A 226,753-nucleotide genomic window follows, 5' to 3' on the forward strand; every position below is an offset into this window, starting at 1 on the left:
TCGTGGTTCCGGCCGCGTACTGGATTCGACTGCGCCTGCCGCAACTGCGGCCCATCGTCGAGTTCATCACGTTGCTGCCGCTGGTCATTCCGGCCATCGTCATCGTCTTCGGCTATATCAGGATGTACGGTTCGAATTCGCCGCTGCCGTTCCTGGCGACTGACATGGGTACCAATGCCTTGCTGGTTATCGGCTATGCAATGCTGGCACTGCCCTACATGTACCGCGCCGTCGATACCGGCCTTCGCACCATTGACGTCAGGACGCTGACGGAAGCGGCGCAGATTCTGGGCGCCGGTTGGGGCACGATCATTGGTCGAGTGATCCTGCCCAATGTGCTGATCGCGGTGTTATCGGGCGCCTTCCTCACCTTCGCCATCGTCATTGGCGAATTCACCATGGCCAGCCTGCTCAACCGGCCCGCCTTCGGCCCCTATCTGCAAAACGTTGGCGCCAACCGCGCTTATGAGCCGGCGGCGCTTGCCATCATCGCCTTCGCCATCACCTGGGGCTGCATGTCGCTGATCCAGATACTGTCCCGCTTTGCGCCGAGATCGGCGAACCGCCCAAACTGATCGACAAAGTACTGATCGAAAGAAAAAGCCATGGCCGACCCATTCCTCTCCATCCAGCATGTGCGAAAATCCTTCGGCGCCACCACAGTGGTCGAGGATTTCAATCTTGATGTCGAGCCGGGCGAGTTCGTTTCCTTCCTCGGGCCGTCCGGGTGCGGCAAGACCACCGTTCTGCGCATGGTCGCCGGTTTCGAAGAGCCGAGCGCCGGCAAGATTGTCGTTGCAGGCAAGGACATCACGAGGCTGAAGCCAAACCAGCGCAATGTCGGCATGGTGTTCCAGGCCTATGCGCTGTTCCCCAACCTGACGGTGGCGCAGAACATCGGTTTCGGCCTGAAGGTCGCCGGCATGCCCAAGGCGGACATCGATAGACGCGTGGCCGAGATGCTGGACATCATCAAGCTGCCGCAGATGGCCGACCGCTATCCCTACCAGCTCTCCGGCGGCCAGCAGCAGCGCATCGCGCTGGCGCGGGCGATTGCGCCGAAGCCGAAACTGTTGCTGCTCGACGAACCGCTGTCGGCACTCGACGCCAAGGTGCGCGTATCACTGCGTGAGGAAATCCGCTCGATCCAGAAGAAGCTCGGCATCACCACCATCTTCGTCACGCATGACCAGGAAGAAGCGCTATCGATCTCCGACCGCATCGCCGTCATGTATGGCGGCAAGGCCGAGCAGGTCGGCACGCCGTTCGAGATTTACAACCGGCCGGCGACCAAGTTCGTCGCCAACTTCGTCGGCACGCTGAACGTGCTGGAAGGCACTGTCACCGACGCAGCGGCGGGCACGGTGCGCGTCAACAGCGAGGAGGTTCTGCTCAAGGGCAAGCTCAACGGGTCCAAGTCAGGCGACACGCTGTCGCTGGCTTTGCGGCCGGAAGCGATTTCGCTTGGCCGTCAGCCCGGCCGCGATTCCAGCCTGTCCGGTGAAATTTCCGAAGTGCATTTCCTCGGCTCGGTCATCCGGGTTCGTGTCGGCATCGGTGGCAGCACGGTGTCACTCGACACCTTCAACAGCCCAGCCGCTCCGCCGCCGGCTGTCGGCGAGAAGGCTGAGATATCGTTCTCGTCCAGCGACATGCTGGTGCTGCACTAGTAAGCATCCTCAGGGAACTGAGACGGTCGATTTCAGCAGGTGCAATGAACGGCTACAATACAGCCTGAAAGACCGGCAGCGCCTCCATGACCGAGGCTCATATCCTGGCGACCGAGGCCGGGCATACTGCCGGCTGGCAGGGGCCTGCTGGACAATCAACAGCATCTTGCCAACTCACCCCTGCCAACAATGCCGCTTCGCGGCTACGATAGGTCATGGCTCTTTTCGAACTGACGCTTGTCCTCCTGCTGATCGCTGTAGCGCTGACCGGACTGTCGCGGCGGCTGGAGATTCCCTACCCTTCGCTGCTGGCTCTCGCAGGCGCTGGCCTCGCCTTCGTGCCTGGCGCACCGACGATCGAGATCGACCCGGAGCTGGCATTGGCGCTGTTCATCGCGCCGGTGCTTCTGGATGCCGCCTACGACACGTCGTTGCGTGATCTCAACCGCTATCGCCTGCCGCTCGTGGCTCTGGCGCTCGGCGCCGTCATCTTCACCACCGCGATCGTTGCTTTCGTCGGCTGGAAAATGGCCGGGCTGCCGATCGCGGCGGCCATTGCACTCGGCGCCATCGTCGCGCCGCCCGACGCGGTGGCTGCAAGCGCCGTGCTTGGGCAGTTCAAGGTGCCGCACCGCATCACCGCCATTCTGCAGGGCGAGAGCCTGCTCAACGATGCCACCGCGCTCCTGATCTACCGGTTGGCGGTTTCGGCAGCGCTCGGCGCGATCATGCTGAGCAGCGCCATTCCGACGATCCTGTTGTCAACGATCGGCAGCCTGGCCGCGGGGTATCTGCTGGGCCGCTTCTCATTGCTGACGCTCACCCAGATCGAGGATGCGGCGAGCAGCACGGTGATACAGTTCGCCGGGACGTTCGGCGTCTGGATCCTCGCCGACAGGCTGGGACTTTCGGCCATCATCACCATCGTCGTCTATGCGATGACCCTCGCCCGCAGGGCGCCGCGCCGCATGTCGGCAAGGCGGCGCGTCAGCACCTATTCGGTGTGGGAGTCGGCGGTCTTCGTGCTCAACGTGCTGGCCTTCGTGCTGATGGGCCTGCAGGCACGGTCGATTGTCGGCCGGCTTGCCGGGGACGGGCAGGGCGAAGCCTTCGTCTTCGCCGCGACGGTGCTGGCCGTCGTCATCGTGTCACGCCTCGTCTGGGTTATGGGTTTCGGCGTCATCATACGATGGTTTGCCCGCTTCGGCAGTGAGGAACAAAGGCGAGATGCGCCGACGGTTCGGGGCGGGCTGCTGGTCGGCTGGTGTGGCATGCGCGGGCTGGTGACGCTGGTGGCCGCCATTGCCTTGCCGCCCAACTTCCCGGGCCGCGATCCGATCGTTCTTGCCGCCTTCGCGGTCGTTCTCGGTACACTGGTGCTGCAAGGCATGACGCTGAAGCCGCTGCTGCGCTGGCTCGCCTTCGATCCGGACACGACGATCGACCGCGAAGTGGCGCAGGCGCGTGTCGCCATCATGCAGGCGGCACTCAACGTGTTGAGCGGCAAGACGTCGAATGCCGCTGCTGCGGTGCGCGAGCAATATACGGCCCAGCGCACGATCGCCGAAAACCCTGAAAACGCGCAGGCGGCGACGGAGTATGACAGGCTGCGCCTCTATGCCATCAACAGCCAGCGCGATGCGCTGGAGGAACTGCGGCGAAACGGGACCATCGGCGACGAAGCCTATCACCGCCTGGAGGAAGAAATCGACTGGACGGAACTGGCGGCCTCGCCGGCAGGACGGTTCCAGCCGCTGACGACGAATTAGGCTGGCCCAAACTCCGTCCATCCCGCTGCACATTGCAAGCAAATCGCCGAACCGCTACGTCAATCCGAAATTGAGCCGGATAAGCAATGAAGCTGGTCAGCTACAACATCCAGTACGGGTTCGGCAGCGACGGCCGCTATGACCTTGCGCGCGCGGCACGTATCGTTGACGGCGCCGACATTATCGCGCTGCAGGAAGTGGAGCGGCACTGGCAACGGAGCAACGAGGACGACCAGCCGGAGCTGCTTTCCCGCCTGCTACCGGACTACCACTGGGTCTATGGCCCGGCCTTCGACATGGACGCCAGCGAGCAGCGCGACGGCCGCCTCTTCAACCGGCGTCGGCAATTCGGCACCATGGTGCTGTCGAAGCTGCCGATCGTCTGGTCGCGCCTGCACACGCTGCCCCTGCGCCGCACGCTGCGACCGCTCAACACCCGCAACCCGGCGCTCGAATGCATGATCCGTACGCCGGCCGGTCCGGTGCGGTTTCTCTCCTTGCATCTCGCACATATCGCCGCCGAGGAGCGGCTGGAGCAGATCGACTATCTGCTCGCCGAGCATCGCCGGGCGCCGTCCGACGGCGGCCCATGGAGCGGCGTTGACGATGAGCCGGCGCGCAACTGGAGCAATAGCGAGGCCGAGCCGGAGAACCCGCTGGCGGCGATCTGGCTGGGCGATTTCAACATGGAGCCGGACAGCGCCGAGTATAGGCGCATCGTCGGCAGCACGCCCTATCATCGCGGCGCTGCCTATCTCGACGGGTTCGTCGATGCCGCGGCGGTTGCCAGCGAAGCTCCGGTGGATTTCCACACTCATGTGAAGACCATCGACGGCAGGCTGACAAAACGCCGGCTCGATCATTGCTTCGTCGGCGGCATGCTTGCCGGGCGTGTGCGCTCGGTCGGCGCCGACATCGGCGAAATCGCCTCGGACCATTTTCCGCTGCGCGTCGACATCGATCTGGAAACGCCACTCGCCATGCAGGGCGGCGGATGACCCGCCAATGAGCTTGTTCGTCTTCTTCGCCGTGCTTGCCGCCGCCGCCATGCATGCGACCTGGAACGCGCTGGTCAAGGTGCATCTCGACCGCTTCCTGTCGATCACGCTGATGACATTAGGCATGGGATTTGCCGCGCTTTTCGTGTTGCCCTTTGTCGAATTCCCGAAGGCCGAGGTTTGGCCATTCATTCTCGCTTCGGTGGTCTTCCACATGGGCTACCGGACCTTCCTGATCGGCGCCTACAAGGCTGGCGATTTCGCCCAGACCTATCCGCTGGCGCGCGGCACCGCGCCGCTGCTGGCAGCCTTTGGCGGCATGTTCGTCGTTGCCGAGATTCCCGGCCCATTCGCCATAGCCGGGATCCTGCTGCTATCGGCCGGTACGCTGGTGATGTCGTTTCGCGGCGGCGTGCATCTGGAAAGGTTCAACCTGCGCGCTGTCGGCTTTGCGCTCGGCACTTCGATCTTCATTGCCAGCTATACGCTGTCCGACGGCAGCGGCGCGCGGCTGGCCGCCACGGCGCAGAGCTATGCCGCCTGGCTGTTCATCTGCGACGCGACATGGGCGCTTGTTTTGTGCGTCGTCTTCCGCGGACCGCAGTCGCTGCCCGTGCTGGCGCGTGACTGGAAGGCGGGGCTTTTCACCGGCGTGCTCAGCGGTGCGGCCTACTGGATCGTCATGTGGGCGATGACCAAGGCGCCGATCGCCTCAGTGGCGTCGTTGCGCGAAACCTCGATCCTGTTCGCCATGATGATCTCGGTGTTCGCGCTCGGCGAGAAGATGACGGGCTGGCGTGCTGCCGCCGCGCTCAGCATCGTCGCCGGCGTCGTCGCGCTCAGGATGGGTTGATTTCGAGGTCGAACACCATCAGCCCGTCGGTGCCGCCTTCGAGCGCGGCGACCAGTCTTGCGCCGGCGCGCTGATGCGCTTCATGCACCAGATAGGCGTCGCGCGCGGCGGCATCGCGAAAGTCGATGGTGAAGCCATGGGTGAAGCCGCGCGCGAAGGGCTCGGGGCTGGCATTGGCGCTGAATTCGACCTTGTCCATGCCGTCGATCGCCCAGCGCAATGCCTCGAGATCGGCGTGGATCGCAGCGCGCTCGGCGGCGTCGACGTCGATGCGGAATCTGGCGAAGACACAATGCCTGATCATTTTTTGCCTCTGGGTTACGCTGCCTGATTGCCCGAGAATACCGCCGGCGGCAACGGTTCACGGCCAAGGATGAGATCGGCGCCCTTTTCACCAACCATGATGGTCGGCGCATTGGTGTTGGAAGAGGGCACGCGCGGCATCACCGAGGCGTCGCAGACGCGCAGTCCTTCGATACCGCGCAGCCTGAGGTCGGGCGTCACCACCGCCATGTCGTCATGGCCCATGCGGCAGGTGCCGACCGGATGGTGATCGGTCTTGGCACTGCGGCAGGCATAGTCGAACAGCTCGTCATCGCTGGCGAGCGTCGGGCCGGGTAGCACTTCGCGCATCACGTAGGGTTGAAGCGCCTTCTGCCGCATGATCTCGCGCGCCAGCCTGAGGCCCTTGATTGACATGGCGCGGTCGTAAGGGTCGGACCAGTAGTTCGGATCGATCAGCGGGTGATCGGCCGGGTCGCCGCTCTTCAGCCGCACCGTACCGCGCGAGCGCGGTCGCAAGAAGGCCGAGTTCAGTGTCACGCCCGGGTTCCTGAGCTTCTCGACACCGGCCTCGATACCGGAGCCAAGGCCGAGATGGAACTGGATGTCGGGCGACGCGGCGGTCGGGTCGGCGTACCAGAAGCCGCCGGTCTCGAACAGGCTGGAGGCCACCGGCCCCTTCTTCAAAAGCAGATATTGCAGGCCGGCCCACATTGTTCGGTGCAGTTTGGCGTAGTTGTCATAGGTGTGGTCGCCGGTGCATTCGGCGATGACGAACAGATCGAGATGGTCCTGCATGTTGGAGCCGACGCCGGGCAGGTCGTGCACCGGTGTGACGCCAACCGACTTCAGGTGATCGGCCGGACCGATGCCCGACTGCATCAACAGCTTCGGCGAGCCGATGGCGCCGGACGAGACGATCACCTCGCGCTCGGCGCGCAGGACTTTTGTCTCGCCGGCCGGCCTGTCGACGATCTCGACGCCAATGGCGCGACCTTTCTCGACGACGATGCGGGTCACCAGCACGTCGGTCCTAACGGTGAGGTTCTTGCGAGCGCGGATCGGCTTGAGATAGGCAACCGAGGCGGAGGAGCGCCGGGCGTCTTTCTGGGTCAGCTGGTAGTAGCCGACACCTTCCTGGGTGGCGCCGTTGAAATCCGGATTGAAGGGAATGCCCATCTCCTGGCCGGCGCGGAAATAGGCCTCGCAGATCGGCAACGGCGAAATCGGGTTCGACACGCCGAGCGGGCCCTGGTCGCCATGGAAATCGTTGGCATAGCGCTGGTTGTTCTCGGCGCGTTTGAAATAGGGCAGCACGTCGCGATAGCCCCAGCCGACGAGCCCTTCTTCCTTCTCCCAGGCATCGTAGTCGCGGGCATTGCCGCGCGTGTAGATCTGGGCGTTGATGGAGGAGCCGCCTCCGACGACCTTGGCCTGCGTGTACCAGAAGATGCGGTCCTTCATGTGCTTCTGCGGCACGGTCGACCAGCCCCAGGAGGCGATGCCCTTGGTCATCTTGGCAAAGCCCGCCGGCATGTGGATGTACGGATGCCAGTCCTTGCCGCCGGCCTCCAACAGCAGCACCGAATTGGCCGGATCCTCGCTCAGCCGGTTGGCCAGAACGCAGCCGGCCGGACCGGCGCCCACGATGATATAGTCGGTCATGACACCATCCACTTACAGTCTCGGCACGGAGAGCGCGCCGTCGACATTGATGATCGAGCCTGTGGAAAAACCGAGCTTGCCGCCAGCGAGCGTCGCCACCACGGCGCCAATGTCTGATGCTTCGCCCCAGCGTTTTGCCGGCACCAGCCCGCTGTCGATGAGCGCATCGTATTTGGCGGTGACGCCCGCCGTCATGTCGGTGCGGATGATGCCCGGCCTCAGCTCGAACACACCGATGTTTTCAGGGGCGAGCCGCAGCGCGAGGTTTTTCACCCACATGGAAAGCCCGGCTTTGGAGATGCAGTAGTCGGAGCGTTCGGGCGACGCCATTTCGGCGCTGACCGAGGTGATGGTGATGATCGATTTCGGATGATCGCCCGGTGTGGCCAGCATCGCCCTGGCGACGGCCTGGCTGAGGAACACGGTGCCACGCAGATTGATGCCGAGGGCGCGGTCGAAATTCTCCGGCTTCAGTTCCAGCAGGTCGCCGCGCACGACGGCGCCGACGCCGGCATTGTTGACCAGGCAGTCGAGGTGGCCGAAGGCGTTCAACGCGGCGTCGACCAACGCGGCGTGGCCGTCGAGATCGGCGATGTGGCAACGATGGTAGGCGAATTTCGCGCCGCGTTTGGTGATATTGGCGGCGAGCCCGTGATCAGCGTTCTCGGCAAGGTCGGCCACAAGAATATCGAAGCCAGCATCGGCCAGCGCCTCGGCGCAGGCAAGGCCGATGCCGCGTGCACCGCCCGTGACGATGGCTACGGGGCGAGTCATGCCGCGAGTTCCGTTCTGCGGATGTGGTCGGCGACGCGCAGCGCTTGCGCGGCGATCGACAGCGCTGGATTGACCGCGGCCGAGTTGGGCAGGAAGCCGCCATCGACGACGAACAGATTCTGATGGTCGAACGAGCGGCAGAACGGGTCGAGAGGCGATGTAGCCGGATCGTCACCCATCTTAACCGTGCCGCACTGGTGCGAGGGCGTCCGCTTGTCGAAGGGGCGTGACAGCACGATCGGATAACCACAGGCGCGAAAATTTTCGCGCATCACCTTGGTCAGGCCGTCCAGTGACTGCATGTTGGAGCGCCGCCACTGCATGACGATGTCCTTGCCGTCGACCATGATGCGGCTTTCGGGATCGGGCAGGTCCTCGCACATCAGGTACCAGTCGACGGCGTGGCCGGCCATGAAATCGAGCGCGAACTTTGGCGCCAGCTTGACGTTGGCTCTCAGCATGTTGCCGTCGATCTTGCCCAACAGCTGGACGTTGCCGAGCGGCCTGCCGCCCGTGCCGTCTGTGAGATAGTAGTCGTTCAGCATCAGCGTCTTTTGGTAGACGGCATCGTTGCGGCGGCGCGGATCGATCGCCAGCATGGCGCTCGAATTGTGGTTCATGAAATTGCGGCCGACCTGGTCGGAACGGTTGGCGAGGCCTTTGCCGTCTGATGAGGGCGAGCGCAGCAGGATAACGGCGGAATTGACCGCACCAGCGGAGAGGATCACCAATTTTGGCGACACCTTCTTCAACGTGCCATTCTGCCGGTAGTGGATGGCGGCAATCGTCTTGCCGTCGGCCGAGGCTTCGAGAGATTCGACGTAGGCGCCGGTCTCGAGCTTGATGTTCTGGTCGGTAAGGGCCGCCGTCAGCGGTCCGGTTTGCGCGTCGACCTTGCCCTGGCCGGTGTTCGGGAACGCATCCCAGCCGGTCTTGCCTTCCTTCAGCCAGGTGTCGATGTCGACGCCGAGCGGCAGCGAGGCCGGATGCAGGCCGAGGCCTTTGAGTTCGGCGCGGGCGCGGGCAATGGGCGCCTCGTCGGGCACCGGCTTGAAGGCATAGGGGATCGAGTGGAACGGCTCGGTCGGATCCTCGCCCAGCGAGCCGCGCACGCGGAACAATTGCTCGGCCTTCGAATACCAGGGCTCGAATTCCTCGTAGGAAAACGGCCAGGCCGGTGAGACCCCGCCAAAGTGCTCCATGGCGGCGAAATCTTCCTTGCGGTAGCGGATCAGCACCGCGCCGTAGAATTTCGAGTTGCCGCCGACATAGTAGTAGTTGCCTGGGTTGAAGGCGCCACCGCCGGCCTCGCGCCACATCTCCTTGGGCCGGTAATGGCCGTCGACGAAGATCGAGCGCGTGTCGCGCGCATGCGCCGTTGCCGGCAGCTTCTCGCCGCGCTCCAGGATCAGGATCGAGGCGCCGCTGCCGGCAAGGCCGGAGGCGATCGTGGCGCCGCCAATGCCGGAGCCGATGATGACGATGTCGGGATTTGCCATCGTCGTCAGCGAATACGGTTCTCGGTCGCCGGATCGAAGAACACTGCCTTGGTCAGGTTGAAGGCGAGCGGCGTGCTGGTGCCCGGCTGGATGTTGGCGTCGGCGCGCAGCCGCGCCACCACGCCCTTGCCGCCGAGATTGGTCACCGCGAAAGTGTCGGAGCCGGCCGGCTCGACGACCTCGATATGGCAGTCGGCGGTGGCGATGTTCGAGGCGTTGCGCTCCGCTCCTTCCGGATCGGTCAACGCTTCGGGCCGCACGCCGAAGATGATCTTCTTGCCCTGAAATGCCGACAGGCCCGCTGGCGCATTGGCCATTGGCAGCGAGATCGGCTCGCGCGCCTCGCGCTCCAGCACTACGGACAGCGCATTGCCCTTGGTGCCGATCGTTGCCGGGATCAGGTTCATCGCCGGCGAGCCCATGAAGTCGGCGACGAAGAGATTGGTCGGGTTGTTGTAGATCTCGGCCGGGGTGCCGAACTGCTGCACCTCGCCGTCGCGCATCACCGCGATCTTGGTCGCCAGCGTCATGGCCTCGATCTGGTCGTGGGTGACGTAGACAATGGTGGTGCCGGTGGTGGCGTGCAGGCGCTTGATCTCGATGCGCATGTCGACGCGCAGCTTGGCGTCGAGGTTGGACAGCGGTTCGTCGAACAGGAACAGTTTGGGGTCGCGCACCAGCGCCCGGCCCATGGCGACACGCTGGCGCTGGCCGCCGGATAGCTGGCTCGGCTTGCGCTGCAGGAGGTGGCCGATCTGCAGAACCTTCGCCACCTTGTCGATCGCCTTCTGGCGCTCGTCGGCCGGCACGCCGCGCATCTCCATGCCGAAGGAGATGTTTCCGGCCACCGTCATGTTCGGATAGAGCGCGTAGCTCTGGAACACCATGGCGATGTCGCGCTTCGAAGGATGCAGATCGTTGATCTGGCGGCCGTCGACACGGATTTCGCCCGACGTGATCGTCTCCAGCCCCGCAATGGTGTTGAGCAGAGTGGACTTGCCGCAGCCGGACGGGCCGACCAGCACCAGGAAGCCGCCCTTTTCGAGCTCGACGTCGATCCCCTTCAGGATCTCAACATTCCCGAAACGCTTCTTCAGACCATCAATTTCCAGAAAAGCCATCAGATTATCCTTTGACCGCGCCCGCCATCAGGCCACGCACGAAGTAGCGGCCGGCGACCACGTAGACGAGAAGGGTGGGGAGCGCGGCGATCATCGCCGCGGCCATGTTGACGTTGTATTCGACGACGCCGGTCGAGGTGTTGACCACGTTGTTGAGCGCCACCGTCATCGGCATGGAGTCGCCGGTGCCGGCATAGGCGGAAGCGAACAGGAAGTCGTTCCAGATGTTGGTGAACTGGTAGATGACGGTGACGACGAAGATCGGCATCGAATTCGGCAGCATGATGCGGCGGAAGATCTGGAAGAAGGAGGCGCCGTCGACCTGCGCCGCCTTAATCAATTCAGTCGGGAAAGCCTCGTAATAGTTTCGGAAGAACAAGGTGGTGAAGCCGAGGCCGTAGACGACATGGACGAAGACGAGGTTGACCGTCGAATTGCCGAGGCCGAAGCTGGTTCCGACCGAGTTCTGTAGCGTCACGCCGAAGCGGCCGACGCTACCCAGGATGGTCGCCATCGGCAACAGCACCGATTGGAACGGGATGAAGCAGGCGAACAGCATCAGCCCGAAGACCAGCGTGTGACCGCGAAAGCGCCATTTGGTAAGCACGTAGCCGTTGAGCGCGCCCATCAGCGTCGAGATCAGCACGGCGGGAACCACCATCTTGATGGAGTTCCAGAAATAACCCTTGATGCCGGCGCAGGTCAGGCCGACGCAGGTCTCGCCCCAGGCTTTGAACCACGGATCGAAGGTTGGCGCCTTAGGCAGCGCCAGCATGTTGCCGTTCTGGATCTCGTCCATGGTCTTGAACGAGGTCACCAGCATGACGAACAACGGCATCAGGTAGAACACCGCAAACAGCGCCAGCAGCCCATAGATGACAATGCGGTTGAGCGTCTTGACGCTCATGCCGCCGGAGGCCTGGCGGGCGGGAGTGGTGACAGCGCTCATCGCGGCTTCTCCCTGAGTTCGGAGTAGAGATAGGGCACGATGATGGCGACGATGGTCATCAGCATGATCACAGCACTTGCCGACCCGACGGCCATCTCGTTGCGCTTGAAGGTGTACTCGTACATGAAATTCGACGGCAGCCAGGCCGAGCCGCCCGGCCCGCCGCTGGTCAGCGCGACGACCAAGTCATACGATTTGATGGCAAGGTGGGCGAGCACGATGAAGGCCGACAGGAAGATCGGCCGGAGCAGCGGAATGACGATGCGGCGATAGAGCTGGAAGGTGGTGGCGCCGTCGATCTGCGCCGCCTTCATGATCTCACCGTCGATACCGCGCAGGCCGGCCAGGAACATCGCCATGATGAAGCCCGAGGCCTGCCAGACGCCGGCAATGACCACCGTGTAGATGACGAAATCCTTGTTCTTGATCCAGTCGAAATGGAAGCTCGTCCAGCCCCATTGATGCAAGGTCTGCTCAAGGCCGAGGCCGGGATCAAGGAACCACTTCCAGGCGACGCCCGTGACGATGAAGGACAGCGCCATCGGGTAGAGATAGATCGGGCGCAGTGCGCCTTCGCCGCGGATCTTCTGGTCGAGCAGGATGGCCAGGAACAGGCCGAGCGCCAGGCAGATGAAAATGTAGAGAAAGCCGAAGGTGCCCATGTTGATGATCGACGTGTACCAGCTCGATGGCGGGTCGGTGTCGAAGGTCCAGCCCCACAGCCGCTGATAGGCGCGCGAACCGGTGATGACATAGGACGGGAAGGTCTTGGAGTTAGTGAAGGACAGATAGATCGTCCACAGGATGAAGCCGTAGACGAAGACGATGGTGATGGCGAAGCTCGGCGCCAGCACGATCTTCGGCAGCGCGTCCTGCAGGCGCGTGCGCACCGAGGGGCGCGACCGCTCCGGCGTCAGCTTGATCTGGCTTGTTGCTAGCGTGCTCATGAGCTCCTCCCGTTTCGGGTCGTCCGTGCTCTGCCGTCAGGCGGCAAGGCGTCCCGTGCATACGGGTCTTCGGTCGGCATGGTGTCGAGCCGGCCAATCCTGAGGTGGAACCTTCCCCGCCGGAGCGGGGAAGGTGTTTTCAGGCATAGCGCTTACTTGGCGTCGTCGATCGCCTTGACCAGCTCGGTCACGGCTTCGTCCGAGGTCTTGATCTGACCATGGACGAACTTCGAGACAACGTCCTTGTAGGCATTGGCGACCGCCGGGGGCGCGCCATAGCCCTGGGCGAGCGAGCCGAACAGCGTGCCGCCCTCGTTGGCAGCCTTCAGGTCGGCGATACCCTTCTTGCCGCAGGCGTCGAAGTCGGTGTCCGGAACGTCGGTACGGGCCGGAACCGAACCCTTGACGACGTTGAAGGCCGACTGGAAGCTCTTCGACAGGGTGGCGGTGGCCAACGCGATCTGGGCGGCCTTGCGGTCGTCCGGAACGTTGAACATGCCGAACATGTCGGAGTTATAAACCACCGAGCCGTCGGTGCCCGGGAAGCGATAGCACAGGAAGTCCGTGCCCGGCGTTTTCTTGGCGGCGTTGAACTCGCCCTTGGCCCAGTCACCCATCACCTGTACCAGGGCATCGCCCTTGATGACCATGGCGGTGGCAAGGTTCCAGTCGCGGCCCGAGAAGTTCGGGTCGACATAGGTGACGAGCTTGGCGAGGTTGTCGAACGACTTCTTCATCGTGTCGGACTTGAGCGACTCGTCGTCGAGGTCGTTGAAGGCCTTCTTGTAGAACTCAGGTCCACCGGTCGACAGCACGACCGAGTCGAACATGGTGGCTTCCTGCCAGTTCTGACCACCGAGAGCGAGCGGGATGACGCCTGCCGCCTTGGCCTTGTCGAGCAGGGCAATGAAGTCGTCGAAGGTCTTCGGCTCGGTGCCGCCGATCTTGTCCATCACCGCCTTGTTGATCCACACCCAGTTGACCGAATGGACGTTGACCGGAGCCGCGACCCACTTGCCGTCATAGACCGAGAACTTCTGCAGGGCTGCCGGAACGGACTTGTCCCAGCCTTCCTTCTTTGCCGTCTCGGTCAGGTCACCCATGACGCCGGCAGCGGCATAGTCGAGCACGGTGTAGCCGAGCATCTGCGACGCGGTCGGGTAGTTGCCCGCCGCGACCATCGCCTTCAGCGCGGTCATGGCAGCGTCGCCGCCACCGCCGGCCACCGGCACGTCTTTCCAGGCATAGCCCTCCTTGGCCAGATCGCCCTTGAGGACGTTGAGAGCAGCCGCTTCGCCGCCCGACGTCCACCAATGCAGCATCTGCACTTCCTTGACGTCCTCGGCATGGGCCGCGAAAGCTAGGCCCGATGCGAGAGCCGTTCCGATAAGCAGTTTGCGCAACATGTACTACCTCCCTTGTTGCAGTCACACGACCGGTGGAAGCCCACCGGTTTCTTCCAAACTCAGCCGACCCACCAACCGGTGCGCTGGCCGCGATGAAACTGGATAGTCTTTTCTTCGGTATAGTCCTCGACAGCGCGTTTGCCGAGTTCGCGTCCGAGACCGGATTGCTTGTAGCCTCCGAAAGGCAGCTCGGGATAACCTTCCATGAACGTATTCACCCACACGGTTCCCGAACGCACACCCCGCGCCACCGACATGCAAGTGTCGATGCTGGCGCTCCACACACCCGCCGACAAACCATAAGGCGTGTTGTTGGCGATGTGCAACGCCTTTTCAATCGATTCAAAAGTCAGCACGGAAAGCACCGGGCCGAACACTTCCTCGCGCGCAATGGCCATGTCCTCGGTGACGCCGCGAATGATGGTCGGATCGAGGTATTGGCCGGCGTTGGAGGCCAACTGCTTGCCGCCGCTGTAGACGCTGCTGCCGTTGCTTGCTGCTGCCGTAACGTAACCGGCGACCTTGGTCAGATGGTCCGACGAGATCATCGCACCAACCTTGGTTCGGTCGTCCAGCGGGTCGCCAACAATCACCTTGGCGGTGAGTGCCTTCACCGTGCTTAGGAAATCGTCGGCGATCGCCTCATGCACGATCAGCCGGCTGCCGGCATTGCAGCATTCGCCGGCGTTGAAGAAGCCGCCGAACACCGCCGCATCGGCAGCGGCCTCGAGATCGGCATCGGGGAAAACGATCTGGCCGTTTTTGCCGCCGAGTTCCATCGAGACTTTCTTCAGCGACTGCGCGGCGGACGCCATGGTCATCTTGCCGACGCGGGTCGAGCCGGTGAAGGACACCATCTCGACCAGCGGATGGCTGACCATCGGCGCGCCGACATCGCCGCCGAGACCGGCAAGGATGTTGACGACGCCCTTCGGCACGCCGGCCTGCAGCAGGATATCGCCAAGAACGAAGGTCGAGGCCGAGGTCATTTCGCTCGGCTTGACCACGGCCGTGCAGCCTGCGGCCAACGCGAAAGGCAGTTTCTGGCTGACGATGAGGAACGGGAAATTCCATGGCGTGATGATCGACACGACGCCGATCGGTTCGCGCAGCACGACGCCCAGCATGGCGTCGCCGAGATTGGCGTAGGTCTCGCCGTGCAGCGTACGGGCAAGTGCTGCCGCATAGCGCCAGATGTCGACGGCGCCGCCGATCTCGCCGCGCGCCTGGGCGATTGGCTTGCCGGATTCCAGCGCATCGAGCCGGGCGATTTCTTCCAGCCGCGCCTCGATCAGGTCGGCGGCCTTGAGCAGGATCGCTGCGCGTTCGGCCGCCTTCATGCGTGGCCACGGACCGGTTTCGAACGCCTTGTGCGCGGCGAGCACAGCCTGCTCGACTTCCGCTTCGTCGGCCTGCGCATAATGCGAGACGGTGAAGCCATGGCCGGGGCTCTTGCGCTCCAGCGTGCGGCCGTCGCGGGCGTCGACATGCTTGCCGTCGATCAGCAGCCGGTAGGTTTTCGGCGCAGCTGACGCCTCGGCGGGCATGGCGATCTTGAGGGGTGCGTTCATCAGGTTTTGTTCTTCTCTAGGATCTTGAAAATACCGGCTTCTGCTTGGCCTTGAAAGCCTCGACGCCGGCCTTGAGATCGCCGGTCAGGGCGATGAAGCCGCTGGCCAATGCCTCGACTGCGGCAGCGCTTTCTTCGCCTTCGGCCACAGCGATCATCAGCTTGGCGGCCTCCGTCGCCAGCGGGCCACGTTCGGCGATTTTTCCGGCCCAGGCCTTGGCGTCCGCTTGGCTTTTGCCGGTTTCAACCACCCGGTCGACGATGCCCAGCGCCAGCGCTTCAGCCGCCAGAAAAACCTCGCCGCCGAGCGCCATGCGGCGCACCGTCTGGGCGCCGAAGCGGCGCACGGCGCGTTGCGTGCCGGACCAGCCGGGGACGACGCCGATCGACGTCTCGGGGAAGCCCAGTTTCACCTGCGCCTCGGCCACACGAAAATCGCAGGCGACCGCCAGTTCCAGCCCGCCACCCAGCGTATGGCCGGACAGCACGGCGATGGTCGGCTGCCTGAGCCGCGCCAGCCGGTCGAAGACACGGTGGCCGTAGCGCACCCACTGCACCTGGAAATCGGCGGCGCTCATCTGCGCCCAGGCCTCGACATCGCCGCCGGCGCAAAAGCCCTTGCCTTCGCCGCGGAGCAGAACGACGCGGACACTATCGGCAGCCTCCGCCTCATCGAGCGCCGCTTCCAGCGCCCGCAGCATCGGGATATCCAGCGCGTTGAATTTCTCAGGCCGGCGCAGCGTGACGATGCCGATGGCGCCGTCGATTTCAAAGGTGACGAGAGGCTCAGACATGTGCGCCTCCAAGCGAGGCGCCGCCATTCAGCGACAGGCCGATCGGCTGGTCCCGATAGAGGGCTTCCGGTGTCGTCTTGAGGTCCTTGGCGACGCCGAGCGGAATCTCTGCCTGCGCAAGCACGTCGCGCTGCAGATCGATGCCGGGAGCGAGTTCAGTCACCACCAGACCTTCGGGCGTCAGCTTCATGACGCAGCGCTCGGTGACGTAGGTGATGTCCTGTCCCTGCGCGACTGCGCGCTTGCCCGAAAACGAGATGTGCTCGACCTCGTTGACGACCTTCTTGACCTTGCCTTCCGCGTCGATGCGGATGCCGCCATCGGCCAGCGAGAGTTTGGCCCCGGCATTGAAGAAGCCCGAGAAAACAATCTTCTTCGCCCGCGCCGTGATGTCGACAAAGCCGCCGGCGCCGGCGGTGACATGCGGCCTTGCCGAGAGCTTCGAGACGTTGACCGAGCCGTGGCGGTCGATCTGCAGGAAGGACAAAAGCGAAGCATCGAAACCGCCGGCCTGGAAATAGATGAACTGATGCGGTGACGGCATGAAGGCGTCGGCATTCGAAGAGCAGCCGAACTTGAAGTCGAGTAGCGGCACGCCGCCGACGGCGCCCTGCTCGATCACCCAGGTGACCTTGCCGTGCTGACCTTCCTCGAGCAGGATGCGTGGCACATTGGCGGAGATGCCGAAGCCGATATTGACCGCCATGCCGTCGCGCATTTCCAGCGCGACGCGGCGTGCGATGACCTTCTGGACGTTCATCTCGGCATTGCGGAAGCTCGACAGCGGCCGGAAGATTTCACCGGATATGGCCGGGTCGTAGGGCGTCAGCGTCGTCTGCAACTGGTCGGGCGCGACGACGATATGGTCCACCAGCACGCCGGGCACGCGCACGTCATGCGGCTTCAGTGTGCCGTTCTCGACGACGCGCTTGACCTGCGCGATGACGACGCCGCCATTGTTGCGGGCGGCAAGCGCCTGCTCAAGACCGCCGAGATAGGCGCCCTCGTGCTCGTAGGTGAGGTTGCCGCGCTCGTCGGCCGTGGTGGCACGGATGATCGAGACATGCGGCACGATCGAGCGGAAATAGAGCCATTCCTCGCCGTCGAATTGCTGCACCGAAACGATCGGCTCGCTGGCGGCTGCGTTCATGGCGCAGCCCTGGTGGCGCGGGTCGGCAAAGGTGTCGAGGCCGACCTTGGTCAGCACGCCCGGCCGCTTGGCGGCGGCCTCGCGATGCATATCGAACAGGATGCCGGACGGCACATTGTAGGCGGCGACCGAATTGTCGCCGATCATCTTCCAGATCTGCGGCGGCTCGGACGAGGAGGGGCCTGATGGGTAGGAGCCGCACAGCGTGCGCTTCAACAGACCAGGCTTGGCCAGATGATCGATGCCTTTGATGCCGTACATGTCGCCGGCGGCGATCGGGTGCAGCGTGGTGATGTTCTTCGGATGGCCTTCCGCATCGAAGCGCTCGCCGATGGCGGCCAGCACGGCGTCCGGGCAGCCAAGGCCGCTCGACGACGACACGGAAACGACCATGCCGTCCTTGATCAGGCCTGCGGCCTGCGCCGCGGAAACGAGCTTGCTCAAGCGGCACTCCCGAGTTTTGGATCGATCGCGACCGCCTTGCCGGATTTGGCGGACTGCAATGCCGCTTCGGCCGATGCCAGCGACCAGACGCCGTCGTCACCGGTGGCGGATGGCTGGCCTTCGCCACGTATCGCGGCATGGAACTGGCGCAGCGAACGGGCGTAAAGATCGTCGCGATCGAAGCTCAATTCTTCCTCGCCCTTTGCCGTGCGCAGCAGCACCGAGCCGATCGGCTTCTGCGTCATCACATTGCTGGCGATCAACGAGCCTTCAGAGCCATGCACCTCAAGACCAGTGCCGGCGAATTTCGTGGTGAAGCCTTCGTGCGACTGGGCGATGACGCCCGACTTGAAACGCCAGATGCACATGGCGCCGTCTTCGAGCCCGCCGCCGGCCATGCCTGCGGTCTGCGTGAAGGCCGAAATCTCGACGGGATCGTCGCCGAGCACGAAGCGCAGCGTGTCGGCATCGTGCACGGTGATGTCGAGCACCACGCCGCCACCGGCCTCCGGTCTGGTGATGCGCCAGCCCTGCAGATTCTCCGGCAGGTAGACGGAATGGAACACGCGCGCGGCGATCGGCTTGCCGATGCGGCCGGCTGCGATGGCGTCGCGCATGGCGCGGTGCGAGCCGGCATTGCGCAGATGATGGTTGGTGCCGAGCACGATTCCGGCGGCTTTTGCGGCAGCGAGCATCATGCGCGCATCTGCGCTGGAAAGCGCCAGCGGCTTTTCGCACAGCACATGTTTTCCCGCCTTGATGGCGGCCAGCGCCTGCTCCAGATGCAATTCATTGGTGGTCGAGACGTAGATGGCATCGATGTTCGACTTCAACAGGCTGTCGAGCGTCGAGACGCCGAGCGGAATGCCGTTCTCGTTGGCATAGGCGGCTGCGCGCTCCGGGCTGGAACTCATAACCGCCGCGATCTCGCCATCAGCTTGCGCGCGGATGGCGCCGATCATGAATTGCTTCGCGATCGTGCTGGCGCCGATCAGTCCCCATCTGACACTCATGCCGCGTCTCCCAATCCCGCACGATGATGTCCTGCATTGCGATCGGGGCCGCAGCTGTCCCTCACCACGAGATTGACGGCGCCGATATGGTCCTCGGCGCGCGTGGTGCGCGACTGGATCATCTTCAGCATGACATGGGCGGCGCGCTCGCCGAGGCCCGCGGAGTCCACGGCGACGCTGGTCAGTGCCGGCATGTAGTGCTCGGCCTCGGCCACGTCGTCAAAGCCGACGACGGCAAAATCCGCGCCGGGCTCCAGACCGCGCTTGCGCAGCGCCAGCATGGCGCCGAAGGCGACGGCGTCATTGAAGCACAGCGCCGCAGTCGGCGGCTCGGCCATTGCGAGGGCAGTCTCGAGGCAAGCAATGCCGCCCTTGCGGTTGGTCTCGCCTTCGACGACCAGCGTGTCTGCAGCGGCGATGCCAAGCGTCGCGCAGGCCTCGCGAAATCCGCCCCGCCGCTCGTGATAGACAACCAGGTCGGACGAGCCGCCGAAGAAGGCCAGCCGGCGATGCCCCTTGCCGATCAGATGGGCGGTGGCGAGATAGGCACCGCGATGATTGTCCGGCGCGATCACCGGGATGCGGCTTTCAGGCAAGCGGCGCATGGCGAAGACCACCGGAAGGCCCGCCGCCTCGATGCGCCGGAAGGCGCCCGGCGTTGTGCCACGCGCCGGTGACACGATCAGCCCGGCGACACCTTGCTCCATCAGCGACTTCAGCACTTCTTCCTGGCGCACGGGATTTTCAGCCGTGTTGGCGATGAACGGCACGATGCCGGCCGACTGGAAGACGCGCTCCATGCCGACCGCCAGTTCGGCGAAAAAGGGGTTGGTGAGATCGTTGATGACCATGCCGATAACGTTGGAATGAGACTTGCGCAGATTGGCGGCGCCGCGATTGTAGACATAGCCGACATCCTCGATCGCCTTGCGGACCTTGCTGGCCGTTTCAGGCCGAATCAGCCCGCTGCCCTGCAACACGAGCGACACCGTCGACTTGGACACGCCAGCCTCGCGAGCGATGTCGAGTATCGTCGACTTGGCCCGGCTGGCCATCCAGATGCATCCTCCCGGCTTTTGATCGAATTTATTGGAACGTTCTAATACCGGTCATGGATTTGAGTCAATCGGGAATTTTCCAAATCTGAAAATTTGATCGGAGAGCGCCTGAACATGGCCGACATCAAGGGTTTTGTGCTGCGTTGCAGCATTTACGGCGCATCGAACCACGAGCCTCAAAGGTTCTTGATTTATTGGAACGTTCCATTTATAGAGCTCAGCCAAGGGAGAGATCGATGGACATTTCCTTGCCTGGAGAGGACGGCCACAGCAGCCGCTATCGCCTTGTCGGCCAGCCGGTGCAGCCGGCGGTCGGCGCGCGGTTCTCGCGCATCGCCTATGCCGCCGCTCATGTTGTTGCCGATCCGTTCGCCATGGCCGATCCGTGGTCCAAGCCGGCGGTCGACTGGGAGCGCACGATGGCGTTTCGCCATCATCTGTGGCGGCTCGGCTTCCGCATCGCCGAGGCGATGGACACCTCSCAGCGCGGCATGGGTTTCGACTGGTCGAATGCACAGGAGTTGATCCGCCGCTCGATCGCCGAGGCGCGAACCGTCGAGGGCGCCGATCTCGCCTCGGGCGCCGGCACCGACCATCTGGCGCCGGGCACAGCCAGGACAATCGACGACGTCATAGCAGCCTATGAAGAACAGTTCGGTTTCATCGAAGGCCTGGGCGGCAAGGCGATCATGATGGCCAGCCGCGCGCTCGCGGCCGTTGCCAGGAGCCCGGACGACTATGTGCGTGTGTACGATCGAATCTTGAGCCAGGCCTCCGGCAAGGTCATCCTGCACTGGCTGGGCGACATGTTCGACCCGGCACTGAAAGGCTATTGGGGCAGCCATGATTTCGACGCCGCGCTCGATACGGTCGTCGCCATCATCGAACGCCATGCCGACAAGGTGGAGGGGATAAAAATCTCGCTTCTCGATGCCGGCAAGGAGATCGCGCTGCGCAATCGGCTGCCTGACGGCGTCATCATGTTCACCGGCGACGACTTCAACTACCCCGAACTGATTGCCGGCGACGGCGAAAGACACTCGCACGCACTGCTCGGCATTTTCGACGCCATTGCGCCAGTCGCCAATGCGGCCTTGGCGAAGCTGGCTGCCGGCGACCACGCCGGCTACGACGCGCTGATGGCGCCGACCGTGCCGCTGGCGCGGAAAATCTTCGAGGCACCGACCGAATACTACAAGGCCGGTATCGTCTTCATGGCGTGGCTGAATGGCCATCAGCAGCATTTTGCGATGGTCGGCGGCATGCAGTCGGCGCGTGGCATATGCCACTATGCCGATGTGTTCCGGCTTGCTGATCAGGCTGGATTGCTGGCCGATCCGGAGCTTGCTGTCGCCCGGATGAGAAGCCTCTGCACCGTGGCAGGTATCTGATCGCCGCAGCCCCATAAGTCTGTGCGTTACGGCTGTGAACTTTCAGCGGTGGTGGCATTGCCGTGCCCGCCTGCCTACGCCCCGCGGAAAGACTCCGCCGACAAATTTTGGGGTTCCTTTGAACCAATCCGTTTCGGGACGCGACATAGCGCTGCGTAGAAACGCAATCCCTCAAGGAGAACGTCCCATGTTTATTGCTTCAAGAAACGTCTTTCTCGCCGCCATCGCTGTTTCGGTGCTGGCAGGCTGCAAGACGACCACCCCTCCGGAATGCGACAACCTGAAGCCGAAAGTCACCTACAACGGCAAATGCTGCGGCCTTGGCGATGCGACCTGCAAGGAAGGCAGGGGTGGTCGCCCGCAGGGACATACGCCCGACCCGCGGCCGCAATGATTTGATCGCTGCCGGACTGTCTCGGCTCAAGCCGGGACGGTCCACATTCAAACGGCGGGTTCACAGGTGCCGACTAGCGTTGCCAACCAGAGCGGCACTGGACCTGAGCCCGAAAAGTCGAGGCCACGATCGACGTCACCAAGGTCAATCAACACATGCGGTGCAGACAAGCTGGTTGTTGGATGGTGGGCGTGACAGGGCTATCCACCATCGTCTCAAAGCCATATGCCGCTTGGCTCTCGGCGAGGTAGGGAGACACAATGCCTCCCTTTTATGTCTCACCTGACATGGGTCCGTCCTCCAATGCAAGCCACCATCGCTCAGGACGGCCAGGGAGGGCCGCCAGACGCGACAGGAGGATGTGGTGACATGGGGGACTCTCGGTCCTGCAAGCTGCTATGACAGGCCGCCCCGTGGCCTTTGGGTGGAGCTGAGGAGGGCGTCCACCAAGGTTCGCAAAGCCTTGTGTACTAAGGGTCTGTAGCAGGAAGTGGAACGGAATGTCCCACCTATATGTCTCACCTAATGGCAACAGGATGTTATTGCAAGGTGGTGGCCATGCCAAAACTACCCACTGTCACCCCGACCACCCAGTGCAGCGGTAGAGGGCAAGCAGAGAATTTGCTATAGATATCCGAGGTCCCCGGCTCGGGAGACATTATAGTGACTGACGCAACAAGCGATCTACGCACTCCTGCGGCGCAGTACATACGCATGTCCACTGAGCATCAGCGCTATTCTTTGGAAAATCAGGCCGCTGCTATCGCCGAGTATGCCCAATTGCGGGGCTTCGCTGTCGTCAAGACCTATGCCGACGCAGGCAAGAGTGGCTTAAGTCTGAAGGGTAGGGACGGTCTAAAGCAATTACTGGCAGATGTTGTGACCGGCTCAACAGACTATGAAGCTGTCCTCGTGCTGGACGTTAGTCGATGGGGCCGATTCCAAGACAATGACCAAGCCGCTCACTATGAGTTCCTCTGTCGTGACGCCGGTGTGGCTGTGGAGTATTGCGCCGAGCCTTTTGATAACGATGGCAGCTTGGTCTCAACCATCATTAAGAACATGAAGCGGGCAATGGCTAGTGAGTACAGTCGCGAACTATCTCGCAAGGTGTCGAGAGCGCAACGACAGCAAGCCCTCCTTGGGTTCAGGCAAGGAGGCGTCATGCAATATGGTGTCAGGCGGCTTTTGGTAGACAAGGATCGAGAGCCGCGCTTTCAACTGGGACCCGGGGAACGAAAGGGTTTGAGTACGGACCGTGTCGTTGTCGTACCCGGCCCAGAGAACGAAATCAGCGTCGTGCGGCGCATCTACAGGATGTTCGTTGATCAGAAGCGAAGCATGAGATGCATTTCGCGCACGCTGAATAGGGAAGGAATTCCCTCTTCGAATGGTCGAGCCTGGAATCATAGACGGGTTAGAACGGTGCTGACCAGCGAATTGATGATAGGCTACTACGTATATAATCGCAGATCATATCCGATGAGCGGCAGACCGAAGTCGAACCCGCCTGAACAGTGGATCAAGACACGGATCATGGATCCGATTGTTGAGGTAAGAAAGTACGACAAGGCCCAGCTAGAGCTAGGTGGTGGCAAGCGCGGCTACGGCTATGCGAAACCGCAGCTCGTCAGGAGCCTTAGACGCCTATTAGAAGAGAAGAAAAAACTCAGCCTAGCTATTATCAATGCTTGTTCCTACACGCCCTGTTCGGGCACGTATGTCCATCACTTTGGAAGCCTACAAGCCGCCTATGCAGCAGTCGGCTACAAACAGAGCTGGGCTGATCGTAAGCCCTATAGCCACTACACCGACGAAGAACTGATCGACGGGATTTGCCGTCTGCACAACGAGTTCGGATATGTCACGTCCTCGCACATCAATGCCGATCCGGAGCTTCCTAAGTATCACCTCTTCGTACAGCGCTTTGGTTCGATGGCCGCTGCCTACACATTGGCAGGCTTTCCCGCCACTACCGCAGAGCTGATATCGGCCGGACGCAAGCGGGCCGCCCTTCGACTTCTGAATGCAGAACAGCAGGCGTCTCGGCCTAGCCGTTAAGCGACCTATCGAGCGTAGCAGAAGCTCTGTATCACTGCGTGGTTTCTGCTAGGAGCACAAAAACCTAATACTCGCGCAACATGATAACCTAATGGCCCTACATAGCTTGTGGATAGACCGCTGTCCCCCTGCTTGACTGGCGGGCAGCCTTAGGTAGCGTGGCGGGCGTCCAGAGAGAAGTGGAACAAGCTGCGTGATAGCCGGGGCGAGGGCATACCCTCGTGCGCCGAAAGTAAGCAAGAACCAGCTTCAGCTTGGCCGGCTGCACACACCAACAGGTTACGACGCCAGCGCCAGCGCGTGACCCCCAACGCACCTGGAGAAGGTCATGCAGCTGGCTCTAGTAAACGGTGAGCGCCGGGAGGCACAGCGGGGTCTACAAGGGGTATGTCCGAGCTGTGGCGAGGCTGTTATCCCCAAGTGTGGAGCGGTCAAGGTGGAGCATTGGGCCCATAAGGGCAAGCTAACTTGCGATACTTGGCATGAGCCCGAGACACTCTGGCACAGAGCTTGGAAGCGTCATTTTCCAATCGAATACCAAGAGGTGATAGCGCGTGATGCAAGCGGAGAGCGTCACATCGCGGATGTGAAAACTTCCCATGGTCTTGTACTGGAGTTTCAGCATTCGCGCCTTGATCCCAGAGAGCGAGCTGCCCGAGAAGCCTTCTACGGAAACATGGTTTGGGTCGTAGACGGGACCCGTCTCAAGAGGGATTGGCCCCGCTTTTACGAGGGCAAGGAAAGCTACCTACGTGGGGCTGTACTCGCTGGTGTGTACATGGTCGCGTCTCCAGCCTGGTGCTTCCCGAGTGAGTGGCTGGTTTCGACCGTGCCGATATTCTTCGACTTCGCAGGGGACGGATCGGCAGGCCCAGAGCCCGAACGCAAGAGCCTCTGGTGCTTATTGCCCGGCACGGTAGACGACCATGGGGTTGTCCTTTCTGTTTCCCTCCAATCCTTCCTGGAGGCGGCGACGACCCGACCAGTGATCATCAACGTAAGGGAACTTCTTACAACGCTAGCCTCTGAACTAGGACGGCAACGGGAGGAACAGCGGAGGCAAGAACAGGAGTATGCAAAGCGAGTTCGTCACTACCGGGCGGCACAGTACCAGTCCAGGCGTCACCGCTAGCTGCATGTTCGTCGCAGGAAATCGAACGGCATATGTCACCCTAGTGTCTCTTTTGAATCACCATGACAGATAGACATGACAAGCCGACCTAAACGGGTGTGCGCCCAAATCTTAGGATCAAGGCGGTGGAGTTGAGGAGGGCGTCCACCAGGGTTCGCAAAGCCTTGCGCACTATGGATCGTTAGCAGGGCGTGGGACGCGATGTCTCACCTTAGTGTCTCACCTGACAGCATGAGATTTGCAAGACCCTGGTGGGAATGACACCGTCAGGTTTCGGGTCCGCACACAGCTCCACAGCAAGCTAGATTATTGTGCGCAATCAATAGTAGAGCCAATAGTCATTGGACATTTCCAAGCCAGCATGTAGTTTGCGGACGGGTTGACAAGGGGGAGGTACCCAGTCCGATGGCTGGATATTTGAGCGTGTGGCGTGACGCGCCCGCTACCGCAACAGCAAAGAGCGACATCTTAGATATCGTAGTTGCCATAAGCGAAAGAGTGCCGTGGCAAGTTGCCAGAAGGATGCTTGAAGTTCACGGTGTTTCACCGCGGTCTGGTTGGTCAAATACCATCGAAGAAGTCAAACTTCGTGAATCTTTCAAAGGTCTTGACGTCGATGGTCTGTATGAAGCTTTTGTCCAACATGCGTGCTGTGGCGAAAAGTCAGTTAGAGTATACGACCTTGGCGCGAATGCTGACGCTTTGCGTGAGAAGCTAAGCGCCGAAGCGCAACTGTCTCGCATGCCTCGACCGTCAACTAAGGATAAGCTTCAAAAGAACGACCCAACTGAACCAGCGCTGATTTGTGTGGTCCAAAAGTCGGAAGGCCTCTTTGGTATCTTCGGGGCCATCCGTGAGCATGACCACCAAACACCTTTGAAAACTGAGAGCCTTCCGGAAGCCGCACGTGCTGCGTTCCCCGGGGTGGACGAGATAATCGCGATACGCTCCGAGATGTTTCAATCCTACGCCGCGATCTGGATGCCGTCCGGGAGTCAGATCATAGAGGTTCGCGTTGATCACTTCGTCAACCATAGTCAGCAGTCCTTGGCCGACTTCCATCAACAGATGTATCTTAAGCTCCATGCCATGTCGGGTTCCAAGGCTGTTATCGCGCCCCGCGAGCTATTTCCGGCGATAAAGAACCTCTACGACGCTGAGAATGAGGGGGTCGTTATGGAGCTTGCGTTCGTGACGACTACAGGCTCGGTCAAGCACGAAAGAATGAGGTCACACGATAGCCTGCGCAAAGAACGGTACCATGTGGGCGGTAAGGAGGCGTTGGCGACAGAGATTGAACCATTCCGGTTAGGTGTGCGTTGGTCTCGCGAATACCTCGGGTCGAGGCAGTACAATGCGCCCGAACTGCACTTGGAAGGCACTCTTCCTATGGCGAGTTCGCAGTCGCCCGGCCTGACCAAATTCTTAGTCCGCAAAGCCGCAGGGATCGAGGATTATGACTGGGTGAGAGACAAGCTCTTTGAGCATTTGTGATCGATGGCAAAGACTCTAGATGAGATAGCTCGGGAGGTGCAGCGCGCCTTGGCGGATGACCCCGCCGGAAAGCTTGCTGTCATGATCGTTGACGCGCTCTCCAAGTTAACCGGTGATCAAACTTCGTTTATGTCATATCGGTCGATTAGTAATTTGGTTCATTGCAAAGTTGAAGATCCAGCTCTGCTACACTCGATAGCAATTCTAAGTTCCCCAAAGATAAATGTTCTGAAGTCAATGTTTGTATACAAGGCCAGAGATGGAGAAGAGGTTGTTCTCTCTTCTGCTCAATGGCGTGACGCAAAGCGTTCTGGCTTTCTTGTTGATCCTCATTCTGGAGAAAAGATCGATGATTTTCAGGAATTAACATATCCCTATTTTCGTACCAGTGGAGAATTTCAGGAACTTGTGAGACGTGCCCATGGGTGAAATGACAGTGGGTACGCTCAAACTTATTGCTACTAAGACAGGGCTTTCAGTTGTTTACGAATTGTTTGAGTACTGGCATTCCGAGCCGGATCATGAACTTCTTTGCATATTGATAGATAAGGCAATTGATCAATGTGCCGTTAGTATGGCGCAGTACCCAAAGGAGTTAGATGACCTAAAGGAAGATCAATTAACCGTCATGCTGATTATGCAGCTCGATAAATTTGGGCTTGATGTATCGCATGATACAACTTCTGGCGGACACTGTGATATTGTGATCAAAGACGGTGGAGGCTTTCTTTGGCTTGGTGAGGTAAAAAAGGTGTCTGGCATTGACAATAACTGGATCGGTGAAGGCTTCGATCAGTTGATGGTCAGGTATGCGACAGGGCTCCCTAGCCAGGATAGAGGCGGTCTAATTGTATTCTGCAATTGCCCTCGTATTGATAATGTACTTGAACAGTGGTGCAAATATCTTACCGAAAAGTACGCAGGGGTATCGGTGCCTCGATATGAATCCAATGAACTTTGGTTCGAGAGCCAGCAGACGAGCGAACGGACAGGTAGGAAGGTGACTGTCAGGCACAAGCCTATTTCGGTTTATTTTCCTCCCCTCCATGCAGTGACTACGATGAAAACGGGCAAAGGGGCCGCCTAGGCCGGTTACCTCAGTCGATAGATTGGACTACAGCTTGGGCGCCATTCGCGCGATTGCGCACGGCTGTATGCAAAGGCAGGATGGGTGCCTATAGGTCGTTTTCGATGAATCGTGTTGCGGTAGCGGCGTTCTGCGCGCCCTTGGCGCTCGCGGTGGCCCTGATAGCCTTGCACAGGCACCCGACTGCACAAGAGAGTGCTAGCGTGGCTGCGCCTGCCAGCATAGTCCCACCTAGCAGCGTGGCCGTGCCTTCTGGTGTTCCGCACATCGTCGTAACGGACGATTCTATCACGGGGCAAGCTTCTGTAGTTGATGGCGATACGCTGGAAATTCACGGCATTCGTATACGGTTGAATGGTATCGACGCGCCTGAGGCTTCGCAAAAGTGCGATGCAAATGGAGCGTCCTACCGTTGCGGGCAGAAGGCCGCGTTTGCACTTGACGAGATTCTTGCTGACAAGGCTGTGGTATGTGTCAAACTAGATACGGACAGATACGGGCGAACCATAGCGAAGTGTACTGTCGCGCAGACTGACGTCAGCGCTGAGATGGTTCGTAGGGGGTGGGCTATAGCATACAGAAAATATTCTCTTGAGTACGTGCCGCTTGAAGACGCGGCACGAGCTAAGGCCGTTGGCCTGTGGGCTGGCTCATTCGAGAATCCTGCTGAGTACCGTCGAACCGGGAAGAAGAATTGAGACGGGCCGAACGTGAGATTCTGTAGACTGCAATTCTAAAAGGGAGGGGCGTGTGATGGCAGATAAGAAAGAATCAAAGAGCCTTACAACGAACACCGAGGCGTTGGGACAAGTTCCAACCACCATTCCGCTAGGTCAGAGCACTCAGATCGATCTTTCTTGGATGCCGGAAGACCAGCGTAGGGCGCTACTGACCGACTATGCCAAGGGCGCGTTGGATGTGAGCAAGCGAGCGCAGGAGTTGGGCATCGAAGTGTCGGTCCTTCGTAGTACGCTTGGCACCCTAGGTGAGACGACGAAACAGGTTGCGCAGGACGGCAACTCAGTAACGCTCACCCATGTCCAGAACAGCCAGTTTGGCCGTACCGAAGTGATTATGGGCAACACCGATGCTGCCACGGCTGGGAAGCTTTCGCGTTCTCAGACAGGAGAACGAGATTGGACCCCTTACTATGTCATCGCGGGGATAGTCGCTTTGATCGTGATAGCGATAGCCTTAGGTCGCTGATGTGTACAAAGCCACTCTGGAGCTATCGGACAATGTAGACATTGAGGGCAAGTTAGCTGCCCTGCACAGAGAAGGCACCAGGGCAGGCCTCTCAGATTCTACAGTCGCGGAAATGACGGACCAAGTGCGCACGGTCTTGAGCCTGGTCTCCAAGCAAGGTTCTCACCTAGCGGCGCAGGGCAGCCAGATGTCGTTCTCCCGAGTGATAAAGGGCGATAGTTATGAATTGCAGCTCATTTACGGGGTCGGCGCCCCAAAGTCCTGGCTGAGCCGCGTTGCGCGTAGCCTGTTGGGTGGATAATGCCAAGATATGATCGCCGCTACGCAAAGCGTACCTACGGTCGCGACTATGGGCGCGAGAGAGCACTTCAGCATATCGAAGATGCGAGACGCCTAAGCCATGAGTTGGGGGGTACGGACGAGGACGTGAAGCGATATTTCTTTTCGCTTCCAGGTTCAGAGCTGACCATCATTCTAGCCGAGTACGGACGTCGTTACGGATCTCAGGCTCGAGAATATGCCTCAGATACAATGCACAAGTGGCGCACCGGGCAGACGAAGATGAGCGGGACTGTTGCAGAGCGACTGTTCAATCTGCTGCCTCCCCGCATGCCCCTGTCAGAGAAGTACAAGCTCACCGAAGGCCTCTGGCATCACTTCGGCCCAAGCTCGAAACGTGTCATGCGGGTTGGACTCGACGCTGACCTTGAACAGGTTATCGAACTTGCGCGTCGGCACATAGACGAGGTGGTGACCCAATATCGGATACCCGAGCAGATAGAGCGCAGGTTCAATTGGCTCGCCGCCGGTGATGTTGGTGTGAAGCAGGAACTGCTCAACCATCTTAGGTCGATGGAACGCACAATGGTGGTCGAGGCGGCTCGCGCGCAAATGCCGGTTCTTCTAGAGCACATAAAGGGGCAGCATGGAGGACGCACTTCTCGGCTTGCCCAGGTCGTAAAGGTCGGCAAGCACGAGCTTGAACTACTCATCGATAAGAGCGTATCCGGTGTACGGCTAGAAGCCCCTGGCTACCGCACGCCCTCGGCCGCCAACAGTGGCGGAGGCGGGAAACTGGCTTTGATTGTCATCGCTGGGTTGGTTGTTCTCTTCTACTTGCTTCACAAATGAGGCTTTATTCGCATCAGGTTCCATAGGCCGAGCTGCACCAAGATGGATGGTAGCGCGGAACTCTGTTGCGTGTGTTGTGGAGGGGGCGCAGAAGGTGCAGGACTATATACGAAAGGCCCTTGAGGTAGCGCATGAGCAGGGGAGCCCAGATGCATTCCTGACGTTTGTTAACCGCCAATCGTATAGGCAAGGGAAGCCCAGGTTTGCAAAAGCTCAGGCGTACTCAGTGGTATGGCGTGGGGCAAAGTACCCGTCCAAAGCGATACTTTCGTACGCCTATCATTTGCGGTACCTGGAAACACGTGAAGAGCCTGACGCTCATAAGCCTGGTTGGGACTCTACCCGCAGTGGAGTTGCGAACTTCCTTTTCGAAAGTGGCGCAAGAATCACTGGGCGCGGTACTCCCCCGAACGAGATACTTCCAGACATAGATAATAAGTCGCCGCCATCGCCTCGTAACCCCAACTGGGTTAGAGACGAGCTGATTCTGGCGCTCGATATGTACATGCAAAATCCACGATCGCCTCCAGCCAAGTCCAGCCCGGAAGTTCGTGAACTGTCAAACCAGCTCAATCGGTTGAATGCGATGTTGGGACGTAAGGGAGGTGAGGACTTCCGAAACCCCAACGGTGTGTACATGAAGGTGATGAATTTCCGTCGCTTCGATCCATTGTTTGCTTCATTAGGTAAGTCCGGATTGAAGCATGGTGGCGCTGAGGAGGAAGACGTTTGGAATGAGTTTGCATCTGATCCAGAACAACTAGCGGCGACTGCCCTAGCGATCAGGTCTGCCTTGTCGCAGAGTGCGCAGTTGGTTGTGAGCGCAGAATTTGACGATGTGGAGGAAGCTCAAGAGGGGAGCCTCTTGGCTGTTCTCCATTATCGGAGGGAACGCAGTCAGAAGCTGGTCAAGGCACGGATAAAAAAAGCGATCCAAGAGACAGGTGAACTTAGATGTGAAGCCTGTGATATGTCCTTCTCGGAGCGGTACGGAGAATGGGGTGATGGGTTCATGGAGGTGCACCATACGCGCCCGCTTCACACATTGGAGGAAGGTCGTGCTACGCCCCTAGCTGAGCTTGCTCTGGTCTGCTCAAACTGCCATCGCATGATCCACCGTCGTAGACAGTGGCTTACGGTTGCGGAATTGGTCAGCATCATTACGCAGGCGAAATGCCAAGCCGAAATCTGAAAACGACGAAATTTTTCGCGGGGATATCAATACAAACAAAGATGCGTATTCCCCCCATCGGGTGCCTAAGACGCTTCCTTCGCTTCGACGCCTTGGCTGGAAATCACAATGTCATTGTCAGTTTCGGACTGAGAAGCCCGCGTATGGGAGCCGATACCCCTTGTGAGCTATGGATCAGGTGGCTTGTACTCCCTATATGGACCTAAAGCGAAGCCGGTATGAACTGGCTCAGATGTCTGGTGTAAGAGCCGGATACTAAGAGCGTCTGGTATCAGTTGACAGTAGTAAAATAGCTGAACCATCTAGATATGATATCGATATATAATACCAACGATATCCACACATAGATCAATGATACATATATAAATGCATAGATAAAACATATAGAGATAATCTAATAGATGGCCGACATAGCTATCCATATAATAGATACATAATAGATATATAATAGAGACACTAATAGATATTATAGTAATACGTAGATATAGATCCCAATACATATCTAATAGATTGACCTAGTAACTAGCATTCTTATATAAACCATGCTAGCCGTCCGCTTCGGCTTGGGCCTACGCTACCAGCTAGAACATGGTGGCATGGATTAGAACTATGGATTAGCAAAGCCCTGGTCTCCAGGCGGTATGGCTTTGCGGCAGGGCCGCCTGCCCATAGCAATCGACTTTGTCCGTTAGGCTATACCCTAGCGGGCATACAATCCGGCTCATATCTGGGTGTACGTAAGGGTTGACATGGGTCAACGGACAGTCATATATACGGACATAACCCTAGCGAGCACGTTGGAGTCTATGATGTCCGTTATCCTCTACGCCAGAGTTTCCACAGCCGACCAAACCATTGAGCACCAAGAGACGCAGGCCAGGAACGCCGGCTTCGACATCGACACTGTGATTTCCGACAGTGCAGTGTCGGGCTTGAGCACAAGGCTTCGAGAGCGTCCCGAAGGTAAGCGCCTCTACGATATGCTACGCAAGGGCGATACGCTTGTGGTGCGATGGGTGGATCGGCTCGGCCGGAACTACCAAGATGTCTGCGATTCGATCCGGGAGTTCATGCGCAAAGGCGTCACCATACGAACCGTGATCAACAACATGACTTTCGATGGCGCTACTACGGACCCGATTCAGCAAGCAGTGCGGGATGCGCTCATAGCGTTCATGGCGGCAACCTCTCAGGCGCAGGCGGAGGCAACGAAAGAAGCCCAACTCGCTGGCATAGCTCATGCCAAGACGAAGGTTGTGAAGTATCGTGGTCGCAAACCGACCTATGACCGGAAGCAGTATCAGCTTGTACGAGATATGCTCATGGGTGGTGCTGGCGCATCAACCATTGCCAAGACCGTAGACCTAACTCGACAAACGGTACTGCGCATCAAATCCGAGCCCGATCAGGCCGAGGAGGCGCTGTTCAAATGGGGGTTATAGCCCGGCGCTTGATGCGCCCTAAATCGGACAGGGAAGGCCGCTGAGAGTCTTGGAGGACTTTCGTGCTCAATCCCCTCTCCGAACGGGAGCCGCGCGCCTCGTGGCGCTGTGGAGGCGAGCTTGCCGGAAGGAACGCATCAGCCGAATTCGCGGATCAATCACCGCAGCGCATGACTATGCTCCGACCTTCGGTCCGTATCCCTGCATCTCACGCTCGTAGGCATCGAATGCTTTTCCATGCCGTATGGTGAACATTTCTTCGATACCGTCTTTGAGAATTCGGGCCCGCATCTTGGCGGAAGCTTCGTCACTCTGTTTGATCTGGTCAACCGTCTCAGCAACGATGGAGTCAAACTCGTCTTGAGAAATGGTCATGGTCCCGTTGTCCGTATGCATTCGGCGGAGAAAGCGCGTCAGGGCCAGCCGTGAGTTTCCGGTTTGCAGTTCGGCACGTACTAAGACTCGTGCTTCCTGTATTGCTTGCCGGAGATCATCACTCGCGCGATCTCGTCTGTATGCGAAAGGGAGGTAGTTCCGCAAGTTGACAAGCAGGGACTGTTCAGTTGCCGTTGAAAGGTTCCCACTCACAAACTCCCGCACACAGCGAGGCATGTCGCCCGGAACTTCTTTGGCAAACTCGGATGCCAAATAATACAGCGCAAATGGCCTTACCCAGTTACCATTGCCGTCATTCTCCACTGCGTCGGTTCTTAACTCTGTGGATGGTGGCGTACTATCTGATTCATGATCGCGTGGGAAAAAAATGTTGATTAAAACTTGGTTCCAGAGGGCGAGCTTAGGCTTCATACCCTTGCGGTATGCTTCTGCAATCATGGGCAACTGCTTGCCTCCGTACACCAGTCGCACGTGGTCCATCGCGTTGTGGATCATAGAGGCCGGCATGTGCTCCGCATCCATGCTTGCCACTAGGTTGGCCTCAGCGACCGTACTGCCGGACTCTAAGCCGGTCAGAAATACCGACGCTCTTACGGTCTCAGCTCCTCGCCGAACATTGCCTTTGAGGAAATAGAATACCGCCGCTCCAAGAACGATCAGCACTAGCAAAATTTCCATGTTAGTCCCTGTCTGCTCTGCCAAGCGCAGAGCGTGTGTGCCCATATATCCAATTTTTGGATAATCTGAATTTCGGATTAACCGCCCGTTAGACCTTCCGTCAACGGGCCAATGCCAAAGTCTCTGCACTCAACTCGTCATGTGATGATCGCGACGGCACTGGCAGACCAGCGACGTTCGAAAGGCTTGTCCCAGACCCAGGTTGCGAAAGCCATGGGGCGGCATCAGCCCTTCATTGCGAACATCGAAAGCGGACAACGCCGAGTCGACCTAGTTGAGCTTCTGGATATAGCCGCAATCATCGATCTGGACGTTCCAGGTCTCGTGCGGAAGATAATCGACAGCTAGAAACTGCCTAGCGCAGCTTGCATCTGTGCGATTCCGTATCCCTGCTTGAAATAATGCTGTTGAGTGACGCCATGACGGGTGTGACCGACGATCGCCTTTACGAGGTTTTCCTCTATGCCAGCCTGCAATAGCCTTGTGACCATGGTGTGCCGGAAGCTGTGGAACACTAGGTCCTTGGACTTGATACCGAGTTGAACAAGGAAGCGCTCATTGAACCAGCGTCCGAGGGCTCGCCCGTAGCCCTCCTTCGAGGTGAACTCGAATTCAGGAAAAAAGCGGGTAACGCCGCGCAACCTTAGTGTTTCCAACCGCTCCAAGATTCCTAGCTCTAGGAGCCGGTCGTGTATGGGCACCACTCTTCGAGATGCCGTATTCTTTAGGCTCTTTCCTTCTCCCTCGTCGTTGAAGTCGAAACACCAGATTCCGTCGATCATCTTAATGTCCGCGACTTCTAACTGGCATATCTCATTCAATCTGGCGCCAGTGTACAAGCCGATCAATGGGCCCCATTTTTGATATTCCCGATTCAATAAACCTCGTTCGTTTTTGAGAAGTTCGCCAAGCATCAGATCGATCTGAGTTTGAGAAAACGGCGCTCTTCCAGATGCTTCACTGTTTTTCTTGCTCTCTCGAACGGTCATTCCATCGAACAAGTTTTCAGCGACATATCTGTTTCTCTTTGCATAAGAGAAGAGGCCAACGTAGGTCTGGAGATACGTATTGACCGTGCGCATGGTGAGCGTCTTATGTCTAGTCAGCTTCGATATTTCCTCAATAGACAGGTTGCGAGTGGCTTCGATCTTGTTCCTATTTCGAGGATAATTTAGGAGGATCTCTTTCACGCGTTGCGCGTCCGAAGATGTGACTTGGGCAATCTCGATCTCGTCCCCCAGAATTTCGCCCAAAAGTTCGAGGTGCTGGCGCTTCTGATCCTCTGACCGTTTGACCCAGCGTCCTGCTTTCTTCTCCTCCACCATGAATTTCGTGGCTACTTCACTGAGGGTGCCCTTCGAACTGGGCGCTGGTTTTGCAAATGTCGTCCCTGAGGGAAGGGCAGAGTCATTAAAGTCGAAGTTTTCAAAGGACTGATCGTGAGCCAAAACCTCCGCACAATAATCCCTGTACGCCTTTCGCATCTCTGCTTTGAGTGTTTCGAAAGCAAGCGAGCCCGGAGCTAGAGGAAGGCGGTACTTCCCGGCAAAGGCGATAGCTTGCGAGTCGTCGCTAACGTACGGGATGATATCAGCGCCCGTCGCTACCGCTTCAACCGCGAATCCGAGCCCGTTCTGCAGGGCGTCCAATATCTCAGGTCTTAGTCGGCCTCCGGCGGCCATCTCGCTTTTGCGGCGTTCAAGTGCGTCTTGGAAGTGCTTCTTGAGAGCTGCACGTATCTCGTCATACCGCATGCTGGATGCAGACCACCGTTTCATAAGGACTTGACCGACATAGCTTAGGTGTCGAGCTAGGTACAAGGCTTCCGAGTCGACCCGCGTACCTAGCGATATTTTGAGGCTAGCTGGCTTTGTCCCATGCACTGGGCAAAGCTTGGTCAATGGCCATCGAAAATAGAAGATTCTGTTTCTGGATAGTTCGAGATAGGTCGGATTGAGCACGCAGATGCATCCCTTGGATGCCTCACCAGCGAAAACCCCAGCGTAACATATTGATTTTTAAGTGGATGGTGGGCGTGACAGGGATTGAACCTGTGACCCCTGCAATGTCAATGCAGTGCTCTCCCGCTGAGCTACACGCCCATCCGAAGCCGCGCATACACCATTTTTGATCCAGCGCGTCAATAGCAGGAAAAGGGAAAGAGAGGCTCGCTTTGTCGCGGCGGCAAAGGCCCGCCAAAAACGCTTCAGGCTGCGTGCAGCATCTTTTCGACTTCGTTGACGAGGTCGCGCAGATGGAACGGCTTCGACAGCACCTTGGCGTCTTTCGGCGCCTTGGAATCCGGATTCAGCGCAACGGCGGCGAAGCCGGTGATGAACATGACCTTGAGGTCGGGGTCGATCTCGGTGGCGCGGCGGGCAAGTTCGATGCCGTCCATCTCGGGCATGACGATGTCGGTCAACAGCAAGGAGAAAGGCTCCTCGCGCAGTCGCTCATAGGCGCTGGCGCCATTGTCGAAATCGCTGACCTGGTAGCCGGCGCGCTCCAGTGCCTTGACGAGGAACCGGCGCATATCGTCATCGTCTTCCGCCAGAAGAATGCGTGCCATCTTATCCCGTCCGAATCACCCGTCAGACATTGCCGTTGGGCAAGCCTGTTAACCATCCTGTATATGAGGAGGTGACGGTAAAGATCAAGTGAACGAGGAGAAGCCAAATCCGCATTCTACAAAGTGTTTTGGCCGCCGAAATGCTGGACATGGGGCGAGCGAGATGGCACTTTCCCATCATGATGCACTGGTGTTTCCGGGTTCGATCAAATTGAAGACGGCAGCCGAGGATTTTTCGGTCGTTCCACCCTTCGAAATCCGTTCGGGCGCCGAGCAGCGCGTTCCCTTCCTCTTCAATTCTCCGCATAGCGGCCGCTATTACCCCGACCGCTTCCTGGCCATGGCACGGCTGGATCGAAACGCCATCCGCCGATCCGAGGATTGCTATGTCGATGAATTGTTCGGCGGCGCCGTCGCGCTTGGCGCGCCGATGCTGGCGGCAAATTTTCCGCGCGCCTATCTCGACGTCAACCGCGAGCCGTGGGAACTCGATCCGCGCATGTTCGCCGAACCGGTGCCGTCCTTCTGTAACATCCGCTCGGCGCGGGTGGCCGGCGGGCTTGGCACCGTACCCAAGCTGGTGGGGGAAGGGCTCGACATCTATTCCGGCCGCTTGCCGCTGGCGGAGGCGGTGGCGCGCATCGAAACCGTCTACAAACCCTATCACGAGACGCTGAAGCGGCTGTTGACCAGAACCCATGCGCGGTTCGGCTATGCCGTGCTGATCGACTGCCACTCGATGCCTGCCAGCATAAGGGTTGGCGACAACGGGGTGCGACCGGATTTCATCATCGGCGACCGGTTCGGCATTTCCGCCTCGCCGGCGCTGACCGAGACGGCGATCGGCCTGCTCGTCGGCATGGGCTATACCGTTGCCCACAACAAACCCTATGCCGGAGGTTTTATCACCGAACACTATGGTCGGCCGGCGCGCCATCTCCACGCGCTGCAGATCGAGGTCAATCGCGGTCTTTACATGAACGAGCGGACGTTCCAGAAAACCGCCGGCTTCGATGCGCTTGCCGACGATCTGGCGCGGTTCTCGGCTGACCTGATGGCGATGCCCGATCACCACTTTATCGACCTGCCGCTTGCCGCCGAATAGCGCTGCAAGCCCGCTGCGGTCCGCCAGCCATGCCGGGGCGTAAAAAAAGACCGCATCGTTTGCACGACACGGTCGAAGTCTAGGGAGGAAACGCCCAAGGAGGGCATGGACAGGAAAACCTGTCCGAGGTCGAGGGTATTGTGCGCTGCACAAATGTCAAGCGACCTTCAGGCTTTTTTAATTCAGAGTGATGTGGAAATTGCGTTTCGATGACGATGATGTGACATTCTGGCAACAGTTGTCGCGACGGATAAATCGATAAATGGGCTTGTTTTGTCAGGAAAGTGCCGGCAGAGCCCGCTCGGGCATGCCGCAAAGCGGGGAGAATCAGTTGGACATCAGCATCGACTTCATGCGGCGCATTGCTCATGCTGCCGCCGCCGAGACGTTGCCGCGCTTTCGCCGGCAAGGCGCGGTCGCCAACAAGGAGGCGGGCAGCTTCGACCCGGTCACCGAGGCTGACCGTGAAGCCGAGCGCGTCATCCGGGCGCTGATATCAGCGGAGCATCCCGACCATGGCATTCTTGGCGAAGAGCATGGCAGCGAGAACATCTCGAGCAGGCATGTCTGGGTGATCGATCCGATCGACGGCACGCGCGCTTTCATCTCCGGCCTGCCGGTGTGGGGAACTTTGGTTGGACTGACGGTCGACGGCGATGCTGTCGCCGGCATGATGTCGCAGCCCTTCACGGGCGAGCTGTTCTACGCCAACGCTTCCGGTTCCTACTATGAGGGTCCCGGTGGACCGCGAAAGCTGGCGACACGCAAAACGACGGATATTTCCCAAGCGACGCTGTTCACCACCACGCCGGCACTGTTCAAGGGCGAGGCGCGCAAGCGCTTTGACGCATTCGAGAAGCAGGTCCAGCTCGTCCGCTACGGCGCCGATTGCTATGCTTTTTCGATGATCGCGTCCGGCAGTGTCGATATCGTCGCCGATCCCGGCTTGAAGCCTTATGACATCGTGGCGCTGATCCCGATCATCGAAAAGGCTGGCGGCGTCGTCACCACTTTCGAGGGCGGACCGGCGGAAAAGGGTGGCGACATCCTGGCTGCGGCGACACCGGAGCTTCACACTGCTGCGATGGCGGCGCTGCGCGGATAGCGCGCCGCCACAGTGGCTAAATCCTCAGGCTATTAGCCAACCCTCCTGACAGGAAGGTGTCAGGAGGGTTCCGCTATGGAGGTGTCGCCAGAGGGAGGACTACACATGCCGACGCCGTCAACAGCCAGCCGCTCCGACAATGCTCCGGCCGACGGCCGGGCCGATTTCGATTTTTTCTTCGGTCGCTGGGCTGTCAGTCATCGACGGTTGCGCAAGCGGCTTGCCGGCGACACCAACTGGGATGCATTTGGCGGGACGTGCGACACGCGGCCGATCCTCGGCGGCCTCGGCAATTTCGACGACAACGTCATCGACTTGCCCGGTGGTAGCTATCGCGCCGCCACGCTCCGGACCTTCGATCCGGCGACGAGACAATGGTCGATCTGGTGGATCGATGGCCGCAACCCGTTGACCATCGATGTGCCGATGCGCGGCACCTTTGCCGACGGCGTCGGCACGTTTCTGTGCGAGGACGTCTTCGAAGGCCGTCCGATCCAGGTTCGCTTCCTCTGGTCGCGGATCACAGAGAAATCCGCCCGCTGGGAGCAGGCCTTTTCACCGGATGGCGGCAAGACATGGGAAACCAACTGGATCATGGACTTCGCCTGCCAGACATGAACGCCGGGGCGCTTCTTGCGGTCACGCGTTGTCGTCGGTTCCGGGGATGAAGGCATCGAAGGCGGCGAGCAGCGGCTCGCGGTAGATATCCCGCTCCTGCAGGATTTCATGGCGGGCGCCATCGATCATCAGCAGGGAGCCGAGACGCAAATGTCTGGTGTAGGCTTCCACCGCCTTGGTCGAGACGACCTGATCGCCGCCGGCGGCGATCATCAGCAGGGGCACCTGGATCCTGGCCATGAAATCCGGGTCGCTGACGACTTCGGTCGCCTCGGCGGCAGCTTTCAGCCAACGGATCGTCGGGCCGCCAAGCGCGAGTTGAGGATAGGTCTCGTAGATCCCAGTGTTGCGTCGATACCGCTCCGGGTCCGATGTCACCTTGTTGGTGGCGAACGGTGCTGTTTCCCTTGGCCGCGGACCCCATGCCGCGTAAAGCCGGCCGAGGCCGAGAAGACACAAAGCGGAGCAGACGCGGCGCACCGTTTTTATCGATACCGGCAGGTCTGGCACGGTGAAGAAGGGCGCGATCATCACCATGCGCCGCACGCGGTTCACCATCGAGGGCGCGGCGAGCAGCGCGATCACCGCCCCGGTCGAATGGGCCAGGATGTAGTACGGCCCACGGCAATCGGGCAGCACGATCTCCTCGAAGAACTGCTCCAGATCGCCGGTGTAGTCATAGAAGCTGCGGACATAGCCGCGCTGGCGGTCGCGGATCAGCCGGTCGGAATCGCCCTGGCCGCGCCAGTCGAGGGTGGCAATGCCGAAGCCCCGGTCGGCGAGGTTGCGGATGGTCTCGAAATATTTCTCGATGCACTCGTTGCGGCCGGTGAGCAGGACCACGGTGCCTTTCAACGGGCGGGCAACGGCCGGAAAGAGGCCGTAGCGGATCCTCTTGCGGTCGCGGGTGGTGAAAAAGCCGCCGGCCGCGTTTTCCGGTGACGGATTGTCTGGAGTCTGGTGGAAGAGGTCCGTCATTCGGCGCTTCGTCTTTTGGTGTCTCGCCTGGCCCAGCGAGGCGTCGCATGGTGATAGACGGCCATGCGGCAAAAGCAAAGGATTTCCGGGAGATGGGGAGAGCCGGGCCCGGCAACGAGCAAGGCCGGAAGCCGCCTGCGGCATGCTTCCGGCCTCTGTCGATCCGGGAGGAAGGGACGTTACACCCGGTTCGGCCCCGTTGCGGCGCCTTGTCGGGCGCCGCTTGTTCCTAGTCTTGAACACACTCTAGCGCCGGGTAGCTGAACGCGTGCCGAAGCCGCGGTTCATCTGCCGTTCATCGAGGGGCAAAACCCATCAGCAGGCGAAATCTTGAAATGCTTTGGCCTTGTCCCCAAATGTTGGATGCGGTCGCCAATGTCGGGGCCGCTGGTCCAGCCGAAACGCCGCTCAAGGGTTTCGCACCGGCCATACGCAAACCATGTTGCTCAAAAGGAGAACACCTCATGCGTCACGTTGATTTTTCCCCGCTCTATCGCTCGACCGTCGGTTTCGACCGCCTCTTCACAATGCTCGATTCGCTTGCGCAGCCCGAAAGCGCACAGACCTATCCGCCCTACAATATCGAGCGCACCGGCGAGGATTCCTATCGCATCTCGATGGCGGTTGCCGGCTTCTCGGACGAGGAAATCTCGATCGAAGCCCATCGCAACGTGCTGACCGTCAAGGGTGAGCGCAAGGAAGAGGGCACCGGCGAAGGCTCCGAACTGCTCTATCGAGGCATTGCCTCGCGGGCCTTCGAGCGCCGTTTCCAGCTTGCCGACCACGTCGAAGTCGTCGGCGCTTCGCTGAAGAACGGCCTGCTCTTCGTCGACCTCAAGCGCAACATTCCCGAAGAGCTGAAGCCGCGCAAGATCGCGATCACGGCGTCTTCGGCGAAGGCCAAGCAGATCGAGGCCAAGACCGCCGCCTAACGCAACCTGGAATAAAAAGCGTCTCCTCCCGAGACGAAAGCGGCGCCGAAAGGCGCCGCTTTTTTGTTGCGCCGAAATCTCTGTCACCCAGAACCACGAGTTCTGGCTCTTTTGCAGTGCGCGTCGTCTTCCCATGAAGGGCGATGACTGATTTTTCGCCTGATTTCTCCTTGGCGCTGACGGCCACCATTGCCATCACCTTCCTGCTTGCCGGCCTCGTCAAGGGCGTCACCGGCATGGGCCTGCCGACGCTGGCGATGGGGCTGCTCGGCACGATTATGCCGCCGGTCGCGGCGGCCTCGCTGTTGATCGTGCCGTCCTTCGTCACCAATGTCTGGCAGCTGTTCGCCGGCCCGAGCTTCGCGTCGATCCTGCGCCGGCTGTGGCTGATGATGACCGGCATCGTCATCGGCACCATGGTCGGCTCGAGGCTGCTGGCCAGCGACAACGTCAAATGGACGACCGCAGGCCTAGGTGCAGCGCTGATTGTCTATGCCGCCTACACATTGCTGGCGCGGCAGCTGACGGTTCCGGCATCCGCCGAGCGCTTTATGTCGCCGGCGGTCGGTTTCATCACCGGCATTGTCACGGGCGGCACAGGCGTGTTCGTGGTTCCCGCCGTTCCCTACATCCAGGCGCTGGGATTGAGCCGCGACGATCTGATCCAGGCGCTCGGCCTGTCCTTCACCGTGTCGACCATCGCGCTTGCGGTTGGCCTTGCCTCGCATGGCGCGTTCCAGGTCGAGCATATCGTCATGTCGTCGCTGGCCGTCGCGCCGGCCTTGCTCGGCATGTGGCTAGGGCAGATCCTCAGGCAAAAGATCAGCCCGGAGACCTTCCGTCGCTGGTTTTTGATATTTCTGATCCTGCTTGGCCTTGAGCTTCTGCTCAGGCCTGTCCTCGCCTAGATCCCCGGGAGATTATGCGCCTATCAGCGCCTCGAACTGCGCGACGTCCTCGCTGGTCGTGGCGAAGCTGGTGACAAAGCGATATAGCGCTTCGTCCTCGCCGATATGGCCGTCGAAACCGTGGGGCTTGTGCCAATCGTAGAAAGCGGCACCCGCCGCCTGAACTCTCTCGGCCTCAGCCTTTTTCATGACCGCGAAGACCTCGTTGGCCTGCGGCAACCAGGCCAGCCGCGCCGAGGGCGAATCCTCGAGTGCAGCGGCAAGGCGCGCCGCCATCGCATTGGCGTGGCGGGCCGTGTCGAGCCACAGACCGCCGCGGAAATAGGCGTCGAACTGCGTGGCGATGAAACGCGACTTCGAGAACAATTGTGCGGCGCGCTTGCGCAGGAAGGCCAATTCCTTGGCGCGGTCGAGATCGAACAGCACGATCGCCTCGGCGCACCAGCAGCCATTCTTGGTGCCGCCGAAAGAGAGGATGTCGACGCCGCGTTTCCAGGTCATTTCGGCCGGCGTGGTGTCGAGCCCGACCAGCGCATTGGCAAAGCGGGCGCCATCCATATGCAGCGGCAGCTTGTGGTGTTTGGCAATCGCCGAAATCCGCGCGATTTCATCAAGGGAATAGAGGGTGCCGACCTCGGTCGACTGGGTGATAGACACCGCCATCGGCCGTCCCCAATGGACGATTTCCGAGGCGAAGCGGCCAACGGTCTTTTCCAGATTGTGGGGGTCGATCTTGCCCAAAGCGCCGTCGACGGCACACAGGCGCGAGCCACCGGAAAAGTATTCCGGCGCGCCGCATTCGTCTTCGACGATATGCGATTCGCGGTGGCAGAAAGACAGGCCGCCGGGCTTGTTGTAAGCGGTCAGCGACAGCGAATTGGCGGCGGTGCCGGTAGCGACGAAAAACACCGCGACCTCGCGCTCGAAGATTTCGTTGAAACGCTGGTACACGGCCTGGTCGAGCGTGCCGTCGCCATAGGCGGTGGAAAACCCGCCGGCATGGGCCGACAGGCCGGCGGCGATGCTGGGATGGGCGCCTGCCCAATTGTCGGAAGCGAAAATCATGTATCTGCCTGTGCTGGGAAAATCGAGCCGACCTTGGCTGCTTTCGCATGCCGCTCGCAAGAGCCAGGCGCTGGAAAATCGGTAAAGCCACCGGAGCCGCCCGGATAGGGGCGGCGATTGAAGGTTACGTTTTCATCATGCTTCACGTAATTTTCTGTCGCGGAATGTCCAAGATTTTTGTGAATCGGTCTTGTGCGCTCCCGGGATTTCTGTCATAAAAATTTAGGACAGTAGTGCTGTCTTATTTTGTCGCACAAAACAGGCTGGATTGGCGTATCGTTAGGCCTCTCCGGCCGTTGCCGCGAGCGACAGGTAGACAGACTGGCTCTGGCCTGTACGAATACCAGACACGAACCATGTGGAAAGCCGCATGGTTCAGCCCAAGATTTCGCAAGACGTGCCGCAAGGATCAAGGGGGAGCAAGCGCTTCCCGAGGCAAACCAGCGCCCGAACGGCTGGGAACGGAGGACAGGACGATGACGGACATGACGCTCTCTGCGACGAACGGCCAGGCCGCGCAGACGAAAGCGGCAGCCGTCAAAAATACGTCTATCACCACTGGCCTGACCACGATTGGACGAACCGCCAACGGCTTTGCCGCGCAGGGCCTCTACGATCCGCGCAACGAGCACGATGCCTGCGGCGTCGGCTTCATCGTCAATATGAAGGGCGTGAAGTCGCACCAGATCGTCAAGGACGGCCTTGCCGTGCTTGAAAACCTGACGCATCGCGGCGCCGTCGGCGCCGATCCGCTGGTCGGCGATGGCGCCGGCGTGCTGGTGCAGCTTCCGGACCGTTTCTTCCGCGAAGAGATGGCAGCCCAAGGCATCGAACTGCCGCCGGCCGGTCAATACGGCGTCGGACACTGGTTCATGCCGCAGGATGCAGCACTGCGCGCCCACATCGAGGATATCATTGCCGAATCGGCGCAGTCCGAGGGGCTGCCGCTCATCGGTTTCCGTGACGTGCCCGTCGACAATTCGTCGCTGTCGAAGGCGCCTGATATCGTCGCGTCCGAGCCGTTCCATTGCCAGATATTCATCGGCCGCACGGCCGACATCACCGACGACGAGGAGTACGAGGCCAGGCTCTATCTGCTGCGCAAGGTCATATCGGGCCGCATCTACGCCGAGAACGACAACAAGGACATCGGTTCCTACTGCGTGTCGCTGTCGGCGCGCACCATCGTCTACAAGGGCATGTTCCTGGCCTACCAGGTCGGCGCCTACTACAAGGATCTCAAGGACCCGCGCTTCGAGACGGCGCTGATCCTCGTCCACCAGCGCTTCTCGACCAACACCTTCCCGTCGTGGAAGCTGGCGCATCCCTACCGCATGGTCGCCCACAATGGCGAGATCAACACCGTGCGCGGCAATAACAACTGGATGGCGGCGCGCCAGGCGTCCGTCGATTCGGAGCTGTTCGGTAACAATATCTCGAAGCTGTGGCCGATCTCCTATGAGGGCCAGTCCGACACAGCCTGTTTCGACAACGCGCTCGAGTTCCTGTTCCAGGGCGGCTATAGCCTCAGCCACGCCATGATGATGCTGATCCCGGAAGCCTGGGCCGGCAACAAGCTGATGGATGCCGACCGCAAGGCCTTCTACGAATACCATGCCGCCCTTATGGAGCCGTGGGACGGACCGGCTGCGGTGGTCTTTACCGATGGCCGCCAGATCGGCGCCACGCTCGACCGCAACGGACTACGCCCGGCGCGCTACATCGTCACCGACGATGACCGCGTCATCATGGCCTCGGAAGCCGGCGTGCTGCCGGTGCCGGAAGAGAGGATCGTCAAGAAGTGGCGGCTGCAGCCCGGCCGTATGCTGCTGATCGACCTCGAGAAGGGTCGTATCGTCTCCGACGAGGAGCTCAAGTCGGAGATCGCCACCAAGCATCCCTACAAGACGTGGCTGACCAACACGCAGCTCATCCTCGAAGATTTGAAGCCGGTAGAGCCGCGCGAACTGCGCCGGGATGTCAGCCTGCTCGACCGCCAGCAGGCGTTCGGCTACAGCCAGGAAGACACCAAGCTGCTGATGTCGCCGATGGCGACCACCGGCCAGGAAGCCGTGGGATCGATGGGCACCGACACGCCGATCTCGGCAATGTCGGACAAGTCGAAGCTGCTCTATACCTATTTCAAGCAGAACTTCGCCCAGGTCACCAACCCGCCGATCGACCCGATCCGCGAGGAGCTGGTCATGAGCCTGGTGTCCTTCATCGGGCCGCGGCCCAACATCTTCGACCTGGTCGGCAATTCGCGCCGCAAGCGGTTGGAAGTGCGCCAGCCGATCCTGACCAACGGCGATCTCGAAAAGATCCGCTCCATCGGTCACACCGAGGACCGCTTCGACACCAAGACGATCGACATCACCTATGGCTCGAACGAGGGCGCAGCCGGTATGCAGGGCGCCATCGACCGCTTGTGCGAGCGGGCGGAGGCGGCGGTCGCCGGCGGCTACAACATCATTATCCTGTCCGACCGCCAGGTCGGGCCGGACCGGATCGCCATCCCGGCGCTGCTGGCGACGGCCGCGGTGCACCACCATCTGATCCGCAAGGGCTTGCGCACTTCGGTCGGGCTGGTCGTGGAATCCGGCGAGCCGCGCGAAGTGCATCATTTCTGCTGCCTTGCCGGCTATGGCGCCGAGGCGATCAACCCTTACCTTGCCTTCGACACGCTCACCGACATGCACAAGCGTGGCGAACTGCCGAAGGAAGTCGACGCCTACGAAGTGGTCTCGCGCTACATCAAGTCGATCGGCAAGGGCATCCTCAAGGTGATGTCCAAGATGGGCATCTCGACCTATCAGTCCTATTGCGGCGCGCAGATTTTTGACGCCATCGGGCTGAAGACCGATTTCGTGCAGCAATACTTCACCGGCACGGCGACCCTGATCGAGGGCGTCGGACTGGACGAGATCGCGGCCGAGACGCTCAGCCGCCACACCGATGGTTTCGGCAACGACCCGGTGCTGCGCAACAGCCTCGAGGTCGGCGGCGAATACGTGTTCCGCATGCGCGGCGAAGCACACATCTGGTCGCCCGACGCAGTCGCGACCTTGCAGCACGCCGTGCGCCAGGGCTCGTGGGAAACCTTCAAGGACTATTCCGCCCAGATCGACAGCGAGACGGCGCGGGCCCAGACCATTCGTGGCCTGTTCAGGATCAAGCTGGCGGAAGAGAGCGGCCGCAAGAAGGTCGCGATCGACGAGGTCATGCCGGCGGCCGAGATCGTCAAGCGGTTCTCGACCGGGGCGATGTCCTTCGGCTCGATCTCGCGCGAGGCGCACACCACGCTGGCGCGCGCCATGAACCAGATCGGCGGCAAGTCGAACACCGGCGAGGGCGGCGAAGAGGCCGACCGCTATCTGCCGCTGCCGGGCGGCGGCAAGAACCCCGAACGCTCGGCGATCAAGCAGGTCGCCTCCGGGCGGTTCGGCGTGACAGCGGAATATCTCGTCAACTCCGACATGATGCAGATCAAGGTCGCGCAGGGCGCCAAGCCCGGCGAGGGTGGTCAGCTGCCCGGCCACAAGGTCGATGCGACCATTGCCAAGGTCAGGCATTCGACGCCGGGCGTCGGCCTAATCTCGCCGCCGCCGCATCACGACATCTATTCGATCGAGGATCTGGCGCAGCTGATCTACGATCTGAAGAACGTCAATCCGGCSGCTGACGTGTCGGTCAAGCTSGTCTCGGAAGTTGGCGTCGGCACGGTGGCTGCCGGCGTCGCCAAGGCGCGCGCCGACCACATCACCATCTCCGGCTATGATGGCGGCACCGGTGCGTCGCCGCTGACCTCGCTCAAGCATGCCGGCAGCCCGTGGGAAATGGGCCTTGCCGAGACGCACCAGACGCTGGTTCTGAACGGTCTGCGGGCGCGCGTGGCGCTGCAGGTCGATGGCGGGTTGCGTACCGGCCGCGACGTCATCATCGGCGCGCTGCTTGGCGCCGACGAGTTCGGCTTCTCGACCGCACCGCTGATCGCGGCCGGCTGTATCATGATGCGCAAGTGCCACCTCAACACCTGCCCGGTCGGCGTCGCGACGCAGGATCCGGTCTTGCGCAAGCGCTTCAAGGGCACGCCGGAACACGTGATCAACTTCTTCTTCTATGTGGCGGAAGAGGTGCGCGGGCTGCTCGCCGAAATGGGCTACACCCATATCGACCAGATCATCGGCGACACCGACCTTCTGGAAAAGCGCGACCTGATCGTGCACTGGAAGGCGCGGGGCCTCGATTTCTCGAAGATGTTCTTCAAGCCCGATGCGCCGCATGCTGCCGTGCACTGGACGGAACGGCAGAAGCATCCGATCGACGACGTGCTCGACCGCAAGCTGATCGAACTGGCCAAGCCGGCGCTCGAGGCGAAGCAGCCGGTCAAGATCGAGGTCGACATCCGCAATGTCGACCGTTCGACGGGCGCCATGCTGTCAGGCGAGGTGGCCAAGCGCTTCAAGCACAAGGGCCTGCGCGAGGACACGATCTCGGTGAAGCTGACCGGCACCGCCGGCCAGTCGTTCGGCGCCTTCCTGGCGCGCGGCATTTCGTTCGAGCTTGTCGGTGCGGCCAACGACTATGTCGGCAAGGGCCTGTCTGGTGGGCGCATCGTCATCCGGCCGCCGGAAGAGGCCAAGATCGTCGCGGCGGACTCCATCATCGTCGGCAATACGGTGCTCTATGGCGCAACCGAGGGCGAGGCCTATTTCGCGGGTGTCGCTGGCGAGCGTTTCGCGGTGCGCAATTCGGGCGTTGCGGCCGTCGTCGAAGGCGTCGGTGACCATGGCTGCGAGTACATGACCGGCGGCATCGTCGTCGTCATCGGCCAGACCGGCCGCAACTTCGCCGCCGGCATGTCGGGCGGCGTCGCCTATGTGCTGGACGAGGCAGGCGATTTCGCCGAGCGCTGCAACATGGCGATGGTCGAACTGGAGCCGGTGCCGGAAGAAGACGATCTGATGGAAAAGCTGCTCCATCACGGCGGCGACCTCGACCACAAGGGCCGCGTCGACGTCTCCGGCGACATGACCAGCCATGACGAGGAGCGACTCTACCAGCTGATCTCGAACCATGTGCATTACACGGGCTCGGTCAGGGGTCGCGAGATCCTCGACGACTGGACGACTTTCCGGCCGAAATTCCGGAAAATCATGCCGGTCGAGTACCGCCGTGCGCTGATCGAGATGGAACGCATGCGCATGGGCGTGGCGGCGGAGTAGGCTTTGGGAACTGCCGGGAGGCCCAGGCTTCCCGGTCCACACTTCATTGACAGTTTGACCTCGGGCGCAAGGTTGCCATGGCTGCCTCAAGAGGTTAACGGGTGCGGCGAAAACCGCACCATCTGGACAGCAGGAACTGGACTATGGGTAAGGTAACAGGCTTTCTCGAGATCGACCGGCAGGTGCACAAGTACCAGCCGGCCTCCGACCGCATCCGGCATTTTCGCGAATTCACGCTGCCGATGTCGGACAAGGAGGTCGAGAAACAGGCCGCGCGCTGCATGGATTGCGGCATTCCGTTCTGCCACGGGCCGACCGGCTGTCCGATCCACAACCAGATCCCGGACTGGAACGACCTCGTCTACAATGGCGACTGGGACAATGCGATCCGCAACCTGCATTCGACCAACAATTTCCCGGAGTTCACCGGCCGCATCTGCCCCGCGCCATGCGAGGAAGCCTGCACGCTGAACCTCGAGGACATTCCGGTCGCCATCAAGACCGTCGAGCAGGCGATCGCCGACAAGGCCTATGAAACCGGCCACATCCGGCCCTATCCGCCGGAGAAGAAGACCGGCAAGCGTGTCGCCATCATCGGCTCGGGACCGGCCGGCATGGCCGCCGCCCAGCAGCTGGGCCGCGCCGGCCACGACGTCCATGTCTATGAGCGCGAGAGCCGGCCGGGTGGGCTGATGCGCTACGGCATTCCCGACTTCAAGATCGAGAAGCACTATATCGACCGGCGCATCGAACAGATGCAGGGCGAGGGCGTGACGTTCCATTGCGGCGTCAATGTCGGCGTCGACAAGAAGGTCAGCGAGCTGCTCGCCGAACATGACGCGGTGCTCTATTGCGGCGGTTCGGAAACGCCGCGCGCGGCCGGCATTCCCGGCGACGATCTCGACGGCGTGCATGATGCGATGCCGTATCTGGTGCAGCAGAACAAGCGCGTCGGCGGCGAGCCGATCCAGTCGGTGGCGTGGCACTCGGCGCCGATCGTCGCCGGCGGCCAGCACGTCGTCGTCGTCGGTGGCGGCGACACCGCCTCCGACTGCGTCGGCACCGCCTTTCGCCAGGGCGCCGTGCGCGTCACCCAGCTCGACATCCGACCGCAGCCACCGGAAAAGGAAGACAAGCTCTCGGTCTGGCCCTACTGGGCAACCAAGATGCGCACGTCGTCGTCGCAGGCCGAAGGCGCCGAGCGCGAATTCCAGGTGGCGACGCTCGAATTCATCGGCGAAGAGGGCCAGCTGACCGGCGTCAAATGCTGTGAGGTCGACGACAAGCGCAAGCCGATCGCCGGCACCGAATTCGTCATCCGCGCCGATCTCGCCTTCATCGCCATCGGCTTTGCCGGGCCGACGACAGCCGGACTGGTGTCGGAATTGGATGGCCAGATGAAGATCGTCACCGACAGCCGCCGTTCGAAAAACGTCGAGGCCAACGATCGCGACTACAAGACCAGCGTCGACAGGCTCTATGCGGCGGGCGACGTACGGCGCGGCCAGTCGCTGGTCGTCTGGGCGATCCGTGAGGGCCGCCAGGCGGCGCGCTCGATCGACGAGGCGTTGATGGGATCGACTGTTCTGCCCCGTTAAGGGTTGATCGCCGTCGTCGTGTCGCCGGCGGCCCCTGTCGCGGGCTGGGTCTTGGGCGGCCAGGAAAAATCGTCGGCACGACCGGGCGAGGCAGCGGGCGCCTTGCCCTCGACGACCAGCTTTTCGCCGGGCAGCTTCACATCCGCCTTTGTCGTCGGTGGCGCTGCACCGAGAAGTTCCGAACCGCCGTCGAGCGCCGGATCGCTGAGCAGCATCGGCACGGTGCGGTCGACCACGATGGGGACGGCGGCCGGCGACGGCACTTCGACCGGGGCGCCAGCCGGCGCGGACGCCGTCACCGCACCCCCAGGTGCCGTCAGCCCAAGGATCTTCATCAGCGGCTTTTCGGTATAGAAGGCGAGCTTGCGCTTGCCGGCCTTCGACACGTTGATGCCGTCATCGGAGCGCAGGCGCACCGCCTGGCCGTTAATGTCAGGTCCGGTGGTGACGAAGGCGCCGTTCTCGTCGACGAATCCATCCCAGATGTCGACGAACTCACCGCCACTGCTTTCGGCCGCCGAATGATAGATGTCGTTGAAGGCCAGCATGTCGGAGGTCATTTTCGGAACCCGGAAAGCCGGCATGCCAACCCACAGGAAGGGCACCTTGGTCGACGCTATGGCCTTGCCCAGCGCATCGGTACGGCGTTCATATTCCTTGGTCCAGTTCTCGGATCGCGGCTGTTCGCGCACATCGTTGACGCGCATCTGCTGGCGGTCGTTGGAGCCGAGCATGACGACCACGACCGCGGGCTTCTCGGTCTCGATCAACGACTTGATCTGTTCGGGCCAGTTGTAGAAATCATCCCGCACGAAACCGGACGAACCGTTGGCGCGAACGACGATCCTGACGCCGGGATTTTCGGCAAAGGCAGTATCGAGGCCTTCCGCAAGGCCGCTTGCCATGAAATCGCCGACCACCAGAACCACACGAGCATCCGGTGTTTTCTCGACAATCGGTATTGCCGGTTCGGCCGGTGGGCGAGGCGCCTTCTTTCTTGGCTTGGGCTGCGGCTTCTGGATGTCGAGCGGCGGCTCGACCCGCTCACTTCTGCGCGGGAACAACAGGTCGCGCAGCGACCAACCCCGGTTTTGTTGTTCCTGCGCCATGGCCGGCGTGTGAAAGGTGCTGGCGGCGGCGACTGCCAGAACGGCAATGGCCAGAATCAGGATCGGCATGCGACGGACGATGACCCGGATACACGCGACCGAAACCAATCACCCTCTCCATCCCTGGCGCATGACCCCGAAATCGGGATCGCGCGGCGGCTCTATTTTTGTCGGAGCCATTTGAGCACTTCCATGCTCGGATACCCGTCCTGGGTCAAGCCGACCTTCGCCTGATAGGTCATGATGGCGGTTTTGGTGCCATCACCGATCTTGCCGTCGAACTTGCCGTCGTAAAGCCCGTGCTGCGAAAGCCGCTTCTGCAGCTCCTGCCTTTCTTCGAAGCTGAGCTTGGTGAAAGGCCGTTTCCAGTCCTGCACGAGACCACTGGAACCGGCGATTTCGTCGGCAAGAAGGCCGACGGCCAGCGCATATTTGTCGGCGTTGTTGTAAGCCTTGATGACCGAGAAATTCTTGATCATCAGGAAGGCTGGCCCATCGCGGCCGTCCGGCACCTTCAGCGTCGCCTTGTCGGTGACGTTCTTGAACGACTTGCCATTGGCCCTGACGACGCCGAGCGCCTGCCATTGCGCCAGTGTCTTCGCGTCGCCGGGAAGCTTGCCGGCCGGCAGCGTGACTTCATAGCCCCAGGTCTTGCCGGCCTGCCAGCCATTCTTCTTCAGCAGATTGGCTGATGTCGCCAGCGCATCGGGGATCGAATTCCAGATGTCGCGCTTGCCATTGCCGTCCATGTCAACGGCATAGTGCTGATAGCTGGTCGGAATGAACTGGGTGTGGCCCATGGCGCCAGCCCAGGATCCGCTGAGATGGCTTTCGTCGATGTCGCCCGTCTGCAGGATCTTGAGCGCGGCGATCAACTGGGTGCGAGCGAATTTCCCCCGCTTCGGGTCGGCATAGGCCAAGGTCGCCAGCGAACGCACGACATTGCGCATGATGTCGTCGCGCTTGAGGATCTCGCCATAGTTCGATTCCATCGACCAGATGGCGAGCAGGATGTCGCGGTCGACACCGAACCTTGCCTCGATCCGGTCGAGCCACGGCTTCCATTTCTTCGCCATCTGCTGGCCAACGGCGACCGACTGGTCATGGACGCGGTTGTCGAAATAGTCCCAGGCCGGGGCGGTGAATTCAGGCTGCGTACGCGCCTTTTCCAGCACCACCGGGTCAATATCCCTGATATCCTTGAACGCCTGGTCATAAACGGCGCCGGAAACGCCGCCTTGCACGGCTGTGGCGCGGAAGCCGGCGACCCATTGCCGGAAGCCGGCATCGGCAAAAGCCGGTCCGGCCGGCATCAGCAAGGCAAGCGAGAGGCTGGCGGCCGTCATGACGCTGGTGAAAAGTTTTGCGGCATTGCGAACGGACATCTTTTCCTCCTTCTTTATCTCAGGAAGACCATTCATCGCCGAACCCGGTTAGGATTTAGTTTACCATAGGAGCCGTTGGGAACGAAAAGACGCGTCGATGCTTTACGCACAGCAAGTTTCTCAGCAGTCCTTCAGTAATCCCCGATTCCGGCGTGAAAATGTCTCGGAGCGGGATTGCGGAGCAGGCCCTCAAACGGATAATTGACAGCATGAAGAGAGTTCGCAAGGCAGTTTTCCCGGTCGCCGGCCTCGGCACGCGGTTCCTCCCGGCCACCAAGGCCATCCCGAAGGAAATGCTGACCGTCGTCGACAGACCGGTCATCCAGTATGTTGTCGATGAGGCGCGCGAGGCTGGCATCGAGCATTTCATCTTCGTCACCGGCCGCAACAAGGCGGTCATCGAAGACCATTTCGATGTCCAGTTCGAGCTCTACGACACGCTCGCGCAGCGCGGCAAGGACGACCAGCTCGCCCGCCTGCAGCGGCTGCAGCCGGCACCGGGACAGACCAGCTTTACCCGCCAGCAGGTGCCGATGGGGCTCGGCCACGCCGTCTGGTGCGCGCGCGAACTGGTCGGCGACGAGCCCTTCGCCCTGTTGTTGCCCGACATGATCATGCAGTCGGAAAAGAGCTGCATGAAGGCCATGGTCGAGCTCTACGAGGAGACCGGCAACAACATCATCGCCGTGCAGGAATGCGATCCGGCCGAGGCGCACAAATACGGCATTGTCGGCCGCGGCGAGGATACGCATCACGGTTTCCGCATCACCGAGATGGTGGAGAAGCCGAAGACCGGCACCGCACCGTCCAATCTCTACATCAACGGTCGCTACATCCTGCAGCCCGAGATTTTCGGGATTCTCGAAGGCCAGGAAAAGGGCGCCGGCAACGAGATCCAGCTCACCGACGCGATGCTGAAACTGGAAAAGCAGCAGCCCTTCTATGGCTACCACTACCAGGGCCGCACCTTCGATTGTGGTTCGCCGGAAGGTTTCGTCGAGGCCAATGTGGCCTTCGCGCTGTGGCGCAGCGACATGAACGAGAACATGTCGGGCGTCATCCGGACGCTGCTCGATGAGATAAAACCATCAGAGCGGCGCGGCGCCGCTTAAGACTTCCTACCGCTGCAGCTTCAGGCCGAGGTAGATGCTGTTGGCGGTGTAATTGCGCCCGGGCAGGTTGCTGGTCAGCTTTTCGGTGCGGGCGCGGCTGGTGAGGCCGACATAGCGGTTCAGCCACCATGTCAGGCCGGCCTCGGCGCTCAGCGTCAGGTCGTGCCCGTCGGAGCCGGTGTAATCGCGCCAGTCGAGGCCCAGAGCCGCGTTTCCAGTCAAGTTGGCGCGAATCTGCCGCTCACCGGTGAGGCGTCCGGAATAGAGGATATCGCCGCTTTCGTTGGCGGCCGTGGTGCCTTCGGCGGTGGTCTTCCCGGTGAGGCCGATAATGGTGCCGCGCTCGGGCGACCATTTGAGGTCGGCATTCACGGTTGCGCCGGAGATCGCCGCCAGACGGTCGTCGTCGATCGCTTCCCTGAGCCAGCCGGCGGAGAATTCGCCGGTCAGCTTCTCGCCCATGTCGAGTTCGACCCCGGCACGCGCGCCGAGGCGGGTGGACGACCGTTCGAAGCCGCCCGAATCGACGCGCAGATCATAGGCACGGCGGCCGACTTCGACCTCGGCGAAAGGCGTGATCGCGGGCGAGATCTCGTAGCCGGTGCGCAAGGTGGCGGTATACAGCGTCGAGTTGCGGTCTTTCTGCGACAGCACAGTGCCGTCTGTCAGCTCGGCGTCGCCATAGATGTCGTGAGAGACCGCGCCGGTCAGCGCGAAGCGCAGCTTGCCGACGTCCTTCTCGACGCCCAGGCTGCCGTCGATGGTCTGGCGGATCGGCTGCGATTTGACACCGGCAATGGCGTCGGGCGAGGAGGCTGATTCCGGCGCAATTTCGTAGCCGAGCTTGGCGATGGCGCGCAGTTCATTGTCGAGATCGACGTTTAGGGTGCCTTCGATGCGGCCGCGCCCTTCATTGATCTTCTTGCCCGAAATGGTGTTGCGGAAGTTGCCGTATCCGTCGATGACCGCCGAATTCTCGCGCCAGTCAGAGGCGGCGGAAAAACGCAGCGCTGTTTCGGACAGCACTGCCGACGTCCCGCCACTGCTGGAATCGGCATTCGACGTTGCGGTCACGCCTTGCTCAAGCGTCGGCCGGAGCAGGAAGGAGCCAACCTTGATGCCGGGTGCGGCGTAGGGATCTTCTTCGGGCTTCTTCTTCAGGCCCTCGATGGAGCGGGTGCGCTCGGCGCCGGGATCGAGCTTCTGCCGGTCGGCGCTGTCGACGGTGAGGGCACGGCGATTGGCTGTGTCCTGGTCGGTGTCGTCTGCCGCTGCGTCGGTCGAAGTGGTTCCGGTCGTGGTAGGGTCCGTTGCCTTGCCGAGCTTCTTCTTGTCGGCGGCCTTGTCTTTAGCCTTGTCCGCATCGGCGGCGCGCTGTTTTGCGGTCGACGGCCGGCGCGGCTTAGCTGGGGGTGGATTGTCGCCAAAACTGCCATCGCTGGCCGCCAGCGGATCGAAGATGCTGCCGGTCGCGGGCGTGGCGCCGGTGTCGTCCGGCACGGCGCCGGCACTTGCCGGCAGATAGGTCGTCGGGGTTGGCGGGTTGGCCTGAGCGGCTGCATCGGCTGCTGCCTGATCTTGAGATCCGGCGGCGCTCAGCTGTCTCACCTTGCGCTGCTGGTCAAACAGGATCGCCGATTCCGAAACCTCGCCGCGCAGCTCGGTCTCCTGAGCGCAAAGCGGTGTTGGCCGCAGCAAAGCGAAAGCGCTGGCCGCCAGCAGCAGTGCGCTGATGGCTTTGCCGTTTCGACCTCTTTTGCTTTCAGGCTGGGCCCGCGACATCGTCACCACTGCTTGCGCGGCGCAAGCGCGCCATACTTACCGAACCGTAAATGGGGATGGTTAACGGAGGGTTGAGGCGGCGGGCCAATGACCCTTAAGGCGCTGATGTCCGAAGGGATTCATGCGGCGCGCTTCAAGCTTCCTGTTTTCGTGCAGCTCGCCATCCCAAAACCGCTGCATGGCCTTGGTTCAGGCCCGGGGCAGGCCTTTGGGCGACAGGCGTGAGGTGGCATTTCTGTTGGACAGGCGAGCGCCAAAGCGCTAATCGCATCAGCCATGCATGCGGGATCCCCAGAAAAGAAGCGGCTGAACAAGCAAGCTTCGATAGAATCGGCGCTCAGGACGGTGGCAACCGAGCAGGCCGGTGTGGCGGCTCTGGCCGCGGCGCTCGAAAATGGGCTGTCCGAACCGTTCGCGCGCGCCGTCGACATCGTGTCGCAGGCCAGAGGCCGCGTCATCGTCACCGGCGTCGGCAAGAGTGGCCATATCGGCTCCAAGATCGCCGCGACGCTCGCCTCGACCGGCACGCCGGCCTTCTTTGTCCATCCGTCCGAGGCCAATCACGGCGACCTCGGCATGATCGCCAGGGACGACGCCATCATCGCCATGTCGTGGTCGGGCGAGAGCAAGGAGCTCAACGGCATCATCGCCTATTCCAGGCGTTTCTCGATCCCGCTGGTCGCGATCACCGCCGGCGAGACATCGGCGCTGGCGCGCGAGGCGGACGTGGTGCTGTTGCTGCCGCGCGCGCCCGAAGCCTGCCCGCACGGCCTTGCGCCGACCACGTCGACGCTGCTGCAACTGGTGATCGGCGATGCGTTGGCCATTGCGCTGCTCGAAGCACGCGGCTTCACCCCGGACCATTTCCGCACCTTCCATCCCGGCGGCCAGCTCGGCGCCAATCTGACCATGGTCTCCGAGATCATGCGGGTCGGCGACCAGATTCCGCTGGCCGTGCTCGGCACCAAGATGCCGGAAGCGGTCATGACGCTGTCGAAGAAGAAGGTCGGCTGCGTCTTGATCGTCGATACGAATGGTGAATTGGCCGGTATCATCACCGACGGTGACGTGGCGCGCAATCTGCACCGTAACCTGGCCAACGTCATCGTCGATGAGGTCATGACCCGCACGCCCAAGACGATCGATCCGCAGACGCTAGCCGGTACGGCGATCGCGCTCCTCAACGACTACAATATCGGCGCGCTGGTGGTGACCAAAAACAACATGCCGCTGGGTGTGGTTCATTTCCACGACCTGTTGCGCATCGGCGCGGCCTGAAATTCAGACCCGCTCGACCGTCAGTTCCAGATCTGTATCGGCCGAACTGACAACACGCACCTGCGTGCCGGCCGGCAGGTCGGGACCGGAGACGCGCCACAGCGTGTCGCCGAGCTTGATGCGGCCGCGGCCGTCCTTGATCGGTTCGGCAAGGGTAGCCATCTTGCCGACCATCTGGGCGCCGCGGCGGTTAAGCAGCGGCTGGTCGGTCGTGTCATTGCGCCCGCCGACCAGCTTCTTGCCGACGAAGGCAGAGACCAGCGACAGCGCCAGGAAGGCGAGAACCTGGATTTCCCAAGTCCAGAAGCCGGTATCCCAGATCAGCAGTGAGACCACGCCGATCAGCAGCGCGGCAATACCGATCCACAGCATGAAGATGCCTGGCGCGATGACTTCCATCACCAGCAGGACGAAGCCCAGAACCATCCAATTCCACGGACCAAGTTCGGAAATGATGCGGTCGAACATGGGAGTGCGCTCCTATGATCTCAATTGTCGCCTGATCTCAGTTATCGCTTGGGCGAACCACCGGTGGGCGGGCGGCCTGCCGCGCGGCGCCGGCCGTGCCTTCGCTGCGGAACACCTCCTTGGCGATCTCGCTTATGCCGCCGAGCGTGCCGATCAGCGCCGAGGCTTCCATCGGCATCAGCACGACCTTGCTGTTGTTGGCGGTGCCGATCTTGCCCATCGCTTCGGTGTATTTCAGCGCGACGAAGTAGTTAAGCGCCTGCACGTCGCCCTTGGAGATGGCTTCCGACACGACCTGCGTGGCGCGGGCTTCGGCCTCGGCGGAACGCTCGCGCGCCTCGGCGTCGCGGAAGGCGGCTTCCTTGCGGCCCTCGGCCTCAAGAATCTGCGATTGCTTGAGACCTTCGGCGGCGAGGATCTGCGCGCGCTTGTTGCGTTCGGCGGTCATCTGGCGGCCCATCGATTCGATGAGGTTGGCCGGCGGGTTGATGTCCTTGATTTCGACGCGGGTGATCTTGATGCCCCACGGGTGCGCCGCCTCGTCAACGACGCGCAGCAGGCGCTCGTTGATGGCGTCGCGGTTGGACAGCAGTTCGTCGAGGTCCATCGAGCCCATGACGGTACGGATGTTGGTCATCGTCAGGTTGAGGATGGCGTTCTGCAGGCCTGAGACCTGATAGGCTGCCTGCGCCGCGTTGAGGATCTGGTAGAAGGCGATGCCGTCGACACCCACTATGGCGTTGTCGCGGGTGATGATTTCCTGGCTCGGAACGTCGAGCACCTGCTCCATCATGTTCATCTTGGCGCCGATACGGTCGACGAACGGCGTAATGAAATTGAGGCCGGGGCTCAGTGTCTTGGTGTAGCGACCGAAGCGCTCAACCGTATAATTGTAGCCTTGCGGGATTGTCCTGATGCCTTTGATAAGAAGCACCAATACCAGAAAGGCAAGTGCACCAATCRCAATGCCGAAACCACTGAAGTCCATTTGGTTCTCCCTAAGATGCCGGCCACGGAGACGCTTCCGTGCAACCGACTTCACCAAACACTTAAGTGTGTTTCAGCAATGTTACAATCTGGTGATCGCTGATTATCTATGCACAGCTGATTGCGAGAGGCGTCGGCTTCAGATCCAACCCGACAGTTCGCGCCGCACCATCGCTTCGATCACCGCCATGCCTTCCACACTGTCGTTGAGGCAAGGGATATGGGCGAATTTCTCGCCGCCGGCGTGATGGAAGGTTTCGGCCGCCTCGCGGCCGATTTCGTCCAGTGTCTCGATGCAGTCGACGGAAAAGCCCGGATTGACGATGGCGATCGACTTCACGCCGTCATGGCCGAGTTTCTCCACCGTCTTGTCGGTGTAGGGCTGCAGCCACTCCTGCGCGCCGAAACGCGACTGGAAGGTGGTGATCAGCTTCTTGTCGCTCCAGCCGAGCCTTTCGCGCAGCAGGCGCGTCGTCTTCAGGCAATGGCAGTGATAGGGGTCGCCCTTCTCGAAATAGGGTTTTGGGATGCCGTGATAGGAGGCGATGACGACCTCCGGTTCGAAGTCGAGCGACGCCAGATGCTGTTCGATCGAACGGGCGAGCGCCTCGATATAGACTGGCTCGTCATAGTAGGGCGGCACGCTGCGGATGGCTGGGGCTGCCCGCATCTTCATCAGCGCGCGAAACAGCTGGTCGTTGGCGGTCGCCGTCGTCGTCGCCGAATATTGCGGATAGAGCGGGAAGCAGAGGATGCGGTCGCAGCCTTGCTCGACCAGCTTTTTGGCGACGCTCTCGGTCGAAGGGTTGCCATAGCGCATCGCCCAGTCGACGACGACATTGGGCAGGTCGTGCAACGCCTGACCAAGCTTTTCGCCCTGGGCGCGGGTGAAGGTGCGCAGCGGCGACTCGTTGCGCTCCCGGTTCCAGATCCTGGCGTAGTTGGCGCCGGACTTCTTCGGCCGTGTGGTCAGAACCAGGCCGTAGAGGATCGGATACCAGATCGCCCTGTTGAGCTCGATGACGCGCGGGTCGGACAGGAATTCCCTGAGATAGCGCCACATCGGCTTGAAATCGGTGCCGTCAGGCGTGCCGAGATTGACCAGCATGACGCCGATCTTGCCGGTTCTGACTGAGGGATGCCCCGCCGGCAGCGGGCCAAGCGCTTTCGCGACTTTGGGATCGACAGGCGTGGAAAGCGTCATGGAAGGTCTCCCGACACCGCGAAACCGGCGATGTCGCGGCGAAACTAGCGATGCGGCGCGAGTTTTCAATGCTGCGTCTGGCCGCACCTTACCCTGAAAGCAGAAAAACCCGCCCGGTTTCTCGGACGGGTTTTCTAAGCGCAGAGGCGAAGCGAGGTTACTTCGGCGGTATGGTCAAGGTCGCACCGACGGGAAGCCGGCGTGGCTCGTAGCCCTTGTTGGCCTCGGAGATCACCTTCCACTTGGTGCCGTCGCCATAGGCCTGCTTGGCCAGGTCCCAATAGGTATCGCCGGCAACGATGACATGGCTGGCTTCGGCGGGAGCGGCCTCGGCCGGCTTTGCCGGCTCGGCCGGAGGCGGTGCTGGTGTCGCCGGCGCAGGGGCAGCCTCGGCTGGCTTGGCCGGTTCGGCGGGCGCAGGTGTCGCAGGCGCGGCTTCCGCCGGGACAGTTGGCGGCGTTGCCGCGATATCGCTTGAGCCAGCCGGCGGCGCAGGCAGTGCCGGCTCGGCGGGTGCCGCTTCAGCCGGTTCTGCAGCCGGAGCGGGCGCAGCCTCCGCGGGCTTGGCCGGTTCGGCCGGCTTGGCAGGTTCGGCGGCGGGAGCCGCGGCAACCGTCGCGGCGATCTCAGTGATGCGGCCGTCGAGCTTTGGGGTGTAGGGCTTGTGCGCGCCAAGATAGTCGGCAACCACCTGTTCGAGGCCCGGACCGAAGTCATAGGCGTTCTTGGCCTTCTCGGCGAAGATCTTGTAGCCGTCGCCGCCTTGGCGGACATAATTGTTGGTGGCGACCAGATAGTCCTTGTCCGGATTGATCGGCGTCCAGGCGCCACCTTCCATGACCTCGACCGACTTGACGCGGCCGGCATTGGGCGCGACCGACTTGTCGAACGAATATTTCAGGCCGGCGACCTGCGGGAAGCGCCCGGCACCGTCCTCGAGCTGGCTGAGGCCGCTCTCGAGGCCTGCAACGAGGTCCTTGCCGGAAATCTGGAAGGTGGCCAGCGTGTTCTGGAACGGCAGCACGGTCAGCACCTCGCCCATGGTGACGGTGCCTTGGTCGATCGAGGCGCGCAGGCCGCCGCCATTCGAGATGACGATCTCGACGCCCTGGCCCTTGACGCGGTCGAGGATCGCGTCGGAGACGAGATTGCCCATCTCGCATTCGCGGGCGCGGCAGTTTTCGCGGCTGCCATCGATCGCCTTGGTGGTCTCGGCGACCTCCTTGTTCTTCAATGCCTCGATCGGCGCGCCAAGCTCCTTGATGCGGGCAAGCACGGCGGGATCGGGCGTGATCGACTTGTCGAGGAAGATCGGGTCGCCGCTCGCCGATTTGACGACGCCATTGTCGTCGAACACGATCTTGAACTCGCCGAGATATTTCGAATAGGACGCCGCCTGGACGACCGGAACCTTATAGCCATCCGGATTGTCGACCATGGTCGGGTAGGGGCCTTCCGCTTTCGGGTCGGTGTTGGACAAAAGCGAATGGCTGTGGCCGCCGACGACCACGTCGATGCCCGGTATCTTGGCGATGACGTCGCGCTCGCGCTTGTAGCCGATATGGGTCACCGCGATGATCTTGTTGACGCCTTGCGCCTTCAGTTTCTCGACCTCGGCGGTGATCGACTTGACGTCGTCAGCGATGGTGATGTTGGGGCCGGGCGAGGCGAGGTCAGGCGTGTCGTTGGTGACGGCGCCGATGATGCCGATCTTCTGGCCGCCGACCTCAAGCACGATCGACGGCTTGATCTTGCCCGCCGCGCCAGACTTGTCGTTGGGCACAACATTGGCGCTGACGATCGGGAACTTCGCCTTGTCAAGGTAAGGCACCAGCGCGCTCTCGCCGTCGTCAAACTCGTGGTTGCCGAGCGTCACCGCGTCGGGCTTGATCTGATTGAGAAATTCCTCCTCCGCGGTGCCCTTGTAGGTGATGTAGAACAGCGATCCCTGGAAGCTGTCGCCTGCATTGAGCAGCAGCACGTTCTGGCCTTCGAGCTTCTTGCGCTCCTGGGCGATCGCGGTGACCAGCCGGCCGGCGCCGCCAATGCACTCGCCCTTGGTCTCCTCCTCGGCCGAGCAGGTCGACTCATATTTGTTGTTGCCTTCGATGCGGCTGTGCCAATCGTTGAAATGCAGGATGTTCAACGTGTAGTCGGCAAAGGATGCTCCGACCGACAGGCCGAGCGTGGATGCCGACAGGGCGGCAATGGCAGCAAACTTCTTCATCTTCGTCTCCCGGATGGCCTGACCAGACGCATGTAACGCTCTTGCTTGACTGGAGCATAACAGCCAGCTTTTCGGGCATGTTCACATCGCGTTTCTGTCGATGCAAGAAGAATCAGGCGAGCGGAATCGGGATCGGTTTGCCGACATAAAAAAGGCGACGGGCATCGTGCCGCCGCCTTTTGTTAACCCTTGCGGGATCGGCTCAGCCGCGCCTGGTCAGCACAAAGTTCTGCCCGGCGGCGCTGGTGCAGTTGAGCTGATTGATGGATACCAGCAGACAGTTGAAGGCTATCGTCTGCTGCCGGATCAACGAGGTGCCGTTGATCTCGACCGAGGTGGGCCCGGTCTTGGAATAGCTGCCATCGGCAAATTTCTCGCCGGTCTCGGCGGAAACCGTGGTGAAATTTCCGCCATTCAATGTCGACACCGCGTTGCCTTCGGCGTTCAGCCAGGAGCCTTCGACCCCCTTCGATGCAGAGGCGATTGGTGGCTCGTCAGGGCCGCCGGTCACGCAGGCGGCAAGCATCGTCGCCAAGGCGCCGGCCACGCTTATCGAAAGAACTTTGCGCGCAATCGTCATGTGAGAATCCTCTCCTCAGTCCGCATCCCTTCAATCGCCCGATTTCCGGGCGATTGCAAGGCAGTGAGGCATGCCTAGGGGAAACGCTATCGAACGAGGATGTTGCGGAATTGCCACGGGTCGTTTTTGTCGAGGTCTTCGGGAAACAGGCCGGGGCGGTTATCGAGCGGCGTCCAGTCGGTGTAGTAGCCCTTGACCGGTCCGAGATAGGGGCTCTGCACTTCGAGGCAGCGTCTGTAGTCCATCTCGTCGGCCTCGACGATGCCGGCCTGCGGATTTTCCAGCGCCCAGACCATGCCGGCGAGAACCGCCGAGGTGACCTGCATGCCGGTGGCGTTCTGATAGGGTGCCAGCTTGCGGGCGTCGGCCAGCGACAGCTGCGAGCCATACCAGTAGGCATTCTTGTTGTGGCCGTAGAGCAGCACGCCGAGCTCGTCGACACCGTCGACCAGTTCGTTTTCGTCGAGCACGTGATGCACGGGTTGCGCCTTGCCGGCGGCGCCGAACATCTCGTGCAGCGACAGCACGGCGTCATTGCACGGATGGTAGGCGTAATGGCAGGTCGGGCGGTAGTGAACCTTGCCCTTCTTGCCGCGCACGGTGAAGAAATCGGCGATCGAAATCGACTCATTGTGCGTCACCAGGAAACCGTATTGCGGGCCGGGCGTCGGGCACCAACTGCGTACGCGGGTGTTGGCGCCCGGCTGCTCCAGATAGATCGCCGCCTGCGAACCGTGCTTGTGCTTCTTGCCGTTCTTCGGCATCCATTTCTCATGCGTGCCCCAGCCGAGTTCGGCCGGCTGCAGCCCTTCCGAGATGAAGCCTTCGACCGACCAGGTGTTCCAGAACACGTCCATCGGCTTTGGCTTCTTGGTGCGCTGGGTGTCGCGCTCGGCGATGTGGATGCCCTTGACGCCGGCCTTCTTCATCAGCTTGGCCCAGCCTTCGCTATCCTGCTGCGCCGGTTCGGAAAACTCCAGCCCGAGATCGGTGGCGAGATTGACCAGTGCCTGCTTGACGAACCACGAGACCATGCCCGGATTGGCGCCGCAGGTGGAGATGGCGGTCGCGCCGCCCGGGTTTTCGCGCTTCTCCTCGATCATCGACTCGCGTAGCGCGTAGTTGGTGCGGCTTGCATTGTCGGCCTTGGCATCGAAATAGAAGCCGAGCCATGGCTCGACCACGGTGTCGATGTAAAGCACGCCGAGCTTGCGGCAGAGTCGCATCAGATCCACCGAACCGGTGTCGACCGACAGGTTGACGCAAAAGCCCTGGCCGCCGCCATTGGTCAAAAGCGGGGTCAAAAGCTTCTTGTAGTTCTTCCGGGTCACCGAATCCTGCATGAAGGTGATGCCGCGCTCGTCGAGCAATTTGCGGTCGGTGTCGCGCGGGTCGACGACCGTCATGCGCGACTTGTCGAACTTGAAATGGCGCTCGATCAGCGGCAGCGTTCCCCGTCCGATCGAGCCGAAGCCGATCATCACGACAGGGCCGGTGATCTCACCGTAAACGGGCCAATTTTCAGTCGCCATCTATCGAACACTCCTCAAAAGAACGCTTCACACCGGCCGCCTGGCCGCGGCGCGACAAACCATAGATCATTGTCACAATAAAGGAAAAAGCGGGAAATGGCCGGCTTTGCCGGGCGCCATCGGGCCTATAGGCCGAGCAATTTTGCGAATTCCGGCTTGAAAAGATCACGGGCCTCGGAGACCGGCAGGTCCAGCACACCGTCGCCGCAGGCCTGGATGGCATACGGCAGGCCCTGGAGCCCGAAGAGCAGGACCTCCTTGTCGCCGTCGCGCCAGAGGCTTGCCGCGAGATATTCGGTGATTAGATCGTCGGTGCCGCATTCGGTTTCGAAATCGATTTGGGTCTGATCGGTCGGCTTCTTGCGCCGTTGCGCGATGAAGGCGATGAGCGAGGGACCGGGCTTGCCGTCGACCGTATCGGAAAACATATCCTGAAGGCCGAGCAACACGCCGCGGTGCACGTCCATCACGTAGGTATCCGAATAGATGGTCGGGTGCGCACCGCCGCAAAACAGGGTCCCGGACTCCCGCCAGCTCATCAGTTGCGGCGTCAGCGAGCTGACCTCTGACGTCGAGTCCTCATAGCCGCCGAGCGAACCGTCATCCATGCTGTCGATCGGGCTGTCCTCGTGAAAGCCGGCGTAGCGCAACGCCGCACAGCTCAACGCGCCGAGGCTGGCATGCCGGTGCCGATTCTCAAGCAAGGCATTCGCCGCCTCGACCGGCGCGCCGCCCGACAGTTTGACGATGCGCGGCACGGTGAATCTGGTGCGGGGATCGACGACATAGCTATAGGCCGCATCCGGCCAGCCGTTTGTTTCGCCGGTTTGTGGGTCGCCGGTCTTTGGGTCGTCAGTCCTGAGGGCAAAATCCAGCCGTAGATAATCGTAGGGCGACGCTTCCATGGTGATCGGCGCATCGTTGAAGAATATGCTGTCAGTGAAACTATAGAGATCGAGCGGGCTCGAGGCCGGCGGCTCGGTCTGCTCACGCTCTGCAATCCGGGTCAGCTTCAACGGCCGCGTCTTCTTCCCGTTCCAGGTGCCCTCCAGTGTCTTGCCCTTGTCGGCGGAGACGAGGCGCCAGATCGCGGCCACTGGCGCGGCCCGGCCTTCTCCGCATTTCTCGGGGCCGCACGCTTCCTCCTCCGCCAATTCGAACCGGCGCCCCTTCAGCGGCCTGGCCTGCAGCGGGATGTCGACACCTTTCGAGCGGTAGAAATAGCGGCCAGCGAGCGGTCCGTCCGGCGCCGACGGATCGCTGGTGAATTCGACGACGATGTCGGTCTGTCCGATCTTGCCGGCATAGGTTACCGGCTCAGCCAGCGCCGCCGTCACCAGGCCGAACAGCACGCAGGCAAGCGCGACCGGCTTGCTAGGATGATGGATCATTGTTCCCCCGAGCCATGATATCAAGGCTTTGCGCCAGTCTGTCACGGTCTGCGGTCAGCCCCTTATAGTCAAGCTGCGCCTGGTCCAGCGCCTGGAGCTGGGCGGCAAAGGACGCCGCCAGCGTGGCCCTGTCGGGATGCCGCGCCAGCACCTTGAGCGGGTCGAGATGGATGCGGATGGTGAACAGGATGTCGTGCGAAACAGGCAGCTTGCGCAGCGTCTGCCGCTCGACGCGGATGAAGGCATGAGCGTTGATATCGCCATCGGGAAACCGGGTCGGACGGTTACTGGCGCGATCGATCCGCTCGACGTTGGACAGCGGGTGATAGAGCGCGTCGTCGGCCTGTATAGACCAGTTGTAGCGCTCGACCGCCTGGCCCTGTAGGCCGTCGAACATGCGGTTGATGAGGTCGGCCGAACGCGTGCCCGGCCCGAAACCCGGCACCGGCGCGTGGATCTGCTGCAGCGGCCTGCCGAATTTTTCGGTCAGCGACCATGACGAGGGAAAGCACAGCGAGCCGGCGGCCAGTCGCCAACCGCTGTCGTCGCGCCGCATCAGGATCAGGTCTTCCTGGACAAGCAAGGAGGCCGCGACAAGTGGAGCGTCGCTGAAACTGGCGGTGGTGCTGCCGGCTAGATTGTCTGCCGCGTCGATCACTTCGATCCCCGCCGCTGTGCGCCCGTAGGTCTCGGGAAATTTCGCCGTGAGATGCGGGCCGAGCATTTCGAGCACTTCGCGCTGGGCGTCGCGCGTGCCTGCCTCCTCGACAAAAACCTTGTCCGGCATTGTCGCATAAAGCCGGCGTTTCTCGGCGAGATAAGGTTTGAGGTGTTCATCGACCTCGATCCATCTATCGGGGTCGAGCGGCTTCAGCCCGATGGTGAAGAGCTTCGAGGAGCCGTCATAGGGCGTGTGGGTGGGCTGGCGGACGCTCATGCCTCTTTGTAGGCGTCCAATGCGGCGGCGGTCATTTTTGCCGTGAATTCGGTGACATCGTAGTCAGCGGCGCCTGCCTTGGCGAAAGGATCGGCGGCCAGCCTGGCGTCGAGTACGTCACGAGGGCCGCGTGCGATGATGATGCCGCCGGTTCGTGGTTTCTTCGGTCCGGAAGCGACAAAGACGCCTTCGGCATAGCAGGCCTTCAGCCACTCGACATGCGCGGGCGCCAAGCGGTCGATCTCGGTCAGCGGCACCTTGTAGTTCAGCGAAACCACGAACATTCTTTTCTCCCGATGGCTTCGGTCAGCCTAGCCGTGCGGGGATCAAACCGCGCAAGGAATTGCCGACAAAAAGCGCCTTGGCCGACTTCAGATCATCCAAGGTGTAGATCGCTTCCCGGGCTCGGCCTTCATCCAGCAACGCGCCGCGCAATACGCCAGGCAGCAGGCCGCAATCGAGCCGGGGCGTCGCCAGCACGCCATCGCCGAAATCGGCGAAGACATTTGATATCGTGCCCTCGCAGATTTCGCCGCGCTCATTGGCCAGAAGCACTTCGTCGGCCTGGCTGATCAGGTATTCGGCACGCGCCCGCTGATAGGTATGCCGCCGGCTGGTCTTGTGGCGCAGCAGCGTGTCGTTCGAGTCCAGCCGCACCCGCGCCAGCTGCAGCCGCCAGACCTTGTTGGCGGCGAGTGGTTCAAAAGGCTGGGCAGCAGCCGTCGCCTTGCCGTTGCGCGAGAGAACGAGCCGAGTACGCAGGGCGATGCCTTGTCGGCCGACCGTATCCATCAACACCTCGCCGACCTTCTGCGGATCGCAGGCGAAGCCGAGTTCAGCTGCCGACCCATAGAGGCGTGCAAGGTGGCGGTCGAAACGGAGGAAGCCTGTTCCAGGCTCCCAGCGCATGGTTTCGATCAGTTCGAAGTCGGCGGCGTTCCCGTCGCGAAGCGCGCTTTCAGCAGACACTCCTGGTACTCCTCCTCGGCCGTCGAATCGAAGACGACGCCGCCGCCGACATTGTAGACGGCTTCGCCGCTGGAGAAGAGCGAGATGGTGCGGATCGCCACCGAAAAGCGCATCATGCCCTCAGGCGCGATCCAGCCGATGGCGCCGCAATAGACATCGCGCGGCACGCCTTCCAGCTCGTGCAGGATTTCCATGGCGCGGATTTTCGGCGCGCCGGTGATCGAGCCGCAGGGAAACAGCGCCGCAAAGATCTGGCGGATGGTGAGATCCGGCAGAAGCTTTGCCCGCACGCGGCTGACCATTTGGTGGACGGTCGGATAGCTTTCGATGCGAAACAGCTCCGGCACCTCCAGCGTGCCGACCTCGCTGATCAGCGAGATGTCGTTGCGCAAGAGGTCGACGATCATCCGGTTCTCGGCCTGGTTCTTCTCGTCGTTGCGCAAAAACGCTTTCAGCCGCGCGTCTTCCGCCTTGGTCGCGCCGCGCGGTGCGGTGCCCTTCATCGGATGGGTTTCGATGTTGCCCTCAGTGCCGATCTCGAAGAACAGCTCCGGTGAGCGCGACAGAACGATCGGGTCGCCGAGCGCGACCAGCGCGCCATATTTCACCGGCTGGCGTTCGGTCAGCGCGTCGAAGGCGGCGAGCGGATCACCCGACCACTGCGCATGGATCGGAAAGGTCAGATTGCCCTGATAGCAGTCGCCCTTGCGGATGTGGTCGTGCAGCCGCGCAAAGCGTTCCGCGTAGTCCTTTGAAGACCAGTCGGCTTTGGCGTCGAAGATCGGACCGTTGGTGGCCGGCGCGCCACGAAGCGGCAGCGCCTGTTCGACCGGAGCATCGAAGACACCCAGACAAACGAGTGGAGCGCGTCGACCTGCCGGCAGCAGCGGAACAAGTTTTGGCTCGAGCAGATAGCCGGCCTCGTAGGAGAAATAGCCAGCCAGCCATTTGCCGGCATCGGTTGCTGCCTGCGCAGCCTGCAACGCCGGCAGGAAATCCTCAGCCGTGTTTGCGACGATGATTTCAGCCGGACGGTCGAAAACGAGCTGACGGCCGCTTTCATCATTGCGGAAAATTGCAGAGGGCAGGGACATGAGGCTCGGATGCTGCAGTCGATGGCGCCAGTGATGGCTCTATATGGGGGGGTGACCGCGCGCAATCGAGGGAACGGCGTCTGAAGACGCAAAGGTGGTTACGGCCAAAAGACAAAGGCGGCGTCCGGGGACGCCGCCTTGTTCCAAATGAAGTCTTGTTGCCGGGCTCAGGTGTTGTTGGCGGTTCCGGCGGTCGGGAACTGCTTGGCGAATTCCGTCTCGTCGCCGGCGGCCAGAAGCTTCGCCTGCTCGATCCAGTGCTCACGCGCGATGCGGCCGTCGAAGTTCAAAACGTCCTCGATCCGCTTGACGTCGTCGGCGGTCCAGCCGGCGATCTGGGCGTAGGTTGTGACGCCAAGGTCCTTGAGCAGTTTCTCGTTGACCGGGCCGATGCCGATCAGGCGGCGCAGATTGTCGGCCTTGCCGGCGGCCGGCGCAGCTGTCTTTGCCGCTGGCGCGGCCTTCGGTGCGGCATTTGCCTTTGGCGCAGCCGCCTTCGTGGTGGCGGCCTTTGGCGCGGCTGCCGTCTTGGCTGCGGCTGGTTTTGTGGCCGCAGGCTTGGCAGCCGCCGGCTTTGCTGGCGCGGGCTTGGCCGCCGCAGGTTTGGCTGCTGCCGGTTTGGCCGGTGCGGACTTGGCCGCCGCCGGCGTTGACATCAGGGCTGCCGGCGCCTGGCCAGCTGCCTTTGCCGGGCCGGGCTTGGCGGGTGCCGCTTGCGTTTCGCGCAGCCGGCGCTCGAGATCGGCGCGGGTCTTGCCGCATGCATTCAGCTCGCCGGTCAGGCGGTCGGAATCGGCACGCAATCTGTCACGCTCGCTGCGCGTGCGGTCCATGTCGCCGCGCAGGCTGTCAAGCTCGCCGCGCAGACGCCCCCAGAGAAACCAGCCAACCAACACGCCTACAAGGAACGCCAGGAGGATGTAGATAAAAGTGCCCATTGTCTCTCTCCGGTCAGATCCGCCCGCCGTGGCCTAAAAGTCATGACCTTGGCGAAGGATCAATCAATGGTGGTTCGGCGGTTCGCAGAACAGCCGGCTTCTTGATCGACTGTCGGGGATCGGCTTCCCGCCCATGGCCAACGGTCGTTGTCGCATTCGCCGAGCCGCCACGACCGGCCGAAATCTTGCCGGCCGGAGCCGCGAGCCCGGCTGAGCTTCAAGCGCGACGCTACCATACAGCCTACGGAAAGCTAACGGAAAATTTCCACGCAGAGTTGTTCAAGAACAAATATTTAGAGCAAGAATAGAGCGTCTCAACATGCATTCCCGGTAAACTGTTCTGGTCGACCCGCCAGCTGACGCCATGCCGGTGCGGGTCAGTTGTCCAGCGCTTCCAGTTCGTCGATCAGTCCGCCGATCACGCCAAGTCCGATCTGCCAGAAGGCGGGGTCGGTGGCGTCGAGGCCGAAGGGCGCCAGAAGCTCCGAATGGTGCTTGGTGCCGCCGGCGCGCAGCATCTCGAAATACTTGTCCTGAAAACCGCGTTCGGCATTCTGGTAGACGGCATAGAGCGAGTTCACCAGGCAATCGCCGAAGGCATAGGCATAGACGTAGAAGGGCGAGTGGATGAAGTGCGGGATGTAGGTCCAGAAGACCTCGTAGCCCTCGCGCAATTTGATCGCCGGCCCGAGGCTCTCCGCCTGCACTTCCAGCCAGAACTGGCCGAGCTTGTCGGAGGTCAGTTCGCCGTTCTTGCGCTCGGCATGCACCTTGCGCTCGAACTCGTAGAAGGCGATCTGGCGCACGACCGTGTTGATCATGTCCTCGACCTTCTGCGCGAGCATGGCCTTGCGCTCGCGCTTGTCGGTGGTCTGGTCGAGCAGCGAGCGGAAGGTCAGCATCTCGCCGAAGACGGATGCCGTCTCGGCCAGCGTCAGCGGCGTCGAGGCCATCAGCGCGCCCTGGCCGCCGGCCAGCACCTGGTGCACGCCGTGGCCGAGTTCGTGCGCCAGCGTCATCACATCGCGCGGCTTGCCCATATAGTTGAGCAGCACATAGGGATGCGCCGACGGCACCGTCGGATGTGCAAACGCGCCCGGCGACTTGCCCGGCCTGACCGGTGCGTCGATCCAGTTGCGGTCGAAGAAGACCCTGGCGATTTCCGCCATGTCGGGTGAAAAGCGCTGGTAGGCGGACAGCACCGTGTTCTTCGCCTCGTCCCAGCCAATCACCGCCTGCGGCGTCTCCGGCAATGGCGCGTTGCGGTCCCAATGGTTCATCACGTCCATGCCGAGCCAGCGCGCCTTCATCGCGTAATAGCGATGCGACAGGCGCGGATAGGCGTCGCGAACGGCGGAAGCCAGTGCATCGACCACGCTGCGCTCGACGCGGTTGGCGAGATGGCGTGAATCGGCGATGTCCTCGAAGCCGCGCCAACGGTCTGAAATCTCCTTGTCCTTGGCCAGCGTGTTGGTGATCAGCGTGAAGGTGCGTAAATTCTTGCGGAAGGTTGCGGCCAGCGCCTCGGAAGCCCGGCGGCGCACCTCACTGTCGGCGTCCTGCAGGCGGGTCAGCGCCGGCTCGAGCGCCAGTTCCTCGCCGTCGATGTCGAAGCGCAGATCGGTCATCGTCTCGTCGAACAGCCGGTTCCAGGCACCGCGCCCGGTAATCGACTTTTCGTGGAAAAGCTGCTCGACGCGATCCTCGAGCTGGTAGGGCTTGTCCATACGCAGATCGAGCACCCAAGGCCGGTAGTGGGCGAAGCCCGGGTCGGAGGCAAGAGCGTCCTCGATCGCGGCATCGTCGATCAGGTTCAGTTCGAGCGCGAAAAACAGGAGATGCGCGCTGGCGTCGGTCATCTTCTCCTGGATGTCGCCATAGAGCTTGGCGCGCTGCGGGTCAGCCGTGTTGCCGGCATAGACCAGACCGGCATAGGAGACGATGCGGCCGATCAGTTCCTCGAGCGCCTCATAGGCGGCAAGCGCCTCGCCCAACTTACCGGCGCCGCCACGTCCAGCCTCGGCGGCCAGCGTGCCTTTCCAGCGATTTTCGAAGGCGGTGGCATCGGCGGCCGCCTTGGCGATGTCGCGCTTGAGCTCGGGCGCTTCCATGCCGGGATAGAGATCGGCGAGGTTCCACTCCGGCAGGTCGCCAAGCTCCGCCGCGCCCTGACCGGACGCCGCCGCTGCAAGCTGCCCACCTGGAACCATGCGCATCAACAATAACCTTCCGGAATCAAGGGGAAAGGACAAGCCGGTCAAATCCTAAGGAATTCATTCACCGGGTTTTTTGAAACCTTATTTAGAACCCTGTGCCAAGATGATCCATAGGGCGGATACAATCGGGCGGGTAATTCAGAGCAGTCATGACAGGTTCCATACTCATAGTCGATGACGATCCCGTGCAGCGCCGCCTGCTCGAGGCGGCAGTGACGCGGTTCGGCCACACCGCGATCGTTGCCGATGGCGGTGAGGCCGGGCTCGCGGTCCTCGACGGGCCAAACGCAGGCGATGTGTCGGCGATCATCCTCGATCTTGTCATGCCGGGCCTCGACGGCATCGGCGTGCTGAAGGCCATGCGCGAGCGTGGCATCCATATCCCGGTCATCGTGCAGACCGCCCAGGGTGGCATCGAAACCGTCGTTTCGGCGATGCGCCACGGTGCTTTCGATTTTGTCGTCAAACCGGCTTCTCCCGACAGGCTGCAGACGTCGATCGGCAACGCGCTCAAGGTCGAGGCGGTCGAGGACGAGGTCAAGCGCACGTCGCGACGGCGCGGCGGCCATCTGACCTTCAAGGACATGATCACGCACAGCCCGGCGATGGACCGGGTGATCCGTCTCGGCCAGAAGGCGGCGGCCTCCAACATCCCGATCCTGATCGAGGGTGAGTCGGGCGTCGGCAAGGAACTGGTGGCGCGTGCCATCCAGGGCAGCGGCGACCGCCGCTCAAGACCCTTCGTCACCGTCAATTGCGGCGCCATCCCCGACAATCTGGTCGAATCGATCCTGTTCGGCCACGAAAAAGGGTCGTTCACCGGCGCCACCGAAAAACACACCGGCAAGTTCGTCGAAGCGCATTCGGGCACGCTGTTCCTCGACGAGATCGGCGACCTGCCGCTCGACGTGCAGGTCAAGCTTCTGCGCGCCGTCCAGGATGGCGAGGTCGATCCGGTCGGCGGTCGTTCGACCGTCAGGGTCGACATCAGGCTGATCTCGGCAACGCACCGCAACCTTTTGCAACAGGTCAAGGACGGCAAGTTCCGCGAGGACCTGTTCTACCGGCTGAATGTGTATCCGATCTTCGTGCCGCCGCTGCGCGACCGTCGCGACGATATTCCCTATCTGGTCGCGCACTTCATGGAGAAGGTTGCGCCCGTCGATTCGCGCCATCGGCTGCTCGGCATTTCGGATGCAGCACTTGCCATGCTGCAGGCCTATGATTGGCCGGGAAACATCCGGCAGCTGGAAAACGCCGTGTTCAGGGCCTCGGTGCTCGCCGAAGGCGACGTGCTGACCACGGAGGAGTTTCCGCAGATCCGGGCGCAGGTGGACGGCACCGTCAATCTCGACGCGTATGCCGTATTGCCCCAACCCGGCTCGATCCCGGGCAACGAGCCGCAAGACGATGGCGGCGGTGCCGTTGCGACCGAGCTCGATCCTCCGGCCAGGCTGCAGCCGCGTTTCGGCACGCTGCGGGCGCTGGACGAGCGCGGCAATGTGCGCGCGCTGGCCGATGTCGAACTCGAGATGATCAAGCTGGCGATCGACCACTATAGCGGCCAGATGAGCGAGGTCGCCCGCCGCCTCGGCATTGGCCGCTCGACGCTCTACCGGAAGCTCAAGGAATACGGTATCGACCCGGAAACCGGCCGCGTCGACCGGCTAGCATCCTGACGGCGCAAGGCCAGGACCAGTTTCCCCAATCATAATGCGGCCCTGATTCAGGCGTCAAAGCCGGAATGTGGCAGGGCTGGGACGACGTATGCGTGCTGCTGTTCACGCATTAAGGCTAACGGTAACAGATCGTGTTGCGGCAAAAGGCTGAAACCTGATCTAAACCAGCAGTTTACCAAGAAACCCTGTGCAATATTTTTGACGGGATATCGCCACGGTGTTACCGCATTTCGGCTTCAATAAGCGATGATTAACCATTAGGATCGATATTCGGATGTGAAAACGACGCATCCGTTTGGGCAAATCCGGGGACAAACGGCAGCCTGCAGGGCCTTTTGATTTGAACAGAGTCGAACGACACACAAACGGGCGGCACTATCACATGAGCGTCTGGCCGAGATGGCTGGCAGCGGTGATTCTTGCTGTTTGTTTCCTTTCCGCGGCTGCAACCGGCGCCAGCGCGGAAACACGTTCGCTCAAGCTGTATCATCTCCACACGCACGAAAAGGCCGAGATCGTTTACAAGCGCAATGGCCGCTATGTCCCCGAGGGGCTCCGGAAGATCAACATCATCCTGCGCGACTGGCGCCGCAACGAGCCGACCAAGATGGATCCGCGTTTGCTGGACCTGGTCTGGGAAGCCTACCGGGAAAGCGGTGCCACCGACTACATCCAGGTCGTCTGCGGCTATCGTTCGCCGGCCACGAACTCGATGCTGCGCAGCCGCAGCCGGGGCGTTGCCGAGAAAAGCCAGCATATGCTGGGCAGGGCCATGGACTTCTACATTCCCGGCGTGCCGCTGAAGAAGCTGCGTAACATCGGTCTCAAGATGCAAGGTGGCGGCGTCGGCTATTATCCGACCTCCGGCTCGCCCTTCGTCCACATGGATGTCGGCAATGTGCGCCACTGGCCCGGCATCAGCCGCCAGGAACTGGTGAGTGTATTCCCCAACGGCAAGACGCTGCATGTGCCAAGCGACGGCAAGCCGCTGCCGGGCTATGCGCAGGCGCTCGCCTCCTACAAGGCGCGCAAGGGTTCTGGCGCCCCGGCCATCGAACTGGCAAGTGCTGGCGGCAGCACCAAGAAGTCCGGTGGCTTCCTTGCTGCTTTCTTTGGCGGCGGCGACGACGAGGCCGATGACAGCGCCGATGTCGAGACGGCTTCGGCCGCCCCCACTCCCAAGTTGAAGAGCGTGAAGCCGACCGCCAAGAGCAGCAACCTTCCCGGCATAACCATTGTGGCGCCGCAGGATGCGCAGCGTGCCGAGATTCCGCAGCTTGCCGATGACGCTGCCGATTCGGAGCCGCAGCAGGACACGCCGGCGACGATCATCGCGGCGCTGCCGGCCAAAGAGATTCCGTTGCCTGATTTCGCACCGCGTCCGAAGGCTGATGTCGGCGCGCAGACACCTGAAAATGTTCCGTTCGGCACCGCCGATGCCACCGCCACCACCGAGCAGACGGTGGCGACGGCGCAAGCGCCGACGAGCGTTCCTTTCGGCATGGCGGATCCCTCCACAATCGCCGACCCGGCGCAGGTCGCGGTCAACAACATTCCGTTGCCGACCTGGCGTCCCGACCGTTCGCTGCCGGCCGATCTCGCACCGCAGGACAAGGACGTGCTGTTGGCGCTGGCGGATACGGCATCACACAACCAGACCGCTACCGACGCCTTCTCGGTGCTGCCGTCGCAGCGTCCGGATGAGGTCAAGGCTGTTCTCGAGCAGGCCGGCGTCACCGATGGCTATCAGGTCGCCTCGCTTCAGCCGCGCTCGGCGTTCAACGACCCGTCCGGTGTCGATGCCGCTTCGCCGCGCGATGCCATCGCCGCCCGCCCGGCCGGTTCCGATCCGGCTGCAGCAATCGGCGCCGGTGTGAAGACCACGCGCAAGGAAGCCAGGGCCACCGCCCGCGACCTGAAGCCGGGACCGAAAGCGGTGGTGGTTGCCGCCGCGCCGCAGGCGGCGCGCTGGGCGCTGCACAGCGGCGAGTATGTCGCCACCGTTTCAGACTCCACGACGGCGCCGCGCTTTGCCTACAACCTGGTGCGTACGGCGCCGAGCGAGGTCTACACGGCCGGCTTCCAGCAGGACAACCAGATGGCCGACGCCAACCGGTTCACCGGCAACGCAATCAAGTTCCTTTCTGTCGCCCGCTTCCAGACCAAGTAACGTCTGGCCGAATGCCACCAAAGCCGCGCCGGGCAACCCGCGCGGTTTTTTGTTTTAAGGAAATTCTACTGGTCGGTCTTTTCCACACGGCGCTGGCCTTCATCGCGCTGGGATGCTAACCACCAAGCCACCTTTCTCCCGCTTCGTCTAATGGTAGGACAGCGCCCTTTGAAGGCGTGAATCGTGGTTCGAGCCCATGAGCGGGAACCAATAAATTCAATGGCTTAATAACTCTCTTTCAAATTTCGTCGAGTATCGATCGAATAAACGCCCACGAATTTGGGTGAACGCAACCGTTGCGTTCGCAGGAACTCCTGCGACTATCCGCAATGTCCATGCGACATGAACGCGACAGGGGAGGGGTAGCGTGTGGGGAAATTGGTCGACGGCGACGATGGGTTGCTGGTCGAAGACGTTGGGGCGTGGTCGAAGGACAAGATAGCCCTTCTTTGCAAATATGTCTCGATTTCGCGCGGCGTAAGGGCCAAATGGATCGGCCCTGGGAAAGCTGGCGCTACCTACATCGACCTGTTTTGTGGGCCTGGTCGCGCCAAGATCCGCCGCACCGGTGAATTCATCGAGGGAGGTTGCGTCGCGGCTTGGAATGAAAGTGTCCGGTCGAAGGCGCCTTTCAGTTCCGTTTTCATCGCTGATTCCGACGCCGCCCGGCTTGATCTGGCAATGGAGCGGTTGACGCGGCTTAAGGCGCCAGTCGAAGCTTTCCACGGGGAAGCGGTGGATACCGCTAAAGCAATCCGGGCAAAGCTTGACCCCTATGGTCTGCACTTTGCTTTCGTCGATCCTTACAACCTCGCCGCGTTTGATTTCTCAGTGATCGAGACACTGTCGAAGCGGAAACGCATCGATATGATGGTCCATATCAGCAAGATGGATCTGCAGCGGAATACCGGCCTGAATGTTCGAGCGCAGAAATCGGCTTTCGACAAATTCGTCCCCGGCTGGCGGTCATCGGTCGATGTCAACCAGCCATTCACGACTGTTAGGCGTGCTGTCTTTGATCTGTGGAAAATCAAAGTGGTCAAGCTCGGCATGGCTGCATCGACTGACATGCAACTGATCACAGGAAGTCGCGGCCAGCACCTCTATTGGTTGACACTGGCCGCCCGGCACGAACTTGCTCTTGCCTTCTGGAAAGCCGCCACCGACAACGGCCAGGGCCAGTTATTTTAGATCGCCGCCGGCATCTCATCGTAGGTGCGGCCATTCAGCGTCCGACCTGTCGCCTTCTTGTTCCGGCCGCCCCATTGCTTGAAGAAGAATGCCGTCCCGCTGCGCCGGCACATCGTCTCAATCTCATCGACCCAACGTGGATCCATATCACGGGCGCCCGGCCCTGATTCACCACCAATGATCGCCCAATGGATATTCGACAAATCGGCGCCGGCGACAGAGCCGATCAGCGGCTCGAGCGAGACAAAGCGGATTGCCGCCGGCACGCGGCGCAGGTCGTCGAGCCTATCGAGCACGCGGCTATCCTCGACGCTGGTCCCAAGCCAGACATTTGGCAAGATCGGGAAGTCGCCGTGTGTCAGGACATCGGCCATAACCTCCGGCCGCTTGGTCAGGATCTGGTAGGTATGCCGTGGCGTTTCTTCCATGACGGTCCAGACCTGGCGGATGAAGCCAGCTGGCACGTCGACATGAAAGAGGTCAGACATCGAGTTGACGAAAACCCTGCGCGGCTTTGACCAGGTCGCCGGGATCGCAAGCGATTTAGGATCGGTCACAACCTTGCCGGTCCACTTCGCGCGGCCGCCAGTCTTGCGCGTCAGCCCCTGGTATTTCTCCATGCCCATGGCTTCAAGGCGGGCAGCCATGCGCATCGCATAGCAATTTGTACAGCCGGCGGTCAGAATCGTGCACCCCGCGACAGGGTTCCACGTTGCGTCAGTCCACTCGATTGAAGTCTCTGCCATGCTTATTATGATAGCACAAATCTTTGAAATATGGTCAAGAATCAATAGCATAGGCACACGAAAAGGAGGACAAGCCCGCCACCGTGAGGCAGCGGGCTTCAAGTGTCCTAAGGGCAATTGATCAGGCTTTGGCGCCCTCATGGGTTTCGAGGGCGTCATGCAACGGCGCGTGCATCTCAACCGCCAGCGCCATCAACCGGCCTATGGATGCGGTTGCGCCGTAGATGTCCGGGCTAGGGGAGCCGGCTTGCTTGTGCATGACCGTTGGGCGATGCTTTCCGCCGCGGTGATGCATAAGTGGGAATCCGGAACATGGCCGATGATATCTACTTGCAGACCTACCGGAAGGGCGGTGGCCGGAAGGGCGGTTTGAAGGCCGTCAACGACCTGCTCTATCAACTCCCATCAGCCGCAGATCGGGTTCGCGTCATGGATCATCTTGCCGACACCGGGCTGTGGGAGATCAAGTGGCACCATACAGCCGAGGAAGGCGTCAAGCACAGGGACGATGGCTTTGTGAAAGCCTACCTGGGCGACGAGGCGGAATAGGCCTCAACGCCTTTGATCGCCCAATGCTTGGTTGAGGGTGCAATGACCGATCAGATCTACCAGCTCACACTGCAAACTCTCGGTTGGGTGATCCTATATGGCGGGAGCATCGCCGCAGCCGCCTATGGGATTTTCCGTTTATTCGGTGAGACTTGGCTTAAATCGAAATTCGATCGGCAACTCGAGGCACTGAAGAGCGGCCAAGAGCAGGAATTGGAACGGCTGCGCTTTCGTATCAACACTCTGTTTGATCGTGCGACCAAGCTCCACCAGAGCGAATTTGAAGTTCTGCCTGAGATGTGGAACCGTCTGGTCATGGCTCACAACGCCATTGGGGTATTTACCAACGAGTTCCAGCAGTACCCCGATTTGGGTCGCATGAGTCACGTAGAACTCGACGAGTATTTAGAAGGTACAGTGCTGAAGCCATCCGAAAAGGATGCAATTCGCCAATCCCAACAAAGGACGAATGAGTACATCAAAAGGATTTTTGGCCATCGCTACACGGACAGCAACAATGCGCTGCGCGAATACGCGATCTACTTGGCTACGAAGGGGATCTTCCTGAAACCGTCTATGCGCGGGAAATTCAAGGAACTCGAGAAAATCCTAGGCCTTACCCTGACCGAGCATGTTTTCAACGAGAGGGAAGAGATAAGACCTCGCGAACGCACTGCTCGAAATGCATTCCTCGACCGTGGCGAGCCTCTTATGAAAGAAATCGAGGCAGACGTAGAATCGAGATTGTGGTCGCTCGAAGAGAGCGCTTGAGTGGCACAAAATCTCGTCTCGCTCTATATCGCCGCAATCACCGCCACGATGCTCGCTAGCGCGGTCTGGCGTTACAGGCAGCGCGATATGGTGGGCATGGCCGCTTGCCTCCTGATGGCCGGGCTCGGCGTCATGGTGCTTATGCTGCCAGCGAGCAATCCGTGACGGCTGCAACACGGCGCGCCAAGCACCCGCCGCTCCATTCACGGCAGCGGCGGGTTTCGCCCCTAGGGTTTATCGGGACTTGCCGGAGCATTCGAAAATTCCCCTGCCGCAAAGGATGCTATCAGCATTGCCTTAATGTTCGGTGTCCGGGGCAAATAGGCGGCGCGAGGTCGAACCCAACTTGAGAACATCTCCGGCGGGGTCGTCAGAACATACCGTTTCGCACGTCGGCTTCCAATCGCGGTTAGCGGACCATCGTCCAAAAGGCTGTGTTCCGACAACTCTAGCGAGTGCGCTACACTCACTACTCGGCGCCGTTTCCCTCAAAGCGCCGCCGGTTAAGGCTCGGCGCCCCTCTGGTTTGTTTAGTGTCAAAGGAGGGCGCCGGGCCGCAGAATTTGCTTATGGGAGGGAATGAGCATGCAAGAGCTTTTGCAGTATCTGGCGATAGCATCCGGCTTTATCGCGGCTGGACTTGGCATTCGCGCAGCCAACGTGATCGTGCGCGATACGATTGAAGATTTCATCGTGGACATCGGAAACCAGAGCAGGTGGGCGAGCTATGCTGCCTTCGCGGCCGGCGCTTCTGTCTTCCTGCAAGCTGTCGACCGTTTGGCGCAATAGCGCCGCTTACCGCGACATGATCGGCATGTTCGCGTGCTTGCTGATGGCCGGCATGGGCGCCTATATTTTGTTGCTTTAGCGACCTCTTGATATGCCGAGATCGTTGGCCCTATAAATCCGCAACTGTCCCCACTCATGAGGGGAGTGCGTTGGACAGATATGGCGTTGAAGCAGCTCAAGCTTTCTGGCCCTCCTAGGTAGGAAAGCTATGCCCCATAGATTGATCGATCCTGCAACTTGGTTTGCGGAGCCAGGTTCTGCCGGCGTGCCTTTCCCCACATTCGCAGAGGCTATTACCCACGCACTGGCCATTCCTCGCGCCGACCGGCCTAAGCTCGCTAGGATCGTCACCAAACCCGGTTCGATCTACGGCTGGGAGGCGATAGAGGAAATGGCCAAGCTGATGTTGCGCTAGGGCTTCCGCTTTAAAATGTGGGCCTCACGCACAAGCGACGCCCAATTGTGCGGACCCAGAAGGGCGACCAGATCACGGGCTTGATCCTCCGTAATTCCGGTATCTTCGATCAGACGGCGCACAACGTCAGGGTGTGGCTTATCTTGCTCAACCATGGGTTTCCCTTGGTCGACCGAACGTTCGCACCAGGAGATTGGTTCCGCCAGCGCCTACGCAGCCGTAGGTGGCCGCACCGGCCCTGTCCCGTTCCAGCGGATGAACGGCGCATCCTTTCCAGTGATATCCCGAACCGTCTTCAACAGCGCCTCATGCGTGTTTTGCAGCGCTCGGAAATGATCGCTAGAGGGCGATAGCAGCGGCTGCACGATGCTCTTGTGCAGCCGTTCCGCCTCCGCAAGGAAGCGCTCGATTTCAGCCTGCGAAAGCTGCTTGGAAAGTTTGGTCCTGGCCATGGTAGCGAACTCCGTTTGAGGGTCGCCGCAACGGGAAGGATTATATTCCTGAAATTGGCACCGATGCCAAGGGGTAACGCAGCCGCCGGACTAAAGCTGCCAGGGCGTTTTCTGTTTCAACCACTCCGACCAGAAGGCTTTCGCCAATCCCAGCAGGTCTTCCCGCGTCCGGCCGATATCGCGGATCAGGTGGTCGTCATGCTTAGCGAGAATGTCAATATAGACCTCCGGGTCGTCCTGGGACGTCGACCGGTTCGTCTCGTCAGCGGGGCGAGACGGAGGTTGGACATTCAAGAGGGGTGCCACTGCACTGGTCATTGTAGCCGCCACAAGATCGATGGGCGGAAGATAACAAGCCGGTTTGACATTCGAGAAGTGAATTGTGATTATTGCAGCTATCAGCAACCGTGATACCCAAGGCAGGCAATGCTCCACCCGCTGGACCCCGAGTTGCTGCGCACCTTCCTCGCCGTCGCCGACACCGGTACCCTCACCAGGGCAGCGGAGACCGTGCATCGAACGCAGTCCGCAGTCAGCATGCAGATCAAGCGGCTTGAGGAGGAGATCGGCACGCCGCTCTTCGTGCGTGGTCCGCGTGGCGTCGCGCTGACGCTGAAAGGCGATCAGTTGCTTTCGAATGCCCGGCGCATCGTCTCGCTCATCGATGAGACGACCGCATCTATGGGCGCACCGCCGCTCATCGGCCGGGTTCGCCTCGGGATTCCGGAGGAGTATGGTGTTTCCGTGTTGTCCCCCGCGCTTGCAGCGTTCGCGAAGGTCCATCCCGAGGTGGAGGTCTCGTTACGTTACGGCAGATCCAAGCAAAACAAGCAGGCCTTGGCGGCTGACGAGCTCGACCTGGCGGTCGTCTTCGAGTGGCACGAGTTCACTGACTGCGAGGTTCTGATGACCGATCCCACAGTCTGGATCACGTCCGATGCTCATGCCCTGCACGAACAAAGACCTATCCCGATTGCTATCTCCGACGACCCGGAATGTTCCGATTTCGCCATTCGGCTGCTCGACGTCCGGGGCCTGCCTTACCGGGTGGCGGTTCGGTGCTCCACCATCGGAAACCTCGGGGTCGTCGTCCAGTCCGGGCTGGCAATCGCGCCGTTCTCGCGCAGCAATATTCCCATCGGCTGCCGGGAACTCACTCTCGCGGACGGCTTCGGCGATACCGATGCCGCAAGGGTGGTGATGCACCAAAACATGCGTTCGGGTGGAGAGGCCGTCGAGTCCATGGCGCGGGCAATTCGCAATGCGTTTGCGCGGTCGGCGATTGCCTAACCGAATCGGACTGCGCCGCGCAGAGCCTGAAGGTCCGAAAATGGCGCCCATTGCTCGTTCGGGTGGACAAAAACAAACAGCCGCTTTCCACCGATATTCTTGAAAAAGTCCGACGCACTGCAAAGTCGCCACCGATAGTAGAACCCCGTTCCACCCCGGCGCATTGCATGTGTCGGGGACTGGCTCGTCGCCAACGCCTATTTGCCGGTGCCCTATACCCTCGACGAGGAAAGCACTGTGGTCATGGGGAATGGCGATCTCCGTTGAAGGGGCCGCCGCAACGGGGAGGATTATATTCCTGATATTGAGGGCACGGGCAAGCGGCGTAATGCGGCTACACCAAAACAGTTGACTGGCGTGGGTCTCGGCCCATGTATGTTCGGCCGGCGTGCTAACAGCCGGTGAGGTCCGGCGGCCGGAGGCGGTCCCTCCCCAAAGGCTGCCGGACCCAGCCTTAACTAGACCCAGCCTTGCAGACCTACTATCGGCCAAGAGGTTGCCTTGAAAGCGTGATCAGCTCCGATTCATCAACCACACCGGCCATGTAGTTGGCGATGATCCGAGAGGCCAGTCTCCCCTGAGCATCCGCCGACTGGTCCGGGAGTCTAAGCTGGTCGAAAACCCGCCCCAGCAAGGCCAATTCGGCAGGATCAAAAATCCCCGCATCAACAGCTTTTCGTCTGATGGGCATCTAATCCTCCTCCCTGAAATCTTGCAGCGAGGCATGACGAAGGCCTTCCTCGCCGCGCAGATGCTTTACAGTGGCGACAAGCCCCGGCTTGACCCATTGAGTGGCTGGCCGCTTCATGCCCTTCGGCGGCGTGCCTGCGTGCTGCTGTACGCGCTTCCAGAGCCGTTCGCGCATCTCCCGGTTTAAGGTGATGAAAGCCGAGCCGACATAGCGCCCCGTGCCGCGCTCTGCCATCAGAGCGAAGGCGGGTTTGCCGGCCTCGCGCTCGACGCCGAGCAGATCGTATTCCTCGATCGCGTAGCACTTAGCTTTCAGCCAGCTGGTCGACGGGCCGCTGCGATATTTGCTGTCCTTCCGCTTTGACACCATGCCTTCCAAGCCGGCCTGGTCCACGAGGTGGAAGATCGCTTTCGCCTCGCCTGGCAGCGCCTGGCTGAACTGAATTCGAATGTCCGGCGGGATCATCCCCTCAAGTATCTCGCGGCGATCCTCTAAGGGCATATCGCGCAGATCGTGGCCGTTGAGGTGCAGGAGATCGAAAGCGACGAAATACAGGTCGTGTTGCCGCCGGGTGATCGCTTTACGCAACTCGCCGAAGTCCGATAGGCCCTTGTCATTGAGAACAATGATCTCGCCGTCGATGATGGCATTTTCGACGCCGAGCGCCGCGCCGGCCGCGGCGAGGTCGCGATATTTGGACGTCCAGTCGAGGCCGCGTCTCGTGAATATCCGAGTTCCCTGATCGCCGATAATCATCTGCGATCGGTAGCCGTCGAATTTGACCTCGTGCGACCAGCCGTCGCCCTCCGGAGGCTTCTCCACAAGGGTCGGCATCAACGGCTCGACAAACTTCAAACTCATGAACCACCCGCAACACGGCGATTCAATTAGCTTGCGCTTAAATGGTTCCCAAAGCGACGCCTAGCTACTTGCGGCGTGCTATTTGTCTCCAAGGGCTGTGATAGGCGTCGCGGGAGGAAGGGACTGATACCAGGGTACCCAAATCGCCATGTCGTTGAGGCAATCGCCAAACGAGACCCCGTTAAATCCGTCGCGACTACAAATGGCCATCCCGGACACAGGCTCTTGAGAAACTTCGACGTAACAGTATTGCTCTTCCATTCCTCCCGTATCAATTTTCGCGAAAGTCCGATTTTCGCCCCACAGCTCCGCGCGAACGGTTTGAAGCGGTTGGCTATTAAGGTAGTCAATTCCGGATTGATCGGTGTCCTTATCCAGCATCCACGCTTGGAAATTGAGGCAAGCTTGAACGGCCGCCCTGTGATCGATAATCGCTCCCGCCTTGGTTCCCTCAAGGAAAACTCCCCACCTCACCGCTTCCTCGACGGTATCCACCTGGGCTACCTCGTTTGGTCCGGAACCTAAAGTTTCAGCCAGTAGCGAAAGCGAAAACATCGGCTTCGCATCAAACTCGGATGAGAAGGACCCGAACTTGATAAACTCAGCGATGACTTTCTGACTCAACGTGAGCATTTCAGCCACGTCCTTCCCGGTGAATTTATCGTCATCAGCTAATTTGAAATAAGGCGCATGAAATCCCAGGTGCCCGGCTACATTTAAATACCGGCTCGGCCCATCCGTCTCTGCTCCGTGCGCTCGCCCCGCCATGAAAAGAAACGCGCAGGACGAATAGCAAGAGGCACCGGCCGGGACGCGAGTAGTGATTCCATAGTCGTGCACAAACCCCGCAATTAATCGGCCCTCAACATAATTTCCGCCGGGGCTATCAAGGCACAGCGCTGCGTCGGAACCGTTAGACGCCTCCCCGCTAGTGGCGGGGGCTGTTAAACCATAAGCTGTGGCAAGGCTTTGCAATCTCTTGAAATCGCCCGGTACGATTTCGCCCGACAGGTTTATCAAGCAGCCCTTCCCAAGCCCCTTAGATATCTCTGCGGCATTCGCGGTAGCTACAATGAGCATACCGACTAGCGAGAAAATAAAAAAAAAGATCGTTGATTCGCTTGTCGTGTCTCGGGATTTCGCGGCAGCTTTTGGAGAATAGAGACGTGCGATCGGCCGAAAATGCATATGTCTGGGCCTCCCCTACTTAGATACATCAAGGAGCGACGATGGGAGCAAGTCAATGCCAGGGGTGCGCTTCAGACGCCATAGTTGCGGATCACGGCCGCGAGGCTTCTGGCCGGCCCACCGTCAACCGCCGGCCGCACTTGCCGCCATTGGTCGCGAGAGCGTAACACTGGAGGAAATCTAGGAGGGGGCGACGATAGCGGATGCTGAAACTGGCCGTTTCCATTCTTCTAATTGCTTTTGGCAGCGCTCACGCTGAACCGGGTTCAACACAATCATACGAACCATCCCCAAGTGGCAGGATAGAGATTCAGCATGATCAGCCCAAGCCCCAAAACGCCCAGAGCGCCACCGATTATGATAAGCGCGGCACCCAAGAAGTACCTATCTTCGTAAAGGTAGTTCCCAGCCCAACCACCGAGGCTGACGCCGCAGAACAAAAGGAGGAGCGCAGTCAATCCGCGACGAACGAACGGGGGCTCGTAGTCGCTACCTGGATCTTGGCCGTTGTTACCGGAGCTTTGGCTATTGTCGCTGCTTTCCAGGCTGCCCTGTTTGTCTGGCAGCTCGGATACATGAGGCAAGGTGTTATTGACGCTGGAAAGGCCGCCAATGCGGCCTTGATCAGTGCCGAATCTCTCAAAAAATCGGAGATGGCCCATATCATCGTGACCAAAATCGAATTCAAGAAATCCAGTGGGCCAACGCATAGGGCTGATTTCAGAGTTTTCTTCGGAAATTTTGGCAGAACCCCAGGCTTCATCCACACCACGCGGCTTTGGTATGCGCCATTGACGGGCCGAAACGAGCCTAGCGTCATTGATGCCGTGAAGGAGACCGCGCGGGGCGGCTCTCAAAACAGTGGATTCATCCTTGCTCCAAGTCCCACGAATGAGCCCAGAGCCGCGAGCGACGTATACGGAACTGACATATTGAGCGCCGATGAAATCACTTGGCTTGAAGACGCCAAGGGACAGCTTTTCGTTTGGGGAGAGGTCGAATTCTCTCCGGTTTTCGGGGAGACGGTTTTCGGGGAACGATGGATTTCCCAGTTTGCCTATCGCGTCAACCTCGCTCCAGGAAAGAACCTGAAGAACGTTTCCGTGGGCGGCGCTGAATACTGGCGCTACTACCAAAAGTCCTAGGGCGGTGCCTAGGCGCATGCCGCATCCAACTCACGTTGCAGGGCGAGAGCCTGAGGGAACGAGAGTTCGAATAGGTTGTGGGTTTGCTCCGGCATCACCCAGTCGGGATTGCAGCCAAGGGGATGGTCAGGGAGCGGGCTCATCTCCCACGGCATCAAGCCCAGCGCCCGATGCAGGGCTACGAAATCACGCGCCTCGTAGGCTGCGATGGCTTCGGCAGTGATTGGATGCCGTCGTTTGGACTTCGGGATACGGCGCTTCATGTGGGATCTCCGAATTGCTCCAGCGCCCATGCGGGTCTCGGGTCCCACCACTCTGGTCGAGTACTGAGGAACGCGGCACCTAGACGCGACCAGGCCTCGGGTGCGTCCCTCAATTTCTGCGCATCGTTGTATTCGATGGAGTAACCGAATTCGGTGAGATCGCCGAAGCCGTCATACCCGGTCTGGAACATCTCCGCCCAAGCCGCGACCTCGGCCGAGATGTGCTTTTTCCCTATTCTCCGTTTCACCGGCATTTGCTCAATCTCTGTTGCTTCGGATTGCAGGAGGGCGCCTGGCATCAGGTGCCGGTTCCCCGTCGAGATCCAGTTCGCGAAGCAAGCGGGCGAAGCCGACTTTGGCGTCGCGCTCGATTGCCACCTCAGGCCGGGCCTTGGGATTGCCCTGGGAGTCGGTGAAGGTGAGACCGTACTTGGTAATCGCTGCTCTGGCCGCCTGCATGCGTTCCCAGCTCTCGCAAGCCGCCTGGAGCAACCGAAGGTGATGGGGCTCCAAACTGAATTCGGCGTTCACCTCGGCCCACCATTTCTTGGACGCGGCCGAGAGGTGGGCGGGTGCCGGCACCTTCGGCGCGCGGACACTCTTGCCAGCCGACTGGTTGCCGATCGGGACGACATTCAATGATGCAGCGGAGGCCGGTCCCCTAGCGCCCATCGTGCAAGCCTCGCGCGCACGGGATGAACCGGGGGAGCACAACTGCGTGTGATGGTATCGCAAGCGGTCTAGGAAACCGGCGCCCTGAGAAAAGACCTCCCGCCCCGGGGGTTGCATTGCACGACTGTGTCAAAACATGCGCCTCCATGGGCCGGGAGGCTCCGCCTCATCCATTGCCGCCAGTGGGAACAGATCCTCGACATACAGCGGCGCTTCGTAGTCGGCTGCGATGCTGGCGAGAGCGTCCTCCCATTTGGAGGGTTCAAAGTGGGCGTAGTAGTCGCAGCCGATATAGATGCAGATGTCGGGGTCTTCGGCGATCTCCACGTTCATGTGGATGCCTATCCCGTCCTCGCAACGCACCACTGACACCCAGTCGACCGTCATGCCGTCGCGCAGCGCACTGTTAACGTCGGGCAAGACGCGCACCCACATATAGCGCAGTGTTGTGAGTTCGTCCGATGGTGTGGCCTGATGCTGCAGGTCAATGACGGCAGGATGGTTCGCAGTCTCTGCCTTCACGCATTGGTCGATCGCCCAATCACACAGTTCCTTGTGCCGGACCTCGATAGCTTGGCGATCGGCGCCGCGTGCCTGCATGACTGCAAGCTCGCCGGAAATGTGTGTGTCCAGGTCAGCCATGAAAGTCACCACGTCCATCGTTCAGACGCGCTGGCCGTAGCGCCTGAGAAAGTTCGCCTTCATGAGCGCGACCGCCTTGGAATTGTGCTCGGTGAGGCCTGCCTGCTCAAGCTTCCGGATCCAGTAGAGATCGTCCGCCTTCTTCTTCGGATCGTAGAGCTTGACGACGCGAACGGGCTTCGCTTTGGGCCGGACGCTTGTGAGATACACGGGCTTCAGCGGTGCGGTCAGTTTCACCGGGCGCAGCGGCGCAGCGGTCTTCGTGGCTGCGGGTCGCTGCATCTTTCCCGTGCTGCTCATGTCTCTGGTCAAATACATTTCGAGTTCTCCTTCAATCGACGGCGTTGAGGATCTTGCGCAGCATGCCGATGCAGTGCGGGCCGAGCAGGGCCTCGCAGCGGCTGGGCATTTTGCTGGGAAGCTTCGTGCGCGCTTCGATGCTGGCCGCATAGAACATGGCGCCGACGCTGATAAGGTCTTCGAGCTCGTCGATCTTTGCGGCTATCGCACCGCGATAGCTGTCGATCTTCGGCTTAAGGGCGGCCAACTCATCGTCGAAGGCCTTGCGGTGCGCTTCGAGCGACTGCTGCGCCTCGCGTTCTTTCGCCTGGAAGGGTGCGATCTCCTGGCCGGCCTGGTCGACTTCCGCAGCGGTGATCGTCGGCGGCATGCCGGGCTGCTGGCCAAAATACTGTCGGTGCATCTCGCGATGCTTGGAACGAGCGGCCTCAAGCTCTGCGGCCGACTCGCGCCACACTTGCTCCGCCTCGGCAATCGCCGCTGGTTTCGGCGGTATCTTCAGAAGAACGTTGAAGTCCATTTCGGCCGCCTTCGGTATTCTCGCGAGCATGTTGCTCCTCCTGTTCGATCGAGAATTTACGCCCGGAAGCAACGGCTGTGACTAACGCGTTATTCAGGATACGGAGGGCGACCTTGCACAGGCGTGTCCGGTTGCGGCTGCCGGCTTCGTCGACCGCACCGACTTCCAGCATCAAGCTGACCAGGACGTGATCGATGGGCAACGACAGGACAATGCTGCCGGTGGTTTCACGCTGCTTGAGACGGTATCGTCGTTCGCGGCCGAGCCGGCGCTGTCGCTCCTGCCGCTCTTCGGGTGTTCCGATTGGTGGTCGCCCTCGACGGCGATCGGCCGCGTCCATGGCGTCACCAGCCCACGCCAGCAAACTTAAGGCGAACGGGCGTCCTTGGAAGCATGGAGTACGCCGTTTGTGTGTGGCTGGCAGCCATATGGCGATCTCGCGAAAACAACGTCTCTGAGAGACGGTTAACCGGAACATCACCGCGCATCGAGGAGCCGTCGTAGCCGTGCAGTTCGCACAATTGGTCATTGGAGACGAGAAACGCGCCGAACTTCACCGAGCCGAAAGGCTTGTGAGGATTCACAATCTGATCGTGCAGCGTTTCAACCGAATAGGTCACTCGGCATATCTGGTCGAGAGGGCGGCCGCTGATCTCGTCGAGGCAGCCAATCATCCCGCTGATATGGCCGAGCCGTCGGGGTGGACGCTTGGGTTGTGAAGCGAGCCGGGCTGTCATGTGCCCCTCGTCGCAGTGGCGTAGGCGTTGGGAGCAGTAGACTCACGCGCATGCGTAGACGCCAAGCTTATCGTTCTCTCGGAGCCTTCTTCAGTATCCTTAGTTTCCCTTGTAGTATTAGGCGGCCTGTGACAGTCCGCCTTACACCGGTCTGTGGTAGTCCGCTTTTGGCGGTCTGCCGTAGTCCGGTTTGGCTGATCGTCGAACCGGTCTGTGTTAGTCCGCTTTCCCTTCTTGTCGCTGGATGCCAATCGAGCCGGTTCGGCGCGCAGGGTCGAGGGGCTCATAGCAAGTTCTAGGATCTCGTAAGCCCAGAACATTTTCAGCTTGTAGGCGATGCCACGGGCCTTGCGCTTTACGTCCAGTTTGCCTTTGCTCTCGTCATAAAGTTCGGCGACTTTCTTCTTCTCGATCGCGCCTGTTCCGGCGAGCGACGCCAATGCCGAGCGCACCTGCCGCGTATCGGCAAGACCACTCAGTTCGGCCAACGATTCCTGCGTCGGCCAGGCAAGACAGGTGTCGGCATCGGCGAGTTGCATGAGGGCGAAGGCCACGCGAAGGTCGCGCGTTCGCCGGCCGTGCTTCTGGTTGTGGCAGACAGCCGTCAACCAGTCGTATTTCGACATCTCGGCAAGAGACTTCTGCCATGCCCGTTTGCGCTCAGGATTGGCCATTGGCGCCGCCCTTGCGCCGTCGCGCGTGATGTTGAACGTGACAGGCCCTGCACCAGAATTTCACGTCAAGAGCGAGACGGGGATCTTCGTGATGACAGTCGAGCGGCTTCTCTTCACCGCAGTTCTCGCAGCAACTCGGCTTCACCAAAATGCCGCGCCGAATCGCGCTCGCGACAGCAACGTGACTCCAGCGTTCGACGGGGTGCGCCTCCCTCCACCGCGCTTGCGGGGAAGGCCCTTTTTGGGTAGAAGTATCGCCATTGCTGTTTTGTATTTCGACTTCGCGAAGCTCGCCCTGGCCGGCGGGCTTTCGCATTTTAAGAGGCCCCATCATCGATGCCTCCGCTCCTGAGCAAGTTTGCCAAACGGATGGCTTCAATCGCCTCGGCGGCGGTCATCGGCAATTGAGACCGCAGCCATGGCACTGCCGCGCAACCTCGCTGTGCCGGAGGGACTTCGACAAGGCGCCGGGCGCCAAGCGAGATGACTTCGGAGTGTTCGAGATCGAAGCTCATGCCAGCCACCCGGCGATGATAAAGATCACGAAGGTGATGGCGGCAGCGGAAACGAGGTAGGCCATTATGCGGCCTCCCTGACGGGCAGGGACTTCAGGTAGTCGGAAAGCTCATCGCTGAGTATGATCGTGCGCCTGCCGGCCTTTCTCGCCGTCAGTCTGCCAAGCTTGATGGCTTCGAAGATTTTCGTGCGGCCGATGCCCGAACGGTCAACAGCTTCATCAATCGTCAGGCCGATCTTGTGGTGGTCATCCAATTTTCTGCTCCATGAATTTGCGCGAATGCGCGTTTGTTCACGGAAGCAAACATGCGGTAGATCAGACCGGTTTTTTCATTTCTGGCAGAACGGCCCGTTTTGCCAACGTTGACAGATACTGGCGTAGACTTCGCTGAGATGGTTCCGGCACATGATCGGACCAAGCCTCTCCCTCCAAAACTAGGCGAGCGGCAGCCGATGCGTTGTCGAGGTTAATTTCGGGGTTCAAAGCCACGATCCTGCGAGCCTCGGCTTTCCAGGCATCAGCCTTCCTGCGCTTTTCTCGGTTGCCCTGGTCTGCGCCGGCGGCATGTCTCTCAAAATCAGCGAGCCGCTTCTCGCCCGAAAATTTCAATCGAAATTGGCTGTCTACAGCTCCGAGCCGCAAGGCCAATCCAGCAGCCCTTTGCATTTGTCCTTGTAGCAGCGCCGATCGGCACTGGTTGATAAGTGACAAGATCGCGCCGATGAACCAGAAGTTCGATTGATACGGAAAGGATTGTAGGTGCGCCTCGGTACGCGCATGGATGCCGGGCGAATAAAGATTGACTTCGTATCGCCAAGCGATCGGGTTGCCTTTGTCGAAGGCTACGAACTGGTTCGGCGCCGGCAACTTCAAGCGCTCCAGCGCCTCGGCTAGGTCAGCCTCGCGCTGGTCTAGCCAGCCGGTGAAATCGTCCGGCCACCCCTGTTCTTGCTGGCTCTTCACCAACTCCCGATCGTCCGGGTCCAGCAGGTTCCATGTGATGCGCCAGTGGCGCGTGATCCCTGTGCCGACCTTCTGCCGCCTAGGCATCTGCCTGCCCTCGGTTCTTTAGATGTACGACGTTTGCATCGTTTTGCGGCACCAGCGGCACGATAGCGGCGCGGGCCATTTCCTCCAGTCCCGAGGTGATCCACTTCGAATAGTGCCGCTCAATCATGGCCGTGCTGGTGTCGTGGAGCGCGGCAACGAGCCGGATCGGGAGATTTGCGCGGATGCCCTTGACGATGCTGGAATGGCGCAGGGCGTAGGGGATCATGTCGGGCAGTTCGGAGCGTTCCTTGATCGCCTGCCATGGCCTAACCATTTTTGCCGACTGCCACGGCCCGCGACCAGCGCGCTGCCATTGGATGCCCTTCACCTGTTCGTAGCGCTGGCGTTCCAGCAAAATGGCTTCCGCGGGACGCCCCGTGACCGCCGGCACAAGCGCCTCGATGACGTCTCGACCCACCGGTACTGTGATGGAACCGGATTTTGCACGGCGACCCTTCCGACTAACGGGGACCATAATCCTGCCGGCGGCAATCTGGCAGTCACCGACCCGAATTCTCGCCACCTGAGAGAAACGGGCGCCCGTAGCGGCAAGCACGAGCACGATCCTGAAAAGATCCCCGCCCATGTCGAGTTCTGTATCAACCTCACGGGCTGCCCGAAGCACTCGGGCGATTTCGGCATCCGATAGGATTTGGTTATCCCGAGCGGTGGGTTCGGCGTCATCGTCACTTTCAGCCTTGAGGCCGTCTTTGACGATCGCCGGCAGCGCCGGCAGGAGCTTGGCCTTGTTGGCGGCATAGGCGGCATTCAGTGCCGCTTTCAGATCGTTGATAAGGCGCTGCCGGGTGGTGGCCTTCATTGAGTGTGGCAGGGTAGCACGCCATGTCCTCAGATCGTCTTCAGTCAGCATGTACAGCGTCAGGCCAGCCATTGGGGTGGCCGGGATTGCCTTTTCCTTGCCACGAGCAGGCTGGCCCAGAACATGGCGGCCCAACCGCCGTGCGGCATCGGAACGGATCGGGCGTCCTGCCCTCTTGGCGTCCCTATCGTCCCTTGCGGCGATATAATCTGCAACAGCTCTTGCAACGGTGAGCGCAGGGCCTTCGGTTTCGGAGGCGGCAAGCTTCCGCTCCCGTTCGACCAGATCGCGCGCGGCTTTCTCTGCCGCCTGGAAATTGAGATTTCCGGCCTTGATGCTGTCATCCGCAATTCCGATAGGCGCCTGTTTGTAACCGACCCCATTCCGCCACCGAACCAGCCAGACACCGCCTCGCTTACCCTTGCGATAGCCAAGGTGAACCTCGCGGTCCAAGCCTCGCCAATGAAGCCCGACTGGCAAATCCTTGCGGGCGTTAGGAGTGGTCAGCTTGGCTTCAACTAGGGTCTTGGCCATTTCGCATCCGTCAAAACCGTGAAATATGCGTCAAATATATACCAGCGTACGGTCGCGAACAATAGCGAACGGCAAAGGGTAAACTCCTTTATTTTCCTGCACTTATGCGAATGACGCTGAATGGCAAGGCTGGATTGACAGCGCCCTTTGAAGGCGTGAATCGTGGTTCGAGCCCATGAGCGGGAACCAGCTTCCTCAAATGATGCTTTTCGCGCCCCTTGGGCCTGCAAGATCACGCAGGACTGAACTTCCCGTGATGGTGGAACACCCCAGCCTTTTCCGGGTTGGGGCTAGGTTTGTTCCAACCTGGGGATTTCAATGAAAAACATTCTATTGGCGTCAGTTCTGGCGCTGGCGGCAGTTTCGGCCGCGATCGCTTCCAACGCAGGCTGAAACCGTGATCATCAAGACCGGAAAGCATCACTGCAGGACCAAGTGGGTTACGCATTGGGTCCACCACCACAGGGTCGTCGAGAAGGTCAAAGTCTGCAACTGAGGCATTCGAAGAAGCGAGCCGGTCGGCGAAAGCCGGACGGGCTTTTTTGGGCTTACTTCCCGAGTTTGCTCGCGGCCCGCGCCAGCGCTTCGATCTCATCCCACTTGCCGGCCTTGACCAATTCGTCCGGGGCCACCCAGGAGCCACCGACGCAGATGACGTTGGGCAGGCTCAGATAATCGGCAGCGTTCTTGGCCGAAATGCCGCCGGTCGGGCAGAATTTCACGTCGGCAAGCGGCGAGGCGAACGCCTTCAGCGAGGCGATGCCGCCCGATTGTTCGGCCGGGAAGAATTTCAGGAAACGCAGGCCGGCCTCGCGGGCGGCCATGATTTCGCCCGGCGTGATGGCGCCGGGCAGCAACGGAACCTCGCTGTCCTTCGCCGCCGCCAGCAGTTCGCGGGTGATGCCGGGGCTGACGATGAATTTCGAGCCTGCGGCCGCCGCCTCGTCGAACTGCTTGGCATCGAGAATGGTGCCGGAGCCGACGATGGCGCCCTCGACTTCGCCGGCGACGCGGCGGATCGCCTCCAGTGCATCGGCTGTCCTGAGCGTGATCTCGATCGCCGGCAGGCCGCCGGCGGCGAGCGCCCGCGCGAGCGGCACGGCGTCGGCGACATTGGCGATCTTCAACACCGGGATGACCGGCTGGCCATTGAGGAGCGACAGGAGCTTTTCGGTCTTGCTGGGCATTTGTCGTCTCTCCGGCTTCGAACAATTCAACCGATTAGCAGAAGGCCGTTTTTCTGTCCACGAAGGCAAGCGTGTCGCGATGTCACGCATGGCCGGCAATGCCCTGAATCGAGTCGATGCGTCAGTCATGGAAAGACTGGTGTGCTGGCCTTGCCTTGAATCGGCTTTCGCAAGCGTTTAGTGGCTTGGCAATGACACTGTCCAATCAACCTTTGCGCGTTGCGGCGCTCTACCGCTTTGCGCGGCTCGATGCTTTCGAGGCGTTGCGTGCGCCGCTCGCCGCCTTCTGCTGCGGACGCGGCATCAAGGGCACGCTGCTTCTGGCGCATGAGGGCATCAACGGCACGGTTGCCGGCAGCGAGGCGGCAATCGCTGAACTGATCGATCACCTGGAAACCATCGAGGGTCTCGCCGGTCTCGAAGTCAAATACAGTAGCGCCGAGACGATGCCGTTCCACCGCATGAAGGTGCGGCTCAAGCGCGAGATCGTCACCATGGGTGTCGAGGATATCGATCCGGCGAGAAGTGCCGGCACCTATGTCGCGCCGGCGGACTGGAACGCGCTGATCGCGGACCCGGACACGATCGTCATCGACACTCGCAACGCCTACGAAGTGTCGATCGGCACTTTCAAGGGCGCGGTCGATCCGGCAACGGCGAGCTTTCGTCAATTCCCGGCCTGGGTCGAAAAACATCGGGACGAATTCGACGGCAGGAAGGTCGCCATGTTCTGTACCGGCGGCATACGCTGCGAGAAGGCGACAGCCTATGTGAAGTCGCTGGGCGTCGAGGATGTGTTTCACCTAAAGGGCGGCATTCTGAAATATCTCGAAGAGGTGCCGGCCGAGGAAAGCCTGTGGCAAGGCGAGTGCTTCGTCTTCGACGAGCGCGTTTCGGTGTCGCACGGCCTTACCGAGGGTGATGCCGAACTCTGCCGCGCCTGCCGCCATCCGTTGACGCTAGAGGATCGCCTGTCGCCGAACTATGCCGCCGGCGTCTCATGCCCGCATTGCTTTGAGGCTCGCTCGGACGAGGATCGCGCCCGCTATGCCGAGCGGCAGCGCCAGGTCGAGCTGGCGCAGGCCCAGGGCAGGGGGCCGCATATCGGCAGCTAGTGTTGGCGGAGCGCCGGCGCGGACTCTGATTGCGTCACCAGGCGACGGAATAGCGGTCGATCACCCACAGCCACGTGCCGTCGCTTTGCCGACGGGCGACCTCGGAGGTCACCGTGCCGTCGGGAAGCCGGGTCGACGTCAGCGCCAGGTCACCGTTGATCGCCGCCGGGCGCTGCTCTCCGCGCTGGAATTTTCGCCCGGTCGCGGCAAACGCGGCATACAGCGCGCGGATCGCTTCGCGGCCGCGCGTCAATTCAGCCTCGCCGCTATCGATGACGGCATCGGGTTCGAACAACGCAACCATGCCGTCAATGTCTCCCACCCACTGCCGATCAATCAACAGGCGCTCGAGATCCTGCGGATCAAGCGCCGGCTCACGGCTTGTTTCATCAGTCATGCGACGCTCCAGACAATCCAGTTGGGGAGCGTGACACTAGCCGAAGCCGAAGTCTGTTTCGACACGTCGATTTCCGCCGCTGCTGGCAAAGCGCTCGCCCGTCATTGTAATGTCCATATGCGGGGCCTACCTCTCTGACGTTCGAAACCTGCCCGTTTGGCTGGGCAAATTCTGGAGGCATTGATGTTCGATCCCAAGAAGCTCCTCGACGATCTGCTCGGCTCGCAAATTCCCGGCACCAGCGGCACCGTCCGCGACAAGGCCGGGCAGGCGGTGCAGATGGCCAAGGACAATCCGCTGGCGGCCGGCGCGCTGGCCGCGGTGCTGCTTGGGACCGGCACCGGACGCCAGGTAACGGGCACCGCCATCAAGCTCGGCGGACTGGCCGCGATCGGCGGCCTCGCCTACAAGGCCTACCAGAACTACAAGGCCGGCAATGCGCCCGAGCAGGCGCCGGCCGCCGGCGAGCCGGAACTGCTGCCGCCGCCCGCCGACACCGCCTTCCATCCCTCGCAAGCGCCGCAGGGCGAGGATGAGTTCACGCTGACGCTGGTGCGGGCGATGATCTCGGCGGCCAAGGCCGACGGCCATGTCGACGATGACGAACGCCAGAAGATCGCCGGCAAGCTCAGCCTAGCGGGCATCGGCACGGAAGCGGAGAAGTTCCTGATGTCGGAGCTGGAGAGCCCGCTCGACCTCGATACGCTGGTCGCCGGCGCCAAGACCGACGCGCAGAAGCTTGAGCTCTACACCGCGTCGCGCCTCACCATCGATCCCGACACGCGTGCCGAACGCGGCTATCTCGACCTGCTGGCCGGCCGGCTCGGCCTGCCGGACGCGCTGGTCGACCATGTCGAAGCGACCGTGTCGGCGGCACAGGTGCCGGCTTCAGGCAAGGCCAAGGCCGGGACGGCGCCGAACCCACGCTGGTAGGCTTCAAACGAGAGTGCGGAGTCGGACACCGTTTCGCGCTAACGTCTCGTTAACCTAGCAAGCGCATGATTCTAGCCAGTCGGATCGGCTTTTCCTCCTCCCAAGCCCGATTCAGATCAGGGGCGGTCGCCAATGACCGCCCTTTTTGTCGGGCACGCGCCCTTCGAGCAGCTTGCCATAGCTCTCATCATTTGCGATGCCACATGTTCTTCCAGCCATGATCAGGGAGGACGGCGATGACAGCCATCACCAAGAAAACCGCCATCGTCACCGGCGCCGGCACCGGTATCGGCAAGAGCGTCGCCACGGCGCTGCTGAAGGCCGGCTGGAACACGGTGTTCTGCGGCCGCCGCAAGCCGGTCCTGGACGCTGCGATCGCGGAAGCCGGGCCAACGCAAGCCAAGGCCTTGGCGGTTGCCTGCGACATCAGCAAGGCCGATCAGGTCGATGACTTGTTCGAGACGGTGCTTGCGGCTTTCGGGCGCGTCGACCTGCTCTTCAACAATGCCGGCATGAGCTACAAGTCGACACCGATCGACGAGATCCCGGTCGAGGTGTGGAACGATATCGTCGGCGTCAATCTCACTGGCTCGTTCCTGTGCGCGCGTGCTGCCTTCGGCGCCATGCGCAAGCAAAAGCCGATGGGCGGCCGCATCATCAACAATGGCTCGGTATCGGCCTATGCGCCACGGCCGGGCTCGGTGCCCTATACGGCGACCAAGCATGCCATCACGGGCCTCACCAAGACGCTGGCGCTGGACGGCAGGCCCTTTGACATCGCCTGCGGCCAGATCGACATCGGCAATGCCCTGACCGACATGGCATATGCCATGACCGTCGGCGTGCCGCAGGCCAATGGCAGCATCGCCGCCGAAGCGGTGATGGATGTTCAGCGCGTCGCCGACGCCGTCGTCCACATGGCCAGCCTGCCGCTCGACGCCAATGTGCTTTTCATGACCGTGATGGCGACCAAGATGCCGTTCGTCGGGCGCGGGTGATTTGACCCGATCGCCCTGACCACCCCCATCTTCGCTGTTCGACATATGTTAACCCCGAGGTAGTACTGGACGTGCTTAATCCCTGAAGTGGCGCCGGAACGGCAGGATTGGGCATGCAACTGAGCGATATGATTGATTTGAAGGCGATCCTCGTCATCGCCCTCATCTTCATTCCGCTGGAAAGGATGCTGCCTCACGATCACGAGCAGCAGACTTTGCGCCGCCATTGGCTGAACGACGCCGTCTACCTCTTCTTCAATGGCATCCTGATAAAGCTAGGCCTGCTTGCGCTGGTTGGCACCGTGATGGTCGGCCTCGGCACGCTGGTTCCCGAGAGCGTCGGCGAGGCTGTACGCAGCCAACCGATCTGGCTGCAGGTCATCGAGGTCGTCGTGCTCGCCGATACCGGCTTCTACCTCGCCCACAGGATCTTTCATGCCGTACCCTTCCTGTGGCGGTTTCATGCGGTGCATCACAGCATCGAGGAGATGGATTGGCTGGCTGCGCACCGGGTTCACCCGGTCGACCAGATCCTCACCAAATCGGCATCTTACCTGCCGCTATTTGCGCTTGGCTTTTCACCGGCTGCCATCGCCATATACGTGGCAATCTACCAATGGCAGTCATTGTTGATTCATTCGAATACCCGGATCAATTACGGCCCGTTCAAGTGGATTTTCGCCTCACCGAAATTCCATCACTGGCACCACGCCAATGAGCGTCAGGCCTATGACAAGAATTTTGCCGGCCAGCTGCCGTTCCTCGATGCGTTGGGTGGAACGCTGTACATGCCGGATCGGATGCCGGCCAAGTACGGTACCAACGAACCGGTGCCGACCGTTTATCATGAGCAGCTCGCCTACCCCTTCATGTCGCCCAAGGCTCGCAATGACGAGCGCCTGCCCAATGCAATTGGAGACATCCCGAAATGACCCGCAGCCAGGAAGACCTGATCGGCAAGACCCTGATCATTGCGATTTTCCTTTTCCTCGTCAGCGTGCAGGTCAACACGATCGTTACAACGGTTCAGAACAGCGACCAGATCGAGCTTTGGCAGTTCGTCCTGGCCGCGCGTGTATCAGGGCTATTTTTCCTGGCGCTCGTCGTATTCCTGACCGTGCTTCGTCTTCCGCCCAAAAGCGTTTCGGTTGGCGTCGAGCCTCGACTGACGTCGATTGCCGGCACTTTCTGCCTGATGCTGCTGGTCGTCCTGCCGACCGGCACGCCCGGTATCGGCATCCGCGCGCTGGCGGGAAGTCTGATGGTGGTCGGAACGGTTCTGTCGATCTGGGGCGCGATCAATCTGGGCCGCTCGTTTTCGATCATGGCGGCCGCCCGGCAACTGGTCATTCATGGTCCCTACTCGCTCGTCCGGCATCCGTTGTATGCCGCCGAGGCGGTGACGGCATTGGGTTCGGTCCTGATGAGCTGGTCGATCTGGTCGTGCCTGCTGTTTGTCGCCTGGGGCGGGCTGCAATACCGCCGGATACTGAACGAGGAGCGGATTCTACGCGCGACCTTCCCCGAATATGATGACTACGCCAACAACGTGCCGATGATCATCCCACGGCTGACGCCCTACTCGGCGCGCGCTGCATAGAGATCATATCCGCCTACTTCGCCAGGAACGCTTCGATCCGCTCCAGCGCGCGCAAAATGTTCTCTTCGGAGTTGGCGTAGGACAGCCTGATGTAGCCTTCGCCAAGAATGCCGAAATCGGGGCCGCCGATCAGCGCCACGCCGGCATCTTCGAGCAGCGCCGAGGCAAGTTTTTTTGCTTTCCAGCCGGTCTTCGAGACATTGGGGAAGGCATAGAAGGCGCCCTTCGGCGTGATACAGGAAACGCCGGGCAGCGCATTCAGCCCCTCGACCACGACCCTCCTGCGGTTGTCGAAGGCGCGCATCATCTTGTCGACGTCATCCTGCGGGCCGTCGATCGCCGCGATGCCGGCATACTGGCTAGGCGCGTTGACGCAGGACCAGCAATTGACCGCCAGCTTGCGCACCTTGTCGTAGAGATGGGCGCCCTTGTCGCCGTTCGGCCAGATCGACCAGCCCATGCGCCAGCCGGTCATCGCCCAGGTCTTCGACCAGCCGTTGAGCACGATCAGCCGGTCGCGGATTTCCGGAAAGGTGAGCAGCGAGCAATGCGTCTCGCCATCATAGGTCATGACGTCATAGATCTCGTCGGAGAGGATGGCGACATGCCGGTGCGCCTCAAGCCCCTTGACCAGCTTCTCGATCTCGGCGCGGGGCGTGACGCCGCCGGTCGGGTTGGCCGGCGAGTTGAGGATCAGGAGCCTGGTTTTTGGCGTGATCAGCGCCAGCGTTTCCTCGGCCGAAAAGGCAAAGCCATTTGCCTCGCGCATCGGCACGGGAATAGGCGCCGCACCGGTAAACTCGATCATCGACCGGTAGATGGGAAAGCCGGGATCGGGATAGAGGATTTCGGCGCCCGGTTCGCCGAACATCAGGATCGCGGCGAACATGGTCGGCTTGCCGCCGGGCAGGATCATCACGTTCTCCGGGGAGACCTCGATGCCGGTGGTGGTCAGCGTGCGCCGCACCACCGCCTCGCGCGTCGCCAGCAGGCCGTTGGCCGGCGTATAGCCATGATGGCCGTCGCGCAGTGCCTTGATCGCCGCTTCGACAATGTGCTGCGGCGTCTTGAAGTCGGGCTGGCCAATGCCGAGATTGACGATATCGCGGCCTTGGTGCGCCAATGCTGTCGCCCGCGCCAGCACCGCAAAAGCATTTTCCTCGCCGAGACGGTCGAAGGCCGAAATCGTGTGGAGCATTTTTCCCGTCCGTGTGGTTCTTTCCCTAGGCGTGCGTTTTTGTGAGCGTCCGCTCGCAAATGTCAAACGGATTGGAGTCTTGCGTGTCGGAAAATCTCAAGAATTGGCAGCCTCGCCCGCGTCCCGAACGCAAGGTCATCGACGGCCGCTATGCCAGGCTTGAGCCGTTGAGCGCCGCAAAGCATGGCGACGGCCTGTACGAGGCGTCGTCGGTGGCCGATATAGGCGGCCGCTTCGCGTGGCTGCCCGACTATCCGCCGCAGACCCGCGCTGACTTCCAGCCGTGGCTGGACAGAGTGGAAGCCAGCGAGGATCCGCTGTTCTTCACAGTGATCGACAAGGCCAGCGGCAAGGTCGCCGGGCGCCAGACGCTGATGCGCATCGATGCCGCCTATGGCGTCATCGAGATCGGCAACATCTATTGGGGCCCTGTGATTTCGCGCAAGCCCGCGGCGACCGAAGCGCAATTCCTGTTCATGAAATACATCTTCGACGACCTCGGCTATCGCCGCTACGAATGGAAATGCAACAACCGCAACGAGCCGTCGAAGCGCGCTGCCGAGCGTTTCGGCTTCAAGTTCGAGGGCATTTTCCGCCAGCATCTTGTGGTCAAGGGTGAAAACCGCGATACGGCGTGGTATTCGATCATCGACAAGGAATGGCCAGCGCTGCGCAGTGCCTATGAGGCATGGCTCGATCCGGCCAATTTCGATGGTGACGGCGGGCAGAAGCGGCGGCTCGAGGATTTCCGCGCCGAATTCGGCGCCTAACCATGATCCTGAAAAGTGGAAACCGCTTTTCGGACAAGATCATGGTCAAGCAAGAAGATAGAGCCTCCATCCCGATCTTATCGGGATGGATCAGGCTCTAGCGGGAGTTGGATGATGGCGCATAGCCACGACCATGGTGCGCAAGGGCACGACCACAGCCATGGCGCCGGTCATGTGCACGGCTCGACCGACAAGAAGCGCGTGCTGATCGCCGCGTGCCTGACCGCCGGCTTCATGGTCGCGGAAGCGCTTGGCGGCCTCTTTACGGGCTCGCTGGCGCTGCTGGCGGACGCCGGCCACATGCTTGCCGATGCAATCGCGCTCGGCCTTGCCTGGTATGCGTTCCATCTTGCCGGACGGCCGGCGACCGTGCGCCTCACCTACGGCTTCGGCCGGGTCAAGACGCTGGTTGCCTACACCAACGGCATCGCCATCTTCGCCATTGCGCTGTGGATCGTCTACGAGGCCTGGGGGCGCCTGCTGACGCCGGCACCTGTGCTCGGCGGGCCGATGCTGGTGGTTGCGATCCTCGGCTTGCTGGTCAACATCGGCTCGTTCTTCGTGCTGCATGGCGGCGATCGCGACAGCCTGAACATGCGCGGCGCCATCCTGCATGTGCTCGGCGATCTGCTCGGCTCGGCGGCAGCCATTGTAGCTGCCGTGGTCATCCTGGTGACCGGCTGGACGCCGATCGATCCGATCCTGTCGGTGCTGGTCTCGCTGCTGATCCTGTCCACCGCCTGGTCGCTGATGCGCGAGGCCGCCCATGTCCTGCTCGAAGGCGTGCCGGCCAGCCTCGATCGCGACCTGATCGCCAAGGATATCGAAGCAAAGGTCAAGGGCGTGCGCGAGGTGCATCATATGCATGTCTGGTCGCTCGACGGCTCCAGCAACATGGCGACATTGCATGCCTGCCTCAACGACGGCGTCGACGCGCATATGGCGGTCAGCGCCATCAAGAAGCGGCTTGCGGCCGAGCATGGCATCAGCCATGCCACCGTCGAACCGGAATTCGGCCAGTGTGCCGACGGCCATGACGAGCACGACCACGATCATGATGCGGCTCCGCATCATGGCCACTATCACTGACGCAGGGAATCCCATGACATTGGCAACGAGACTGAATTCCCGCCGCATCGGGCGCGCGTAGTGGATCGCGACACGCGCAATGCGCTGATCGCGGCGGCGTGGATCATGCTGCTGTTTGGCCTCGCCGCCTATTGGCTGCCAACGGTGATGCTGGCGGTTGGCAGCGTCTCCACCGTCCTGGCCGGCGTTGTCGCGGCCATCTTCCTGGTGGCGTTCTTCGCCGTATTCTGGCTGCGCGCCCGCAGCCAACGCAAAAAGGGTCTTTGACAATGCGCATTCTGATCACCGGCGCGGCAGGCATGGTCGGCCGCAAACTCACCACCCGGCTGGCTAAGGACGGAGCGCTCAACGGCCGCAAGATCACCGCGCTCGACCTGCACGACATCGTGCCGCCGCAGGCGCCGGCGATGGAAGGCGTCACCGTTGCCACCCATACCGGCGATCTCGCGGCACCAGGTGCTACGGCAAGCCTGGTCGCGTCGCGTCCCGATATCGTCTTCCACCTCGCCGGCATCGTGTCGGGCGAAGCGGAAGCCAATTTCGATCTCGGCTACCGCGTCAATCTCGACGGCACAAGGGCGCTGTTCGATGCGATCCGGCTGGCGCAATTTGCGCCGCGTGTCGTCTTCACTTCATCCATCGCGGTGTTCGGCGCGCCGTTCCCGGACGTCATCCCGGACGAATTCCATCCGACGCCGCTGACCTCCTATGGCACGCAAAAGCAGATGAGCGAAGCGCTGCTGGCCGACTATTCTAGGCGCGGCTTCTTCGACGGCATCGGCATCAGGCTGCCGACCATCTGCGTACGGCCAGGCAAACCCAACAAGGCGGCTTCCAGCTTCTTCTCCGGCATCATCCGCGAGCCGTTGAGCGGCCAGGAGGCGATCCTGCCGGTGCCGCGCTCGGTGGTCCACACCCATGCGAGCCCGCGCTCGGCGGTGGGTTTTCTGATCCATGCCGCGGGGATCGACGGCAATGCCGTCGGGCCACGCCGCAACCTGACGATGCCCGGCGTAGCCGTCTCCGTCGGCGAGCAGATCGAGGCTCTGGAGCGCATTGCCGGCGCCGCGGTGGTGAAGCTGATCCGCGAGGAGCCCGACGCGACGATCTGGGCGATCGTCAAGGGCTGGCCGACGCGCTTCGAGGCGCGGCGCGCAAGGGAGCTTGGCTTTGTCGCCGAAACCAGTTTCGACGACATCATCCGCGCCCATATCGAGGACGAGCTGGGCGGCAAGATAAGTTAAAGCACTGTACCGGTCGCCAGACTCGCCGACAAAAGCAGCAGTCCGAACAGGAAGACGAAGGCGGCGCCGCCGATCTCAACGATCGAGTGGATGCGGTTGCCCATGCGGCCGTCGCCGGCGAAATACACCGCCCAGTTCTTGGCCGTCACCGCAATCGTCGCCAGGGCCGAGACGGTGATCGCGGTGCCCAGCGACATCGCCAGCACCGACAGGATGCCGCCGAACCACAGGCCGTTGAGCAAGGCAAAGCTCAGCACGATCAGCGCGCCGGAGCAGGGGCGGATGCCGACGGCAGCCACCGCCGACCAGGCGGTGCGCCAGTCGAAGCGGTCGCCGGAAAGCAGCGCCGGGTCGGGCGCGTGCGAATGCCCACAAGTGTCGCAGACCTCGCCCGCCGCATGGGCGTGGCCGTGGTCGTGGTGATTGCCGTGATCGTGGTCATGCGCGCCGTGATCGTGCGCGTGAGAATGATCGTGTGACGAATGGTCGTGTTCGTCATGCGCGTGGAGCGCGTGGGAATGCGTCGAATGCGCATGCGCGGAGTGCGCGTGGCCGGCATGCGAATGGCCGGCATGGGCGGCCGAGAGGCTGTAGGCGGGGTTGGCGCCGAACAAGCGCAGGATGGCGGGGCCGGCCTTGCGCCACAACAGCCAGGCGCCGAACAGGGTGACGAAAACATAGCTCATGATTTCGAGGAACCATGCCGCGTCGGTCATCGAGACAGTGGTGCCGCGCAGGATGAAGTAGGCGAGCAGCATGACCGCGATCGCGGTCAGTCCCTGCAAAAGTGCGGAGACGAAGGACAGCATGATGCCGCGCCGCAGCGCCACTTCGTTGGCCACCATGTAGGACGAGATCACCGCCTTGCCGTGACCGGGGCCGGCGGCGTGGAAAATGCCGTAGGCGAAGGACAGGCCGATGAGCAGCCACAGCTTGCTGCCGTCCTGGCGCATCGCCTTCATCGCGGTTGCCAGCGCACGGTAGAATTCCTGCTGGCGCAGATTGATCCACATCAGGATGTGAGCGAACGGTCCGGTGGCGGTGGGGGCCATGCCGTCATTGGTGCCGATGCCGAGCGAGCTCTGGGCATGGGCGGAGCCGAGGAAATGCGTCACCACGATGGTGACGGCCAAAAGAGCGAGTGCCAAACGCAGGGACGGTTTCGTCACCGGATTATCCTTCTGGTGGACAGTTCAGCTCGAGCTTGGTGGCAAAGATCTTGCTCATGTCGGTGCCTGTCGGATCGTTGAAGAAGGCTTCCGTCAGGGTCTTCTGGTTTTCCTTGATCGCCTCGTCCGGGTCGGGCCGGATGACGCTCTTGGTGCAATTCGAGGGCAGGCCTTCGACCGTGATGTTGCTGTCTTCGGTGAAATCGATCGCGGTGTAGAAGGTCGGGTCGTAGACGCCGAAATCGATCTTGCCGGCGAGCTTGATCGGCTCTTTCGGTTCGGATTCGAACAGGATGATGAGCTGGTCGTTGTCAAAATTGGCCATCAGATGCGGCGGTGGCGTCATCGCCACGTCCTTGCCGTCGACGGTGACGAGCTGGAAATAGTTGAACTCGGCCAGCGAGGCATGGACGGTGTCGGCGACATCCTTCAGCTCCTTGTCGTCAAGCTTCAGGTCGGAATTCTTGTCGAACTCCATCATCACTGTACTGGAAAACAGATCGTCGAAGCGCCAGAGATGGCGTAGCGCTTTCACACTTTGGTGATCCTCGCTCAGAATGACGTCGAGACGCGCCTCGGCGAAGACGTGCGGATGCACCTCGGCCGGTTCGACCGTGGCAAAGGTCGCCGCCATGGCCGAAGCCATCATCATTGCTTGCCGTTTCAGGTGCATTCCCGGTCGCGATTCCATCGACTTCAGAGGCTGTCGACAGTTACCAGAAACGGGGCGAAATTGGGACCGCGAGTTATCCATTGGCTGCGTTAAATGGAGCGGAAGTGTGGGTATGCCGCGTCTGCCCTCTCTTGGAGCGAGGCCGCGCTGTCCGCTCGGGGTGCAAAATAGCCGAGGGGGAAATTTGCAACAAGAAACCGTTTTCCGAACAACCTATATCAATGAGCTAAGCTAAATTCTGTATTTACAACCAAGGAAATCTGCGTATTCTAAACGACTTGGGATTGTAAGTTCAGCTGACGTTGTATGTGCGGTTGACTTTTGGGTTAGATTTTATTTTTTTATGCTGAAGTGACTTCGTCTCAACTGGTAGCCGTCGAGGCGATGTCAATGGGTGAATTGTCGGGATTTCCTGACTTTCATTTTTGGCTTCTTCATTCTGTTGAGGCGCGGAATTTGAAGAATTCAATCCTGAGCGTGCAAACGTTACACGGTCGTGCGGGCGGCTAGGCTTAGATGGCAGATGAAGAGGTGGGCTAATGCCAGCTTCGAACCGATGGCCAACTCTCGACGATGAGACGGTTCGTCGATTCGTATCACAGACCTTCGGCAATACCCGGCGCACTCAAGACAGTCCCATCGCGCCGGACGTTTGGATCGCTCTGATCCGTATTGCCGAGCGAAAGGCGCGCGCGCGCCATCAGAAACAACAGCTTCCAGAAGACGAGATCGATGTTCTGATCACACCTTGGAGCGGCGCCTCCCCCGGTGAAATTGCGTCCTATCTGCGCGATGGGGCCGTGGGTCTCGCTGATGCTCATGTCGATCGAATTGGGCAGAACTCTGGCTTCGTGGTGGCGCACGTGAATCTAGGCGCGATCGTTCAACTCATTCTTCCGATGACGGATTGGTGGCAGAAACTCGAGGATCGATTCTGGACAACGGAAACGAAGTACACGTCCTACTCGGATATGAAGAACACCGATGACAAGTTGTCCCAAATCCTGAGTAAGTCACAGAATGGTGCTATTCAATATTTCCGATTGGCTGCAATTGGGGGGTTTGTCGAGGTTTTTGGGGAGGCGAACCTCGAAGAGGCCCGAAGACTTATTGCTGTGGTTCGGAAATTTGCCGTCCTGTCTCGCCGCGACCCAGCTGACGAAACCGAACAACGGGATATACCGGGATGGCCGGCAAAGGTGGTCGACAGGACGGACGAACCGACCGGCGTTGACCTTCTGGAACTCGTTACACCATTCGAACGTGCCTTCTCGGGAGTGTTGAGCGGGTATGCCGACGCGTTTCGCGATGTGGATTTCGACAAACGGCCTACCGAGGCAGCGGCTGCGGACACGCCGGAGCGGAGGCTGCGCAAGGCTCTGCGGGATCCACATGTGTATGCCGTCAACCTCAATCGGCCTGCCCAACCGATGCTAGTGGATTCGCGCCGTACGGTGAAAGCTGACGCTGCTCAGCGCGTATTCGACATTTCGACCCGTGCGTTGGCCTTTGCAGTAATCGACGGCGGGATTGACGCCAGTCATCCGGGGTTTTTGGATTGGGGCGCGGACGAGAAATCGGCGCAGGCGGTTGAAGCCGTGCTACAGCAGCGTCGAGTTGCCGACGCCAATTTTCCTACAAACGAGGCCGGATACGGACCATCGGAAATGCAGGAACGGCTGTTGAAGTCGCGCGTTTCCAAAACTTATGACTTCACGCGGCTAAGGCCAATTCAGCACGCCGCGAATGTTGGCGTCGACGCAGCAGATGTCCCACCCGACGTAAAGGCGATCGTCAGCAACAAAGCATTCGCCACGAACATCGAGCATCTTCACACCCGCGGCGAGCTTGCCCGCGACCTGGACTGGGCGATCGTGGAGCCGCTGATCGAAATGCGCCACGACAACGCCGATGGCTACAAGGTGCCGCAGCATGGCCATGGTACCCATGTCGCAGGAATCCTTGCCGGTGACCTACGCGCTCCGGAAGATATCAGGACGCCGCTGTTGGGGATGTGTCCCGGGATGATGCTCTACGATCTGAGAGTGTTCGACGATGAGGGGCACAGCGATGAGTTCACCATCCTCAGCGCCATCGAGTTTGTCAGATGGCTGAACCGGAATCGTGACTACCCAGTGATCCACGGCGTCAATCTGTCGCTCGCACTGCGGCACTACGTCGACAGCTACGCCTGTGGCCGGACTCCTATCTGTGAGGCCTGCAACCATCTCGTTGGCGACGGCACTGTGGTTGTCGTGGCCGCTGGAAATACCGGCTTCGATAGTGAGGCCAGGCAGATGAGTACAGGCACCGGCTACCGATCTATCAGCATCACTGATCCCGGCAATGCCGATGCAGTGATCACAGTAGGCTCAACGCATCGTCGTGATCCGCATGCCTATGGGGTGAGCTATTTCTCAAGCCGCGGCCCGACAGGCGATGGCCGTCGCAAGCCCGACCTCGTTGCACCGGGTGAAAAAATCACCTCGACGGTGCCAGGAGGCAAGACGGAGCGCATGGATGGTACATCGATGGCGGCGCCGCATGTCAGCGGCGCCGCTGCCCTGCTGATGGCGCGCAATCCTGAACTGATTGGCCAACCGGCGATGATCAAGGACATCCTTATGCGCACGGCGACCGACCTGGGCCGCGAGCGCGATTTCCAGGGAGCCGGTCTCGTCGACGTCCTGCGTGCCCTTCAGTCCGTTTAGGCCCCACGATTTTCATGAGGAGCGGACCATGGTTGTTCTGGAAGCACTCAATGCACTTTATGGCGACTGCCTGATCCTGCGCTACAAGGACGCCCAAGGAGGCGAACGTCGCTGGCTTATCGACGGCGGACCAAAGAGCAACAAGGTCAACGGCAAGCCACTCTCAGTATGGAGTGACGTCCTGCTGCCACGGCTAAAGCAGATCGATGCGACGGTGCCGTTCGTCTTCGATCTCGGCATGGTGAGTCACATCGATGACGATCATATTAACGGCATTGAACGGCTCACTGCCGAGCTCGTTGCAGCGCTGCCGTCACCAGGCGATGTGAAATTCAGGCGTTTCTGGTTCAATTCGTTCGATGATCTTGTCGGTGCGGCCCCAGCCGGAGCTCCAGCCTCGAGCGGAGCGGTTGCGCTCGAGCTGGCGAATCCTGCCGCGGGATTTGTGGCTGCAGGGGTACTTGATGAAGACGGCGCGGCCGTTGCGCTGAGCGTACCACAGGGCAACAAGCTGGCGGCAAATCTGCAGACGCTGAATTTGCGCGGCAATGCACCGGTCAACGGATTGATCTCTGTTGTCCCGGGGCAGAATGTCTTCGCAATCGACGGCGCATCAGTGACCGTTATCGGGCCAGTGCAGAAGCGGCTGGACAAGCTGCGAAAGGATTGGCTGAAAGCTTTGAAGAAACCCGCAAAACCTGCCCGCGAGGCAGCGTTGCAAGAGCTGTTCAGCACCAAGCGGGACACGTCCGTGCCAAATCTGTCCTCGATCGTCGTTTTGGTGGATATCGCCGGAAAAAGCCTGTTGCTCACCGGCGACGGACTTGGAGACGATATCGTCTCGGCCTGGAAGCAGCTTGGCCTCCCGGATGGCCGCAGGAAGATCGACATCCTCAAGATGCCGCATCATGGCAGCAAGGTAAATAGCTCCAGGGAGTTCCTGTCATTCTTCAGTGCCTCGCACTATGTCTTCTCTGCCGATGGCCACAACGACAATCCAGACCCACCTTTGCTGGAAGGCTTGCTCAGTCTGCACGCGGAGCGAGACATCACACTCCATTTCACCAATGCTGATATAGTTTGGGCTAGCCCGTACAAACTCGATCGCGGTGGCGCGACGGTTCAAACCCTGAAAGACATGATACCGGCTTTGCGAGCGGCGTATCCGGGGCCATGGAAAGTCAACTCACGAGACTCCGCCAACCTCTCGGTGGAAATATCACTCTGAGGCTTAAAGTGCGTCGCGTTGAAAAGGCCATGTGACGCGCTTTCACCGGCGCCGGGCTACCGGGCGTCAGACCCTCACAGGCTCAACGAACACCACGCCTCAGGCGCCCTCGCGCGTCTTGAACCACTGCACCAGGAAATCGACGAAAACGCGAACCTTCGCCGGCAGATAACGGCGGTGCGGGTAGACAGCGAAAATGCCGCTGCCCGACAGGATGCGGTCGTCCATCACAGTCACCAGCTGGCCGTTTGCGATATCGGGCGCGGCGATGAAATCCGGCAATATGGTGAAGCCCAGCCCCGACACGGCGGCGGCTCTTGCCGCCATCGGACTGTTGACCTCGATCGGACCTGACACCGAAACGCTCACCGCATCGCCATTGTCGCCCTTGAACGGCCAGTTGGTCAGCGAGCGGCCATTGGTGTCGACGATGCAAGGCACACGGGCAAGGTCCTGCGGCCGCAACGGCATGCCGTGCTTGGCAATCAGTTCGGGAGATGCGCACAGGCGCACCGAAAACGGCGCCAGGCGCCTGGCGATCAGCGAGGAGTTTTCCAGCCGCGAGATGCGCACTGCGAGATCGAAACCCTCCTCGACCAGATCGACGAAGCGGTCGTCGAGATGGATGTCGAGCACAATGTCGGGATGCTGCTTGGCGAAGTCGATCAGCGACTGGCCGATCGGCGCGTCGGCAAAAGTGCGCGGCGCCGAGAGCTTGATTCGGCCGCGCACGTCGCCGGAGGATTCGCGCACCGCATCGGCGAGGCTGTCGACCTCGCGCACAATCTCGGAGGCGCGGCGAAAATAGGTGTGGCCGGCTTCGGTCATCGAGAACTGCCTTGTGGTGCGGTTCAAGAGCAGCGCGCCGAGCTCATCCTCCAGTTCGCGCACATATTTCGACAGCAGCGCCTTGGAGCGACCGATCTTGCGTGCCGCTGCCGAAAAGCCTTCGGCCTCGACCACGTCGATGAAGGCGCGCATGCGGGTCAGTGTGTCCATGGTCAGGCCTTTCGTGCGGCGTCGAGAATCCTACGGCCGAGCCGTATCAGGGCGACGTCGCTGCCGGAAGGGCCGAGCAGCGAAAGGCCGAAGGGTGCGCCATCGACCTGGCCGAGCGGCAGCGTGATCTGCGGGAAGCCCGACAGGCCGGAAAGACACAAGAGATGCAGAGCCTTTTCGCGGTACGCTTGCAATTGTTCCGGTGTGCTCCTGACGAGTGGCGCCGGGCCTGGAACCGTCGGCATGACCAGAAACCCGTAGTTGCCAAGCAAGCGGTCGAGCTCGGCGCGGAAGGTCAGCCGGCGCGCCGCCTCGGCCTGCGCCGTCTTGATGTCGACCGCCCGGCCGAAGCCGAAGCGTTCCTCGACGCCGGGCCCGAGCTGGCGGTTGCCGCCGGCGATCCAGTCGCCATGCTCGCGCCAGGCCTCGAAGGCCTGCAGCCGGCGGAAGCACCAGTAGAGCTCGTCGGGGAAGGACGCGAACGAGTATTCCACCGGCGTCGGCTTGCCGATGACGGTGGCGGCCAAGGCCTTCATCCTGGCATATTCGGCGGCCTCGGCGGGACCGGCCACGAAAGCGTCCAGCCTGCCAATCGAAAGCGGACGGTTGAGCGGCTGCTGGTGCGGATCGCGCCCGAGCAGCAGCTTGCCGACCGTCTCGTAGGTCTCGATGTCGTCCGCGAACCAACCGAATGTGTCGAAGCTTGGCGCCAGCTTCATGGCGCCCTCGAGCGAAATGCGGCCATGCGTGGTGCGCAGTCCGATCAGCCCGCAAAAGCTCGCCGGCGCGCGGATCGAGCCGCCTGTGTCGGAGCCGACGGCGATATCGGCAAGCCCGCCGGCGACCGCTGCCGCCGATCCGGACGAGGAACCGCCGGTAACGCGATCAGGCGCTGCCGGGTTCACCGGAAAAGGAAAATGCGCGTTCTGGCCCATCAGCGAGAAGGCAAGCTCGTCGGTCTGCGTCTTGCCGACGAATCGTGCGCCGGCGTCGAGGATCATCTGCACGGCCGCGGCGGTACCGGAGGCGGCGTGGCCTTCGACGGACTTGCTCGGATTGCCGCAGCCGGTGCGGTAGCCGGCAACGTCATAGATGTCCTTGACGGCGAGCCTCAGCCCCGCAAGCGGGCCTAGTTCCGCATTCGCCACCGGCATCCGGCGCAGGTCGAGAAAGGCGTTGAGCGGGCCGTGCGTTCCTGTCATCGTTCGCTATCCGGATACGGTTGCCGCAGCATTGTTCGATGCCCGAAATTTTACAACCTGGGATACGATTTTTATTGATTGTGAAATCTTTCGACCCTATATCGCGCTTGCCCAAAGTCGCACGTGCCTGTGGGTGTCCGCCGATCCTCAAATGGTGAGGGATATCGGTAAGGTAACTGGAGCCAACCCCTCCAGTCGGTTTAGCGGCCAACCGCAAGACCGAGGACACCTTGAAGCAACGACGGTGCGGGCCTTTCTGGTGTTCTGCCGGTTGTCCAAAGACCGGGGTTACTGAAGAGGCACACCTTCATTGCCGGCAGTGCGGACGGGTCTCCCATCCAAGCCAAGGCAGACAAAGCGAACCGAGGCCGGGCAAGGCCAAGGTTCACCGCCGCGAGACGGCGCTTCATGGTTCCGGGGTCTCCACCGGCTGGTTCCATGGATTTCCGTCCCGCCTTTGTCCACCGCGTGTTCGCGAGGCTGACCGCCCGCGTTACGCAGCCTTATTGCGCGCCGCAAGGCGCTGATGGAGAGACCCCGATGGCTACCCAGCGCATCCTTGACTTCCTCGCCACCCGACGTCCGAGCGGCCCTTGCCTCGTCGTCGACCTCGATGTCGTGCGCGACAATTTCCGCGCCTTCGAGAAGGCGCTTCCCGATTCCAAGATCTACTATGCGGTGAAAGCAAATCCGGCGCCGGAGATCCTGCGCCTGCTTGCTGCGATGGGCTCGTCCTTCGACACCGCTTCCGTTGCCGAAGTCGAGATGGCGATGGACGCTGGCGCGCCGGCGGACCGCATCTCCTTCGGCAACACCATCAAGAAGGAGCGTGACATCGCACGCGCCTATCAGCTCGGCATTCGGCTGTTTGCGGTCGACTGCGTCGAAGAGGTCGACAAGATCGCCCGCGTCGCTCCTGGCGCGCGCGTGTTCTGCCGCGTGCTGACCGATGGCGAGGGCGCCGAATGGCCGCTGTCGCGCAAGTTCGGCTGCGTGCCGGCCATGGCCGTCGACGTGCTGCGCCATGCCAAGGGGCTCGGCCTCGACGCCTATGGCGTGTCGTTCCATGTCGGCTCGCAGCAGACCGACCTGACGGCCTGGGACCGCGCGCTCGGCGACGCCAAGAAGGTGTTTGCGACGCTGGCCGACGAAGGCATCGTCTTGAAGATGGTCAATATGGGCGGCGGCTTCCCCACCCGTTACCTCAAGGACGTGCCGGTGGCACAGGCCTACGGCCAGGCGATCTTCTCGGCGCTGCGCAAGCATTTCGGCAATGCGCTTCCGGAGACCATCATCGAGCCGGGTCGCGGCATGGTCGGCAATGCCGGCGTCATCAAGTCGGAAGTCGTGCTGATCTCGAAGAAGGCCGCCAACGACAATGTGCGCTGGGTGTTCCTCGACATCGGCAAGTTCGGCGGTCTCGCGGAAACGATGGACGAGGCGATCCGCTACCCGATCGTCACCGCCCACGACGGCACCGAGACCGCACCCTGCGTGCTCGCCGGCCCGACCTGCGATTCGGCCGACGTGATGTACGAGAAGACGCCGTACCCGCTGCCCCTGTCGCTGACCATCGGCGACGAGGTGCTGATCGAGGGCACCGGCGCCTACACGACGACCTACGCCTCGGTCGCCTTCAACGGCTTCGAGCCTCTCCGATCCTACGTGATCTGACGGCTCGATAGAGCCGGTCAGATCATCCCAGGTGGGCGACTGTCGCCCATCCGGGCTCGCCTGTGGAACAGTCTCCGCTCGTGAAGGATCGCGGAAATGGACATTGCAAATTCTATCGTTGACGGCGCGGCGCTCGGAATCTCCCCCCTCGAGGGGGAGATGGCCGCGAAGCGGTCAGACGCCGCGCGTGAAGCGCCGTCGCCCTCTGTCGACGGCAGGGTGTCGCGTCAGGTCGTGCCGACCCCCTCTGTCGCCTTTGGCGACATCTCCCCCTCGAGGGGGGAGATTGCCTGCGCCATTGTCATCACCGCCGAAACCGCGGCCGACATTGCGGCGCGCGAGGCGTTGCTCGATCACGCCATGGGCCCGATGCGGCGCAAGAAATCGTCGGAAAAGCTGCGGCGCGGCCGCCGTCCCTCAGAAGGTCTGGCCTTTGTCGCACGCGATGCGGCGGGCGCGGTTATCGGCACCGTGCGGCTGTGGGATGTGCGGCTGGGCGAGGGCGGTGCGGCAGCGCTTCTGCTTGGCCCGCTCGCCGTCGATCCGGCGCTGAAGGACGCAGGCATCGGCTCGGCGCTGATGCGTCATGCGGTGACTGAAGTCGCGCGCCTCGGCCACGCGGCGATCCTGCTGGTCGGCGATGCGCCTTACTATGGGCGGTTCGGCTTCTCGGCGGCAAAGACCGGCTCGCTCGCCATGCCCGGACCTTACGAACGGCACCGCTTGCTGGCGCTGGAACTGGCCGACGGCGCGCTCGATGGCGCACGGGGCACGCTGAAAGCGGCGGGGCGCAAGCTGAAGGCGCAGAGACTGTCGCTGGCCGCCTGATCGGCCGAAAACGAAACGCCGCCCGACCTTATGAGGTTTCAGGCGGCGTTTTGCTGTTATCCCTAGGGATCAGCCGAGCAGCTGGCTCAGCGCCATGGCGACCGTCATGTCGCCTTCGACCTTTATCTTGCCGGACATGAACGCCATGGTCGGGTTGAGGTCGCCGGCGATCAGCGAATCCAGATCGTCGAGCGAAAGCTTTACGGTGCAGTCGGTCGGTGCATCGGTGTTCGAGACGGTTGCGCCGTCGATGACGATGACGCCGTCGCTGCCGGTATCGAACTTGACCGAATGCTCGAACCCGGCGCTTGCCACGCGCGACCTCATCCTGTCGGCAATCTCCTGAACGCTCATGGCTGTTCTCCTCGTCTCGTTGCTTTTGATGCGCATTGGCACTTCGCGATCATGATCGCTGGCGCATATAGCTTCGGGTTGACGTTTACGTCAACGCAGTTGCCTGCGTCATTTTTCCGATGACGGATGGAGCAAGCCATCAGCCTTTGCCGGCTCGATGATTTGGCAAAGCCTTGCGCAGGGTCAATTCGCCTGTCGGCAGGTCAATGTTCGGCGGCGGGCTTGGGCGTTTCCGCCTCCGCTGTGGCCGGCTCCTTGCGGCGGCGCATGGCGTTGTCGCGGATCTCGTCCTTGGTCAGGAAGTTGACCTGGTCGATTAGCACTTCATGCACCAGCTCGGCGCCGACTCTGGCGTTGATGGTGTCGCGGATGGCGGCGCGGAAGGCGTCAAGGTCGATCGTCTCCTTCTTGGTGAAGTCGATCTGCGGGTTGGAATAGAGATAGGAATAGACCTGATCGGTCATCAGCGCTTCGGCCGGTATCGACAGCTTCTTAATCTCGGCGGGTTCGACCGTGTAGACGAGCTTGGTCAGGAAATAGCCGTCGATCTTGGAATCGCGGATCAGCGGCACCGAGATCATGTCGGTCTTGACATAGTCGAGACCGCCCAGCATCGGCTTCGGTGTCTGGCCGACGCCGGCCTCGCCGGCCGCCTGGAACGAATAGAACACCGCGCCGAGCGTTGCGGCGCAGATCCAGATCGCGGCGGCGATGAATTTGATCACCGGGGAGTCCCCGTTCTGCCCGGGCCGGTTCTTTTCATGCTCGTGCCCAGCCGAATTCGCCGGCCGAATAGGTGCCGTCGGCTTCGGCGCGCTGGATGGCGTTCTTCAGCAGATTGGCGACCTCGTTGACGGCGTTGAGGTGCGCCAGGATCGCCGCCTCGTTCTTCGCCAGCTTCTGGCGCAGCCGCGTCAGGCCCTCGCGATGCTGCTCGAGGAATTCGGCTTCGCTGCCGCCCTTCATGGCGCGGGTCAATTCATAGAGATAGCGGCTCTTGCGGGCGTTCGATGCCTTGAGGTCATAACTGGTGTCGCTGCGGATACCTGCCGTCTCTTCCTCGACCGCTTCCTCGATGCGGCCGATGATGGCGGCGAGATTGCCCGGCCGTGCGAACGGGATCGGCGCTTCGGTCGTGCGCGCCGGCAGGTTGGAAGAGAATTCCGAATAATCGGCCATGACAATCCTGGTCTAGATTTTGATGTCGGTTTTGATGGTCGTCTCGTCGCCGGTCATCGACCGCGCGACCTTGCGTTGCAGTTCCTGAACCAGCGAGGTGGATAGCCGCGTCTGCTGGTCGATCTCGGTCTTCTCCGGCCCGCCCGAAACCGGCCCGACCGGCACCGTGCGCTTGCCGTCCTTGTAGTGGTCGGCCAGCATCGACTTGGCGATGCCGATGCCGCCGCGATCGGCCATGACGTCGGCCAGCCTTTCGGCAAGCTGCGATTTCCACATGTCGCCGGCCAGGCCCTTGCCATAGACGCCTTCGGTGTCCTTGGGCAGCATGTTCTGGATGAAGGTCTGCAGCACCATTGCCTCGAACTTCTTGAACTTTTTGGCCGGGTCGGTGTTCGCGGCCGCCTTGTCAGCCGTGGCGCGTGACAGGATCGAGCCGGCATCGACCGACGCGGCGGTGTCGACCGAAAAGGTCCCGGCCACGCCGCCCGCCCGCTTGGTCAACGCCGCGCGGGCCGCCTCGATGTCGGCGGGGTCGACGGCGCGGGCAACGTCCATAACGATGTCGCTGGGTGGAGAAATCGCCAAGAAAGTTCCGCCTTTTGCCGGTTTTCCGTGGCCAGACCATGCCCCAACAAGCTTGTGGCAGGCTTGCGAGGGAGAGGGGAGGCGGAGTGAAGGTGGATAGTCGAGCCGATTCCCGAGTCCAAGTGACAGGCATTTGTCGCGCGTATAGGCTGCCTGCACGACAATCATCGAGGGAGCCATCGAGGTGAACACAGACACCGCCAGCCCAAGCTCGCCAAGGCCGCTGGCGGAGATCGCCAGCTATCACGCCCATATCTACTATGGCGGAACGGCCGAGCGACAGCACGCCGAATGGCTGCGTCTTCGCATCGGCGAACGTTTCCGCGTGCGCCTCGGCAATTGGCGCGACGAGCCGGTCGGCCCGCATGAGCAGGCCATGTACCAGGTCTCCTTCGCCAACGAGATTTTCGCCTCGCTCGTTCCGTGGCTGATGCTGAACCATGGCGGCCTGAGCATCCTCATCCACCCCAACACCACCAACCCCAAGCGCGACCATCTGGTCGACCCCATCTGGATCGGCCGCCCGCTGGGGGTGCATGGCGAGGTGCTTGGCGAGGAGGATGAGGCGGAAGAGGCGCTGGAGGTGAATACGGAGCCGACGCTGGGGGCGTAGGGGCGAGGCCGCGTTTCGGCCATGCGGGGCTGGGCCTCGGAAACCGCGTTCGCCTGCAGTTTAGCTCAGGCGTGCATGACCGGCTGCTTTGCGCCTCATGCACGAACCCGCTTCGCGGGAAGGTCGCCTGGTTCTGACATGACGCGTATTCATAGGCCTTGAGCGGGTAGAGCCCGCGATCCGACCATGGAGTTCCCTTCAACGAGAGGAACTTGCCATGGCTACCTTGTCGACCGATGCTCCGATCACACCGCTTCGCCAGCGCATGCAGCAGGACATGCTGATGCGGGGCCTGGGACCGCATACGCAGCAGGACTACGTTCGTCATGTCCGGCGCTTCGCCGCGTTCCTTGGTCGCGCTCCCGACACCGCGACGACCGAGGACATCCGACGCTTCCAACTGTGCCAGCATGAGAACGGCATGGGCCCTGCGACGATCAACGGCGCGGTCTCGGCGCTGCGATTCCTGTTCACGGTGACGCTGAGGCGGCGCGATCTGGCACGCGCGCTGGTGATCACGCGATATGCGCGCAAGCTGCCCGAGGTGCTGAGCGTTGAGGAAGCGGCGCGGCTGCTCGAGGCGGCGCCAGGCATCAAGTACAAGGCCGCGCTCGGTGTCGCCTATGGCGCTGGTCTGCGCGTGTCCGAGGTCGCGCATCTCAAGGTCGACGACATCGACTCGACACGCATGCTGATCCGCGTTGAACAGGGCAAGGGACGCAGGGACCGCAACGCCATGCTCTCGCCGCAACTTCTGGAACTGCTGCGGCTGTGGTGGCGCGAAGGCAAGCGGCGCGGGGTGATGCTCCCGCATGGCTGGCTGTTCCCGGGGCGCGGCTGCACGGCGCCGATCTCGTCGCGGCAACTGCATCGCGCGGTCCAGGAAGCAGCCGAAGTCGCCGGCATCCGCAAGCGCGTCAGTCCGCACACGCTGCGTCACAGCTTCGCCACCCACCTGCTGGAGCAGGATGTCGACATCCGCGTCATCCAGGTGCTGCTCGGGCACAGCAAGCTCGATACCACCGCGCTCTACACCAAGGTCTCGACCCGGACGATCCACGCGGTCGCAGGGCCGCTCGACCGGCTGATGGCGCTGATGGAAGGCAAGACGCCTCCCGGCTGAACCGGTGCGCGCGGACCTGGAGGTCGCCGATATCTTCCGTGCTGCCGGCCCCGGATACCGGGTCGCCCACGCAAGGCATCTGAGCCTGCAGCAGCTCAAGGTCATGCCGGCGATCGAACACTGCCGCACCGCTGCATTGGGTGGTCATGTCGAAGCCTGTGCGGACTGCGGCCAATGGCGGATCGCCTATAACAGCTGCCGCAACCGGCACTGTCCCAGGTGCCAGGGCGCGGCCGCGCGTACATGGCTCGCCGAGCGCGAAGCCGACCTGCTGCCAGTCGGCTACTTCCACGTCGTGTTCACGCTGCCCGCCGAGGTCGCCGTCATCGCGTTCCACAACAAGGCGCTGGTCTACGATCTGCTGTTCAAGGCGGCATCGGAGACGATGCTGACGATCGCGGCTGATCCCAAGCACCTCGGCGCGCGCATCGGCATCACCGCCGTGCTCCACACATGGGGCTCGGCAATGACCCACCATCCCCATGTCCACATGATCGTGCCGGGCGGCGGCATCGCGCCGGACGGGTCACGCTGGATATCGTCGCGGCCGGCCTTCCTTCTCCCAGTCAGAGTACTGGGCAAGCTGTTCCGCCGTCTGTTCCTGACCCGGCTGGTCGCGCTGCACGACGCCGGTCGGCTCGCCTTCTTCGGATCGGCGGCGCACCTGGCCGACCGTTGGGCCTTCCTGCGTCATCTGAAGCCTGTTCGCGGCAAGCGCTGGGTGGTCTATGCCAAGCCGCCCTTCGCCGGACCCCAAGCGGTGCTCGCCTACCTGTCGCGCTACACTCACCGGGTCGCCATCTCGAACCGCCGCCTGATCGCCTTCGACGAGGCTGGAGTCACCTTCCGCTACAAGGACTATCACCGCGATGGTGTCGAGCGCCAGCGCGCCATGACGCTTGCCGCCGACGAGTTCATCCGCCGSTTCCTGCTCCATGTCCTGCCGCGTGGGTTCCACCGCATCCGTCACTATGGGCTGCTCGCCAGCTCCGCCCGCGAGGCCAGCCTCGCACTCGCGCGCGAACTGCTGAACGTCGCTCCGCCGCCCGATGACGACACCCCGGAAGAACCGGCTGACGTCCGCCGGCCTTGCCCTTGCTGCGGCGGACGCATGGTCGTCATCGAGAGGTTCGAACGGTGGTGCCAGCCTCGTGCACCGCCCGCCTCAAGAGCGCCGAACCGGGAGAACGCCCCATGACCCGGCATGGCCAAGTTGCTCGTACGACCGCGCTACGCCGGCGCCGGTCAACGGGATGTTATGTGCACGTTGCCGTGGCGCCGGTCGTCACGCACACCAATCCCGTCGGAATCAACGCTACAGCCTCTGCGACCCGGCCCGGAAGCCGCTTCCGCGACATGCCCACCGCATCCTATGCGGAAGTTCGCGACAGGCCCCGGCACACCCCGAGGCACAAATCCCCATAGGCAATCGTCTGCGGCCCGCGGGTTCCTGCATGAGAGRCTTTCGTACGCCTSACGGCACCCGAAACCCTTCAGCATGGCGGTCATTCATACGGTCCAGTCCATTCACCAAAAGCGGACATCGCTACTGCAGAGGCCGCAGCCGGCTTTGCGCCGGGAGTGCAAGGGCGGAGAGCCCACCTAGCTGCATCGCGCTAGAATTAGGCACTTAGAAAGCGGAGCTTCGCTGTAACTGCGAGTTGCGGTACAAGATGGGCGGTTCTAGCTGGAGTATTCCGCCAGGTTGCGGATGGCATGGATGCATCGGAAACCACGGGGGCAGAAGTCGCTATCCTGAAACAAATCTAAGGTGTTTGCCATGAATTACACTCATCTAGGCCGGACCGGCATCAAGGTCAGCCGAATGGCCCTCGGCACGATGGAATTCGGCTGGCAGATCGATGAGTCGGACAGTGTCACGATCATGGACGAAGCTCTCGACGCCGGCATCAATCTCTTCGACACAGCGGATGTTTATGGCGGCCCGCAATCGCCCGAAATGGCGAAGGGCTATGGCATCTCCGAGGAGATCGTCGGCCGTTGGCTCGCGCAGGGCGGCCGGCGCAACCGGATTGTGCTGGCGACGAAGGTATACCAGCCGATGGATACTGGTCCCAACGATCGCCGCTTGTCTGCCTATCACATCCGACGCGCCTGCGAAGCCAGCTTGTTGCGGCTGAAGACCGATCACATCGATCTCTACCAGATGCATCACGTCGACCGGGCCACGCCGTGGGAGGAAATCTGGCAGGCGATGGAGCAGCTGATCAACGAGGGCAAGATCACCTACGTGGGCAGCAGCAACTTCGCCGGCTGGGACATCGCCACCGCCCAATGCACGGCCGCGTCGCGCAATCTGCTGGGACTGGCTTCCGAGCAGAGCCTCTACAACCTCGCGCAGCGCACCATTGAGCTAGAGGTCATCCCGGCGCTGCGTCACTACGGAGTGGGCCTCATCCCGTATGGACCGATCGGCGGTGGGTTGCTCGGCGGCGTGCTGCGCGGGTCAGCCCAGGGGCACGGCTCATCGACGCCGCTTCAAACGCGGGTCGCCGAACTGCGCCCGCAATTGGAAGCCTATGAAGCGCTCTGCGATGAGCTGGGCGAAGCGCCTGCCCTCGTTGCCCTCGCGTGGTTGCTCCACAATCCGATTGTCAGCGCGGTGATCAGCGGCCCCCGGGCGGTGGTGCAGCTCCGCGAGAACTTGAAGGCACCCTCGCTGAACCTCTCGAATGAAACGCTGGCGAGGCTGGACAAGATTTGGCCAGGCCCCGGGGGCGAAGCGCCGGGGGCCTATGCCTGGTAGGCTGTGGAAGTTGACTGCTGTACCTACACAGCAACCATGCTGGAAGATTGCAGAGACGGCCTGGCCCCTCGCATTCTCGGAAGGTTATGACCTTCTGATGCGGAGTTCCAAATTGCTCGGGCCGAGGATCCAATAGGGTCGCAGCGAAGGCCCGTTTTGGCGACTCGCATCGCAGTATCCCGCAAAGTAAGTAACGACCGGTTTGGGGCAACTAACGACATCGGACCTTGGAGGGTGAACGTCCGCTATCGTTCTTCCCTGCACCACAAGAGGACCGACTGTTCCCGGCCCAATCCAAGACGTTCGAGACCTTGATGCCAGGCGATGGCGGTGGCAGCTCCCAGCCTCACCCCCCAGCCAACCTCGGCAGCAGAAAAATCTCCGCCCCCGGCGGCAGCTTCTTCGACCAGGTATCGCGATAGATCGTCCCGTCGATCGCCACGGCGATGCCCTTCTCGATCAAGGGCTCGAGGCCGGGATACTGCTCAGCCAGTTTCCTGAACAGTTCCCTTATGTCCTTGGCCTCGACCTCGACCTTGCTCTTGCCGCCGGCGAGTTGGCCGAGCGCGCCCCAGAGCGTGACTTCGACCATTCGCTCGACCTCGCTCAGCCTGCCCGTTCCGCCTCGATCGCCGCCAGAATGCGCGGCGGCGACATCGGGATGTGGGTCATGCGCACGCCCGCTGCGTTCGATACCGCATTGGCGATCGCCGCCAGCGGCGGCACGATCGAGGTCTCGCCGACGCCGCGCACGCCATAGGGGTGGTTGGGGTTGGGGATCTCGAGGATCTGCGTGTCGATCATCGGCAGGTCCGAGCAGACCGGGATGCGGTAGTCGAGGAAGCCGGCGTTCTGCAGCCGTCCGTCCTTGCCGTAAATGTACTCCTCGTTGAGCGCCCAGCCGATGCCTTGCGCGGCACCGCCCTGATACTGGCCCTCGACATAGGTCGGGTGCACCGCCTTGCCGGCATCCTGCACCACCGTGTAGCGGATGACCCTGGTGAAGCCGGTCTCGGGATCGACCTCGATGTCGCAGATATGGGTGGCGAAGGAGACGCCGGCGCCGTCGGCGACGAGTTCGCTGTGGCCGGCGATCGGCCCGCCGGTCTTGCCGGACTCTACCGCGATCTCCTTCAGCGACAGCTTTCCGAGATTGCCGTGCTTCTCGCCCTTGGCGACGGCATGGCCCTTTTCCCAGACCACGTCGTCGACGGAAATGTCCCACATCTGCGCGGCGCGTTCCCTGAGGATCCTGATCGCGTTGCGGGCGGCCGAGATCGTCGCCATCGAGGACGAGAAGGTGCCGCGGCTGCCATCGGTCATGTCATTGTAACCGAGGCTGGACGTGTCGGCGACGATCGCCTTGACCTGGCTATAATCGATGCCGAGTTCCTCCGCCGCCACCAAAGACAGCGAGGCGCGTGAGCCGCCGACGTCGACGGTGCCAACGGCCAGCGAGACCGAGCCGTCCATGCCGATGTTGAGGTCGGTGCAGGTCTGTCCGCCGAAGTTGAACCAGAAGCCGCAGGCCATGCCGCGGCCCTGGTTCTTGCCGAGCTTGGCCTTCATGTGCGGATGGCTCTTCACCGCTTCCAGCGTCGGGCCGATGCCAATCGGGCCATAGACCGGGCCGTAGGACGATTTGGTGCCTTCCTGGGCGGCGTTTTTGATGCGGAAGTCGACCGGGTCCATGCCGATCTCCTTGGCCAGCTCGTCGACGGCGCTTTCCACCGCGAACGCCGCCATGGGTGCGGAGGGCGCGCGATAGGCCGCCGTCTTCGGCCGGTTGACCAGCACTTCATAGCCGACGGTCTTGACGTTATCGAGCTTGTAGCAGGCAAACGCCGTCATGGCGCCGATCTCGGCCCAGGAGCCGGCATACGGGCCGCAGCTGTAGCGCAGCGTCGCTTCGGCGGCGGTGATGGTGCCGTCCTTGCGGGCGCCGATCTTGACGTCGATCGAGGTGGCGCTGGTCGGCCCCGAGGCGCGGAACACCTCGTCGCGGGTCATCACCAGCTTGACCGGCCGGCCCGCTTTGCGCGACAGCGCCAGCGCCACCGGCTCGGCCCAGACATGGGTCTTGCCGCCGAAGCCGCCGCCGATCTCCGACGAGGTGACGCGCAGCTTCGAGGCTTCCATGCCAAGCAGTTGCGCGCAATGCTGGCGATAGACGAAATGCCCCTGCGTGCAGACCCAGAGGTCGGCGGTGCCGTCGGAGCTGACGCTCGCGACGCAGGCATGCGGCTCGATATAGCCCTGGTGCGTCTGCTCGGTCTTGAAGGAGCGCTCGACGATGAAATCGGCGTGCCCGAAACCCTGATGGACATCGCCATGGCCAAACTGGCTGCGCTTGGTGACATTGGAGGGTTTTACCGGCTTTTCCTCGAGGCCTTCGGTGAAGATCGTATCGTCGATCAGGGGGGCGGCGTGCTTCATCGCCTCGTCGACATCGGTGACATGCGACAGGATTTCGTAGTCGACCACGATCAGCTTCAGCGCCTGCCTGGCCGTGCGGGCGTCGACGGCGGCCACCGCGGCCACCGCATGGCCGTCATAGAGCGCCTTGGTGCGCGCCATGCAATTGTCGAGGACGTCGTACATGGCGGCATCGCCATCTGTGAGGTCGGGCAGGTCGGCGGCGGTGATCACCGCCTTCACGCCGGGAAGCTTTTCCGCCTTCGAGGTGTCGATCTTCCTGATCTTCGCATGGGCGTGCGGGCTTCTTAAGATCCGCCCGACCAACTGTCCCGCCATGTTGAAGTCGGCGCCGTAGCGGGCGCGACCCGTCACCTTGTCGACGCCATCGGGACGGATGGGGCGCGTGCCGACGGATGTGAATTTACGCCCGGAAAAACGTGGATCGAAATTCATCTCAGGCTCCCTTCATCACGGTGGCGGCGTCCTGGACGGCGCGCACGATTTTGTCGTAGCCGGTGCAGCGGCAGAGGTTCCCGGCCAGCCCAAAGCGGATTTCCTCCTCGGTCGGGTCGGGGTTCTTGGCCAGGAGATCCTTGGCCGCGATCAGGAACCCGGGCGTGCAGATGCCGCATTGCAGGGCCGCGTGCTCAAGGAACTTCTGCTGCAGCGGATGCAGTTTGTCGCCATGCGCCATGCCCTCGATGGTCTCGACGCGCCGGCCTTCAGCCTCTGCGCCGAGCACCAGGCACGAGCACACCAGCCGGTCGTCGAGGATGATGCTGCAGGCGCCGCAGTCGCCGGTGCCGCAGCCTTCCTTGGCGCCTGTCAACCCGAGCCGATCGCGCAGCACATCGAGCAGCGTCTCGTCCGGCTGGCAAAGATACTCGACGTGGTCGCCGTTAATTGTGGTTGAAACTGCTACACCAGCCATCATTTGCCTCCTGCACGTGCATAGGCGGTCGTGGCGGCCCGCTTGGCCAGCACGCCCGCAACCTTCCGTCTGAACTCGATGGTACCGCGCTTGTCGTCGATGGGGCGGCAAGCCCCGGCGCAGACCTTGGCGAGCCGCTCGAGGGCTGCTTCATCCAGTTTCCTGCCAATGAGGGCCTCGGCTGCCTCTTCCACCAGAAGCACCGTCACCGCCACGGCGCCCAGCGCCACGCGGGCCGCTTTGACGACGCCGTGCTCATCGAGCGTCAGGTTGACGCCGGCGCTGACCACCGCGATATCCATCTCCGTGCGTGGAATGAAACGCAGATAGGCGTCGCCCGAGCGCGGTGCTTGGCTGTCGAGCAGGATCGCCTCGATGATCTCGCCCTTGGCGAGCGACGTCTTGCCAGGCCCGATCGGCACGCTCGCCACGGGAATGGTTCGCCTGCCCCCCGGTCCGACAATCGATGCCCGGGCGCCGGCCGCGACCAGCGCCGGCACGCTGTCGGCCGCCGGCGAGGCGTTGCAGAGATTGCCGGTGATGGTGCAGCGCCCCTGCACCTGCTTCGAGCCGATCAGCTTGGCCGCTTCGACGACGCCGGGCCATGCCTTTTTCAGGGCGGCGCTCTCGCCCAGCACGGCGCAGGGCACCGCGGCACCGATGCTGAAGCCGTCGGCCGTTTCGCGGATTTCGTTGAAGCCGGCGATCGCCTTGATGTCGACGATCAGGTCGGGTTCGATGAAGCCGCCCTTCATCCTCACCAGGAGGTCGCTGCCCCCCGCGAGGATGGCGGCCGGGCCTATTGCCTTGGCGAGCTCACCAACGGCATCTTCGATTGAAAGCGGACGTATGTAACGCATCGTCTCCCCTTGGATATCGGAATTTCAGCGACCGTTATAAACTGTCTCCTCATAATGGCCATCCGCTTCCTCGGTTGCGGCGATTGGGCCAGACGCCGAAAAATAGAGTCCTAAAAACCGAATTGGCGTACGCCCGTAAATGGCGGCAACTGGCTTTGAGGGGGCTTTCGGGGAAACTTCGGTTATGGAAAGCAAAATTCCCGCCGCTACTCCTGCCCGCGCTTCTGCGCGATGAGATCGAGCCGGTCGCGGTCGGAGCGTTCGCGGTCGTCGCGGCGGCGCACGTCCTTGTAGGCGCGCTCGACCATGTTGGTGCGCGCGGTTGCTGTGGCGATCAGGCCGGCCTCCTGCCTGGCGCTTTCCAGGCTCGCTTCCTGGCGAACCACGGCATTGGCGATGCGGCGATGGTAAAGATCGGGAAACAGGCCGGCCAGCGAATCGGCCGCGTCGAAATGCTCGACCAGCTCTTTTGCTTCCGTCTGCGCCTCCGCGGCCGCCGACAGGAATGTCGCATGGCGGGTTTCGTGCAGCGCCTTCAGCTGTTCCTGCACCTTGACCAGTTTTTTCAGGCGATCCTTGCGCGTGCTCATTCTGTCTACCGCGCCAGTGTGAGGTCGACAAAGCCGTTGACGAACAGCGACAGCAGAGTGCCGATGGCGAAATAGAAGATGATCAGCCCGCCGGCGATGACGAAGGGTAGCGAGATGAAATAGACCGGGATTTGCGGGGTCAATTTGTTGACGAAGCCGATGGTCAGATTGACGAGGATGGCATAGGCGACAAAAGGGCTGCCGAGGCGGATGACCAGGAAGAAGGCGTCCGACACGGTGTCGGTGACATCGACGAGGGCCGCCTGCGGGTTGAAGAAGATGTTGACCGGCGCGACCGTGTAGGAGGAGACCAGCGCGCGCACGATCTCGTGGTCGAAATCGAAGACGAAGAGCAGCATCAGCGCCGAAAAAGAGACAATGGCGGCAAGGGCCGCCTGCGGCTCGGCCTCTTCGATGGCGGGGCCGCCGGAGCCGCCATAGCCGATCATCGTGGCGATGCCGGCGCCCATGAATCGCAGCGCCTCCATGTAGAGCCTGGTCATGGCGCCGATCAGCCCGCCGATCAGCAGTTCCGAGACGATCATCGGCGCCAGTATCTGCGGGCGCGGATCGACGAAGGGATAGATGCGATCCCACAAGAAGGTGAGCAGGCCGCCAGTGGCGGCGATGGCCACGAACAGCCTGACCTGAACCGGCACGCGGGCGCTGGACAGGCCGGGCATCAGCATGAAGCAGCTGCCGATGCGGCAGAAGGCGAGGAAGGCGGCGATGACGACGCCTTGCGACAGCGCGGTCACGATATGGTCCCGAGCACCTTGATCTCAACGCCCTTGGCGATTTCGACATGGCTGAGCACCGGCAGCGTGGTGAACAGGCGCTCGATGATCATGCGCACATAGGGGCGGGCGTCCGGGGCGGTGACGAGGACGAAGCGCTCGCCGGCTTCCAGATGCTTGCGGATCGCCTTGGTCGCGTCCTGGCCGAATTCTTCGAGCTGGCGCGGGTCGATGTCGAATTCGCGCACCTCGCCCTTGGCGTCGCGCTTGAGGCTCTGGTGGAAGGCGAGGTCCCAGCGGTTGCCGAGGCGCAGCACCTTGAGCACGCCGCCCTCGGAAAGGTCGCCGCAGATCTGCTGGGCCATGCGGATGCGGACATGCTCGACGATTTGCTCGGTGCGGCGCACATGCGGCGCGATCTCGGCGATGGCCTCGATGATCAGGTGCAAGTTGCGGATCGAGACGCGTTCGGCGAGCAGCAGCTTCAGCACCGCCTGCAGGCCGGGGTAGGAGATGTGCGAGGTGCAGATCTCGTCGGCGAGCTTGCGGTATTCCGGGTCCTGGCGTTCGAGCAGCGCCTTCATGTCCTTGTAGGACAGAAGCTGCGGCAGGTTGTTGCGGATGACTTCGGACAGATGGGTGAGCAGCACCGACATGTTGTCGGCAAAGGTGTAGTTCTCGCGCTTCAGATCCTCGGCGAAGGTTTCGAGCACCGAGAAGGCGCGCATGCCGAAGGCCGGTTCGCGGATTTCCTCGCCGGGCATGTCGGGCACGTCGCGGGTGCCGAGCAGCACCATGATCTCGCCGACGCGCATCTGGTATTCGGCCACCACGGTGCCGTGCACCTTGATCTGATAGCTCTTCGGCGGAATGCCAAAATCGTCGGCGACGCGCACCTCCGGCACGACGAAGCCATACTGCGTGGCAAACTTCTTGCGCATCTTGGCCATGCGGAAGGACAGTTCCTGATGCGACACCAAAAGCCGCGTCGACAGCTGCTTGCCGATCAGAAGCTCGATCTCGGCGGTGGCCAGCGAAGCCTTGACCGAGTTCTTTTCCTCCTCGACCTTGGTCGCCTTCTCCTGGTTCTTCAGCGCTTCGGCCTCGGCAAGCACACGGTTGGCGCGCATCGGGATGATGTAGCCGAGGCCGGCCATGCCGCCGGCGAGCGCAAAGAAGGGAAACAGCGGCAGGCCAGGCATCAGGCCGAGCAGGACGAGCAGCGATGCCGCCACATAGAGGGCGCGCGGATGGGCGCCGAGCTGGCCGAACACCGCCTGGTTGGTCGAGCCGCGGGTGCCGCCCTTGGAGACGAGCAGGCCGGCGGCGAGCGAAACGATCAGCGCCGGGATCTGGGTGACGAGGCCGTCGCCGACCGACAGCTTGATGAAGACATCGGCGGCTTCGCCCATGCCCATGCCGTGCCTGATATAGCCGATGGCGATGCCGCCGACGATGTTGATGGCGGTGATGATGAGACCGGCGATGGCGTCGCCGCGGACGAATTTTGAGGCGCCGTCCATCGAGCCGAAGAAGGAGGATTCCTCTTCAAGCTCGCGGCGGCGCAGCTGCGCCGTCTTGTCGTCGATCATGCCGGCGGACAGGTCGGCGTCGATCGACATCTGCTTGCCAGGGATGGCGTCGAGAGTGAAGCGCGCGCCGACTTCGGCGATACGCGTGGCGCCCTTGGTGATGACGATGAAATTGACCACGATCAGGATCATGAAGACGATGAGGCCGATGACGAAATCGCTGGCCATCACCAGCCTGGAGAAGCCGGCGATGACATAGCCGGCGGCGTGCGTGCCCTCATTGCCATGCGCCAGGATCATGCGCGTGGTGGCGATGTTGAGCGACAGCCGCAGCATGGTGGCAATCAGCAACACGGTCGGGAACGAGGAGAAATCGAGCGGCCGCTGGATCCACAGCGCCACCATCAGGATCAGCACCGACAGCGCGATCGAGAAGGCAAGGCCGATGTCGATGAGGAAAGCCGGGATCGGCAGGAACAGCACGGCCAGGATGATGACGATGCCGATGGCGAAGAAGACGTCGCGGCCGTTCTTGGCCACCGCGCCGGGCTGGATGCTTTCGCTGATCGCCATGTCGTCCCCAGATCACAAGCCTGCCGAGCATGCGACAGCCTGGTGAGCCTAAGCGACCAAGCTTGCGCGAGGGTGGGAGACTGGCTACTGCACCGTGGTCCGAGCCTTCGAAAGGAACTCCCATGCTCCTGATCATCGGCACCGTCCGCCTGCCGCCGGAAAAGCTCGAGCAGGCAAAGCCGGCGATGGAGCGCATGGTTTCGGCCAGCCGCGCCGAGCCCGGCTGCCTCGAATATTCCTATGCGCAGGATGTCTTCGATCCGGGGCTCATCCGGATCACCGAAGTCTGGAGCAGTAGGGCGGCGCTCGATGCCCATTTTGCCGCGCCCCATCTGACAAGCTGGCGTGCCAGCTGGCCGGCACTCGGCATCGGCGATCGCAATCTCGTGCTCTATGAGGCGGGGGAGCCCAAGCCGACCTGATTGTTTGGCAACGGCCTTTCGCCGTTGTCCTCGGGGCGTACCAAAGAAGCGCTGTTCGATAGCCGGTATCGCGGTTGCCATGCGGTATCGCCGGGCGTATCAGCACGGCAGGCCTTCACACCATTCGGATATCGGCGAGCCGCTCCGGTGCCTTCCAGAAACGAACCGCAAGTTTATGCCCGCCGGCTTCGCGCGGTGCTCATCAGATCGATCCCGCTGCTCGAGGCACGCGGCATCGTCATCGTCATCCTGGCCGGTGTCGTCGGGGTGATGGCGGCGGTGCTGGTCACCGCGATGAGCCAGATGGTGCTGGACCTGCATGGGTTGCTGTTCGGCGTTCAGCCGGGCGGCCGGCTTTCGGCGATGTTTTCGCTCGCCAACCCGGTGCAGGCGCTGGTGCCGGCGATCGGCGGCATCCTGCTTGGGCTGACGGTGATCTGGCTTAGAAGACGAAAATTCCGCACCCCAGTCGATCCGATCGAAGCCAACGCACTCTATGGCGGGCGCATGTCGCTCACCGACACTTTCATCATCGCCGGGCAGACGATGATCTCCAGCGGTTTTGGCGCCTCGGTCGGACTGGAGGCCGGTTACACGCAGGTCGGGTCCGGCCTGGCGTCGCGACTGGCGCGCGCCTTCAACCTGCGCCGCAACGATGTCCGCATCCTGGTCGGCTGCGGCGCTGCCGGTGCGATCGCCGCCGCCTTCGACGCGCCGCTGACCGGTGCCTTCTACGGTTTTGAGCTGGTCATCGGCATCTATTCGGTCGCCAATGTCGCGCCGGTGATGACCGCCGCGATCTGCGCTTCTCTGACCGCCGAGCTGTTTGGCGTGGTGCCGTTTCCGCTGGAGCTCTCCGGCCTGCCGGAACTCACCGCCAGCCAGTATCTGCCGTTCCTGCTGCTCGGCCTGCTTGGGGGTGCCGCCTCCATTGCCATCATGCATCTGGTGAGCCTGATCGAGCGCGGTTTCGCCAGGCTGTCGATCGATGCGTCGCTGCGTCCCTTCATCGGCGGCATCATCGTCGGGCTGCTCGGGCTGATCACGCCGCAGGTCCTGTCCAGCGGGCATGGCGCGCTGCATCGCGAGTTCGCGATGAACTACGGGCTCGCTGTCGTGGCCAGCGTCTTCGTGCTGAAGCTCGCGGCATCGGCGATCTCGCTCGGCTCTGGTTTTCGCGGTGGCCTGTTCTTTGCCTCGCTGTTCCTCGGCGCGCTTCTCGGCAAGATGTTCGCCGGGGTGATGGCCTTCGTCTCGCCGGCGACCGGCATCGACCCGTCGGTCGCCGCCGTCGTCGGCATGACGTCGCTGGCCGTCGGCGTTGTTGGCGGTCCGTTGACGATGACATTCCTGGCGCTGGAATCGACCCGCGACCTGACGCTTACCGGCGTGGTGCTGGCGGCTTCGCTGATGGCGGCGATCCTGGTGCGCGAAACCTTCGGCTATTCCTTCTCGACCTGGCGCTTCCATTTGCGCGGCGAGACGATCCGCAGCGCCCATGATGTCGGCTGGATGCGTAGCCTGACGGTCGGCACGATGATGCGCAAGGATGTTCGCACCATCGATGTCGGGACGACGCTTGCCGCCTTCCGCAAGCAGGTGCCGCTTGGTTCGGCGCAGCGCGTCATCGCCGTGGATGCCGGGCAGCATTATATGGGCGTATTGATCGTCGCCGAACTGCACAGTGACCAGTCCGATGGCGAGGCGCCGGTGCTCTCGCTCGCCAAATTCAGGGATGCGGTGCTGGTGCCGAGCATGAATGTGCAATCGGCCGCCGAAACCTTCCAGCGCGCCGGCGCCGAGGAGCTGGCCGTGGTCGAGGATTTCGACGATCAGGTCGTCGTCGGGCTGCTGACCGAAGGCCATCTGATGCGCCGCTATGCCGAGGAACTCGACAAGGCTCGCCGCGACCTGTCAGGCGAGGGGTAACAGGCAGTCGGCCATTTCAGGCCAAACGCGGTTCGGGGGCGAACTGTTGTTCGTCCTCATAGAAACTGAATGTGCCCCGACCGCCACGCTTGCTCCGGTAGAGCGCCAGGTCGGCTTTCCGCAACAGGTCGTCCAATGACAACCCGTTGTCGGGTGCAACGGAGATACCGATGCTGGTGCCGATGGAGATCGAATGCCCACAAACAGCGAACGGTTCATGCATCGCTGCAACCAGACGCCGTGCAAGGACGCCGGCGTCGGATCGCCGATGGATATCTGTCTGCACGATGGCGAACTCGTCGCCTCCAAGGCGTGCGACCGTGTCGTGATCGCGAACCGAGGCATTTAGTCGTCCGGCAACCTGCTTCAGAAGCTCATCTCCCGCCTGATGACCAAGCTGGTCGTTGACAGGCTTGAACCGATCAAGATCCAGGCACAGGACGGCTATGGTCCCGTTGCGCTTCGTCTTCGCGATTGCCTGCTGCAAACGGTCATTGAACAGCGCGCGGTTGGGAAGATCGGTTAGGTGATCGTGGTGCGCCATATGGGCAACGAGTTCCTGGTTGCGGCGTTGCTCCGTCACGTCCAGATAGGTGGTCACAAATCCTCCGCCGCTGAGTGGAACGCCCCGTACTTCAAGCACGGTGCCATTGGGGCGGGTGCGGTTGTAGCTGTGGGGCGTTCGCTGTCTGACCAGCTCAAGACGCCTGCCGACATGTTCTTCGGTCGACCCGGGGCCATACTCACCTCGCTCGGCATTGAACCGGAACAGATCCTCCATGTTTGGATAGCCATTGCGGAAAAGTTCCGGAGGATAGTCCAGCATGGACTTTTGCTGGTCGTTGCAGAGGACCATCCGCAGGTCGTCATCAAACAGGGATATGCCGCCGGGGAAGTTGTCGACGACTGCCTCCAGAAGCCGAACTCTTTCCCGCAGGGACTGCTCTGTCGAACTGACCTTTGCCGGTTCGTTCGATTGGAAATCCATCGGTGCGGGCGACTTGCGCAATGCTGGCATAAGGTTCTCGTTGCTCCTTGCAGGGTGCTTGCCGTCAAGGTCACGAATACGCCGAGAATCTTTATATCAAGTTTCGCTAAAATTGACGCAGATGCTGGGGAGCGACTCGATCCAGCAGGAAAGGCCTAATGCTCGATCGGGCCCTTCGGCATGACCAACGCCGTGCCGGCGGTTGTCGGGCGCTCGATCATGCGGCGCACGCGCGGCGGTTCGTCGCCGCTGTGCAGCGCCCTTATGCGCTCGCCGATGACGGCGTCGGCATGGGTGGTGCGCTTGTTGTGGCGGATGTACTCGAGCCAGGTCGGCGTGTGATAGTGCTCGATCCATATCGCCGGGTTTTCAAGGTCGCGCGCGAGCGTCCAGTTGCGGGCGCCGTCGCGGCGGCGGATGCGGCCGCGCTCGGCCATGACGCCGAGGAATTCCGGCACGTCCTCGTCGCGGATGATGTACTCGATCATGATGGCGATCGGACCGCTGCGCGGCTTGAGGTCGAGCCCGAGATGCGGTTCCTTGAAGCGGTTGAGCGGATCGAGATTGAGCATCGCCTGCTGGGGAAGAGGCAACAGCAGGCCGATGGCGCCGCCGGCCAGCATGGCGACGCTGGCAGCGATCAGCGCGGTTTCGGCGCCGTGCGCATCGGCAACGACGCCCCAGACCCAGCTGCCGAGCGCGATGCCGCCGAAGGTCGCCGTCTGGTAGACCGAGAGCACCCGGCCAACCACCCAGCGCGGCGTCGACATCTGCACGGTGACGTTGAAATGCGACAGCGCGTTCACCCAGCAGGCGCCGCCGAGGAGCAGTCCGAGCGAGGTCTGCCAGGCGTTGTGGCTGATGGCGGCGTTGAAGGCGCAGAGCGCGAAGCCGGCGAAGGCCATGCGCACCATGGTCTCGCTGGACAGCAGCTGCCGCAGCCGGACGCTGACCAGCGCGCCGCCGACCGCGCCGATGCCGAAGGCGCCGAGCATGATGCCGTAGGTCAAGGCATCGCCCTTGACGACATCGCGCGCCACCAGCGGCAGCAGCGCCAGCACCGCGCCGGCGCTGAAGCCGAAGGCCGAACCCCTGACCAGCACCTTGCCGATGTTGGGCGACATGGCGACGTAGCGCAGGCCGGCGCCCATCGCCGCGCCGAGCGTCTCACGCGGCAGGGTGGACACCGGCAGTTCCGGCTTCCAGCGCGCCAGCACGATGATCAGGCCGACATAGCTCAGCGCGTTGGCGGCAAAGGCGGCCGCGGCACCCGCAGCAGCAACGATGATGCCGCCGATCGCCGGGCCGACGCTGCGCGTCAGGTTGAAGCCGAGTGAGTTGAGCGCGACCGCCGCCGGCAGCTTGGGACGCGGCACCATGTCGCCGACGGAAGCCTGCCAGGATGGGCTGTTGAGCGCCGTGCCGCTGTCGATCAGGAAGGTGAAGGCGAGCAGCGTCCACGGCGTGATCAGGCCGAACCAGGTGAACAGCGTCAGCAGCACCGACACGACCAGCATGAAGGTCTGGGCGACCAGCATCACCTTGCGCCGGTTGAAGCTGTCGGCGATGGCGCCAGCGACGAGCGCAAACAGCATGATCGGCAGAGTGGTCGAAGCCTGGACCAGCGCGACCTGGTAGGACGAGGTGGCGATGGTGGTCATCATCCAGGCGGCGCCGACGCCCTGGATCAGGCCGCCGAAATTTGACACCAGGCTGGCCGACCACACAGCACGGAAAATCCCATGCCGGAACGGCGCCAGCGCCGAGACGCGTTCGCTGGCCGGCTCGTCATCGATCATAAAAGCTGCCTGCCTTCACCTGCTGGTTTCGTCCGCTGAACCAAGTAGAGCGCGGCGCCGCAAAGGGCGAACGCCTCTTTCAAAAAGATCATGATCCAACAACAGGATAGCGAAGGCGAAAATACGTCCTGAGGTGACCGTCTTTTGCCCAGCGCAAGGTTCTCATTGGTCCACGTCAGCGGGCGTCCCTGCTGACGGCATGCAGCGCTTCGGTCAGGTTGCCCGCCGTCTCGCCGCCGGCATAGAGGCGCAGGAAAAGCTCCATGCCGACGAGCCGCATGCGGGATGATTCATCGCGCGCCGCAAGCTCCACCAGATCCTCCAGGGAAGACGCCGGCCATTTCATGGCATCCCGCAAGAACCCCTTGCGCAACAAACCCTGAGCGCCGGCGCTAAAGTCGGGAGACATGTCAAAACCGACCTTTTTTGCGTAGACGTTCTGGCGTGGGATGTGTTTTTCCGCGACCTTTTTCAAAAGCCACTTCCCGGTCTTGTCGCGATATTTGTGTCGCCTGGGCAGATGGATGGCAAAATCGATCAGCCTGTTCTCGAGGAAAGGCACCCTGAGTTCCACGGACGCCGCCATGCTGAGCCGGTCATGCCTGTGCAGCAGATCCTGAAGATGCCCGTACAGGTCCTGAAGGCAGCTTCCCAGAAAGGCGCGGTCGCTCAGTGGTGTCACCGGCTCCAGCCGGTCGAAGAGCTTGGTTTGCAGAAAGTTCAGTTCCGGCGACAGGGCTCGCAACACGGCATTGCGATCCGATCCTTTGCCGCCACCCATCGAGATCGCGTATGGCGCACGGCGCAGACGCTTGAATTTCCGATCGAGCGAGCGCTTCGACTGAAACAGCCGCTGCGGCCATGACCATGGACGCCACAGCTTCATGCTCGCCACCTGCCATTTGTAGCCGCCAAAAAGTTCGTCGGCGCCTTCGCCGGTGAGCAGAACCTTGATGCCATCGGCCCGGCACTGTTCGGCAAGCGCCAGCAGCGCTGGCCGGCTGGCGTGCCATCCATCGCTTTCCAGATGCCAGACCATTCTCGGCCACAGCTCGAAAAAGCGGTCCTTGTCGAGTGGCACCCTGCGCAAGGGCACACCGACATGGCGGCCGGTTCGCTCGGCGTTTTCGGCTTCGCTGCGGCCGATCAGGGGATCGACGACATAGCCGTGGATCTCGGGCCGGAAACGCTTGGCCAGCGCGGTGATCAGGCCGGAGTCGACGCCGCTGCTGCAGGCCGTGGCGACGCTGGTGTCGGCGATGCAGTGCATCTCGATGCTGTCCTCGATCAGCTTTTCCAGCGCTGATATGCGCTCAGGGTCCGATGCCCTGTCATCGTTGATGCGCGCCGTTTCGAGGACGTCGAGAACATGCCAGAAACTGCGTTTCTCGACGCCACCATCGGTGATCTTCCACAGGCCGGCGGGCGGCAGGCGCTCGATCTTGTCGAACAGGCTGAAGCTCGAATCGCGGCTCTGCCAGGCGAGCCGCAAGGTGATTTCACGCGTGTCGATGTCGCGCGCGAACCCTTCGCACGCAAGGATCGCCTTGTCCTCGGACGCGAAGATTATGCGGTCGTCGGTCACCGCCACTGACATCGGCTTGATACCGAGCCGATCGCGGCAAAGCCACAGAGCCTCGTTGCGCAGATCGAAATAGGCGAAGGAGAACATGCCGTCGAACAGCGGCACTGCCTTGTCCGGGCCCCAGTGATGCAGGGCCTGCAGGACCACCTCGGTATCCGATACGGTTCGGAAGACATTGCCTTCGGCCTCGAGGGCTGCGCGCAGCGCTCGGTAATTGTAGACTTCACCATTGTAGACCAGCACGCCCTGTCCCGATGCGGTCAGCATCGGCTCGCGCGCGGCAGGCGACGGATCGATGATCGTAAGCCGCCGGTGACCTAAAGCGAGCCGGCCACTGTTCCAATTGCCCTGATCGTCCGGGCCGCGATGCACCAGCGCCTGCATCATGCGGGCGACATCCGACAGGTCGCGCGCGCCGATCGGACTATGCTTGCGCCAGACGCCGGCTATTCCGCACATGGCCTGCCGGTCGGTCTTGCCTGGTTCATGGCATTCCAAGAGATTATCGGGACAAAGGGGCGCCGCGGGCAAAGCAGATGCTTGCCGCGAGATAGCAATCTATCCGGAACCCGGCCGGCTGCAAGCGTGGCCCCGGGCCGAGGCTAGAAGCCGTTTTCGATGCGCTGGAAAATGACGTTGGTGAAGGCCGATATCTGGCTGCCGATAAACGGGCCGGTCAGCGCCACGACCAGCATGATGGCGACGATCTTGGGCACGAAGGTCAGCGTGATTTCCTGGATCTGGGTCAAGGCCTGGATCAGGGCAATGCCGATGCCGACCACCATGGCGACCAGCACCACCGGAGCGGATGCGGTCAGCACCGTCCACACCGCATACTGGACGATATCGAGAGCGTCAGCCTCGTTCATGAGTTAAGACCCTAGCTCGTATCGGCCTAGCTTGCGGCCTTCACCGAGACGCCCGGGCCGACCGCGATTTCCGTTCCGTTCTGCAGCACTGCGATGAGGCCGCTGCTGGCGAGCCGCACCGACGCCACGGTGCCCGTGGTCTTGCCGTCGGCGGAGGTGATCGAACGGCCGATCAAGGCATCCGCCTGCGACAATGCCGAGGACTGCATGATCTGGTCCAGCTTGGTGTTGGTCTGCACCGATTGCTCGACCTGCGAAAAGGTGGCGAGCTGGGCGACATATTGCGTCGAATCCATCGGCTTCGTCGGATCCTGATTTTTCATCTCGGCGATCAACAGCTTCAGGAACGACTGGTAGTCGACCGCTGTCTTCGAGGTGGACTGGGTGGCCTGATTGGCGCCGGTCGGTATGGTCGTCGTCATGTCCACGTTCATCAGTATCGTGCTCCCACAGCCAGCGGGCGCCGCGCACCCGCAACATCGTCATTGCCGCCAAGCGCGCGGCGTTCGAGCGGATAAAGCGCGCGGATGGCCTTCAGCGCTTCGTAGATATGGTCCTCGCCGACCATGCGGTCGATCTGCTTCAGCCCGCTGCAGATCTGCTCGTCCTCGAAGCTTGCCAGAAGCAAGGGCAGCGAGCGGCGGAACATGTCGCGCGCCTCGACAGCGCCCGACGGGTTCATCAGCATGACCTGGAGGATGAAATAGAGCTGCTTGAGCGGCGTCGAGGCGTCCTCGGGCTGGATCACATGGCTTTCGAGCAGGAACTGCACGTCATTCATCAGTTCGACAGTGACCTTGCGGTCGACGCGGATGACGGCGCCGTTGATGTAGATTTTTTCGTTGGGTTTCAGCGATATCTTCAGCGTGTTGGTCATTGAATGCCGTCCCTGATGATCTGGGAGACTTCGATCAGCCCTTCGAAATTGTCGGTACGGCCCTGGCGGATGTCCTCGGTCTCGCGCAGCAGCCACAGGCCGATGGAGATCAGATTGGCGCGCAGCTCCTTGGGCAGCGCATTGTCGCTGGAGCCGAGATCGTCGACGAAAGTGGTCCAGATGCGGTTGGTGAAGTGCAGCGCCTCGACCGCCTCCATCGAACCGTGGCCGACAGCGGCAGCCGCCGACAGCATGTCGATCGAGCGGGTCAGCAATTGCCGCTCGCGGTCCTTCGCATCGGCAACGGAGTCGGTCTGGATGTCGGCGTAGGAGAATTGGTACATCGTTGGGCTCTACCGTTCCGTTTGCGAGTTGTCAGGTCAGGTAATTCAACAGGCTGAGTTGCTGCAGGCGCGCCGTCAGCGCGAAAGACGTCTCGATATGCTGCGTAAGATCGGCGACCCTGGTGGCGGCTTCGGCGGGATCGACACCTTCGAGATCGAGGATGTGCCGCTCAAAAAGATCGACCTGCGTCTTCATGCGGTCGCTGGCGTCGGACACGCGTTTCTGGACAAGGCCGGTCTGCGACTGCAGCTGGCCGAGCCCGCCCAGTGTTTCGCCGACCAGCGACATGGAACGGGTGACGACCGAATTCCGCGCGGCCTGGCTGATGTTGCTGGACAGCAGGCCGGTGATCATGGCCGACGCCATGGCGAGCTTGCGGATGCTGTCGCTGTTGGCGCTGACCGAGGTCTGGGTGGTGTCGTTGAGCGCGATGCGGCTGGTGATCTGCTGGTCGGTGGCATTCGACCAGTTGGTCTGCCAGCCGGAGCCGAGGAATTGCGGCTCGACACTGGTGGTGATGAAGCTGTCCATCTGGGTGGCGGTGATGCTGGCCGCGGCCGGGTCGTTCTGGGTGAAACCGAAATAAGCGACGAAGGAGGCGTCGAACGCCGCCTTGGCGGGCGAGCCGGCGGCGGTGAAGTCATCGACCGGCTTGACGTCGGTGTTGGTGCCGGCGAACAGATATTCGCCGTTGACGCTGGTGTTGAGGATCGACGTCAGCTGCTGCACCGCGGCCTTGCCGGCGTCATGCGTGATGGTGCTCGAGGAATCGCCGGTGGCGGTCAGGGCGGTCAGCAAATCCTGCGCGACGTCGGAGAGCTGGCCGAGCGAATTCTGGGTCGAGGTAAGCCGGGCTGTGACCAATGCGTTGGAATCGATGATGACATTCAGCCGGTCGAGATCGCGCGAGAAGGTCACGGCCTGGGCGGTGCGTCCGCCAAGCGCCAGGCCGACATCGGCGACCGTGCCTGTCGTTGCCTCTTTCTGGGCTTTGACGAGGTCGCTCTGCATGCGCATCTGCGAATAGCGCTGAGCGTTTGACATGGCGGCTGAGGAGACGGATGTCGCTTTCATGGCTTATCCCACGGCATCGAGCAGGGCGGACAGCATGTCGTCGACGGTCTTCATCATGCGGGCCGAGGCCTGGTAGGTGTGTTCGAGGTCGAGCAGCAGTGACATTTCCTGGTCGACGTTGACGCCGGTGTCGTTCGACAGCGCTTCGGCCGTGCGCGTCGCCAGCGCTTCCTTGGTGTCGGCATTGGTCGAAGCCTGCTGCCGCACGCTTTCGAACCAGCCAATGGCATTGGCGGAGTAGTCGGCGACGCTGGATGCGGTGGTGATGCCGGCGGACGGATCGAAAGCCATCGGCTGATCGAGCTTGTCGCCATAGCCGATCAAAAGGTCTGCGTAGGAAGCGCCGCCGCTGGTGTTGGCGACATAGGCAGCGCCGTTGGCGCCGCCGTCACGCAGCAGCGTCACATTGCCGCCGACGCTCGGATCCATCGCCGCGTTGACGCTGATCGAGCCGGCAAGGCCATTGACCAGCGTGCCGGCCGGCGGCACGGCGGGGGCACCCGACCAGGTGAACAGACCGGCTGCGTTGGGCAGTGACGGCGCGGTCTCGGCAAAGGCGGTGATGAGCCCGCGCGCGGTCTCGTCGAGCTGGCTCTGCATGGTAGCGGCGACGCCGTCGCGCAATGTGATCAGGCCGGCGATCTTGCCGTCGGCGCTGGCATCGCCGCCTGAGCCCACGGAGACCGGTACGTTGTCGATATAGACGGTGTTGCCGGCGACGCCGGCGGCATAGCCCGGCGATGGCGTGAAGCTCACCGAGCGCGGTATCGTTTCGAACAGCGTGGTGCCATCCTTGGTGGTGATGACCATGTCGTTGTCGCCGCGCGTGAAGGTCGACACCGGGACATATTCCGAAATCTTCTTCAGCAGCGCGTCGCGCTGGTCGAGCGCATCGGATACATCACCGCCCGACCGGGTGCCGGAGATGATGGCCTTGTTGGCATCCTGGAACTGGCTGAGCAGCGAGTTGAGATCGTCGACCGCCGTGGCGATCTCGCCGTCGGTCTGGGTGCGGAAATCCTGGATCGCCTTGGTGCCGTCGTTCAGCGAGCGCGTGACCTGCTTGGCTGCGTCGATGACGCTGGCGCCGAGGTTCGGGTTCGACGGTGAGGTGGCATAGAGCTGCAGCGCCTGCTGCAGATTGCCGATCGCGGTCGAAGCCGAGGAGGCGTTGTCGACGCCGTTGACGGCGAGGTCCAGCCGGTCCATGCCGCTGGAAAGCGTGCTCTGGCCGCTCCATGCCGACTGCGCGCTGAGGTTCTGGCGAAACAGCAAGGCGTTGGTGGCCCGCTGAATCTCCACCGAGCGCGCGCCGGGCGCCGTGCTGGTGACGACCGCCGTGCGGCGGGCGTAGTCCGGATTGGAGGCATCGGCAACGTTGCGGGAAACGATGCTTGTCTGCTTCGACGTGGTCAGAAGCGCCGACTGGGCGATGCTCAATGCGGAGGTCAGCGACATGCGGGTCTTTCACGGGCTGGCGCCCGTCGTTTATCTCTTCAGGTTGACAAGGACGTCCATCAGGTCGGAACCGGTCTGGAAGACTTTCGAATTGGCGGTGTAGCTGCGCTGCGCCGCGATCATGTTGGTCAATTCCTCGGCGATATCGACGTTGGAATTCTCCAAGGCGCCGGAGACGACGCTGCCGAGCTTGCCCTCATTGGCAAAGCCGATGCGCACGGCGCCCGAGTCGGCGCTTTGCGAGTAGACGTTGCCAGGCAGCGCGGTGAGGCGATCGGGGCTCTGCACGTCGGCCAGCGGAATCTTGTAGAGCGGCTTGGTGGAGCCGTCCTCATACTGCGCGTAGATGATGCCGTCCTGACCGATCTGGATCTTCTGGATGGTGCTCGGTGCGTTGCCGTTGACCGTCGCGTCGGAGACGGTGAAGCCGGTGCCGAGCTGGGTGAGCTTGGACAGATCGAGGTTGAAGGCGGCGCCGTTCGGCACTGTCACGGACACACCGGTGACGGCGCCGGTGAGTTTGCCGGTCGTGGTGTCGAAGGTCAGGTTGGCGGAGCCCAGCGCGCCACCCGTATAGGGGAACGAAGTGCCGGCCGTGGCCTTGGATTGGTCGAAGACCGAGACCTGCCAGGTGCCGGCGCCGGTGTTGGTGAAATAGACGTCGAGCAGCACCTTGTTGCCGAGATTGTCATAGGCGACCAGCGAGGATTTCGAGGTGTATTGAGCCGTGGCCGTGTTGGTCGTGGGCAGGCTGCCCGCAGCGACCGGGGTCGCGCCGGCGGGAAGATTGCCGTTGAAAGTGCCCTCGGTGCTCGGCGTCGCCGTCATCTCCTGGTCGGAGATCTGGACAGGCACAAGCCCGTCGAAGCCGTTGGCGGTGGCGGCCGGCGGGCCATTGGCATAGCTGTAGGCCATCAGCTGGTAGCCGGCGGCATTGACCAGCTTGCCTTCGGCGTCCGGGACAAAGGCACCGGCGCGGGTGAGGAAAGGCGTTCCGCTCGGATTCTGGACGACAAAGAAGCCTTCGCCATTGACCGCCAGGTCGGAAACCGAGGTGGTGTACTGGAGCACCCCTTGCGAGCTGATCGCGGAGCGGATCGTGGTGTTGACGCCGCCGGAATTGTAGGCGCCGCCGACAGTCGGCATGACCAGCGTTGAAAATTCGGCGGAGGACCGCTTGTAGCCCGTGGTGTCGGAATTGGCGATGTTGTCGGCCACCGTGGACAGGCGGTTTGCCTGTGCATTCATGCCGGAAACGCCGGTCCGCATCATTCCGTAGAGGCTCATCGAAACGTCTCCTCAATGTCCATATTACTGGCCGTGAGGGTACGCTTTCTGTCTTGCGCGAGGCTGGCGGAGGTCGGCATCAATAGACGAGCCGGTAGCCGAGGAAGCGCTTGGAATCAATCGGATCGTGGCCGAGTTTCTCACGCAGCTTCTTGCGCAGTTTGCTGATGTGGCTCTCCACCACGTTCTCCTCGACCTCTTCGTCGAAGATGCCGTAGATAGCGTTGAAGACCTGGGTCTTGGTGACGCGGCGGCCACGATTGCTCGCCAGATATTCGAGGATGCGGCGCTCGCGGCGCGGCAAGGGCAGCGGCTGGCCGTCGATCTCGGGATCGCGGCCGTCCATGAAGATGCGCATGGCGCCGATCTCGGTGTAGGCCACGTCTTCATGAGCGCGACGGCGGATGGCGGTGATGCGGGCCAGTATCTCGCGGATGTGAACCGGCTTGCGGATGACGTCGTCAACGCCGCTCTCGAACAGCCGAAGCGTGTTCTCCAGCGAGTGTTGTTCGCTGAGTGCTATGACCGGTGCGCCGGTGCGATCGCGGATCTGGCGTGGCGAGATTGCACCCTCGCGGCAGTCGCCAATAAGGAAGGCTCTGACCGATCTCAGATCGGTGTCGGCCGCCGAGGTCACCCACTCGCCAAACTCGCCGGGTGCGAAGCCTGCGCAGGCGACGCCCTCACGATCGAAAAGTGAATTGTATCCCTCAGTTACGAGCTCACGCTCGTCAACGATCACAATCATCGGCCCGCCCTCCGAATCAGCTCATCTGCCCCGTGTGAAAAGCCGTATCCGGTGGCGGGATTCGTGAACAACCGTCATTTCTTGTAGCTATTTTCTTGGGAGTTTTTTTGAGGTTCGAAATAACGGCGGCCGCGTGGCTGCTTCGGTGGCTGCATGCGCCGACGACGATTGGAGCATCGGCGAGGCCGAGCAAAGGCCTACAGCTGCGACCATTGAAGACAGCTATGGGTTGCAGAAATTCCGAGCGTTCGCGGTCCATTTGCCGAAGCCGGTGGCGACCATGTTGGCGATGACACGGCAGACGTAGATCTTCTGTGCGGGATCGTTGTCGGGACCTGCATGGTAGCGGGCGACGGCCATCGACCAGGTCACGTGACGGGCATGCAGAGCGGCCAGGAACCGCGCCGCATAGTCGACATTCTGGCGGGGGTCGAGCATGTCGTCGACGCTGCGGAAATGCGAGGCATGATAGTGGTGGTTGATCTGCATGCAGCCGAGATCGATCAGTGTCTTGCCCTCGCGTCGGGCATTTTCGAACGTCGCCAGCGCCTCGCTGCGGCTTCGGGGAAAGACTGCTTTTCCTTCTATATTCAAGGCGTTGGGTTGCAAGCTGCCCTTGTTGCCGGTCTCGGTCAGGCCGACGGCATAGAGGATGCCGGCGGGCACGCCATAGCGATCGGCGGCGCGCAGGATTTCCGGTTCACATGGGTTGGCGGCGGCGTTCGCGACGCCGGCGGCGAGGCTAGATAAACATATCGTCGCCAGCACGCTCGCGAGCAGGCGAAGCCGCACGGCCAAATTCGTGTGCGTCATTCCGAGGGTTCCTTCCCGGTTGCTGGCCGCCGGAGCCGGCATTGTTGCCGCTTGAGTTGCCGGGTTGAAAGGAGGGCTGATCGCGGCCTGACGATATCGGCAAGGAACTGCTTGCATCGGTACGGGTCGCGGCGGGAACTGCTATCGAGGGTTGCAGGATGGTGACCTTGTCGACGTCGAAACCGAGACCGCGCAGCGACTTGACGATGGCCTCGCTGTCGGTGGTCAGACGGCGGTAGGCTTCATGCGTTTCGGGCTTCAGTTCGATCGACAGCTGCTCCCCGGCAAGCCGCATGCTGGCCGTGACGACGCCGAGCTCAGCCGGATGCAACTCGATCTTCAATATATGTGTCGGAACGGCAACAGAACTGGCCATTTGAGAGGTGGTCGAAGGTGTCGAAAGGGCCTGCCGCAAGCCATCCGAAGCGATTGCATCAACCAGAGCTGACGCCGTCTGGCTCATCGGGTTTTGGGGTGGCGCCGGGAAGCTCTGCTCGGCAACGATTTCAATGCGTCCGCCGGGCGCGGCTTGTTTCCCGGCATCGGAGCGCATGGCGGATTGGACCGCCTCAAGGCCCTTCACCACCGGCGCCGAGCGCCTGGCTTCCGGCGCAGAAATATCGACCGCCGGCTGATCTTTCAGCAGATGAGCCGCCAAATCATCCTGGTGCGAAGGTTCGTCGGAAGCAGGCGCGATCCAGTCCGCTTGTTGGCTCTCCTTTTGTCCGGAAAGGTTTGCCGCAACCAGGGCGCCGCCGGAACGCGACAGGGCTGCAAAGGCGTCGGTATCGCCGCCGGATGCCGCGCGGAATTTTTTCGTCGACACGGGCAGCTGCTCTGCAGAACGAGGCTGGCCGTCGAGCGCCGGATCAGGTGCCTGTTCGTCTGCCGTGGTGCTGCTTGCATCCGTCTTGGCCGATGTCGAGAAATGGCGCATGTCGTGGAGTGCGATCAGCAACGGCAAGTGATCTTGCAGTGGTGCTGCGCTTGCGCTTTGCCCGCTCTCTTCGGTATCGGTCGAGACCTTGTCCGCACTGGTATCCGGGTCGTCCTTTGCCGTCTTTCCGGCGGGCAGTTTCGGCGAAGCAGTCTTGCCCGGCTCGATTTGGGCAGACTCTGCCTTGCCAAGACCAGCCAGGGTGCGCTTGGCCCATCGCGGGCCGTGGACGCTGGCTTCGGATGCCGGCGGGGTTTCCGGCGCGGTTGGTTTTTCGTCGCCGCGCACCATTTTGCCGAAGCTTGTGTCGTCGCTCTTTTCGTCCGTCGCGGACTTCGCCGACGGCGCGCGCGCAGCTGCGAATCCCGCAAGGGCCTGGCCAACACTGGTGGTCATTTCGGGGCGGCTCCAAGCATCTGGTCGATCATGTCGAGCTGACGCCGCGCCTTGATCATGGCGGCGTCGGTGGGGTCGGCTGGGTCAAGGCCGGCAGCAGGGGCGGGCGCCGACACGGGCAGGACGGAAGCCGCATCGCCGGAAGCAGCGGCAACAGCTGGCGCGTCCGGCACCGGCCCAGCGGGTTTGTCGGATGACGCGACGGCCGGTTGCTCGGGCATCGCACCTTCGACCGGCGGCAGGCCGGTTTCATCGGGCTTTGCAGCGACAGCGGCCGCGGTCGCCGGCTTCTGCTCGATGGCGGCTGGCGCAGGCTGTTCGACGGGGAGGGCCGCCGGCGGCGCAATCACTTTGCTGGCGACCGCCTGCGCGGCATCGAGCAAGGCGCGGTCGCCCTCCGAAAGCTTGCTGCGGTCGATCTTGCCCAGCGCGGCGCGCACGTCGTCGATGGTGCCGGACGTTACCGTGGAAAGGCCGGCATAGAGCGCGGCGCGCGGATCGTCGGTGCTGTGGATGCCGTCGCGGCCCTGCTCGGCCTTGGCCGAGGCAAAGGCGGAAAGGTCGTTTAGCCCGTCGATCGCGGCACGGCGGGCGATGCGCAGATAAATCACCTTCTCGCGCTCGGGATCCATCATCGAGGTGATGTCGGCGAGCTTGTCGACGCTGATGGCCATGTGCAGGGCAATGACGCCGGAGACGAAAGAGTCCGCGAACTGGCTGGCATAGGGCGAATAGAGATAATCTTCAACGTACTGGGTGGAGGCGAGCGCGAAGCGCGCGGCATCCCCCTTGGCGGCGGCAATGCCGACCGAGCGGCGCAATGCCGCCTCCTCCACCAGCGTGCCGGGGCCGAGCAGGCGGGCATCGTCGAGCAGCTTGAGCGCCTCAGCCGGTTCCTCGGTGGCGAGCAGCGAGCCCTTGACCAGAGCCAGGAACGCCCCGATGTCGCTTGGCAAGGTCATCGGGTCGATCGGTTTCAGCGCTTCGATCGCCTCAGCCGGCCGGCCGTTGAGGTAGCTGATGATGCCCTTGGCGATGGCAAGGCTCTGCGGGTCGGTCTGAGCACGCGACGCAGCCGCCTCGACAGTGACGGGGTTGCCGCCGCTCATGCCATAGACCAGCAAGGCGCGAAAATTCTTCGGATCCTTGAAATCGTCCGCATCTGCCGCACGAAGCCGTGCGTCGGCCATTTCGAGCAGCTTGGCCTGCATCGGCAGTGCAGCATGGTCGCCGGAAGCGATGCGGTCCTGGACAAGCTGCAGCGAGCGCACAAGTTGATAGGGCTGCAGCGCATCCTGGGCGAAGGCCGCCGGGGCGTGTGCGGCGGTCATCAGGAACAGGCCGATGGCGCGGCCGATGATGGCGCCGGGTCTCATCCGCCGGCCGACATCAGGATTTCGATGCGGCGGTTGGCGGCGGCCATCGGGTTGGCGGGGTCCTTTGGCTGACGGTCGGCGAAGCCCGCGACCTCGGTGATGCGACGCTCGTCGACGCCGCCGCGGACAAGCATGTAGTAGGCCGAATGGGCACGCGCCGTGGACAGCCGCCAATTGTCATAGGTGTCGCTGCGAAACGGCCGTGCGTCGGTATGGCCGTTGATGCTGATCGTGCCTTTCTGGCTGTTGACGATGCGGCCGATCTTTTCCATCGCCAGCACCAGTTCGCGGCTCGGCAAGGCCGAGCCGATCTCGAACATGCCGAAATCGAGCTGATCGGTGATCGAGATGACGACGCCCTTGTCGGTGGCCTCGACCGAGACGCCATCATGCAGTTTGTCGCCGGGTTTGAAGGCATCGGCCAGTTGCTGCCTGACCTGCGCCGCGGCCTTGACGGCGGCCGCACTCGGCGCCTTTTCCGTGGCATCGGGCTTGGCCGCTGCTTCCGCCTTTGCGGCCTCGACCTTGGCAGTTTCGGCCTCAACGGCTTCGGCTTTGGCGATTTCGAGCTTCGCGGCTTCGGCCTTTTTCGTCGCCGCCGTCTTCGGAGCCGCCTTGTCCGGCGCGGATGTGGCTGGCGGCTCGGATGGCGCCTCGGTCACAGGCGGCGCTGGCGGGACGGCCTTCACCTTGGGCACCTGTGTTTGCGCGACCTTGTCGCCGGGCTTGACCGGGTCGCCTTCGATCTTTGCGCGTTCGGCACTGGCCTCGGCGGCGGGCGCTGCAACCTGCTGCGACCAGAAATCCGGGGCGAAGGGATCGCGATAGGATTCGCCACCGGACGCGCCAGTCGCCGGGCCGGCATTCTGCACGCCGCCATCGCCTTTTTCGCTGACGTTCTGCATGACGCCGGTGTCGGTGGCGATTTCAGAAAGCACCGCATAGGGATCGGCAAAGAGATGTTGGTCGGACAGGTCTGTTTTCGGTGCCGATTGCTTCGGCTGCTGCTTGTCCGCGGAACCGGCGGTGCCGGCGCTATCCTGCCCGGACTTGCTGGTCGTCTTGTCGTGCTGGTCCTCGGCCGCCGGCGCGACCTTGCTCGGGCCGTCGCCGAGGTCTTCCAGGCCCTTGCGGCTGGCATTGCGGTCGATCAGCTTGACCGGATTGAAGTAGCTGGCGACGGCTGCCTTGGTCTGCTCGTTGGCGGCGTTGATCAGCCACATGACGAGGAAGAAGCACATCATGGCGGTCATGAAATCGGCGAAGGCGATTTTCCAGACACCGCCATGGTGACCTTCGTCGTGATCGTGATGATTGCGCTTGACGATGATGATCTCGTGCCTGACTTCCGCGGCGTCGACAGCGCTCATGACAAGGCCTCCGACAGGGCGGCCGACCACTCGGCGATGCGCGTTTCGAAGACGGCCTCGTCGATGGCGACGGTAAGGTCGAAGCCGGGCATCTCGATGAAGTCGAGATTGGCGGCGCGCGGGCCGAGCGCGGTCTTCAAGGTTTCGAACAGGGATAGCGGACCGCGAACACCTATGCGCACGGCCTCGTTGTCAGCGACGGCTTCGCCGATCGTGCGGGCAAGGGCTTCCAGCGAGCGCTTCTGCAAATCGTCGCTGACGAGGCCGCCGATGACACGGGCAACGGTGGCGCTGACGAGGCGGGTTACCTCGGCCTCCATGGCATCGACGCGCGTGGCGACCGCGTTGCCGAGATCGCCGCCGAAGCTCTCGAGAAAGATCCTTGCCTCGTCGGCGTTGGCCTGGCGCTCGGCCTCGAGCGCTGCTTCATGGGCAATGGCAAGGCGCGCCTCAAGTGCTGCCTCGGCGTCGGCAACCGCTTCGGCGATCAGTGCGCCGATATCGGCCTGCGGTGCGGGTGCATCCGGCTTGCGCTGCGGTTCGGTCATCGCCTGAGGCTGACCGTTGTGCGGGGTGCGCGTGCCGAAATCCGGCAGAAGGTCAAAGAGCGCTGCTGTGGGCATGGTCTACCCCGCGACTTCCTGGGCCGCCCATTTGCGCAGAATCTGCGCGGTGCGCTCCTCATTGATGTCGACCATGCGGGCAAGACGATCCTGCGGTGCCGGCCTGATCTTCTGGCGCAAATCGTCAAGCGGGGTCGAGGAAGATCGAGTGCCGGGCAGGGCGGCGACGGGAGCGGAAGACGCTTCGGAAGCGGCGCTGGCTTCGGGCGTCGGCAGCGAGCGCTGGACATCGTCGAAGCTCGGGCCGGTCAGAGCAGGGGTGGCCTTCGCCGTCAGCGCGGCGGCCATCGGCTTGAGGCCGAAGAAGGCGACCAGGAACACGACGACGATGAATGCACCGGCGTTGATCAGCGTGCCGGCATAGGTTCCGATCGATGCGAGCATGCCGGGTTGCTCGATCGGCTCGCCATCCAGCCCGTCGATGAACTCGACCGCCGAGACATCGATGATATCGCCGCGCTTGTCATCGAAGCCGGTTGCCGACTGCACCATCTTCTGGATGTCGGCGACGCGCTTGGCGATCTGCTCCGGCGTGGCGTCCTTGCCGAGGATGGTCATCAGGCGCTGCTGGTTGACGACGACGGCGATCGACATCTTGGTGACGGAATAGCCGTTGGAGACGGTGGCGATCTTCTTGGAGTTGATCTCGTAATTGGTGATCTCCTCCTTGCGGTCGTTCTCGGAGGATGATTGCGGCCCGTCGGTGCTGGTCGCCTGGGTCTCGGGCAGGTTCTGCTCGACGCTGGCCGGCGTCGACGCCTGCTTCTGGCTGTTGTTCTCGTTGGCGCGCACCGACTGCACCGAGCGTTCCACGCGCGACTCCGGATCGAAGATGGTCTCTTCGGTCTGGCGGGTGTCGGTGTTGACGTCGGCCTTGACGCTGGCGCGGAAATTGTCGGGGCCGAGATAGGGCGTCAAGGCGCGGCGGATGTTGTCGCCGATCTGCGCTTCGACGGTCTGCTCGACGCCGAGCGTACGGGCGGCGCTGGTGTTGGAAGGATCATCGCCGGCGGCCAGCAGGTTGCCATTGGAATCGAGCACGGTGACTTTGTCGGCCGACAGGCCGGGGACAGCGGCGGCAACGAGATGGCGGATCGACATGGCGCTCTTTTCGGCGTCGATGCCGGAATAGCGGATGACGACCGAGGCCGAAGGTTGCTGTTCGTCGCGGCGGAAATTGGCGCGCTCGGACATGACGATGTGGACGCGCGCGGCCTTGATGCCCGATATCGACTGGATGGTGCGGGCGATCTCGCCTTCCAGCGCCCGTACCCGGGTAATCTGCTGCATGAAGGATGTCAGGCCGAGCGAGCCGACATTGTCGAACAGCTCGTAGCCGGCATTGGCGCTGGTCGGCAGGCCCTTCTCGGCGAGCAGCATGCGTGCCTGGGCGGTGGTGCCGGCCGGCACCAGCACGGTGGTTCCATCAGGACCGACGTCGAAGCCGATGCCCGCCTCGCCGAGAACGAGACCGATCTGGTTCACATCGGAGCGTTCGAGCCCGACATAGAGCGTGTCGTAGGCCGGGCGGTTGAGATAGACCGAAGCAACGCCGATGACGGTCATCACCAGCGCGGCGATGCCAGCCAGCATGGCGAGGCGCTTGACGCCAAACCCCTGGAGATTGGAGATGATCCTCTGGATCTGTTCCGGCACGATTCAATCGCTCCCAGCATGACTGTCCGCAGGAACAGTAGACCGCGAAGCTTGTGCGAAGATGATAGGCGCAAACGAAAAGGCCGCGCTCGGGGCGCGGCCTTTCGACGAAATTGAGAGATCAGCCGGGACCTTAGCTCTTGAACAGCGCCAGTATGGACTGCGAGTTGCCGTTGGCGATCGAGAGCGACTGGATACCGAGCTGTTGCTGGACCTGAAGCGCCTGGAGCCGGGTCGATTCCTTGTTCATGTCGGCATCGACCAGCGCGCCGACGCCCTTGTCGATCGAGTCGCTCAGATTGGAGAGGAAGCTCTTCTGGGTGTCGATGCGCGACTTGGCGGCGCCGAGATAGGCAGCGCCGGTAGACAGCTTGGCAAGCGCGGTTTCAACGCTGTTCAGTGCCGTGTCGATGGCGGCAGGAGTGACCTGGGCGGCGCTCGGATCGAAGAACCCCGTGGCGAGCAGGCCGCCGACGATGCCACCGGTGCCAGGCAGGTCGAGGATCTGCGTATCGGCAGCCTTGACATCGATCGTGTCGATGGCGACGGTCGTGCCGGTGCGGTTGTAGGACGCAACGATCTTCAGGTCGGACGCGGCCAAGCCGTCGTTCTGCAGCAGGTTCGAGCCGGCATAGCTGGCGTTGGTGACCGACGACTTGATCTGTGCCTGGATGGCCTTGATTTCGGTCGCGATCTTCTGCTGGTCGTCCTGGCTGGCGCTGCGGGCGGTGACCAGCTTGGCCTTGATCGAGTCGACCTGGTCCTTGATGTCGGTGATGGCGGTGTAGGCGGTGTCAACTTTGCCGGCGCCGAGGCCAAGCGCGTCCTGGACGGCCGAAAGCGCCTTGTTGTCGGAGCGCATGGTCGTAGCGATCGACCAGTAGGCGGCGTTGTCGCTGGCGGTGGCGACGCGGTAGCCGGTCGAAATGCGCGCCTGCGTCGTTTCGAGCGACTTGTTGGTGGCGTTAAGGCTCTGAAGTGCAGTCAACGCCGCGGCGTTCGTCATGATGCTTGCCAAGATACACCCCTTTTAAAAACAGGCTTGCTCGCACATGCCTGGTCAACCCTGTTCGACAGGAGGGCGTCATGCCGACCGGTCTGTAGTGAATGGTTAACCATGAGTAGCGCGATATGGTTAATGCCTTCTTAAAAGTGATGCAGGCCGGCAAGAAGCGGCAAGTTTCAGGGCGATGGGTTGTGCACAAAAGAAAACGGGCCGCGCTGATGGCGCGGCCCGATCTATTGCCTTGCTTCGTCGTGAAGCGGAAGCGATTAGCCGCGGAACAGCGACAGGATCGACTGCGAGTTGCCGTTGGCGATCGACAGCGCCTGGACGCCGAGCTGCTGCTGGACCTGAAGGGCCTGCAGACGGGTCGATTCCTTGTTCATGTCGGCATCGACCAGCGCGCCGACGCCCTTGTCGATCGAGTCGCTCAGATTGGAGAGAAAGCTCTTCTGAGTGTCGATACGCGACTTGGCGGCGCCGAGCGAGGCAGCGCCCGTCGACAGTTTGCCAAGCGCGGTTTCAACGCTGCCCAGTGCCGTGTCGATGGCAGCGGCCGAGACCTGGGCGCTGCTCGGGTCGAAGAACGCCGCGGCGAGCAGGCCGCCGACGATGCCGCCCGTGCCGGCGACGTCGAGAACCTGCGTATCGGCAGCCGTGACATCGATCGTGTCGATGGTGACGGTCGCGCCGGTGCGGTTGTAGGACGCAACGATCTTCAGGTCGGACGCGGCTGCGGCGTTGTTCTGCAGCAGGTTCGAACCGGCGAAGTTGGCGTTGGTGACAGACGACTTGATCTGTGCCTGGATGGCCTTGATTTCGGTCGAGATCTTCTGCTGATCTTCCTGGCTGGCGCCACGAGCGGTGACGAGCTTGGTCTTGATCAGATCGACCTGGTCCTTGATGTCATTGATGGCGGTGTAGGCGGTGTCGACCTTGCCGGCGCCGAGGCCGAGCGAGTCCTGGACCGACGAAAGCGCCTTGTTGTCGGACTTCATCGAGGTCGCGATCGACCAATAGGCGGCGTTGTCGCTGGCGGTGGCGACGCGGTAGCCGGTCGAAATGCGCGACTGGGTCTGTTCGAGGGCTTTGTTGGTGTTGTTCAGGCTCTGCAGCGCCGTCAGCGCCGAGGCATTGGTCATGATACTGGACATGGCTACTCGTACCTTGTTTTTTACAGGTGTTTTTTTGACATACCGGTATGTCCGGTATGACGGAGCGGCATCATGCCAATGATCGTGAGACCCGATCACCCGCCATCTGCAGGCGAATATGCGGGCAAGTCCCTACCAAACGGCTAAACGGGACGGTTAATCGAAAATATATTGCGTAAAACTTGAGCGAATGCGGCGCCGGCCGGAAAACGATCAGTTGAAAGATCGCACCAGGCTGCCGACCAAAAGATTCCAGCCGTCGATCAGGACGAAGAACAGGATCTTGAAAGGCAAAGAGACGACGGTCGGCGGCAGCATCATCATGCCCATGGCCATGGTGATGGTGGCGACGATCAGGTCGATGACCAGGAACGGCAGCACGATCAGGAAGCCGATCTCGAAGCCGCGCCGGATTTCCGAGATCATGAAGGCCGGGACCAGGATGCGCAGGTCGACGGTCTCCTTGGCAACCACCTGGCCGCGCTCGCGGGCGAGGTCGGCGAAAAGATCGAAATCCTTGTCGCGCACATTGTGCAGCATGAAGGTGCGAAACGGATCCGAGATCTTCCCGAACGCTTCGGTCTGGCTGATCTGGTTGTCCATCAGCGGCTTGACGCCGGTGTTCCAGGCCTGGTCGAAGGTCGGCGCCATGACATAGAAAGTCATGAACAGCGACAGCGAAATGAGGATCAGATTGGCCGGTGTCGATTGCAGGCCGATGCCGGCGCGCAGGATCGAGAAGGCGATGACGAAGCGGGTGAAACTGGTCACCATGATCAGCAGACCCGGCGCCACCGACAGCACGGTAAGCAGGCCGAACATCTGGATGATGTAGCCGACGGTCGTGCCGTCGGTCTTGCCGATGCCACCGAGGTCCAGTTGTTGGGCGGCGGCGACAGATGTGGCGGCAATGACGATCGCCGAGGCGATGAGGAATTTCTTCATTCGAGCAGCAATGTCTTGATGAGGACCTGTTTGGCATGGCCGCCGCTGCGGATCGCGGCGCGCTCCTCGAGGTCGGCTTTCAAATGCTGGTAGCCGCTGGCGCCCTCGATCTGGTGCATCTTCAAGGTGCGGACCAGGGCCAGCAGATCCTGATGGATGTCGTCGGAAACCGTCGTCGGTTGCGGTGCGTCATACAGCACCGAGGCCTCCAGCCTTATCCAGACGTCGGCGGGCGCCGCCAAATTGGTGGTGATCGGCGCCAGCGCCACAAGCGTCGGTCCTGCGCCCGGCTGCTCATGCGCGGCGGCGGGCTGCTCGGCGTTGGCCTGGTTCTCCGGCGCCGCCGGCACGGGTATCGGTCCGCCGACGCCTTTCAGATAGCCACCGGACATCCAGCCCATGCCGACGGCTGCGGCCGTGACCACCAGCAGCATGGCAAGCTGGATGACGAGGGAAGGTCCCTTTTTGGGCTCGATTTGCTCGACGCTGGCCACGGTGCGTTTCTCCCGATCCTAGAAGGGCAGGACTTGATCGAGGATCTGCTGGCCGTATGCCGGCTGCTGGATCTCGCTGACGCGGCCGCGGCCACCATAGGAAATGCGCGCTTCGGCGATGCGTTCATAGGAGATGGTGTTCTCGGCGCCGATATCGGACGGCCGCACCATGCCGGCAATGGTGAGCACCCGGAGTTCGGCGTTGACGCGCACCTCCTGCGATCCCTTGATCAGCAGATTGCCATTGGGCAACACCTCGGTGACGACGGCGGCGACATTGAGCTCGAGGTTTTCCGAGCGCTTGATCTCGCCGTCCGCGTTGGTTTCGGTGCTCGAACTCAAGCCGGCGTCGCCCTTGCCGCTCGTGCTGGCACCTTCCCAACCGACGTTGACGTCATAACCGAGCTTGCGCCCGGCGGTACGGCTCCTGTCGTTCTGGTTCTTGAAGTTGGCCTTGTCGTTGAGCTTGATCCTGACGGTCAGGATGTCGCCATCGCGCAGTGCGCGCGGATCGGTGAAGAGCCGGCTCTGGCGATCGTCCCACAGCGAAAATTTCTTCACCGGCGCCGGCGGCGCCTCAGGATAGCTGTAGGGAGCGTTGGTGCTGCCGGTGATGCCGGAGCCGACCGGCGACAGCGCCGGCTCCCTGCCGACCTCCCTGAGGTCGGAGCCGCAGCCGGACAGTGCGGCGACGCCGAGCAGGATGAGCGTTCTGCGGATCATGACGGATCTACCCTTCGGGCGGCGCTGGCCATGATGCCGGTGAGCGCTGCCGCCGCCTTCTGGTCCATTTCGTTGAGAATGATGCTGGCCTTGCGCGAATCGAGCTTCATCAGGATGGCGGCGGCGAGGTCGATATTGACCATCGCCAGGCGCTCGGCAGCCGCATCGGGCTTCATGCCGGCATAGATCTTGACGACACCGTCCTCGGCGCGCGCCAGAAAGACTTCGCGCCGCTTCAGCCATTGCTCGTATTCGGCCCGCTTGTCGTCCAATGCCTTCATGCGCTGGTCAATGCCGGCCTGCAGCTGCTTCAGTTCCTCCGCCTGCAGCATGTAGCGGCGGTCGCGGGCGGCGTCGGCAATGTTGGAGCAGAAGCGCTCGATCTCGCTTTGATCCGGCGCCTTCTCCCGCGCCAGCTGCTGCGGAGCTGCCGGCGGTGGCGCGCCCGGCAACACCTGTCGAACCGCTTCCTCGGTGCGGGCGGGGCCGCCGGCGAGAAGTGCGAAGGCGCAGGCCGCCAGGACTGCCCTGGCGTTGCGATGGTGGTTTCGGCGAAGAAGATCGATCATCGGCATGGGCCTATTGGAGAACCAGATCGGCCTGCAGGGCGCCGGCCGACTTGATGCCTTGCAGGATGGCAATGATGCCGTCCGGTTTGACGCCGAGACGGTTGAGGCCGGACACAAGCGTTTGAAGGTCGGGTCCGTCCAGCACGGCGACGCGAGCGTCGGGCTGGGTGGCCTCGATGGTGGTGAAAGGCTCGACCGCGGTCACGCCCTTGGAGAAAGGTTCCGGCTGCACGACTTTCGGCTGTTCGGTGATGCGCACGGTGAGCGTACCGTGGCTGATTGCGACCCGCGAGATCTTGACCTCGTTGCCGATGACGATGGTGCCGGTGCGCTCGTCGATGACGACGCGGGCCGGCGTGTCGGATTCTACGACCAGGTTCTCGATCTCGGCAAAGAAGCGGGCGGCCGAAACATTCTTCGGCCTTCTGATCTGTACCGTGCGGGCATCGCGCTCTGCCGCCACGCGCATGCCGAAGCGCTGGGAGGTGTAGTCGTTGACTGCGTCGGCGATGCGAACGGCGGTCGAGAAATCGGGATTGCGCAGCTGCAGGGTCAGTGAAGCCTGATCTTCGAACTCGGCCTGGACGGCACGTTCGACGATGGCGCCGTTCGGCACCCGTCCGGCGGTCGGCACGCCTTGCGTCAGCTGCTCGGCCTGGCCCTGGGCGGTGAAACCGGAAACGATGACCGATCCCTGTCCTACGGCATAGATCTCGCCGTCGGCCGCCTTCAGCGGTGTCATCACCAGCGTGCCGCCGGCAAGCGATGTGGCATCGCCCATCGAGGAGACATCGATGTCGATGCGGGCTCCCGACTGGACGTAGGGCGGCATGTTGGCGGTGACGATGACGGCGGCGACGTTCTTGGCTCGCGCACTGCCGCCTTCGGTGGCGATGCCGAGATTTTCGAGCATGGCGCGGATCGACTGTTCGGTGAAGGGCGAATTGCGCAGGCTGTCGCCCGATCCGGCGAGACCTATGACCAAACCGTAGCCGACAAGCTGGTTGTCGCGGGAACTCTGCAGCTGCGCGATGTCCTTGATGCGCGATGCGACCTGGCCGGGCGGCAGCGTGCTTGGCCCGTTCGACACCTTGAACATGCGGGTGGTGGTTGCCGGGTCGTATTCCGGGTCGTTGAAGGCGCCGCCATTCTTGGCCGCGAGCTCGCGCTTTTGCTTGGGCGTCAGCCCGTCGGCCAGCGCCGGCTGCAGGCCAAGCATCGCTGCAAGCGCAAGGACAAGTCCGCGCCTCATGAAGCGCTGACCCTGATCGAGCCGTCGGTCATCACCGTGCCGGAGAAGATCTTGCCGCTGTCGATGTTGCGGACCTTGACGAGATCGCCGGCAGCACCTGGCTGCAGCGTCACGGCGGTGGCCGAAATGGTGAGGCCGCCGGCGATGAAATAGACCTGCACGGCCGCACCCTGTTCGACCAGCCAGGCTTCGCGGATGGCGGTGACCGGGATGTAGCGGCCGGGCAGCAGCGTGCGCTTGGCGACCTTGCCGTCGAGTTCGTCGGCGCTGGTGGCGACGGCATCCGGCCTGTGCTTGCCTGGGATGAGCGTCACCTGCTTGAGGGCACCCGGTTCGATGGTCTCGCCGGGATAGATGACCCGGTTGGGGATCAGCACGACATCGCCGGCGGCCTGGTTGCTGGCGATCTGGTTGGCCGACTGGTTTGCGGTCTGGTCTGTGGTCTCCTGGGCAACAGCCGGCATGCCGCCGGCCACCAGCGCGATGAGCAGCGCGGCGCGGCGGAATGCAGGGCGGGAGACCGGCTTGAACATCGTCTGTTACCTGATGTTCTTGGAAACGACCGAGGCCATGTCGTCGGCGGCCTGGATGACCTTGGAGTTCATCTCATAGGCGCGCTGCGCCGAGATCAGCTCGGTGATTTCCTTGACCGGATCGACGTTGGACGCCTCGAGATAGCCTTGCTGGACGGTGGCGAAACCGGGGTCGCCGGGCACGCCGACATTGGCCGGGCCTGAAGCCGCCGTTTCCTGGAAGAGATTGTCGCCGAGCGGCGCGAGACCGGCTTCATTGGCGAAGTTGGCGAGCTGCAGCTGGCCGAGCAGCTGGAGGTCCGTCTGGCCATCGATGCGGGCGAACACCTGGCCGGTCTTGTTGACGATGACCTCGATCGCATCGGTCGGCACGGTGATGGCCGGAATGACATTGGCACCGTCGACGGTCACCAGCTGGCCGGTGGCATTGGTGTTGAAGGCGCCAGCGCGGCTGTAGAGGGTGCCGCCGTCGGCGCCCTCGATCTGGAACCAACCCCGGCCGGTGAGCGCCATGTCGAAGCTGTTGCCGGTGCTGGTCAGTTCGCCCTGGGTGTGCACGTTGCGCACCGCCGTGGTCTTGACGCCGAGGCCGATCGAGACGCCTTCCGGCACCAGCGATGAATTGGAGCGGTTGGGCACGCCTTGCGTGCGGTCGACCTGATAGAGCAGGTCGGAAAATTCGGCGCGGGCGCGCTTGTAGCCGGTGGTGTTGATGTTGGCGATGTTGTTGGCGATGACTTCCAGATTGGTCTGCTGGGCATTCATGCCGGTGGCGGCGATGGCGAGTGCTTTCATAGCGAGGTTCCTCAGATGCCCATGCGGCTGACTTCGAGATACGCGGAAACGACCTTGTCGCGGATGGCGACGGCGGTCTGCAACGCTTGCTGGGCGCTCATGACGGCATCGACGACCTGACGGGTGTCGGCGTCGCCCTTGAGCGCCTGCAGCGATACCTGCTCGGCATTCTGCAAGGTGCCGACCGTCTTCGACGCGGCGTGGCTGAGCGCTTCGGCAAAGGTGGTGCCGATGTCGGTGCCGGTCAGCGGGGCGGCACCGCCCTGAAACAGGTTCGTTGCCGCATCCGTGCCGCCGATTTCAGGTTTGAGTTGAAGTGCACCGATGCCGCCAATGCCGCCGATCATTACTGGTTCCTCATCAGGTCGATGGTCATGGAAATCAGATCGCGTGCCTGCTTGATGACCTGCAAATTGGCCTCGTAGGAGCGGTTGGCCTCGCTCATGTCGGCCATCTCGATCAGCACATTGACGTTGGGCATCTTGACGTAGCCCTTGTCGTCGGCGGCTTCGTTGCCGGGCTGGAACTCGACAGGGAAGGCCGCCGGATCGCGATCGATCGAACTGACCTCGACCAGCGAGCCGCCGGAAGACCGGTCGAGTTGCGAGACGAAGCTGATGGTCTTGCGGCGATAAGGATCGGCGCCGGGCGTGTCGCCGGTCGACTGGGCATTGGCGAGGTTTTCTGAAACCACACGCAAGCGCTCCGACTGGGCGCCGAGACCGGATGCTGCGACTTTGAGGGCTGCGGTCAATGCGTCCATGGTCAGCTCTTCACAGCCATCATCATCATCGAATGGAATGCCTTGACGATCGCGGTGTTGAGCTCGAACGAGCGGCGGACTTCGCCAGCCTTCATCAACTCGTTTTCCAGCACCACCGTGTTCTTCGACGGCATGATCGAACCGGTGGTTTCCTCAGGCTTGACGGTGAAGCCGGCATTGGTCGCCGCGCTGCCGAGATGGCCGGCCTGGGTGGCGTTGAGCGACACGGCCGTGCGGTCGAGGACCTTGTCGAAGGGTTCGACATCGCCGGCGGTGTAGCCCGGCGTGTTGACGTTGGCGATGTTGCTGGCAATGGCGGACTGGCGCACGGCCAGCCACTGCGACTGCTTGGCAGCGAGATCGAAAAGGTTGACGGGCTCCATGGGAATCTCCGGGCAGGTTCCAGAGACTAGGCCGCCAGTCTTGCGCGGGCCTTGCGCGGAGCCGGGCACCGCGCAGCGTGAAGGGACTGCTACTTGGAGAGTTCGATCACCTGGTCGGTGCTGGTGACCAGAACCCATTTGCCGCCGCGTTGCTCGATCGACGAAACGATGCTGGAATCCGGCAGTTTTGAGCCGCGCTGGACGATCCACAGGCCAGCGTCGTCCTCGATCATGGCGCGGCCGTTGGCGACATGGACCATGCGGAATTTCCCGACGTCGGCCGGGAAGGGTTGTTCGTCGACACCGGGAGGATTCACAGTGGTGTCCTGCAGCGTGCCGGTGGCCAACAGATCGACATCAGGAGGAACATCCTTGGCCGTCAGCGGCGCGCCGGCATTTTCCATTTGCGAGCCGCCGGCGGTGCGTCCGGCATTGGTGCCGCTGCCGCCGAACTTGATGGCCTGGACGCCGAACTGGTCCTGATTGAAGAAGATATACCAGGGGAACAGTGCGCAAATCAGGCCGAGCGTGATGCCAAGCGCGGCGAAGACGAAATCGCTGCGCCGATCATCCTTCTTTTTCAGCCTGGGAAACTGCGTCTTTGGCGGCTGCGGCCATTCGGTGGCTGGAAAGAGCCCGTCGAGAAGGGAGTCACGACTGGCGGCGATCGCGTCGACAAGCTCGGCATGAGGAGCCCTCGGCGATGAAGGCCTGGGCGGGCTGGGAGGGGAGGGCCTGGCTGCACTGGGCAACGGAGGCTTGGCGACGTCGAGCAAGGCAGGTTCGACCATTCCGCGAGAGGCCAGCTTGGCCTCTCCTGTCAAGGCAGGCTTGGCCACGCTGCGCGAGGCGGGCTTGGCTAGCCTGGCTACGCTGCGCGATGCGAGTTTGGTCACACTGCGCAAAGCAGCCTTGGGCGCGCTGAGCAAGGCAAGCTTGACTACGCCGGGCATGGATGGCCCGGCCCGGCCCGGCAAGGCAAGGTTGGCTATGCCCGGCAGGGCAGGCTCGGGCAGGCTGGGCAAGGCGGACCCGGGCAAAGCAGGCTCGGGCAATGCAGGCTTGACCACTCTCGGTAAGAATGGCTTGGCTGCCCTGGCCAGAACCGCCTCGGTCTTGGCCGCCTTGGCGCGATCAGCCTTTGCCTTGGCAAATTTCGCTTCGTTCGCCCGCGCTTCTTCCGCAGCCGCGGCCTCGGCAATCATCTCGCGCAAAAGGCGCTCGGTGTACTGAAGCTCAGTCTCCTGCATCGACACTTTGCTTGCCTTTCAGATGACGGGCGAGGTCGGAGAATGGATCGGTCGAGGCGCGATCCCTGGGCGATTGCGTCAACGCTTCGTAGATCAGCGGCACCTGGCGCACCGCGATGTCGAGTTCGGCGTCGGCGCCGCCCTGATAGGCGCCAAGCAGGCGGATGTCGCGCGTGTCCTCGAAGCGGGAGATCATCGACTTCAGCCTGGTCACCAGCATACGCTGCTCGGCACTCCATGCCTTGTCGGCAAGGCGGGAGATCGACGATAGCGGATTGACCGGCGGATAGCGGCCTTGCTCGGCGATGGCTCGGTCGAGCACGACATGGCCATCGAGGATGCCGCGCACCGAATCGGCAACCGGGTCGTTGTGGTCGTCGCCGTCGACCAGCACCGAAATGATGGCTGTGATCGAACCCTGGCCCTTGACCCCTGGGCCTTCGACGCCCGGTCCGGCGCGTTCCAGCAGTTTGGGCAGGTCGGTGAAGACGGAGGCGGGATAGCCGCGCGCAACCGGCGGCTCGCCGGTTCCCGTCGCCACTTCGCGCAGCGCATGGGCAAAACGGGTGATCGAATCCAGCACCAGAAGCACGCGGTGGCCCTGGTCGCGAAAATGCTCGGCGACGCGCATGGCGGTGTCAGGCGCGCGCCGCCGCATCATGGCGCTTTCGTCGCTGGTGGCAACGACAGCGACGGTCTTGGCCATGCTTTCGGCGCCGATCGTATCCTCGAGGAACTCGCGCACCTCGCGGCCACGCTCGCCGATCAGCGCCACGACAACGGTGTCGAAGGCATCGGCGCCGGCCAGCATGGCGAGCAACGTCGACTTGCCGACGCCCGAGCCGGCAAAGACGCCGAGGCGCTGGCCAAAGCAAAGCGGGGTGAAGATGTCGATGACCCTGACGCCGGTCATGAACGAGGTGCCGACCCGCTGCCGCGACATGGCGCCTGGTGTCGTGCCATCGCCGCTTGCAGCGCTGTCATGCCGGATCAGGGCCGGACCGCCGTCGATGACGCGGGTGAGCGCGTCGATGGCACGCCCCCGCCATGACGCATGCGGCGTCACTGTCAGCGGACCGCGGCGAAACACGGCGTCGCCGATGCCGGCATCGGCACTGCGTTCGAAGGGTGCGATGACGACCTCGTCGCGGCCGATCTTGACGATCTCGCCGCGGCGCGTGCCGGCATGGCCGCGCTGCTCGACGAGATCGCCCAGCCTGGCGACTTCGGAAAGGCCACGTACCTTGTAGTGCGTGGAAGAAACCTCGGCGACGCGGCCGCCGCGCCGCAGCAATGTCTCGGTGTCGTCGAAACGGCGCCAGATTCGCTCAAGCGCGGCAAGCCGGTCTTCCGGCACCGCTTCGGGAAGCTTTTCGAGCGCGCGTATCGATGGGCCGGTCGACATGCCGCTACTTGGAGCCGAGCGTCTTGATGGCGTCGTCAGTGGATGCATCGGTCTGGCGCATCAGCGCCGCCGTGTTCTCGAAGGCGCGCTGAACCATGATCAGGCGCGTCATTTCCAGCACCGGATTGACGTTGGATTCCTCGAGGAAGCCTTGCGCAACGCCGATATCGGAGCGGTCGGTGACCGGCTCGGGCGCGTGGGCGGGAACGATGCCCGAATTGCCGTAGCGGACGAAATTCTGCCCCGGGTCGAAATCATAGAGGCCGATGGCGCCGACAAGCTTGTCGCCTTGCCGCAGCGAGCCGTCGGCGCCCGCCTTTGGCGGACCATCGCGCGGATCGAGCTGGATCGGCGCGCCGCCGGAATCAAGCACCGGGTGGCCCTCGATCGACATCAGTTCGCCGTTCTCGTTCATCGAAAAACGCCCGTCGCGGGTCATCACGGTGCCGGCGGGCGTGTCGATGGCGAACCATGCGTCGCCCTGGATGGCGAAGTCGAACGGGTTGCCGGTCTCGGTCATCGCGCCATGCGCGCTGGAAAGATAGGTGTTGCCTGTCGATGCGAAGGACACCGACTTCGGCCCGGTGCCGGAGACGACATCCTCGAACTTCACGCCGGTGGCGCGAAAGCCGATGGTCGAGGCGTTGGCGACATTGTCGGCGATGGTGTCGAGGCGGCGCTCGAGCGCGATCTGCGATGAAAGGGCGACGTAGAGGCTGTCCTGCATGGTGCTCTCAGAATTTCATTTTCTGCATGGCCATCATCAGATCGGTCGAGATGCCGGCAGAGGTCGGTTGGGCAAACAGCACGCCGACCGATGTCGATGCCGTCGAGGTTGGATGACTGATTTCCCACAGGCTGGTGAAGCGGGTCAGGAATTTCTCGAGCTTGGCCGGGTCGGTGAAATCGGTGAGGTCGAGCTTCTGCTCGAAGGCCTGCGCCTGCTTGTCGATGTCGGCGGAGGCGAAGGAATCGGGCAGGCCGAGCGCGGTGCGCACCACGCTGGACAGTGCCGTGTCGGCCAGAACGTCGTACCAGCTGGTGATGGTCGACGCCTTGCGCTCGAAATAGAGCGCCAGCCGCACGCCCTCATTGGTCTTGCCGGCATCTTCTTCTAGCGTCTGGCGCATGTATTTGTCGACGACCGGCTGTTGTGACGGGCTGCGGGTCGTTGCCGCTTCGCCGTAGGCCTCGAAATTCAGCGAGGTGGCGAGCCTGGCGTAAGCCTTGTTGCTGAGCTTGTTGGCGACGCTGTCAGGATCGCTAACGCCGCCCTCCAGAACGTCGCGGACGAGATCCGTGTTGGTGGTTGCCGGATCGAGCCCGCTGGCGGACAGCGCATAATTGTACAGACGGCTGTCGGCCATCAGATCGTCGATGGACTTCACCTTGGTGATGTTGGCGAGGTAGTAGCTGGTCTCGGCCTGGACAGCGTCCGCATTCGGCTTGATGAGGCCTAGACTGGACTCGGTCGTATAAAGCTTCGGCGTGATCTTCAGCACTGCGTCGCGCGTGGTCGTCTGGTCGCCATATTGGGCGAAATCGAAGGCGGCGACGAAGTTGGCGTAGCTCTTGTCGGACAACAGGTTTGCAGGGCTGAACGGATCGGTGACGCCGCCGTTGACCATGGTGCGGATTTGCTTGGCCGTTTCGGTCGACGCATCCAGACCATATGAAGCCATGGCGAAGGTAAGCAGGCGCTTGTCCTTCAGGAGATCGTCGATCGACTTCACCTTGGAGATGTTTGCCGCGTAATAGTCAGCCTCGCCCTTGATGTATTGCGCGGTTGGCTTGACCAGCACCAATCCGGTTCCGCCTATGACAGCTTTTGGAACCGCCAGCTGGACGGCGTCGCGCGCCGTTGCCTGGTCGCCATATTGGGCGAAGTCGAAGGCAGCGACGAAGGCAGCATAGCCCTTGTTGGTCGACGTGTTTGCGGGGCTGTTCGGATCGGTGACGCCACCTTCCAGCATCGCACGCACGGTCGCAGCCGGTTCGCTGTCGGCGTCGAGCCCGAATGCGGCCATCGCATAGGTGAGCAGGCGGTCATTGCCCATCAGGTCGTCGATCGATTTTACGTTGGAGATATTGCTCAGATAGTAGGAGGTCTCGCCCTTGTAGTAGCTGAAGCCGCTCTGCGAGACGCCGGCCGAGACCTGAACACTATAATTGTTGGTCACACCTTGCTGCGCCGGATTGTAGTTCGTGGCATTCTCCCCAAGGGCCGCGAAGTTGAACGCCTTCACGAACTCGGCGTAGCGCTTGTCGGACAATTTGTTGGCGAAGCTGTCGGAGTCGGACACGCCTTCCTTCAGGGCCTTGACCATGAAGGCCTTGGCGTAAGCCATGTCGCCGAGGCCGAAGGCCTTCATGGCATAGGTGAACAGGCGGGTGTTCTTGACGAAATCGTCGATCGTTTTCACGCTGCCGATGTTGGCCAGATAGTAGTCGGTGTCGCGCTTGGTGATCGGCTGCGCTTCGACGCCGTCGATCGCCTTGGGGATGTCCCTGGCGATGAGCTGGTAGCTGGTAAAAGTGCTCAACACGACGTGCCTCCGGTCGCAGCTTTAGAAGCAGAGTATGCCGACTTGCTTGCGCGAGGCTGAATCGGTTCGTCATGCGCGATTCAAGCCTCACACAAGGCACGAGGACTATCCGTTGATCTCGTTGAAATGCGGAAGGACCGTTCGTGGGCATTCTGATCGGACTTGTGGTGACGCTCGGTTGCGTTCTCGGCGGCTTCATGGCCATGGGCGGCCATCTTCACGTGCTGATGCAGCCATGGGAAGCGGTGGTCATCTGCGGTGCGGCACTTGGCACCTTCCTCGTCGCCAATCCGATGAAGACCGTCAAGGATACCGGCAAAGGCATTCTGGAAGCCTTCAAGCAGGCGGTGCCGAAGGAGCGGGACTACCTCGAAACGCTCGGCGTGCTGCACAGCCTGATGCGCGAATTGCGCTCCAAGTCGCGCAGCGAGGTCGAGGCGCATATCGACAATCCGGAGGAATCAGCGATCTTCCAGGCTTTCCCGACCGTGCTCAAAAACCACGATCTGACGCATTTCATCTGCGACTACTGCCGCATCATCATCATCGGCAACGCGCGCTCGCATGAGATCGAGGCGCTGATGGACGAGGAAATCCAGACCATCAAATCCGACAAGATGAAGGCCTATCATGCGCTGGTGGCGGTGGGCGACGGCCTGCCGGCGCTTGGCATCGTCGCCGCCGTGCTCGGCGTGGTCAAGGCGATGGGCGCGCTCGACCAGTCGCCGGAAATCCTCGGCGGCCTGATTGGCGCCGCCCTTGTCGGCACCTTCCTCGGCATCTTCCTGTCCTATGCGGTGGTCGGGCCGGTCGCCACCAAGATCAAGACTGTGCGCGAGAAGAAGAACCGGCTCTACATCATCGTCAAGCAGACGCTGCTGGCCTACATGAACGGCGCGCTGCCGCAGGTGGCGATCGAGTTCGGCCGCAAGACCATCTCTTCCTATGAACGGCCGACGATCGACGCCGTTGAGCAGAGCACGATGAACACCGCGTCCGCCGAGAAGAAAGCGGCCTGAGCCATGCGCGACAACAGACACATGGGTGACAAAAGACGGGGCCGCGCGCCGTCATGACCAGCCCGGGCAGCCCGTCGCAAACCCGTTCCCTGATCATCGAGCGTCTGGTCGGCGACAGCGGCGAGGCCGCCCACGTCATCGGAACCGGCCGGTCGATGGGCGAACGCGCGCTGCCGTTGCTGCAAAAAAGCCTGGCCAACGAGCTTGGCGCTCCGGTCACCGTCGACCTGCGGGCGGTCGAAGTCAGCCGCGTCCCCGATGCGCGCGCGCATGCCGGCGAGACGTTTGCCCTGACCATCATTGCCTCGCCGACATCCTCCGATGCGATGACGCTGGTCATCGATTCACCGGCGATCGCGGTCATGGTCTGCGCGCTGTTCGGAGGCGATCCGGATCTGGCCGTATCACCCATCGAGCGCGATCTGTCGCAGATCGAGACGGATGTGGCGACGATGGTGTTCCAGGAGGTTGCGCAGGCGCTCAACGGATCGGGCCGCCGGTCGCTGGAATTGCGGCTGCCGGTGCCGCGGGCGATGTCCGGCATGGAGGCCAAGCGCCGCGTGCTGCGCGACGGTGCCGCGGTTCGCATCGTCTTCGGTATCTCGACGCCGACCGATACCGGAACGGTCACGGTGATGATCCCGCAGCGCATTCTGCTGGCGACCCGCGGCATTGCGGCCAACGGCAATGAGGCCGACAGCGTGAATTCCGACTGGCGCGCCCGCTTTTCGGAAGAGGTCATGCGCTCGACGGTGACGCTCGAAGCGTCCATGCCGCTGGCCCGGCTGACACTTGGCGACATCGCCGATTTCGAGGCCGGCCAGGTCATCGAATTCGAGGAGACCGCGCAGTCGCAAGCGCGGCTGAGCGCGCGCGACAAGACGTTGTTCGTGTGCGAATTCGGCAAGCTGGGACAAAACTACACCGTCCGCATCCGGCACCCATACGACGCCGGACAGGACTTCATCGATGGGCTTATGCCAGGCTGACGCCGGGCGAGCTTGAGCTTTTTGGAGACGACGCATGGCCAAGACCAAGGTGGAAGCCGAACCCGATCAACCGGACGAACAGCTCGACCGGGCCATCGAAGAGTTGCGCGGCGTTCTCCAGGAAGAGGAAAAGCGGCCCGACGCCGCCTTCCGGGCAGCTTCCGGCACCAATTCGAATGTCATCATGACGATACCTGTCGATGTGCAGATCATCCTTGGCAGCACAGAGATGCCGGTGTCGGAATTGATGGCGCTGCAGAAGGGCTCGACGGTGGCGCTGAACCGCCGCATTGGCGAACCGGTCGACGTGGTGGTCAATGGCCGCAAGATAGCGCGCGGCGAAATCACCGTGCTGGAAAGCGATCCATCGCGCTTCGGCATCAGGCTGACCGAAATCATCGCAGCGGCAAAGGGCGCTTAGATATGAGCGACGCGTGGGGTCACCGGCGGTGGGAGCGGACGGCATGACGACGCTGATGACGCTGACGCGCCCGCAAAAGGCCGCCGCGATCCTGGTGGCGATGGGCAAGCCCTCGGCCAGTCGGCTGCTGAAATTCTTCAAGCAGGAGGAATTGAAGGCGCTGATCGAGGGTGCGCGTCTGCTGCGCACGATTCCGCAAAGCGATCTCGAACGCATCGTCGCCGAATTCGAAGCCGAATTCACCGAAGGGGCGGGGCTGCTCGATTCCGCCGACAGGATGGACACCATCCTCAATGAATCGCTGTCGCCGGAAGAAATGAGCGCCATCATGGGCGACAAACGGTTCGAGGTCGCGCCGGAAGGTCCGCCGCCGATCTGGCCCGAGCTGGAAAAGCTCGAACCGGAGCGCCTCGGCACGTTCCTTGCCGGCGAACATGCACAGACCGCGGCCATGGTGCTGGCGAAGCTTTCGCCGCAAGCGGCGGCGAATGTGCTGTTGACCATGACCAAGCCGATGCGCAGCGAGATCATCAAGCGCATGGTGACATTGGCCAGCGTTCCAGACGCGGCCACCAAGATCGTCGAGAACCAGCTGCGCAACAGCATACTGGCGCAAACCTCGACCAAGGACACATCGGCCGGACAGGCGCGCGTCGCCAGCCTGCTCAACGAGATGGACAAGCCGCAGCTCGAGGAGGTCATGCAGGATCTGGAAGAAGCCGGCACGCCCGATCTTGGTGGCGTCAGGTCGCGGCTGTTTTCCTTCGACGACCTGCCGCTGCTCACCCAGAAGGCGCGCGTGCTGCTGTTCGACGGGCTGTCGACCGAACTGGTCACGCTGGCCTTGCGCGGCGCGCCGCCCGGATTGACCGAAGCGGTGCTGTCGGCCATCGGCGCACGGTCGCGGCGCATGATCGAAGCCGAGCTCGGACAGGGCTCGGAGGGGATCGCGCTTGCCGACATCATGGCGGCCCGCAAGACAGTCTCGGTGACGACGATCCGGCTTTCGCGCGAGGGGGCCTTCGAACTTCCCTCGTCGCAGCAGAGCGAAGCAGCCTGACATTCTATCTCTTTTTTCGCAATTCCGGGCGGAAAACCGCTCACACTTTTCCTGGAATTGCTCAAAGCGGCTGACACCAAATGGCTGACGCGGTCGACAAAGACTCGAAAACCGAAGACGCGACTGAAAAGAAGATCCGCGACACCGTCGAACAGGGCAAGCTGCCCCATTCCCGGGAAACCGCGATCCTTGCCTCCTTCGTCGCCATCCTGGTGTTCACCGTCTTCTACGCCAAGGATGCCATCGTCGATCTCGGCACGTTCCTGTCGATGTTCCTGGAGAAGCCGGAGGCGTGGCCGATGGAGACCGAGACCGACGTCATTGCGCTCTACAAGACCGTCATCATGGAGGTCGGTCGAGCCGTGGTCAGCCTGCTGGTGCTGCTGGTCGTGGCCGGTGTCGGCGCCTCCGTGTTCCAGAACATGCCGCAATTCGTCGGCGAGCGGATCAGGCCGCAATTGTCGCGCATTTCGATAGCCAAGGGCTGGAACAGGATGTTCGGCGTTCAGGGCTGGGTCGAGTTCCTGAAATCGCTGGGCAAGCTTGGCTTTGCCATCGCCGTGCTTGTCTTCACGCTGTCGGAAGACCACCGCAAGCTGTTGACCGGCATGATCACCAACCCGGTCGCTTTCAGTCTCGTCATCAGGGGGATCGCCGTCGATATCCTGGTGGCGATCGTCTTCGTCATGGCGTTGATTGCTGCCGTCGACCTCGTCTGGTCCCGCTTCCACTGGCGGCAGGATCTGCGCATGAGCAAGCAGGAGGTCAAGGACGAGATGAAGCAGGCCGAAGGCGATCCGATCATCAAGTCGCGGCTGCGGTCGCTGGCGCGCGATCGGGCACGGCGGCGGATGATGACGGCGGTACCGCGCGCGACGCTGATCATCGCCAATCCGACGCACTTTTCGATCGCCCTGAAATATGTCCGCGACGAGGATGCGGCCCCCGTGGTGGTGGCTAAGGGCCAGGATCTGGTGGCGCTCAAGATCCGCGAGATCGCCAGGGAGCACAACATCCCGATCTTCGAGGACGTGGCGCTCGCCCGCTCCATGTACAAGCAAGTTTCGGTTGATAGCGTGATCCCGTCGCAATTCTACCAGGCCGTCGCCGAACTGGTGCGGATCGTCTACTCGAAAAAGGCTGAGCGCAGACAGATTTCATGAACCGCCAACCGCACGCAAAATCCCGCGAGATCATCGTCGCCAACGCCATCGAGCAGGTGGTGGACGAGTTGCGGCTGATCGATGTCGCCGACTACATCGCCTTCATCCGGCTGGAGCATTTCGCCTGCCTGTCGGATCTGGTGGATTCGGCTGTGGAGCTGTTCTTCTTGCCGGGGACGTTGCGGCTCGGCCATGGCGGCGAGGCCCATGTCGACTGGAGCGGCAGTCCGCGCATCGTGCTCGATCTGGAACTCAGGCCACCCGGCGTCACCGTCTATTTCCAGCTGACCCTGAGCGAGCACAAGGCATCGGTGGTGGTCAACTACGTGTCGTTCGAGAAGCCTGGCGAGGACCCCGAGCACAACACGGCCCTGCTTGAGGCGGTGATCGAGCAGGCGCGGATCCGCAAGACCGAACCGCTCGCCTTTGGCTGATTGCCCTATTCTATCAACCCGAGCCGCAGCGCCTTGGCGACCGCCTGGTTGCGGTTGACCGCGTTGAGCTTCTGGGTCGACTGGGTCAGATACTGGTTGGCGGTGTGGACCGACAGTTTCAGCAGCCGTGCGATCTCCTCGCTGGTGTTGCCGTTGGCGGTCAGCTTCAGGCATTCGAGTTCGCGCTTGGAGATCGAGCGCATCCTGCCGGCATCGCTCGGACGGATACGGGCGACCGCTGCAAACAGCGAGAAACAGCGGGCGTGGATCTCGTAAAGCGCGTCTTCCGGCAAGGCCATTTGCGAGCCCAGGAAAACCACCAACCCGCAATGGCCGCGATCGGCATGAACGGGAAAGGCGATGCCGTTGGTGCCCGGCGCCAGCGGCGCCATGCGCTCCGACCAGGCGAGGTTCTGGAATGTGTCTTCCGAACCGGCCATGCCGTCATCCGCCCACCAGCGCGGCGCCGTCGAGGTGCGGGTGTGGCGCACGATCTCCTCGCCATTGGCGCCGGAGATGAATTTCGTCGCAACGGCGGTGCCGGGATAGTCGGAATCGAAGCTGGCCACGAGACGGGCGCGTTCCGGTGACGGACTGACGAAGAACAGGCCGAAGGCCGAGGCATTGACGTCGACGGCGATCCAGCGGCAGCGGCGCACGGCATCCGGAATGGTGACGGCGTGATGCGTTTCGGAACCGAGCGAGAAGGCTCCGAACGGATTGCGCTGCTCGCTGAAAAGGGCCTCCGCTGCCTCCTTGATGTGCGCGTGTTTCAAATGATGCCGCTCCTGATCGCCGTGGCGATGGCCATCGCGCGGTTCGAGGCCGCGAATTTCTGTATGGCGTGGGTGATGTAGCTGTTGACGGTGTTCGAGGAGACGCCAAGGATGACCGCGACCTCGTCGGTGGTCTTGCCTTCGGACACCCAGAACAGGCATTCGCGCTCGCGGTCGGACAGCGGATCCTGCATGGCGGCGGCGGCGATCAATTGCGGGATGCTGGAGAGTGCATAGCAGCACTTCAGCTGCGCCTTCATCAGCGCCGGCTGGTCGATCTTGCCGGCGGCCGCCGCAGAAAACAGCGCGAACAGGCGCTGGCGACCGACATTCAGCCGCAGCGAATAGATTTCGGCATGGCCGAGCACGTCGAGAAGGCGGGCCTCCTCGCCGGTAAGCAGTCCGCCGTCGTCCGGCGCCTGGGCGGCCACCAATGGTTTCGGGCGGATGCCGGGCGCGGCCGTCAATGCCCCTTGGGCAAGGCCGGCGATCAGCCGCTTGCCGATCAGTTCGATGGCGTCGAAGATCCAGTTGGAAGAAACGATGCGGGCGTCGTTACGGTCCTGGTCGTGGACGATGGCGACGAGCATGTAGCTGTCGGCGCCGATTTCGGCGGCAAGCTGCATGAAAAAGGAGGTGAGATCGCCGCGAGACGCGAGGCGTGAGCCTACTGTGTCGGATTGCAGAAGCGCGGCGGGACTGCTCATTTGCTGCTTTGGTTGTATGTCATGGCCGGAATCTATTCTTGAGCCCGGAGGCTGGAGTGACCAGCAGCCGAACTTGGATACGCATTACGTTTACGAAGCACACGCATGGCGCGGGGTCGCGCGGATCAAACCGAATCCTTTCAGGGAACGCGAAGCCGTCCGCGTCTGGCGCCGGAGAAACTCCGGAACGTGAGACTTTGGGTGGTCGCCGCGCCCCCCAGGACCGGCTGATTCGGGTCTAATCTACCCGCACTCGAATCCGACATCAAACGCGATTTGACAAAATCGAATCCTATGGACTCAGGCGCGACTCAGAGGCCGGCTTTCGGGAGCTTCGACCACAGGTCCCGACACGAAAAAGCCAGACCTTGTTGCAAGCGTGCCGTATCGGCGACCGATCGATTCCGATAGGTTGCGGCGACCGGAACGGATGGGCGTCCTTTTCGATCGATTCTGGGCGATGTTGGCGGCGCGTGTTTCGCGGCCGTCGAGATGGGGTTTGATCATGGTGCGGATTTTTCTCGCATTCACGGTGGCGCTTGCGCTGTGGAGCGGCGCCTGGGCGGCAGAGCCAGCGAAGGCCGAGCCTGTCGTCACCTATGCGCTTGGCAACGGGCTGCAGGTGGTGCTGGTGCCGGATCATCGCGCGCCGAAAGTGGTGATGAACCTGCGCTACCGCGTCGGTTCGATGAACGAACCGGCGGGACGCTCGGGCTTTGCGCATCTGTTCGAGCATTTGATGTTTTCCGGCACGCCGGCATGGCCGAACGTGTTTGGCGCCCATGCAGCACTCGGCAACGAGATCAACGCCTGGACCACCGAGGACGGCACCGTCTTCTATGTCGACGGGCTGTCGTCGTCGCTGCCGATGATCCTGTCGCTCGAAGCCGACCGCATGGCCAATCTCGGCCGTTCGGTGACGCAGGCCAAGCTCGACCTGCAGCGCTCCGTCGTCAAGAACGAGATGCGGCAGAACGTGCTCGACAAGGCCGGCGCCTCCGGCTGGGAAGCCTTCTGGTCGGGGCTGTTTCCGAAGCCGCATCCCTACAGCCGCATGGTCATCGGTTCGGTGGCCGACCTGGATGCCGCGACGCTCGACGATGTCAGAGGCTTCTTCAACAGCTATTATCTGCCCAACAATGCCGTGCTGGTGCTGGTTGGCGATCTCAAACTCGATGAGACCAAGGCGCTGATCGAAGACACGTTCGGCCGGGTACCGCGCGGCGCCGAAGTGGCGCGGCCGGCAGTGCCCGAACCGACGCAAGCCAGACTCAAATTGGTGCTCGAGGACCGTGTGCCGAGCCCGGTCGTGGTGGTCGGCTTCAGCGGTCCGGCAGCGCAGTCGCCAGACAATGGCGCGCTGAGCATCGCCGCGGAACTGCTCGGCAATGGCGATTACGGTTTCCTGCGCAACCGGCTGGTGGCGCAGAAGGGCATCGCCACCTATGCCAGCGCGGGCTGGACGGGCGGGCTGCTCGGCGGCCGCTTCACCTTAGAGGCCGGCGCGGCGGAAGGTGTCGCCCCCGAGGCGCTCGAAGCCGAGATGAAGGCGGCCTTCGCCGATTTCCTGAAGACGCCGCTCGATCCGGCGGACGTGGAACGCGCCCGCAGCAATTTGTTGCTCGGTGCCCGGCTCGGCACCGAGTCGCTGAAGGATCGCGCCGGCGCGGTCTCCTACAACGCCGATATCCTCGGCGATGCGCAGAGCGCGCTGGAGGACGATCCAAGGATCAAGAACGCCAGTGTCGCCGATATCGAAGCGACGATCAAACGGCTGTTGAAGCCGGAAGACGCAAGCGTTCTGGTGCTGAAGCCCGGTCCGCGCGGCGGCTACCCCGACGCGTTGATCGGATCGTCCGGCACGCCGCAGCCGTTCACCGCGCCGGAGCGCGTGGCGATTGACATTCCCAAGCACCTGGCCGGCAACGCACCTTGGGCGGTGCTGCCGGGAAAAGAGACGGCGACGCTCTCGAACGGCATCAAGCTTGTCCACTACACCATGCCGGAAGCGCCGATGGTCTATCTCGCTGCGAGCGCCGAAGGCGGCTGGACCAGCGTGCCGGAAGGCAAGGAAGGGCTGCTCGAACTTGCCGCCAGCATGGCGATGCGCGGCGCCGGCGAGCGCGGTTCCGCCGACTTTGCCAAGGCCACCAGCGATATCGGTGCCAGCATCGGTTCCCAGGCCGGCACCCTGACCACCGCCATGACGCTCGGGGTGCAGCCCGAGAAGTTGGATCAAGGCATCGGGCTGCTTGCCGACGCGGTGCTGAAGCCGCGTTTCGACAAGGCCGACTGGACCATCCTGACGGCGCAGACTGCCGACTGGCTCAATGGCCGGGAGGCGGACCTGCCGGGTGTGGCAGGCCGCGCGGCGAAGGCGGCACTCATTCCGCAGGTGCCAGGCAAGGCGGCGATCGACTGGTCGGCAAAGGCGCTGGCGTCGATCTCGCTGGACGACGCCAAGGCTGCCTTCAAGGCCGTGTTCACGCCCAAATCCGTGACCTTCTACAGCGTCGGCCCGGTGCCGGTGGAGACCGTTGCCGTCAGCCTTGAAAAGGCGTTCGGCGCATGGTCAAGCGATGCTGCCGGCTATGCGCCCGAGGCCTCGCCGGCGGCGCATTTCAATGGCGGCCAAAAAGTGCTGCTGGTGCCGGAACCCGGCGCCAGCCAGTCGGCACTGTTCGTGGCTCGGCCTGCACCCGGCAGCGACGAAAGCGAGCGTGCCGAATCGACCGCGGTCGCCAATCTGCTCGGGGACGATTTTTCGAGCCGGCTGAATTCTGTGATCCGCGAGGAGAAGGGCTATTCCTACGGCGTATCCAGCTATCTGCTCAGCCCGATGAAGGCCGGATCCGGACTGGTGGTGGCGACCACCGTCGAGCGGGCCAACACCGGTCCGGCGATCACCGAAATCCTGAAAGGATTTGCCGGGCTGAAGACCTTGCCGGTGGCGCAGGATGAGGTCGACCGCATGGTCACTGTCTACCGCAGGGCACTGGCCGGATCGGCGGAAACTTCGGCCGGACTGTTCAGTTCACTGATCGGCGCCGTCGGCAGCGGCTCGACGCTGGAAGACCAGCAGGGCCGCATGACAGCGCGCACCAAGCTTACGCTCGACGCCGTGCAGAAACAGGCGCTGGCATTGTCATCGCTCGATCCTTCGCCGATCGTCGTGGCGGGCGACCCGGATGTGGTGATGCCGCAGCTTGCAGCGATCGGCCTCAAGGACGTCGAGATCGTGCAGCGGGGAGACGAGCAAACCGCCATGCGCGCCCTCGATCTGCTCAGCGGCAATCAACAGGCACCGCTGACCGCCTCGCCATGGCGAATCGGCGATGGCGGGACGACACGGGCGGTGCATTCCTGCGAGAACGGCAAGGATTGCGGCGCCCGCATTCACGCTGATTAATGGTTTGAAGCGCGCGGCAGTCCGCTCGCGCGCAAGTTTCGACAATAGCGGTTTCGGGGGAAACAATGAGCGATTCATTTCGGGAAGTAACATCGGTCTCGTGGTTCGGGCGGATCAAGCGCGCGGTTGGCGGGGTCGTCTTCGGCCTGCTGCTGGTCGTGCTGATGGTGATCGGGCTGTTCTGGAACGAGGGCCGCGCGGTGCAGACCGCGCGCTCGCTGGCCGAAGGATCGGGTGCGGTCGTCTCGGTTGGCGCCGATAGAGTCGATGCCGCCAATGACGGCAAGCTTGTCCACGTCAGCGGCCCGGTGACGGCGAGCGACGGCCTTTCCGATCCGGATTTCGGCATTGCGGCGCAAGGGCTGCGCCTGTCGCGCACCGCCGAGATGTACCAGTGGAAGGAGGAATCCAAGTCGGAGACGGAGAAGAAGCTGGGCGGCGGTGAGGAGACGGTGACGACCTACTCCTATTCCAAGGTGTGGGACGACAGCCAGATCGATTCATCGGATTTCAAGAAGCCGGACGGCCACCAGAATCCGCCGATGGAAGTCCACAGCAAGACGTTCCAGATTCCGGACGGCAAACTCGTCGCGTTCGATCTCGATACGCCGGTGCTCGACCGCATCGAGGGTGACAAGGACTATTCGCTCGCGTCCAGCCAGACGGCCGCGATCAAGGCCGCCTACACCGGCACAAAGCCCATCAACGTCGTCGACGGCAAGATCTACCTCGGCGCCGACACGGCATCGCCGGCACTGGGCGATTATCGCATCGGCTATGAGCTGGCGCCGCTTGGCGTGGTCAGCATTGTTGCGCGCCAGGCCGGCAGCCGGTTTCAGCCCTACCAGACGGTCGCCGGCGACGAACTGCTGATGGTCGACACGGGTGACGTGCCGGCGGCAAAGATGTTCGCCGACGCCGTCTCTGAGAACACTATCATCACCTGGTTGCTGCGCGCCGCCGGTCTGCTGCTGCTAACGATCGGCTTTGCGCTGTTTCTGAGCCCGATCGGCGTCATCCTCGACGTCATCCCCTTCCTCGGCAGCATCGCGCGGATGGGAACCGGCATCATCGCCTTCTTCCTGGCGATCCTGGTCGGGACGACGACCATCGCGATTGCCTGGTTCTGGTACCGGCCGGTGCTGGCGGCAGGCATTCTGGCGGCAGGCCTCATCGCGGCGGCGGCGGTCTATTATATCGGCCGGTCGCGCAAGCCGGCCGCACCGGCTGCGGCGCCGAGCGTCGGCGCAGCCACCTGATCGGCAAAACAGGGCGTTCGCCCTGTTTTGTTATCGGTCCTCGAAGCCGGTCAGCACGCCGACGGCGTTGATGCCGATCTCTTCGACGGCATAGCCGCCTTCCATGACGAACAGCGTCGGCAGGCCGAGCTTGGCGATGCGGCGTCCGATCTTCGGATAGTCGGCGCTTGTCAGCTTGAACTGGCTGATCGGGTCTTTCTCGAAAGTGTCGACGCCGAGGGAGACGATGACGACATCCGGCACGTAAGCCGCAAGTTTCGTGCAGGCGTCCTCCAGCGAGGCGTTCCAGCGGTCCCAGCCGGTGCCGAACGGCATCGGATAATTGATGTTGAAGCCTTCGCCTTCGCCCTCACCACGCTCGTCGGCATGGCCGAGGAAGAACGGGTATTCGGTCAGGGGATCGCCGTGCAGGTTGATGACCTGGACGTCGGCGCGGCCGTAGAAGATTTCCTGCGTGCCGTTGCCATGGTGATAGTCGACATCGAGGATCGAGACCCGTTTGGCGCCCTGGTCGCGAAACCATTGCGCGGCGACGGCGGCGTTGTTGATGAAGCAGTAGCCGCCCATGAAGCCGGCACCGGCGTGATGGCCGGGTGGACGGCAAAGCGCGAAGGCCGATGTCTCGCCACCCTTGACCAGCGCGGCCGCGGTGAGCGCAACGTCATAGGACGACTTGATCGCAGCCCAGGTGCCTTCGACGAAGGTGGCGCCGGCGTCGAAGGAATAGTAGCCGAGCAGGGCGTCGATGCGCTGCGGCGGCACGTCGCCGCGCAGGCCGCGCGTTGGCCAGGTGAAGGGCATGGCCGAGCCCGTGAAGCCGGCGGCCATCCATTGCGGCCAGACGGTCGGCAGGAAGTCGATATAGTCGGCCCTGTGGATGCGCTTGGCTGCGCTGAGATCATGCTCGACCGGCGTGATGATCGGCCCGAGCTTTTCGCTTTCGACCCGCGCCTTGATGAACTCGGCCCGCGACGGCTTTTCGAAACCCGGCACGATGGCCGACGCAACCAGTTCCATCTGCCCGGCATGGCCGGCATGAAGCGGCGAATAGACAGTCTTCATAAAATTCCTCTCGAAATGCGAACTTAGTCAAGATTGAGATAGGGGCTCACCAAAGCGAGCCACATGGTTTCCACATCGTCCTCAATGAGGTCGAACGTCTTGCGGTCTTTTTTCAACCCCACAAGCCGGCAGACGTGCCCGACCTCCATCATAACCACGCCGAGCCGGCTGGCGATCTTGCCTTCAAGCGCCGGGTTCACATGCTGCAGCCATGCCGCGTAGAGGGCGATGATCTGGTCGTCATACTCGTTCTGGATCGGCCTGAGGTCGGCGTTGCCCGAAATAGCCTCGATCACCGGCATCAGGCTGGCGTTGTCGAGATAGAGCCTGGAGGTATCGATGAAGAGCTTGCGCACTTCCTGGCGAAACTCGTCGCGGTTGGTTGGCGCAGCGACCTTGATGCGCTTGGCGATGACCTCGGGAAAGGATGACAGCCAGCGCCGGGCGAGGTCGAGAAGAATGGCTTCCTTGTTGGGAAAGTATTGGTAGACCGAACCGACCGACAGGCCGGCGCGCTGTGCAATGGCGAGCGTCGTTGGGGTCTTGGTCCCTTGCTCGCGCGTCAGCGTCAGCGCCGCGTCGAGTATCCGGTCGACCACCTTGCTCGACCGTTCCTGCCGCGGCTGCTTGCGCGGTTCGAGCGCTATCCTGGTTTCGCGGCTGAGATTGCGCTTCACGTACCGATGCCCTCGTTCCCCCGTCCCAAGCGCCGGATGCTGTCCACAATACATTCGAAATTCGGCACGTTGACAAACGCGAATATTTAGTCGCATTCTTTTATCCACGCTGTCCTCGGGGATAACAAGGGGAATCTCCAGAGACAGCGCACTGGCATCATTTTCGCCCGACAGCGCCGCTCTGCGGAGTGGCGGGTTGTTGGACAACAGGGTCGCCGGTCTCAGTCAGTCGTCAAAAGCGCGGAGTCGCGATGTCTGTCACGGGTGCGGGTGCTGATCTGATCGTCATCAACGGTCGTGTGCGGACCATGGACGATGACAATCCCGCCGCCGAGGCCATTGCCGTCAAGGACGGCGCCATCATTGCCATCGGCAACCGCGCCGCCATCGAAGAGCTCAAGGGAGCGGCCACCACGGTCGTCGACGCCAAGGGCGGTTCGATCCTGCCGGGTTTCATCGAAGCTCATATGCATCTGTTCTCGGGAGGGGCCGAGCTCGCCCATCTTCAGCTGGGCGGTATCCATGGCTTCGAGGCGCTGCAACGAGCGATCCGCGATTATGCGTCGACGCGGCCTGATGCAAAGATGCTGGTCGGGCAGGGCGTCGACTACACCGTGCTTGGCGACGAGCGGGTAACGCGCCATCATCTCGACGCCATTTTACCCGATCGCCCGTTCTGCATGGCCGCGCCCGATCATCACACTATGTGGGCCAACACCAAAGCATTGGAAATGGCCGGCATCCTGCACGGACGCACGCTTGGTCCAGGCAACGAGATCGTCATGGGCGATGATGGCCTTGCCGCCGGCGAGTTGCGCGAGGGCGAGGCCTTTGGTCCGGTGCTCGACCTTGCCGGCGAAGGCCGGGTGCGGCTGGGGCTGGCGACCGGTGGCGAGCCGGATCCGATGCCGACCGCCGCCGAGCGCGCCGCCGACCGTGACATCATGCGGCGCGGTCTGGCCTGGTGTGCACGCCACGGCATCACCTCGATCCAGAACATGGACGGCAATCTCTACCAGCTCGAACTGCTGGCCGAGATCGAGGCCGAGGAAGGTTTGCCCTGCCGCGTGCAGGTACCGTTCCACTACAAGAATTTCATGACCCTCGACATGCTCGACAAGGCGTCTGTCATGGCCGAGCGCTATCATAGCGAGTGGTTGTCGTCGGGTATGGTCAAGGTGTTCTACGACGGCGTTCTCGATTCCTGGACAGCGGTCATGGTCGAGCCCTATGCGGACCGTCCTGACTGGGTAGGCGAGCCGCTTTTCACGCCGCAGCAGTTCATCGATCTGGCGGTGGCCGTCGACAAACGCGGGTTGCAGATGGCGGTGCATTCGATCGGTGACGGCGCCGTGCGCGCGGTGCTCGACGGTTACGAGGCGGCGCAGAAGGCCAACGGCAAGCGCGACAGCCGGCACCGCGTCGAACATATCGAGGTGGTCACGGCTGCCGATGTGCCGCGTTTTGCCGAACTTGGCGTCATCGCTTCAATGCAGCCGCCGCACCCGCCAGGCGCCATGGATTTTCCGCTGGAGCCGACCGTGTCGCGCATCGGGCCGGCCCGCTGGCCGCTGAGCTACGCCTGGCGGACGTTGAAGGATGCCGGCGCGCGTGTCGTTTTCGCCTCGGACTGGCCGGTGTCGCCGGTCGATCCGATTCTGGGCATTCAGGCGGCAGTGCTGCGCAAACCGTGGGCTGCAAGCGATCCCGACCAGAGCTTCTCGCTGCAGGAATCGCTGGCCGGCTACACGGTGGAAGGCGCCTATGCCGAATTCGCCGAACATCGCAAAGGCATGTTGAAGTCAGGCTATCTGGCTGATCTGGTGGTGCTGTCAGACGATATCGAGGCGATCGCGCCGGAGGCGCTGCATAAGGTGCGACCGGTGACGACGATCTGCGGCGGCAAAGTGACCTATCAGGCATGACGGTGGCATGGAGCTTGCTTTCTGAATCGACATTCAACTGTGTGGTTGCCAAGCCCATCGGCATGTGGTGACAATCGAACAGCAACGAGACCTGCCGCCAAGAGCAGGCTATTTCAGTGGGGTACTGCGTGCCGGAACAACCGGGTAGAAATGCGATCGAAGTCCGTGGCGTGCGCAAGGTGTTCGGCTCGGGCGAGAGCCAGGTCGCTGCTCTCGACACGGTCTCGGTGTCGATCCGCGAAAACGAATTCTTCACGCTGCTGGGGCCTTCGGGCTGCGGAAAGACGACGCTGCTCCGGCTGATCGCCGGCTTCGACTTTCCAAGCGCCGGCGAAATCCTGCTCTACGGCGATGACATCGCGCTGCTGCCGCCGTTCAAGCGGCCGGTCAACACCGTGTTCCAGTCCTATGCGCTGTTCCCGCACATGACGGTGGCGCAGAATATCGGCTTTGGCCTGGAAATGTTGGGCAAGCCGAAGGCCGAGATCAAGGCCCGCATCGACGAGATGCTGAAGCTGGTGAAGATGGAGGCGTTGGCGTCGCGCCGCACCAGCCAGATTTCCGGCGGCCAGCAGCAGCGCGTGGCGCTGGCCCGGGCGCTGGCGCCGCAGCCGAAAGTGCTGCTGCTCGACGAGCCGTTGTCGGCGCTCGACTACAAATTGCGCAAGGAAATGCAGATCGAGCTGAAACGGCTGCAGCATGAGACCGGCATCACTTTCATCTTCGTCACCCATGACCAGGAAGAAGCGCTGACCATGTCGGACCGCATTGCGGTGATGTCGTCAGGCAAGATCCTGCAGGTCGGCTCGCCCTGGGATATCTACGACAAGCCGGCGGAACGGTTCGTCGCCGACTTCATCGGCGAGACCAATTTCCTGACCGCGGCCATATCAGGCATCGGCAATGGCAAGGCACGGGCGACGCTCAAATCCGGCGCGACGATCGACGCGACCGTGGCCGAAGGCTTCCAGCCGAAGGACAACGCCACCCTGGTGGTGCGGCCCGAGCATGCCAAGCTGACCACGGGCAAGGGCGACCTGTCGGGGACGGTCGAAAACATCGTCTATTTCGGCACCGACACACACATCCATGTCCAACTGGACAGCGGCGAAGCCTTCACCGTGCGCCAGCAGAACACGCGCAGCGCAGGCTGCGGCTTCGAGCGTGGCGACAAGGTCGGCATTTCGATCGGCAATGATGCCGCGCAAGTGCTGAGGGACTGATGGCAAGTGCGGAGGAAGTCGCCAAGGCGGCCGAGCGGCGCGACGTTCGCGATCGTTGGCTGTTGTCGGCGCCGGCACTGTTGATCATCCTTCTGGCGGCGACCGGTCCGTTGCTGATCGTGCTGGTCTATTCGTTCCTGACGCCGGGTTCCTATGGCGACGTCAAATGGCAGTTCTCGCCGGAGGCCTGGGTGTCGGTGTTCATGGAACGCGACATCTTCGACGACACGCTTTCGGTCGCCGCCGCTCACGTCACCATTTTCTGGCGCTCCATCAAACTGGCGATCGTGACGACGATCGCGACTTTGGCGCTGGGTTTCCCGACCGCCTATTTCATGGCGACGCGCAGCGAAAAGACGCGCGACCTCTGGCTGTTCCTGATCACCATTCCGTTCTGGACCAACCTGCTCATCCGCACCTTCGCGGTGCTGCAGATCATCCGCAACGAGGGCATCATCAACACGATATTGCTCAAGCTCGGCATCATCTCGGCGCCGATCCAGATGCTCTACACCGATACCGCGATCCTTATAGGCATGGCCTATGTCTATCTGCCGCTGATGGTGCTGCCGATCTATGCCAGCATGGAAAAGCTCGATTTTCGCCTGGTCGAGGCGGGCTACGATCTCTACGCGACACGCTTCAAGGTGCTGCGGAAGATCATTTTCCCGCTGGTCAARCCCGGCRTCATCGCCGGCTCSATCCTGGTCTTCATYCCGGCGCTYGGCGCCTATGTSACSCCGARCSTGCTCGGYGGCGGCAAGAACATGATGCTGTCSAACCTGATCGARYTGCARTTCGGCCAGGGCCGCAACTGGCCGCTCGGCTCGGCGCTGTCGATCGCCGTCATGGTCATCGTCATGGTTGCCCTGCTTGCCTATGTGCGCAATGCCGGCAGATCCGAGGTGCGGCATGGCTAGGACCTTCTCCATCAAGCACCAGCCAGGTTTCACCGCCATCGCCGCGACCTGCTTTGTCGTGCTCTATCTGCCGATCGTCGTGCTGGTCGCCTATGCGTTCAATGCGGCGACGTCGACGTCCGAATGGGGCGGCTTCTCGCTCAAATGGTTCCAGTCTGCGTGGCAGAACACACAGGTGATCGATGCGACGCTGCGGTCGTTCCAGATCGCCGCCATTGCTGCGACGCTTGCGACCGTCGCCGCCACCATGGCGGCGCTGGCCACAACCCGCACGGCGGCCTATCCGGGCCTGACCTTCAAATATGCGGCGATAAACCAGCCGCTGATGGTGCCCGAGATCGTCACCGGCGTGGCGCTGCTGATCTTCTTCTCGCGCGTCAAGATTTTTACCGGCTATTCCGGCCTCGGCTATCTGATCGCCGCGCATACCGCGTTCTGCATTCCGTTCGCCTATTTGCCGATCCGCGCGCGGCTGGAGAATATGGACCTGACGCTGGAGCGCGCCGCAGCCGATCTCTATGCGACGCCGTGGCGGACGTTCCGGCGCATCACGCTGCCGCTGCTGTGGCCCGGCATATTGGCCGGGCTGATGCTGGCTTTTGTGATTTCGCTCGACGACGTTGTCATCACCGAGTTCGTCAAATCGGGTGGCCAGGACACGCTACCGACCTACATGCTCGGCCAGATAAGACGGGGAATAACCCCTGAGATAAACGCGATTTCGACCGTGTTCCTGCTCTTGTCGGTCGCCATCGTGACGTTGTTTTTCTTCATCAGCAGGAAACGGGACTGAACCTACAAATGGGAGTTAAAACCATGAACTGGAAGACAACGGCGACCGCCATCGGGTTGGCGCTGCTCGCAACGACGAGCCTGGCTCGCGCCGACGGCGTACTGAACATCTACAATTGGGGCAACTACACCAGCCCCGACGTGATCAAGAAGTTCGAGGCCAAGTATAACATCAAGGTCACCATCACCGATTACGATTCGAACGACACGGCGCTGGCCAAGGTGCGCCAGGGCGGTACCGGATTTGACATCGCGGTGCCGTCACAGACCTACGTGCCGATCTGGATCAAGGAAGGCCTCGTGCTCGAGACCGATCCGGGCAAGATGGAGAACTTCAAGAACGTGGCGCCCGAATGGGCCAATCCCGATTTCGACCCAGGCCGCAAATACTCGGTGCCGTGGGCGCTCGGTACGGTCGGCGTTGTCGTCAACACCGATGCCTACAAGGGTCCTGCCGACAGCTGGGGCATCATCTTCAACACGCCTGATGAGCTCAAGGGCAAGGTCAATGTCGTTCCCGAGATGAACGACGTGATCTTTGCGGCGATCAAATATGTCGGCGGCCAGCAATGCACCACCGACAAGGAGGTGCTGAAAAAGGTGCGCGACACGCTTGTCGCGGCCAAGCCGAACTGGATCGCCATGGAATACAACACCATCGAGAAGATGGGCGCCGGCGACTTCAAGGCGACCAGCGACTGGAATGGCTCGGCGCTGCGCCAGCGGCTGGCCAACCCGGCCATTCACTACTTCTATCCGAAGGAAGGCTATGGCCTGTGGAGCGACAACCTGGTCGTTCTCAAGGAAGCCAAGAATGTCGAGAACGCCAAGCTGTTCCAGAACTTCATCATGGATCCTGAGAACGCCGCCGGCCTGTCGGCTTTCCACCGCTATGCCAATGCCATCACGGGCTCCGACAAATACATGCCGGCCGACATGAAGGATGCGCCGGAAGTGGTCATTCCTGAAGCTGACAAGCCGCATGCCGAGCTGCAACAGATGTGCGCGCCGGAAATCCAGGATCTCTACACCAAGATCTGGACCGAACTGCAGAAGTAGCCGCCTCAAGACGGACCCGGCGGCAGCCGCCGCCGGGTCCGTTTCTCGTCAGGACATGAAATCATGGACTCCTATCGCAACAGCGATCCGGCGCCGCCGATCATGCAAGGCTCGCCGCCGCAGATGGTGCTGCCGAAGCTCGACTGGGACAGGGGCCCGTGGAATCGCTGGGCGTTCCAGCACATACGCGAATTCCTGCCGACCGCCGAGGTGTGGCGCGGCAACGCCCACCGCCACCGCTTCGAACGCGCCGAGGTCGATCTCGATGCGCTGGCGGTGGTGGACAGCACGGGCGCACCGACGACGCTGGCCGGGTTGCTCGACGAAACCTATACGGACGGGTTCCTCGTGCTCAAGGACGGCAAGGTCGCCTATGAGCGCTATTTCAACGGCATGACCGACCGCTCGCTGCATCTGTCGCAGTCGATGGCGAAATCGGTCACCGCTTCAGTGTTCGGCATATTGGTTGGGCGCGGCCTGATCGATCCGGCGCTGCCGGTGACGACCTATCTGCCGGAACTGGCCGCCACCGGTTGGGCCGGCGCCAGCGTGCAGCATGTGCTTGATATGACCAGCGGCGTGCGCTTTTCCGAGGAATACACCGACCCCTATTCCGACATCGGCCAGGTCGATGTCGCCACCGGCTGGAAGCCGGTGCCGCCGGGCAGCGATCCGGACTTCCGCTGGCCTTCGCATATGTTCGAGCTGATCCTGGGCCTGAAGGAGCAAAGCCGGCCGCATGGCGCTGAATTCGAGTACCGCTCGATCGAGACCGATGTGCTCGCCTTCATCATGGAGCGGGTGACAGGCAAGCGGCTGCCGCAACTGGTTTCCGAAGAGATCTGGCAAAAGCTTGGCGCCGATGAAAGCGCCTGCTTCACCGTCGACAGCACCGGCTATGCGGTGGCCGATGGCGGCTTCAACGCGACGCTGCGCGACTATGGCCGCTTCGGCCAGCTGATCCTCGACAATGGCGGTGGCGTGGTGCCGGCCGGGTGGATCGAGGCGACGCGCGACGGCCGGCATGGACCGGATTTCAATCCCAGCCTGCCGGAAGGCAGTTACCGCAACCAGTTCTGGATCGAGGACCCGCGCTCGCGCGCGCTGATGTGCCGGGGCGTGTTCGGCCAATTGATCCATATCGACTGGGACACGAGAATGGTCGTGGTGAAGCTTTCGACCTATCCGGATTTCACCAACATCGCCTATTCCGTGGCGACGCTGAAGGCCGTGCACGTGATTGCCGCGGCGCTGGCCTGAGCCCCAAGAAGAAACTGTGAGGAGACGCCATGACCGGCACGACCGCGTTCGAGACCCGATATGGCTTTGCCCGCAATCAGGTGCTGCTCGGCAACTGGCGGGAAAACCCCTACAACAGGTGGTCGTTCCAGAACCTCGGCGAACTGGTGCCGACTGCCCGCGTGGCGGCGGCGGGTGGCAGCGAGGCGCCGGTTCAGGATCTTGGTGGGTTGCTCGGCGAGAAGATCGCCTTGCCAAATGGCGCGGAGACGGTAGCGGCCTTTCTCAAGCGTTCAGACACCGACGCGCTGACCATCATGAAGGGTGGCAAGGTCGTTGGCGACTGGTTCGCACCGCATATGGATTTCGGCGCGCGCCACATCATCTTTTCGATCAGCAAGTCGGTCACCGCCATGATCGCCGGCATATTGGAAGGTGAGGGGTTTTTCGATCCGCAAGCCCCTGTCACGCATTACATTCCGGAAGCTGCCGGTTCGGCCTATGGCGACGCGAGTGTGCGGCATGTGCTCGACATGACGGTCAGCCTCGATTTCGAGGAGGCATATCTCGACCCGGAAAGCGCCTTTGCCCGTTACCGTCGCGCCACTTTGTGGAACCCGGGCGGCGGCACCGAAAGCTTGCGCGAGTTCATCCTGACGCTGCAGCGTCTGCCAGAGCCGCATGGCCAGACGTTTCGTTACCGCTCGCCCAATTCGGACCTGCTTGGCATCCTGCTCGAACGCGCGTCGGGCCAGCGTTTTGCCGATCTGATGCGCGAGAAACTCTGGCTGCCGCTCGGTGCGGTCAGTGAAGCCTCGATCGGCGTCGACATGGAAGGCACGGCGCGCACGGCTGGCGGCATTTCGGTGACGCCGCGCGACTTGGCGCGGGTCGGCGAGATGATGCGGCAAGGGGGGACAGTCAATGGCCGCCGCATCGTGCCGGAGGCATGGGTGCGCGATACGGTCGCCACCGGCGGCAGCCTCGAGGCCTGGCAGCGCGGCACCATGGCGTTCCTGTTTCCTGAGGGACGCTACCGCAACAAATGGTACCAGACCGGGGCGGCAAGTGGCGCCTTCTGCGGCATCGGCATCCATGGCCAATGGCTCTACGTCAATCCGCAAGCAGAAGTGGTGATTGCCAAGATGTCGTCGCAGCCGGTGCCGGTCGATGACCCGCTCGATGTCGAGGTCGTCGCCTTTTTGGAGGTGCTGAGCCAGCTGGTTTAGGTGCGCCCGGGCGTCCAGACGACGGCGCGTTCCTGTGGACCTTTTTGGAGGTTGAAAACGCCGCGGTTGGCGCGGCGATGCGCAGCGCCTATGGTCGCCGCTCTTTTCGAGTGAGTACAGGAACGACATGGCATCCGACATCAAGCGCATCGCAGCCCTCATCGCCGCCGAGATTGCCTCACGGCCTGAACAGGCCGCGGCGGCGATCGAATTGCTGGACGAAGGGGCGACGGTGCCGTTCGTGGCGCGCTACCGCAAGGAGGTCACCGGCGGGCTGGATGACACGCAGTTGCGCCTGCTGGCCGAGCGGTTGGCCTATCTGCGCGAACTCGAGGCGCGACGCGACACCATTCTCGGTTCGATCCGCGAACAGGGCAAGTTGACGGCCGAACTGGAAGGCAAGATCGCTGCGGTGACGACCAAGGCCGAACTCGAAGACATCTATCTGCCCTACAAGCCGAAGCGCCGCACCAAGGCCGAGATCGCGCGCGAGCGCGGGCTGGGGCCGCTGGCCGAGGCCATTCTCGCCGACCGTTCGCTGGTGCCGGCCGAACTGGCGCTGGCCTACCTCACCGAAGAGGTGGCCGACGCCAAGGCGGCGCTGGACGGCGCACGCGACATCCTGTCGGAACAATTCGCCGAGAATGCCGATCTGGTCGGCAAATTGCGAAGCTACATGAAGGAACGCGCCTTCATGCGGGCCAGGGTGGTCGATGGCAAGCAGGAGGCCGGCGCGAAATTCTCCGACTATTTCGACCATGTCGAGCGCTGGGCCACTGTGCCGAGCCATCGCGCACTGGCGATGCTGCGCGGCCGCAACGAAGAGGTGCTGTCGCTCGACATCGAGGTCGATGCCGACGATGCGTCGCCGGTGAAGCCGGTCGAGCGCATGATCGCCAATGCCTATGCCATCGGTGGCAGCCTGCCGGGCGATCGCTGGCTGATGGAGGTGGCCGGCTGGACCTGGCGCATAAAACTGTCGCTGCATCTGACACTCGATTTGATGCGCGACCTGCGCGAACGCGCCGAGGAAGAGGCGATCCACGTCTTTGCCCGCAATCTCAAGGATTTGCTGCTCGCCGCCCCCGCCGGCTCGCGCGCCACGATGGGGCTCGACCCCGGCATCCGTACCGGCGTCAAGGTGGCGGTGGTGGACGGCACCGGCAAGGTGTTGACGACGACGACCGTCTATCCGTTTCCGCCCAGGAACGATGTGCGCGGCACGCAGGCGGAACTGGCGAAGCTCGTCCGCCTGCACAAGGTCGAGCTGATTTCGATCGGCAACGGCACCGGCAGCCGCGAGACGGAAAAGCTGGTCGCCGACATGCTGTCCGAAATGGCTGCCGATGTCGGTCCGAAGCCGCTCAAGGTGATCGTCAGCGAGGCGGGCGCCTCGGTCTATTCGGCTTCGGCGACGGCAGCGGCGGAGTTCCCCGACCTCGATGTGTCGCTGCGTGGCGCGGTGTCGATTGCGCGGCGGCTGCAGGATCCGCTGGCCGAACTGGTCAAGATCGAGCCCAAGTCGATCGGCGTCGGCCAGTACCAGCACGATGTCGACCAGTACCGGCTCGGCCGCTCGCTGGAGGCGGTGGTCGAGGACGCGGTCAATGCCGTCGGTGTCGATCTGAACACCGCATCGGCGCCGTTGCTGGCGCGGGTTTCAGGCCTTGGCGCGTCGCTGGCCGAGGCCATCGTTGCGCATCGCGACGCCACCGGTCCGTTCGCCAGCCGCAAGGATTTGCTCAAGGTGGCGCGGCTTGGGCCGCGCGCGTTCGAACAATCCGCCGGCTTCCTGCGCATTGCCAATGGCAGTGAGCCGCTCGATGCCTCGTCGGTGCATCCGGAAGCCTATGGCGTGGCCAAGAAGATCGTCGCGGCGTGCGGCCGCGATGTGCGCTCGCTGATGGGCGACAGCGCGGCACTGAAGGCGCTCGATCCGCGCGTCTTCGTCGACGAGCGTTTTGGCCTGCCGACGGTGCGCGACATTCTGGCGGAGCTGGAAAAGCCCGGCCGTGATCCACGCCCCGGCTTCAAGACGGCGACCTTCGCCGACGGCATCGACGACATCAAGGATCTGAAGCCCGGCATGCTCCTGGAAGGCACGGTCACCAATGTCGCCGCCTTCGGCGCCTTCGTCGATATCGGCGTGCATCAGGACGGGCTGGTGCATGTCTCGCAACTGGCCGACCGCTTCGTCAAGGACGCGCATGAGGTGGTCAAAGCCGGCGACGTCGTGAAGGTGCGCGTCGTCGAGGTCGACATCAAGCGCAAGCGCATCGCGCTGTCGATGCGCAAGGACGGCGACGGTGGCGCCTCGCGCGGAGGACCGCGCGACAATGGCAACAAGCCGGCGCCGCGTTCGCCGGCGCCGCAGCGCCAGCCGGAAAGGCCAGCTCAGCAAGGTGCGTTCGGCGCTGCATTGGCGGATGCGCTGAAGCGGAAGTAGCCGGGCAGGTCAGCTTGCGACGGCTGCGATCCGATTGGCGTTGGCGGCTTCCGCCTCGCCTGCGGACGCCCGGCCACGGCCATATTGGCGTGGCGAACAGCCCATCACCCGCTTGAAAGCGGTGCTGAAGGCGCTTTCGGATTCATAGCCGAGCGACAGCGCAATGACCGAAACGGGATCGCCGGAATTCGCCAGCCTGTCGCCGGCCAGCAGCATGCGCCAGCGCGTCAGATAGTCCATGGCGGACGTGCCCACCGTTTGCTTGAATTTCAGCGCAAAGGTCGAGCGCGACATGCCGGCGCGCTCTCCGAGCTCCTGCAAGGTCCAGCCATGTGCCGGATCGTCATGCATGGCGTTGATCGCCGCGCCCATCTGCCTGTCCGCCAGCGCGAAGAGCCAGCCGACGCCACCGCGCGGCCCTTCCGCCATATGCAGCCGCAGGGCCTCGATCAGGATCATGTGGGCGAGGTGCTCGACGACCAGGAAGCCGCCCGGCTGAGGCACGCGCAGTTCCTGCATCATCCGCTCGACGGGCCAGCGCAGCACCGGATGGTCGGTCTCCTTGCGGATGTGGACGATGGGCGGCAGCATCCGCAACAGGATGCCGGCGTGGTCGCCGGAAAGGGCGAAGCGGCTGCTGACAAGAAGAAAATCGCCGCCGCCATTGTGCGAGGTGATGCCGCCGGTGCGGGCGGGCGAAAACACCGTGCGGGCATCGACCGGCGTCAGGCCCATGTCGCTGGCAAGGCGAAAAGGCCGTCCGCGCGGCAGCAGGAAACAGTCGCCCGTCTCCAGCCGAACCGCATCCGTGACGCCCTCCACCGACAGCCAGCATTGGCCGGAAACCACGGCGCCGCATTTGATGGCTGCCTGCTGGTCGGGGAACTGGATCGACCAGTCCCCACCCGCCTCCAGGCCGGCCGAGAGGTAGTTGCGCGGCTTGAGCAGTGACAGCACGTCGGAGAGGGGATCCATGGCTGGTTCCGGACGATTGCGAAGGTATCACGGACTTTACAGCATAGATCGTATTTCCTCAATCCCGTATCTCCTTCGGCAACAGGCTGCCCTTGCGGCTTCCGAGCGAAACAAAGGAGAGATCGCGATGCGTGTTTTCGTTACCGGTGCCACCGGTTTTGTCGGTTCTGCCGTTGTGCAGGAACTTATCAATGCGGGCCATCAGGTGCTCGCCTTTGCCCGATCGGATGCTGGCGTCAAGGCGGTTGTCGCCGCTGGTGCCGAGGCGCATCGCGGCGATATCACGGACCTTGAGAGCCTGCGCAGTGGCGCGGCCCAGTCGGATGGCGTGATCCATACGGCCTTCAACCACGACTTCTCGAAATTCGCCGAGAATTGCGCGGCGGACCAGCGTGCCATCGAGGTGCTCGGTGCGGCTCTGGAAGGCTCCGAGCGCCCGCTGCTGGTCACCTCCGGGCTTGCGGTGTTGTCGCAAGGCAGCACGGCGACCGAGGATCACGCGCCTGTGCCGCCCTCCGCCTCCTATCCCCGCGCCTCGGAAGTGACGGCCGAAGCACTCGCGGCGCGTGGCGTGCGTGCCTCGACGGTGCGCCTTTCGCCCTCGGTGCACGGCGATGGCGATCATGGCTTCGTTCCGATGTTGATCGATATCGCGCGCGACAAGGGCGTTTCAGCCTATGTTGGCGACGGGCTCAACCGATGGCCGGCGGTGCACCGGCTCGATGCCGCCGCTCTTTTCAGGCTGGCGCTCGAGAAGGGGGTTGGGGGCGCCCGCTATCATGCCGTTGCCGAGCAAGGTGTGCCGACCCTGGAGATCGCCGAGATCATCGGCCGGCGGCTGAAGCTGCCGGTGGTCGCCAAGACCCATGAGGAGGCGGCCGGACATTTTGGCTTTGTCGGGCACTTCTTTGGCCTGGACTGGCCGGCGTTGAGCCAGCAGACCCGCGACGTTCTGGGATGGCAGCCGCGAGAGTCCGGGCTGATCGCCGACCTCGACCATCCCCGCTATTTCGGCGGCTGAGCGGGGACGGCTTCGCCCTTCTTGCCGACATGCGTGAGCAGCCAGTCGCGAAAACTGGCGACCGGCGGATGGCCGCGCTTGTCGTGCGGCACGACCAGGTAATAGGCGCTGCGGCTTTGCATCGGCTGGCCGGGCGCCGGCACCAGCTGGCCGCGCTGCAACTCGCCGGCAATGAGGATTTGCGGCAGCAGCGCGACGCCGAGCCCGGCCATGCAGGCCTGGGCGGCGGTGCCGAATTGTTCGAACTGCATGCCGGGTCCAGTCGGCGCGCTCAGGCCCTGGTGCTCGAACCACTCCGTCCAGGCGCCGGGGCGTGTCGCCATGTGCAGCAACGGCAGGCGGCCAAGATCGGCCGGCGTGGCGATGGCGCGCCCGGCCAGGAATTGGGGCGAGACCACCGGCGCCACCGTTTCGCGCACCAGCAGCGTCGAGTCGGCCTCCGGCCAGTCGGGCAAGCCATAGTGGATGGCGGCATCCAGCCGCTCGCGGGCAAAGTCGAAGCGGCCGACGCGGGTGACGAAATTGATGGTGATGTCAGGATTGTTTTCGACGAAATCGGGGATCATCGGCATCAGCCAGCGCGTGCCGAAGGTCGGCAAGATGGCAAGGTTCAGGATGCCGCTATGCCGATTGCTCATCAATCCAAGTGCAGCGTCGCGCAATTGGCCAAGTGCTGCGCGCACCGCGTCGGCATAGATCTCGCCTGCCGTCGACAGCCGGACATTGCGGCTGTCGCGTTCGAACAGCCGGCGGCCGAACTGGTCCTCCAAAAGCCTGATCTGCCGGCTGACGGCGCCCTGGGTGAGATCGAGCTCCTGGGCGGCGGCGGTAAAACTGCCGAGACGCGCCACCGCCTCGAAGGCGGCAAGGGCGCTGGTGCTTGGCAAAAGACGGCGTTGGACACTCATGATCCATTACTAACGCTCATTGATCGGTGAAGCAATTTCGTTTGATTTTTCCGAGGCGGAGGCCGATAAGCCGGGCACTTCAGATTTTTCGCTGGGAGAGACCGAGAGCCATGGCCGCCGACAAGAACGCGTTCGTCTGGGAAGATCCTTTCCTGATCGAGAACCAGCTTTCGGAAGACGAGCGCATGGTGCGCGATGGCGCAGCTGCCTTTGCCGCCGACAAGTTGGCGCCGAAGATCGAGGAAGCCTATCTCGAGGAAAAGACCGATGCCGGCATCTTTCGCGAAATGGGCGAGGCAGGTCTGCTCGGCCTGACCATCCCCGAGGAATATGGCGGGCTTGGCGCCAACTATGTCACCTACGGGCTGGTGGCGCGGGAAGTCGAGCGCGTCGATTCCGGCTATCGCTCGATGATGTCAGTGCAGTCGTCGCTGGTGATGTATCCGATCCATGCCTATGGCTCGGAGGAGCAGCGCAAGAAATATCTGCCGAAACTCGCCAGCGGCGAGTGGATCGGCTGTTTTGGCCTGACCGAGCCGGATGCCGGCTCCGATCCCGGCGGCATGAAGACGCGGGCCGAGAAGACGGCCAACGGCTACAAGATTTCCGGCTCGAAGATGTGGATTTCCAACGCACCGATCGCCGATGTGTTCGTCGTCTGGGCGAAGTTGAAGGGCGAGAACGGCAAGGACGAGATCCGCGGTTTCGTGCTGGAGAAGGGCATGAAGGGCCTGTCGGCGCCGAAGATAGGCGGCAAGCTCAGCCTGCGCGCTTCGATCACCGGCGAAGTGGTGATGGAAGGCGTCGAGGTCGGCGACGATGCGCTGCTGCCCAACGCCAAGGGTCTCGCCGGTCCGTTCGGCTGTCTCAACCGCGCCCGCTACGGCATTTCCTGGGGGGCGATGGGTGCGGCGGAAGATTGCTGGCACCGGGCGCGCCAATATGGCCTCGACCGCAAGCAGTTCGGCAAGCCGTTGGCCGGCACGCAGCTTTACCAGAAGAAGCTCGCCGACATGCAGACCGAGATCGCGCTGGCGCTGCAGGCGTCCTTGCGGGTCGGGCGGCTGATGGACGAAGGCAAGATGGCGCCGGAGATGATCTCCATCGTCAAGCGCAACAATTGCGGCAAGGCGCTCGACATCGCCCGCCAGGCCCGCGACATGCATGGCGGCAACGGCATCCAGATCGGCTACCACGTCATGCGCCACGCGCAGAACTTGGAGACGGTCAACACCTATGAGGGCACGCATGACGTGCATGCGCTGATCCTCGGGCGGGCGCAGACCGGGTTGCAGGCGTTTTTCTAAGCCCTGCAAAAGCTGCCTGGACTCAGGACTTTTAGTCAGAAGATGCTGGCTGCCGCAATGGCGACGGCGCTCGTGAAGCGCTGTCGCAACGGTCGTGTCACTAAGCCTGCCGAGTACGCGCTCGATGCGGCACGACGATAGTCGTCGGCGTCGCAAACCGCGTGCGGCCCGGAGTTCAGGCCGCTTCTCGTCCTCCTGTTACAACGGATACCCCCTTAGCTGGCCACTCTTCGATGGCTTTCAGATGCGTGGCATAGACCGCGGCCGCGCCAGTTGCCTCGCTCATCGCGGCGACGGTGGCGAAACTTGCCATTTGACATGCAGGTATTTACCTGCATATTATAGTCTCAACAACGAGCGAGACCGATGGACGCTGACAAGGTTTTCAAGGCGCTGGGCGACCCGACACGCAGAAGGTTGCTTGACCTTCTCCATGAGAAGAATGGGCAGACGCTCGGCCAGCTTTGCGAAAACCTTGATATGGCCAGGCAATCGGCCACCCAGCACATCGACCTGCTGGAAGCGGCCAATCTGGTGAGCACGGTCAAGCGCGGCCGCGAAAAGCTGCACTTCATCAACCCGGTGCCGCTGCACGACATCTACGAGCGCTGGGTGCGGAAATTCGAACAGCAGCGGCTCAGCCTGCTGCACGATTTGAAAAAAGAACTCGAAGGAGACGACCAATGACCAAGGAAACGACCAGTTTTGTCTACGTGACCTATATTCGCTCAACGCCGCAAAAGGTGTTCGAAGCCATCACCAAACCAGACGTTGCAAGGCGTTATTGGGGCCATGAGAACGTCTCGGACTGGAAGCCCGGATCGAAATGGGAACATGTCCGCGCCAATGATGAGCGCACCGTCCAGATTGTCGGTGAGGTCGTCGAGGTCTCGCCGCCAACCCGTCTCGTCATCACCTGGGCGAGCCCGTCACAGGCCGCCGATCCGGCAGCCTACAGTCGTGTTACCTTCGGGATCGAGGAATATGACGATATGGTCCGGCTGACCGTCACCCATGACGAACTCGAAGCCGGCAGCGGCATGGCGAAAGGCATCAGCCAGGGTTGGCCGGTCGTGCTGTCCAGCCTGAAATCCCTGCTGGAAACCGGCAGCGGCATCGACGTTTTCGCCAAGCCGAAATCGGCCTGATCCCTTGCCAATCAGCAAATCCGCCAGCGGAGAATGACAATGAGCAAGCGATATAGCGGCGGATGTGCGTGTGGCGCGATCCGTTATGAAACCAGCAGCGAACCCATCTTCCAGAACCACTGCCAATGCCTCGATTGCCAGAAACGCAGCGGCACCGGGCATGGCTCCTACCTGACCTTCGGCCGGCGCGCCGATATGGCGATTACAGGCGAGGCGAAAACCTGGCGGATAAAAGGTGACAGCGGCTACGAAAAAATACACGCCTTCTGCCCGACCTGCGGAACGCCGGTCTACCTGGCATTCGTCGCCATGCCCGAGCTGATAGCGATCCACGCAACCAGCCTTGACGACCCGGGCCAGTTCCAGCCGCTAGTGCTCACCTACGGCATCCGCGGCCACGCCTGGGACACGATCGATCCCGCCCTGCAGGCATTCGAGCGCATGCCGACCGGATGAATCCGCTGGCAGCAATCCGAACCCGCCGACAATGTTGGCGGGTTCGCCCGGGCTCGGAGCGGTCGTGACGTGCTGCAGGATCAACGGTTCCCAAGCCTAAATTAGGTGCACCGCAACATCTCTGCTTGGAGAATGGGCGTCATTTGTGTCAGGGTTCGGCGAATTCGTTGAAACGCCGACTTTCGAGGCCCCATGGCAATTCTGGCAGCCATCTACCACCTGACCCACTACAAATATGACCGGCCGGTAGTCCTCGGCCCTCAGGTCATCAGGCTGCAGCCGGCGCCGCATTCCCGCACCAAGGTCTTGAGCCATTCGCTGAAGGTCGAGCCGGCAAACCATTTCGTCAATCTGCAGCAGGACCCCTATGGCAACTTCCTCGCCCGTTTCGTCTTTCCGGAGCCGGTGACGGAACTGAAGATCGAAGTTGACCTCGTCGCCGACATGACGGTCTACAATCCGTTCGATTTCTTCGTCGAGCCGTCGGCGGAGACATTTCCGTTCGAATACCCTGAAGACATCAGGGACGATCTCGCTATCTACCGCACGCCGGAGCCGGCGGGACCGCTGCTGTCGGCGTTCCTCAAAACCATCGACCGCAGCGCGACCAACACTGTCAATTTCGTCGTCGACCTCAATGCGCGGCTGCAGCGAGAGATCGCCTATATCGTGCGCATGGAAACCGGCGTGTTCTCGCCGGAGGAAACGCTGGCTGCGAAAAAAGGCTCGTGCCGTGATTCGAGCTGGCTGCTGGTGCAGATCCTGCGCAATCTCGGCATCGCCGCGCGTTTCGTCTCAGGCTATCTGATCCAACTCAAGCCCGATCTGGTGGCGCTCGATGGCCCGCCCGGAACCGCTGTGGATTTCACCGATCTGCATGCCTGGTGCGAGGTCTACCTGCCGGGCGCCGGCTGGATCGGCTTCGACCCGACCTCCGGCCTGCTCACCGGCGAGAGCCATGTGCCGCTGGCGGCGACGCCGCATTTCCGCAATGCCGCGCCCATCTCCGGCATGGCGAGTTTTGCCAATGTCGAGTTCGGCTTCGAGATGCGAGTCGACCGCATCTCCGAACATCCACGCATCACCAAGCCGTTTTCGGACGAAAGCTGGCAGGCGCTCGATGCGCTCGGCAACAAGGTCGACGCCGCGTTGGCGGCCGGCGACGTGCGGCTGACCATGGGCGGCGAACCGACCTTCGTGTCGATCGACGATTTCGAGTCGGCGGAGTGGAACACCGCCGCCGTCGGTCCGACCAAGCGCGAGAAGGCCGATGCGCTGATTAGAAAACTGCGCGAGCGTTTCGCGCCGGGCGGCTTTCTCCACTACGGGCAAGGCAAATGGTATCCGGGCGAAAGCCTGCCGCGCTGGACGTTCTCGCTCTACTGGCGCACCGACGGGCAGCCGGTGTGGAGCGATCCGTCGCTGATCGCGCGCGAAAAGAGCGAGGCCGATATCGGGCCGAAGCAGGCCGAAAGCCTGCTAACCGCGATCGCCGGTGAGCTCGGCATCGAAAAGACCATGGTCAGCGAGGCCTATGAGGATCCGGCGGAGTGGCTGCTCAAGGAAGGCAAGTTGCCCGACAATGTCGATCCGTCCAATTCCAAACTGGAAGATCCCGAAGAACGCAGCCGTATGGCAAAGGTGTTCGAACGCGGGCTGACCAAACCGTCGGGCTATGTGCTGCCGGTGCAGCGCTGGAACAGCCAGGCATCGGGCCCGCGCTGGCGTTCGGAAAAGTGGAAGACGCGGCGCGGCCGATTGTTCCTGGTGCCGGGCGATTCGCCGGTCGGCTACCGCCTGCCACTCGGCACGCTGCCCTATGTGCCGCCGGCGCAGTTCCCCTACATCGTGCCCGTGGACCCGTCGCTGCCGCGCGGACCGCTGCCCGCGCGCGAAGCGATTTTGCCTACCGCCGCCCCGACCGAACTGGAAGGCGCCGACGAAATGGCGCGCCGCCAGCAGGCGGTGTCCTTCACCGCTGCGACCGGCCAGCAGGACCGTGTCGAGCAGGAGATCACCGAGATCGGCGGCGCGGTGCGCACGGCACTCTCGGTCGAACCGCGCGACGGGCGGCTCTGTGTGTTCATGCCGCCGGTCGAGGCGCTGGAGGACTATCTCGAACTGGTCGCGGCGGCGGAAAACGCGGCCAAGGCGATCGGCCTTCCCGTGCACATCGAAGGCTACGGCCCGCCGCACGATCCGCGCCTCAACGTCATCCGCGTCGCGCCGGACCCCGGCGTCATCGAGGTCAACATCCACCCGGCTTCCAACTGGCAGGATTGTGTGGCGACGACCACCGCCATCTACGAGGAAGCGCGGCAGACACGGCTTGGCGCCGACAAGTTCATGATCGATGGCCGCCACACAGGCACCGGCGGCGGCAACCATGTCGTCGTCGGCGGCGCCACGCCCAATGACAGCCCGTTCCTACGCAGGCCAGACCTGCTGAAAAGCCTGGTGCTGCAATGGCAGCGGCATCCGTCGTTATCCTATCTGTTCTCCGGCCTGTTCATCGGCCCGACCAGCCAGGCGCCGCGCTTTGACGAGGCGCGTCATGACTCGCTCTACGAGCTCGAGATCGCCATGGCGCAGGTGCCGCATCCGGACAAGGGCGCGGCACCCTTGCCGTGGCTGGTCGACCGACTGTTCCGCAATCTCTTGACCGACGTCACCGGCAATACGCATCGCTCGGAAATCTGTATCGACAAACTGTTCTCGCCCGACGGTCCGACCGGCCGTCTCGGACTGGTCGAGTTCCGCGGCTTCGAAATGCCGCCCAATGCGCGCATGTCGTTGGCGCAGCAATTGCTGGTGCGCGCCATTATCGCCCGCGCGTGGAAAAACCCGCTCGACGGCCGTTTCGTGCGCTGGGGCACGTCGCTGCATGACCGCTTCATGCTGCCGCATCATGTCTGGGCCGATTTCCTCGACGTGCTCGACGATCTCAAGCTGAACGGTTTTGAATTCCGACCCGAATGGTTCGACGCGCAGCTTGAATTCCGTTTCCCGTTCTGCGGCGAGGTCCAGTATGCCGGCATCAAGCTGGAACTGCGCCAGGCGCTGGAACCGTGGCATGTCATGGGCGAGCAAGGCGCGATCGGCGGCACCGTTCGTTTCGTCGATTCCTCGGTCGAGCGGCTGCAGGTCAAGACCGAAGGCCTCAACCCGGAGCGTCATGCCATCGTCTGCAATGGCCGCATCGTGCCGATGAAGGTGACCGACAACCGCGAAGTCGCGGTGGCGGGCGTCCGCTTCAAGGCCTGGCAGCCGGCATCCGGCCTGCATCCGGCGCTGCCGGTCAACACGCCTTTGGTCTTCGACATCTATGATCGCTGGTCGGGCAGGGCGGTCGGCGGTTGCGTCTACCATGTCGCGCATCCCGGCGGGCGCAGCTACGACACTTTCCCGGTCAACGGCAACGAAGCGGAAGCAAGAAGGCTCGCCCGCTTCGAGCCGCGCGGCCATACGCCGTCCGGTTATGTGCTGCGCAACGAAGAAGCTGCTGAAGACTTTCCGATGACCCTTGACCTGCGCCGCCCTGCCAGACTCTGATCAGCGATGGCAAAGGGGAATCACAAGAGGGTCCGCGGCAAGCCGCAAACCCACAGTCTGCTGGAGCACTACCAGCCAATTGACGGCGTCGTCGACGAGATGGTCGACGCCTCGGGCAATCCCCGCCCGGCCTGGAAGAATTTTATCGAGGCGCTGGAAGAACTCGGCCCTGAAAAGCTCGCCCAGCGCTTTGCCCGCGCCGACCAGTATCTGCGCGATGCCGGTGTCTACTACCGCGTCTACGACAAGGCCGGCGCCAACGAGCGTGAATGGCCGCTGGCGCATGTTCCCCTGCTGATCGAGGATAAGGAATGGGCTGACATCAGCGCCGGCCTCGTCCAGCGGGCCGAGCTGTTCGAGGAAACCATTGCCGACATTTACGGGCCGAATCGGCTGATCGAGAAAGGCATCCTGCCGGCGGGACTGATTGCGGCGAGCCCGGAATATTTGCGGCCGGTGGTTGGCACCAGGCCGGCAGGCGGCCATTTCCTGCATTTCTGCGCCTTCGAACTCGGCCGCGGGCCTGACGGACAGTGGTGGGTGCTTGGCGACCGCACGCAGGCGCCGTCCGGCGCCGGCTTTGCGCTGGAAAATCGCGTCGCCACCACGCGTGCGCTGTCCGATATCTATGGCGAGATGCATGTGCATCGTCTTGCCGGCTTCTTCCGTCGCTTCCGCGACGCGCTCATCGGCATGGCCAAGGAAACCGACGGCCGCGTCGCCATCCTGACGCCGGGACCGCTCAACGAAACCTATTACGAGCATGCCTATATCGCCCGCTATCTCGGCATCATGCTGCTTGAAGGTGAGGATCTGACCGTCTCCGGCGGCCGCCTGATGGTGCGCACCGTTTCCGGCCTGAAGCCGGTCAGCGTGCTATGGCGGCGGCTCGACGCCGCTTTCGCCGATCCACTTGAACTGCGCTCGGATTCGCAGATCGGCACGCCGGGCCTGGTCGAGGCGATCCGCCGAGGCGCTGTTTCAACGGTCAATGCGCTGGGCTCAGGTCTGATGGAAACGCGGGCGCTGCTCGCCTTCCTGCCGAAGATTTCGCGTGAGTTGCGCGGCGAGGAACTGCTGCTGCCAAGCGTCGCCACATGGTGGTGCGGGCAAGCAACCGAACGAGCCCATGTGCTTGCCAATATCGATCGCATGGTGATCGGCCCGGCGCTGTCGACGCGGCTGGCCTTCGAGGATGACGATTCGACGAAGCTCGGTTCGGCCCTGTCTGCAGGGGAGCGGGCGGAGTTGGTGGCGCGTATTGAACAGGCCGGCGGCGACTTCGTCGGCCAGGAAGCGGTGACGCTGTCGACGACGCCGGTCTATGTCGGCGGCTGGCTGGAGCCGCGCCCGGCAAGCCTGCGCGTCTATCTGGCGCGAACCCCGGATGGCTGGACGGTGATGCCAGGCGGTTTTGCCCGTGTCGGCTTTTCGCTCGACCCGACGGCCATCGCCATGCAGCGCGGCGGCCAGGCGGCGGATGTCTGGGTGGTCAGCGACAAACCGGTGGAGCGCGAGACGCTGCTGCCGCAGGAGCATGACAGTTTTACCCGCAGCATGCCGGGCAGCCTGCCCAGCCGCGCGGCGGAAAACCTGACCTGGCTTGGCCGCTATATCGAGCGCTCGGAAGACACGGTGCGCATCCTGCGCGCCTATCACGTGCGGCTGGCCGAGACGTCTGATCCCGACATGCCGCTGCTGGCCGATATCAGGGATTATCTCGAGCCCTTCGGCATCGACGTCGACTCGGCAATCCCATCCGGATTGATCGGCACGCTGGACAGCGCCGTCTACAGCGCCGGGCAAATCCGCGACCGGTTTTCGCCCGATGGCTGGCTGGCGCTGAAGGATCTGTCGAAGACCGTGCATCAGTTCGCGACGACAGTGGCGCCTGGCGATGACGCGACCCGGGCGATGACGGTCCTGCTGCGCAAGCTCGCCGGATTTTCCGGCCTGCTGCACGAGAACATGTACCGTTTCACCGGCTGGCGTTTCCTGGAGATCGGCCGGCGGCTGGAACGCGGCATCCAGATCGCCCGCACGCTGGCGAGGCTGACCAATCCCAAGGCGCCGGACGGCGCGCTCGACATGATGCTGGAGATCGGCGACAGCGTCATGACCCACCGGCGGCAGTATCCGGTGCAGGCGGGCCGACGCACGGTGATCGACCTTTTGGTGCTCGATCCGCTCAATCCGCGCTCCATTCTGTTCCAGCTCGAAAGGCTGAAGGCCGAAATCGGGCTGCTGCCTTCTATTGGCGGCGAGGGGCATATGTCGCTCGCCGCCAAGGAGATACTGCAGCTGAACACCGCGATCGCCATCAAAGAACCTTCGGACATGACGGCGAAGGCCCTGGACGATCTCGCCAGTGAGATCGGCGGCCTCTACAACAGCCTCGCCAAAGCCTATTTTGGGTAAAAGCGGGCATGCTCTACGACATCAGGCTCCATCTGCGCTACGACTATGACGCTGCGGCCGGCGGCGGCCGCCATCAGGTGCGCGTGCTGCCGCCGACGATACCGGGCGTGCAGCGGGTGATCGCCGCTTCGCTGTCGTTTGCGCCGGCGCCGAGCGAACGTTCGGACTTTTCCGATTTCTTTGGCAACAACGTCACCGCGATCGCCTTTCGCGACGCCCATGACGCGCTTGACATAAGGATGAGCGCGCGCGTGGCCGTGTCGCGGCCGGAGCCCGGGCTCGACGTGTCGCCCGACATTACCCGGCTGCGGGCCGAACTTGCCGCGGTGCGGTCGCTGTCGCCTGACACACCGCACCATTTCCTGGCGGCCAGCGATCATGCCGGCATCGACGCGGCGATCACCGCCTATGCGCAAGGCAGCGTCGGCGGCTCGATCATCAGTACGGCCGTGGATCTGTGCAACCGCATTCGCCGCGATTTCACCTATGACGGCAAGGCGACGACCGTCCGCACCAAAGCCAGCGACGCTTTCAAACTCAAACGCGGCGTCTGCCAGGATTTTTCGCACATCATGATCGCCGGCCTGCGCGGCCTCGGCATTCCGGCCGGCTATGTCAGTGGCTTCCTGCGCACCATCCCGCCGAAGGGCAAGCCTCGGCTCGAAGGCGCCGACGCCATGCATGCCTGGGTCAAGGTGTGGTGCGGACGTGATGCCGGCTGGCAGGAGTTCGACCCCACCAACGGCATGCGGGCAAGCAACGACCACATCACCGTCGGCTATGGCCGCGACTACTCGGATGTGGCGCCGATCGTCGGTGTTCTGAAAACCACCGGCGGACAGGTCGGCGACCAGGCAGTGGATGTCATCCCCGTGGTGCTCGAGAAGGCCTGACTTCTGCGAGGGGCCAGGCCAGGCCAGGCAGGCAAAGACTGCTTCTCAAACGCCGATGCGGCGGCTATCCTGGGCGTATTTGAGGGGAACCTCCTGCACACGAGAAATGCGCCGCCGTGGAGCTATCTTTGAAAGCAGTCAGCGTTGTCATTCCGGCCCACAATGCGGCGGCAACCATCGCCGCTACGCTGGCCTCACTTCGCTCCGAGGCTGACCTTATCGGCGAGGTGCTGGTGGTCGACGATTCGTCGTCGGACGGCACGGCGCGCATAGCGCAAGACGCCGCTTCGTCTATGACATTGCCGTTGCGAATGCTTCCTGCAAATTGCCGTGATGCCGGCAGCGCCCGCAATCTGGCGCTGGCGCAGGCGCGATGTCCCTGGATATACATGATCGACGCCGACGACCTGCATCTGGAAGGCGGGCTGCGGTCCCTGCTTTTGCGCGCTAATTCCCAGCCGCCGGCCGATATGGTGGTCGGAGCCTATCGCCGACGAACCGATGGCGAGGACAGGCATGTCAAGGTTCCGAGTGGTTATACGCCCAACGGCGCCGCCAATGCTTCGGCCTATCTGAAAGGTTACATACGCTCCATTGCCGTGGGTAGCGTGCTGGTGTCCCGCAGCGTGATCGGAGACAGCAGGTTCCCGACCGGACTTGCCTATGACGAGGACACTTTATTCTGGGCACGGCTGATGAGCAGGGCCTCGCTTGCCGTCAGTTCACGACCCGTGATGATTTACGTCGTGTCGGCGGAGCGCTCCGACGACCGTTTCACGATCAAGCCGGCGCAACGTTTCCTCGACTGGCATCTTGAACTGCGCAAACTGACGGACTGCGGCATTCCGAAGTCGACGCTGAAGGTCAGGGAAGGCCTGGTCGCGCTCAAGATCGCCCGCGTCCACTATGCGCGCGGCGATCTGAACACAGCGGCGCGGTTCCTGACTGTCGCCATAGCGGCGCCGAAAGGTGCCTCGGATGCCTGGCGCTGCATGCGCTACCAGTTCAAGCTTGCGGTGCGCCGTCGTTTTTTCCCTCCGCATGCCCAGTTGCAACGTGCCTGACACGGACCCGCCGAAGCTTGCGGTCATTGTCATTGGCTACCGCGCGCCGGCTCAAATCGTCGAGGCGGTGATATCCTTGCTTGATCAGAATGCGCCCCTCGAGATCATTGTGGTCAACTCGGGTGGAGGGGAGGCGCTGGCGCTGCTGACCGGCGCCGGGGTCAAGGTGCCAGTGATCGAGGTCAGTGGAAGGCTGTTTGTTGGTGCGGCCCGCAATCTCGGCATCACCGCGACGCGGGCGCCATTCGTTGCCTTTCTTGCCGATGATTGCCTCGCCTGTCCGGGCTGGGCCGAGGCACGGATGCAGCGGCATCTGGCCGGCGATCGCGCTGTGGCGAGCGCAATGGTGAACAGCCATCCGCGCAATCTGATTGCCTGTGCAGCTCACCTGATCATGTTCATGCGACGGCTTCCCGGTCTGCCGGCGGATCGTGCGCTGCGCTACGGCGTATCGTTCGATCGCCGGCTGTTCGATGAATATGGCTTGTTCGATGAAACCATGCCTGCTGCCGAAGACACCGAATTCCTGGGGCGGCTGCCGCAGCAACTGCAGCCGGTTTGGGAGCCGGAGGTGAAAACGGTTCATCGCAACGAAACCCGGCTGTCCAGATTGCTTGCCGATCAGTACAGGCGCGGCTATCGCCGCGGCGATTACCTTGCTGCGTCCACCCCGAACACTTCGTTTCGGTGTTTTCGCGACACTTTTCGCGACCGGCGCAATGCCCGCAAGCTGGCGAAGATCGGGCTTTCCGGACGGGATCTAACCTTCGCGATGATGTCGCTGCCAATTGTTTGGCTTGCCCTGCTGGTCAAGTCCGTGGGCGTCTGTGCCGGCGCGCGAAATCGCGTGAAAGCGGCGACAAGAAAATGATGACGAGCCAGATCAAACCTCGACGCTGGCGACGGAGCCGACTGTTCTGGACGCGGCAGAGAACGATCGCAGTTTTCAGCTATCGCTATGACGCGCATCTGGTTGCCGATCTGCTCGCCAATATCGATCCGGTCGTCGACGGCTGGATTGCCTATGATGATCGTGGGGCGACCGGCGTGTTCAGCTGTGAGCCGCAGCGGCGGCAGATATTGCTCGAAGCAGCGAAGAACGCCGCCGCCGACTGGATACTGGCTATTGATCCCGATGAGCGGCTGGAACGCGGTGCCGCGGAGCGGATTGGACAATTAACGGGCGACTACCGGCGCATGGCCTGGGGGTTCCGCCTCCGCGAATTGTATTCGCCGACCGAGTACCGGGTTGACGGCCTCTGGGCCGAAAAATTCCAGTATCGTCTGTTCAGGGCCTACGATCCGGCGAAATACCGACCAGAGGACCTGCATGGGCTCTGGTATCCTCCCGATCTCGGTTTCAAGGCCCGCAAAAGCGGGCTCAACCTCTATCATCTGAAGATGATAGAGCCGAAGCGGCGGATCGCCCGCCGCAATCTCTATGACCAACTCGATCCGAAGCACCTCCTGCAGGAGGTGGGCTATGACTACCTTGCCGACGAGGCAGGGGCCGTGTTCGAACAGATTCCGCCCGGGCGCGACTATCGCCCGCTGCACGTTGATGATGGCAGCCTCTGGATGGCCGACGTCTCGGCAGGCGCCAAATTCGGCGGACCAGACGACATTCCATAGGAGCTCGGTGGAACCTGCTGCCGGTCACGCAGCTTATCTACGGGCAAAATTCCGTGGAGAGGAAATGCTGGACAAATCCGCGTCGCCATCCGGCTCATCGGCCGCCGAGGAGCTTGCCCCAAAGAATGGTGCGCTGACGAATGGCGCACAGGCCTCTGCCGAGCGAGCCTCGCTTACTTATGTCAGCGATACCGAGCCCGGCATTCGCCGGCTGAAGACAGGCAAGGGATTCTCCTACAAGGGGCCAAACGGGCGGGCAGTCTCCAATGGCACGCGTGCGCGCATCAAGGCGCTCGCCATTCCGCCGGCCTGGACGGATGTCTGGATTTCGCCCGATGCCGACGGTCACATCCAGGCTACAGGCAGGGATCAGCGCGGGCGCAAGCAGTATCGCTACCACCCGCAATGGGCCGAAGAGCGCGACGGCGCCAAATATTCTAACCTGATTGCCTTTGCCGAGGCACTGCCGGCCCTGCGCAACCAGATCGATGCCGATCTGCGCCGTCACGGCCTGCCGCTGGAGCGCGTGGTGGCGGCGATCGTCTGGCTGCTCGACAACGCCATGATCCGCGTCGGCAATGCCGCCTATGCCCGCGACAACAAGAGCTTTGGACTGACCACGCTGCGCGACCGACATGTCGATATCCAGGGATCTAGCCTGCGTTTCGCCTTCAAGGGCAAATCCGGCAAGGAGTGGCGACTGAAGCTCACCGATCGCCGCATCGCCAAGATCGTGCGTGGGGCGCAGGAACTGCCCGGCCAGAAACTGTTCCAGTATCTCGACGAGGACGGCAACAGGCGGCCGGTCCACTCCGACGATGTCAACCGCTACATCCGCGACGCAGCCGGCGCCGATTTCAGCTCCAAGCATTTCCGCACCTGGGGCGGCACCATCCATGCCGCGTCGCTGTTTGCGCAGACCGAGTACCCAGAGAGCCAGGCGCAATCGAAAAGGGTGATCAACGGCGTCATCGACAAGGTTGCCGAACGGCTGGGCAACACGCGCGCCGTCTGCCGCAAATGCTATATCCACCCGCAAGTCTTCGATGCCTGGTCTGGAAAAAGGCTGCTCGGTGAAATGGCGGAGGCCAACAGGCGCAAGCGATCGATAGACGGTCTCGACGACGAGGAAGCCCTCGTTTTGAGATGGCTCAAAGCGGGGGCTGGTTGACGCCAAGTCAGGCGCAATTTTTTTATCGACGCCATGTCGGGATCGGTCCTACTGTTTCGTCCTTTGATAGAGAAAAGGACGTCCCATGCTCTACGCTATCCTCTGCTACGCCTCCGAAGATGTCGTCTGCTCCTGGAGCAAGGCGCAGGACGACGAGGTCATGGCCAATCTGCTCGACGTCCAGGAAAGATACGCCAAAGCCGGCCGTCTTGGCCCGGTGGCGCGCCTGCTGCCGACAACGGCGGCGACAACGCTGCGAAGGGTCAAGGGCGAGTCGGTGGTCATCGACGGCCCGTTCGCCGAGACCAAGGAACAGTTCCTCGGCTTCTACACGCTCGAATGCGCCGATCTCGACGAGGCGGTCGAGTTCGCGCGTGAGCTTTCCGAGGTCAACCCAAGCGGCGGCTCCTACGAGATCCGGCCTGTTTCCCTCTTCAACCCCGCAAGAGTTCCCGTATGACCGAGCTCGCCTGGATCAGCACGGCGATCAGCACCGCCCGCCCGCAGGCGATGGGCGCGCTGCTGCGCTACTTCCGCGATCTCGATGCGGCGGAGGAAGCGTTCCAGGACGCGTGCCTGAGAGCGCTGAACAACTGGCCGAAAAACGGCCCGCCGCGCGATCCGGCGGCTTGGCTGATCTTCGTCGGCCGCAACAGCGGCATCGACGCGGTGCGCAAGCGCGCCAAACAGGCGCCGCTGCCGGAAGAGGACCAGATCTCCGACCTCGAGGATGCCGAGAGCGATATCGCCGAGCGGCTGGACGGCGCGCACTACCGCGACGACATCTTGCGGCTGTTGTTCATCTGCTGTCATCCAGACCTGCCGCCGACGCAGCAGATTGCGGTGGCGCTGCGCATCGTTTCCGGCCTGGCCGTCAAGCAGATCGCGCGCGCCTTCCTTGTCGGTGAAAGCGCCATGGAGCAGCGCATCACCCGCGCCAAGGCGCGTATTGCCGACGCCGGCGTGCCGTTCGAGACGCCGGGCGCGGTCGAGCGATCGGAGCGGCTCGCAGCTGTCGCGGCCATGGTCTATCTGATCTTCAACGAAGGCTATTCGACCAACAGCGGCGAGGCGCCGGCGCGCGCGCCGCTCTGCGAAGAGGCGATCCGGCTGGCACGGCTGCTGCTCCGTCTGTTCCAGACTGAACCGGAGATCATGGGGCTGGCGGCGCTGTTGCTGCTGCAGCATGCGCGGGCGCCGGCGCGTTTCGACGAGAACGGCGAGATTGTGCTGCTCGAGGACCAGGACCGCAGCCTGTGGAGCCGCAAGATGATCGACGAAGGCCTGGCGCTGGTCGACAAGGCCTTGCGCCACCAGAAACCCGGTCCCTACCAGGTGCAGGCGGCGGTTGCGGCGCTGCATGCGCGGGCGGAACGGGCCGAGGATACCGACTGGGTTGAAATCGACCTGCTCTACAGCCTGCTCGAACAGATGCAGCCATCGCCGGTCATCACCCTCAATCGCGCGGTCGCCGTTGCCAAGGTGCGCGGCCCGGAAGCGGCGCTTGCCATGATCGAGCCGCTGGAATCCAGGCTTTCCGGCTATTTCCACTTCTTCGGCCTCAAGGGCGGCCTGCTGATGCAGCTTGGCCGTGGCGAAGAGGCGCGCGTCGCCTTCGACCGTGCCATCGCGCTGGCCAACACCGCTGCCGAAGCGGCCCATATCCGCATGCATATCGACCGCTTGATGAAGGATGGTGCCGCAAAAGGTGTCACCAAAGCGGCTCTCTGATCCTTTTCATTCGTCTGGTTCAATGGTCTGAGCCCGGCTTGGACCATGCCGGGGTGGCGATTTTTCCCTGAAACAGGTAATGGCACGCCATGACAGCGCCTCCTGTGCCAGTTGGCACCGAGAAGGCATGACGCAAGGCTTGAGCCGCCAGCCAGTAAGCAGCGGACTCTGAAAGGGACAAAAATGACGATAGCGAAGGAAACGGCTGAGCTGCTGGTGAAACTGGGTGTCGCCAAGGGCGCGCTTGCGGGTGGCGATCTCATCGTGCGCAGCCCGGTGACGGGCGAGCAGATTGCGGCGCTGAAGACGATCTCACCGGCCGATGCGGCAAAGACCATCGAAGCCGCCCACAAGGCTTTCCAGACCTGGCGGATGGTGCCAGGCCCGAGACGCGGCGAACTGGTGCGGCTGCTCGGCGAGGAACTGCGCACACACAAGGCCGAACTCGGCCGGCTGGTGTCGATCGAGGTCGGCAAAATCCCGTCCGAGGGCCTCGGCGAAGTGCAGGAGATGATCGACATTTGCGATTTCGCGGTAGGCCTTTCCCGGCAGCTGTACGGCCTGACCATCGCCACCGAGCGTCCCGGCCATCGCATGATGGAAACCTGGCACCCGCTCGGCGTCGTCGGCGTTATCTCGGCCTTCAACTTCCCGGTGGCGGTGTGGTCGTGGAACACGGCGCTGGCGCTGGTTTGCGGCGACGCCGTGGTGTGGAAACCGTCGGAAAAGACGCCGCTGACGGCCCTTGCCTGCGAGGCGATCTTCAAGCGCGCGGCGGAGCGTTTCGGCGATGCCCCGGAAGGGCTGGCACCGGTGCTGATCGGCGACCGCGCCGTCGGCGAGATCCTGGTCGACCATCCGAAGGTGGCGCTGGTTTCGGCCACCGGCTCGACCCGCATGGGCCGCGACGTCGGCCCGCGCTTGGCCAAGCGCTTTGCCCGGGCCGTGCTGGAGCTCGGCGGCAACAATGCCGGCATTGTCTGCCCTTCGGCCGATCTCGACATGGCGTTGCGCGCCATCGCCTTCGGCGCCATGGGCACGGCGGGACAGCGCTGCACGACGCTGCGGCGCCTGTTCGTGCATGACAGCGTCTATGATGCTTTGCTGCCGCGCTTGAAGAAGGCCTATGAGAGCGTTTCTGTCGGCAATCCGCTGGAGACGTCGTCGCTGGTCGGTCCGCTGATCGACAAGGCAGCCTATGACGCCATGCAGAAAGCGCTCAAGGAAGCCACCGCTCACGGCGGTAAGCTGACCGGCGGCTCGCGGGTTGAGAACGGTCATCCCGATGCCTATTACGTGCATCCGGCGTTGGTCGAAATGCCGAAGCAGGTGGCTCCTGTCACCGAAGAGACGTTTGCGCCGATCCTCTATGTGATGAAGTATTCCGACTTCGACGCCGTGCTCGACGAGCACAATGCGGTCGGCGCCGGCCTGTCGTCCTCGATCTTCACCCGCGACCTGCAGGAATCCGAACGCTTCCTCGGTGTCGACGGCTCGGACTGCGGCATCGCCAACGTCAATATCGGCACGTCGGGCGCCGAGATCGGTGGCGCGTTTGGCGGCGAAAAGGAAACCGGCGGCGGCCGCGAGAGCGGCTCCGACGCCTGGAAGGCCTATATGCGCCGCGCCACCAACACGGTGAACTATTCCAAGGCGCTGCCGTTGGCGCAGGGCGTGTCCTTCGACATCGACTGAGGAATTCGTTGGAAATAGCATTCGGGCAGCGCCGTGAGGCGTTGCCCGTTTTCGTTTCTATGGCACGGCGTCAAAGGCCTTGCCGGTCGTGGGATCGAAGAGGCGCAAGGTCTCTTCGTCGAAGGCGAACGTGCATGTTTCGCCCTTGGCCACGCGAGCGCGTGGCGGCAGGCATGCCGTCAGCCTTTGCGTGCCGATCCGGGCGGTGGTGACCAGCTCGGGGCCGGTCAGCTCGACGACGTCGATTTCGACCGGCAATGACAATTCCGCTGCCGCGCCGGTGGCAAGGCGAAGCGCCTCGGGCCTGATGCCGACAACCACCTGTGCGCCATCCTTGACCGCGTTTCTGAAACGGGCGGGCAAGGGCAATCGCACAGCCGAGCCGGCAATGGCCAGCGTTCCGTTCTCGACCACGGCCTGCAGCATGTTCATCGACGGCGCGCCGACGAAACCGGCGACATAGAGCGTCGCCGGATAATTGTAGATGTCCTCGGGCGTGCCGAGCTGTTCGATCCTGCCGTCGCGCATGACGGCGATCCGCGTCGCCAGCGTCATCGCCTCGATCTGGTCATGGGTGACATAGACGACGGTGGTCTGCAGGAGCTGGTGCAGGCGCTTGAGCTCGGTGCGCATTTCGAGGCGCAGCTTGGCATCGAGGTTGGAGAGCGGCTCGTCGAACAGAAAGACCTGCGGCTTGCGCACCAGTGCCCGGCCGATGGCGACGCGCTGGCGCTGGCCACCGGACAGCTGGCTCGGCTTGCGGTCGAGCAGGGCTTCGATCTGCAGCAGTTTTGCCGCTTCGCGCACCGTCTTGTCGCGCTCGGCGGCTGGGACCTTGCGCATCTCCAGGCCGAAGCCGATGTTGCGGTGAACGGTCAGGTTCGGATAGAGCGCGTAGGACTGGAAGACCATGGCGATGTCGCGGTTCTTGGGATGGACGCCAAGCACCGAGCGGCCGCCAATCAGCACATCGCCGCTGGTCGCCTCGGCCAGCCCGGCGATGATGTTGAGCAGCGTCGACTTTCCGCAGCCCGACGAACCGAGCAGCACCAGGAATTCGCCGCTCTCCAGCGCGATGTCGATGCCTTTCAGCGTTTCGACGGCGCCGTAGCTTTTGCGGATATTGCGGATTTCAAGCGCGCTCATGGACGGCGTCCTCGAATTGCATGGGCCCGCCATAGTTGCGGGGCAGAGTGGATATCGCACGGGACGCCACATGCGTGGCGGCCGACAGGCAGGAACTCAGCGGCTGGTCCTGCGCCAGTGCGGCGAGGAAGGCAGCGTTGAAGACATCGCCGGCGCCGATCGTGTCGACGACTTTCACGTTTGGCGCCGGCGCCTCGACCAGGGCACCGTCGGGGCCGATGGCGAGCGCGCCGTCCGGTCCGCGCTTGACGACGACGGTTGCGCCTTTCTTCATGCTGGACCTCATCTCGCGTGCGGCGTCGACGGGGCTTTCAAGCCCCGCCAGGGTGAGCGTCTCGACCTCATTGAAAAGTGCGAGATCGCAGCGAGATAGCCATGCGCGCGCGGCGGCGCAGTTGGCCGCCGTCCAGCCAGCCATCGGCCAACCCGTGTCGAGCGCGACGGCAATGCCGTGCTCGTCCGCCCAGTCGAAAAACGCCTTGTAGTCACCGGTCAGATCATCAGTGAGGAAGGAGCCGCACAACAGCGCGTACCCGCCGGAGAGCTGCTTGCCGTCGAGAACGGCGAGGACGTCGGCAAGGCTGAAGCGCGGCAAGTGGCCGCGCGTGGTGAAGAAGGTGCGCTCGCCATCGGGGTGGGTCATGCCGACCGACAGCGTCGTGCCTTCGGGGCGCACCGGCCATTTCTGCGCCCGGCTGCCGAAGGCCTCGCGCAACCAACGGCCGAACTGGTCGTAACCGACATTGGCGGCAATCTCGAAATCGACACCGAGCGCCATCCAGGCGAGGCCGCTGTTTCCGGCCTGGCCGCCGACGCGCAATTCGTCGTGGTCGACGACCGTTTCCGTGCCCGCCGCCGGCCATGGCGCGACGGGGCCGACAATCAGGTCGACATTGACGTTGCCGATCACTGCAAGCGGTCGCATCACTCGCTCCGGGTGATCTTGGTGGAGCGAACCGGCGTGCCGGCATCGTCGACGCGAGCGTCGGCAAAGGCGATCATCAGCCGCTGCGCCACCGGCAGCATGGCAAAGATCGCCGCCAGGCCGGAGGCTGGCTTGAACGACAGCGTGACGGCGCCGGCGACAGGCGCTTGCCCTGAGGAATCGAAGATGATGAGGCGCGCGCCGGATTCCACGACGGAAACGGCCATGGCGGTGACCAGCTCCGATGTCGGGTCGCTGCCGCGAAACAGGATGACGCCGGAGTGCGGGCCGAGCATCTCCATCGGTCCATGACGGAGTTGGCCGCCTTCAAGGGAGAAGCAGGGCAATCGCGACAGTTCGGTGAGGCCGAGCGCCAGGGCTTCGGCGAGACCTTGCAGCCGGCGGCCCGAGGTGACGATGGTCGTGACAGTATCCAGTGCTGCAAGCGCCTGTGTGATGTCGTTGTCCTGTGGCTGATCCAGTAGGCCCAGCGCGGCGCTTGGGTCGTCGCCAAGCGCCGCCAGGATCGCGAGATGCAGAGCAAAGCTGACAGTCAGGCTGCGGGTCGCGGCGAAGGCCAGCTCGGTGCCGCCGGCGCCAACCAGGCAGGGCACCGTTCTGGCGAGGAATGAGGCGCTCTCCAGCGTCAGGCCGAACGCGTCGGAGGCAGCGCCGGCTTCCGCGAACCAGCGCACGACCTCGGCGCTTTCGCCGGACTGGGAGGTGACGAGCACGGTCCTGCCGGCGATCGGCAGCGGCTGGCCAAGCTGCTCGGACAGTGGCAACGCGATGGCCTCGACGCCATGGGCGCGATAGAGCGGTTCGACGGCGCGTCCCACGGCATGCGAGCCGCCCATGCCGAGCAGAAGCAGGCGGCCGGTCCGTCGTATCGAGGTGGCGATTTTGGTCGCCATTACCGCGTTGTCCTGGAAAGACGCGATCGCATCCGTATGCTGGCGCGCCATTTCGCGGTCGATCGCAGCGAGCCCGGAAGGCCGCGGTTTTTGTACAGTCATCGTCATCCTTTGACACCACCGCTGGTCAGGCCGGAAATCAGGGCACGTTGCATGACGAGCCCGATCAGCACTGGCGGCAAGGCGGCCAGCACGCCGGCTGTAGCAATCAACCCGTAGTCGGAGACACGGCCGCCGGCGAGGTCGGCGATGGCGACGGTCAGCGTCTTGGCGCGCTGATCGGAGGTGAAAAGCAGCGCGTAGAAGAACTCGTCCCAGGCAAGCAGCACGGCAAACAGTGCCGAGGTCGCCATGACAGGGGCTGCCAGCGGCAGCGTGATGATGCGCAGCGTCTGGAACAGGCCGGCGCCATCGATCATCGCCGCCGCTTCGATTTCGCGCGGGATCGAGTCGAATCCCGCCTTCATCAGCCAGGTGGTGAACGGCGCCAGGATGGTCAGATAGACCAGCGCCAGGCCGAAGACGTTGTTGAGCAGGCCAAGATGCGAAAGACCCATATAGAGCGGCACGGCGAGTGCCACCGGCGGCAGCATATAGGTGGCGATGACCATCGACAGCGACCAGCCGATCGACGGCGTGCGCGAGACGGCCCAGCCGGCGGGAATGGCGAGCAGCAGGGCGGCAATGGTCGCCATGCCGGCGATCTCAAGGCTGTTGCGCAGCGACGCGGTGAAGGCGGCGCCGGCGCTGTTCTCGCCCGTCGACAGCAATTGCCGGTAGCGCGAGAAGTCGGCGCTTTGCGGCCACCAGCGCAGCGGCTTGGCGGCCAGGTCGGCGGCCGGCGATATGCTCATGATGAACAGCCAGGCGATAGGAGCGAGGATCACCACGGCAAGCAGCAGCGCGCATGCGTAGATGAAGACGGTGAAGGCAGGGCTCTTGCGTTCCATCAGTTGGCACTCCCGGCGGTCTTCCTCACAAGTGCTGCATAGGCGACGGCGAGCACGGTGACGAGCAAGGTGACGATCAGCGCCAGCGAGGCGCCGGAGCCGGCGCGCTGGAAGGAAAAGGCCTCCTGGTAGACGAGGATCGACAGCGTGCGCGTGCTGTTGGCAGGGCCGCCGCGGGTCATCACCCAGATGATGTCGAAGACCTTGAAGGCCTCGATGGTGCGCAGCACCAGCGCCACCATCAGCGGTCCGGCGAGATAGGGCAGGATGACGAAGCGGAAGCGGGCGAAAGGTCCGGCGCCGTCGACGAGCGAGGCAGCGGTGATGTCGCGCGGCACCGCTTGCAGGGCGGCCAGCGCAATCAGCGCCACCAGTGGAAAATTCTTCCAGCAGTCGGCGACGATCAATGCCGCCAACGCCGTCCCTGGCTCACCGAGCCAGGAGCGGTAGGCGTCGATGAGATGCAGCTGCGTCAGCGCCGCGTTCAGCGCGCCATATTCCGGATTGTAGATCAGCCGCCACAGCGTGGCGTTGACCACGGTCGGCAATGCCCAGGGCAGAATCATCAGCGCCCGCAAAAAGGCACGACCGCGAAACTCCTGGTTCAGCAGCAGTGCGGCCAGGACGCCGATCACCATTTCGATGGCGACGGAGGCGACAGCAAACCAGGTCGTGGTGACCAGCGTGCGCGAGAAATTCGAGCTGGACAGCATCTTGGTGTAGTTGTCGATGCCGACGAACGAGCCCTCCGTGCCGACCAGCTTAGCGTCGGTGAAGGACAGGCCGACAGTGTCGACGAGCGGCCAGCCGATGACGGCGACCATGACCACGAGCAACGGCAGCATCAGCAGCCACGCACGGGTTGTCATCCAGGTGCTCGACATCGGAGCAGCCTCTCTTCATTCATCGCGATTTGAGAGATAGCACGGGCGGCCTTTCGCCGCCCGTGCTCAACGAACAGCTGGGCTCAAAGACCGCTGTTTTCAGCAGCCGTCTTCAGCGCGTCTTCCGGCGAAGCCGAACCGAGCAGCGATTCCTGGATCGCCTGCTGCAAAGCGGTCGACATCTCCTGGTATTTCGGCGTGGTCGGGCGCGGATACATGGCGGCAAGCCCGACCTTGGCGGTGGCGATCAGTTCTTCCTGGCCCTTGGTGACCGCCGGATCGTCATAGGACGAGGCCCAGATCGGCAGCGAGAGCTTGGCGTATTGGTTCTGCGTTGCCTGCGAAGTCATGAACTCGATGTACTTCCAGGCTTCGTCCGGGTGCTTGGAGACCGCGGTGACGCCAAGGCCCATCGAACCGTTGACGGCCGAAACCTCGCTCTTGCCCGCAATGCCGGGCGCCGGCACGACGCCGACCTTGCCAGCGACCTTGCTGTCCTTGGGGTCGTTGGCCATGTTGTACATATAGGTCCAGTTGAGCGCGAAGGCGGCATCGCCGTTCTCGAACACCTTGCGGACGTCCTCTTCGAGGAATTCCTTGGAATTGGGATTGGTGAGGCCGGACTTGTAGCTGGCGACCATGTATTTCAGCGCGTCGAGCCCGCCGCCGTTTTGGAAGTCCGGCTTGCCGTCCTTGAGGAAGTCGCCGCCATAGGCGCTGACCAGCATGGCGTAGTCACAGATCACGGCTTCGGCCTGCGACCAGCTCCAGGCGATGGGGGTCTTGAGCAGGCCCTTGTCCTGGATGATCTTGGCCTGTTCGTTCAGTTCTTCCCAGGTCTTGGGCGGCGCCTTGATGCCGGCCTTTTCCAGGATCTCCTTGTTGTAGAACAGGTACTTGGTGTCGAGGATCCAGGGCATGCCGTAATATTTGCCGTCATACTGGACGGTGGTCCAGGCGCCGGGCAGCACGCCTTTCTTCATGTCGTCGGTGATCTTCGACGACTCGTCGACCAGCACCTTGTTGGTGGCATATTCAGCCGGCCAGATGACGTCGAACAGCACGACGTCATAGCCGCCACCCGATCCTTGCGCCAGCACGGTCTTGTCGTGCAGGCCCTCATAGGGGACGAATTCGAGATTGACCTTGATGTCCGGATTGGCCTTGGTGAAGGCGTCCGTCATGGCGCGGACATCGGCTTCGCTGTAGGCGGCCTGCGCCATGAACAGCGCATTCAGCGAGGTTTCTGCGAAAGCGTGAGGAACCAGCAATCCTCCTGCGAAGACTGCGCCCAAAAGTGCCATACCAATCGATTTCAACATTTTCATCTCCCATTTTCCAGCGTTGGCGAGTTGGTGGCGCCGGCGTTGCACCGCCTTCTCGAACTGATGTCGCGTGACCTTTTGTTCCCCGGAGCGATCGGTGGCGATAGGCATTCAGCCTTGGCCATCTTTTTCTGGAGCGCCCGTTTCACCATTAAGTCAATCCGCTTGACTTAATTAGTCGATCAATAGTTTACTGGAGTCAAGAGGGAAACGCCGGTGAACGATATCAGCCCGATCCGCGCCAAAAGCGGCACCAACCAGGAAGGCACCAGCGCGCACAACCGCCGTGTCATGATCGAGGCGCTGCGGCTCAACGGTGCGCTTTCGCGCGCCGACCTGGCACGGGCGACACAACTGACCAAGCAGGCGGTTTCCAACATCATCGACGACCTTGAGCGCGATGGCCTGGTCATTGCCCTCGACACGGTGCGCAAGGGCAGGGGACAACCCTCGACTCCCTACAGGCTGGTTCCGGAAGGCGCCTTCGCCATCGGGCTGCAGATCGACCGGCATGTGACGCGGGCGGTCGCCGTCGATCTGGTCGGCAGCGTGCTGGCGCGCGCCGAAGCCAACCTGCCCGTCGACGAGCCCTCACAAGGCGTCAAAATCATCCTCGGCCTGATCGCCGGCGTCAGACGCCAACTGGCCGATATTTCCAGCCAGTCCGAAAGCCGGCTCGTCGGCCTTGGCGTCGCCATGCCCGGCCCGTTCGGGGTGAAGAATTCCGACGACAAATGGATGATGCCGGCCTGGCAGAAATTTCCGCTGCTGGAAACCCTTGCCGCAGGCACCGGGTTGAATGTCGGGCTGCAGAACGACGCTGCCGCCTGTGCAACGGCAGAGCGGATCGTCGGCGCCGCGCATGGTGTCGATCATGCGGTTTGCCTCTATGTCGGCTACGGCATCGGCGCCGGGCTTATCCTGAACGGCGAGCTGTACAGCGGCGGCAACGGCAATGCCGGCGAGATCGGCATGGCGCTGCTGTCGCCGGCTGGTCCCGGCTCGACGCCGCTCGAGCACCGCGCCTCGCTCGCCTCACTTTACCAGCACCTCGACATGAACCTCGCCGACGAAGGTCTCTACGAGCGGATGAATGCACTGGCCGTGGCCGAGGATCCCAAGATCATGGGCTGGATCGAGGGTGCTGCGCATGATCTGCGCTGGAGCGTGCATCTCATCGAAACGATCTTCGATCCGCAGACCGTCATCCTGACCAGCGGCGCACCGGAAGCGTTGGCCCGCCGCCTGCTGGAGGCGATGCACCCGTTGCTGCCGTCGATCGCCGACCGGCCCGGACGGCTGTTGCCACGCCTGCAACTCGGCATCACCGATCCCTGGTCGATTGCGCTCGGTGCCGCGGCCGAGCCGATCAGCCGCGCCTTCGACCCGCGGTTTTCAGCGATCCTGAAGACACGCTCCGGCGGGTCCTGAAATCGACGTTCAAGCGCCATTCGATGGCGGAAAACACGCTGCGAAGGCCGCGTCCATAATGGCCAGCTTGACGGCCTGGGCGGTCATGTACTCCTGATAGAAACTGTTCGAGATCCACATGATGGATTTGCCGCGCTGGCCGAGCCAGCCGAGGCTGCCGAGCCCTTCGGCATCGCGCAGTTTGCGGGCAAGATGGGTGCGCGAGAGCTTGAGCCAGTTGGCGAAGTCGCCGATCGACACCACGCCGGTCGGGATCCGGTCCAGCCCGGCATGGTCGGGGTCGACGCCCGAGATCAGCCAGTCCATGACGACGCCGCCATTGTTGAGCCAGGTGAACAGCGAGAAGGTCTGTTTTGGCTCACGCACCGGACTCGACGACACCAGGCCGTCGGCCACCAGCGGCTGCACCCTTGCGAGCGCGTCGGGTCGTTGGAGGAAATTCGCAAGCCGGCTGGCGCCGTCCAGACTGTCCAGCGTCTGCAGATGGGCAAGAAGCCAGCCGGTCACCGCCTCCAGCGTAGCTGCTGCGGGCTGCAGAGGGCGGATGCGCCCGTCCTCGCTGTTTTCCAGATACTCGATGAAATCATAGTGCAGCATCTCGCGGATGAAGGCGTCACCGGTGTTACGGCTGGCGACGGAGTGCTGACCGATCATGTCGATGAAACGGGCTATCGTCAGTTGCTTGCGATAGTCGTTCGGATCCCGCCTGAAATGCATTGCAAGGCCGAGATGCGCCATCAGCCAGCGCTGCTGCGTGGCAAACACCGAAGAGCGGCGCGGGGCGGCTCTGAAGGCTTTGACCATCGCCAGCGCCTGCGCCCGGACACAGCGGTGCAATGCCGGATGCCCGGCAATATCTTCCAAGGTCAGCATATCCTCCCCCGTGCGCCGCTACAGCCTCCCGGCTGCGAAGAAGAAAATCACATTTTCAGTCTTCGCCGCTTGTGTCCAGACGCCCAAAATCAGGACGACACAAAGGATCGATCATGGCTGTGTTCTGCAGGTGGTTGCTACGCCTCAGCTGTCGGAAAACACGCCTGGAAGGCTGCCTCGACGATGGCGAGCTTTGCGGCCTGGACCGTCATGTACTCCTGGTAAAACTGGTTCGACACCCACATGACCGAATGGCCGGGCTGGCCCAGCCAGCCAATACTGCCGAGCGCCTCGGCATCGCGCAATTTGCGCGCCAGATGGGTTCGCGACAGCTTGAGCCAATCGGCAAACTCAGCGATCGAAACGACACTGGTCGGGATACGATCGAGGCCGGCATGGTCGGGATCGATGCCGGACATCAGCCTGTCCATGACGATGCCGCCATTGTTGAGCCAGATGAACAGCGAAAAGGTCTGTTTGGGCTCGCGCACGGGGCTGGAGGAGAGCAGGCCGTCCGCCACCAGCGGCTGCAATTTGGCAATCATTTGGGGTCGTTCGAGGAACATGGCCAACCGGCTGCCGCCATCGAGACTGTCCAGCGTGCGCAGATGGGCAACGACCCAGCCAGCAAATGCTTTGAGCGTGGCCGCCGTCACCTGAAAGGGGTGGGCACGACCGTCCTCGGTCTTCGGTAGATACTCAATGATGTGGTAGTGCAACATCTCCTTGATGAAAGCGTCGGCGGTGTTGCGGCTGGCCACCGAATTGCGGCGGATGGCCTCCATGAAACGCGTCACAGTCACCTCGGTGTGACGGTCGTGCGGGTCTCGCCTGAAATGCAAGGCCAGGCCGACATGGGCCATCAGCCAACGCTGCTGCGTGGCGAACACCGAAGCAAGGCGCGGCGTCGCTTCATAAATCTGGAGCAGGGCCAGTGACTGCTCCCGGACACCGCGATGCAATGCCGGATGGCCGGCAATATCTTCCAAGTTCAGCGCCATCCTCCTCGCTCCGACCCAGCCCCCCGGCCTGCGAAGACACAGATTACATTTTCAGCCTTCACACTTCGTGTCTAGACGTTCCAGTCTGGACAATAGGCCCGAGCCGATCGCACCCAATACTTGCGGCCAACTGTTGGCAACTGTTCGTGGAGCAGGTGCCCGTCTTACCCTGGTTGAAGGAGCGGCGTCAGATTTCGAGCGCTTCCCGCAGTGCCGGACCACCCCTGACGCGAAGGTCGAGATCGGCTTCGATGTGGTCGATATGGTGCAGCATCAGCGCGCTGGCGCGTTCGGCATTGCCGTTTTCGAGCGCGTCGAGAATCTGCATGTGCTCGTTGTGGCCGCAGCTCGAAATGCCGGAGCGGCCATAGAGCGCGATCACCAGCGAGGAGCGCGCCACCAGCTCTTCCATGAAGCGCTGCAGGATGACGTTTCCGGCCACCGAGGCCAGCAGCAAGTGAAAATCACCTGACGCCTTGATTTCGGAGCGTCTCGCGGTCGGTCCGCGTTCGGCAATGAAGCGACCCTCTTCCTCGAGCTGAGCCTTGAACGCAAGGACATGCTCCGGCGTGATGCTTCCGGCGGCTGCAATGGCGATGCCGGGTTCGATGAGCCGGCGCGAGGCAAAGACCTGTCGGGCTTCTTCCGGCGACGGATTGGCGACGAAGGCGCCGCGGTTGCGCTCGGTGCGCACGAGGCCTTCGAAGGACAGCATCTGCAGGGCCGCGCGGGCGACAGTCCGCGACACATCGAACAATGTGCCGACCTCGCCTTCCGACAGCTTGGTTCCGGGTGCCAGCCGGCGGTCGACGATCGCATCGCGCAACTGGTCGCGGATCGCCTGGGCACGATCCTCATTGGCGTTGTCGATAGCAGGGAAAGTCTGGTCGGCAATGTTCATGGCTGCGCACCCTCGCGCCTTTCTATCCTGAATCGGGGCGTTCGGACGAGAGCCAAAGTGAACACGATCGCAGAAAAGATTGCATACGATTTTTGCGCAGATCGAAAACAATCGCTCATTATTTGTGCATTGCACAAGTATGCCATTTCGGCGGGCAGTCGGCTTCGGGGCTGATTTTTCCAAGGATTCAAACGCTTGAGGCTCACGGCGAGCGACTGGCACGCATGATGCTTTGGTTAATCCGATCAAAGGGGAAGCCGGATGTCCAAAGCCGCCGAAATCGACATCGTGTCCGTTTCGAAAGTCTATGGCGCAACCACCGCCGTCGAAGACATCAGCCTGAAAATTCCGGCCGGCACCTATTGCTGCCTGCTTGGTCCCTCCGGCTGCGGCAAGACCTCGACGCTGCGCATGATCGCAGGGCATGAGAGCATTTCCAGCGGCGATGTGCGGCTCGGCAATGTGGTGGTCACCGATCTGCCGCCGGCCAAGCGCGGCACTGCCATGATGTTCCAGTCCTACGCGCTGTTTCCGCATCTCGACCTGATCGACAATGTCGCGTTCAGCCTCAAGATGAAAGGCGTCGGCAAGGAGGAGCGTCGCGCCAAGGCGCTCGACATGCTGAAGCTGATGCAGATGGAGGCCTATGCCGGCCGTCGCCCGGCGCAGCTTTCAGGCGGCCAGCAGCAACGCGTGGCGCTGGCCCGCGCGCTGATTACCGACCCCGAGGCGCTGTTGCTCGACGAACCGCTGTCGGCGCTCGATCCGTTCCTGAAAATCCGCATGCGGGCCGAGTTGAAGAAACTGCAGGCGTCGCTCGGCATCACTTTCGTCCATGTCACCCACAGCCAGGAAGAGGCGATGGCGCTGGCCGATCTGATCGTGGTGATGAATGACGGCCGCATCGAGCAGGCGGCACCACCGCGCGACGTCTTCGAGCGACCGGCCACCGCCTTCGTCGCCCGTTTCATGGGCGACCACAACGTCATCTCCGGCCGCGTCAGTGGTGAGCGCGACGGCATGGTCGTCTTCGATGTGCCGGGTGGTATCTCGTTGGCAGCCAGCGGGCAGAGCAGGCAGGCCGGTGAGCCCATCGACATCGCCATTCGCACCGATCATGTGCGGATCGGTGAGCCGCCGGCCAGCGGGCTCGGCTTCACCGGCATCATCTCCAACATCGAGTACCGCGGCTCGACCGTGAAGCTCTCGGTCAACGGCGCCGGCATCGAGGATTTCACCGTCATCGTCGACGACACCAGCTTCTTCGCCAAGCCGGTGGCCGTCGGCGATGCGGTGCCAATCGCCTGGGACCCCGCGGACGCCATCGTCCTCGGCCGTCTCGATTCCTGAACCAGCATAACCAACCAGAAAAGGGGAACAGAAAATGACCAACACCACCGACACCAAGAAGACAGGAATTTCCCGCCGCTCGCTGCTCAAGACAGGGGCTGCGGCCGTCGGTTTTGCCGCCGGCTCCGGCGCCATATCAGGCTTCCCGACCATCTGGGCGCAGTCGAACATCACGCTGCGCCAGTTCGGCACCGGCGTGTCGAACCTCAACGCCATCGCCGACAAGTGCAAGGCCGATCTCGGCATTACGCTGGAAATGACCGCGACCGATTCCGACGCCGCCGCCCAACGCGCGGTGACGCAACCGGACAGCTACGACATTGCCGACATCGAATACTGGATCTGCAAGAAGGTGTTTCCGAGCGGCGTGTTGCAGCCGATGGATGTCAGCAAGCTGAAATATTATGACGAGTTGGTGCCGCTGTTCAAAACCGGCAAGCTGACGCCCGACAGCGTGATTGCCCAGGGCACCGCGCCGCACACGGTCGGCTATGTCGAGGCGCAGGACTCGAAGACCTTCGCCAAGGCGCCGACCAACTGGTTCACCATGGTGCCGACCATCTACAACGCCGACACGCTTGGCATCCGTCCCGACCTCGTCGGCCGCGACATCACCACCTGGGCCGACATCATGGACCCGGCCTTCAAGGGCAAGACCGCGATCCTCAACATCCCGTCGATCGGCATCATGGACGCGGCAATGATCATGGAAGCCACCGGCAACATCAAATATGCCGACAAGGGCAACATGACCAAGGAAGAGATCGACAAGACGATCGACTTCCTGATCAAAGCCAAGCAGGCTGGCCAGTTCCGCGCTTTCTGGAAATCCTTCGACGAGAGCGTCAATCTGATGGCGTCGGGCGAAGTGGTGATCCAGTCGATGTGGTCGCCGGCCGTCGCCGCCGTGCGCTCCAAGGGCATCGCCTGCCGCTTCCAGCCGCTCAAGGAAGGCTACCGCTCATGGGGCGGTGGCCTTGGCCTCGCCGCCCACCTCAAGGGCGCCGAACTCGACGCTGCCTATGAATACATCAACTGGTACACGTCCGGCTGGGTAGGCGGCTATCTCAACCGCCAGGGCTACTATTCCGCCAACATGGTGTCGGCCAAGAAGTTCATGTCCGAGGACGAGTGGGGTTACTGGATCGAGGGCAAGCCGGCCAAGGGCGAGATCAAGGCGCCAGACGGCACCGTTATGGAAAAGGCCGGCGCCGTGCGCGACGGCGGCTCGTTCGAAGAGCGCATGGGCAAGGTCGCCTGCTGGAACTCGGTCATGGACGAGGACCGCTACATGGTGAAGCGCTGGAACGAGTTCATCGCGGCGTGATGCACTGATCGCGGATGACGGCGGCGACGCCGCCGTCATCCGCAACACCACAGCTCGTCGGATATCCCGCATGACAGTCGCGCTCGAACGCCCCGCAATCGCCGCCGCCAAGCCCGCCAGGCGCCGCCGCTGGTCGTTCAGTGCCGTCACGCCCTACCTGCAATCAGCGCCGCTGGCGCTCATCCTCGGCGCATTCCTGCTGCTGCCTATCATCATGATCGTCGTCGTCTCCTTCTGGGACTACGACTTCGCGGCGATGTATCCGGATCTCCTGACCACCAACTATTCCGACGTGCTCGGCTCCTGGGTGACCTGGAAGACTTATCTCAACACTATCAAATTCGCAGCCATCGTCTGGGCGCTGACCTTGTTCATCGGTTTCTGGGTGGCCTATTTCCTTGCCTTCCATATCCGCACCACGGCCATGCAGATGGTGCTGTTCCTGGTCTGCACGGTGCCGTTCCTGACCTCAAACATCATCCGCATGATTTCCTGGATTCCGGTGCTCGGCCGCAACGGGCTGATCAACTCGACGCTGGTGCAACTGGGCCTGGTGCCGAAGCCGATCGAGTGGCTGCTTTATTCCGAATTCGCCGTGGTGCTGGCCATGGTGCATCTTTACACGCTGTTCATGGTGACGCCGATCTTCAACACGCTGATGCGCATTGACCGGTCGCTGTTGGAGGCCGCGCGCGACGCCGGCGCTTCCGGCTGGCAGGTGTTGTGGAATGTCGTCATTCCGCTGGCCAAGCCCGGCATGGCGATCGGCACCATCTTCGTCGTCACGCTGGTGATGGCCGATTTCTCTACCGTGCAGGTGATGTCGGGCGGCCAGAGCGCCTCGGTGGCGCTGATGATGAAGAACCAGATGTCGCTGCTGCAGTATCCGGCGGCCGCCGCCAATGCGGTCGTGCTGTTGGTGCTGGTGCTGTTGATGGTCGCCGGCATCCTGCGCATCGTCGACATCCGCAAGGAGCTTTGACGTGAGCCACGAGAAGCGCACTCTTGAATTCTACGTGCTGGCGGCGTTCTTCGCGCTGTTCGTGCTGTTTCTCTACGGTCCGCTGTCGGCGATCCTGATCCTGTCCTTCCAGGGTGAGAATGGCGGCCTGACGTTTCCGCTCAATGGCGTGTCGCTGCACTGGTTCGCCAATCTGTTCGAGCGCCAGGCGGTCGGTGATTTCGGCGGCAGCTTCAAGCGCTCGCTGATGCTGGGTGTCATGGTGATGATCGTCACCGTTGTCGTGTCGCTGCTTGCCGGCCTCGCCTTCCGCCAGAAATTTCGCGGCGCCACCGCGCTGTTCTACCTGGCCGTTGCCAGCCTCGTGGTGCCGTCGATCATCATCTCGCTCGGCATCGGCGTCGTCTTCCAGCAGATCGGTTTTCGTCCCGCCTGGTACACGTCTGCCTTCGGTGCTCATCTGACATGGACCTTGCCGTTCGGCGTGCTGATCATGTTCGCCGTCTTCAACCGGTTTTCGCCGGCCTATGAGGAAGCCGCGCGGGATCTTGGCGCCACGTCCTGGCAGACCTTCGCGCATGTCGTGCTGCCGATGATCGCGCCGAGCCTGATCGGCGTCGGCCTTTTCGGCTTCACGCTGTCCTATGACGAGTTCGCCCGCACGCTGATGACGTCTGGCACCTTCAACACGCTGCCGCTGGAAATCTACGGCATGACCACCAACGTCACGACGCCGGTGCTCTATGCGCTGGGCACCGTGACCACGGTGTTTTCCTTCCTGGTGATCCTGGCGACGCTCGGCGCCATCCTCTATGTCGGCCGCCGCCGGGCAAGGGTTTGAGAACCGCAGTGCAGATCCTCGTCGTCAATCCGAACACCACTGCCAGCATGACCGAAACCATCGCGGCGGCGGCGCGGTCGGCGGCCGGCGCCTGGACGGAGATCGTCGCCGTCACCTCGTCGATGGGGCCGGTTTCGATCGAAGGCTATTACGATGAAGCGCTGGCCGTGCCGGGCCTGCTGGTCGAAATCGCCGCCGGCGAGCGCTCGGGCGCGCAGGCTGCGATCATCGCCTGCTTCGACGACACCGGCCTCGACGCCGCGCGCGCCATGGCCAACATTCCGGTCATCGGCATCTGCGAGGCCGCGCTCAGCACCGCCTCGTTCATCGCCCAGCGCTTCACCGTGGTGACGACGACCACACGGTCATGGGTTCCCGTCGAGGCGCTGGTGCAGCGTTACGGCATGGCGGGCCGGGCGCGCGTGCGGGCCGCCGATATTCCAGTGCTCGCGCTTGAAGACCCGGCATCCGGTGCGGTCGAAAAACTGCGTGGCGAGATTGCACGCGCCATCGACGACGATCGCGCCGAAGCCATCGTGCTCGGCTGCGCCGGCATGGCCGACCTTGCCACCGCGCTGAGCCGGGAGTTCGGCGTTCCGGTCATCGACGGCGTCGGCGCCGCGGTCAAACAGGCCGAGGCGCTGATCGCGCTTGGCCTGTCGACATCCAAGCGTGGCGCCTATGCAAACCCGCTGGCAAAGCCCTATCGTGGCGCACTAGAATCCTTTGCACCGGGACCTGTCGCCGCCGAGTGATTGCAATGCCTCGAACGATCCGGACGCTCGCTGAGAGCGAAGTGGAAACGCTTGTCGACTGGGCGGCTTTGGAAGGCTGGAACCCCGGCTTCGGCGATGCCGCGGCGTTCCGCGCGGCGGATCCTGAAGGCTTCATCGGCGCCTTTGTCGATGACGAGATGGTGGCCGGGATTTCGGCTGTCGCCTATGGCGACGATTTCGGCTTCATCGGCCTCTACATCTGCCGTCCGGACCGGCGTGGCCACGGCCATGGCAAGGCGGTGTGGGACGCAGGCATGGCGCGGCTTGGCAACCGCACGATCGGCCTCGACGGTGTTGCCGAGCATCAGGCCAATTACCGCAGCATGGGCTTCGTGCCTGCCTATGACACCATTCGCCACAGCGGCCGCGCTGCAGGTGTGGCCAGCGAGGGCGACATCCGACCTGTCACGCCAGACCTTCTCGCCGATATCCTGGCTTACGACCGCCACTGCTTTCCGGCGCCGCGGCAAGCCTTCCTGCAGGAATGGTTGCGGCCACCGCGCAACGCGCTTGCGGTCGTGAACGCAGGAAGGATTGCCGGCTATGGCGTCGCGCGGCAGTGCCAAGACGGCTTCAAGATCGGGCCTTTGTTCGCCGACGACATGGACATTGCGCTGCAACTGGTGACGGGACTGGCAGGCTTGCAGGCAAGCGGCACCCTGCACATCGATGCTCCCGCAACCAATGGCGGGTTCATCGCCGCGCTCGAGGCGGCCGGTCTGTCACCGGGTTTCACAACGACCCGGATGTACAGGGGAGGCGTGTCTGCCCCGTCAGGAGTTTTCGGGATAACGACCCTGGAGCTCGGCTGAAGCCGAGCCCCGGGCACGGGCGGTCATTGCCGCCTCGTTCTTCCCAGTCGGATTTCGGAAACGACGGTCAGGCCGCCCGGGCTCCTGGCGTTTTACGCGCCCAGGCCGGCAGCCAGTCGCCATGGGTGGCGAGCAATTCATCCACCAGCGACCATATCTGGTCGAGGTCGAGTTCGGCCGCCGTGTGCGGGTCCATCATCGCCGCGTGATAGATATGCTCGCGGTTTTCCGTCATCAACGCTTGAACCGTCAGTTCCTGCACGTTGATGTTGGTGCGGATCAGCGCGGTCAGCTGCGGCGGCAGGTCGCCGATGAAGGTAGGCTGGATGCCGGAGGCATCGACGAGGCACGGCACCTCGGCCGCGCAATTGGTGGGCAGCGAGGTGATACAGCCATTGTTGCGGACGTTGCCGTAGATCACAGACGGCTCGCCCGTCCACACCGAATTCATGATCGAAGACGCATATTCCTTCGACTGCTCGACCTCGATCCTGTCGGCTGAACGATAGGCTTCCGCTTGTCCCTTCCAGCGTTCGATCTGCTCGATGCAGCGCTTGGGATATTCATCGAGCGGGATGCCGAATTTTTCGATCAGATCGTCGCGGCCTTCCTTGATGAAGTAGGGCGTGTATTCGGCGAAATGTTCCGAGCTTTCGGTAACGAAGTAGCCGAGCCGCGTCAGCATCTCATAGCGCACCTTGTTTGGGCAGCGCGGGTTCCAGCCCGGCTTCGGTGCCCGGCCTTCGCGATAGGCGCGCACGAGATCGGGATAGAGATTGCGATAGGAGCCGTCCGGCTGGCGATGCTCGAATTTGAGGTAGAAGGCCATGTGGTTGATGCCGGCCGAGCGGTAGCGGATTTCCTCGTAGGGAATGTCGAGGTCGTGCGCCAGTTCCATCGCCGTTCCCTGCACCGAATGGCAGAGGCCGACCTGCCTGATCTCGGGGTATTTCTCTGATATCGCCCAGGTGTTGATCGCCATCGGGTTGACGTACTGCAGCATGATCGCCTGCGGGCAGACGGCGAGCATGTCCTCGCAGACCTTCCAGAGATGCGGCACGGTTCTGAGGCCCCGCATGATGCCGCCGACGCCCAGCGTATCGGCGATGGTCTGGCGCAGGCCGTATTTCTTCGGGACTTCGAAATCGGTGACCGTGCAGGGTTCGTAGCCACCGATCTGGAAGGCGACGACGACGAAATCCGCGCCCTTCAACGCCTTGCGCTGATCGGAATAGGTTTCGGCCTTGGCCTTGACGCCGAGAGTCGAGATCAGCTTGTTGACGACAATGGCGCTCTCTTCGAGGCGCTGCGGGTTGAGGTCCATCAGGGCGATGCTTGCCCCCGATAATGCCGGACGCTGCAGCACGTCGCCGACGATGTTCTTCATGAACACCGTGGAGCCAGCTCCGATGAATGTGATCTTGGGATTTCTTGTCATTACAGTCTCCGGCAAATGCAATCAGGCTACCTCGAAAGCGGCTTTGACGAGCCGTTGCGTGTAGGCGGTTTTGGGATTGGACAGAACTTCGTTGACCGGCCCCGCTTCGACGATCTTGCCGTGCTGCATGACGATCACACGGTGGCAGAGCGCGCGGACGACCTTGAGATCGTGCGAGATGAAGAGGTAGCTGAGGCCGCGTTCGCGCTGCAGCTTGCGCAGCAGTTCGATGATCTGCGCCTGGACCGAGAGATCCAACGCCGATGTCGGCTCGTCGAGCACGATGAACTCGGGTTCCAGCGCAATGGCGCGGGCGATGGCGATGCGCTGGCGCTGGCCGCCGGAGAACTCGTGCGGGAAGCGCGAGAGGATGTTGCCCGGCATGCCGGCGCTGGTCAGCGCGTCGCGCACCCGGTCGATGCGGTCGTTCTTGGTCGCCCCGATCCGGTTAACGACCAGCCCTTCCTCGATGATCTGGCCGATCGTCATACGCGGGTTGAGCGACGAAAACGGATCCTGGAAGACGATCTGCATGCGCGAGCGCAACGGTCGCATCTCCGCCCGCGACCGGCCATGGATCGGCTGGCCGTCGAAGTAGATCTCGCCGCCGCTGCTGGTGTTGAGCCTGAGCAGCGCTTCACCGAAGGTCGTCTTGCCCGATCCGGATTCGCCGACGAGGCCCAGTGTCTCGTGGCGGCAAAGGGTCAGGTCGAGACTGTCGACGGCGACGAGTTCGCGCAGGTCCGGTTTCAGGAACGTGCCATGCCGCAGCATGAAGGAGACGCGCACGCGCTTGGCATCGAGGATGATGCCGGCGCCTTCCGGCAGCGGATTGGCCTGGCCGCGCGGTTCGGAGGCCAGCAAATGCTTTGTATAGGGATGCTGCGGATCGGCGAAAAGCCTGTCCGTCACATTGTGCTCGCACATGGCGCCGTGCTGCATGACATAGACATAGTCGGAGAACTGCCGCACCACCGTCAGGTCGTGGGTGATCAGGATCACCGCCATCCGCAATTGTTTCTGCAGGTTGCGAATGAGGTTCAGGATCTGCGCCTGAACCGTGACGTCGAGCGCCGTTGTCGGCTCGTCGGCGATCAGCACGTCCGGATCGTTGGCGAGCGCCATGGCGATCATCACACGCTGGCGCTGGCCGCCGGAAAGCTGGTGCGGATATTGCCGCAGCCGCGCGGAAGGGTCTGGTATCTGCACCTGTTGCAGCAATTCCAGGGCTCGTGCCTCGGCCTGCTTGCGGCTCACCTTGCGATGCACCCGGATCGCCTCGACGATCTGGCTGCCGATCGTGTAGATCGGATTGAGCGAACTCATCGGCTCCTGGAAGATCATCGAAATGCGGTCGCCGCGCAGTTTGCGCCGCTCCCGTTCGGAGAATTTCAGGATGTTGGCGCCATCGTACTCGACTGTCGATTTCGCCGACACCACGGCGCGCTTGGACAGCAGCCCCATGACGGTGCGCGCCGTCACCGACTTGCCCGATCCGGATTCGCCAACGATGGCGATCGTCTCGCCGCGATAGAGCTGGAACGAGATGTCCTTGACGGCTTCGACCGTGCCGTGTTCGACCTTGAAATCGACCGCGATGTTGCGGGCGTCGATGACCGGGTTTTCCGAACGTCCGTCATGATCGAGCCGGACAGGCGGGGCGAAGGTGTTGACGAGTGCGAGAGCCATCACATCACCTCAATAAGGATCCACTGCATCGCGCAGCCCATCGCCAAGCGCGTTGAACGCGAAGACGGTGACGAGCACGAAGCCGACGGGCGCAAGTATCCAGGGATAGGTGCCGATGACCGAATAGGTCGCGGTGTCCTGCAGCATTAGCCCCCAGGAGATCAGCGGCGGCTTCACCGCGAAACCGAGGAAGCCCAGGAACGATTCGAGCAGCACGACACTCGGGATCGCCAAGGTGACGGCAACGATGACGTGGCTCATTACGTTCGGGAAAATGTGCTGCATGATGATGCGACGGTCGGTGGCGCCGACGGCGATCGCGGCACGGACATAGTCGATCCGGGCCAGCGCCAGCGTCTTGCCGCGGACTTCGCGCGACATCTGCGCCCAGCCGAGTGCCGACATGACGATGATCACAAAGGCCAGGAAGACGTTGGTCGGCGCCGTCACCGGGACCAGCGATGTCAGCGCCAGGTAGAGCGGCAATTGCGGAAAAGCGAGCACCAGTTCGACGAAGCGTTGCACCCAGACATCGAACACACCACCGAAATAGCCCGAAACCATGCCGACAGTGGTGCCGATCACGGTGACGATGAAGACCACGGTCAGCGCGATCATCAAGGAGATGCGCGAACCATAGATGGCGCGGGCCAGCACATCGCGGCCGAATTTGTCGGTGCCGAGGAAATGCACCGGAAGGCCGTCGGTCGAGCCGAAGAAGTGCCGGTTGGCAGGGATCAGGCCAAGGAGCCTGTAGTCCGCGCCCTTGACGAAGAAACCGAGCAGGCGCGGGTGGTCATAGTCCGGTCCTACGACCGGCTGGAAGGTGACCGGGTCAAGCTCTTCGGAATCGGCCAGCGCATAGACACGCGGCTGGAAGACGAAATTGCCGTCCTTGTCGTGGAAGCTCATCATTTGCGGTGGCGCGAAACCGACATCGGTCACCTTGGGGTCCATGGGGGCGAAGAAATCGGCGAACACCGCCATCAGCACCAGAAATACAACCAGGATCAGCCCGGCCATGCCGGTCCAGGATCGCTTCAGCCGACGCCAGACGAGCGCCATATAGCTTTCGTTGCCATGCGACGGTCTCGTCGTGACGGGTTCTTCGACGGGCGGCGGCAGGGAGGGATCGATCGCAAGCATCTCAAGCCCCCGCATACTGGCGGACGCGGGGGTCGAGCAGGACCAGCAGCATGTCGGCGATGATGTTGCCGACGATCAGTGTCGCCGACAGCACCATCATGAAGGTGGCGGTGACATAGACGTCGCCGACCGCCATCGAGCCGACGATCGCCGGCCCGACGGTCGGCAGCGCAAAGATGATCGCCGTCTCGATCTCGCCTGTCAGCATGTAGGGCAGCACCACGCCCTGGTACATGACAAGCGGATGCAGCGCATTCGGCACCGCATGGCGCATGACGACTGCGGCGCCGCTCAGGCCCTTGGCGCGGGCCGTTTCGACATACTGGGCATTCAGCGTGTCGAGCAGATTGCCGCGCATGACGCGCATATTGTAGGCGAGCCCGCCAAAAGTTGCGATCGCAACGACCGGCCAGACATGTTTGACGAGATCGGCGAATTTGGCCCAAGACCATGGCGCCCCGCCATATTGCGGCGAGAAGAAGCTGCCGATCTCGGACACGTTGAACTTGAAAACCAGGAGATAGACGATGATCAGCGCCATCAGGAAGCGCGGCACCGTCATGCCGAGGAAGGCGACGGTCGAAAGCGCGCTGTCGATCCAGCTATACTGTCTGGTCGCCGCCCAGATGCCGAAACCGATGCCGAGCACGGAGGCCAGGATGTGGCACACAAGAGCCAGCAGCAAGGTGCGCGGCAAGCGCTCACCGACCACATCGGCAACCGGCTTGTTGTAGTAGAGGCTGTAGCCGAAATCGCCGTGGGTGACGATGCCGCCGATCCAGTTGAAATACTGGACCAGCATCGGCTTATCGAGCCCGTGCTCGACCCGGTAGGCTTGCGCCTGCGCGTCGGCCTCGGCGAAGGAGGCGCCACCCTGATTGATGAGCTGGGAGCGAATGTAATCCGCATAATCGCCCGGCGGTGCCTGGATGATGGCAAAAGTCACCGCGCTCAGGATGACCAGCACCGGTATGGCGGAGGCTATGCGCACGAGCAGGAATCGTAACATTTGACGGTTCGCTTCGCTTTGCAGCAGTTGCTCCTCGTGGGTGCAGCCGGCGGTTTCTTTTTTGTCCGGCCGCGCTCGCGGCGCGG

Annotated in this window: 217 protein-coding genes and 2 tRNA genes (1 of these 219 only partly in view); 95 read left to right on the plus strand and 124 right to left on the minus strand. The window is 62.4% G+C overall.

From position 1 onward, the window contains the following. From AC1DXN_RS03300 to AC1DXN_RS03320, 5 genes are all read left to right on the plus strand, one after another. Window positions 1-575: the 3' portion of an ABC transporter permease gene (locus AC1DXN_RS03300; RefSeq protein WP_477248506.1), read on the plus strand. The gene continues 217 nt to the left of window position 1, outside the view; only the last 575 of its 792 coding nucleotides appear in the window; the start codon falls outside the window, past its left edge; its stop codon occupies window positions 573-575. A gap of 30 nt (window positions 576-605) precedes the next feature. Next, on the plus strand, window positions 606-1,670 hold the full coding sequence (locus AC1DXN_RS03305) for an ABC transporter ATP-binding protein (RefSeq protein ID WP_477248504.1): 1,065 nt from the start codon (window positions 606-608) through the stop codon (window positions 1,668-1,670). Between the two features lie 215 nt (window positions 1,671-1,885). Next, window positions 1,886-3,439 carry a cation:proton antiporter gene (locus AC1DXN_RS03310; protein WP_477273297.1) on the plus strand — a complete coding sequence of 518 codons (1,554 nt, stop codon included), beginning with the start codon at window positions 1,886-1,888 and terminating at the stop codon, window positions 3,437-3,439. Between the two features lie 86 nt (window positions 3,440-3,525). Next, a complete protein-coding gene (locus tag AC1DXN_RS03315; protein ID WP_477273295.1) occupies window positions 3,526-4,437 on the plus strand; it encodes an endonuclease/exonuclease/phosphatase family protein in 912 nt (303 codons plus the stop codon). Window positions 4,438-4,444: 7 nt separating this feature from the next. Then, window positions 4,445-5,290, plus strand: coding sequence for an EamA family transporter (locus tag AC1DXN_RS03320; RefSeq protein WP_477273293.1), 846 nt, complete (start codon window positions 4,445-4,447; stop codon window positions 5,288-5,290). Here the strand turns inward: AC1DXN_RS03320 and AC1DXN_RS03325 are convergent. The 13 genes from AC1DXN_RS03325 to AC1DXN_RS03385 form a co-directional block, all read right to left on the minus strand. Continuing rightward, window positions 5,277-5,594, minus strand: a complete 318-nt coding sequence (locus AC1DXN_RS03325; RefSeq protein ID WP_477273291.1) for a Dabb family protein — start codon at window positions 5,592-5,594, stop codon at window positions 5,277-5,279. The genes AC1DXN_RS03320 and AC1DXN_RS03325 overlap by 14 nt on opposite strands. 14 nt (window positions 5,595-5,608) lie before the next feature. Continuing rightward, complete coding sequence (locus AC1DXN_RS03330) at window positions 5,609-7,237, minus strand: GMC family oxidoreductase (protein WP_477273289.1); 1,629 nt, start codon at window positions 7,235-7,237, stop codon at window positions 5,609-5,611. Between the two features lie 12 nt (window positions 7,238-7,249). Continuing rightward, the gene (locus AC1DXN_RS03335; RefSeq protein WP_477273287.1) at window positions 7,250-8,011 is read right to left on the minus strand and encodes a 3-ketoacyl-ACP reductase; all 762 of its coding nucleotides are present in this window, start codon (window positions 8,009-8,011) and stop codon (window positions 7,250-7,252) included. Continuing rightward, window positions 8,008-9,510, minus strand: coding sequence for an FAD-dependent oxidoreductase (locus tag AC1DXN_RS03340; protein WP_477273285.1), 1,503 nt, complete (start codon window positions 9,508-9,510; stop codon window positions 8,008-8,010). Before AC1DXN_RS03340 ends, AC1DXN_RS03335 begins: the two co-directional genes overlap by 4 nt. Before the next feature lie 5 nt (window positions 9,511-9,515). After that, window positions 9,516-10,631: an ABC transporter ATP-binding protein gene (locus tag AC1DXN_RS03345; protein ID WP_477273283.1), complete on the minus strand. Its 1,116-nt coding sequence runs from the start codon at window positions 10,629-10,631 to the stop codon at window positions 9,516-9,518. Window positions 10,632-10,635: 4 nt separating this feature from the next. Beyond that, complete coding sequence (locus AC1DXN_RS03350) at window positions 10,636-11,580, minus strand: carbohydrate ABC transporter permease (protein ID WP_477273281.1); 945 nt, start codon at window positions 11,578-11,580, stop codon at window positions 10,636-10,638. Then, window positions 11,577-12,527, minus strand: a complete 951-nt coding sequence (locus AC1DXN_RS03355) for a carbohydrate ABC transporter permease (RefSeq protein ID WP_477273279.1) — start codon at window positions 12,525-12,527, stop codon at window positions 11,577-11,579. Before AC1DXN_RS03355 ends, AC1DXN_RS03350 begins: the two co-directional genes overlap by 4 nt. A gap of 152 nt (window positions 12,528-12,679) precedes the next feature. Continuing rightward, window positions 12,680-13,933, minus strand: coding sequence for an ABC transporter substrate-binding protein (locus AC1DXN_RS03360; protein ID WP_477273277.1), 1,254 nt, complete (start codon window positions 13,931-13,933; stop codon window positions 12,680-12,682). Window positions 13,934-13,992: 59 nt separating this feature from the next. Then, window positions 13,993-15,504, minus strand: a complete 1,512-nt coding sequence (locus AC1DXN_RS03365; RefSeq protein WP_477273275.1) for an aldehyde dehydrogenase family protein — start codon at window positions 15,502-15,504, stop codon at window positions 13,993-13,995. 16 nt (window positions 15,505-15,520) lie between these two features. After that, window positions 15,521-16,297 carry an enoyl-CoA hydratase/isomerase family protein gene (locus AC1DXN_RS03370; RefSeq protein ID WP_477273273.1) on the minus strand — a complete coding sequence of 259 codons (777 nt, stop codon included), beginning with the start codon at window positions 16,295-16,297 and terminating at the stop codon, window positions 15,521-15,523. Next, window positions 16,290-17,891, minus strand: a complete 1,602-nt coding sequence (locus AC1DXN_RS03375) for an acyl CoA:acetate/3-ketoacid CoA transferase (protein ID WP_477273271.1) — start codon at window positions 17,889-17,891, stop codon at window positions 16,290-16,292. The genes AC1DXN_RS03370 and AC1DXN_RS03375 overlap by 8 nt, the downstream gene beginning before the upstream one ends. After that, window positions 17,888-18,904 (minus strand): Gfo/Idh/MocA family protein, encoded by a 1,017-nt coding sequence (locus AC1DXN_RS03380; RefSeq protein WP_477273269.1) that lies wholly within the window; start codon window positions 18,902-18,904, stop codon window positions 17,888-17,890. Before AC1DXN_RS03380 ends, AC1DXN_RS03375 begins: the two co-directional genes overlap by 4 nt. Further along, a complete protein-coding gene (locus tag AC1DXN_RS03385) occupies window positions 18,901-19,959 on the minus strand; it encodes a LacI family DNA-binding transcriptional regulator (RefSeq protein ID WP_477273267.1) in 1,059 nt (352 codons plus the stop codon). The genes AC1DXN_RS03380 and AC1DXN_RS03385 overlap by 4 nt, the downstream gene beginning before the upstream one ends. 239 nt (window positions 19,960-20,198) lie before the next feature. On the opposite strand from AC1DXN_RS03385, the gene AC1DXN_RS03390 reads away from it, so the two are divergent. The 12 genes from AC1DXN_RS03390 (at window position 20,199) to AC1DXN_RS03445 (ending at window position 32,492) form a co-directional block, all read left to right on the plus strand. Then, on the plus strand, window positions 20,199-21,353 hold the full coding sequence (locus AC1DXN_RS03390; protein WP_477273265.1) for a dihydrodipicolinate synthase family protein: 1,155 nt from the start codon (window positions 20,199-20,201) through the stop codon (window positions 21,351-21,353). 187 nt (window positions 21,354-21,540) lie between these two features. After that, entirely contained in the window at window positions 21,541-21,747 is a 207-nt protein-coding gene (locus AC1DXN_RS03395) for a hypothetical protein (RefSeq protein ID WP_477273263.1), read from the plus strand. Window positions 21,748-22,410: 663 nt separating this feature from the next. Further along, window positions 22,411-23,808: a recombinase family protein gene (locus AC1DXN_RS03400; RefSeq protein ID WP_477273261.1), complete on the plus strand. Its 1,398-nt coding sequence runs from the start codon at window positions 22,411-22,413 to the stop codon at window positions 23,806-23,808. A gap of 328 nt (window positions 23,809-24,136) precedes the next feature. Further along, window positions 24,137-24,940, plus strand: a complete 804-nt coding sequence (locus AC1DXN_RS03405) for a competence protein CoiA (RefSeq protein WP_477273259.1) — start codon at window positions 24,137-24,139, stop codon at window positions 24,938-24,940. 405 nt (window positions 24,941-25,345) lie between these two features. After that, window positions 25,346-26,434, plus strand: a complete 1,089-nt coding sequence (locus AC1DXN_RS03410; RefSeq protein WP_477273258.1) for a hypothetical protein — start codon at window positions 25,346-25,348, stop codon at window positions 26,432-26,434. A 3-nt stretch (window positions 26,435-26,437) separates the two neighbouring features. After that, complete coding sequence (locus AC1DXN_RS03415) at window positions 26,438-26,863, plus strand: hypothetical protein (protein WP_477273256.1); 426 nt, start codon at window positions 26,438-26,440, stop codon at window positions 26,861-26,863. After that, complete coding sequence (locus tag AC1DXN_RS03420; protein ID WP_477273254.1) at window positions 26,856-27,521, plus strand: hypothetical protein; 666 nt, start codon at window positions 26,856-26,858, stop codon at window positions 27,519-27,521. The genes AC1DXN_RS03415 and AC1DXN_RS03420 overlap by 8 nt, the downstream gene beginning before the upstream one ends. Before the next feature lie 104 nt (window positions 27,522-27,625). Continuing rightward, window positions 27,626-28,219, plus strand: a complete 594-nt coding sequence (locus AC1DXN_RS03425; RefSeq protein WP_477421459.1) for a thermonuclease family protein — start codon at window positions 27,626-27,628, stop codon at window positions 28,217-28,219. Window positions 28,220-28,274: 55 nt separating this feature from the next. After that, complete coding sequence (locus AC1DXN_RS03430; RefSeq protein WP_477273250.1) at window positions 28,275-28,727, plus strand: hypothetical protein; 453 nt, start codon at window positions 28,275-28,277, stop codon at window positions 28,725-28,727. 426 nt (window positions 28,728-29,153) lie between these two features. Then, complete coding sequence (locus AC1DXN_RS03435) at window positions 29,154-29,858, plus strand: hypothetical protein (protein ID WP_477273248.1); 705 nt, start codon at window positions 29,154-29,156, stop codon at window positions 29,856-29,858. Window positions 29,859-30,357: 499 nt separating this feature from the next. Further along, window positions 30,358-31,050 carry an HNH endonuclease gene (locus AC1DXN_RS03440; protein WP_477273246.1) on the plus strand — a complete coding sequence of 231 codons (693 nt, stop codon included), beginning with the start codon at window positions 30,358-30,360 and terminating at the stop codon, window positions 31,048-31,050. An 809-nt stretch (window positions 31,051-31,859) separates the two neighbouring features. Next, window positions 31,860-32,492: a recombinase family protein gene (locus AC1DXN_RS03445; protein ID WP_477273244.1), complete on the plus strand. Its 633-nt coding sequence runs from the start codon at window positions 31,860-31,862 to the stop codon at window positions 32,490-32,492. A 174-nt stretch (window positions 32,493-32,666) separates the two neighbouring features. Here the strand turns inward: AC1DXN_RS03445 and AC1DXN_RS03450 are convergent, their stop codons facing one another. Then, on the minus strand, window positions 32,667-33,566 hold the full coding sequence (locus AC1DXN_RS03450; RefSeq protein ID WP_477273242.1) for a hypothetical protein: 900 nt from the start codon (window positions 33,564-33,566) through the stop codon (window positions 32,667-32,669). A 144-nt stretch (window positions 33,567-33,710) separates the two neighbouring features. Between AC1DXN_RS03450 and AC1DXN_RS03455 the strand changes: the two genes are divergently transcribed. After that, window positions 33,711-33,914, plus strand: coding sequence for a helix-turn-helix domain-containing protein (locus tag AC1DXN_RS03455; RefSeq protein WP_477421461.1), 204 nt, complete (start codon window positions 33,711-33,713; stop codon window positions 33,912-33,914). Here the strand turns inward: AC1DXN_RS03455 and AC1DXN_RS03460 are convergent. The 3 genes from AC1DXN_RS03460 to cpdR all read right to left on the minus strand — a co-directional run bounded on the left by AC1DXN_RS03460 (window position 33,911) and on the right by cpdR (window position 36,135). Further along, a complete protein-coding gene (locus AC1DXN_RS03460) occupies window positions 33,911-35,320 on the minus strand; it encodes a tyrosine-type recombinase/integrase (RefSeq protein WP_477273238.1) in 1,410 nt (469 codons plus the stop codon). The two genes, AC1DXN_RS03455 and AC1DXN_RS03460, sit on opposite strands and share 4 nt — an antisense overlap. 273 nt (window positions 35,321-35,593) lie before the next feature. Next, window positions 35,594-35,668, minus strand: a tRNA-Val gene (locus AC1DXN_RS03465). A gap of 104 nt (window positions 35,669-35,772) precedes the next feature. Then, a complete protein-coding gene (gene cpdR, locus AC1DXN_RS03470; RefSeq protein ID WP_010911372.1) occupies window positions 35,773-36,135 on the minus strand; it encodes a cell cycle two-component system response regulator CpdR in 363 nt (120 codons plus the stop codon). A 163-nt stretch (window positions 36,136-36,298) separates the two neighbouring features. On the opposite strand from cpdR, the gene AC1DXN_RS03475 reads away from it, so the two are divergent. From AC1DXN_RS03475 to AC1DXN_RS03485, 3 genes are all read left to right on the plus strand, one after another. Further along, complete coding sequence (locus AC1DXN_RS03475) at window positions 36,299-37,240, plus strand: N-formylglutamate amidohydrolase (protein ID WP_477273236.1); 942 nt, start codon at window positions 36,299-36,301, stop codon at window positions 37,238-37,240. Between the two features lie 331 nt (window positions 37,241-37,571). After that, window positions 37,572-38,345 carry a histidinol-phosphatase gene (gene hisN, locus AC1DXN_RS03480; protein WP_477273234.1) on the plus strand — a complete coding sequence of 258 codons (774 nt, stop codon included), beginning with the start codon at window positions 37,572-37,574 and terminating at the stop codon, window positions 38,343-38,345. 105 nt (window positions 38,346-38,450) lie between these two features. Beyond that, window positions 38,451-38,963 carry a DUF1579 domain-containing protein gene (locus AC1DXN_RS03485; protein ID WP_477273232.1) on the plus strand — a complete coding sequence of 171 codons (513 nt, stop codon included), beginning with the start codon at window positions 38,451-38,453 and terminating at the stop codon, window positions 38,961-38,963. 21 nt (window positions 38,964-38,984) lie between these two features. Here the strand turns inward: AC1DXN_RS03485 and AC1DXN_RS03490 are convergent, their stop codons facing one another. Next, window positions 38,985-39,941: an alpha/beta fold hydrolase gene (locus AC1DXN_RS03490; RefSeq protein WP_477273230.1), complete on the minus strand. Its 957-nt coding sequence runs from the start codon at window positions 39,939-39,941 to the stop codon at window positions 38,985-38,987. 464 nt (window positions 39,942-40,405) lie between these two features. Between AC1DXN_RS03490 and AC1DXN_RS03495 the strand changes: the two genes are divergently transcribed. Next, entirely contained in the window at window positions 40,406-40,873 is a 468-nt protein-coding gene (locus AC1DXN_RS03495; protein ID WP_477248458.1) for an Hsp20 family protein, read from the plus strand. 143 nt (window positions 40,874-41,016) lie between these two features. Then, the gene (locus tag AC1DXN_RS03500) at window positions 41,017-41,781 is read left to right on the plus strand and encodes a sulfite exporter TauE/SafE family protein (RefSeq protein ID WP_477273228.1); all 765 of its coding nucleotides are present in this window, start codon (window positions 41,017-41,019) and stop codon (window positions 41,779-41,781) included. Window positions 41,782-41,793: 12 nt separating this feature from the next. On the opposite strand, the gene AC1DXN_RS03505 is transcribed toward AC1DXN_RS03500, so the two are convergent. Continuing rightward, window positions 41,794-42,846, minus strand: a complete 1,053-nt coding sequence (locus AC1DXN_RS03505; protein WP_477273226.1) for a threonine aldolase family protein — start codon at window positions 42,844-42,846, stop codon at window positions 41,794-41,796. Window positions 42,847-43,322: 476 nt separating this feature from the next. Between AC1DXN_RS03505 and gltB the strand changes: the two genes are divergently transcribed. Both gltB and AC1DXN_RS03515 read left to right on the plus strand, forming a co-directional pair. Then, window positions 43,323-48,071, plus strand: a complete 4,749-nt coding sequence (gltB, locus tag AC1DXN_RS03510) for a glutamate synthase large subunit (protein WP_477273224.1) — start codon at window positions 43,323-43,325, stop codon at window positions 48,069-48,071. A gap of 143 nt (window positions 48,072-48,214) precedes the next feature. Continuing rightward, on the plus strand, window positions 48,215-49,669 hold the full coding sequence (locus tag AC1DXN_RS03515; protein ID WP_477273222.1) for a glutamate synthase subunit beta: 1,455 nt from the start codon (window positions 48,215-48,217) through the stop codon (window positions 49,667-49,669). Here the strand turns inward: AC1DXN_RS03515 and AC1DXN_RS03520 are convergent. After that, window positions 49,666-50,886: an SGNH/GDSL hydrolase family protein gene (locus tag AC1DXN_RS03520; RefSeq protein ID WP_477273220.1), complete on the minus strand. Its 1,221-nt coding sequence runs from the start codon at window positions 50,884-50,886 to the stop codon at window positions 49,666-49,668. The genes AC1DXN_RS03515 and AC1DXN_RS03520 overlap by 4 nt on opposite strands. 53 nt (window positions 50,887-50,939) lie before the next feature. Then, window positions 50,940-52,163, minus strand: a complete 1,224-nt coding sequence (locus AC1DXN_RS03525) for a lytic murein transglycosylase (RefSeq protein WP_477273219.1) — start codon at window positions 52,161-52,163, stop codon at window positions 50,940-50,942. A 209-nt stretch (window positions 52,164-52,372) separates the two neighbouring features. On the opposite strand from AC1DXN_RS03525, the gene galU reads away from it, so the two are divergent. Continuing rightward, entirely contained in the window at window positions 52,373-53,275 is a 903-nt protein-coding gene (galU, locus tag AC1DXN_RS03530; RefSeq protein ID WP_477273217.1) for a UTP--glucose-1-phosphate uridylyltransferase GalU, read from the plus strand. 6 nt (window positions 53,276-53,281) lie between these two features. Here galU and AC1DXN_RS03535 read toward each other — a convergent pair whose 3' ends face one another. Continuing rightward, window positions 53,282-55,057, minus strand: a complete 1,776-nt coding sequence (locus AC1DXN_RS03535) for an outer membrane beta-barrel protein (RefSeq protein WP_477273215.1) — start codon at window positions 55,055-55,057, stop codon at window positions 53,282-53,284. A 276-nt stretch (window positions 55,058-55,333) separates the two neighbouring features. On the opposite strand from AC1DXN_RS03535, the gene AC1DXN_RS03540 reads away from it, so the two are divergent. After that, window positions 55,334-56,335 carry a KpsF/GutQ family sugar-phosphate isomerase gene (locus AC1DXN_RS03540; RefSeq protein WP_477248439.1) on the plus strand — a complete coding sequence of 334 codons (1,002 nt, stop codon included), beginning with the start codon at window positions 55,334-55,336 and terminating at the stop codon, window positions 56,333-56,335. A 3-nt stretch (window positions 56,336-56,338) separates the two neighbouring features. On the opposite strand, the gene AC1DXN_RS03545 is transcribed toward AC1DXN_RS03540, so the two are convergent. The 13 genes from AC1DXN_RS03545 to AC1DXN_RS03605 form a co-directional block, all read right to left on the minus strand. Then, entirely contained in the window at window positions 56,339-56,803 is a 465-nt protein-coding gene (locus AC1DXN_RS03545) for an NfeD family protein (RefSeq protein WP_477248437.1), read from the minus strand. Between the two features lie 37 nt (window positions 56,804-56,840). Further along, window positions 56,841-57,791, minus strand: a complete 951-nt coding sequence (locus AC1DXN_RS03550; protein ID WP_477421463.1) for an SPFH domain-containing protein — start codon at window positions 57,789-57,791, stop codon at window positions 56,841-56,843. 138 nt (window positions 57,792-57,929) lie between these two features. Next, window positions 57,930-58,994, minus strand: coding sequence for a ferrochelatase (gene hemH, locus AC1DXN_RS03555; protein ID WP_477273213.1), 1,065 nt, complete (start codon window positions 58,992-58,994; stop codon window positions 57,930-57,932). Window positions 58,995-59,151: 157 nt separating this feature from the next. Further along, entirely contained in the window at window positions 59,152-61,221 is a 2,070-nt protein-coding gene (locus AC1DXN_RS03560; RefSeq protein WP_477273211.1) for a 5'-nucleotidase C-terminal domain-containing protein, read from the minus strand. Window positions 61,222-61,423: 202 nt separating this feature from the next. Next, window positions 61,424-61,801: an outer membrane lipoprotein Omp10 gene (gene omp10, locus AC1DXN_RS03565; RefSeq protein WP_477273209.1), complete on the minus strand. Its 378-nt coding sequence runs from the start codon at window positions 61,799-61,801 to the stop codon at window positions 61,424-61,426. Between the two features lie 86 nt (window positions 61,802-61,887). Then, entirely contained in the window at window positions 61,888-63,333 is a 1,446-nt protein-coding gene (locus AC1DXN_RS03570; RefSeq protein ID WP_477273207.1) for a homospermidine synthase, read from the minus strand. A 125-nt stretch (window positions 63,334-63,458) separates the two neighbouring features. Then, the gene (locus AC1DXN_RS03575) at window positions 63,459-64,724 is read right to left on the minus strand and encodes a hypothetical protein (protein ID WP_477273205.1); all 1,266 of its coding nucleotides are present in this window, start codon (window positions 64,722-64,724) and stop codon (window positions 63,459-63,461) included. Then, the gene (locus AC1DXN_RS03580; RefSeq protein ID WP_477273203.1) at window positions 64,708-65,661 is read right to left on the minus strand and encodes a heme-dependent oxidative N-demethylase family protein; all 954 of its coding nucleotides are present in this window, start codon (window positions 65,659-65,661) and stop codon (window positions 64,708-64,710) included. Before AC1DXN_RS03580 ends, AC1DXN_RS03575 begins: the two co-directional genes overlap by 17 nt. Then, window positions 65,658-65,945 carry a YciI family protein gene (locus AC1DXN_RS03585; RefSeq protein WP_477273201.1) on the minus strand — a complete coding sequence of 96 codons (288 nt, stop codon included), beginning with the start codon at window positions 65,943-65,945 and terminating at the stop codon, window positions 65,658-65,660. The genes AC1DXN_RS03580 and AC1DXN_RS03585 overlap by 4 nt, the downstream gene beginning before the upstream one ends. 22 nt (window positions 65,946-65,967) lie before the next feature. Next, complete coding sequence (locus tag AC1DXN_RS03590; protein WP_477248421.1) at window positions 65,968-66,630, minus strand: aminotransferase class IV family protein; 663 nt, start codon at window positions 66,628-66,630, stop codon at window positions 65,968-65,970. Beyond that, the gene (locus AC1DXN_RS03595; protein ID WP_477248419.1) at window positions 66,579-67,724 is read right to left on the minus strand and encodes an aminodeoxychorismate synthase component I; all 1,146 of its coding nucleotides are present in this window, start codon (window positions 67,722-67,724) and stop codon (window positions 66,579-66,581) included. Before AC1DXN_RS03595 ends, AC1DXN_RS03590 begins: the two co-directional genes overlap by 52 nt. A gap of 167 nt (window positions 67,725-67,891) precedes the next feature. Next, entirely contained in the window at window positions 67,892-68,662 is a 771-nt protein-coding gene (locus tag AC1DXN_RS03600; protein WP_477273199.1) for a proton-conducting membrane transporter, read from the minus strand. 377 nt (window positions 68,663-69,039) lie between these two features. Beyond that, window positions 69,040-70,878 (minus strand): M3 family oligoendopeptidase, encoded by a 1,839-nt coding sequence (locus AC1DXN_RS03605; RefSeq protein ID WP_477273198.1) that lies wholly within the window; start codon window positions 70,876-70,878, stop codon window positions 69,040-69,042. A 149-nt stretch (window positions 70,879-71,027) separates the two neighbouring features. Here AC1DXN_RS03605 and AC1DXN_RS03610 point away from each other — a divergent pair, with 149 nt between their 5' ends. The 4 genes from AC1DXN_RS03610 (at window position 71,028) to AC1DXN_RS03625 (ending at window position 75,918) form a co-directional block, all read left to right on the plus strand. Then, window positions 71,028-72,557, plus strand: a complete 1,530-nt coding sequence (locus tag AC1DXN_RS03610) for a sigma-54-dependent transcriptional regulator (RefSeq protein WP_477273196.1) — start codon at window positions 71,028-71,030, stop codon at window positions 72,555-72,557. Between the two features lie 382 nt (window positions 72,558-72,939). After that, window positions 72,940-74,727: a peptidoglycan L,D-endopeptidase MepK gene (mepK, locus tag AC1DXN_RS03615; RefSeq protein WP_477273194.1), complete on the plus strand. Its 1,788-nt coding sequence runs from the start codon at window positions 72,940-72,942 to the stop codon at window positions 74,725-74,727. Between the two features lie 136 nt (window positions 74,728-74,863). After that, window positions 74,864-74,937 (plus strand) — tRNA-Gln (locus AC1DXN_RS03620). Window positions 74,938-75,096: 159 nt separating this feature from the next. Then, window positions 75,097-75,918, plus strand: coding sequence for a three-Cys-motif partner protein TcmP (locus AC1DXN_RS03625; protein WP_477273192.1), 822 nt, complete (start codon window positions 75,097-75,099; stop codon window positions 75,916-75,918). Here AC1DXN_RS03625 and AC1DXN_RS03630 read toward each other — a convergent pair. Then, on the minus strand, window positions 75,915-76,664 hold the full coding sequence (locus tag AC1DXN_RS03630; RefSeq protein ID WP_477273405.1) for a DUF5131 family protein: 750 nt from the start codon (window positions 76,662-76,664) through the stop codon (window positions 75,915-75,917). The two genes, AC1DXN_RS03625 and AC1DXN_RS03630, sit on opposite strands and share 4 nt — an antisense overlap. Window positions 76,665-76,976: 312 nt before the next feature. Here AC1DXN_RS03630 and AC1DXN_RS03635 point away from each other — a divergent pair, with 312 nt between their 5' ends. The 5 genes from AC1DXN_RS03635 to AC1DXN_RS03655 all read left to right on the plus strand — a co-directional run bounded on the left by AC1DXN_RS03635 (window position 76,977) and on the right by AC1DXN_RS03655 (window position 79,188). Beyond that, window positions 76,977-77,213 (plus strand): hypothetical protein, encoded by a 237-nt coding sequence (locus AC1DXN_RS03635; protein ID WP_477273190.1) that lies wholly within the window; start codon window positions 76,977-76,979, stop codon window positions 77,211-77,213. A gap of 42 nt (window positions 77,214-77,255) precedes the next feature. Then, the gene (locus AC1DXN_RS03640) at window positions 77,256-77,984 is read left to right on the plus strand and encodes a hypothetical protein (RefSeq protein WP_477273188.1); all 729 of its coding nucleotides are present in this window, start codon (window positions 77,256-77,258) and stop codon (window positions 77,982-77,984) included. Continuing rightward, window positions 77,985-78,149, plus strand: coding sequence for a hypothetical protein (locus tag AC1DXN_RS03645; protein WP_477273186.1), 165 nt, complete (start codon window positions 77,985-77,987; stop codon window positions 78,147-78,149). Window positions 78,150-78,569: 420 nt separating this feature from the next. After that, complete coding sequence (locus AC1DXN_RS03650; RefSeq protein WP_477273184.1) at window positions 78,570-78,773, plus strand: hypothetical protein; 204 nt, start codon at window positions 78,570-78,572, stop codon at window positions 78,771-78,773. 265 nt (window positions 78,774-79,038) lie between these two features. Next, window positions 79,039-79,188, plus strand: a complete 150-nt coding sequence (locus AC1DXN_RS03655) for a hypothetical protein (protein ID WP_477273182.1) — start codon at window positions 79,039-79,041, stop codon at window positions 79,186-79,188. A 209-nt stretch (window positions 79,189-79,397) separates the two neighbouring features. Here AC1DXN_RS03655 and AC1DXN_RS03660 read toward each other — a convergent pair whose 3' ends face one another. Further along, on the minus strand, window positions 79,398-79,640 hold the full coding sequence (locus tag AC1DXN_RS03660; protein ID WP_477273180.1) for a hypothetical protein: 243 nt from the start codon (window positions 79,638-79,640) through the stop codon (window positions 79,398-79,400). 90 nt (window positions 79,641-79,730) lie between these two features. Beyond that, window positions 79,731-79,958: a hypothetical protein gene (locus AC1DXN_RS03665; protein ID WP_477273178.1), complete on the minus strand. Its 228-nt coding sequence runs from the start codon at window positions 79,956-79,958 to the stop codon at window positions 79,731-79,733. Window positions 79,959-80,066: 108 nt separating this feature from the next. Here AC1DXN_RS03665 and AC1DXN_RS03670 point away from each other — a divergent pair, with 108 nt between their 5' ends. After that, on the plus strand, window positions 80,067-80,930 hold the full coding sequence (locus AC1DXN_RS03670) for a LysR family transcriptional regulator (protein ID WP_477273176.1): 864 nt from the start codon (window positions 80,067-80,069) through the stop codon (window positions 80,928-80,930). Window positions 80,931-81,411: 481 nt separating this feature from the next. Here the strand turns inward: AC1DXN_RS03670 and AC1DXN_RS03675 are convergent, their stop codons facing one another. From AC1DXN_RS03675 to AC1DXN_RS03685, 3 genes are all read right to left on the minus strand, one after another. After that, a complete protein-coding gene (locus AC1DXN_RS03675) occupies window positions 81,412-81,621 on the minus strand; it encodes a hypothetical protein (RefSeq protein WP_477273174.1) in 210 nt (69 codons plus the stop codon). Further along, the gene (locus AC1DXN_RS03680) at window positions 81,622-82,482 is read right to left on the minus strand and encodes an ATP-dependent DNA ligase (protein WP_477273172.1); all 861 of its coding nucleotides are present in this window, start codon (window positions 82,480-82,482) and stop codon (window positions 81,622-81,624) included. 78 nt (window positions 82,483-82,560) lie between these two features. Beyond that, window positions 82,561-83,670: a hypothetical protein gene (locus tag AC1DXN_RS03685; RefSeq protein WP_477273170.1), complete on the minus strand. Its 1,110-nt coding sequence runs from the start codon at window positions 83,668-83,670 to the stop codon at window positions 82,561-82,563. 203 nt (window positions 83,671-83,873) lie between these two features. Between AC1DXN_RS03685 and AC1DXN_RS03690 the strand changes: the two genes are divergently transcribed. Continuing rightward, a complete protein-coding gene (locus AC1DXN_RS03690) occupies window positions 83,874-84,815 on the plus strand; it encodes a hypothetical protein (protein WP_477273168.1) in 942 nt (313 codons plus the stop codon). Between the two features lie 8 nt (window positions 84,816-84,823). Here AC1DXN_RS03690 and AC1DXN_RS03695 read toward each other — a convergent pair whose 3' ends face one another. From AC1DXN_RS03695 to AC1DXN_RS03760, 14 genes are all read right to left on the minus strand, one after another. Continuing rightward, window positions 84,824-85,078 (minus strand): hypothetical protein, encoded by a 255-nt coding sequence (locus tag AC1DXN_RS03695; protein WP_477273166.1) that lies wholly within the window; start codon window positions 85,076-85,078, stop codon window positions 84,824-84,826. Further along, the gene (locus AC1DXN_RS03700; protein ID WP_477421494.1) at window positions 85,075-85,377 is read right to left on the minus strand and encodes a hypothetical protein; all 303 of its coding nucleotides are present in this window, start codon (window positions 85,375-85,377) and stop codon (window positions 85,075-85,077) included. Before AC1DXN_RS03700 ends, AC1DXN_RS03695 begins: the two co-directional genes overlap by 4 nt. Continuing rightward, window positions 85,337-85,717, minus strand: coding sequence for a P27 family phage terminase small subunit (locus AC1DXN_RS03705; RefSeq protein ID WP_477273162.1), 381 nt, complete (start codon window positions 85,715-85,717; stop codon window positions 85,337-85,339). The genes AC1DXN_RS03700 and AC1DXN_RS03705 overlap by 41 nt, the downstream gene beginning before the upstream one ends. A gap of 162 nt (window positions 85,718-85,879) precedes the next feature. Further along, window positions 85,880-86,392: a hypothetical protein gene (locus tag AC1DXN_RS03710; protein ID WP_477273160.1), complete on the minus strand. Its 513-nt coding sequence runs from the start codon at window positions 86,390-86,392 to the stop codon at window positions 85,880-85,882. Between the two features lie 21 nt (window positions 86,393-86,413). Continuing rightward, a complete protein-coding gene (locus AC1DXN_RS03715) occupies window positions 86,414-86,710 on the minus strand; it encodes a hypothetical protein (protein ID WP_477273158.1) in 297 nt (98 codons plus the stop codon). 13 nt (window positions 86,711-86,723) lie between these two features. Beyond that, window positions 86,724-87,212, minus strand: a complete 489-nt coding sequence (locus AC1DXN_RS03720; RefSeq protein WP_477273156.1) for a hypothetical protein — start codon at window positions 87,210-87,212, stop codon at window positions 86,724-86,726. Then, window positions 87,121-87,552: a hypothetical protein gene (locus AC1DXN_RS03725; RefSeq protein WP_477273154.1), complete on the minus strand. Its 432-nt coding sequence runs from the start codon at window positions 87,550-87,552 to the stop codon at window positions 87,121-87,123. Before AC1DXN_RS03725 ends, AC1DXN_RS03720 begins: the two co-directional genes overlap by 92 nt. 4 nt (window positions 87,553-87,556) lie before the next feature. Next, on the minus strand, window positions 87,557-87,949 hold the full coding sequence (locus AC1DXN_RS03730) for a hypothetical protein (protein WP_477273153.1): 393 nt from the start codon (window positions 87,947-87,949) through the stop codon (window positions 87,557-87,559). Next, complete coding sequence (locus AC1DXN_RS03735; RefSeq protein WP_477273151.1) at window positions 87,946-88,623, minus strand: hypothetical protein; 678 nt, start codon at window positions 88,621-88,623, stop codon at window positions 87,946-87,948. The genes AC1DXN_RS03730 and AC1DXN_RS03735 overlap by 4 nt, the downstream gene beginning before the upstream one ends. A gap of 317 nt (window positions 88,624-88,940) precedes the next feature. Next, on the minus strand, window positions 88,941-89,138 hold the full coding sequence (locus AC1DXN_RS03740; RefSeq protein WP_477273149.1) for a hypothetical protein: 198 nt from the start codon (window positions 89,136-89,138) through the stop codon (window positions 88,941-88,943). Window positions 89,139-89,202: 64 nt separating this feature from the next. Beyond that, on the minus strand, window positions 89,203-89,394 hold the full coding sequence (locus AC1DXN_RS03745) for a MerR family transcriptional regulator (RefSeq protein WP_477273147.1): 192 nt from the start codon (window positions 89,392-89,394) through the stop codon (window positions 89,203-89,205). A gap of 61 nt (window positions 89,395-89,455) precedes the next feature. Beyond that, window positions 89,456-90,190, minus strand: a complete 735-nt coding sequence (locus AC1DXN_RS03750; protein ID WP_477273145.1) for a hypothetical protein — start codon at window positions 90,188-90,190, stop codon at window positions 89,456-89,458. Further along, complete coding sequence (locus AC1DXN_RS03755; RefSeq protein WP_477273143.1) at window positions 90,183-91,544, minus strand: tyrosine-type recombinase/integrase; 1,362 nt, start codon at window positions 91,542-91,544, stop codon at window positions 90,183-90,185. Before AC1DXN_RS03755 ends, AC1DXN_RS03750 begins: the two co-directional genes overlap by 8 nt. Window positions 91,545-92,092: 548 nt before the next feature. Beyond that, a complete protein-coding gene (locus AC1DXN_RS03760) occupies window positions 92,093-92,731 on the minus strand; it encodes a 2-dehydro-3-deoxy-phosphogluconate aldolase (protein ID WP_477273141.1) in 639 nt (212 codons plus the stop codon). A gap of 191 nt (window positions 92,732-92,922) precedes the next feature. Here AC1DXN_RS03760 and trhO point away from each other — a divergent pair, with 191 nt between their 5' ends. Continuing rightward, the gene (trhO, locus tag AC1DXN_RS03765) at window positions 92,923-93,846 is read left to right on the plus strand and encodes an oxygen-dependent tRNA uridine(34) hydroxylase TrhO (RefSeq protein ID WP_477273139.1); all 924 of its coding nucleotides are present in this window, start codon (window positions 92,923-92,925) and stop codon (window positions 93,844-93,846) included. A 34-nt stretch (window positions 93,847-93,880) separates the two neighbouring features. On the opposite strand, the gene AC1DXN_RS03770 is transcribed toward trhO, so the two are convergent. Continuing rightward, window positions 93,881-94,243, minus strand: coding sequence for a YybH family protein (locus AC1DXN_RS03770; protein ID WP_477273137.1), 363 nt, complete (start codon window positions 94,241-94,243; stop codon window positions 93,881-93,883). A 183-nt stretch (window positions 94,244-94,426) separates the two neighbouring features. On the opposite strand from AC1DXN_RS03770, the gene AC1DXN_RS03775 reads away from it, so the two are divergent. The 4 genes from AC1DXN_RS03775 (at window position 94,427) to AC1DXN_RS03790 (ending at window position 97,774) form a co-directional block, all read left to right on the plus strand. Continuing rightward, window positions 94,427-95,176 carry a tellurite resistance TerB family protein gene (locus AC1DXN_RS03775; protein WP_477273135.1) on the plus strand — a complete coding sequence of 250 codons (750 nt, stop codon included), beginning with the start codon at window positions 94,427-94,429 and terminating at the stop codon, window positions 95,174-95,176. Between the two features lie 236 nt (window positions 95,177-95,412). Continuing rightward, window positions 95,413-96,174 (plus strand): SDR family oxidoreductase, encoded by a 762-nt coding sequence (locus tag AC1DXN_RS03780; RefSeq protein ID WP_477273133.1) that lies wholly within the window; start codon window positions 95,413-95,415, stop codon window positions 96,172-96,174. Window positions 96,175-96,287: 113 nt separating this feature from the next. After that, window positions 96,288-97,106: a sterol desaturase family protein gene (locus AC1DXN_RS03785; RefSeq protein ID WP_477273403.1), complete on the plus strand. Its 819-nt coding sequence runs from the start codon at window positions 96,288-96,290 to the stop codon at window positions 97,104-97,106. Further along, on the plus strand, window positions 97,103-97,774 hold the full coding sequence (locus tag AC1DXN_RS03790; protein WP_477273131.1) for a methyltransferase family protein: 672 nt from the start codon (window positions 97,103-97,105) through the stop codon (window positions 97,772-97,774). Before AC1DXN_RS03785 ends, AC1DXN_RS03790 begins: the two co-directional genes overlap by 4 nt. A gap of 13 nt (window positions 97,775-97,787) precedes the next feature. On the opposite strand, the gene AC1DXN_RS03795 is transcribed toward AC1DXN_RS03790, so the two are convergent. Further along, window positions 97,788-98,972: a pyridoxal phosphate-dependent aminotransferase gene (locus AC1DXN_RS03795; protein WP_477273129.1), complete on the minus strand. Its 1,185-nt coding sequence runs from the start codon at window positions 98,970-98,972 to the stop codon at window positions 97,788-97,790. Window positions 98,973-99,055: 83 nt separating this feature from the next. On the opposite strand from AC1DXN_RS03795, the gene AC1DXN_RS03800 reads away from it, so the two are divergent. From AC1DXN_RS03800 to denD, 4 genes are all read left to right on the plus strand, one after another. Further along, window positions 99,056-99,742, plus strand: coding sequence for a GNAT family N-acetyltransferase (locus AC1DXN_RS03800; protein WP_477273127.1), 687 nt, complete (start codon window positions 99,056-99,058; stop codon window positions 99,740-99,742). A gap of 114 nt (window positions 99,743-99,856) precedes the next feature. Continuing rightward, complete coding sequence (locus AC1DXN_RS03805; RefSeq protein WP_477273125.1) at window positions 99,857-100,831, plus strand: cation diffusion facilitator family transporter; 975 nt, start codon at window positions 99,857-99,859, stop codon at window positions 100,829-100,831. A 60-nt stretch (window positions 100,832-100,891) separates the two neighbouring features. Then, window positions 100,892-101,098: a hypothetical protein gene (locus tag AC1DXN_RS03810; protein ID WP_477273124.1), complete on the plus strand. Its 207-nt coding sequence runs from the start codon at window positions 100,892-100,894 to the stop codon at window positions 101,096-101,098. Between the two features lie 2 nt (window positions 101,099-101,100). Continuing rightward, complete coding sequence (denD, locus tag AC1DXN_RS03815) at window positions 101,101-102,075, plus strand: D-erythronate dehydrogenase (RefSeq protein WP_477273123.1); 975 nt, start codon at window positions 101,101-101,103, stop codon at window positions 102,073-102,075. Here the strand turns inward: denD and AC1DXN_RS03820 are convergent. Together AC1DXN_RS03820 and AC1DXN_RS03825 are read right to left on the minus strand one after the other, a co-directional pair. After that, window positions 102,072-103,244, minus strand: a complete 1,173-nt coding sequence (locus tag AC1DXN_RS03820) for a nickel/cobalt transporter (RefSeq protein ID WP_477273121.1) — start codon at window positions 103,242-103,244, stop codon at window positions 102,072-102,074. The genes denD and AC1DXN_RS03820 overlap by 4 nt on opposite strands. Window positions 103,245-103,248: 4 nt before the next feature. Further along, window positions 103,249-103,917 (minus strand): DUF1007 family protein, encoded by a 669-nt coding sequence (locus AC1DXN_RS03825; protein WP_477273120.1) that lies wholly within the window; start codon window positions 103,915-103,917, stop codon window positions 103,249-103,251. 539 nt (window positions 103,918-104,456) lie between these two features. Between AC1DXN_RS03825 and AC1DXN_RS03830 the strand changes: the two genes are divergently transcribed. Next, window positions 104,457-106,628 (plus strand): S8 family peptidase, encoded by a 2,172-nt coding sequence (locus AC1DXN_RS03830; protein WP_477273118.1) that lies wholly within the window; start codon window positions 104,457-104,459, stop codon window positions 106,626-106,628. Between the two features lie 28 nt (window positions 106,629-106,656). After that, on the plus strand, window positions 106,657-107,856 hold the full coding sequence (locus tag AC1DXN_RS03835) for a ComEC/Rec2 family competence protein (RefSeq protein ID WP_477273116.1): 1,200 nt from the start codon (window positions 106,657-106,659) through the stop codon (window positions 107,854-107,856). A gap of 99 nt (window positions 107,857-107,955) precedes the next feature. Here AC1DXN_RS03835 and AC1DXN_RS03840 read toward each other — a convergent pair whose 3' ends face one another. Together AC1DXN_RS03840 and AC1DXN_RS03845 are read right to left on the minus strand one after the other, a co-directional pair. Continuing rightward, on the minus strand, window positions 107,956-108,855 hold the full coding sequence (locus tag AC1DXN_RS03840; protein ID WP_477273114.1) for a LysR family transcriptional regulator: 900 nt from the start codon (window positions 108,853-108,855) through the stop codon (window positions 107,956-107,958). Between the two features lie 2 nt (window positions 108,856-108,857). Next, the gene (locus AC1DXN_RS03845) at window positions 108,858-110,057 is read right to left on the minus strand and encodes an amidase (protein ID WP_477273112.1); all 1,200 of its coding nucleotides are present in this window, start codon (window positions 110,055-110,057) and stop codon (window positions 108,858-108,860) included. A 540-nt stretch (window positions 110,058-110,597) separates the two neighbouring features. Between AC1DXN_RS03845 and odc2 the strand changes: the two genes are divergently transcribed. Next, complete coding sequence (gene odc2 / locus AC1DXN_RS03850) at window positions 110,598-111,731, plus strand: ornithine/lysine decarboxylase (RefSeq protein WP_477273110.1); 1,134 nt, start codon at window positions 110,598-110,600, stop codon at window positions 111,729-111,731. A 159-nt stretch (window positions 111,732-111,890) separates the two neighbouring features. Continuing rightward, complete coding sequence (locus AC1DXN_RS03855) at window positions 111,891-112,559, plus strand: GNAT family N-acetyltransferase (protein ID WP_477273109.1); 669 nt, start codon at window positions 111,891-111,893, stop codon at window positions 112,557-112,559. Window positions 112,560-112,628: 69 nt separating this feature from the next. Here AC1DXN_RS03855 and AC1DXN_RS03860 read toward each other — a convergent pair whose 3' ends face one another. The 4 genes from AC1DXN_RS03860 to AC1DXN_RS03875 all read right to left on the minus strand — a co-directional run bounded on the left by AC1DXN_RS03860 (window position 112,629) and on the right by AC1DXN_RS03875 (window position 114,677). Continuing rightward, complete coding sequence (locus AC1DXN_RS03860) at window positions 112,629-112,913, minus strand: SCP2 sterol-binding domain-containing protein (protein WP_477248373.1); 285 nt, start codon at window positions 112,911-112,913, stop codon at window positions 112,629-112,631. A gap of 203 nt (window positions 112,914-113,116) precedes the next feature. Continuing rightward, entirely contained in the window at window positions 113,117-113,638 is a 522-nt protein-coding gene (locus AC1DXN_RS03865; RefSeq protein WP_477273107.1) for a hypothetical protein, read from the minus strand. Window positions 113,639-113,672: 34 nt separating this feature from the next. Next, window positions 113,673-114,092: a hypothetical protein gene (locus AC1DXN_RS03870; RefSeq protein ID WP_477248370.1), complete on the minus strand. Its 420-nt coding sequence runs from the start codon at window positions 114,090-114,092 to the stop codon at window positions 113,673-113,675. Window positions 114,093-114,104: 12 nt separating this feature from the next. Then, complete coding sequence (locus AC1DXN_RS03875; protein WP_477273105.1) at window positions 114,105-114,677, minus strand: rod-binding protein; 573 nt, start codon at window positions 114,675-114,677, stop codon at window positions 114,105-114,107. 184 nt (window positions 114,678-114,861) lie between these two features. Here AC1DXN_RS03875 and AC1DXN_RS03880 point away from each other — a divergent pair, with 184 nt between their 5' ends. The 4 genes from AC1DXN_RS03880 (at window position 114,862) to AC1DXN_RS03895 (ending at window position 119,180) form a co-directional block, all read left to right on the plus strand. Further along, on the plus strand, window positions 114,862-115,290 hold the full coding sequence (locus tag AC1DXN_RS03880; RefSeq protein ID WP_477273103.1) for a DOPA 4,5-dioxygenase family protein: 429 nt from the start codon (window positions 114,862-114,864) through the stop codon (window positions 115,288-115,290). Window positions 115,291-115,507: 217 nt separating this feature from the next. Then, on the plus strand, window positions 115,508-116,413 hold the full coding sequence (locus tag AC1DXN_RS03885; RefSeq protein ID WP_477273101.1) for a tyrosine-type recombinase/integrase: 906 nt from the start codon (window positions 115,508-115,510) through the stop codon (window positions 116,411-116,413). Between the two features lie 4 nt (window positions 116,414-116,417). Further along, window positions 116,418-117,611: an IS91 family transposase gene (locus tag AC1DXN_RS03890; protein WP_477273099.1), complete on the plus strand. Its 1,194-nt coding sequence runs from the start codon at window positions 116,418-116,420 to the stop codon at window positions 117,609-117,611. Window positions 117,612-118,193: 582 nt separating this feature from the next. Next, window positions 118,194-119,180, plus strand: coding sequence for an aldo/keto reductase (locus AC1DXN_RS03895; RefSeq protein ID WP_477273098.1), 987 nt, complete (start codon window positions 118,194-118,196; stop codon window positions 119,178-119,180). Between the two features lie 346 nt (window positions 119,181-119,526). Here AC1DXN_RS03895 and AC1DXN_RS03900 read toward each other — a convergent pair whose 3' ends face one another. From AC1DXN_RS03900 to flhA, 7 genes are all read right to left on the minus strand, one after another. After that, complete coding sequence (locus AC1DXN_RS03900) at window positions 119,527-119,772, minus strand: MoaD/ThiS family protein (RefSeq protein WP_477245881.1); 246 nt, start codon at window positions 119,770-119,772, stop codon at window positions 119,527-119,529. A gap of 14 nt (window positions 119,773-119,786) precedes the next feature. Further along, a complete protein-coding gene (locus AC1DXN_RS03905; RefSeq protein ID WP_477273096.1) occupies window positions 119,787-122,051 on the minus strand; it encodes a xanthine dehydrogenase family protein molybdopterin-binding subunit in 2,265 nt (754 codons plus the stop codon). 1 nt (window position 122,052) lies between these two features. Continuing rightward, window positions 122,053-122,529, minus strand: a complete 477-nt coding sequence (locus tag AC1DXN_RS03910) for a (2Fe-2S)-binding protein (RefSeq protein ID WP_477245877.1) — start codon at window positions 122,527-122,529, stop codon at window positions 122,053-122,055. After that, the gene (locus tag AC1DXN_RS03915; RefSeq protein WP_477273094.1) at window positions 122,529-123,389 is read right to left on the minus strand and encodes an FAD binding domain-containing protein; all 861 of its coding nucleotides are present in this window, start codon (window positions 123,387-123,389) and stop codon (window positions 122,529-122,531) included. Before AC1DXN_RS03915 ends, AC1DXN_RS03910 begins: the two co-directional genes overlap by 1 nt. Before the next feature lie 206 nt (window positions 123,390-123,595). Further along, the gene (locus AC1DXN_RS03920) at window positions 123,596-123,979 is read right to left on the minus strand and encodes a hypothetical protein (RefSeq protein ID WP_477273092.1); all 384 of its coding nucleotides are present in this window, start codon (window positions 123,977-123,979) and stop codon (window positions 123,596-123,598) included. A gap of 5 nt (window positions 123,980-123,984) precedes the next feature. Further along, the gene (gene fliR, locus AC1DXN_RS03925) at window positions 123,985-124,737 is read right to left on the minus strand and encodes a flagellar biosynthetic protein FliR (RefSeq protein WP_477273090.1); all 753 of its coding nucleotides are present in this window, start codon (window positions 124,735-124,737) and stop codon (window positions 123,985-123,987) included. Next, window positions 124,734-126,821 (minus strand): flagellar biosynthesis protein FlhA, encoded by a 2,088-nt coding sequence (flhA, locus tag AC1DXN_RS03930; protein WP_477245870.1) that lies wholly within the window; start codon window positions 126,819-126,821, stop codon window positions 124,734-124,736. The genes fliR and flhA overlap by 4 nt, the downstream gene beginning before the upstream one ends. Before the next feature lie 122 nt (window positions 126,822-126,943). Here flhA and AC1DXN_RS03935 point away from each other — a divergent pair, with 122 nt between their 5' ends. Further along, entirely contained in the window at window positions 126,944-127,243 is a 300-nt protein-coding gene (locus AC1DXN_RS03935; RefSeq protein ID WP_477273088.1) for a putative quinol monooxygenase, read from the plus strand. A 147-nt stretch (window positions 127,244-127,390) separates the two neighbouring features. Next, a complete protein-coding gene (locus AC1DXN_RS03940; protein ID WP_477273086.1) occupies window positions 127,391-129,172 on the plus strand; it encodes a chloride channel protein in 1,782 nt (593 codons plus the stop codon). A 16-nt stretch (window positions 129,173-129,188) separates the two neighbouring features. Here the strand turns inward: AC1DXN_RS03940 and AC1DXN_RS03945 are convergent, their stop codons facing one another. From AC1DXN_RS03945 to AC1DXN_RS04105, 33 genes are all read right to left on the minus strand, one after another. After that, window positions 129,189-130,190 (minus strand): diguanylate cyclase domain-containing protein, encoded by a 1,002-nt coding sequence (locus AC1DXN_RS03945; RefSeq protein ID WP_477273085.1) that lies wholly within the window; start codon window positions 130,188-130,190, stop codon window positions 129,189-129,191. Window positions 130,191-130,315: 125 nt separating this feature from the next. Continuing rightward, window positions 130,316-131,959, minus strand: a complete 1,644-nt coding sequence (locus AC1DXN_RS03950; RefSeq protein WP_477273083.1) for an MFS transporter — start codon at window positions 131,957-131,959, stop codon at window positions 130,316-130,318. Between the two features lie 175 nt (window positions 131,960-132,134). Beyond that, window positions 132,135-134,042 (minus strand): asparagine synthase (glutamine-hydrolyzing), encoded by a 1,908-nt coding sequence (gene asnB / locus AC1DXN_RS03955; protein ID WP_477421465.1) that lies wholly within the window; start codon window positions 134,040-134,042, stop codon window positions 132,135-132,137. Window positions 134,043-134,146: 104 nt separating this feature from the next. After that, window positions 134,147-134,413 carry a flagellar biosynthesis protein FliQ gene (gene fliQ, locus AC1DXN_RS03960; protein WP_477273079.1) on the minus strand — a complete coding sequence of 89 codons (267 nt, stop codon included), beginning with the start codon at window positions 134,411-134,413 and terminating at the stop codon, window positions 134,147-134,149. A gap of 26 nt (window positions 134,414-134,439) precedes the next feature. Beyond that, window positions 134,440-134,847, minus strand: a complete 408-nt coding sequence (gene flgD, locus AC1DXN_RS03965) for a flagellar hook assembly protein FlgD (protein WP_477245856.1) — start codon at window positions 134,845-134,847, stop codon at window positions 134,440-134,442. Continuing rightward, window positions 134,847-135,290, minus strand: a complete 444-nt coding sequence (flbT, locus tag AC1DXN_RS03970; protein WP_477273077.1) for a flagellar biosynthesis repressor FlbT — start codon at window positions 135,288-135,290, stop codon at window positions 134,847-134,849. Before flbT ends, flgD begins: the two co-directional genes overlap by 1 nt. After that, window positions 135,287-135,634 (minus strand): flagellar biosynthesis regulator FlaF, encoded by a 348-nt coding sequence (gene flaF / locus AC1DXN_RS03975; RefSeq protein WP_477245853.1) that lies wholly within the window; start codon window positions 135,632-135,634, stop codon window positions 135,287-135,289. Before flaF ends, flbT begins: the two co-directional genes overlap by 4 nt. Window positions 135,635-135,665: 31 nt before the next feature. After that, window positions 135,666-136,709, minus strand: a complete 1,044-nt coding sequence (locus AC1DXN_RS03980) for a flagellar hook-associated family protein (protein WP_477273075.1) — start codon at window positions 136,707-136,709, stop codon at window positions 135,666-135,668. Between the two features lie 3 nt (window positions 136,710-136,712). Continuing rightward, complete coding sequence (gene flgK, locus AC1DXN_RS03985) at window positions 136,713-138,167, minus strand: flagellar hook-associated protein FlgK (protein ID WP_477273073.1); 1,455 nt, start codon at window positions 138,165-138,167, stop codon at window positions 136,713-136,715. Window positions 138,168-138,197: 30 nt separating this feature from the next. Then, on the minus strand, window positions 138,198-139,454 hold the full coding sequence (locus AC1DXN_RS03990; RefSeq protein ID WP_477245847.1) for a flagellar hook protein FlgE: 1,257 nt from the start codon (window positions 139,452-139,454) through the stop codon (window positions 138,198-138,200). 79 nt (window positions 139,455-139,533) lie between these two features. Beyond that, a complete protein-coding gene (locus AC1DXN_RS03995; protein WP_477245845.1) occupies window positions 139,534-140,202 on the minus strand; it encodes a response regulator transcription factor in 669 nt (222 codons plus the stop codon). Window positions 140,203-140,424: 222 nt separating this feature from the next. Further along, entirely contained in the window at window positions 140,425-141,015 is a 591-nt protein-coding gene (locus AC1DXN_RS04000; protein WP_477245844.1) for a transglycosylase SLT domain-containing protein, read from the minus strand. Further along, entirely contained in the window at window positions 140,945-142,348 is a 1,404-nt protein-coding gene (gene fliK / locus AC1DXN_RS04005; RefSeq protein WP_477273071.1) for a flagellar hook-length control protein FliK, read from the minus strand. The genes AC1DXN_RS04000 and fliK overlap by 71 nt, the downstream gene beginning before the upstream one ends. Further along, window positions 142,345-143,724 carry a chemotaxis protein MotC gene (locus AC1DXN_RS04010; protein ID WP_477273069.1) on the minus strand — a complete coding sequence of 460 codons (1,380 nt, stop codon included), beginning with the start codon at window positions 143,722-143,724 and terminating at the stop codon, window positions 142,345-142,347. Before AC1DXN_RS04010 ends, fliK begins: the two co-directional genes overlap by 4 nt. Next, window positions 143,721-145,094 carry a MotB family protein gene (locus AC1DXN_RS04015; RefSeq protein WP_477273067.1) on the minus strand — a complete coding sequence of 458 codons (1,374 nt, stop codon included), beginning with the start codon at window positions 145,092-145,094 and terminating at the stop codon, window positions 143,721-143,723. The genes AC1DXN_RS04010 and AC1DXN_RS04015 overlap by 4 nt, the downstream gene beginning before the upstream one ends. Then, window positions 145,091-145,717 carry a hypothetical protein gene (locus AC1DXN_RS04020; RefSeq protein ID WP_477273065.1) on the minus strand — a complete coding sequence of 209 codons (627 nt, stop codon included), beginning with the start codon at window positions 145,715-145,717 and terminating at the stop codon, window positions 145,091-145,093. The genes AC1DXN_RS04015 and AC1DXN_RS04020 overlap by 4 nt, the downstream gene beginning before the upstream one ends. 3 nt (window positions 145,718-145,720) lie before the next feature. Then, on the minus strand, window positions 145,721-147,373 hold the full coding sequence (gene fliF / locus AC1DXN_RS04025; protein ID WP_477421467.1) for a flagellar basal-body MS-ring/collar protein FliF: 1,653 nt from the start codon (window positions 147,371-147,373) through the stop codon (window positions 145,721-145,723). 133 nt (window positions 147,374-147,506) lie between these two features. Continuing rightward, window positions 147,507-148,391 carry a flagellin N-terminal helical domain-containing protein gene (locus AC1DXN_RS04030; protein ID WP_477245833.1) on the minus strand — a complete coding sequence of 295 codons (885 nt, stop codon included), beginning with the start codon at window positions 148,389-148,391 and terminating at the stop codon, window positions 147,507-147,509. A gap of 254 nt (window positions 148,392-148,645) precedes the next feature. Then, the gene (locus AC1DXN_RS04035; protein ID WP_477273061.1) at window positions 148,646-149,530 is read right to left on the minus strand and encodes a flagellin N-terminal helical domain-containing protein; all 885 of its coding nucleotides are present in this window, start codon (window positions 149,528-149,530) and stop codon (window positions 148,646-148,648) included. A gap of 213 nt (window positions 149,531-149,743) precedes the next feature. Further along, entirely contained in the window at window positions 149,744-150,475 is a 732-nt protein-coding gene (gene fliP, locus AC1DXN_RS04040; RefSeq protein ID WP_477245829.1) for a flagellar type III secretion system pore protein FliP, read from the minus strand. Then, on the minus strand, window positions 150,472-150,969 hold the full coding sequence (locus AC1DXN_RS04045) for a flagellar basal body-associated FliL family protein (RefSeq protein WP_477273059.1): 498 nt from the start codon (window positions 150,967-150,969) through the stop codon (window positions 150,472-150,474). The genes fliP and AC1DXN_RS04045 overlap by 4 nt, the downstream gene beginning before the upstream one ends. An 18-nt stretch (window positions 150,970-150,987) precedes the next feature. Then, window positions 150,988-151,692: a flagellar basal body L-ring protein FlgH gene (gene flgH / locus AC1DXN_RS04050; RefSeq protein WP_477245826.1), complete on the minus strand. Its 705-nt coding sequence runs from the start codon at window positions 151,690-151,692 to the stop codon at window positions 150,988-150,990. Then, a complete protein-coding gene (locus AC1DXN_RS04055; protein WP_477273057.1) occupies window positions 151,689-152,267 on the minus strand; it encodes a MotE family protein in 579 nt (192 codons plus the stop codon). Before AC1DXN_RS04055 ends, flgH begins: the two co-directional genes overlap by 4 nt. A 4-nt stretch (window positions 152,268-152,271) precedes the next feature. Continuing rightward, complete coding sequence (locus AC1DXN_RS04060; RefSeq protein ID WP_477273055.1) at window positions 152,272-153,513, minus strand: flagellar basal body P-ring protein FlgI; 1,242 nt, start codon at window positions 153,511-153,513, stop codon at window positions 152,272-152,274. Continuing rightward, window positions 153,510-154,046 (minus strand): flagellar basal body P-ring formation chaperone FlgA, encoded by a 537-nt coding sequence (flgA, locus tag AC1DXN_RS04065; protein ID WP_477273053.1) that lies wholly within the window; start codon window positions 154,044-154,046, stop codon window positions 153,510-153,512. Before flgA ends, AC1DXN_RS04060 begins: the two co-directional genes overlap by 4 nt. 6 nt (window positions 154,047-154,052) lie before the next feature. Beyond that, window positions 154,053-154,841, minus strand: a complete 789-nt coding sequence (gene flgG, locus AC1DXN_RS04070; protein ID WP_477273051.1) for a flagellar basal-body rod protein FlgG — start codon at window positions 154,839-154,841, stop codon at window positions 154,053-154,055. Between the two features lie 11 nt (window positions 154,842-154,852). Then, window positions 154,853-155,188, minus strand: coding sequence for a flagellar hook-basal body complex protein FliE (fliE, locus tag AC1DXN_RS04075; protein ID WP_477273049.1), 336 nt, complete (start codon window positions 155,186-155,188; stop codon window positions 154,853-154,855). Then, window positions 155,188-155,604 (minus strand): flagellar basal body rod protein FlgC, encoded by a 417-nt coding sequence (flgC, locus tag AC1DXN_RS04080; protein WP_477245814.1) that lies wholly within the window; start codon window positions 155,602-155,604, stop codon window positions 155,188-155,190. Before flgC ends, fliE begins: the two co-directional genes overlap by 1 nt. Window positions 155,605-155,606: 2 nt before the next feature. Then, a complete protein-coding gene (gene flgB, locus AC1DXN_RS04085; RefSeq protein WP_477273047.1) occupies window positions 155,607-155,987 on the minus strand; it encodes a flagellar basal body rod protein FlgB in 381 nt (126 codons plus the stop codon). A gap of 89 nt (window positions 155,988-156,076) precedes the next feature. Further along, window positions 156,077-157,237, minus strand: a complete 1,161-nt coding sequence (locus AC1DXN_RS04090; protein ID WP_477273045.1) for a hypothetical protein — start codon at window positions 157,235-157,237, stop codon at window positions 156,077-156,079. Then, window positions 157,224-158,642 (minus strand): flagellar protein export ATPase FliI, encoded by a 1,419-nt coding sequence (gene fliI / locus AC1DXN_RS04095; RefSeq protein WP_477273043.1) that lies wholly within the window; start codon window positions 158,640-158,642, stop codon window positions 157,224-157,226. The genes AC1DXN_RS04090 and fliI overlap by 14 nt, the downstream gene beginning before the upstream one ends. Window positions 158,643-158,646: 4 nt before the next feature. Then, window positions 158,647-159,369 (minus strand): flagellar basal-body rod protein FlgF, encoded by a 723-nt coding sequence (flgF, locus tag AC1DXN_RS04100; protein ID WP_477273041.1) that lies wholly within the window; start codon window positions 159,367-159,369, stop codon window positions 158,647-158,649. Between the two features lie 7 nt (window positions 159,370-159,376). Continuing rightward, window positions 159,377-161,188, minus strand: a complete 1,812-nt coding sequence (locus AC1DXN_RS04105) for a DUF1217 domain-containing protein (RefSeq protein WP_477273039.1) — start codon at window positions 161,186-161,188, stop codon at window positions 159,377-159,379. A gap of 143 nt (window positions 161,189-161,331) precedes the next feature. Between AC1DXN_RS04105 and motA the strand changes: the two genes are divergently transcribed. The 6 genes from motA (at window position 161,332) to AC1DXN_RS04135 (ending at window position 166,274) form a co-directional block, all read left to right on the plus strand. Then, window positions 161,332-162,207 (plus strand): flagellar motor stator protein MotA, encoded by an 876-nt coding sequence (gene motA, locus AC1DXN_RS04110; RefSeq protein ID WP_112559342.1) that lies wholly within the window; start codon window positions 161,332-161,334, stop codon window positions 162,205-162,207. A 53-nt stretch (window positions 162,208-162,260) separates the two neighbouring features. Next, window positions 162,261-163,196 carry a FliM/FliN family flagellar motor switch protein gene (locus AC1DXN_RS04115; protein ID WP_477273037.1) on the plus strand — a complete coding sequence of 312 codons (936 nt, stop codon included), beginning with the start codon at window positions 162,261-162,263 and terminating at the stop codon, window positions 163,194-163,196. Between the two features lie 34 nt (window positions 163,197-163,230). Continuing rightward, window positions 163,231-163,617: a flagellar motor switch protein FliN gene (gene fliN / locus AC1DXN_RS04120; RefSeq protein WP_477273035.1), complete on the plus strand. Its 387-nt coding sequence runs from the start codon at window positions 163,231-163,233 to the stop codon at window positions 163,615-163,617. Between the two features lie 43 nt (window positions 163,618-163,660). Next, window positions 163,661-164,677, plus strand: a complete 1,017-nt coding sequence (locus tag AC1DXN_RS04125) for a flagellar motor switch protein FliG (RefSeq protein ID WP_477273033.1) — start codon at window positions 163,661-163,663, stop codon at window positions 164,675-164,677. A gap of 80 nt (window positions 164,678-164,757) precedes the next feature. Next, on the plus strand, window positions 164,758-165,840 hold the full coding sequence (gene flhB / locus AC1DXN_RS04130; protein ID WP_477273031.1) for a flagellar biosynthesis protein FlhB: 1,083 nt from the start codon (window positions 164,758-164,760) through the stop codon (window positions 165,838-165,840). Continuing rightward, window positions 165,837-166,274 carry a hypothetical protein gene (locus tag AC1DXN_RS04135; RefSeq protein ID WP_477245795.1) on the plus strand — a complete coding sequence of 146 codons (438 nt, stop codon included), beginning with the start codon at window positions 165,837-165,839 and terminating at the stop codon, window positions 166,272-166,274. The genes flhB and AC1DXN_RS04135 overlap by 4 nt, the downstream gene beginning before the upstream one ends. Before the next feature lie 5 nt (window positions 166,275-166,279). Here the strand turns inward: AC1DXN_RS04135 and AC1DXN_RS04140 are convergent, their stop codons facing one another. Together AC1DXN_RS04140 and AC1DXN_RS04145 are read right to left on the minus strand one after the other, a co-directional pair. Continuing rightward, window positions 166,280-167,050 (minus strand): helix-turn-helix transcriptional regulator, encoded by a 771-nt coding sequence (locus AC1DXN_RS04140; protein WP_477245793.1) that lies wholly within the window; start codon window positions 167,048-167,050, stop codon window positions 166,280-166,282. Continuing rightward, window positions 167,047-167,757: a helix-turn-helix transcriptional regulator gene (locus tag AC1DXN_RS04145; protein ID WP_477245791.1), complete on the minus strand. Its 711-nt coding sequence runs from the start codon at window positions 167,755-167,757 to the stop codon at window positions 167,047-167,049. The genes AC1DXN_RS04140 and AC1DXN_RS04145 overlap by 4 nt, the downstream gene beginning before the upstream one ends. Window positions 167,758-168,262: 505 nt before the next feature. On the opposite strand from AC1DXN_RS04145, the gene AC1DXN_RS04150 reads away from it, so the two are divergent. Next, window positions 168,263-171,166 (plus strand): M16 family metallopeptidase, encoded by a 2,904-nt coding sequence (locus tag AC1DXN_RS04150; protein ID WP_477273029.1) that lies wholly within the window; start codon window positions 168,263-168,265, stop codon window positions 171,164-171,166. A gap of 65 nt (window positions 171,167-171,231) precedes the next feature. Continuing rightward, window positions 171,232-172,425, plus strand: a complete 1,194-nt coding sequence (locus AC1DXN_RS04155; RefSeq protein WP_477273027.1) for a TMEM43 family protein — start codon at window positions 171,232-171,234, stop codon at window positions 172,423-172,425. A gap of 30 nt (window positions 172,426-172,455) precedes the next feature. Here the strand turns inward: AC1DXN_RS04155 and AC1DXN_RS04160 are convergent, their stop codons facing one another. After that, window positions 172,456-173,487, minus strand: coding sequence for a histone deacetylase family protein (locus tag AC1DXN_RS04160; protein WP_477273025.1), 1,032 nt, complete (start codon window positions 173,485-173,487; stop codon window positions 172,456-172,458). A gap of 23 nt (window positions 173,488-173,510) precedes the next feature. Continuing rightward, window positions 173,511-174,164 carry a TetR/AcrR family transcriptional regulator gene (locus AC1DXN_RS04165; protein ID WP_477245781.1) on the minus strand — a complete coding sequence of 218 codons (654 nt, stop codon included), beginning with the start codon at window positions 174,162-174,164 and terminating at the stop codon, window positions 173,511-173,513. A 251-nt stretch (window positions 174,165-174,415) separates the two neighbouring features. Here AC1DXN_RS04165 and AC1DXN_RS04170 point away from each other — a divergent pair, with 251 nt between their 5' ends. The 8 genes from AC1DXN_RS04170 to AC1DXN_RS04205 all read left to right on the plus strand — a co-directional run bounded on the left by AC1DXN_RS04170 (window position 174,416) and on the right by AC1DXN_RS04205 (window position 184,997). Beyond that, window positions 174,416-176,089, plus strand: a complete 1,674-nt coding sequence (locus AC1DXN_RS04170; protein WP_477273023.1) for an amidohydrolase — start codon at window positions 174,416-174,418, stop codon at window positions 176,087-176,089. Between the two features lie 128 nt (window positions 176,090-176,217). Beyond that, window positions 176,218-177,312, plus strand: coding sequence for an ABC transporter ATP-binding protein (locus AC1DXN_RS04175; protein WP_477273021.1), 1,095 nt, complete (start codon window positions 176,218-176,220; stop codon window positions 177,310-177,312). Then, window positions 177,312-178,232: an ABC transporter permease gene (locus tag AC1DXN_RS04180; protein WP_477421469.1), complete on the plus strand. Its 921-nt coding sequence runs from the start codon at window positions 177,312-177,314 to the stop codon at window positions 178,230-178,232. The genes AC1DXN_RS04175 and AC1DXN_RS04180 overlap by 1 nt, the downstream gene beginning before the upstream one ends. Further along, window positions 178,225-179,025 carry an ABC transporter permease gene (locus tag AC1DXN_RS04185; RefSeq protein ID WP_477245774.1) on the plus strand — a complete coding sequence of 267 codons (801 nt, stop codon included), beginning with the start codon at window positions 178,225-178,227 and terminating at the stop codon, window positions 179,023-179,025. The genes AC1DXN_RS04180 and AC1DXN_RS04185 overlap by 8 nt, the downstream gene beginning before the upstream one ends. Before the next feature lie 23 nt (window positions 179,026-179,048). After that, window positions 179,049-180,083 carry an ABC transporter substrate-binding protein gene (locus AC1DXN_RS04190; protein WP_477245772.1) on the plus strand — a complete coding sequence of 345 codons (1,035 nt, stop codon included), beginning with the start codon at window positions 179,049-179,051 and terminating at the stop codon, window positions 180,081-180,083. Between the two features lie 63 nt (window positions 180,084-180,146). Then, the gene (locus AC1DXN_RS04195; protein ID WP_477273017.1) at window positions 180,147-181,343 is read left to right on the plus strand and encodes a serine hydrolase domain-containing protein; all 1,197 of its coding nucleotides are present in this window, start codon (window positions 180,147-180,149) and stop codon (window positions 181,341-181,343) included. 29 nt (window positions 181,344-181,372) lie between these two features. After that, complete coding sequence (locus tag AC1DXN_RS04200; RefSeq protein ID WP_477273015.1) at window positions 181,373-182,551, plus strand: serine hydrolase domain-containing protein; 1,179 nt, start codon at window positions 181,373-181,375, stop codon at window positions 182,549-182,551. 127 nt (window positions 182,552-182,678) lie between these two features. Continuing rightward, entirely contained in the window at window positions 182,679-184,997 is a 2,319-nt protein-coding gene (locus AC1DXN_RS04205; RefSeq protein WP_477273013.1) for a Tex family protein, read from the plus strand. Window positions 184,998-185,006: 9 nt separating this feature from the next. On the opposite strand, the gene AC1DXN_RS04210 is transcribed toward AC1DXN_RS04205, so the two are convergent. Next, window positions 185,007-185,972, minus strand: coding sequence for an AraC family transcriptional regulator (locus AC1DXN_RS04210; RefSeq protein WP_477273011.1), 966 nt, complete (start codon window positions 185,970-185,972; stop codon window positions 185,007-185,009). A 127-nt stretch (window positions 185,973-186,099) separates the two neighbouring features. Between AC1DXN_RS04210 and AC1DXN_RS04215 the strand changes: the two genes are divergently transcribed. Next, window positions 186,100-186,993: an SDR family oxidoreductase gene (locus tag AC1DXN_RS04215; protein ID WP_477273009.1), complete on the plus strand. Its 894-nt coding sequence runs from the start codon at window positions 186,100-186,102 to the stop codon at window positions 186,991-186,993. Here the strand turns inward: AC1DXN_RS04215 and AC1DXN_RS04220 are convergent. Further along, on the minus strand, window positions 186,978-187,901 hold the full coding sequence (locus AC1DXN_RS04220; RefSeq protein ID WP_477273007.1) for a LysR family transcriptional regulator: 924 nt from the start codon (window positions 187,899-187,901) through the stop codon (window positions 186,978-186,980). The two genes, AC1DXN_RS04215 and AC1DXN_RS04220, sit on opposite strands and share 16 nt — an antisense overlap. Before the next feature lie 110 nt (window positions 187,902-188,011). Here AC1DXN_RS04220 and AC1DXN_RS04225 point away from each other — a divergent pair, with 110 nt between their 5' ends. The 14 genes from AC1DXN_RS04225 (at window position 188,012) to amaB (ending at window position 204,968) form a co-directional block, all read left to right on the plus strand. Beyond that, window positions 188,012-189,208 (plus strand): acyl-CoA dehydrogenase, encoded by a 1,197-nt coding sequence (locus AC1DXN_RS04225; RefSeq protein ID WP_477273005.1) that lies wholly within the window; start codon window positions 188,012-188,014, stop codon window positions 189,206-189,208. A gap of 366 nt (window positions 189,209-189,574) precedes the next feature. After that, window positions 189,575-189,895, plus strand: coding sequence for an ArsR/SmtB family transcription factor (locus tag AC1DXN_RS04230; protein ID WP_477245756.1), 321 nt, complete (start codon window positions 189,575-189,577; stop codon window positions 189,893-189,895). Further along, the gene (locus AC1DXN_RS04235) at window positions 189,892-190,356 is read left to right on the plus strand and encodes an SRPBCC family protein (RefSeq protein ID WP_477273003.1); all 465 of its coding nucleotides are present in this window, start codon (window positions 189,892-189,894) and stop codon (window positions 190,354-190,356) included. Before AC1DXN_RS04230 ends, AC1DXN_RS04235 begins: the two co-directional genes overlap by 4 nt. A 39-nt stretch (window positions 190,357-190,395) precedes the next feature. Next, window positions 190,396-190,812: a GFA family protein gene (locus AC1DXN_RS04240; RefSeq protein ID WP_477273401.1), complete on the plus strand. Its 417-nt coding sequence runs from the start codon at window positions 190,396-190,398 to the stop codon at window positions 190,810-190,812. Between the two features lie 192 nt (window positions 190,813-191,004). Further along, on the plus strand, window positions 191,005-194,364 hold the full coding sequence (locus AC1DXN_RS04245) for a transglutaminase family protein (protein WP_477273001.1): 3,360 nt from the start codon (window positions 191,005-191,007) through the stop codon (window positions 194,362-194,364). Window positions 194,365-194,370: 6 nt separating this feature from the next. Further along, entirely contained in the window at window positions 194,371-196,782 is a 2,412-nt protein-coding gene (locus AC1DXN_RS04250) for a circularly permuted type 2 ATP-grasp protein (protein WP_477272999.1), read from the plus strand. 8 nt (window positions 196,783-196,790) lie between these two features. Continuing rightward, entirely contained in the window at window positions 196,791-197,675 is an 885-nt protein-coding gene (locus AC1DXN_RS04255) for a transglutaminase family protein (RefSeq protein ID WP_477272997.1), read from the plus strand. 128 nt (window positions 197,676-197,803) lie between these two features. Then, a complete protein-coding gene (locus AC1DXN_RS04260; RefSeq protein WP_477272995.1) occupies window positions 197,804-198,739 on the plus strand; it encodes a glycosyltransferase family 2 protein in 936 nt (311 codons plus the stop codon). Next, window positions 198,732-199,610, plus strand: a complete 879-nt coding sequence (locus tag AC1DXN_RS04265) for a glycosyltransferase family 2 protein (protein ID WP_477272993.1) — start codon at window positions 198,732-198,734, stop codon at window positions 199,608-199,610. The genes AC1DXN_RS04260 and AC1DXN_RS04265 overlap by 8 nt, the downstream gene beginning before the upstream one ends. Continuing rightward, the gene (locus AC1DXN_RS04270) at window positions 199,607-200,371 is read left to right on the plus strand and encodes a glycosyltransferase family protein (protein WP_477272991.1); all 765 of its coding nucleotides are present in this window, start codon (window positions 199,607-199,609) and stop codon (window positions 200,369-200,371) included. Before AC1DXN_RS04265 ends, AC1DXN_RS04270 begins: the two co-directional genes overlap by 4 nt. Before the next feature lie 64 nt (window positions 200,372-200,435). After that, window positions 200,436-201,542 carry a DNA topoisomerase IB gene (locus tag AC1DXN_RS04275; RefSeq protein ID WP_477272989.1) on the plus strand — a complete coding sequence of 369 codons (1,107 nt, stop codon included), beginning with the start codon at window positions 200,436-200,438 and terminating at the stop codon, window positions 201,540-201,542. A gap of 85 nt (window positions 201,543-201,627) precedes the next feature. After that, a complete protein-coding gene (locus AC1DXN_RS04280) occupies window positions 201,628-202,002 on the plus strand; it encodes a YciI family protein (protein ID WP_477245736.1) in 375 nt (124 codons plus the stop codon). Continuing rightward, on the plus strand, window positions 201,999-203,273 hold the full coding sequence (locus AC1DXN_RS04285) for an RNA polymerase sigma factor (RefSeq protein WP_477272987.1): 1,275 nt from the start codon (window positions 201,999-202,001) through the stop codon (window positions 203,271-203,273). Before AC1DXN_RS04280 ends, AC1DXN_RS04285 begins: the two co-directional genes overlap by 4 nt. Window positions 203,274-203,456: 183 nt before the next feature. Next, on the plus strand, window positions 203,457-204,968 hold the full coding sequence (gene amaB / locus AC1DXN_RS04290; protein ID WP_477272985.1) for an L-piperidine-6-carboxylate dehydrogenase: 1,512 nt from the start codon (window positions 203,457-203,459) through the stop codon (window positions 204,966-204,968). A gap of 57 nt (window positions 204,969-205,025) precedes the next feature. Here the strand turns inward: amaB and AC1DXN_RS04295 are convergent, their stop codons facing one another. From AC1DXN_RS04295 to AC1DXN_RS04320, 6 genes are all read right to left on the minus strand, one after another. Further along, entirely contained in the window at window positions 205,026-206,114 is a 1,089-nt protein-coding gene (locus tag AC1DXN_RS04295; RefSeq protein ID WP_477272983.1) for an ABC transporter ATP-binding protein, read from the minus strand. Next, the gene (locus AC1DXN_RS04300; protein WP_477272981.1) at window positions 206,101-207,039 is read right to left on the minus strand and encodes a PfkB family carbohydrate kinase; all 939 of its coding nucleotides are present in this window, start codon (window positions 207,037-207,039) and stop codon (window positions 206,101-206,103) included. The genes AC1DXN_RS04295 and AC1DXN_RS04300 overlap by 14 nt, the downstream gene beginning before the upstream one ends. Beyond that, a complete protein-coding gene (locus AC1DXN_RS04305; RefSeq protein ID WP_477272979.1) occupies window positions 207,039-208,055 on the minus strand; it encodes an SIS domain-containing protein in 1,017 nt (338 codons plus the stop codon). The genes AC1DXN_RS04300 and AC1DXN_RS04305 overlap by 1 nt, the downstream gene beginning before the upstream one ends. Before the next feature lie 2 nt (window positions 208,056-208,057). Further along, window positions 208,058-208,903: a carbohydrate ABC transporter permease gene (locus AC1DXN_RS04310; RefSeq protein WP_477245725.1), complete on the minus strand. Its 846-nt coding sequence runs from the start codon at window positions 208,901-208,903 to the stop codon at window positions 208,058-208,060. Continuing rightward, complete coding sequence (locus AC1DXN_RS04315) at window positions 208,903-209,787, minus strand: carbohydrate ABC transporter permease (RefSeq protein ID WP_477245723.1); 885 nt, start codon at window positions 209,785-209,787, stop codon at window positions 208,903-208,905. Before AC1DXN_RS04315 ends, AC1DXN_RS04310 begins: the two co-directional genes overlap by 1 nt. An 83-nt stretch (window positions 209,788-209,870) precedes the next feature. Beyond that, window positions 209,871-211,109 carry an extracellular solute-binding protein gene (locus tag AC1DXN_RS04320; RefSeq protein WP_477272978.1) on the minus strand — a complete coding sequence of 413 codons (1,239 nt, stop codon included), beginning with the start codon at window positions 211,107-211,109 and terminating at the stop codon, window positions 209,871-209,873. Window positions 211,110-211,328: 219 nt separating this feature from the next. Between AC1DXN_RS04320 and AC1DXN_RS04325 the strand changes: the two genes are divergently transcribed. Beyond that, window positions 211,329-212,543 (plus strand): ROK family protein, encoded by a 1,215-nt coding sequence (locus tag AC1DXN_RS04325; protein ID WP_477245719.1) that lies wholly within the window; start codon window positions 211,329-211,331, stop codon window positions 212,541-212,543. 9 nt (window positions 212,544-212,552) lie between these two features. Here AC1DXN_RS04325 and AC1DXN_RS04330 read toward each other — a convergent pair whose 3' ends face one another. The 3 genes from AC1DXN_RS04330 to AC1DXN_RS04340 form a co-directional block, all read right to left on the minus strand. After that, window positions 212,553-213,416 (minus strand): hypothetical protein, encoded by an 864-nt coding sequence (locus AC1DXN_RS04330; protein WP_477272976.1) that lies wholly within the window; start codon window positions 213,414-213,416, stop codon window positions 212,553-212,555. A 137-nt stretch (window positions 213,417-213,553) separates the two neighbouring features. Then, complete coding sequence (locus AC1DXN_RS04335; protein ID WP_477272974.1) at window positions 213,554-214,417, minus strand: hypothetical protein; 864 nt, start codon at window positions 214,415-214,417, stop codon at window positions 213,554-213,556. A 187-nt stretch (window positions 214,418-214,604) separates the two neighbouring features. Further along, the gene (locus AC1DXN_RS04340) at window positions 214,605-215,318 is read right to left on the minus strand and encodes a GntR family transcriptional regulator (RefSeq protein WP_477272972.1); all 714 of its coding nucleotides are present in this window, start codon (window positions 215,316-215,318) and stop codon (window positions 214,605-214,607) included. 261 nt (window positions 215,319-215,579) lie between these two features. On the opposite strand from AC1DXN_RS04340, the gene AC1DXN_RS04345 reads away from it, so the two are divergent. From AC1DXN_RS04345 to AC1DXN_RS04370, 6 genes are all read left to right on the plus strand, one after another. Next, window positions 215,580-216,668, plus strand: a complete 1,089-nt coding sequence (locus AC1DXN_RS04345; RefSeq protein WP_477272970.1) for an ABC transporter ATP-binding protein — start codon at window positions 215,580-215,582, stop codon at window positions 216,666-216,668. A gap of 34 nt (window positions 216,669-216,702) precedes the next feature. Next, a complete protein-coding gene (locus AC1DXN_RS04350) occupies window positions 216,703-217,995 on the plus strand; it encodes an ABC transporter substrate-binding protein (RefSeq protein ID WP_477272968.1) in 1,293 nt (430 codons plus the stop codon). Window positions 217,996-218,065: 70 nt separating this feature from the next. Continuing rightward, window positions 218,066-218,977: an ABC transporter permease gene (locus AC1DXN_RS04355; RefSeq protein ID WP_477272966.1), complete on the plus strand. Its 912-nt coding sequence runs from the start codon at window positions 218,066-218,068 to the stop codon at window positions 218,975-218,977. 1 nt (window position 218,978) lies between these two features. Then, window positions 218,979-219,797, plus strand: coding sequence for an ABC transporter permease (locus AC1DXN_RS04360; protein WP_477272964.1), 819 nt, complete (start codon window positions 218,979-218,981; stop codon window positions 219,795-219,797). An 8-nt stretch (window positions 219,798-219,805) separates the two neighbouring features. Beyond that, the gene (locus AC1DXN_RS04365) at window positions 219,806-220,552 is read left to right on the plus strand and encodes an aspartate/glutamate racemase family protein (RefSeq protein WP_477272962.1); all 747 of its coding nucleotides are present in this window, start codon (window positions 219,806-219,808) and stop codon (window positions 220,550-220,552) included. 5 nt (window positions 220,553-220,557) lie between these two features. Beyond that, entirely contained in the window at window positions 220,558-221,385 is an 828-nt protein-coding gene (locus AC1DXN_RS04370; RefSeq protein WP_477272960.1) for a GNAT family N-acetyltransferase, read from the plus strand. A gap of 67 nt (window positions 221,386-221,452) precedes the next feature. On the opposite strand, the gene melA is transcribed toward AC1DXN_RS04370, so the two are convergent. From melA to AC1DXN_RS04390, 4 genes are read right to left on the minus strand one after another with little or no spacing between them, the layout of a single operon-like run. After that, complete coding sequence (gene melA / locus AC1DXN_RS04375) at window positions 221,453-222,823, minus strand: alpha-galactosidase (RefSeq protein WP_477272958.1); 1,371 nt, start codon at window positions 222,821-222,823, stop codon at window positions 221,453-221,455. Window positions 222,824-222,844: 21 nt separating this feature from the next. Then, window positions 222,845-224,512 carry an ABC transporter ATP-binding protein gene (locus AC1DXN_RS04380; RefSeq protein ID WP_477245697.1) on the minus strand — a complete coding sequence of 556 codons (1,668 nt, stop codon included), beginning with the start codon at window positions 224,510-224,512 and terminating at the stop codon, window positions 222,845-222,847. Window positions 224,513-224,521: 9 nt separating this feature from the next. After that, on the minus strand, window positions 224,522-225,658 hold the full coding sequence (locus AC1DXN_RS04385; RefSeq protein ID WP_477272956.1) for an ABC transporter permease: 1,137 nt from the start codon (window positions 225,656-225,658) through the stop codon (window positions 224,522-224,524). A gap of 1 nt (window position 225,659) precedes the next feature. Continuing rightward, a complete protein-coding gene (locus tag AC1DXN_RS04390; protein WP_477272954.1) occupies window positions 225,660-226,667 on the minus strand; it encodes an ABC transporter permease in 1,008 nt (335 codons plus the stop codon). Window positions 226,668-226,753: the final 86 nt, after the last annotated feature.

The organism is Mesorhizobium sp. P2_H9, assembly GCF_056403215.1.

Excerpts from the sequence above, each read along its gene's own strand:
- AC1DXN_RS03305 (WP_477248504.1), top strand. The coding sequence starts at position 606 with ATGGCCGACCCATTCCTCTCCATCCAGCATGTGCGAAAATCCTTCGGC.
- AC1DXN_RS03310 (WP_477273297.1), top strand. The coding sequence starts at position 1,886 with ATGGCTCTTTTCGAACTGACGCTTGTCCTCCTGCTGATCGCTGTAGCG.
- AC1DXN_RS03315 (WP_477273295.1), top strand. The coding sequence starts at position 3,526 with ATGAAGCTGGTCAGCTACAACATCCAGTACGGGTTCGGCAGCGACGGC.
- AC1DXN_RS03320 (WP_477273293.1), top strand. The coding sequence starts at position 4,445 with ATGAGCTTGTTCGTCTTCTTCGCCGTGCTTGCCGCCGCCGCCATGCAT.
- AC1DXN_RS03325 (WP_477273291.1), bottom strand. The coding sequence starts at position 5,594 with ATGATCAGGCATTGTGTCTTCGCCAGATTCCGCATCGACGTCGACGCC.
- AC1DXN_RS03330 (WP_477273289.1), bottom strand. The coding sequence starts at position 7,237 with ATGACCGACTATATCATCGTGGGCGCCGGTCCGGCCGGCTGCGTTCTG.
- AC1DXN_RS03335 (WP_477273287.1), bottom strand. The coding sequence starts at position 8,011 with ATGACTCGCCCCGTAGCCATCGTCACGGGCGGTGCACGCGGCATCGGC.
- AC1DXN_RS03340 (WP_477273285.1), bottom strand. The coding sequence starts at position 9,510 with ATGGCAAATCCCGACATCGTCATCATCGGCTCCGGCATTGGCGGCGCC.
- AC1DXN_RS03345 (WP_477273283.1), bottom strand. The coding sequence starts at position 10,631 with ATGGCTTTTCTGGAAATTGATGGTCTGAAGAAGCGTTTCGGGAATGTT.
- AC1DXN_RS03350 (WP_477273281.1), bottom strand. The coding sequence starts at position 11,580 with ATGAGCGCTGTCACCACTCCCGCCCGCCAGGCCTCCGGCGGCATGAGC.
- AC1DXN_RS03355 (WP_477273279.1), bottom strand. The coding sequence starts at position 12,527 with ATGAGCACGCTAGCAACAAGCCAGATCAAGCTGACGCCGGAGCGGTCG.
- AC1DXN_RS03360 (WP_477273277.1), bottom strand. The coding sequence starts at position 13,933 with ATGTTGCGCAAACTGCTTATCGGAACGGCTCTCGCATCGGGCCTAGCT.
- AC1DXN_RS03365 (WP_477273275.1), bottom strand. The coding sequence starts at position 15,504 with ATGAACGCACCCCTCAAGATCGCCATGCCCGCCGAGGCGTCAGCTGCG.
- AC1DXN_RS03370 (WP_477273273.1), bottom strand. The coding sequence starts at position 16,297 with ATGTCTGAGCCTCTCGTCACCTTTGAAATCGACGGCGCCATCGGCATC.
- AC1DXN_RS03380 (WP_477273269.1), bottom strand. The coding sequence starts at position 18,904 with ATGAGTGTCAGATGGGGACTGATCGGCGCCAGCACGATCGCGAAGCAA.
- AC1DXN_RS03385 (WP_477273267.1), bottom strand. The coding sequence starts at position 19,959 with ATGGCCAGCCGGGCCAAGTCGACGATACTCGACATCGCTCGCGAGGCT.
- AC1DXN_RS03395 (WP_477273263.1), top strand. The coding sequence starts at position 21,541 with ATGTTTATTGCTTCAAGAAACGTCTTTCTCGCCGCCATCGCTGTTTCG.
- AC1DXN_RS03405 (WP_477273259.1), top strand. The coding sequence starts at position 24,137 with ATGCAGCTGGCTCTAGTAAACGGTGAGCGCCGGGAGGCACAGCGGGGT.
- AC1DXN_RS03410 (WP_477273258.1), top strand. The coding sequence starts at position 25,346 with ATGGCTGGATATTTGAGCGTGTGGCGTGACGCGCCCGCTACCGCAACA.
- AC1DXN_RS03415 (WP_477273256.1), top strand. The coding sequence starts at position 26,438 with ATGGCAAAGACTCTAGATGAGATAGCTCGGGAGGTGCAGCGCGCCTTG.
- AC1DXN_RS03420 (WP_477273254.1), top strand. The coding sequence starts at position 26,856 with ATGGGTGAAATGACAGTGGGTACGCTCAAACTTATTGCTACTAAGACA.
- AC1DXN_RS03425 (WP_477421459.1), top strand. The coding sequence starts at position 27,626 with ATGAATCGTGTTGCGGTAGCGGCGTTCTGCGCGCCCTTGGCGCTCGCG.
- AC1DXN_RS03430 (WP_477273250.1), top strand. The coding sequence starts at position 28,275 with ATGGCAGATAAGAAAGAATCAAAGAGCCTTACAACGAACACCGAGGCG.
- AC1DXN_RS03440 (WP_477273246.1), top strand. The coding sequence starts at position 30,358 with ATGTACATGCAAAATCCACGATCGCCTCCAGCCAAGTCCAGCCCGGAA.
- AC1DXN_RS03445 (WP_477273244.1), top strand. The coding sequence starts at position 31,860 with ATGTCCGTTATCCTCTACGCCAGAGTTTCCACAGCCGACCAAACCATT.
- AC1DXN_RS03450 (WP_477273242.1), bottom strand. The coding sequence starts at position 33,566 with ATGGAAATTTTGCTAGTGCTGATCGTTCTTGGAGCGGCGGTATTCTAT.
- AC1DXN_RS03455 (WP_477421461.1), top strand. The coding sequence starts at position 33,711 with ATGATCGCGACGGCACTGGCAGACCAGCGACGTTCGAAAGGCTTGTCC.
- AC1DXN_RS03460 (WP_477273238.1), bottom strand. The coding sequence starts at position 35,320 with ATGCGGTATGACGAGATACGTGCAGCTCTCAAGAAGCACTTCCAAGAC.
- cpdR (WP_010911372.1), bottom strand. The coding sequence starts at position 36,135 with ATGGCACGCATTCTTCTGGCGGAAGACGATGACGATATGCGCCGGTTC.
- AC1DXN_RS03475 (WP_477273236.1), top strand. The coding sequence starts at position 36,299 with ATGGCACTTTCCCATCATGATGCACTGGTGTTTCCGGGTTCGATCAAA.
- AC1DXN_RS03485 (WP_477273232.1), top strand. The coding sequence starts at position 38,451 with ATGCCGACGCCGTCAACAGCCAGCCGCTCCGACAATGCTCCGGCCGAC.
- AC1DXN_RS03490 (WP_477273230.1), bottom strand. The coding sequence starts at position 39,941 with ATGACGGACCTCTTCCACCAGACTCCAGACAATCCGTCACCGGAAAAC.
- AC1DXN_RS03495 (WP_477248458.1), top strand. The coding sequence starts at position 40,406 with ATGCGTCACGTTGATTTTTCCCCGCTCTATCGCTCGACCGTCGGTTTC.
- AC1DXN_RS03500 (WP_477273228.1), top strand. The coding sequence starts at position 41,017 with ATGACTGATTTTTCGCCTGATTTCTCCTTGGCGCTGACGGCCACCATT.
- AC1DXN_RS03505 (WP_477273226.1), bottom strand. The coding sequence starts at position 42,846 with ATGATTTTCGCTTCCGACAATTGGGCAGGCGCCCATCCCAGCATCGCC.
- AC1DXN_RS03515 (WP_477273222.1), top strand. The coding sequence starts at position 48,215 with ATGGGTAAGGTAACAGGCTTTCTCGAGATCGACCGGCAGGTGCACAAG.
- AC1DXN_RS03525 (WP_477273219.1), bottom strand. The coding sequence starts at position 52,163 with ATGTCCGTTCGCAATGCCGCAAAACTTTTCACCAGCGTCATGACGGCC.
- galU (WP_477273217.1), top strand. The coding sequence starts at position 52,373 with ATGAAGAGAGTTCGCAAGGCAGTTTTCCCGGTCGCCGGCCTCGGCACG.
- AC1DXN_RS03535 (WP_477273215.1), bottom strand. The coding sequence starts at position 55,057 with ATGTCGCGGGCCCAGCCTGAAAGCAAAAGAGGTCGAAACGGCAAAGCC.
- AC1DXN_RS03540 (WP_477248439.1), top strand. The coding sequence starts at position 55,334 with ATGCATGCGGGATCCCCAGAAAAGAAGCGGCTGAACAAGCAAGCTTCG.
- AC1DXN_RS03545 (WP_477248437.1), bottom strand. The coding sequence starts at position 56,803 with ATGTTCGACCGCATCATTTCCGAACTTGGTCCGTGGAATTGGATGGTT.
- hemH (WP_477273213.1), bottom strand. The coding sequence starts at position 58,994 with ATGACGCTTTCCACGCCTGTCGATCCCAAAGTCGCGAAAGCGCTTGGC.
- AC1DXN_RS03560 (WP_477273211.1), bottom strand. The coding sequence starts at position 61,221 with ATGAAGAAGTTTGCTGCCATTGCCGCCCTGTCGGCATCCACGCTCGGC.
- omp10 (WP_477273209.1), bottom strand. The coding sequence starts at position 61,801 with ATGACGATTGCGCGCAAAGTTCTTTCGATAAGCGTGGCCGGCGCCTTG.
- AC1DXN_RS03570 (WP_477273207.1), bottom strand. The coding sequence starts at position 63,333 with ATGGCGACTGAAAATTGGCCCGTTTACGGTGAGATCACCGGCCCTGTC.
- AC1DXN_RS03575 (WP_477273205.1), bottom strand. The coding sequence starts at position 64,724 with ATGATCCATCATCCTAGCAAGCCGGTCGCGCTTGCCTGCGTGCTGTTC.
- AC1DXN_RS03580 (WP_477273203.1), bottom strand. The coding sequence starts at position 65,661 with ATGAGCGTCCGCCAGCCCACCCACACGCCCTATGACGGCTCCTCGAAG.
- AC1DXN_RS03585 (WP_477273201.1), bottom strand. The coding sequence starts at position 65,945 with ATGTTCGTGGTTTCGCTGAACTACAAGGTGCCGCTGACCGAGATCGAC.
- AC1DXN_RS03595 (WP_477248419.1), bottom strand. The coding sequence starts at position 67,724 with ATGTCCCTGCCCTCTGCAATTTTCCGCAATGATGAAAGCGGCCGTCAG.
- AC1DXN_RS03600 (WP_477273199.1), bottom strand. The coding sequence starts at position 68,662 with ATGGGCACTTTTATCTACATCCTCCTGGCGTTCCTTGTAGGCGTGTTG.
- AC1DXN_RS03605 (WP_477273198.1), bottom strand. The coding sequence starts at position 70,878 with ATGCGCATGGTTCCAGGTGGGCAGCTTGCAGCGGCGGCGTCCGGTCAG.
- AC1DXN_RS03610 (WP_477273196.1), top strand. The coding sequence starts at position 71,028 with ATGACAGGTTCCATACTCATAGTCGATGACGATCCCGTGCAGCGCCGC.
- mepK (WP_477273194.1), top strand. The coding sequence starts at position 72,940 with ATGAGCGTCTGGCCGAGATGGCTGGCAGCGGTGATTCTTGCTGTTTGT.
- AC1DXN_RS03630 (WP_477273405.1), bottom strand. The coding sequence starts at position 76,664 with ATGGCAGAGACTTCAATCGAGTGGACTGACGCAACGTGGAACCCTGTC.
- AC1DXN_RS03635 (WP_477273190.1), top strand. The coding sequence starts at position 76,977 with ATGGCCGATGATATCTACTTGCAGACCTACCGGAAGGGCGGTGGCCGG.
- AC1DXN_RS03640 (WP_477273188.1), top strand. The coding sequence starts at position 77,256 with ATGACCGATCAGATCTACCAGCTCACACTGCAAACTCTCGGTTGGGTG.
- AC1DXN_RS03650 (WP_477273184.1), top strand. The coding sequence starts at position 78,570 with ATGCAAGAGCTTTTGCAGTATCTGGCGATAGCATCCGGCTTTATCGCG.
- AC1DXN_RS03660 (WP_477273180.1), bottom strand. The coding sequence starts at position 79,640 with ATGGCCAGGACCAAACTTTCCAAGCAGCTTTCGCAGGCTGAAATCGAG.
- AC1DXN_RS03665 (WP_477273178.1), bottom strand. The coding sequence starts at position 79,958 with ATGACCAGTGCAGTGGCACCCCTCTTGAATGTCCAACCTCCGTCTCGC.
- AC1DXN_RS03670 (WP_477273176.1), top strand. The coding sequence starts at position 80,067 with ATGCTCCACCCGCTGGACCCCGAGTTGCTGCGCACCTTCCTCGCCGTC.
- AC1DXN_RS03675 (WP_477273174.1), bottom strand. The coding sequence starts at position 81,621 with ATGCCCATCAGACGAAAAGCTGTTGATGCGGGGATTTTTGATCCTGCC.
- AC1DXN_RS03680 (WP_477273172.1), bottom strand. The coding sequence starts at position 82,482 with ATGAGTTTGAAGTTTGTCGAGCCGTTGATGCCGACCCTTGTGGAGAAG.
- AC1DXN_RS03685 (WP_477273170.1), bottom strand. The coding sequence starts at position 83,670 with ATGCATTTTCGGCCGATCGCACGTCTCTATTCTCCAAAAGCTGCCGCG.
- AC1DXN_RS03690 (WP_477273168.1), top strand. The coding sequence starts at position 83,874 with ATGCTGAAACTGGCCGTTTCCATTCTTCTAATTGCTTTTGGCAGCGCT.
- AC1DXN_RS03695 (WP_477273166.1), bottom strand. The coding sequence starts at position 85,078 with ATGAAGCGCCGTATCCCGAAGTCCAAACGACGGCATCCAATCACTGCC.
- AC1DXN_RS03700 (WP_477421494.1), bottom strand. The coding sequence starts at position 85,377 with ATGCCAGGCGCCCTCCTGCAATCCGAAGCAACAGAGATTGAGCAAATG.
- AC1DXN_RS03710 (WP_477273160.1), bottom strand. The coding sequence starts at position 86,392 with ATGGCTGACCTGGACACACACATTTCCGGCGAGCTTGCAGTCATGCAG.
- AC1DXN_RS03715 (WP_477273158.1), bottom strand. The coding sequence starts at position 86,710 with ATGTATTTGACCAGAGACATGAGCAGCACGGGAAAGATGCAGCGACCC.
- AC1DXN_RS03720 (WP_477273156.1), bottom strand. The coding sequence starts at position 87,212 with ATGGACTTCAACGTTCTTCTGAAGATACCGCCGAAACCAGCGGCGATT.
- AC1DXN_RS03725 (WP_477273154.1), bottom strand. The coding sequence starts at position 87,552 with ATGGACGCGGCCGATCGCCGTCGAGGGCGACCACCAATCGGAACACCC.
- AC1DXN_RS03730 (WP_477273153.1), bottom strand. The coding sequence starts at position 87,949 with ATGACAGCCCGGCTCGCTTCACAACCCAAGCGTCCACCCCGACGGCTC.
- AC1DXN_RS03735 (WP_477273151.1), bottom strand. The coding sequence starts at position 88,623 with ATGGCCAATCCTGAGCGCAAACGGGCATGGCAGAAGTCTCTTGCCGAG.
- AC1DXN_RS03740 (WP_477273149.1), bottom strand. The coding sequence starts at position 89,138 with ATGAGCTTCGATCTCGAACACTCCGAAGTCATCTCGCTTGGCGCCCGG.
- AC1DXN_RS03750 (WP_477273145.1), bottom strand. The coding sequence starts at position 90,190 with ATGCCTAGGCGGCAGAAGGTCGGCACAGGGATCACGCGCCACTGGCGC.
- AC1DXN_RS03755 (WP_477273143.1), bottom strand. The coding sequence starts at position 91,544 with ATGGCCAAGACCCTAGTTGAAGCCAAGCTGACCACTCCTAACGCCCGC.
- AC1DXN_RS03760 (WP_477273141.1), bottom strand. The coding sequence starts at position 92,731 with ATGCCCAGCAAGACCGAAAAGCTCCTGTCGCTCCTCAATGGCCAGCCG.
- trhO (WP_477273139.1), top strand. The coding sequence starts at position 92,923 with ATGACACTGTCCAATCAACCTTTGCGCGTTGCGGCGCTCTACCGCTTT.
- AC1DXN_RS03770 (WP_477273137.1), bottom strand. The coding sequence starts at position 94,243 with ATGACTGATGAAACAAGCCGTGAGCCGGCGCTTGATCCGCAGGATCTC.
- AC1DXN_RS03775 (WP_477273135.1), top strand. The coding sequence starts at position 94,427 with ATGTTCGATCCCAAGAAGCTCCTCGACGATCTGCTCGGCTCGCAAATT.
- AC1DXN_RS03780 (WP_477273133.1), top strand. The coding sequence starts at position 95,413 with ATGACAGCCATCACCAAGAAAACCGCCATCGTCACCGGCGCCGGCACC.
- AC1DXN_RS03785 (WP_477273403.1), top strand. The coding sequence starts at position 96,288 with ATGCAACTGAGCGATATGATTGATTTGAAGGCGATCCTCGTCATCGCC.
- AC1DXN_RS03790 (WP_477273131.1), top strand. The coding sequence starts at position 97,103 with ATGACCCGCAGCCAGGAAGACCTGATCGGCAAGACCCTGATCATTGCG.
- AC1DXN_RS03795 (WP_477273129.1), bottom strand. The coding sequence starts at position 98,972 with ATGCTCCACACGATTTCGGCCTTCGACCGTCTCGGCGAGGAAAATGCT.
- AC1DXN_RS03805 (WP_477273125.1), top strand. The coding sequence starts at position 99,857 with ATGGCGCATAGCCACGACCATGGTGCGCAAGGGCACGACCACAGCCAT.
- denD (WP_477273123.1), top strand. The coding sequence starts at position 101,101 with ATGCGCATTCTGATCACCGGCGCGGCAGGCATGGTCGGCCGCAAACTC.
- AC1DXN_RS03825 (WP_477273120.1), bottom strand. The coding sequence starts at position 103,917 with ATGCACCTGAAACGGCAAGCAATGATGATGGCTTCGGCCATGGCGGCG.
- AC1DXN_RS03830 (WP_477273118.1), top strand. The coding sequence starts at position 104,457 with ATGCCAGCTTCGAACCGATGGCCAACTCTCGACGATGAGACGGTTCGT.
- AC1DXN_RS03835 (WP_477273116.1), top strand. The coding sequence starts at position 106,657 with ATGGTTGTTCTGGAAGCACTCAATGCACTTTATGGCGACTGCCTGATC.
- AC1DXN_RS03840 (WP_477273114.1), bottom strand. The coding sequence starts at position 108,855 with ATGGACACACTGACCCGCATGCGCGCCTTCATCGACGTGGTCGAGGCC.
- AC1DXN_RS03845 (WP_477273112.1), bottom strand. The coding sequence starts at position 110,057 with ATGACAGGAACGCACGGCCCGCTCAACGCCTTTCTCGACCTGCGCCGG.
- odc2 (WP_477273110.1), top strand. The coding sequence starts at position 110,598 with ATGGCTACCCAGCGCATCCTTGACTTCCTCGCCACCCGACGTCCGAGC.
- AC1DXN_RS03855 (WP_477273109.1), top strand. The coding sequence starts at position 111,891 with ATGGCCGCGAAGCGGTCAGACGCCGCGCGTGAAGCGCCGTCGCCCTCT.
- AC1DXN_RS03860 (WP_477248373.1), bottom strand. The coding sequence starts at position 112,913 with ATGAGCGTTCAGGAGATTGCCGACAGGATGAGGTCGCGCGTGGCAAGC.
- AC1DXN_RS03870 (WP_477248370.1), bottom strand. The coding sequence starts at position 114,092 with ATGGCCGATTATTCGGAATTCTCTTCCAACCTGCCGGCGCGCACGACC.
- AC1DXN_RS03885 (WP_477273101.1), top strand. The coding sequence starts at position 115,508 with ATGGCTACCTTGTCGACCGATGCTCCGATCACACCGCTTCGCCAGCGC.
- AC1DXN_RS03895 (WP_477273098.1), top strand. The coding sequence starts at position 118,194 with ATGAATTACACTCATCTAGGCCGGACCGGCATCAAGGTCAGCCGAATG.
- AC1DXN_RS03900 (WP_477245881.1), bottom strand. The coding sequence starts at position 119,772 with ATGGTCGAAGTCACGCTCTGGGGCGCGCTCGGCCAACTCGCCGGCGGC.
- AC1DXN_RS03905 (WP_477273096.1), bottom strand. The coding sequence starts at position 122,051 with ATGAATTTCGATCCACGTTTTTCCGGGCGTAAATTCACATCCGTCGGC.
- AC1DXN_RS03910 (WP_477245877.1), bottom strand. The coding sequence starts at position 122,529 with ATGGCTGGTGTAGCAGTTTCAACCACAATTAACGGCGACCACGTCGAG.
- AC1DXN_RS03915 (WP_477273094.1), bottom strand. The coding sequence starts at position 123,389 with ATGCGTTACATACGTCCGCTTTCAATCGAAGATGCCGTTGGTGAGCTC.
- AC1DXN_RS03920 (WP_477273092.1), bottom strand. The coding sequence starts at position 123,979 with ATGAGCACGCGCAAGGATCGCCTGAAAAAACTGGTCAAGGTGCAGGAA.
- flhA (WP_477245870.1), bottom strand. The coding sequence starts at position 126,821 with ATGGCGATCAGCGAAAGCATCCAGCCCGGCGCGGTGGCCAAGAACGGC.
- AC1DXN_RS03935 (WP_477273088.1), top strand. The coding sequence starts at position 126,944 with ATGCTCCTGATCATCGGCACCGTCCGCCTGCCGCCGGAAAAGCTCGAG.
- AC1DXN_RS03945 (WP_477273085.1), bottom strand. The coding sequence starts at position 130,190 with ATGCCAGCATTGCGCAAGTCGCCCGCACCGATGGATTTCCAATCGAAC.
- AC1DXN_RS03950 (WP_477273083.1), bottom strand. The coding sequence starts at position 131,959 with ATGATCGATGACGAGCCGGCCAGCGAACGCGTCTCGGCGCTGGCGCCG.
- fliQ (WP_477273079.1), bottom strand. The coding sequence starts at position 134,413 with ATGAACGAGGCTGACGCTCTCGATATCGTCCAGTATGCGGTGTGGACG.
- flgD (WP_477245856.1), bottom strand. The coding sequence starts at position 134,847 with ATGAACGTGGACATGACGACGACCATACCGACCGGCGCCAATCAGGCC.
- flbT (WP_477273077.1), bottom strand. The coding sequence starts at position 135,290 with ATGACCAACACGCTGAAGATATCGCTGAAACCCAACGAAAAAATCTAC.
- flaF (WP_477245853.1), bottom strand. The coding sequence starts at position 135,634 with ATGTACCAATTCTCCTACGCCGACATCCAGACCGACTCCGTTGCCGAT.
- AC1DXN_RS03980 (WP_477273075.1), bottom strand. The coding sequence starts at position 136,709 with ATGAAAGCGACATCCGTCTCCTCAGCCGCCATGTCAAACGCTCAGCGC.
- flgK (WP_477273073.1), bottom strand. The coding sequence starts at position 138,167 with ATGTCGCTGACCTCCGCATTGAGCATCGCCCAGTCGGCGCTTCTGACC.
- AC1DXN_RS03990 (WP_477245847.1), bottom strand. The coding sequence starts at position 139,454 with ATGAGCCTCTACGGAATGATGCGGACCGGCGTTTCCGGCATGAATGCA.
- AC1DXN_RS03995 (WP_477245845.1), bottom strand. The coding sequence starts at position 140,202 with ATGATTGTGATCGTTGACGAGCGTGAGCTCGTAACTGAGGGATACAAT.
- AC1DXN_RS04000 (WP_477245844.1), bottom strand. The coding sequence starts at position 141,015 with ATGACGCACACGAATTTGGCCGTGCGGCTTCGCCTGCTCGCGAGCGTG.
- fliK (WP_477273071.1), bottom strand. The coding sequence starts at position 142,348 with ATGACCACCAGTGTTGGCCAGGCCCTTGCGGGATTCGCAGCTGCGCGC.
- AC1DXN_RS04010 (WP_477273069.1), bottom strand. The coding sequence starts at position 143,724 with ATGAGACCCGGCGCCATCATCGGCCGCGCCATCGGCCTGTTCCTGATG.
- AC1DXN_RS04015 (WP_477273067.1), bottom strand. The coding sequence starts at position 145,094 with ATGAGCGCTGTCGACGCCGCGGAAGTCAGGCACGAGATCATCATCGTC.
- AC1DXN_RS04020 (WP_477273065.1), bottom strand. The coding sequence starts at position 145,717 with ATGCCCACAGCAGCGCTCTTTGACCTTCTGCCGGATTTCGGCACGCGC.
- AC1DXN_RS04035 (WP_477273061.1), bottom strand. The coding sequence starts at position 149,530 with ATGTCCAGTATCATGACCAATGCCTCGGCGCTGACGGCGCTGCAGAGC.
- fliP (WP_477245829.1), bottom strand. The coding sequence starts at position 150,475 with ATGAAGAAATTCCTCATCGCCTCGGCGATCGTCATTGCCGCCACATCT.
- flgH (WP_477245826.1), bottom strand. The coding sequence starts at position 151,692 with ATGATCCGCAGAACGCTCATCCTGCTCGGCGTCGCCGCACTGTCCGGC.
- AC1DXN_RS04055 (WP_477273057.1), bottom strand. The coding sequence starts at position 152,267 with ATGCCGATGATCGATCTTCTTCGCCGAAACCACCATCGCAACGCCAGG.
- AC1DXN_RS04060 (WP_477273055.1), bottom strand. The coding sequence starts at position 153,513 with ATGAGGCGCGGACTTGTCCTTGCGCTTGCAGCGATGCTTGGCCTGCAG.
- flgA (WP_477273053.1), bottom strand. The coding sequence starts at position 154,046 with ATGTTCAAGCCGGTCTCCCGCCCTGCATTCCGCCGCGCCGCGCTGCTC.
- flgG (WP_477273051.1), bottom strand. The coding sequence starts at position 154,841 with ATGAAAGCACTCGCCATCGCCGCCACCGGCATGAATGCCCAGCAGACC.
- fliE (WP_477273049.1), bottom strand. The coding sequence starts at position 155,188 with ATGATCGGCGGCATTGGCGGCATCGGTGCACTTCAACTCAAACCTGAA.
- flgC (WP_477245814.1), bottom strand. The coding sequence starts at position 155,604 with ATGGACGCATTGACCGCAGCCCTCAAAGTCGCAGCATCCGGTCTCGGC.
- flgB (WP_477273047.1), bottom strand. The coding sequence starts at position 155,987 with ATGGAGCCCGTCAACCTTTTCGATCTCGCTGCCAAGCAGTCGCAGTGG.
- AC1DXN_RS04090 (WP_477273045.1), bottom strand. The coding sequence starts at position 157,237 with ATGCAGGAGACTGAGCTTCAGTACACCGAGCGCCTTTTGCGCGAGATG.
- fliI (WP_477273043.1), bottom strand. The coding sequence starts at position 158,642 with ATGTCGACCGGCCCATCGATACGCGCGCTCGAAAAGCTTCCCGAAGCG.
- flgF (WP_477273041.1), bottom strand. The coding sequence starts at position 159,369 with ATGCAGGACAGCCTCTACGTCGCCCTTTCATCGCAGATCGCGCTCGAG.
- AC1DXN_RS04115 (WP_477273037.1), top strand. The coding sequence starts at position 162,261 with ATGACCAGCCCGGGCAGCCCGTCGCAAACCCGTTCCCTGATCATCGAG.
- fliN (WP_477273035.1), top strand. The coding sequence starts at position 163,231 with ATGGCCAAGACCAAGGTGGAAGCCGAACCCGATCAACCGGACGAACAG.
- AC1DXN_RS04125 (WP_477273033.1), top strand. The coding sequence starts at position 163,661 with ATGACGACGCTGATGACGCTGACGCGCCCGCAAAAGGCCGCCGCGATC.
- flhB (WP_477273031.1), top strand. The coding sequence starts at position 164,758 with ATGGCTGACGCGGTCGACAAAGACTCGAAAACCGAAGACGCGACTGAA.
- AC1DXN_RS04135 (WP_477245795.1), top strand. The coding sequence starts at position 165,837 with ATGAACCGCCAACCGCACGCAAAATCCCGCGAGATCATCGTCGCCAAC.
- AC1DXN_RS04145 (WP_477245791.1), bottom strand. The coding sequence starts at position 167,757 with ATGAGCAGTCCCGCCGCGCTTCTGCAATCCGACACAGTAGGCTCACGC.
- AC1DXN_RS04150 (WP_477273029.1), top strand. The coding sequence starts at position 168,263 with ATGGTGCGGATTTTTCTCGCATTCACGGTGGCGCTTGCGCTGTGGAGC.
- AC1DXN_RS04155 (WP_477273027.1), top strand. The coding sequence starts at position 171,232 with ATGAGCGATTCATTTCGGGAAGTAACATCGGTCTCGTGGTTCGGGCGG.
- AC1DXN_RS04160 (WP_477273025.1), bottom strand. The coding sequence starts at position 173,487 with ATGAAGACTGTCTATTCGCCGCTTCATGCCGGCCATGCCGGGCAGATG.
- AC1DXN_RS04170 (WP_477273023.1), top strand. The coding sequence starts at position 174,416 with ATGTCTGTCACGGGTGCGGGTGCTGATCTGATCGTCATCAACGGTCGT.
- AC1DXN_RS04185 (WP_477245774.1), top strand. The coding sequence starts at position 178,225 with ATGGCTAGGACCTTCTCCATCAAGCACCAGCCAGGTTTCACCGCCATC.
- AC1DXN_RS04190 (WP_477245772.1), top strand. The coding sequence starts at position 179,049 with ATGAACTGGAAGACAACGGCGACCGCCATCGGGTTGGCGCTGCTCGCA.
- AC1DXN_RS04195 (WP_477273017.1), top strand. The coding sequence starts at position 180,147 with ATGGACTCCTATCGCAACAGCGATCCGGCGCCGCCGATCATGCAAGGC.
- AC1DXN_RS04200 (WP_477273015.1), top strand. The coding sequence starts at position 181,373 with ATGACCGGCACGACCGCGTTCGAGACCCGATATGGCTTTGCCCGCAAT.
- AC1DXN_RS04205 (WP_477273013.1), top strand. The coding sequence starts at position 182,679 with ATGGCATCCGACATCAAGCGCATCGCAGCCCTCATCGCCGCCGAGATT.
- AC1DXN_RS04210 (WP_477273011.1), bottom strand. The coding sequence starts at position 185,972 with ATGGATCCCCTCTCCGACGTGCTGTCACTGCTCAAGCCGCGCAACTAC.
- AC1DXN_RS04215 (WP_477273009.1), top strand. The coding sequence starts at position 186,100 with ATGCGTGTTTTCGTTACCGGTGCCACCGGTTTTGTCGGTTCTGCCGTT.
- AC1DXN_RS04220 (WP_477273007.1), bottom strand. The coding sequence starts at position 187,901 with ATGAGTGTCCAACGCCGTCTTTTGCCAAGCACCAGCGCCCTTGCCGCC.
- AC1DXN_RS04225 (WP_477273005.1), top strand. The coding sequence starts at position 188,012 with ATGGCCGCCGACAAGAACGCGTTCGTCTGGGAAGATCCTTTCCTGATC.
- AC1DXN_RS04230 (WP_477245756.1), top strand. The coding sequence starts at position 189,575 with ATGGACGCTGACAAGGTTTTCAAGGCGCTGGGCGACCCGACACGCAGA.
- AC1DXN_RS04235 (WP_477273003.1), top strand. The coding sequence starts at position 189,892 with ATGACCAAGGAAACGACCAGTTTTGTCTACGTGACCTATATTCGCTCA.
- AC1DXN_RS04240 (WP_477273401.1), top strand. The coding sequence starts at position 190,396 with ATGAGCAAGCGATATAGCGGCGGATGTGCGTGTGGCGCGATCCGTTAT.
- AC1DXN_RS04245 (WP_477273001.1), top strand. The coding sequence starts at position 191,005 with ATGGCAATTCTGGCAGCCATCTACCACCTGACCCACTACAAATATGAC.
- AC1DXN_RS04250 (WP_477272999.1), top strand. The coding sequence starts at position 194,371 with ATGGCAAAGGGGAATCACAAGAGGGTCCGCGGCAAGCCGCAAACCCAC.
- AC1DXN_RS04255 (WP_477272997.1), top strand. The coding sequence starts at position 196,791 with ATGCTCTACGACATCAGGCTCCATCTGCGCTACGACTATGACGCTGCG.
- AC1DXN_RS04270 (WP_477272991.1), top strand. The coding sequence starts at position 199,607 with ATGATGACGAGCCAGATCAAACCTCGACGCTGGCGACGGAGCCGACTG.
- AC1DXN_RS04275 (WP_477272989.1), top strand. The coding sequence starts at position 200,436 with ATGCTGGACAAATCCGCGTCGCCATCCGGCTCATCGGCCGCCGAGGAG.
- AC1DXN_RS04280 (WP_477245736.1), top strand. The coding sequence starts at position 201,628 with ATGCTCTACGCTATCCTCTGCTACGCCTCCGAAGATGTCGTCTGCTCC.
- AC1DXN_RS04285 (WP_477272987.1), top strand. The coding sequence starts at position 201,999 with ATGACCGAGCTCGCCTGGATCAGCACGGCGATCAGCACCGCCCGCCCG.
- amaB (WP_477272985.1), top strand. The coding sequence starts at position 203,457 with ATGACGATAGCGAAGGAAACGGCTGAGCTGCTGGTGAAACTGGGTGTC.
- AC1DXN_RS04295 (WP_477272983.1), bottom strand. The coding sequence starts at position 206,114 with ATGAGCGCGCTTGAAATCCGCAATATCCGCAAAAGCTACGGCGCCGTC.
- AC1DXN_RS04300 (WP_477272981.1), bottom strand. The coding sequence starts at position 207,039 with ATGCGACCGCTTGCAGTGATCGGCAACGTCAATGTCGACCTGATTGTC.
- AC1DXN_RS04305 (WP_477272979.1), bottom strand. The coding sequence starts at position 208,055 with ATGACTGTACAAAAACCGCGGCCTTCCGGGCTCGCTGCGATCGACCGC.
- AC1DXN_RS04310 (WP_477245725.1), bottom strand. The coding sequence starts at position 208,903 with ATGGAACGCAAGAGCCCTGCCTTCACCGTCTTCATCTACGCATGCGCG.
- AC1DXN_RS04315 (WP_477245723.1), bottom strand. The coding sequence starts at position 209,787 with ATGTCGAGCACCTGGATGACAACCCGTGCGTGGCTGCTGATGCTGCCG.
- AC1DXN_RS04320 (WP_477272978.1), bottom strand. The coding sequence starts at position 211,109 with ATGTTGAAATCGATTGGTATGGCACTTTTGGGCGCAGTCTTCGCAGGA.
- AC1DXN_RS04330 (WP_477272976.1), bottom strand. The coding sequence starts at position 213,416 with ATGCTGACCTTGGAAGATATTGCCGGGCATCCGGCATTGCACCGCTGT.
- AC1DXN_RS04335 (WP_477272974.1), bottom strand. The coding sequence starts at position 214,417 with ATGGCGCTGAACTTGGAAGATATTGCCGGCCATCCGGCATTGCATCGC.
- AC1DXN_RS04340 (WP_477272972.1), bottom strand. The coding sequence starts at position 215,318 with ATGAACATTGCCGACCAGACTTTCCCTGCTATCGACAACGCCAATGAG.
- AC1DXN_RS04345 (WP_477272970.1), top strand. The coding sequence starts at position 215,580 with ATGTCCAAAGCCGCCGAAATCGACATCGTGTCCGTTTCGAAAGTCTAT.
- AC1DXN_RS04350 (WP_477272968.1), top strand. The coding sequence starts at position 216,703 with ATGACCAACACCACCGACACCAAGAAGACAGGAATTTCCCGCCGCTCG.
- AC1DXN_RS04355 (WP_477272966.1), top strand. The coding sequence starts at position 218,066 with ATGACAGTCGCGCTCGAACGCCCCGCAATCGCCGCCGCCAAGCCCGCC.
- AC1DXN_RS04370 (WP_477272960.1), top strand. The coding sequence starts at position 220,558 with ATGCCTCGAACGATCCGGACGCTCGCTGAGAGCGAAGTGGAAACGCTT.
- melA (WP_477272958.1), bottom strand. The coding sequence starts at position 222,823 with ATGACAAGAAATCCCAAGATCACATTCATCGGAGCTGGCTCCACGGTG.
- AC1DXN_RS04380 (WP_477245697.1), bottom strand. The coding sequence starts at position 224,512 with ATGGCTCTCGCACTCGTCAACACCTTCGCCCCGCCTGTCCGGCTCGAT.
- AC1DXN_RS04385 (WP_477272956.1), bottom strand. The coding sequence starts at position 225,658 with ATGCTTGCGATCGATCCCTCCCTGCCGCCGCCCGTCGAAGAACCCGTC.
- AC1DXN_RS04390 (WP_477272954.1), bottom strand. The coding sequence starts at position 226,667 with ATGTTACGATTCCTGCTCGTGCGCATAGCCTCCGCCATACCGGTGCTG.